General features: G+C 36.5%; 200 protein-coding genes, 4 pseudogenes and 3 riboswitches. Of the genes and pseudogenes, 136 read left to right on the top strand and 68 right to left on the bottom strand.

Features of this window, described 5'->3' with window-relative positions:
- Positions 1–119 precede the first annotated feature (119 nt).
- Positions 120–1,547 carry an NAD(P)-binding domain-containing protein gene (locus tag ACTYBU_RS09285; protein ID WP_445489113.1) on the bottom strand — a complete coding sequence of 476 codons (1,428 nt, stop codon included), beginning with the start codon at positions 1,545–1,547 and terminating at the stop codon, positions 120–122.
- A gap of 648 nt (positions 1,548–2,195) precedes the next feature.
- On the opposite strand from ACTYBU_RS09285, the gene ACTYBU_RS09280 reads away from it, so the two are divergent.
- The 3 genes from ACTYBU_RS09280 (at position 2,196) to ACTYBU_RS09270 (ending at position 4,411) form a co-directional block, all read left to right on the top strand.
- Complete coding sequence (locus tag ACTYBU_RS09280) at positions 2,196–3,098, top strand: EamA family transporter (RefSeq protein WP_445489111.1); 903 nt, start codon at positions 2,196–2,198, stop codon at positions 3,096–3,098.
- Between the two features lie 609 nt (positions 3,099–3,707).
- On the top strand, positions 3,708–4,136 hold the full coding sequence (locus tag ACTYBU_RS09275; RefSeq protein WP_445489110.1) for a hypothetical protein: 429 nt from the start codon (positions 3,708–3,710) through the stop codon (positions 4,134–4,136).
- Positions 4,124–4,411, top strand: coding sequence for a YxcD family protein (locus ACTYBU_RS09270; protein WP_445489108.1), 288 nt, complete (start codon positions 4,124–4,126; stop codon positions 4,409–4,411). Before ACTYBU_RS09275 ends, ACTYBU_RS09270 begins: the two co-directional genes overlap by 13 nt.
- A gap of 769 nt (positions 4,412–5,180) precedes the next feature.
- Here the strand turns inward: ACTYBU_RS09270 and hmpA are convergent.
- Positions 5,181–6,461: an NO-inducible flavohemoprotein gene (gene hmpA, locus ACTYBU_RS09265; RefSeq protein ID WP_445489106.1), complete on the bottom strand. Its 1,281-nt coding sequence runs from the start codon at positions 6,459–6,461 to the stop codon at positions 5,181–5,183.
- Positions 6,462–6,598: 137 nt separating this feature from the next.
- On the opposite strand from hmpA, the gene ACTYBU_RS09260 reads away from it, so the two are divergent.
- Positions 6,599–7,036, top strand: a complete 438-nt coding sequence (locus ACTYBU_RS09260; protein ID WP_445489104.1) for an Rrf2 family transcriptional regulator — start codon at positions 6,599–6,601, stop codon at positions 7,034–7,036.
- 35 nt (positions 7,037–7,071) lie between these two features.
- Here ACTYBU_RS09260 and ACTYBU_RS09255 read toward each other — a convergent pair whose 3' ends face one another.
- The gene (locus ACTYBU_RS09255; protein ID WP_445489103.1) at positions 7,072–8,109 is read right to left on the bottom strand and encodes a PTS transporter subunit IIC; all 1,038 of its coding nucleotides are present in this window, start codon (positions 8,107–8,109) and stop codon (positions 7,072–7,074) included.
- Between the two features lie 434 nt (positions 8,110–8,543).
- Here ACTYBU_RS09255 and ACTYBU_RS09250 point away from each other — a divergent pair, with 434 nt between their 5' ends.
- Complete coding sequence (locus ACTYBU_RS09250) at positions 8,544–9,755, top strand: ATP-binding protein (protein WP_445489101.1); 1,212 nt, start codon at positions 8,544–8,546, stop codon at positions 9,753–9,755.
- A 197-nt stretch (positions 9,756–9,952) separates the two neighbouring features.
- On the opposite strand, the gene ACTYBU_RS09245 is transcribed toward ACTYBU_RS09250, so the two are convergent.
- The 4 genes from ACTYBU_RS09245 to ACTYBU_RS09230 form a co-directional block, all read right to left on the bottom strand.
- Positions 9,953–10,960, bottom strand: coding sequence for a FecCD family ABC transporter permease (locus ACTYBU_RS09245; RefSeq protein ID WP_445489099.1), 1,008 nt, complete (start codon positions 10,958–10,960; stop codon positions 9,953–9,955).
- On the bottom strand, positions 10,960–11,967 hold the full coding sequence (locus ACTYBU_RS09240) for a FecCD family ABC transporter permease (RefSeq protein WP_445489097.1): 1,008 nt from the start codon (positions 11,965–11,967) through the stop codon (positions 10,960–10,962). The genes ACTYBU_RS09245 and ACTYBU_RS09240 overlap by 1 nt, the downstream gene beginning before the upstream one ends.
- Positions 11,968–12,103: 136 nt before the next feature.
- Entirely contained in the window at positions 12,104–13,027 is a 924-nt protein-coding gene (locus ACTYBU_RS09235; RefSeq protein WP_445489096.1) for an ABC transporter substrate-binding protein, read from the bottom strand.
- On the bottom strand, positions 12,978–13,823 hold the full coding sequence (locus ACTYBU_RS09230; RefSeq protein ID WP_445489095.1) for an ABC transporter ATP-binding protein: 846 nt from the start codon (positions 13,821–13,823) through the stop codon (positions 12,978–12,980). The genes ACTYBU_RS09235 and ACTYBU_RS09230 overlap by 50 nt, the downstream gene beginning before the upstream one ends.
- 327 nt (positions 13,824–14,150) lie before the next feature.
- On the opposite strand from ACTYBU_RS09230, the gene ACTYBU_RS09225 reads away from it, so the two are divergent.
- The 3 genes from ACTYBU_RS09225 to ACTYBU_RS09215 all read left to right on the top strand — a co-directional run bounded on the left by ACTYBU_RS09225 (position 14,151) and on the right by ACTYBU_RS09215 (position 17,566).
- Positions 14,151–15,116, top strand: coding sequence for an ABC transporter substrate-binding protein (locus ACTYBU_RS09225; RefSeq protein WP_445489093.1), 966 nt, complete (start codon positions 14,151–14,153; stop codon positions 15,114–15,116).
- Between the two features lie 455 nt (positions 15,117–15,571).
- Entirely contained in the window at positions 15,572–16,546 is a 975-nt protein-coding gene (locus ACTYBU_RS09220; RefSeq protein WP_445489280.1) for a FecCD family ABC transporter permease, read from the top strand.
- 9 nt (positions 16,547–16,555) lie between these two features.
- Positions 16,556–17,566, top strand: coding sequence for a FecCD family ABC transporter permease (locus ACTYBU_RS09215; protein ID WP_445489091.1), 1,011 nt, complete (start codon positions 16,556–16,558; stop codon positions 17,564–17,566).
- 86 nt (positions 17,567–17,652) lie between these two features.
- On the opposite strand, the gene ACTYBU_RS09210 is transcribed toward ACTYBU_RS09215, so the two are convergent.
- Positions 17,653–18,489, bottom strand: coding sequence for a hypothetical protein (locus ACTYBU_RS09210; protein ID WP_445489089.1), 837 nt, complete (start codon positions 18,487–18,489; stop codon positions 17,653–17,655).
- An 814-nt stretch (positions 18,490–19,303) separates the two neighbouring features.
- Here ACTYBU_RS09210 and ACTYBU_RS09205 point away from each other — a divergent pair.
- The 5 genes from ACTYBU_RS09205 (at position 19,304) to ACTYBU_RS09185 (ending at position 24,020) form a co-directional block, all read left to right on the top strand.
- The gene (locus ACTYBU_RS09205; RefSeq protein ID WP_445489087.1) at positions 19,304–20,476 is read left to right on the top strand and encodes an ABC transporter substrate-binding protein; all 1,173 of its coding nucleotides are present in this window, start codon (positions 19,304–19,306) and stop codon (positions 20,474–20,476) included.
- A 237-nt stretch (positions 20,477–20,713) separates the two neighbouring features.
- Positions 20,714–21,589 (top strand): branched-chain amino acid ABC transporter permease, encoded by an 876-nt coding sequence (locus ACTYBU_RS09200; protein WP_445489085.1) that lies wholly within the window; start codon positions 20,714–20,716, stop codon positions 21,587–21,589.
- 12 nt (positions 21,590–21,601) lie between these two features.
- Positions 21,602–22,543 carry a branched-chain amino acid ABC transporter permease gene (locus ACTYBU_RS09195; RefSeq protein ID WP_445489083.1) on the top strand — a complete coding sequence of 314 codons (942 nt, stop codon included), beginning with the start codon at positions 21,602–21,604 and terminating at the stop codon, positions 22,541–22,543.
- On the top strand, positions 22,530–23,312 hold the full coding sequence (locus ACTYBU_RS09190) for an ABC transporter ATP-binding protein (RefSeq protein ID WP_445489081.1): 783 nt from the start codon (positions 22,530–22,532) through the stop codon (positions 23,310–23,312). Before ACTYBU_RS09195 ends, ACTYBU_RS09190 begins: the two co-directional genes overlap by 14 nt.
- On the top strand, positions 23,313–24,020 hold the full coding sequence (locus tag ACTYBU_RS09185; RefSeq protein ID WP_445489079.1) for an ABC transporter ATP-binding protein: 708 nt from the start codon (positions 23,313–23,315) through the stop codon (positions 24,018–24,020). It begins immediately after the preceding gene.
- A gap of 56 nt (positions 24,021–24,076) precedes the next feature.
- Here the strand turns inward: ACTYBU_RS09185 and ACTYBU_RS09180 are convergent, their stop codons facing one another.
- Positions 24,077–25,288 (bottom strand): NAD(P)/FAD-dependent oxidoreductase, encoded by a 1,212-nt coding sequence (locus tag ACTYBU_RS09180; protein WP_445489077.1) that lies wholly within the window; start codon positions 25,286–25,288, stop codon positions 24,077–24,079.
- A gap of 148 nt (positions 25,289–25,436) precedes the next feature.
- Between ACTYBU_RS09180 and ACTYBU_RS09175 the strand changes: the two genes are divergently transcribed.
- The 4 genes from ACTYBU_RS09175 to ACTYBU_RS09160 all read left to right on the top strand — a co-directional run bounded on the left by ACTYBU_RS09175 (position 25,437) and on the right by ACTYBU_RS09160 (position 27,817).
- Positions 25,437–25,655, top strand: a complete 219-nt coding sequence (locus tag ACTYBU_RS09175; RefSeq protein WP_445489076.1) for a hypothetical protein — start codon at positions 25,437–25,439, stop codon at positions 25,653–25,655.
- 13 nt (positions 25,656–25,668) lie between these two features.
- Positions 25,669–25,980, top strand: coding sequence for a spore coat protein (locus ACTYBU_RS09170; protein ID WP_445489074.1), 312 nt, complete (start codon positions 25,669–25,671; stop codon positions 25,978–25,980).
- 178 nt (positions 25,981–26,158) lie between these two features.
- The gene (locus tag ACTYBU_RS09165; RefSeq protein WP_445489072.1) at positions 26,159–26,482 is read left to right on the top strand and encodes an MGMT family protein; all 324 of its coding nucleotides are present in this window, start codon (positions 26,159–26,161) and stop codon (positions 26,480–26,482) included.
- Between the two features lie 39 nt (positions 26,483–26,521).
- The gene (locus ACTYBU_RS09160) at positions 26,522–27,817 is read left to right on the top strand and encodes a Zn-dependent hydrolase (RefSeq protein WP_445489070.1); all 1,296 of its coding nucleotides are present in this window, start codon (positions 26,522–26,524) and stop codon (positions 27,815–27,817) included.
- Between the two features lie 66 nt (positions 27,818–27,883).
- Here ACTYBU_RS09160 and ACTYBU_RS09155 read toward each other — a convergent pair whose 3' ends face one another.
- A complete protein-coding gene (locus ACTYBU_RS09155; RefSeq protein WP_445489068.1) occupies positions 27,884–28,831 on the bottom strand; it encodes an L-lactate dehydrogenase in 948 nt (315 codons plus the stop codon).
- Positions 28,832–29,107: 276 nt separating this feature from the next.
- Entirely contained in the window at positions 29,108–30,724 is a 1,617-nt protein-coding gene (locus tag ACTYBU_RS09150; RefSeq protein WP_445489067.1) for a lactate permease LctP family transporter, read from the bottom strand.
- A 369-nt stretch (positions 30,725–31,093) separates the two neighbouring features.
- Positions 31,094–31,191, top strand: a riboswitch (TPP riboswitch).
- Between the two features lie 152 nt (positions 31,192–31,343).
- Between ACTYBU_RS09150 and tenA the strand changes: the two genes are divergently transcribed.
- The 5 genes from tenA to ACTYBU_RS09125 all read left to right on the top strand — a co-directional run bounded on the left by tenA (position 31,344) and on the right by ACTYBU_RS09125 (position 36,806).
- Positions 31,344–32,039, top strand: coding sequence for a thiaminase II (tenA, locus tag ACTYBU_RS09145; protein ID WP_445489065.1), 696 nt, complete (start codon positions 31,344–31,346; stop codon positions 32,037–32,039).
- Positions 32,036–32,632, top strand: a complete 597-nt coding sequence (locus tag ACTYBU_RS09140; protein WP_445489063.1) for an ECF transporter S component — start codon at positions 32,036–32,038, stop codon at positions 32,630–32,632. Before tenA ends, ACTYBU_RS09140 begins: the two co-directional genes overlap by 4 nt.
- A complete protein-coding gene (locus tag ACTYBU_RS09135) occupies positions 32,610–34,229 on the top strand; it encodes an ABC transporter ATP-binding protein (RefSeq protein WP_445489062.1) in 1,620 nt (539 codons plus the stop codon). The genes ACTYBU_RS09140 and ACTYBU_RS09135 overlap by 23 nt, the downstream gene beginning before the upstream one ends.
- Entirely contained in the window at positions 34,195–34,941 is a 747-nt protein-coding gene (locus ACTYBU_RS09130; RefSeq protein WP_445489060.1) for an energy-coupling factor transporter transmembrane component T family protein, read from the top strand. The genes ACTYBU_RS09135 and ACTYBU_RS09130 overlap by 35 nt, the downstream gene beginning before the upstream one ends.
- Before the next feature lie 506 nt (positions 34,942–35,447).
- Positions 35,448–36,806 (top strand): MATE family efflux transporter, encoded by a 1,359-nt coding sequence (locus ACTYBU_RS09125; protein ID WP_445489278.1) that lies wholly within the window; start codon positions 35,448–35,450, stop codon positions 36,804–36,806.
- Positions 36,807–37,015: 209 nt separating this feature from the next.
- Here ACTYBU_RS09125 and hxlB read toward each other — a convergent pair whose 3' ends face one another.
- The 11 genes from hxlB to ACTYBU_RS09070 all read right to left on the bottom strand — a co-directional run bounded on the left by hxlB (position 37,016) and on the right by ACTYBU_RS09070 (position 48,845).
- A complete protein-coding gene (hxlB, locus tag ACTYBU_RS09120; RefSeq protein ID WP_445489058.1) occupies positions 37,016–37,564 on the bottom strand; it encodes a 6-phospho-3-hexuloisomerase in 549 nt (182 codons plus the stop codon).
- Positions 37,561–38,199, bottom strand: coding sequence for a 3-hexulose-6-phosphate synthase (gene hxlA, locus ACTYBU_RS09115; protein WP_445489057.1), 639 nt, complete (start codon positions 38,197–38,199; stop codon positions 37,561–37,563). The genes hxlB and hxlA overlap by 4 nt, the downstream gene beginning before the upstream one ends.
- A gap of 150 nt (positions 38,200–38,349) precedes the next feature.
- Positions 38,350–39,360 (bottom strand): LacI family DNA-binding transcriptional regulator, encoded by a 1,011-nt coding sequence (locus ACTYBU_RS09110; protein ID WP_445489055.1) that lies wholly within the window; start codon positions 39,358–39,360, stop codon positions 38,350–38,352.
- A gap of 167 nt (positions 39,361–39,527) precedes the next feature.
- A complete protein-coding gene (locus ACTYBU_RS09105; RefSeq protein ID WP_445489053.1) occupies positions 39,528–40,151 on the bottom strand; it encodes a bifunctional 4-hydroxy-2-oxoglutarate aldolase/2-dehydro-3-deoxy-phosphogluconate aldolase in 624 nt (207 codons plus the stop codon).
- A 40-nt stretch (positions 40,152–40,191) separates the two neighbouring features.
- Positions 40,192–41,475 (bottom strand): MFS transporter, encoded by a 1,284-nt coding sequence (locus ACTYBU_RS09100; RefSeq protein WP_445489051.1) that lies wholly within the window; start codon positions 41,473–41,475, stop codon positions 40,192–40,194.
- Between the two features lies 1 nt (position 41,476).
- The gene (locus tag ACTYBU_RS09095; protein WP_445489049.1) at positions 41,477–42,436 is read right to left on the bottom strand and encodes a sugar kinase; all 960 of its coding nucleotides are present in this window, start codon (positions 42,434–42,436) and stop codon (positions 41,477–41,479) included.
- Positions 42,433–43,212, bottom strand: coding sequence for a hypothetical protein (locus ACTYBU_RS09090; protein ID WP_445489047.1), 780 nt, complete (start codon positions 43,210–43,212; stop codon positions 42,433–42,435). Before ACTYBU_RS09090 ends, ACTYBU_RS09095 begins: the two co-directional genes overlap by 4 nt.
- Positions 43,213–43,441: 229 nt before the next feature.
- Complete coding sequence (locus ACTYBU_RS09085; RefSeq protein WP_445489045.1) at positions 43,442–44,443, bottom strand: FecCD family ABC transporter permease; 1,002 nt, start codon at positions 44,441–44,443, stop codon at positions 43,442–43,444.
- Between the two features lie 198 nt (positions 44,444–44,641).
- Positions 44,642–45,652 (bottom strand): FecCD family ABC transporter permease, encoded by a 1,011-nt coding sequence (locus ACTYBU_RS09080; RefSeq protein ID WP_445489044.1) that lies wholly within the window; start codon positions 45,650–45,652, stop codon positions 44,642–44,644.
- Positions 45,653–45,682: 30 nt separating this feature from the next.
- Complete coding sequence (locus ACTYBU_RS09075; protein WP_445489042.1) at positions 45,683–46,636, bottom strand: ABC transporter substrate-binding protein; 954 nt, start codon at positions 46,634–46,636, stop codon at positions 45,683–45,685.
- A gap of 844 nt (positions 46,637–47,480) precedes the next feature.
- Positions 47,481–48,845, bottom strand: a complete 1,365-nt coding sequence (locus ACTYBU_RS09070; protein WP_445489040.1) for an MATE family efflux transporter — start codon at positions 48,843–48,845, stop codon at positions 47,481–47,483.
- Between the two features lie 497 nt (positions 48,846–49,342).
- On the opposite strand from ACTYBU_RS09070, the gene ACTYBU_RS09065 reads away from it, so the two are divergent.
- The 15 genes and pseudogenes from ACTYBU_RS09065 to ACTYBU_RS08995 all read left to right on the top strand — a co-directional run bounded on the left by ACTYBU_RS09065 (position 49,343) and on the right by ACTYBU_RS08995 (position 70,988).
- On the top strand, positions 49,343–50,542 hold the full coding sequence (locus ACTYBU_RS09065) for an MFS transporter (RefSeq protein ID WP_445489038.1): 1,200 nt from the start codon (positions 49,343–49,345) through the stop codon (positions 50,540–50,542).
- A 757-nt stretch (positions 50,543–51,299) separates the two neighbouring features.
- Positions 51,300–52,316, top strand: coding sequence for a PTS transporter subunit IIC (locus ACTYBU_RS09060; RefSeq protein WP_445489037.1), 1,017 nt, complete (start codon positions 51,300–51,302; stop codon positions 52,314–52,316).
- Between the two features lie 542 nt (positions 52,317–52,858).
- Complete coding sequence (locus ACTYBU_RS09055) at positions 52,859–54,343, top strand: helix-turn-helix domain-containing protein (protein WP_445489035.1); 1,485 nt, start codon at positions 52,859–52,861, stop codon at positions 54,341–54,343.
- Positions 54,344–54,652: 309 nt separating this feature from the next.
- Positions 54,653–56,236, top strand: coding sequence for a BCCT family transporter (locus tag ACTYBU_RS09050; protein WP_445489033.1), 1,584 nt, complete (start codon positions 54,653–54,655; stop codon positions 56,234–56,236).
- Positions 56,237–56,247: 11 nt separating this feature from the next.
- Positions 56,248–57,786 carry an HAL/PAL/TAL family ammonia-lyase gene (locus ACTYBU_RS09045; RefSeq protein WP_445489031.1) on the top strand — a complete coding sequence of 513 codons (1,539 nt, stop codon included), beginning with the start codon at positions 56,248–56,250 and terminating at the stop codon, positions 57,784–57,786.
- Between the two features lie 146 nt (positions 57,787–57,932).
- Positions 57,933–59,399 (top strand): helix-turn-helix domain-containing protein, encoded by a 1,467-nt coding sequence (locus ACTYBU_RS09040; protein WP_445489029.1) that lies wholly within the window; start codon positions 57,933–57,935, stop codon positions 59,397–59,399.
- A 151-nt stretch (positions 59,400–59,550) separates the two neighbouring features.
- Complete coding sequence (gene hutU, locus ACTYBU_RS09035; RefSeq protein ID WP_445489028.1) at positions 59,551–61,212, top strand: urocanate hydratase; 1,662 nt, start codon at positions 59,551–59,553, stop codon at positions 61,210–61,212.
- 15 nt (positions 61,213–61,227) lie between these two features.
- A complete protein-coding gene (gene hutI, locus ACTYBU_RS09030; protein ID WP_445489026.1) occupies positions 61,228–62,508 on the top strand; it encodes an imidazolonepropionase in 1,281 nt (426 codons plus the stop codon).
- Positions 62,498–63,760, top strand: a complete 1,263-nt coding sequence (locus ACTYBU_RS09025; protein ID WP_445489024.1) for a Zn-dependent hydrolase — start codon at positions 62,498–62,500, stop codon at positions 63,758–63,760. Before hutI ends, ACTYBU_RS09025 begins: the two co-directional genes overlap by 11 nt.
- Before the next feature lie 14 nt (positions 63,761–63,774).
- Positions 63,775–65,100, top strand: a complete 1,326-nt coding sequence (locus ACTYBU_RS09020; RefSeq protein ID WP_445489022.1) for an amidohydrolase family protein — start codon at positions 63,775–63,777, stop codon at positions 65,098–65,100.
- Positions 65,101–65,244: 144 nt separating this feature from the next.
- Positions 65,245–66,378: pseudogene (locus ACTYBU_RS09015) on the top strand (Zn-dependent hydrolase); the annotation flags it as partial.
- A 12-nt stretch (positions 66,379–66,390) separates the two neighbouring features.
- Positions 66,391–67,008, top strand: a complete 618-nt coding sequence (locus ACTYBU_RS09010) for a HutD/Ves family protein (protein ID WP_445489020.1) — start codon at positions 66,391–66,393, stop codon at positions 67,006–67,008.
- A gap of 208 nt (positions 67,009–67,216) precedes the next feature.
- The gene (locus ACTYBU_RS09005; protein WP_445489018.1) at positions 67,217–68,374 is read left to right on the top strand and encodes an MFS transporter; all 1,158 of its coding nucleotides are present in this window, start codon (positions 67,217–67,219) and stop codon (positions 68,372–68,374) included.
- Positions 68,375–68,932: 558 nt separating this feature from the next.
- Positions 68,933–69,151: a hypothetical protein gene (locus ACTYBU_RS09000; RefSeq protein ID WP_445489017.1), complete on the top strand. Its 219-nt coding sequence runs from the start codon at positions 68,933–68,935 to the stop codon at positions 69,149–69,151.
- Between the two features lie 466 nt (positions 69,152–69,617).
- Positions 69,618–70,988, top strand: coding sequence for an FAD-dependent oxidoreductase (locus tag ACTYBU_RS08995; protein ID WP_445489016.1), 1,371 nt, complete (start codon positions 69,618–69,620; stop codon positions 70,986–70,988).
- A gap of 201 nt (positions 70,989–71,189) precedes the next feature.
- Here the strand turns inward: ACTYBU_RS08995 and ACTYBU_RS08990 are convergent, their stop codons facing one another.
- On the bottom strand, positions 71,190–73,541 hold the full coding sequence (locus ACTYBU_RS08990; protein ID WP_445489014.1) for an immune inhibitor A domain-containing protein: 2,352 nt from the start codon (positions 73,539–73,541) through the stop codon (positions 71,190–71,192).
- Positions 73,542–73,847: 306 nt separating this feature from the next.
- Complete coding sequence (locus tag ACTYBU_RS08985) at positions 73,848–74,819, bottom strand: bile acid:sodium symporter family protein (RefSeq protein WP_445489013.1); 972 nt, start codon at positions 74,817–74,819, stop codon at positions 73,848–73,850.
- Between the two features lie 348 nt (positions 74,820–75,167).
- Between ACTYBU_RS08985 and ACTYBU_RS08980 the strand changes: the two are divergent.
- The 7 genes and pseudogenes from ACTYBU_RS08980 (at position 75,168) to thiW (ending at position 84,656) form a co-directional block, all read left to right on the top strand.
- Positions 75,168–76,756 (top strand): annotated as a pseudogene (locus tag ACTYBU_RS08980) (alpha-glucoside-specific PTS transporter subunit IIBC).
- Positions 76,757–77,793: 1,037 nt separating this feature from the next.
- The gene (locus ACTYBU_RS08975; protein WP_445489276.1) at positions 77,794–79,176 is read left to right on the top strand and encodes a 6-phospho-alpha-glucosidase; all 1,383 of its coding nucleotides are present in this window, start codon (positions 77,794–77,796) and stop codon (positions 79,174–79,176) included.
- Between the two features lie 447 nt (positions 79,177–79,623).
- Positions 79,624–80,385, top strand: a complete 762-nt coding sequence (locus tag ACTYBU_RS08970) for a MurR/RpiR family transcriptional regulator (RefSeq protein WP_445489012.1) — start codon at positions 79,624–79,626, stop codon at positions 80,383–80,385.
- 660 nt (positions 80,386–81,045) lie between these two features.
- Positions 81,046–81,804: an ABC transporter ATP-binding protein gene (locus ACTYBU_RS08965; RefSeq protein WP_445489010.1), complete on the top strand. Its 759-nt coding sequence runs from the start codon at positions 81,046–81,048 to the stop codon at positions 81,802–81,804.
- A 34-nt stretch (positions 81,805–81,838) separates the two neighbouring features.
- Positions 81,839–82,657: an ABC transporter permease gene (locus ACTYBU_RS08960; RefSeq protein ID WP_445489008.1), complete on the top strand. Its 819-nt coding sequence runs from the start codon at positions 81,839–81,841 to the stop codon at positions 82,655–82,657.
- 179 nt (positions 82,658–82,836) lie between these two features.
- Positions 82,837–83,853: an ABC transporter substrate-binding protein gene (locus tag ACTYBU_RS08955; RefSeq protein ID WP_445489274.1), complete on the top strand. Its 1,017-nt coding sequence runs from the start codon at positions 82,837–82,839 to the stop codon at positions 83,851–83,853.
- A 62-nt stretch (positions 83,854–83,915) separates the two neighbouring features.
- Positions 83,916–84,025: riboswitch (TPP riboswitch) on the top strand.
- Between the two features lie 133 nt (positions 84,026–84,158).
- Complete coding sequence (gene thiW / locus ACTYBU_RS08950) at positions 84,159–84,656, top strand: energy coupling factor transporter S component ThiW (RefSeq protein ID WP_445489007.1); 498 nt, start codon at positions 84,159–84,161, stop codon at positions 84,654–84,656.
- Positions 84,657–84,954: 298 nt separating this feature from the next.
- On the opposite strand, the gene ACTYBU_RS08945 is transcribed toward thiW, so the two are convergent.
- Positions 84,955–85,320, bottom strand: coding sequence for a lipoprotein (locus tag ACTYBU_RS08945; protein WP_445489005.1), 366 nt, complete (start codon positions 85,318–85,320; stop codon positions 84,955–84,957).
- Positions 85,321–85,569: 249 nt separating this feature from the next.
- On the opposite strand from ACTYBU_RS08945, the gene ACTYBU_RS08940 reads away from it, so the two are divergent.
- From ACTYBU_RS08940 to ACTYBU_RS08925, 4 genes are all read left to right on the top strand, one after another.
- Entirely contained in the window at positions 85,570–86,811 is a 1,242-nt protein-coding gene (locus tag ACTYBU_RS08940) for a PucR family transcriptional regulator (protein ID WP_445489003.1), read from the top strand.
- Positions 86,812–86,945: 134 nt separating this feature from the next.
- Positions 86,946–88,082 (top strand): alanine dehydrogenase, encoded by a 1,137-nt coding sequence (ald, locus tag ACTYBU_RS08935; RefSeq protein ID WP_445489001.1) that lies wholly within the window; start codon positions 86,946–86,948, stop codon positions 88,080–88,082.
- 527 nt (positions 88,083–88,609) lie between these two features.
- Complete coding sequence (locus ACTYBU_RS08930) at positions 88,610–89,551, top strand: ABC transporter ATP-binding protein (protein ID WP_445488999.1); 942 nt, start codon at positions 88,610–88,612, stop codon at positions 89,549–89,551.
- Positions 89,548–90,480, top strand: a complete 933-nt coding sequence (locus ACTYBU_RS08925; RefSeq protein WP_445488997.1) for an ABC transporter permease — start codon at positions 89,548–89,550, stop codon at positions 90,478–90,480. Before ACTYBU_RS08930 ends, ACTYBU_RS08925 begins: the two co-directional genes overlap by 4 nt.
- A 589-nt stretch (positions 90,481–91,069) precedes the next feature.
- Here the strand turns inward: ACTYBU_RS08925 and ACTYBU_RS08920 are convergent.
- Positions 91,070–91,207, bottom strand: coding sequence for a hypothetical protein (locus ACTYBU_RS08920; protein WP_445488995.1), 138 nt, complete (start codon positions 91,205–91,207; stop codon positions 91,070–91,072).
- A gap of 243 nt (positions 91,208–91,450) precedes the next feature.
- Between ACTYBU_RS08920 and ACTYBU_RS08915 the strand changes: the two genes are divergently transcribed.
- The 3 genes from ACTYBU_RS08915 to ACTYBU_RS08905 all read left to right on the top strand — a co-directional run bounded on the left by ACTYBU_RS08915 (position 91,451) and on the right by ACTYBU_RS08905 (position 93,370).
- Positions 91,451–91,777 (top strand): MerR family transcriptional regulator, encoded by a 327-nt coding sequence (locus ACTYBU_RS08915; RefSeq protein WP_445488994.1) that lies wholly within the window; start codon positions 91,451–91,453, stop codon positions 91,775–91,777.
- 359 nt (positions 91,778–92,136) lie between these two features.
- Positions 92,137–92,901: a threonine/serine exporter family protein gene (locus ACTYBU_RS08910; protein ID WP_445488993.1), complete on the top strand. Its 765-nt coding sequence runs from the start codon at positions 92,137–92,139 to the stop codon at positions 92,899–92,901.
- 13 nt (positions 92,902–92,914) lie between these two features.
- Positions 92,915–93,370, top strand: coding sequence for a threonine/serine exporter family protein (locus tag ACTYBU_RS08905; protein ID WP_445488991.1), 456 nt, complete (start codon positions 92,915–92,917; stop codon positions 93,368–93,370).
- A 65-nt stretch (positions 93,371–93,435) separates the two neighbouring features.
- On the opposite strand, the gene ACTYBU_RS08900 is transcribed toward ACTYBU_RS08905, so the two are convergent.
- Entirely contained in the window at positions 93,436–94,074 is a 639-nt protein-coding gene (locus tag ACTYBU_RS08900) for an NAD(P)-dependent oxidoreductase (RefSeq protein ID WP_445488989.1), read from the bottom strand.
- Positions 94,075–94,390: 316 nt separating this feature from the next.
- On the opposite strand from ACTYBU_RS08900, the gene ACTYBU_RS08895 reads away from it, so the two are divergent.
- Positions 94,391–95,290 carry an NAD(P)/FAD-dependent oxidoreductase gene (locus tag ACTYBU_RS08895; protein WP_445488987.1) on the top strand — a complete coding sequence of 300 codons (900 nt, stop codon included), beginning with the start codon at positions 94,391–94,393 and terminating at the stop codon, positions 95,288–95,290.
- Here ACTYBU_RS08895 and ACTYBU_RS08890 read toward each other — a convergent pair whose 3' ends face one another.
- Positions 95,291–96,013, bottom strand: a complete 723-nt coding sequence (locus ACTYBU_RS08890) for a class I SAM-dependent methyltransferase (protein WP_445488985.1) — start codon at positions 96,011–96,013, stop codon at positions 95,291–95,293. It lies immediately after the preceding gene.
- A 246-nt stretch (positions 96,014–96,259) separates the two neighbouring features.
- On the opposite strand from ACTYBU_RS08890, the gene ybaK reads away from it, so the two are divergent.
- Positions 96,260–96,739, top strand: a complete 480-nt coding sequence (ybaK, locus tag ACTYBU_RS08885; RefSeq protein WP_445488983.1) for a Cys-tRNA(Pro) deacylase — start codon at positions 96,260–96,262, stop codon at positions 96,737–96,739.
- Positions 96,740–96,920: 181 nt separating this feature from the next.
- On the opposite strand, the pseudogene ACTYBU_RS08880 reads toward ybaK, so the two are convergent.
- The 5 genes and pseudogenes from ACTYBU_RS08880 to ACTYBU_RS08860 all read right to left on the bottom strand — a co-directional run.
- A pseudogene (locus ACTYBU_RS08880) lies at positions 96,921–97,044 on the bottom strand (NAD(P)-dependent oxidoreductase); the annotation flags it as partial.
- 326 nt (positions 97,045–97,370) lie between these two features.
- The gene (cydC, locus tag ACTYBU_RS08875) at positions 97,371–99,104 is read right to left on the bottom strand and encodes a thiol reductant ABC exporter subunit CydC (RefSeq protein ID WP_445488981.1); all 1,734 of its coding nucleotides are present in this window, start codon (positions 99,102–99,104) and stop codon (positions 97,371–97,373) included.
- Between the two features lie 15 nt (positions 99,105–99,119).
- Positions 99,120–100,811 (bottom strand): thiol reductant ABC exporter subunit CydD, encoded by a 1,692-nt coding sequence (gene cydD, locus ACTYBU_RS08870; protein WP_445488980.1) that lies wholly within the window; start codon positions 100,809–100,811, stop codon positions 99,120–99,122.
- Positions 100,811–101,827: a cytochrome d ubiquinol oxidase subunit II gene (cydB, locus tag ACTYBU_RS08865; RefSeq protein WP_445488978.1), complete on the bottom strand. Its 1,017-nt coding sequence runs from the start codon at positions 101,825–101,827 to the stop codon at positions 100,811–100,813. Before cydB ends, cydD begins: the two co-directional genes overlap by 1 nt.
- The gene (locus ACTYBU_RS08860; RefSeq protein ID WP_445488977.1) at positions 101,820–103,223 is read right to left on the bottom strand and encodes a cytochrome ubiquinol oxidase subunit I; all 1,404 of its coding nucleotides are present in this window, start codon (positions 103,221–103,223) and stop codon (positions 101,820–101,822) included. The genes cydB and ACTYBU_RS08860 overlap by 8 nt, the downstream gene beginning before the upstream one ends.
- Before the next feature lie 631 nt (positions 103,224–103,854).
- On the opposite strand from ACTYBU_RS08860, the gene ACTYBU_RS08855 reads away from it, so the two are divergent.
- On the top strand, positions 103,855–104,715 hold the full coding sequence (locus tag ACTYBU_RS08855) for a Cof-type HAD-IIB family hydrolase (protein WP_445488975.1): 861 nt from the start codon (positions 103,855–103,857) through the stop codon (positions 104,713–104,715).
- Between the two features lie 261 nt (positions 104,716–104,976).
- On the opposite strand, the gene ACTYBU_RS08850 is transcribed toward ACTYBU_RS08855, so the two are convergent.
- From ACTYBU_RS08850 to ACTYBU_RS08840, 3 genes are all read right to left on the bottom strand, one after another.
- Positions 104,977–105,633 (bottom strand): TetR/AcrR family transcriptional regulator, encoded by a 657-nt coding sequence (locus ACTYBU_RS08850; RefSeq protein ID WP_445488973.1) that lies wholly within the window; start codon positions 105,631–105,633, stop codon positions 104,977–104,979.
- Positions 105,634–105,816: 183 nt separating this feature from the next.
- The gene (locus tag ACTYBU_RS08845; protein ID WP_445488971.1) at positions 105,817–106,839 is read right to left on the bottom strand and encodes an ABC transporter permease; all 1,023 of its coding nucleotides are present in this window, start codon (positions 106,837–106,839) and stop codon (positions 105,817–105,819) included.
- A complete protein-coding gene (locus ACTYBU_RS08840; protein ID WP_445488969.1) occupies positions 106,829–107,563 on the bottom strand; it encodes an ABC transporter ATP-binding protein in 735 nt (244 codons plus the stop codon). Before ACTYBU_RS08840 ends, ACTYBU_RS08845 begins: the two co-directional genes overlap by 11 nt.
- Before the next feature lie 186 nt (positions 107,564–107,749).
- On the opposite strand from ACTYBU_RS08840, the gene ACTYBU_RS08835 reads away from it, so the two are divergent.
- From ACTYBU_RS08835 to ACTYBU_RS08825, 3 genes are all read left to right on the top strand, one after another.
- The gene (locus ACTYBU_RS08835; protein ID WP_445488967.1) at positions 107,750–108,196 is read left to right on the top strand and encodes an SRPBCC family protein; all 447 of its coding nucleotides are present in this window, start codon (positions 107,750–107,752) and stop codon (positions 108,194–108,196) included.
- A 175-nt stretch (positions 108,197–108,371) separates the two neighbouring features.
- The gene (locus ACTYBU_RS08830) at positions 108,372–109,277 is read left to right on the top strand and encodes a MerR family transcriptional regulator (protein ID WP_445488966.1); all 906 of its coding nucleotides are present in this window, start codon (positions 108,372–108,374) and stop codon (positions 109,275–109,277) included.
- 83 nt (positions 109,278–109,360) lie between these two features.
- Positions 109,361–110,365, top strand: coding sequence for a threonine aldolase family protein (locus tag ACTYBU_RS08825; protein ID WP_445488965.1), 1,005 nt, complete (start codon positions 109,361–109,363; stop codon positions 110,363–110,365).
- Between the two features lie 49 nt (positions 110,366–110,414).
- Here the strand turns inward: ACTYBU_RS08825 and bshB2 are convergent, their stop codons facing one another.
- The 3 genes from bshB2 to pdxK all read right to left on the bottom strand — a co-directional run bounded on the left by bshB2 (position 110,415) and on the right by pdxK (position 112,457).
- Complete coding sequence (gene bshB2, locus ACTYBU_RS08820) at positions 110,415–111,080, bottom strand: bacillithiol biosynthesis deacetylase BshB2 (protein WP_445488963.1); 666 nt, start codon at positions 111,078–111,080, stop codon at positions 110,415–110,417.
- 27 nt (positions 111,081–111,107) lie between these two features.
- The gene (locus ACTYBU_RS08815) at positions 111,108–111,455 is read right to left on the bottom strand and encodes a YojF family protein (protein ID WP_445488961.1); all 348 of its coding nucleotides are present in this window, start codon (positions 111,453–111,455) and stop codon (positions 111,108–111,110) included.
- A gap of 180 nt (positions 111,456–111,635) precedes the next feature.
- Positions 111,636–112,457, bottom strand: coding sequence for a pyridoxine/pyridoxal/pyridoxamine kinase (pdxK, locus tag ACTYBU_RS08810; protein ID WP_445488960.1), 822 nt, complete (start codon positions 112,455–112,457; stop codon positions 111,636–111,638).
- 313 nt (positions 112,458–112,770) lie between these two features.
- On the opposite strand from pdxK, the gene ACTYBU_RS08805 reads away from it, so the two are divergent.
- The 3 genes from ACTYBU_RS08805 to ACTYBU_RS08795 all read left to right on the top strand — a co-directional run bounded on the left by ACTYBU_RS08805 (position 112,771) and on the right by ACTYBU_RS08795 (position 114,778).
- Complete coding sequence (locus ACTYBU_RS08805) at positions 112,771–113,226, top strand: molybdenum cofactor biosynthesis protein MoaE (RefSeq protein WP_445488958.1); 456 nt, start codon at positions 112,771–112,773, stop codon at positions 113,224–113,226.
- A 2-nt stretch (positions 113,227–113,228) separates the two neighbouring features.
- Positions 113,229–113,462 (top strand): molybdopterin converting factor subunit 1, encoded by a 234-nt coding sequence (moaD, locus tag ACTYBU_RS08800; protein WP_445488956.1) that lies wholly within the window; start codon positions 113,229–113,231, stop codon positions 113,460–113,462.
- Positions 113,463–113,755: 293 nt separating this feature from the next.
- A complete protein-coding gene (locus tag ACTYBU_RS08795) occupies positions 113,756–114,778 on the top strand; it encodes a MoeB/ThiF family adenylyltransferase (RefSeq protein ID WP_445488954.1) in 1,023 nt (340 codons plus the stop codon).
- Positions 114,779–115,239: 461 nt separating this feature from the next.
- On the opposite strand, the gene ACTYBU_RS08790 is transcribed toward ACTYBU_RS08795, so the two are convergent.
- Positions 115,240–115,563, bottom strand: a complete 324-nt coding sequence (locus tag ACTYBU_RS08790) for a general stress protein (protein WP_445488952.1) — start codon at positions 115,561–115,563, stop codon at positions 115,240–115,242.
- Between the two features lie 808 nt (positions 115,564–116,371).
- On the opposite strand from ACTYBU_RS08790, the gene ACTYBU_RS08785 reads away from it, so the two are divergent.
- The 4 genes from ACTYBU_RS08785 to ACTYBU_RS08770 all read left to right on the top strand — a co-directional run bounded on the left by ACTYBU_RS08785 (position 116,372) and on the right by ACTYBU_RS08770 (position 119,248).
- Entirely contained in the window at positions 116,372–117,127 is a 756-nt protein-coding gene (locus ACTYBU_RS08785) for a DUF4230 domain-containing protein (protein ID WP_445488951.1), read from the top strand.
- Positions 117,128–117,132: 5 nt separating this feature from the next.
- On the top strand, positions 117,133–117,819 hold the full coding sequence (locus tag ACTYBU_RS08780) for a uracil-DNA glycosylase (RefSeq protein ID WP_445488949.1): 687 nt from the start codon (positions 117,133–117,135) through the stop codon (positions 117,817–117,819).
- 751 nt (positions 117,820–118,570) lie between these two features.
- Positions 118,571–118,852: a YwdI family protein gene (locus ACTYBU_RS08775; RefSeq protein ID WP_445488947.1), complete on the top strand. Its 282-nt coding sequence runs from the start codon at positions 118,571–118,573 to the stop codon at positions 118,850–118,852.
- Between the two features lie 24 nt (positions 118,853–118,876).
- Positions 118,877–119,248: a DUF423 domain-containing protein gene (locus ACTYBU_RS08770; RefSeq protein ID WP_445488946.1), complete on the top strand. Its 372-nt coding sequence runs from the start codon at positions 118,877–118,879 to the stop codon at positions 119,246–119,248.
- A 122-nt stretch (positions 119,249–119,370) separates the two neighbouring features.
- Here the strand turns inward: ACTYBU_RS08770 and gerQ are convergent, their stop codons facing one another.
- The gene (gerQ, locus tag ACTYBU_RS08765; protein WP_445488944.1) at positions 119,371–119,838 is read right to left on the bottom strand and encodes a spore coat protein GerQ; all 468 of its coding nucleotides are present in this window, start codon (positions 119,836–119,838) and stop codon (positions 119,371–119,373) included.
- A 474-nt stretch (positions 119,839–120,312) separates the two neighbouring features.
- Entirely contained in the window at positions 120,313–121,065 is a 753-nt protein-coding gene (gene hemQ / locus ACTYBU_RS08760) for a hydrogen peroxide-dependent heme synthase (protein WP_445488942.1), read from the bottom strand.
- Between the two features lie 579 nt (positions 121,066–121,644).
- Between hemQ and pta the strand changes: the two genes are divergently transcribed.
- Positions 121,645–122,622 carry a phosphate acetyltransferase gene (gene pta, locus ACTYBU_RS08755; RefSeq protein WP_445488941.1) on the top strand — a complete coding sequence of 326 codons (978 nt, stop codon included), beginning with the start codon at positions 121,645–121,647 and terminating at the stop codon, positions 122,620–122,622.
- Positions 122,623–123,085: 463 nt separating this feature from the next.
- Positions 123,086–123,931 carry a lipoate--protein ligase family protein gene (locus tag ACTYBU_RS08750; RefSeq protein ID WP_445488939.1) on the top strand — a complete coding sequence of 282 codons (846 nt, stop codon included), beginning with the start codon at positions 123,086–123,088 and terminating at the stop codon, positions 123,929–123,931.
- A gap of 281 nt (positions 123,932–124,212) precedes the next feature.
- Here ACTYBU_RS08750 and ACTYBU_RS08745 read toward each other — a convergent pair whose 3' ends face one another.
- Positions 124,213–124,989 (bottom strand): RsfA family transcriptional regulator, encoded by a 777-nt coding sequence (locus ACTYBU_RS08745; protein WP_445488937.1) that lies wholly within the window; start codon positions 124,987–124,989, stop codon positions 124,213–124,215.
- 188 nt (positions 124,990–125,177) lie between these two features.
- Entirely contained in the window at positions 125,178–126,512 is a 1,335-nt protein-coding gene (locus ACTYBU_RS08740; protein ID WP_445488935.1) for an MFS transporter, read from the bottom strand.
- A 427-nt stretch (positions 126,513–126,939) separates the two neighbouring features.
- Here ACTYBU_RS08740 and ACTYBU_RS08735 point away from each other — a divergent pair, with 427 nt between their 5' ends.
- The 3 genes from ACTYBU_RS08735 to ACTYBU_RS08725 all read left to right on the top strand — a co-directional run bounded on the left by ACTYBU_RS08735 (position 126,940) and on the right by ACTYBU_RS08725 (position 129,359).
- A complete protein-coding gene (locus ACTYBU_RS08735; protein WP_445488933.1) occupies positions 126,940–127,164 on the top strand; it encodes a DUF1450 domain-containing protein in 225 nt (74 codons plus the stop codon).
- 322 nt (positions 127,165–127,486) lie between these two features.
- A complete protein-coding gene (locus tag ACTYBU_RS08730; RefSeq protein ID WP_445489273.1) occupies positions 127,487–128,788 on the top strand; it encodes an HD domain-containing protein in 1,302 nt (433 codons plus the stop codon).
- 64 nt (positions 128,789–128,852) lie between these two features.
- Positions 128,853–129,359 carry a YwgA family protein gene (locus tag ACTYBU_RS08725; RefSeq protein ID WP_445488931.1) on the top strand — a complete coding sequence of 169 codons (507 nt, stop codon included), beginning with the start codon at positions 128,853–128,855 and terminating at the stop codon, positions 129,357–129,359.
- A gap of 75 nt (positions 129,360–129,434) precedes the next feature.
- On the opposite strand, the gene ACTYBU_RS08720 is transcribed toward ACTYBU_RS08725, so the two are convergent.
- Positions 129,435–129,620: a 2-hydroxymuconate tautomerase gene (locus tag ACTYBU_RS08720; RefSeq protein ID WP_445488929.1), complete on the bottom strand. Its 186-nt coding sequence runs from the start codon at positions 129,618–129,620 to the stop codon at positions 129,435–129,437.
- A 400-nt stretch (positions 129,621–130,020) separates the two neighbouring features.
- Here ACTYBU_RS08720 and ACTYBU_RS08715 point away from each other — a divergent pair, with 400 nt between their 5' ends.
- Together ACTYBU_RS08715 and ACTYBU_RS08710 are read left to right on the top strand one after the other, a co-directional pair.
- The gene (locus ACTYBU_RS08715; RefSeq protein ID WP_445488927.1) at positions 130,021–130,662 is read left to right on the top strand and encodes a site-2 protease family protein; all 642 of its coding nucleotides are present in this window, start codon (positions 130,021–130,023) and stop codon (positions 130,660–130,662) included.
- A 173-nt stretch (positions 130,663–130,835) separates the two neighbouring features.
- Positions 130,836–131,345, top strand: a complete 510-nt coding sequence (locus ACTYBU_RS08710) for a YwhD family protein (protein WP_445488926.1) — start codon at positions 130,836–130,838, stop codon at positions 131,343–131,345.
- A 405-nt stretch (positions 131,346–131,750) separates the two neighbouring features.
- Here ACTYBU_RS08710 and ACTYBU_RS08705 read toward each other — a convergent pair whose 3' ends face one another.
- Positions 131,751–133,817, bottom strand: a complete 2,067-nt coding sequence (locus ACTYBU_RS08705) for a transglycosylase domain-containing protein (RefSeq protein ID WP_445488924.1) — start codon at positions 133,815–133,817, stop codon at positions 131,751–131,753.
- Positions 133,818–134,313: 496 nt separating this feature from the next.
- On the opposite strand from ACTYBU_RS08705, the gene speE reads away from it, so the two are divergent.
- Positions 134,314–135,141: a polyamine aminopropyltransferase gene (gene speE, locus ACTYBU_RS08700; protein ID WP_445488922.1), complete on the top strand. Its 828-nt coding sequence runs from the start codon at positions 134,314–134,316 to the stop codon at positions 135,139–135,141.
- Between the two features lie 354 nt (positions 135,142–135,495).
- Here the strand turns inward: speE and ACTYBU_RS08695 are convergent, their stop codons facing one another.
- Positions 135,496–135,894 (bottom strand): lipid II flippase family protein, encoded by a 399-nt coding sequence (locus ACTYBU_RS08695; protein WP_445488921.1) that lies wholly within the window; start codon positions 135,892–135,894, stop codon positions 135,496–135,498.
- A gap of 117 nt (positions 135,895–136,011) precedes the next feature.
- On the opposite strand from ACTYBU_RS08695, the gene ACTYBU_RS08690 reads away from it, so the two are divergent.
- Positions 136,012–136,455, top strand: a complete 444-nt coding sequence (locus tag ACTYBU_RS08690) for a DUF1934 domain-containing protein (protein WP_445488919.1) — start codon at positions 136,012–136,014, stop codon at positions 136,453–136,455.
- A gap of 2 nt (positions 136,456–136,457) precedes the next feature.
- Complete coding sequence (argS, locus tag ACTYBU_RS08685; protein WP_445488918.1) at positions 136,458–138,128, top strand: arginine--tRNA ligase; 1,671 nt, start codon at positions 136,458–136,460, stop codon at positions 138,126–138,128.
- A gap of 194 nt (positions 138,129–138,322) precedes the next feature.
- Here the strand turns inward: argS and ACTYBU_RS08680 are convergent.
- The 3 genes and pseudogenes from ACTYBU_RS08680 to cls all read right to left on the bottom strand — a co-directional run.
- Positions 138,323–138,522 (bottom strand): annotated as a pseudogene (locus tag ACTYBU_RS08680) (phosphate ABC transporter permease PstA); the annotation flags it as partial.
- Between the two features lie 351 nt (positions 138,523–138,873).
- Positions 138,874–139,830 carry a UV DNA damage repair endonuclease UvsE gene (uvsE, locus tag ACTYBU_RS08675; RefSeq protein ID WP_445488917.1) on the bottom strand — a complete coding sequence of 319 codons (957 nt, stop codon included), beginning with the start codon at positions 139,828–139,830 and terminating at the stop codon, positions 138,874–138,876.
- Between the two features lie 352 nt (positions 139,831–140,182).
- Positions 140,183–141,385 carry a cardiolipin synthase gene (gene cls, locus ACTYBU_RS08670; protein WP_445488915.1) on the bottom strand — a complete coding sequence of 401 codons (1,203 nt, stop codon included), beginning with the start codon at positions 141,383–141,385 and terminating at the stop codon, positions 140,183–140,185.
- A 453-nt stretch (positions 141,386–141,838) separates the two neighbouring features.
- Between cls and rpoE the strand changes: the two genes are divergently transcribed.
- Positions 141,839–142,411, top strand: a complete 573-nt coding sequence (gene rpoE / locus ACTYBU_RS08665; RefSeq protein ID WP_445488913.1) for a DNA-directed RNA polymerase subunit delta — start codon at positions 141,839–141,841, stop codon at positions 142,409–142,411.
- Positions 142,412–142,658: 247 nt separating this feature from the next.
- Entirely contained in the window at positions 142,659–144,263 is a 1,605-nt protein-coding gene (locus tag ACTYBU_RS08660) for a CTP synthase (RefSeq protein WP_445488911.1), read from the top strand.
- 440 nt (positions 144,264–144,703) lie between these two features.
- Here the strand turns inward: ACTYBU_RS08660 and ACTYBU_RS08655 are convergent, their stop codons facing one another.
- On the bottom strand, positions 144,704–145,228 hold the full coding sequence (locus ACTYBU_RS08655) for a DUF2529 domain-containing protein (RefSeq protein WP_445489272.1): 525 nt from the start codon (positions 145,226–145,228) through the stop codon (positions 144,704–144,706).
- A 258-nt stretch (positions 145,229–145,486) separates the two neighbouring features.
- Here ACTYBU_RS08655 and ACTYBU_RS08650 point away from each other — a divergent pair, with 258 nt between their 5' ends.
- The 6 genes from ACTYBU_RS08650 to ACTYBU_RS08625 all read left to right on the top strand — a co-directional run bounded on the left by ACTYBU_RS08650 (position 145,487) and on the right by ACTYBU_RS08625 (position 153,149).
- Positions 145,487–145,852 carry a response regulator gene (locus ACTYBU_RS08650; protein ID WP_445489270.1) on the top strand — a complete coding sequence of 122 codons (366 nt, stop codon included), beginning with the start codon at positions 145,487–145,489 and terminating at the stop codon, positions 145,850–145,852.
- Between the two features lie 273 nt (positions 145,853–146,125).
- Positions 146,126–146,983, top strand: coding sequence for a class II fructose-bisphosphate aldolase (locus ACTYBU_RS08645; protein ID WP_445488909.1), 858 nt, complete (start codon positions 146,126–146,128; stop codon positions 146,981–146,983).
- A 1,187-nt stretch (positions 146,984–148,170) separates the two neighbouring features.
- Positions 148,171–149,457 (top strand): UDP-N-acetylglucosamine 1-carboxyvinyltransferase, encoded by a 1,287-nt coding sequence (locus tag ACTYBU_RS08640; RefSeq protein ID WP_445488907.1) that lies wholly within the window; start codon positions 148,171–148,173, stop codon positions 149,455–149,457.
- 941 nt (positions 149,458–150,398) lie between these two features.
- Positions 150,399–151,673: a transcription termination factor Rho gene (gene rho, locus ACTYBU_RS08635; protein ID WP_445488905.1), complete on the top strand. Its 1,275-nt coding sequence runs from the start codon at positions 150,399–150,401 to the stop codon at positions 151,671–151,673.
- 305 nt (positions 151,674–151,978) lie between these two features.
- Complete coding sequence (gene rpmE, locus ACTYBU_RS08630; protein ID WP_443480927.1) at positions 151,979–152,179, top strand: 50S ribosomal protein L31; 201 nt, start codon at positions 151,979–151,981, stop codon at positions 152,177–152,179.
- A 349-nt stretch (positions 152,180–152,528) separates the two neighbouring features.
- Positions 152,529–153,149, top strand: coding sequence for a thymidine kinase (locus tag ACTYBU_RS08625; RefSeq protein ID WP_445488903.1), 621 nt, complete (start codon positions 152,529–152,531; stop codon positions 153,147–153,149).
- 61 nt (positions 153,150–153,210) lie between these two features.
- On the opposite strand, the gene ACTYBU_RS08620 is transcribed toward ACTYBU_RS08625, so the two are convergent.
- Positions 153,211–154,086: an STAS domain-containing protein gene (locus tag ACTYBU_RS08620; protein WP_445488901.1), complete on the bottom strand. Its 876-nt coding sequence runs from the start codon at positions 154,084–154,086 to the stop codon at positions 153,211–153,213.
- 238 nt (positions 154,087–154,324) lie between these two features.
- Here ACTYBU_RS08620 and prfA point away from each other — a divergent pair, with 238 nt between their 5' ends.
- From prfA to ACTYBU_RS08465, 31 genes are all read left to right on the top strand, one after another.
- Positions 154,325–155,398: a peptide chain release factor 1 gene (gene prfA, locus ACTYBU_RS08615; protein ID WP_445488900.1), complete on the top strand. Its 1,074-nt coding sequence runs from the start codon at positions 154,325–154,327 to the stop codon at positions 155,396–155,398.
- Entirely contained in the window at positions 155,391–156,269 is an 879-nt protein-coding gene (prmC, locus tag ACTYBU_RS08610) for a peptide chain release factor N(5)-glutamine methyltransferase (protein ID WP_445488898.1), read from the top strand. Before prfA ends, prmC begins: the two co-directional genes overlap by 8 nt.
- A gap of 213 nt (positions 156,270–156,482) precedes the next feature.
- Positions 156,483–157,223: a stage II sporulation protein R gene (gene spoIIR / locus ACTYBU_RS08605; RefSeq protein ID WP_445488896.1), complete on the top strand. Its 741-nt coding sequence runs from the start codon at positions 156,483–156,485 to the stop codon at positions 157,221–157,223.
- A 408-nt stretch (positions 157,224–157,631) separates the two neighbouring features.
- The gene (locus tag ACTYBU_RS08600) at positions 157,632–158,546 is read left to right on the top strand and encodes a proline dehydrogenase family protein (RefSeq protein WP_445488894.1); all 915 of its coding nucleotides are present in this window, start codon (positions 157,632–157,634) and stop codon (positions 158,544–158,546) included.
- A 374-nt stretch (positions 158,547–158,920) separates the two neighbouring features.
- A complete protein-coding gene (gene pruA / locus ACTYBU_RS08595) occupies positions 158,921–160,492 on the top strand; it encodes an L-glutamate gamma-semialdehyde dehydrogenase (protein WP_445488892.1) in 1,572 nt (523 codons plus the stop codon).
- A gap of 437 nt (positions 160,493–160,929) precedes the next feature.
- Complete coding sequence (locus tag ACTYBU_RS08590) at positions 160,930–162,594, top strand: sigma-54 interaction domain-containing protein (protein ID WP_445488891.1); 1,665 nt, start codon at positions 160,930–160,932, stop codon at positions 162,592–162,594.
- A 148-nt stretch (positions 162,595–162,742) separates the two neighbouring features.
- A complete protein-coding gene (locus ACTYBU_RS08585) occupies positions 162,743–163,198 on the top strand; it encodes a GNAT family N-acetyltransferase (RefSeq protein ID WP_445488889.1) in 456 nt (151 codons plus the stop codon).
- Positions 163,199–163,372: 174 nt separating this feature from the next.
- The gene (locus tag ACTYBU_RS08580; RefSeq protein WP_445488887.1) at positions 163,373–164,413 is read left to right on the top strand and encodes an L-threonylcarbamoyladenylate synthase; all 1,041 of its coding nucleotides are present in this window, start codon (positions 163,373–163,375) and stop codon (positions 164,411–164,413) included.
- Between the two features lie 391 nt (positions 164,414–164,804).
- The gene (locus ACTYBU_RS08575) at positions 164,805–165,359 is read left to right on the top strand and encodes a manganese efflux pump MntP (RefSeq protein ID WP_445488885.1); all 555 of its coding nucleotides are present in this window, start codon (positions 164,805–164,807) and stop codon (positions 165,357–165,359) included.
- A 214-nt stretch (positions 165,360–165,573) separates the two neighbouring features.
- A complete protein-coding gene (locus tag ACTYBU_RS08570) occupies positions 165,574–166,011 on the top strand; it encodes a low molecular weight protein arginine phosphatase (protein ID WP_445488883.1) in 438 nt (145 codons plus the stop codon).
- A 19-nt stretch (positions 166,012–166,030) separates the two neighbouring features.
- Positions 166,031–167,326, top strand: a complete 1,296-nt coding sequence (locus ACTYBU_RS08565; protein ID WP_445488881.1) for a methyl-accepting chemotaxis protein — start codon at positions 166,031–166,033, stop codon at positions 167,324–167,326.
- Between the two features lie 185 nt (positions 167,327–167,511).
- Positions 167,512–167,967, top strand: coding sequence for a ribose 5-phosphate isomerase B (gene rpiB, locus ACTYBU_RS08560; RefSeq protein WP_445488879.1), 456 nt, complete (start codon positions 167,512–167,514; stop codon positions 167,965–167,967).
- A gap of 27 nt (positions 167,968–167,994) precedes the next feature.
- Positions 167,995–168,567 (top strand): TIGR01440 family protein, encoded by a 573-nt coding sequence (locus tag ACTYBU_RS08555; RefSeq protein WP_445488878.1) that lies wholly within the window; start codon positions 167,995–167,997, stop codon positions 168,565–168,567.
- A gap of 674 nt (positions 168,568–169,241) precedes the next feature.
- Positions 169,242–170,483, top strand: coding sequence for a serine hydroxymethyltransferase (gene glyA / locus ACTYBU_RS08550; RefSeq protein WP_445488877.1), 1,242 nt, complete (start codon positions 169,242–169,244; stop codon positions 170,481–170,483).
- A gap of 184 nt (positions 170,484–170,667) precedes the next feature.
- Positions 170,668–171,297, top strand: a complete 630-nt coding sequence (gene upp / locus ACTYBU_RS08545) for a uracil phosphoribosyltransferase (protein ID WP_445489268.1) — start codon at positions 170,668–170,670, stop codon at positions 171,295–171,297.
- Between the two features lie 253 nt (positions 171,298–171,550).
- Complete coding sequence (locus tag ACTYBU_RS08540) at positions 171,551–173,764, top strand: S8 family serine peptidase (protein WP_445488876.1); 2,214 nt, start codon at positions 171,551–171,553, stop codon at positions 173,762–173,764.
- Positions 173,765–174,539: 775 nt separating this feature from the next.
- Entirely contained in the window at positions 174,540–174,929 is a 390-nt protein-coding gene (locus ACTYBU_RS08535; RefSeq protein WP_445488875.1) for an ATP synthase subunit I, read from the top strand.
- Positions 174,930–174,935: 6 nt separating this feature from the next.
- Positions 174,936–175,658, top strand: coding sequence for a F0F1 ATP synthase subunit A (atpB, locus tag ACTYBU_RS08530; RefSeq protein WP_445488873.1), 723 nt, complete (start codon positions 174,936–174,938; stop codon positions 175,656–175,658).
- A gap of 68 nt (positions 175,659–175,726) precedes the next feature.
- Positions 175,727–175,939, top strand: coding sequence for a F0F1 ATP synthase subunit C (gene atpE, locus ACTYBU_RS08525; protein WP_027323467.1), 213 nt, complete (start codon positions 175,727–175,729; stop codon positions 175,937–175,939).
- 106 nt (positions 175,940–176,045) lie between these two features.
- Positions 176,046–176,579, top strand: coding sequence for a F0F1 ATP synthase subunit B (atpF, locus tag ACTYBU_RS08520; protein ID WP_445488871.1), 534 nt, complete (start codon positions 176,046–176,048; stop codon positions 176,577–176,579).
- A complete protein-coding gene (locus ACTYBU_RS08515; protein ID WP_445488870.1) occupies positions 176,576–177,112 on the top strand; it encodes a F0F1 ATP synthase subunit delta in 537 nt (178 codons plus the stop codon). The genes atpF and ACTYBU_RS08515 overlap by 4 nt, the downstream gene beginning before the upstream one ends.
- A gap of 24 nt (positions 177,113–177,136) precedes the next feature.
- Positions 177,137–178,645 (top strand): F0F1 ATP synthase subunit alpha, encoded by a 1,509-nt coding sequence (gene atpA / locus ACTYBU_RS08510; protein WP_445488868.1) that lies wholly within the window; start codon positions 177,137–177,139, stop codon positions 178,643–178,645.
- Between the two features lie 32 nt (positions 178,646–178,677).
- A complete protein-coding gene (gene atpG, locus ACTYBU_RS08505; protein WP_445488867.1) occupies positions 178,678–179,538 on the top strand; it encodes an ATP synthase F1 subunit gamma in 861 nt (286 codons plus the stop codon).
- Between the two features lie 137 nt (positions 179,539–179,675).
- On the top strand, positions 179,676–181,091 hold the full coding sequence (gene atpD, locus ACTYBU_RS08500; protein WP_445488865.1) for a F0F1 ATP synthase subunit beta: 1,416 nt from the start codon (positions 179,676–179,678) through the stop codon (positions 181,089–181,091).
- A 21-nt stretch (positions 181,092–181,112) separates the two neighbouring features.
- Positions 181,113–181,520: a F0F1 ATP synthase subunit epsilon gene (locus ACTYBU_RS08495; RefSeq protein WP_445488863.1), complete on the top strand. Its 408-nt coding sequence runs from the start codon at positions 181,113–181,115 to the stop codon at positions 181,518–181,520.
- Between the two features lie 423 nt (positions 181,521–181,943).
- A complete protein-coding gene (locus ACTYBU_RS08490) occupies positions 181,944–182,180 on the top strand; it encodes a DUF1146 family protein (RefSeq protein WP_445488861.1) in 237 nt (78 codons plus the stop codon).
- A 209-nt stretch (positions 182,181–182,389) separates the two neighbouring features.
- Complete coding sequence (locus ACTYBU_RS08485; RefSeq protein ID WP_445488859.1) at positions 182,390–183,139, top strand: YwmB family TATA-box binding protein; 750 nt, start codon at positions 182,390–182,392, stop codon at positions 183,137–183,139.
- Positions 183,140–183,172: 33 nt separating this feature from the next.
- Positions 183,173–184,480, top strand: coding sequence for a UDP-N-acetylglucosamine 1-carboxyvinyltransferase (gene murA / locus ACTYBU_RS08480; RefSeq protein WP_445488857.1), 1,308 nt, complete (start codon positions 183,173–183,175; stop codon positions 184,478–184,480).
- A gap of 844 nt (positions 184,481–185,324) precedes the next feature.
- On the top strand, positions 185,325–186,347 hold the full coding sequence (gene spoIID / locus ACTYBU_RS08475) for a stage II sporulation protein D (RefSeq protein WP_445488856.1): 1,023 nt from the start codon (positions 185,325–185,327) through the stop codon (positions 186,345–186,347).
- A 450-nt stretch (positions 186,348–186,797) separates the two neighbouring features.
- A complete protein-coding gene (locus tag ACTYBU_RS08470) occupies positions 186,798–187,733 on the top strand; it encodes a peptidoglycan DD-metalloendopeptidase family protein (protein WP_445488855.1) in 936 nt (311 codons plus the stop codon).
- Positions 187,734–187,904: 171 nt separating this feature from the next.
- Positions 187,905–189,512, top strand: coding sequence for a gamma-glutamyltransferase family protein (locus ACTYBU_RS08465; RefSeq protein WP_445488854.1), 1,608 nt, complete (start codon positions 187,905–187,907; stop codon positions 189,510–189,512).
- 271 nt (positions 189,513–189,783) lie between these two features.
- Here the strand turns inward: ACTYBU_RS08465 and ACTYBU_RS08460 are convergent, their stop codons facing one another.
- Positions 189,784–190,074: a hypothetical protein gene (locus ACTYBU_RS08460; RefSeq protein ID WP_445488853.1), complete on the bottom strand. Its 291-nt coding sequence runs from the start codon at positions 190,072–190,074 to the stop codon at positions 189,784–189,786.
- A 458-nt stretch (positions 190,075–190,532) separates the two neighbouring features.
- Between ACTYBU_RS08460 and spoIIID the strand changes: the two genes are divergently transcribed.
- From spoIIID to ACTYBU_RS08425, 7 genes are all read left to right on the top strand, one after another.
- On the top strand, positions 190,533–190,805 hold the full coding sequence (gene spoIIID / locus ACTYBU_RS08455) for a sporulation transcriptional regulator SpoIIID (protein WP_445488851.1): 273 nt from the start codon (positions 190,533–190,535) through the stop codon (positions 190,803–190,805).
- Between the two features lie 740 nt (positions 190,806–191,545).
- Positions 191,546–192,547 carry a rod shape-determining protein gene (locus tag ACTYBU_RS08450; RefSeq protein ID WP_445488850.1) on the top strand — a complete coding sequence of 334 codons (1,002 nt, stop codon included), beginning with the start codon at positions 191,546–191,548 and terminating at the stop codon, positions 192,545–192,547.
- A gap of 465 nt (positions 192,548–193,012) precedes the next feature.
- Positions 193,013–193,831: a flagellar hook-basal body protein gene (locus ACTYBU_RS08445; RefSeq protein ID WP_445488848.1), complete on the top strand. Its 819-nt coding sequence runs from the start codon at positions 193,013–193,015 to the stop codon at positions 193,829–193,831.
- A 40-nt stretch (positions 193,832–193,871) separates the two neighbouring features.
- On the top strand, positions 193,872–194,699 hold the full coding sequence (locus ACTYBU_RS08440) for a flagellar hook-basal body protein (RefSeq protein WP_445488847.1): 828 nt from the start codon (positions 193,872–193,874) through the stop codon (positions 194,697–194,699).
- Positions 194,700–194,853: 154 nt separating this feature from the next.
- Positions 194,854–195,135 (top strand): DNA-directed RNA polymerase subunit beta, encoded by a 282-nt coding sequence (locus ACTYBU_RS08435; protein ID WP_445488846.1) that lies wholly within the window; start codon positions 194,854–194,856, stop codon positions 195,133–195,135.
- A gap of 169 nt (positions 195,136–195,304) precedes the next feature.
- The gene (gene fabZ, locus ACTYBU_RS08430; RefSeq protein WP_445488845.1) at positions 195,305–195,742 is read left to right on the top strand and encodes a 3-hydroxyacyl-ACP dehydratase FabZ; all 438 of its coding nucleotides are present in this window, start codon (positions 195,305–195,307) and stop codon (positions 195,740–195,742) included.
- A 315-nt stretch (positions 195,743–196,057) separates the two neighbouring features.
- A complete protein-coding gene (locus ACTYBU_RS08425; protein WP_445488843.1) occupies positions 196,058–196,366 on the top strand; it encodes a hypothetical protein in 309 nt (102 codons plus the stop codon).
- Between the two features lie 162 nt (positions 196,367–196,528).
- Here the strand turns inward: ACTYBU_RS08425 and ACTYBU_RS08420 are convergent, their stop codons facing one another.
- The 5 genes from ACTYBU_RS08420 to ACTYBU_RS08400 all read right to left on the bottom strand — a co-directional run bounded on the left by ACTYBU_RS08420 (position 196,529) and on the right by ACTYBU_RS08400 (position 204,492).
- Complete coding sequence (locus ACTYBU_RS08420; RefSeq protein ID WP_445488842.1) at positions 196,529–196,963, bottom strand: YwpF family protein; 435 nt, start codon at positions 196,961–196,963, stop codon at positions 196,529–196,531.
- A gap of 230 nt (positions 196,964–197,193) precedes the next feature.
- Positions 197,194–200,022: a DEAD/DEAH box helicase gene (locus ACTYBU_RS08415; RefSeq protein ID WP_445488840.1), complete on the bottom strand. Its 2,829-nt coding sequence runs from the start codon at positions 200,020–200,022 to the stop codon at positions 197,194–197,196.
- The gene (locus ACTYBU_RS08410; protein ID WP_445488838.1) at positions 200,009–201,625 is read right to left on the bottom strand and encodes an SWIM zinc finger family protein; all 1,617 of its coding nucleotides are present in this window, start codon (positions 201,623–201,625) and stop codon (positions 200,009–200,011) included. Before ACTYBU_RS08410 ends, ACTYBU_RS08415 begins: the two co-directional genes overlap by 14 nt.
- Positions 201,626–202,236: 611 nt before the next feature.
- Positions 202,237–203,349 carry a LysM peptidoglycan-binding domain-containing protein gene (locus ACTYBU_RS08405; RefSeq protein ID WP_445488836.1) on the bottom strand — a complete coding sequence of 371 codons (1,113 nt, stop codon included), beginning with the start codon at positions 203,347–203,349 and terminating at the stop codon, positions 202,237–202,239.
- 270 nt (positions 203,350–203,619) lie between these two features.
- Positions 203,620–204,492 (bottom strand): helix-turn-helix domain-containing protein, encoded by an 873-nt coding sequence (locus ACTYBU_RS08400; RefSeq protein ID WP_445488835.1) that lies wholly within the window; start codon positions 204,490–204,492, stop codon positions 203,620–203,622.
- A gap of 906 nt (positions 204,493–205,398) precedes the next feature.
- Between ACTYBU_RS08400 and ACTYBU_RS08395 the strand changes: the two genes are divergently transcribed.
- From ACTYBU_RS08395 to ACTYBU_RS08370, 6 genes are all read left to right on the top strand, one after another.
- The gene (locus ACTYBU_RS08395; protein ID WP_445488834.1) at positions 205,399–206,187 is read left to right on the top strand and encodes a two-component system sensor histidine kinase NtrB; all 789 of its coding nucleotides are present in this window, start codon (positions 205,399–205,401) and stop codon (positions 206,185–206,187) included.
- A gap of 217 nt (positions 206,188–206,404) precedes the next feature.
- Positions 206,405–207,664, top strand: coding sequence for a hypothetical protein (locus ACTYBU_RS08390; protein WP_445488832.1), 1,260 nt, complete (start codon positions 206,405–206,407; stop codon positions 207,662–207,664).
- 12 nt (positions 207,665–207,676) lie between these two features.
- Complete coding sequence (locus ACTYBU_RS08385; protein WP_445488830.1) at positions 207,677–208,267, top strand: accessory gene regulator B family protein; 591 nt, start codon at positions 207,677–207,679, stop codon at positions 208,265–208,267.
- The gene (locus ACTYBU_RS08380) at positions 208,257–208,373 is read left to right on the top strand and encodes an AgrD family cyclic lactone autoinducer peptide (protein WP_445489266.1); all 117 of its coding nucleotides are present in this window, start codon (positions 208,257–208,259) and stop codon (positions 208,371–208,373) included. Before ACTYBU_RS08385 ends, ACTYBU_RS08380 begins: the two co-directional genes overlap by 11 nt.
- 234 nt (positions 208,374–208,607) lie before the next feature.
- Positions 208,608–210,251, top strand: coding sequence for a DcuS/MalK family sensor histidine kinase (gene dcuS / locus ACTYBU_RS08375; RefSeq protein WP_445488828.1), 1,644 nt, complete (start codon positions 208,608–208,610; stop codon positions 210,249–210,251).
- Positions 210,252–210,352: 101 nt separating this feature from the next.
- Entirely contained in the window at positions 210,353–211,057 is a 705-nt protein-coding gene (locus tag ACTYBU_RS08370) for a response regulator (protein WP_445488826.1), read from the top strand.
- Positions 211,058–211,117: 60 nt separating this feature from the next.
- On the opposite strand, the gene ACTYBU_RS08365 is transcribed toward ACTYBU_RS08370, so the two are convergent.
- Entirely contained in the window at positions 211,118–211,507 is a 390-nt protein-coding gene (locus ACTYBU_RS08365; protein ID WP_445488825.1) for a thiol-disulfide oxidoreductase DCC family protein, read from the bottom strand.
- 616 nt (positions 211,508–212,123) lie between these two features.
- On the opposite strand from ACTYBU_RS08365, the gene ACTYBU_RS08360 reads away from it, so the two are divergent.
- The 3 genes from ACTYBU_RS08360 (at position 212,124) to ACTYBU_RS08350 (ending at position 217,255) form a co-directional block, all read left to right on the top strand.
- Entirely contained in the window at positions 212,124–214,121 is a 1,998-nt protein-coding gene (locus ACTYBU_RS08360) for a penicillin-binding transpeptidase domain-containing protein (protein WP_445488823.1), read from the top strand.
- Positions 214,122–214,374: 253 nt separating this feature from the next.
- Positions 214,375–215,790: a SpoVR family protein gene (locus ACTYBU_RS08355; protein ID WP_445488821.1), complete on the top strand. Its 1,416-nt coding sequence runs from the start codon at positions 214,375–214,377 to the stop codon at positions 215,788–215,790.
- A gap of 436 nt (positions 215,791–216,226) precedes the next feature.
- A complete protein-coding gene (locus ACTYBU_RS08350; protein ID WP_445488819.1) occupies positions 216,227–217,255 on the top strand; it encodes a homoserine dehydrogenase in 1,029 nt (342 codons plus the stop codon).
- 211 nt (positions 217,256–217,466) lie between these two features.
- On the opposite strand, the gene ACTYBU_RS08345 is transcribed toward ACTYBU_RS08350, so the two are convergent.
- Entirely contained in the window at positions 217,467–217,661 is a 195-nt protein-coding gene (locus ACTYBU_RS08345; protein WP_445488817.1) for an aspartyl-phosphate phosphatase Spo0E family protein, read from the bottom strand.
- Positions 217,662–217,976: 315 nt separating this feature from the next.
- Between ACTYBU_RS08345 and ACTYBU_RS08340 the strand changes: the two genes are divergently transcribed.
- Complete coding sequence (locus ACTYBU_RS08340) at positions 217,977–218,306, top strand: PTS lactose/cellobiose transporter subunit IIA (protein WP_445488815.1); 330 nt, start codon at positions 217,977–217,979, stop codon at positions 218,304–218,306.
- A gap of 284 nt (positions 218,307–218,590) precedes the next feature.
- Positions 218,591–219,244, top strand: coding sequence for a DUF421 domain-containing protein (locus tag ACTYBU_RS08335; RefSeq protein ID WP_445488813.1), 654 nt, complete (start codon positions 218,591–218,593; stop codon positions 219,242–219,244).
- A gap of 447 nt (positions 219,245–219,691) precedes the next feature.
- Here ACTYBU_RS08335 and ACTYBU_RS08330 read toward each other — a convergent pair whose 3' ends face one another.
- Positions 219,692–220,642 (bottom strand): exonuclease domain-containing protein, encoded by a 951-nt coding sequence (locus ACTYBU_RS08330; RefSeq protein WP_445488812.1) that lies wholly within the window; start codon positions 220,640–220,642, stop codon positions 219,692–219,694.
- Between the two features lie 287 nt (positions 220,643–220,929).
- Between ACTYBU_RS08330 and ACTYBU_RS08325 the strand changes: the two genes are divergently transcribed.
- On the top strand, positions 220,930–221,370 hold the full coding sequence (locus ACTYBU_RS08325) for a C40 family peptidase (protein ID WP_445488810.1): 441 nt from the start codon (positions 220,930–220,932) through the stop codon (positions 221,368–221,370).
- Positions 221,371–221,519: 149 nt separating this feature from the next.
- On the opposite strand, the gene ACTYBU_RS08320 is transcribed toward ACTYBU_RS08325, so the two are convergent.
- The gene (locus ACTYBU_RS08320) at positions 221,520–222,209 is read right to left on the bottom strand and encodes a nuclease-related domain-containing protein (RefSeq protein WP_445488809.1); all 690 of its coding nucleotides are present in this window, start codon (positions 222,207–222,209) and stop codon (positions 221,520–221,522) included.
- A 121-nt stretch (positions 222,210–222,330) separates the two neighbouring features.
- Here ACTYBU_RS08320 and ACTYBU_RS08315 point away from each other — a divergent pair, with 121 nt between their 5' ends.
- The gene (locus tag ACTYBU_RS08315; RefSeq protein WP_445488807.1) at positions 222,331–222,774 is read left to right on the top strand and encodes a MerR family transcriptional regulator; all 444 of its coding nucleotides are present in this window, start codon (positions 222,331–222,333) and stop codon (positions 222,772–222,774) included.
- Positions 222,775–222,900: 126 nt separating this feature from the next.
- Here the strand turns inward: ACTYBU_RS08315 and ACTYBU_RS08310 are convergent, their stop codons facing one another.
- Positions 222,901–223,497 (bottom strand): TetR/AcrR family transcriptional regulator, encoded by a 597-nt coding sequence (locus ACTYBU_RS08310; protein WP_445488805.1) that lies wholly within the window; start codon positions 223,495–223,497, stop codon positions 222,901–222,903.
- A gap of 330 nt (positions 223,498–223,827) precedes the next feature.
- Between ACTYBU_RS08310 and ACTYBU_RS08305 the strand changes: the two genes are divergently transcribed.
- A complete protein-coding gene (locus ACTYBU_RS08305) occupies positions 223,828–225,324 on the top strand; it encodes an MDR family MFS transporter (RefSeq protein ID WP_445488803.1) in 1,497 nt (498 codons plus the stop codon).
- 23 nt (positions 225,325–225,347) lie between these two features.
- On the opposite strand, the gene ACTYBU_RS08300 is transcribed toward ACTYBU_RS08305, so the two are convergent.
- The 5 genes from ACTYBU_RS08300 to ACTYBU_RS08280 form a co-directional block, all read right to left on the bottom strand.
- Entirely contained in the window at positions 225,348–225,527 is a 180-nt protein-coding gene (locus tag ACTYBU_RS08300) for a hypothetical protein (protein WP_445488801.1), read from the bottom strand.
- Positions 225,528–225,632: 105 nt separating this feature from the next.
- Positions 225,633–227,405 (bottom strand): phosphomethylpyrimidine synthase ThiC, encoded by a 1,773-nt coding sequence (gene thiC, locus ACTYBU_RS08295; protein WP_445488800.1) that lies wholly within the window; start codon positions 227,403–227,405, stop codon positions 225,633–225,635.
- Between the two features lie 190 nt (positions 227,406–227,595).
- Positions 227,596–227,703: riboswitch (TPP riboswitch) on the bottom strand.
- Between the two features lie 452 nt (positions 227,704–228,155).
- Positions 228,156–228,440 (bottom strand): hypothetical protein, encoded by a 285-nt coding sequence (locus ACTYBU_RS08290; protein ID WP_445488798.1) that lies wholly within the window; start codon positions 228,438–228,440, stop codon positions 228,156–228,158.
- A 14-nt stretch (positions 228,441–228,454) separates the two neighbouring features.
- Positions 228,455–228,826, bottom strand: a complete 372-nt coding sequence (locus ACTYBU_RS08285) for an SHOCT-like domain-containing protein (RefSeq protein ID WP_445488796.1) — start codon at positions 228,824–228,826, stop codon at positions 228,455–228,457.
- Between the two features lie 13 nt (positions 228,827–228,839).
- A complete protein-coding gene (locus ACTYBU_RS08280; protein ID WP_445488795.1) occupies positions 228,840–229,226 on the bottom strand; it encodes a DUF2089 domain-containing protein in 387 nt (128 codons plus the stop codon).
- 205 nt (positions 229,227–229,431) lie between these two features.
- Here ACTYBU_RS08280 and ACTYBU_RS08275 point away from each other — a divergent pair, with 205 nt between their 5' ends.
- Both ACTYBU_RS08275 and ACTYBU_RS08270 read left to right on the top strand, forming a co-directional pair.
- Entirely contained in the window at positions 229,432–229,785 is a 354-nt protein-coding gene (locus ACTYBU_RS08275) for a DUF2500 domain-containing protein (protein WP_445488793.1), read from the top strand.
- A gap of 72 nt (positions 229,786–229,857) precedes the next feature.
- Positions 229,858–230,319 (top strand): GNAT family N-acetyltransferase, encoded by a 462-nt coding sequence (locus ACTYBU_RS08270; protein ID WP_445488791.1) that lies wholly within the window; start codon positions 229,858–229,860, stop codon positions 230,317–230,319.
- Positions 230,320–230,686 lie beyond the last annotated feature (367 nt).

Genomic DNA, 230,686 nt, shown 5'->3' with positions numbered 1-230,686 from the left:
CGCCGCAGGAGCGAATGCGACGAGGAGGCTCGTCGCTCGCTAAACGGACGAAGTGTATGCAGGCTGTGCGTTTAAAAGCAACAATCTATATGAAAACAGCATTTAAGATATACGCAAGATTATGATTTTACTTCTTTCAAAGGCCATTCTCCAGTAAATTCAGGGAGATCATAAGCAAAAAAGTCTTTTAAGTTTTGGTCGCGGTCATCCAGGAAGAGTTCATCTGCTACAGACGCAACAATTTTAGGTATTCCATAGCGCATGCCGGAAAGAGCGGATGCAGCAAGACCACAGCTTATTAAAGCGGAATAATTATAGGCAAATAGACCGTGCAGCAGTTTTTTCCCTTCTTCATCACGACTTACAAAAGCAAATCCAGGACTTAAATAAGGGTGGGCATCAAGTACAGGGTTTGCTATCTCTTCCGGTGCTTGGTAACAGTCAGACCATCTTGCAATATGTGATTCTACGAGCTTAAGCTCAGGTCGTAATCCTGGATCTGTCAGCAATCCTGTGCTAATGATGAGAAAGTCAAACGTAAACGTCCCTTGTGGAGTAGTTACTACAGCTCCATCGTTTGTAGCTTCAACATCAAGCCATGGTGCACCTAAATGAAGATTAAATCCAGGCCAAGATGAAGCTCGATTAAACGTGTCATTAGTAGGCGGTTGATTATGATTAAAGAAATGTCTAATTGCAGCATACTTATCTGCGTCGGATAGTGCAGGGAAACGCTCGATCATCCCAGAAATCTCCATTTGCCGTATAGGATTAATGCGAGGCATTTCTTTGCGGCGCACAAATACATGTGCTTCCCCCACTCCTTCTGACAAAGCAAAATTAGCATTATCGTATGCGGAAGCGCCACCGCCTAAAACGGCAACTTTTTTTCCTTTTAATTTTTCAAAGTCGATTTTTTCAGAAGTGTGTGCATACAGACTGTGTGGTAACTTTTCTGATATCATCGCTGGCACATGCCATTCTCCGCCGCCTTGAATGCCAGTCGCTAATATTACCTTGCGCGCAAGCAAGGTGTCGGATGGAGCTCCATTCCCATTAATATGCAAACGGTGAATACCATCTTCTGTCGGCTCAATTTCATTAAGCGTTACTTCGTTTATAACAGGAAGCTGAAGCACTTTCCGATACCAGCGCAAGTAGTTCATCCAATCGCCTTTAGGAATTTTGTCCACTTCTTCCCAGCCTTCTGCTCCAACTTGTGCTTCCCACCATGAACGAAATGTTAAAGAAGGTACACCAAGATCTATGGAAGTTAACTGCTTAGGAGTACGAAGTGTTACCATGCGTGCATACGTTTCCCATGGTCCTTCTAAGCCTTCCGTATTTTCATCTATTACTAGAATATTAGACACCCGTTCCCGTAAAAGGCCAAAAGCAATGCCTAAACCGCTTTGTCCACCCCCGACAATCACAGCATCATACACATGACCGTCTGGATGATGAAGAGGACGCACCCAATCCGGACCTCCAAAGTTAAGGTAAGCTAGATCTGATTTTACTCTTTCATTTAATGCTTCTAAGCTCATATTTATCCTGTCCTTTCAATCTTAATAAAAATCTCATACCATATTATTCCTAAATTTGTTATACAAATAGTAAATTCCGTTATATCCTGCTATTAAAACAAGATACCTTATATAAAAAACTAATACATTTTTTCTATCTCTTCGTTGATGTGAGCTTTTATCACATAACTCTCCTTGTCCATATATTATCATTTCTATAATATTATTGTATGTTTAATATATCTAAATTTTCACTCAATAATTAGTTATAAGAGCTAGTTTCCTATTTTTGTTCCAAAAAAATGGTCTTATATACTAGTTAAAAAGAGATGTTGGTATATAAAATCAAAATCAAAACTCTTCACAATCACTTGATTAAGGAAAGAAACTGCTGTTAGAATGATAAAGAAGGATCATATATCGTAAACTTACTTGTTTAGTAAGTGTAAAACATAGTCAAATTAATATATAACACAAACTGCAGGCTAATCGAGAACGTTTGTTTTTCGAGGCGAACAGCAAAGAAATGGAGCGTTTGTCGACAGCCTGAGTGGTGAAATTTTGTAGAGTAGCCAGCTCTGTTTCGTTCACCCATCGCCATCTTAGGCGGTGGGTTTTTGTGCGTTAAAAATTAGAACAAGGATTTAAGAGAGGAGGAGGAGTGATAACATGCAAAAATGGAAGTATTCACTCTTGGTTTTAGCCGGAGGAGTTTGTTATGGACTTCTTTCAACGATTATAAAATTAGGTTTAAAAAATGGTTTTTCTATTACGGAACTAATAGGTGGACAATATATATTCGGGTGGTTTGGGCTGCTTATACTAACTTTTCTTGGCACACCTTACAAGGCATCCAAAAAGCAATGGATATCTTTATTATTAATTGCTGTCCCAATGAGTATGACTACTATTGCATATGGCTTTGCAGTAAAAGAATTGTCAGTATCCATTGCGATTATATTTTTTTTCCAATTTACTTGGATGGGAGTTGTGATGGAAGCGATAGTGAATAAGAAATTCCCTAGTAAAAAAAAGCTTCTGTCCGTTTTTACAATATTTGCAGGAACATTGTTTGCTGCAGGCATTTTTGAAGGAGACGTCCATAAGTATTCCATTTTTGGAATAGTATTAGGATTAGCTGCAGCCTGCTCTTTCGCTTTTTATATATTTTTTAATAGCCGTGTAGCAACGGAGATTCCAGCCTATACAAAAAGCTTAATTATGACAACAGGAGCAATGGTTATCATATGCAGCATTTTCCCGCCAACCTTTATGGTAAATGGGGCAATGAAAGATGGGATATGGATATATGCTCTTCTTCTTGGTTTACTGGGTGTTGTACTTCCAATCCTATTATACTCGGTCGGCACACCAAAAATTGGTGCAGGACTGAGTACGATTTTAGGCAGCATCGAATTACCCACCGTTGCAGTTGCTTCGATTATGTTTGTTCATGAATCAGTAACTGTTATTCAATGGTTTGGCATTATTCTTATTTTAGTTGGAATACTTGCACCTAATTTATTATCAGCAAGAGAAGAAAAAGATGCGGAGAAGGTTTTTCCGGCATAGACGGCTTGATCTATATGTGGATGATTTGAATCAGAAAGTGAAACAAAACGCTTCTAACCAGTTTCGATTTTATGGGATGTAGCGAAGACTTAAATAAATGCTATGGAATTTGCTACTATAAAGAGCATAGTTATATTTATCCCACTCTTAACGGGCAGTAAGACCCCCACTACAAGATGCCGAGAAATCGAGGAAGCTAGTGGGGGATAACGTAAAGGTCCGATAAGTGCAACTAACCATCAGTGGGGATGAGGAAAAACCCCCACTGATGGAAGTTTACTTTATTGACTTCCGCCCACTATTCTATTAAAATGGAATACATAAAGTTATTTATATACTCCAAAGGGGAGTAGCTTACAGTTATGTCGTCAATACGTGATATTACATCACCGGCTTAACTGGCAACGAGTATGTTGTTTGCGAGACCTTTGCCAATTAGGTAAAGGGATGAATATGTCTATATATAAACCTTTACCAATTAATTGGTAAAGGTTTTTCTGTTTTTTAGAATGAAATACCCATTAAGGAGGAGGAGCAGACCATTTAATTAATAGAAAAAAACAGATAATAAAAAAATTACTTAACTAAAAAAAATGGAGGATTTTTACAATGAAAAAATTATTTGCAGCATTTTTAACTTTAACACTATTATTTTCACCAGTTGGAAGTGTCATTTTCCATGATCAAACATCAACTGTTGAAGCAAAATCATATAAGTCAGGCAAAAAGAGCTTTAATCAGTCTAATTCAAACACAAATTCCTATTTCCAAAAGAAGAAAACAAATAATACGAATTCTTCTACAACAAGCAAAGCGAAAAAAGGTTTCTTTTCTGGCGGTTTAATGAGAGGATTAATGGTTGGTGGAATTGCAGGATTATTATTTGGCAGCTTATTTGCCAATATGGGAATGTTAGGTTCATTGTTAGGTTTTATCATTAATATTATTGCCATTATGTTCGTTTTTGGCATCATCCGCAAAGCGTTCTCCTACTTTAAAGCGAAAAAAAGGCAGGAAGCAAATACATGGAGAAATTAATTATCTCTGAACAAGAAATTATCAACGCGGTCTGTGTATATATTTCTCGAAAAAAACAAGTGCACCTCCAAGAGGTAGAGGTTGAGTTATTATTTGACGACGATTATGGATTTTCTGCGGAAGTGTTCGTTCATGGGCGCAAGCAAATGTTAATTACGCAAAATATAATAGAAGCTTTGCGATTATGGATGGAAGAGTATATGAATATTGATCCGTATATTGGAATAAAGCTTGTATTGGATGAGGAAGAGGGTATTATTGCCGTAACTAGTTAAGATTGAAGCAGGCAATTGTTGATAGCCTGCTTTCAGCATAACTTGCATGTTTAACTAGAAACTTTATTTACACTCTGAGACTGTTTACTCTAAAGTAGACAGTCTGTTTTTGAAAGTATAGATAGAATATAAACAGAGAATAGTGTCTAGCTCCGATGTACAGGATGTACTAGTGCCGATGTTGCAACAGGATGTTGCGTATTTAGTCGAGTTTCCTCTTTTGCGTACTTAATCGGCCAGCGCCTATCGCCTACCGTACTACAGGGCTCCTCCCTACGATAAGTCAAACTAACTGTCCGTAAACAGCCGATCGACTCAACTAACCATCAGGGAGAAGAGCATCCCCTGATAGAAGTTTCGCCTTATCTCAGTCGAAGCCCTTCCAGTCCGTACGGCGATAAACAAGGCGCTTGTGCTTTTCTAGTTCTTAACAAACAATTTATTCAGGTATTATCAGATATCCGTATAGTTGCAGGCTTTTACTTTTCATACATTTCCTCTTATTTTATCGTCTAATTATCGTTGAATTATATCCCTGTAATCCATATTTTCAGATTTTTAGAACTTTTTTCTAGCGTGATGAAAAAATGTATAATAAAATAAAACTATTAGGTTACAGTGAACCTTTTATTAATGGAGGATTTTACGCCTGTAAAGGCGAGATAACTATCTTATTATAATGATATACAAAATATTAAAGAAAATGGAAGGGGATAGTTTCAAGTGGATAAAAAAGAGGCCCAATGGAAGGAGCCCTTTGTGAAACAAATTATTTAGTTATTGTTCCATTTTCGTTTTCTAAATTTACGGATGGACCAAAAAATTCATAATGAATATTGGAATCGTCAATACCTAATTCTTTTAAAGTGAAAAGAATGCTGCGTAAAAATGGAACGGGTCCACATACATAATAGTGTGCATTTTTTTGAGTAAGTCTTGTTTGTAACAAGTCTTTATCAATAAATCCCTGCTTTTTGAAATGTTTATTCTGTCTATCCTCAGAAGTAGGGTTATCGTATACAAATGATAAGTGGAAGTTCGTTAATTTTTTTTCCAATGTTGTTAATTCTTCTTTAAATGCCTGAACATTTCCGTTTCTTGAAGCATGAATAAATTCTATTTCTTGATTTGGCTGATTTTCAGCAATAGTATTTACCATACTCATAAATGGAGTTATTCCTACACCGCCGCTTATAAATACAACTTTTGAATCTTCTATTGAGTCTTTTAAAGTAAATTCACCAGCAGGAGCAGTAGCTTCTATAACATCTCCAATATTTATATGGTTATGAAGATAGTTTGATACTTTCCCATTTGGCTGATTTTCTTCTGCTTCTTTTTTTACAGAAATTCGAAAATATTCTTTATTTGATGCAGCAGATAGACTATACTGACGGTTAAATAAATATTTCTCCTCAGGAATAGAAAGTCGAACTGAAATATATTGGCCAGGACTAAATGAAGGAAGAGCTGATTTGTCTTCTGCTTCTAAGTAAAAGGAAGTAATGCAATCACTTTCTTTTACTTTATTGATTACTCTAAAATTTTTATAATCATTCCAGCCACCTGTTTGGTCGGCAGCTTCTTTATACATGTCTTTTTCAATCGCAATAAAGACATCAGCAATTACACCGTATGCTTCAGCCCAAGCGTTAATGATTTCTTCTGTAGCCGCATCTCCTAATACTTCTTTTATAGAGGAAAGAAGGAATTGGCCAACTATCGGATAATGCTCTGGTTTTACTGCTAAACTGCGGTGTTTATGGGCGATTTGTTTGACAACTGGAATAATCGTTTCAAGCTTATCGATATATTTTGCTGCAGCAAGTATTGTATTTGCCAAGGCAGTTTGTTGTCTACCTTGCTTTTGATTGGTGTGATTAAAAATATTTAGTAATTCGGGGTGTGCTTGAAACATATTTTTGTAAAAAACCTCTGTAATTTTTGTTCCATGTACTTCTAATACAGGAACGGTAGATTTAATGATTTCTATTGTTTTTTTTGATAGCATAGTTAAAACCTTCCTTTTTAGTAGTATAATAATATACATCTATACTAGAATGAAAAAATACTAAAAGCAATATTTTAAATACATCTTTTAGAGCCTTATGTTAAAAAGTTAACAAAATGTTCACATTTACACTATGAAAAGCGTAATAATTATTATGTTGGATAGGAAGGGAAAGTATGAGACTAACTAGTTATACAGATTACTCACTTCGAGTATTAATTTATTTAGCAAACATTAACAAAGGGAAATTGGTGAATATAAAGGATATCGCAGAAACTTATGATGTTTCGAAAAACCATTTGATGAAAATTATTTATAATTTAGGAAAAATGGGATATATTGAAACGATAAGAGGCAGAAATGGCGGAATTTACTTAGCAATGAATCCATCTGATATCAATATTGGAGAAGTAGTTCGTAAAACAGAAGAAGATTTCCATATTGTGGAATGTTTTGAGGATCAAAGTAAATGTATTATTACACCTGTATGTTCTTTAAAACATGTACTTCAAGAAGCTCTTGAACAATTTTTAAAGGTGCTTGATCAATATACATTAGAAGATGTGATACAAAACAATATTCTGCTAAAACAATACTTAGCATTAAAATGTTGAAAAAAGCTGACTTTGGGAAAGTCAGCTTTTTTAGGTTAATCAAAATGCAGCTTATAATCTTCTGCTTTAATCATTTTTAATTTTTTGGAAAATAAATATATAAGGACAACATTTAATAGAAAAGGAATAATAAAGAAAGTACTGACCATTATGATGATATTTTGAGTTGTCCAACCTCCGTCGGCTAGGTGTATAAAGTTTAATGGTCCAACTAAGCCCGATAAACCGAAACCTGCACTATAAGGGGTCCCTTGAATGTTGAAATATCCTGCTAATGCACCTAAAAAAGCAGCTGTAATAAGCATCGGGATAATAATTTTTGGCTTCATAAAGAAGTTCCGCATTTGAATTTTCGGAGATCCAAGTACATGGGCTAATGCTGTTCCAAGTGCATTTGCTTTATAACTGGCAATTGCTAACCCAACGCCCGCTGCAACAATGCCTAAGTTGGCAGCTCCAGAGCCTATTCCTGAAAGTGAAATAACAGTAGCAACTCCAACAGTTGAAATTGGCGATAAAATAATAATACAAAATACAATAGAAATCAGCATTCCCATTATTATAGGCTGCAGGGAAGTGATGTTGGCTATTCCTATCCCGATTATTCCAGTAGAAGATTTGATAAAAGGTAAAATGAGGTAGCCGATCATTCCTGGTAATAGAATACTAAGTGTTGGCAGAAGCAGAATCGAATACTCTTTTAAACGCTCACCGACAAATTGAACAAATAAGACAGTTAAAGCAGCTGTAATCCCTGTATTAATAACAATACCAATTCCATTTAATGCAAATAAACCATCCGCGGTTTTCTGTATGGCTCCACTTCCCACCATTGCAGCAATTCCTACACTGGCAGTTTGGATAGAACTTAGTTTAAATGTAACACCAACCATTACTCCAATCATAACAGGCAATAAGCTCATGACAATAATCGTAAGATCTAAAACATGCTGCAATGCTGGAAAAGCAGGAATTAATAATTTTAATATTTCACCTAGCAATGCATTTGGTATTAATGAAACGACAATGCCTATACTCATACCAGTTAATAATTTATGAAAAAATTCTTTCATGTTAATATTCCCCAATCGCTTTGATTTTGGTGTTAATTATAGGGAACTTTCAGATAAGCGTCAATAAATATTTTTAACACTTCAACGCGAAAACGCAAAAAAGCAGTAAAACATAACAAATATATTATATAAGAATAGCAAAAAAGTTGAAGAAGGGGAGTTTTGTTGAAATCAATGGATATATTTATTTAGTGTGCAGACATAATTGGATAATGAGATAGGATACTCATTTTTTTCTCCTATTGGACCTTTGTATATTTAATGATAGTTCTTTTGACTGAAAAGTATATTAGTATCTGTCAATTAATAAAAAGAAAGAGAATGAGGAAATTTTTAGAAAAATAGTATATAATGAGCATTAACTAGCACTAAAAATGGTATATTTGGGAAAAATTTAAAAAGAAAATACATATCTCTTAAAAAGGTGTCTTAAAATGCAGCAATATAATGAAATATCTCAAAAAGTCTATTATTTTATTATGGTGAGTATTATCCTTCTAATGATTGCAGGAATCATGACAAGTTTTGTCAATGTAGAAAATTTAAGAGCAGGGCATTATTTACACATTATATTAGTCATTCTTCTATCTATCCTCTTATTGATCTATCCTAAATATGATACATCTATTGTGAGAAAATTTATAATGCTCATTGGCTCTACTTATTTCTATGGATTGTTTTATTTATATCCTGAAACCGCATGGTCCAGTTTTATTTTTATCTGTTTTATCCCTGCCCTTTCCATCTTGTTTTTTGATGCAAAGTTATTCTATTTTTCGTTATTTCTGAATGGAGTTTTATATACAGTCATGTATAGCTGCATTCTTTTTGCGAAAGACGGAACAGCATATCAATTTATGGAAATAAACATATTTGGCAATATCGTTAATTTTATGGGAAGTCAAACCATTTTATTTTTTATATTCCAGTTAACGTTTGCTCGAATAAAAAAACAGCAGTTATATAATGAGCAGCTACAGCAATCAGAGAGATTAAAAACAACTGGGCAGCTTGCAGCAGCAGTAGCGCATGAAATTAGAAATCCCTTAACAGTAGTAAAAGGTTTTCTGCAGTTATATGATGAGAATACTACACTTGATGAAAATTTGAAAAGGAATTTCTCGTTAATGTTTGATGAATTAGATACAGCAGAGCAGGTAATATCACAATTTCTTATGGTTGCAAAACCAGATAAAGATAAAAATTTGGCAAAAATAGAAGTTCATTTTGCTCTTAAAAGTGTAACCGATTTAATAAAATCATATGGACTATTGCGAGATAATAATATTTATTTAAATATTCAAGAAGACTGCGCTATTTTAATTAATTTAATAGAATTCAAACAGTTGATGATTAACTTAATAAAAAATGCGATTGAGGCTTCTAATTATGGACAATCGGTCATAATACAGGCGGAAAAGCAAAAAAATAGTGTGGAAATAAAAATAATTGATCATGGAGACGGAATGAATGAAGAAGAAATTCGATCTTTAGGGACTCCATTTTATTCTTTAAAAAGCAAAGGGACCGGATTAGGAATGATGATATGCTTTAATATTGTCGAAAAATATAACGGGAAGATTAACATTGTTAGTACAAAAGGAGAAGGAACAACTGTTATTATTCGGTTTCCAGTTGAAAAATAAATAGATACAAAAGGAAAACTCCTGATAGTTGGAGTTTTTCTTTTGTATCTATCATTATTGGATATCCCCTATTTTAACTTTCCGGACAATTTATTCTCTATCATTAAAGAATAAAAACTTATTTATATAAATTTACAAAAAAAAACAGCAGCATTGCTGCTGCTGCCGGATTAAAATAATAATAAATCCGGTTTCTATTATTTTTTTAACAATAAAAAGATAAAATAAGGGGCTCCAATGAAGGCAACTATGATACCTACTGGAATACCATTTGGATCGGCAATATTTCTGCCAATTGTATCAGCCAGTAAAAGCAGTAAACCTCCAATTAATATAGCAACAGGCAGAAATAACTTGTTCCTTGGTCCAACTAAAGATTTTGCTATATGAGGAGCCATTAATCCAACAAAAACAATGCTCCCTGCAGCGGAAACGGCTGCAGCTGCAAGTGCGATGGCAGAGACTATAAGAACGGTTCTTTCTTTGCCGATCGATACACCAAGACCAATTGTAACAGGTTCGCTAAGACCTAGTATATCCAGACGATATGCTTTATACATCGTAAAAGGGATGAGTAGAATAAGCCACGGAAGAATAGCATAGATAAATATCCAGTCATCTCCCCATATATTGCCGGCAAGCCATTTAGCAATAAAATCAACTTTAGCACGGTCGGCAGAAGAAATAAGCACAATCATCGCACCGGACAATGCCATAGCAAAACCTACTCCTACTAAAACGAGCTTTATAGGCTGAAAACCAGAAGTTCGATTATAGGAAAAGAAATAAATCAGTCCAAAGGTAATCATTGCTCCAACAAAGGAAAAAACAGGAATAAGATAAGTGAAGCTTCCTGCTTCTATCGGAAAGTACAAAAAGAAAATAGCAATGGCTACTCCAGCCCCAGAGTTGATGCCGATAATTCCAGGGTCAGCTAAATCATTACGGGTAATACTCTGTAAGATTGAACCAGATAAGGCCAGAGCAACACCAGCTAAAAATGTAATAATAATTCTTGGCAGACGTATGGAATATAACACAAAATCTTCTTTAAATGATCCATTTCCGAGAAATGTTGGAATTAGTCTGTTATAAGAGAGAGAAGAAGCTCCCAAACCTAAGCTGATAAAAATGGTGGCTAAAATGGCTAGTATGAGTATCAACAAAGTAAGACGTTGTTTTTTTAATAAAAATGGATGAATCATTAGTATCCTTTCCCTCCTTTCTTGACAATAAACAGGAAGAAGGGCAGTCCCAGCATTGCGACAATTGCTGCAATGGGTGTTTCGTATGGAGCATGGATTGTTCTGCCAACTGTATCAGCAATTAACATAAAGGCTGCTCCAAATATTGCTGACATAGGGATAATAAATCGATAATCTGGACCGACAAAAGCACGGACGATATGTGGAATCATTAATCCAAGAAAAGCCATGTTTCCAACAAGTGCTACTGAAGCCCCTGCTAAAATAGTAATGACAATAAAAAGGATAGCTTTAATATATTTTGTTTTTTGTCCTAAACCGACCGCAACATCTTCGCTTAGACTTAAAATAGTAAGTTGTCTTGACAGGAAAATAGAAATAAATATTCCAATGAGAACAAATGGAGTAATGAGCGAAAGTTGACTCCAAGTTGTTCCAATCAGTCCGCCGGATGTCCACATATAAACATTTTTTGAAATCTTAAAATAAATGCTGATGCCCTCTGCAACAGCGGTTAAGAAAGCTGAAATAGCTGACCCTGCCAATACAAGTTTTAAAGGAGTAAACCTCGTCGGATTTATTAATCCAACTCCAAAGACTAATAATGTTCCTAGAGCAGAACCGATAAAACAGACAACCACTATAATGACGTAATTAGCTGATGGGATAAAAGCAAGCGTTAAAGCAAGTGCAAAATTTCCCCCTGCTGTCAGTCCAAGCAAGCCTGGATCGGCTAATGGATTTTTTGTAATTCCCTGCATAATGGCACCAGATACTGCCAATGCAGCTCCAACAATAATCCCTGCCAGCTCTCGTGGTAAACGAATTTCGCGAAGCAAGGTAACTTTATCGCTTTTAACAGAAGAGGAAAGAGCCAGCCAAACATCCTTAATGGTTGTATCGGCCGCTCCTAAAATCATTGCCATAAAAAAAACAGCCAAAAGCATAACAATGCCGATAATAAATTTCCATGCAGGTGAAAAGTTTAGTTGATATTGTTTTGTCATCGATCATCTTTTCTTTCTAAATTATTGTGTAGATATGCTTAAAGCAGAAGCACTATCTTTCAGCATTAAAAATTAGTTTGTTTTATATGAACATTCCTATAGAAAAGGCAGCATCAATATAATGCTGCCGGATCAATTATCTACCGAGGAAATGCTCTTTAAAGAATTCCAGCTGATAATCCAATGTTAATGGATCATTAAAGTAAAACTCATTTGCGTTTGCTTCAAACACATGTTTGTTTTTAACTGCTGGAATTTCTTTAAATGTTTCTGTCGTTTGGAAAGAGTTATCTTGGTCATTGTATTTGCTGATAATTAGATAGTCGCCTGCATATTCTGGAAGAACTTCTGAAGATAATGCATAATAGCCATCTTTTAGGGCCATTTCTTTTACTTTATCTGGCATTTTTAATTTCATTTCCTGATAAAGAATTTCTGTGCCGCGTCCCCAGTTGTCTCCAAAAACATACAGCTGCTTATTATAGTTTTCAATTACAGAAACGGTAGTATCTTCACCAATTTTGGCTTTGATTTTTTCTCCCGCGCTTTGTGCACGTTGTTTAAAGTCATCAACCCAAGTCTTTGCTTCTTTTTCTTTATTTAATAATTTCCCGATTTCTAAATGCTGTGTTAAATAATCCACTTTTCCGTAAGTAAAGGTAACTGTTGGAGCAATTTCCTTTAACTTGTCTACATTTTTAATGTTGGATAAACCGATGATTAAATCCGGATTTAATTCGATGATTTTTTCTAAGTTCTCATCCGTTACTTCTTGAGCATTTTTTAATTTGTTATCAAAACGAGGATTCATTTTAGACCATGAATCTACTCCTACAACATTTACACCCAATGACATAACATTTCCTGCAAAAGAGGATAAAACTACTACACGCTGAGGATTTGCAGGAACTTTAACAGGGCCATTTTCCGATAGGTACGTGATTGTTTTGGGGTCCGTTTTTTTATCGGATTCATTTTTTGTTTTTTCTGATGTTTGGTTCCCGCATGCGCTAATAACTAACGCTAAGATTAGAACAAATGGAATCAGCAGTTTCTTCATTGTTGTTTTCTCCTTTAATTAGATGGTAAGTAAGACACATTGGTTTACGTGTTCTTGGATCTCTGCCAATTTCCGCATCGATATGGAAAACCTCTTTAAGAACCTCATGGGTGATAACTTCTTCACAGTTGCCCGCTTTAACGACTTCCCCGTCTTTTAGCGCTACAATATAATCAGCGAATCGGGCAGCTTGGTTTAGATCATGCAATACCATAATAATGGTTCTTTCTTGTTCTCTATTCAAATTTTGCAATAATTCCAGCACTTCCAGCTGGTGAGCCATGTCCAAATAGGTAGTAGGCTCATCAAGGAAAATAATATCTGTTTCTTGAGCAAGAGCCATTGCAATCCAGACACGCTGTCTTTGACCGCCGGATAATGCATCGACAGGACGGTATTTAAATTCTTTTGTACCGGTTACTTCCAGTGCCCAATCAATTGCTTCTATATCTTTCGATGTTAGCTTTCCAAAACCTTTTTGATGTGGAAATCTTCCATAGGAAACCAGCTCTCCAACGGTTAATCCCATAACAGTTTCTGGGGTTTGAGGGAGAATAGCCATTTTTTTAGCCAAAATCTTGGTGTTAACCTTTGAAATGTTTTCTCCATCCAAAACAACCGATCCGGACTGGTGGGATATAATTCTGGTAATTGCTTTTAATAAGGTGGATTTTCCACATCCATTGGAACCAATGATGGTTGTGATTTTTTTATCCGGTATTTCTACACAAAGATCCTTTACAATCATGCGCTCTCCGTAGCTAATACTTATATCTTCTGTATATAGGCGAACCATTGTATCCCTCCTTGGTCTACTTTTTTATAGTTATTGAGAATGATAATCATTAATAGGTAATTCCATCTTATTATCCTTTAATTTATCTGTCAATATAACATTGGAAAAAAGGAAGACAAGATACACAAATATTAACTGGTAAATTCCTTTTAATTTTATGGTGGTTGCCAAGAGCTGTTCATTTTAAGAAAATACAGTTCTTCGTTTTTTTAAATTTAAAAAGTTTTTTTATTTAAAAAACTTGTTGCATTTTTATACAGGTTGCTAGAATTAACTTATTATCTTCGGAAATGAAAATCGTTATCAATTAAGAGAAGAGGAACGGAAATGCAAAGAAATAAGAAAAAAAGAAGTAAAAAAATACATGCTATTGGAATTGTTTTCGTGCTTATAATCTTTGCTTTTTTAACTGCATGTGGAAAAGATGAACCATCTAAATCGGAAAATAATGAGGAAAGCGGCGGGGAAGCAAGAGTAATTAAACATGAATTGGGCGAAACCAAAATAGTTGGAGTTCCAAAAAGAGTGGTAGCACTTGAATTCTCTTTTGTAGATGGGTTATGGGAGCTCGGCGTTGCACCAGTGGGGATCGCCCATGAAAATCCTGATGATGTAGAAGGATTGTTAGGGAAGAAAATAAAGTATACTTCTGTTGGAACGAGACAACAGCCGAATTTAGAAGCAATTAGTGCGTTGCAGCCTGACTTGATTATAGGAGATTTAAACCGTCATAAAGATATTTATAAAGAGCTGAAAAAGATTGCACCGACTATTATTCTAAAAAGCCGAAACTCAACTTATCAAGAAAACGTAGATTCTTTTAAAATGATTGCAGAAACGTTAAATAAAGAAGATGAGGGCAAGGAACGTCTTGCAAAACATGAAGAAATCATTAATAAATTCAAAAAAGAAGTTCCTTCTAATGACAAAAGAACAGTTATGCTGGGAGTGTTTCGTGCAGATTCTTTAAGTGCACATGGTTCCAACTCTTTTGATGGAGAATTGTTGGAGAAAATAGGGATAAATAATGCCATACAAGATGCAAAAGAGCCTACTGTTAATATCAATTTAGAACAAATGGTGAAATGGGATCCAGATGTCATCTTTTTAGTAGAAGCAGATGAAGCGCTGTTAAATGAGTGGAAAAAGAATCCTCTTTGGAATCAAATTACCGCAGTAAAAAATAATCAAATATATGAAGTGGACAGAGCACTTTGGACAAGATACCGCGGTTTGAAATCAGCAGAAAGAATAACCGAAGAAGCCACAGATATTCTATATAAACAACAATAATTTATCCCACTCTTAACGGGCAGTAAGACCCCTGCCTCAAGATTCCTAGAAATCGAGGAAGATAGGCGGGGGATAACAGCCCGTAAAGGTCCGTTAAGTGCAACTAACCATCAGTGGGGGATGAGGAAAACCCCCACTGATGGAAGTTTACTTTATTAAAGCATGAGTGAATGCAACGATAAAAGCGTTTGTCTACAAACTGTGAGCCAGATTATTTTTGGCTCTCTTTTTTTATCCCACGCTTAACGGGCAGTAAGACCCCCACCTCTGGGATACCGAGAAATAGAGGAAGCTAGGTGGGGGATAACAGCCCGTAAAGGTCCGATAAGTGCAACTAACCATCAGTGAGGGATGAGGAAAAACCCCCACTGATGGAAGTTTACTTTATAAAGTAGAACGTATAAAAAGGAGGTTGCTTTTTGATACAGACAATAAGCCATAAGACGAAACGCAAAATGTTTACTCGTTATCTATTATTGCTTTTCCTTCTTCTCATTGGCATAGGCATCAGTGTTTTTATTGGTACCACTTCCATTCAAGTACCTACTCTATTAAAGCAGTGGCTGAATGATGAAAAATCGAAAGAATTGCTTGTTGTTGAAACAATTCGTTTGCCTAGGGCAATACTCGGTCTCTTCATTGGAGCTAATTTAGCTGTTGCAGGTGCCTTAATGCAGGCAATTACAAGGAACCCTCTTGCGTCTCCTCAAGTATTTGGAATAAATGCAGGTGCTTCTTTTGTTGTAGTATTTTCGCTTATTTTTCTTCCGAAAATCAATGCTTCAAACCTTGTTTATTTTGCCTTTTTAGGAGCAATAGTAGGAGGGATTATTGTTTATTCATTTGCTTCGTCAAAGGAAATGACAAATATAAAATTAGCATTAGTTGGAATGGCAGTACACTTATTATTATCTTCTCTCACTCAAGGACTTCTTATCTTTAATGACCAAGTATCTAATGTTCTTTATTGGCTGGCAGGAGCGATAAGCGGCGCAACTTGGGATGATGTAAAAATAGTTCTGCCATGGTCTATAGCAGGGATTGTTTCGGCCTTGCTACTGGCGAGGTCATTAAATATTTTTCGCTTAGGAGAAGTTACTGCAATTGGTTTAGGATTAAAAATAATGAAAATTAGAATAATTGCTTCCATAATAGTCATTATGCTGGCAGGGGCATCTGTTGCTGTTGCTGGATCCATTGGTTTTATTGGATTGATGATTCCCCATATAGCAAGGAAGATTGCAGGTGAAGATTACCGGAATGTGATTCCTGTTTCAGCGTTTTGCGGGGCGATATTATTAACTTACGCTGATATACTATCTCGTTTTATTGCCTTCCCTTACGAATCTCCAGTTGGAATTATAACTGCTATTATCGGTGCACCTTTTTTTCTTTATCTTGCTAGAAGGAAGATGAAAAATGGAGTGTGATATATATTGATGAATCAAACTAATAAACAACAAGCCGCCATTCCTTTTATCGTACGTATTTTCATTTTGCTGCTGCTGCTTGTTTTGGTATGTTATCTTATGCTGGGAGTAGGAAGCATATATATTAATCCTATTAAAACAGGACTTTATATTGCAGGAAAAAATCCGGGTGTGGCTTTTATTATGGAAAATTATCGTTTTCCTAGAATAATAATTGCTGTCTTGGCAGGGAGTGGATTTGCTGTTGCAGGAGTTATTTTGCAAAGTGTGATTAGAAACCCTCTTGCTTCACCAGATGTTGTGGGAATAACAAAAGGGGCAGGCTTATCTGCTGTAATTATTATTCTATTTGTTCCAGGGGTCACTTCTTCTGTCCTTCCTATTTTTTCTTTTATTGGAGCGGTTGTTATAAGCATTCTTTTGCTGCTCTTATGTAATAGAATAGGTGCAGAGTCAAGCACTATAGCATTGGTTGGAATTGCACTTGGCGCGATATGCCAGGCGATAACAGAATATTTTCTTGTAAAATATCCGCTGCAGGCGAACGATTCACTTGTTTGGCTTGCGGGCAGCATATGGGGGAAAAGCTGGGAAGAAGTTTATGGGCTGCTCCCTTGGATTCTTTGCCTTCTGCCCGTTGCTTTTTTAATGCATAAACAATTAGACATCTTAAGTTTTGATGAAGCTGTTTCAACCGGATTAGGGTTAAAGGTCAACCAATCTAGATATCTTTTATTAATCTTATCAGTGGCATTGGCTGGAGCTTGTGTTGCTACAATCGGCTCTATGGGATTTATTGGTCTAATTGCACCGCATATTGCAAAAAGGATTTTTGGATCAAGTCATCTTTACATTATTCCGGGAGCTGCACTTATTGGCGCTGCCCTGCTGGTATTGGCTGATGGGATAGGAAGGGGATTGAATCCTCCTGTAGAAATTCCAGCAGGGATCATAACTGCTATTATCGGTGTACCGTACTTTTTATTTTTAATTCGACAAAGCAACAAACGGAACAGGTAAATAAAGAAGAAACAAGTCCAAAAAAGAACCAAGTTTTGAACCTGGTTCTTTTTTGTGATGATATTTTAAAATAATATATTTAGGTTTTAATTCACCGAAATGGCTATCATTAAGGCATTGTTTGGAACCTCTTCGGTTTCTAACTGGTAAAGAGTATTTCCATCTTGCCAATAGATGCCAACCTCTACATCTTCTCCGCCCTGTTTGTAATTAACTTTTACCCTGCCTTCGTCATGGGGAATAGGCAAGGTATGTGTTTCTAAATATTCCACCATTTTCTTCGCAATACCCACTTGATCTAGTTTATCCTCAGAAAGGGATTCAATTTGTAAAATCCATCTTCCTTCCCGCCAGGCTAAATAGTGGTGACCCGCTGCGCCTTCTATTGAACCTTTAATGTGATGCCCTAGGTCAACAGCCATTTCATTCGGTATTTTATCGACATTTGCAGTTGGAGTGAAGATATCATTCTGACTATCTGAAATTTTATTTTTTGATGTAAACGCTGCTAGAAAAGAAGCGTCTTTATCTGACTCAAGAGAGCTGTCATTTATTGCCGTTTTTTCAGCTGTTTCATAAAAGCTAACTTTATAAGCATCTGGAGAATTTTCTTCTATTTTAGCACCTAAATAAGTGCCTTTGGATAGTGGAAAATCATAAGGGAGGATTGCCCCATCCATTTTAAGTTGATTCTTTACAGAAGAAATGGTTTCTTTTGGTGTGGATGGTTTGTTTTTTTGAGCAGTATTCATATTGTTTACAGCACCATCTTCGCTTGTAGCTGCGTCCTTTTCCTCATTCGTTTGCTCTGTATTGGATTGACTGCTTTTGTTGCCATCACTATTTTTTTGACTCGTATTGTTTTGACAGCCTGTTATGAAAATAGCACAGGCTAATAGGGTGGAAAATATGATATTTTTCATGGTTCCACAACCTCCTAAAGAGTAATTATTATACTTTATACCCTCTTTTAATAAAAAAACAGAAAATTTTTATGGGTAAAAAGAAATAGTTTCTATCAGAAATGAACGGAATGATGTTATTAATAGTAACAATTAGGAAAACTTTTAAAAAAACAAGCAAAATAAAAGTTATATTAATCCTATAAAAACCTACAATTTATATCAAATAAAATGACTTATGAAATATGCATATATAATAAGGAAGAAACTAGATTTTTTAAAAATTTATTTAATATATTATATATAAAAACAAACGAAAATCTACAAAAAAGGTTTTATGTTTAAATTGAAAGAAATTCTAACAATAGTTATCCTTTTCTTCCCTTATAGAAGAATTTTTATAAAAAAATATCCTTTATCTAACGTTATATGTAACAAAAAGCAACCTATTAGTGCTTTTTTTATGGTATTGATAATTAGAATTGAAAGAGTTATGATAAGTTTCACATAAAATTCATAATTCCAAAAATCGGAGAAATTTAGTTTTTTTGGATAGCTTTTAAAAGCTTGCATTTTTGATTAAATATCTAATAAACGCTGTATTTCTGCACGAAAAAAGGTGTAGAGCAGGAATGTCTTTGGCTTGAACATATTATATTATTTTATCTTAATAATTTTCAGATTAGTTTAATTAGTAAAAAATTGGACTAGACAAACACAAAAATTTTGATTTAAAATAGCAAATGTGTTTTTACAAAGCTATTAGGTTTATTCTGAATGCATCTTATTTTCAGAATACTTAAAAAGATAAACAGAAAAAGAAGGGGAACGGAACATGAAAAAACAATTAAAGGTTTTATTAATGGCTTCTACATTGGCAGCCGGAATTTTATCTGGTTGTAGTGCTGGAGGAACAAACAAGTCATCTGAGGATGAAATTAAGCTTGGAGTAAACTTAGAATTATCTGGCCCGGTTGCTTCTTATGGACAATCATTAGAAAACGGGATTGATCTTGCAATAGATGAAATCAATGCAGATGGCGGCATTGACGGCAAAAAAATCAAACCAATTAAGGTTGATAATAAATCGGATCTTACAGAGGCTACTAATGGAGCACTTAAATTAATTACACAGGATAAAGTATCAGCAATTATTGGTGCTGCAACAAGTGGTGATACCGTTGCGCAAGCGCAAATTGCAAATGATAATAAAACCGTTTTATTAACGCCTTCAGGAACGGCACCGAATGTAACTGTAAACAAAAATGGATCTGTTAATGATTATGTTTTCCGTACATGTTTTATTGATCCTTTCCAAGGTATTGTTGCTGCAAATTTTGCAAAAAAAGAATTAAAAATCAAAAATGCCGCAATTTTTGCTGATAGTGCAAGTGACTATGCAAAAGGATTGGCCGCTTCGTTTAAAGAAACATTTGAAGCAAATGGCGGAAAGATTGTTTCTGAAGAAGCATATGTAGCAAAAGATACGGATTTTACTTCCACTTTAACTCGCATTAAAGGGAAAAAACCAGATTTTATCTTTATTCCTGGATACTATGAAGAAGTAGGATTAATTGTGAAACAAGCTCGTGACTTAGGCATTACAGCACCACTAATGGGTGGAGACGGCTGGGCTTCACCAAAATTGGTTGATCTTGCTGGGAAAGATGCATTAAATAACACGTTTATTACAAATCACTATTCTACAGTAGACCCAGATCCAAAAATTCAGAAGTTTATTAGTGCTTTTAAAGAAAAAAATAATGATAAAGAACCGGATGCATTTAATGCATTAGGCTATGACGCTGTTTATTTATTAAAAGATGCCATCCAAAGAGCTGGCAGCACGGACTCAGAAAAAGTGAAAAATGCTTTGGCTGAAACAAAGGACTTATCTTTAATTACTGGTGTTGTATCAATCGATAAAAACCATAATCCAGTTAAATCAGCCACTGTTTTAGAATATAAAGATGGAAAACAAGTCTTTAAATCAAAAGTTAATCCATAAAAACAAAAAGTGGAACGTATTGGGGGGAGTGTATCCTCCCTATTTTCCATTTCTCTTGAAAAAGGAAGCTTCTTCCTTTGGTGGTAGATAGGTGACAGCTGGCTTGTGCTGGTAATTCTCGCCATGTTTATAACTAGCAGAAAAAAATGGATGGATGTTCTTAAGTAGTAAAGGTGATAGATTACGAGAAGTATGAGCTTTTAATATAGATTTAGCTAAAAAGGAGTGATGAATAATATGGAATGGATACAGCAGCTTGTAAACGGTATATCTTTAGGAAGTATTTATGCCTTAATAGCACTAGGGTATACAATGGTTTATGGCATCATAAAACTAATTAACTTCGCTCATGGCGATGTATTTATGGTTGGTGCATTTATTGGATTTTTTGCTATAACGGGATGGGGACTAGGATTTTTTCCTGCCTTACTAATAGCAATGGCAGCGTCAGCGATTTTTGGCGTTTTGATAGAGCGTATAGCATATAAAAGACTTCGGAATGCAACCAGAATTGCGGCACTTATTACTGCGATTGGCGTTTCGCTGCTAATCGAATATGGGGTTATATATTTCCGTGGAGCACAATTGGAAACTTACCCAAGCGTATTGCCGACAACAAAGTTTAATGTTTTTGGCGCACAAATCAGCAGTAAATCATTATTAATTTTAGGCGTTTCTGTATTATTAATGATTATTCTTCAATTTATTGTTCATAAAACAAAAACAGGGAAAGCAATGAGAGCTGTTTCACAGGATATGGATGCAGCACGATTAATGGGGATCAATGTGGATCGTACGATTTCAGCAACCTTTGCGATTGGTTCTGCTTTAGCAGGAGCTGCAGGGGTGATTTTTGGTGCTTATTATACAAAAATTGAACCGTTGATGGGTGTTATACCTGGATTAAAAGCATTTGTTGCAGCAGTTTTAGGCGGTATTGGAATCATTCCTGGAGCGATGGTAGGCGGACTTTTATTAGGAGTAGTAGAAACCGTTGTCAGTGCATTAGGCTACTCCTTATGGAGAGACGCTGCCGCATTCATCATTTTAATCTTAATTCTGATTTTTAGACCAGCTGGTATATTCGGCAAAAATACAAAAGAGAAAGTGTAGGTGAAGAATAAAATGAAAAAGTCAAAAAGTTTTTGGGTAATTTTATTCCTCTCTGCACTATTATACGGTGTTATCCAAGTTTTCATGAATACAGGAATAATAGACCCACTCTATAGTAATATGATTATTTTAATGGCTATTAATATTATGCTGGCTGTAAGTCTTCACTTAGTTATTGGAATAACCGGTCAATTTTCGATTGGACATGCAGGTTTCTTAGCTGTTGGAGCATATGTATCTGCTATCGCAACCATGAAACTTTCACTGCCGTTTCCAGTAGCTATTCTAGCAGGGGGAATTGTTGCAGCGTTGGCAGGACTATTAGTTGGTATTCCAACATTGCGCTTGCGCGGAGATTATTTAGCTATTGCCACATTAGGTTTTGCTGAAATCATAAGGATTTTCTTTTTAAATATTGATTATGTTGGCGGAGCAGCAGGTATGCAGGTATCTCGTCTAACAACATGGACTTCTACCTTTATCTGTTTATATATTACCATTTTGGTTATCGTTAACTTTACTAATTCCCGTCATGGTCGTGCAGCCATTTCCATCAGAGAAAATGAAATAGCTGCAGATGCAATGGGAATCAATACAACGTATTATAAAGTGGCTGCTTTTGCAATGGGATCGTTTTTTGCTGGAATTGCAGGAGCGTTGCAGGCGCATAACTTTTATATTATTCAACCGACCAATTTCGGATTCTTAAAATCCTTTGATATTCTTATTTATGTTGTGTTGGGTGGATTAGGCAGTATTTCAGGCTCGATTATTGCGGCAATCTTTTTAACTATAATATCTACCTTCCTGCAAGACTATCCAGAAACGAGAATGATCATTTATAGTTTAGTATTGGTAATAGTTATGTTATATCGTCCTAAAGGGTTGATGGGAACAATAGAAATTACCGATTTATTTAAACGGAAAGGAGGTAGTTCGAATGGCAAAGAATAATCCATTGCTTCACGTAAAAGGAGCCGGTATTCAATTTGGCGGATTAAAAGCAGTTTCCGAAATAAATATGGAGCTTCATGCAGGAGAGTTAATTGGATTAATTGGTCCAAATGGTGCCGGAAAAACGACTACCTTCAATTTGCTAACAGGTGTATATGCGCCGACTGAAGGAGATATTTATTTTGAAGGAAAGCGTCTAAATGGATTAAAGCCATTCCAAGTTACACGTAGAGGCATAAGCCGGACGTTCCAAAATATTCGACTATTTAATGAGTTGTCTGTATTGGATAATGTAAAAGTTGCTTATCATTCATTGGCAAAACATTCCATTATAAGCAGTATTCTTCGTCTTCCATCCCATTTTGCTGGGGAAAAAGAGATGGAAGAAAAATCACTTGAGTTTTTAAAGATTTTTCAATTAGATAAATATAAGGATGAGAAAGCGAAAAACCTTCCATATGGTCAGCAGCGCCGCCTTGAAATCGCCAGAGCATTGGCAGCAGGACCGAAGCTGCTTTTATTGGATGAGCCTGCAGCAGGGATGAATCCACAAGAAACACACGAATTAATGGAGTTAATTGCTTTTATTCGCAAACAGTTTAATTTAACGATTCTGTTGATTGAACATGATATGCCTTTAGTTATGGGTATATGTGAACGGATTTATGTATTGGATCATGGACAGTTAATAGCGGAGGGAACACCTGAAGTGATCCGTAATCATCCAAAGGTAATTGAAGCATATTTAGGAGAGGAGGTTGCGGAGTAAATGTTAAAAGTAGAGGATATTAATGTATACTATGGCAATATCCAAGCATTGAAAGGGGTAACATTGGAAGTAAAGGAAGGCGAGATTGTAACCCTAATCGGAGCAAATGGCGCCGGAAAAAGCACGCTTTTAAAAACGTTATCGGGTTTATTAAAGCCAAAGTCTGGTACGATTCATTATTTAGGAAAATCCATTGCCGGGAAGGCTGCTCAGTCGATTGTAAAAGCCGGAATTTCCCATGTACCAGAAGGACGCAGGGTATTTGCTAATATGACGGTAGAGGAAAACCTGGAATTAGGAGCCTATTTACGAAAAGACACTGCAGCAATCCGCCAAGATTTAAATCGTGTCTATGAAATATTTCCTAGGCTGTTAGAACGTAAAAAACAGGCTTCAGGAACTCTTTCTGGAGGGGAGCAGCAGATGCTTGCGATGGGCCGGGCAATCATGGCACGACCTAAGCTGTTGTTATTGGATGAGCCTTCGATGGGACTTGCTCCATTGTTTGTAAAAACAATCTTTCAAGTTATTGAAGAGATTAATAAAAATGGCACTACGGTTTTATTGGTAGAGCAAAATGCTAATATGGCGTTATCCATTGCTGATAGAGCGTATGTAATCGAAACAGGCCGAGTTGTTTTATCCGGAACAGCGAAAGAGCTTCAAGCAAGTGAAGAGTTAAAGCTAGCTTATTTAGGGGGACATTAATAGATAAAGGGTTTACCTAAAAGTTGATTTTTTGACATTTTGGGTAAACCCTTTTCTTATCTAATATTTCGCTTATTGCTGTAAATGGAAAGTGCCGGGTGGGATCCTTTTGTAATAACATCACGCAAAATTTTTGCGAGAACCATACTGTAAACAAGTCCATTATCTCCATATGCCATCAGGAAATAGCAGTTTGGAAATTCATCGTATTCACCGATAATTGGAAGGCCATCATGTGTTCCGCCATAAAATGCCCCTAAATAATACTCTGGATAAATATCTAATTCTGGAAATAGTTTCTGACATTCCTTTATCAGTTTGTCTTTGCGGTGGATTATTTTCGAATCCCTATCTTGCGGATAGATTGTATCATCATCTAGCCCCCCAATAATAATCCGATTATCCACAGTTGTTCTCATATAAATATAGGGGCGTGCTGTTTCCCATATCAGTGTGCGGTTATGCCAAAAGGAAGAATCCTCAAGCTCATTCGTAACGACAGCATAGGAACTGAGCAATATGCTGTTTTTTTCTTTATAAAATTCTAGATTTTCATATCCAGCTGCAAAGATAACTTGTTTTGCTTGTATTGAAAATCCATTTTCTGTATAAAATATACATTTGTCATTTGTTAATTTTTTTCCGTTTATTCTTGTATTTTCAAAAACCCTCACACCATTTTTAACCGCTTTATCTATAAGAGCATGATTAAATTTAAATGGATTGATTTCGCCGTCATTGTTTATATAAAGAGCCATATATTTTTCGAAACCGTATTTTTGTTTTATTTCTTTCTCTCGTAAAAGGTCTGCTTGAAATTGATGTTTATTTAAATAATAGAATTCTTTTCGCAGCTTATCTGCATCTTCCTTATAGCTTGTATAATACAAGCTGTCTCTGCGAATAAAATCGGAGGCTATGTCTAAACTGTTTGCTGTTTTTTCGATGTCATCAATGGCAGCTTCACATAGTTTAGTGTGTAAGATGGCTGTTTCTTCACCAAAGCTGTTAACGAGTTCAAACAGCATTTTATCTCCTAAATACTGAATTAGAGCTGTATTGGTTAACGTGCTTCCTTCCCCCACCCTTCGTTTATCGACTACCACTATATTTAGCCCGGTTTCACTTAAATAATGGGCACATTGTGCACCAGAGTTTCCTGCACCGATAATTAATACATCGCAGGTGATATCCTCTGTTAGTGGTGGATAGGAGGGGGGATCGCTGTAGGTTGTAGGCCAATAAAATTTTCCTGTTTGCAGTTTCATAAAAAAATCCACCAGCTTTCTATTTCTTCTTGCTAAAGTATTTCCTACTTTGTTCCTTCTTACTACAATGGGCCTCCTTTTACCAAAATTTATATTTGATGGACGAGAATCTTTTTGAACAAACTAAAATGAAAAAGGAGGGGATAAAATGGTTCAACCATTAACTGGAAAAGAGCTTGAATATATGGCAGACTGTATGTCCAATGAGGATTTATTGATTAAACAGGCAATTGTCGCCCTTACCCATGTTCAAAACCCAGCAGTCCAACAATTATTTACACAAGCAGCGAAACAGCATCAACAGCATTATCAGCAGCTTTTGACAGCGGTGCAGCAGCATGCTTCCATCGCACCTAATATACAATAAGGGAGAAAAAAATATGAATATGCAAACACCTACTATAGGAGAACAAGATATTGTCTACTCTTTTTTAGCGGATTTAAAACGCTCAGCAAGAGAATATACAACAGCTGTAACTGAATCGAACAGCCCAGAAGTGCGTCAAGTATTTGAACACCTTCTGCAAAATACGTTGAAATTACAAGCTCAAACATATGAGTTAATGTCTCAGCAAGGCTGGTACAACACTTCATCTCCCGTATTAAGCGCAGAGATTAATAAACAAATCAATACGTATACTCAAACGCAGACACAAACAAATCAAATGCTCCAGCAAAATGTAGGCATCTAAACAATTTTATATTTCTTTACAGCAAGGGTCCTTATATTAAAATAATAAATGTAAGGATCCTTGCTGTTTTTTTATTCATTGAAAATAATAACAACAACTGGCTAAAATCTTTGACAATCATTATGAAACGGAGTTATTTTATAGGAAAGAAAATTTCAATAAGTCAGGAAAAAAGAAGATGAAACCATTTACTACGAATGTGATTAATATTATTCAGTCCATCCCTGCTGGAAAGGTAATGACATACGGCCAAATTGCCAAAATCGCAGGAAGCAGCCGAGGTGCAAGACAAGTTGTCCGAATTTTGCATACAATGAGCAATAAATATGAGCTGCCGTGGCAAAGAGTCGTTAATGCAAGTGGAAAAATATCTCTACAAAATGAAGAGGCAAAAATGCTGCAAAAGCAATTATTAGAAGAGGAAGGAATTGTTTTTGAAAAAAACGAACAGATTTCATTAAAAACATACATATATGATCCAGTTGAATGGATGGAAGAATGACAAGCACGAAGTGATCTTAATTAAATGGAGGGGAAAAAATTGCAAAATGTATTTTCGAAAAATAGATTATTAAAAAATATCAGCAAGTGCAGCCAGTTTGCAGGAATACATCCAGAAGAACTAGCGGAAAAGTTAGCAGCATTAGCGGAAATAGGAAAAACCGATAAAGGCGGAGTCACACGTTTTCCCTTTACAGTTGAAGAGAAAAAGGCGAAGCATCTGTTTATAGAATGGATGAAAGAAATAGGACTTCAAGTAAGGGAAGACACAGTTGGCAATATATTTGGACGATTAAAAGGAAGTGAACCTAATTTGCCTGTTGTTTTAACAGGCTCTCATTTAGACAGTGTACCGAATGGAGGAGTATTTGATGGTCCTCTAGGCTGTTTAAGCAGTTTATTTGCGATAAAATCCATTTTAGACAGCGGTCAAAAAATAAAAAGATCAATAGAGCTTGTTGTTTTTGTGGATGAAGAAGGCTCACGCTTTAAAAATGGAATCTTTGGGAGCCGTGTAATGATGGGAGAAGTAGAGGGCCGTGAACTAACTAATTTTAAGGATGAAAATGGAGAAATATTGTATGATGTCATGAAAAACAGTGGATATAATCCTGAACGTTTAGCAGAAGCACACCGCCCCAAAAATGATATTTATGCATTTTTAGAGCTGCATATTGAGCAAGGAAAAAAATTAGAATCGGAACAGAAAAATATTGGGATAGTAAGCGGCATAGCAGGACCGGCGGTGATTTCCCTTACTTTTTTTGGACAAACTGACCATGCAGGAAATACCCCAATGGAATTTCGAAAAGATACCGTAACAGCAGCAGCAGCTTTTATTTTAGAAGTAGAAAAGGCACCAAGGAAATTTAGTCAGACAGCCGTTGCGACGGTTGGGAAAATGAATATTTATCCAAACGGTACAAATGTGGTGGCAGGAAAAACGGAAATAGTTTTGGATGCAAGAGATGTAAATGAACAAGCAAGAGAAGAAATGATTGTTTATTTAAAGGATACAGCTAAGGAAATAGCGGAAAGCAGGGGGCTTTCCGTTGAAATTCAGGAAGGGCTTAAAATACCTCCCGTAATCATTTCAGATAAAATAAAAACTATTATCAGCACTGCTGCAGAAATAAGCGGATTAACAACGATGACTCTTCCAAGTGGAGCGGCTCATGATGCCATGACACTTGGGAAATATGTACCATCTGGCATGATTTTTGTGCCTAGTTTAAATGGGAAAAGTCATTCACCGGAAGAGTGGACAAGTTTGCCTGATTGTGTGAATGGTGTGCAAGTATTAAAAGAATCAATTGTTGCATTGGCAAATGAATAAAAGATAGAAAAAAACGAACCTGCATTAGGTTCGTTTTTTGTATGAAAACGTACTTCTCTGCTTTTCTTACAGTACTGGAGCCATTGTTTCTTTTAAAACTTTTACAGAGTGATCAAATTTTGCTTGTTCTTCTTTGTTTAGATCAATTTGTACGACTTCACGGAGTCCTTCACGATTAATAACAGCTGGAACACCGATATAAACATCTTTATGACCATACTGTCCTTCTAGGTAAGCAGATACTGGTAAAATAGAATTTTCATTATTTAAAATTGCTTTTGTGATACGAACAAGGGACATCCCAATTCCGTAATAAGTTGCACCTTTTCTTTCAATTATATGGTAAGCAGCGTCACGGACATTAACAAAGATTTCATCTAAGTCTTCTTGTTTGAATGCTGGATTTTTGCTTAATAAAGTTTCGATGCTTTCTAAGCCTACAGTAGAACGGCTCCATACTGGCAATTCTGTGTCTCCATGCTCACCGATGATAGCTGCATGCACATTTCTAGTATCTACTTTAAAGTATTCACCAAGCATATAACGGAATCTTGCGCTGTCTAATGTTGTTCCAGAACCGATAACTTTTTCTTTTGGCAAGCCAGATTCTTTCCATGTTACATAGGTTAAGATATCAACTGGGTTAGTAGCAATTAAGAAAATTCCGTTAAAGCCGCTGTCCATAACGCTTTTTATGATTTGTTTAAAAATTGCCGTATTTTTGGCAACCAAATCTAAACGAGTTTCACCTGGTTTTTGTGGTAATCCTGCAGTAATTACTACTAAGTCAGCAAGACCGCAATCTTCATATTTACCATTCCAAACTTTTACTGGAGCCGGAGCGAATGGCATCCCGTGATTTAGATCCATTGCTTCTCCTTCTGCTCTTTTCTCATTTACGTCGATTAGGACTAATTCTTCGGCTACTCCTTGGTTAATGAAAGAGTAGGCGAAGCTGCAGCCAACTGCCCCTGTACCTATTAATACAACACGATTAATATCTTGTTTTTTCATAATAAATCTCTCCTTATTTTTAAAGAATAATTAAGTATAAAATTTTCAACTTAGATGAGTGTCTAGCTCCAGCGCCTATCGCCTATCGTACTTCAGGTCTTCTCCCTACAATAAGTCAAGCACGAACTCGCTAACGCTCTTCGTGTTTCCTTTATCTCAGTCGAAGCCCTTCCGAAGTACAGGATGTTCAAGTGCCGGTGTTGCCACAGGACGTGGCGTATTTAACCGGCCAGTCCGTACGGCGATGAACAAGGCACTACCGCTTTTATATATATATTAAAATAATATCCAACTGACTAAACCAATAACGACTAGTAAACATAAGCTGTATTTAATGGTTATTTTAAATAATTCACTTTCTTTACCTGCTAATCCAACTGCAGCTGCCGCAACAGCAATAGATTGAGGAGAAATCATTTTAGCCATTGTACCGCCCATTACATTGACAGCAACCATTGTTTCAGGTGCTACACCAATTTGAGCAGCTGTAACAGATTGAAGTGGAGCGAATAAAGAACCGCTATTAACAACAGAACCTGTTAAGAATACACCTAACCAACCTAACACTGGTGAGAATAATGGGAATATAGCACCAGTGGAAGCAAATGCCAAGCCTAGTGTTGATGACATGCCTGAGTAAGTACAAATATAGGCAAATGCAAGAACACTGCAAATTGTTAACACAGGTGTTAATAATTCTTTTGCTGTTTCCTTGGCTGTGTCCACTAATAACATTTTACTACAACGGAATAGTAAACTTGCAACAATTACTGTAATAACAATGGCCGTTGTAGTAGATGAGAATAAATCTAATTTAAATACAGCAGCATATGGTGTCGCTTCTGGAACAATTGGTGATAGCTTAATAACATTATTATTTAAAAACGGGATTGGAAGAAGTAATACAAGTTTTTCCAACGGTCCGCCTACGATAAATAAGTTTTTGACAAAAGATAAGTTGAATAAAGTGACAATAATAGTTAAAAAGATAAATGGCAGCCATGCAAATGCAATGGTTCCAAGCGAATATTTATTGGTGCTTTCTACCACTTTTTCTTTATTAATTCGGAATATTTCTTTCGGTTTCCATACTTGCAAGAAAAGAGCAAGTGCAATTAAACTTACAATCGCTGCGAAAATATCGGCTAACTCAGCTCCAAGAAAATAGAGTACGGTTGCCTGAGTACCAGCAAAGGATACTCCACATACTAAAACAGCTGGAAATGTTTGTCTAATCCCTTTGAATCCATCAATAATAAAAATTAATAGAAATGCGATGATGATGCTGATGAAAGGAATGATAAGAGCAGTATATCTGCCGACAACTAGTCCATCTAAGCCTGTTAGAAGAGCTGGAACCGTTACAGGAATTCCCATTGCTCCATATGCTCCACCTGCGATATTTGCAATTAAGCAAAGGCTTGCTGCGTAGATTGGACTGAATCCAAGGCCAACTAAAATGGCTGCGGTTATTGCAACAGGTGCTCCAAATCCTGCCGCACCCTCTAAGAATGCTCCAAATGAAAATGCTACAATCAGAACTTGTAAACGCTGGTCTGCTGTTATAAATGAAATACTATTTTCTATGATAGCAAATTTTCCAGTTTTTACAGTTATTTTATAAAGAAAAATAGCGGCAAATACAATGGATGCGACTGGCCATATACCAGCTAATGCACCATATACAGCTGACATTAAAACGAATATAAAAGGCATTTTGTAAATAAATACGGCAACGATTCCTGCCACAATAATACTATATAAACCTGCAAGATACCCTTTAACTTTAAATACAGTCAGCATTACGATAAAGAAAATAATCGGGATAGCTGCTACAAGTGCTGAGATCCATAAATTATTTAACGGATCGTATATTTGATTCCAAACTGACATTTGAACGTCATCTCCTTCGAATAATCAATTATTACTTTGATAATGTTATTATAATACCTAGATTGTGAAATGCATCACATTTTTTGTGTCTGTTTTGTGAATTGATCAAATAAAACGCTTTCTTAAATTATTCGTGTTCAAATTTTTGTAACAATTATGAGAAGTAATGAAAAGAGACTAAAGCATCAATGTTAGTTTCTTCAAAGTTTACTTGGTTATACAAGCTTTGATTAACCTACCCTTGGTTATGTGTAGAAGAGTGAAAATGATGTTATAGTTATCCCCTCCGGCGTTTGTTTTTTCTAACTATCTAAAAAAATAGGTTGACATAAAAGAAATAAATTAGGTAAAGTAAAAGTAATTAAATAGGGAATCCACTAGGGGAGCCATTGGCTGAGACAAAATATTTTGGACCCTTTGAACCTGATCTAGTTCATACTAGCGTAGGAAAGTGGAGTCGGCGTATAGTTTAAAGTCATATTTACTTACCTATATATAAAGCCACTCCATTATTGGGGTGGCTTTTTTGTTGGATAAATCATCAATACTTTAAATTTAGGAAGTATTTATTCTTCTTGTCACTCGAATTTCCTTTTCCCTATAAAAAGGAGGAAAAAACATGAAATTTTCACATGAATTACGCAAGGAAGCAGACAGTATTTTCAATGCCATATTTGAACATCCCTTTGTTCAAGGAATAGGAAATGGAGATTTAAAGGCAGAACAGCTTATTCACTATGTGAAACAAGACTTTGAATATTTAAATTCTTTTATACAGATTTATGGAACAGCTATCTCCAAATGTGATAATAGAGAAGATATGGAAATGTTTAATGAGCAAATTTCCTTTATTTTAAAAAGCGAGGTTCATCCACATAATAATTTTTGTGAAGTTGCAGGGGTTGCATATGAAGAATTGCAAGGTTTTCCGCTGTCTCCATCAGCGCATCATTACATCCGTCATATGCTTACAGTGGCACAGCATGGTTCTATTGCGGATATTATTGCTGTGTTATTGCCATGTCCTTGGACTTATTTAGAGATTGGGAAAAAACTGATGCAAGAAGTGAAGCCGGATCCTTCCCATCCTTTTTATGATTGGATTCATTTTTATGGAGCTCGCAAGGATAGCATGGATACTATTACAGCAAGATTTTGTGATCGGTTAGATGACTTGACTGAACATGCAAGCGATCAACAAAAAGAAAAACTAAAAGAATACTTTTTATTAAGCTGCCAGCTTGAATATAAATTTTGGGAAATGGCTTATACAATAGAAGATTGGCCAGTAAAAATGGAGGTTCTAAACGTATGAATTGGAAAATAAAAGAGGTTGTTTTATTAGTAGTTTTATCTGTTGCTTGTGGTGTTTTATATCTCGGATGGTCGACATTGTGGCTTCCAATCTCTGGACTTGTTGGGCCGGTTGGCGCTGAGTTTATGTTTGGAATATGGGTAATTGCCAGTCCGATTGTTGCTTATATCATTCGAAAGCCTGGAGCTGCACTTATTGCGGAAGTAGCTGCTGCGGCTGTTGAGCTTTTAACAGGAAGTCATTTTGGACTGTCGGCATTATTAATTGGCATTTTCCAAGGAGTGGGATCAGAAATAGCTTTTGCCATTTTCCGTTATAAAAAATACAACGTACTTGTTCTGATGCTTTCTGGTGCATTCGCAGCGGTTGGAGGTTTGATTTATGACTTAGTGGCAAATGGATTTGGTTATTATACAACGGGAATTTTAATTGCTACATTAGTAATTCGTATGATTAGCGGCATGCTGTTGGGTGGATTATTAGGTAAAGTAATTGTCGATATTTTGGCGCTGACAGGTGCATTGGATCAATATGCAATTAAACAGCAGCACCGAAAAAAGGATGATAACAATGACTTCGTTGTTAGGATGTAAACAGCTTTCTGTCCGATTTTTTAATCAACAAGAGAAAGTGTTGAAAAATGTAACGGTATCTGTTCAAGAAGGAGAAAAGGTATTAATTTTAGGTCCCAGCGGCAGCGGGAAATCCACTTTAATATCGGTTCTTGCTGGACTTATTCCAGAGCATATAGAGGCAGAGGTAAGTGGTGAAGTAACACGAAAGAAAAATATCGGCGTCATGTTCCAAGATCCAGATGCGCAATTTTGTATGCTGCGTGTAAATGAAGAAATCGCGTTTAGTTTAGAAAATAGAAAGATTCCAAAAGAAAATATGGATGCTGTTATTCATGATGTGCTGAAGCTTGTCGGGTTAAATATTGACCCGGCAACGCTTATATCTACTTTATCTGGCGGAATGAAGCAGCGGTTGGCTTTAGCTTGTTTATTGGCTCTAGAGCCAGATGTTTTGTTTTTTGATGAGCCGACAGCACAGTTGGATCCGTTAAGCAGAAAGCAAATATTCACATTGCTGAAAGAAACAGCAGAAAAAACGAAGCAAACGATGATTTTTGTCGAGCATGTACTTGACGGCTGCATTGAATGGATGGATCGTGTTATTCTTTTGAATAATAACGGACAGATCATTGCAGAAGGAAGCCCTGTAGAAATTCTCGTAAACTTTGAAGCCCAAATGGATGAAGCAGGCATATGGAAGCCGAAAGTTTTTCCGCATAAGTGGAAGGATATTATCCAAGATAACGAACATCCAGTTGCCCAACTGCTCGTGGAGCAATTGAAAAAAAGGCATCAAAAATCAATGGATACAAAAGAAGAAACTGATTCCATAATAGAGATAAAAAATACATCTATTTATTACGGAAAAAAACCTGTGCTTCAAAATATAAATACAGCTATTCATCAAGGAGAATGGGTTTGTATTATTGGTAAAAATGGCTGCGGAAAAAGCACCTTTTTGAAGGCAATTGCTAATCTAATAAAAAGAAGAAAAGGCGAAATCCAAATAAAAGACAAGGATTTAAAACGCTGGTATGATAAGGATCTTTATAAAATGCTAGGCTTTGTTTTTCAAAATCCCGAATTACAATTTATTAATCAGACAGTATTTGATGAAGCTGCTTTTTCAGGAAGACAGCAAAATTGGAATGAAGAAGAAATCAGCTCAAAAACGATGGGTCTATTAAAAGAGTTTGGTTTAGAAAAACATCGTGATTTTCATCCGTTTACTTTGAGCTTTGGACAAAAAAGACGGTTGAGTGTTGCTACGATGCTGCTTTTAGATCAGGAAATTTTGTTATTAGATGAACCAACCTTCGGGCAGGACAGGGAATCTGCGAAGAAACTTCTTAATATGTTAAAAAGAAGACAAGAAGAAGGAACAACAATCGTGATGGTAACACATGATATGGATCTGGTGGATCGCTACTCAGATAGAGTCATTTTCTTTGAGAATGATGGGATAGCGTTTAATGGCGATCCTTATACGCTCTTTCGAAATGCAGCATCCTTCCAAGAATCAAGCATCCTTCCACCTCTTCAATACGAACTTCTGTTAGCTCGGAAGGGGGAGGGAAACGATGACAAGCAATCATTCTTATCTCTCGTCCATTAATCCAACGATAAAATTAGCTACCCATTTACTCCTTATGTTTTTGTTAATGGCGGTCACGAATCCGTTGACAACACTTGCTGTGTGGATTTTTGTGCTTATTATTGGAATTAGCATCGGTGGTTGGAGACTTCCTTATTTAGTAAAAGTATTATTGCCTTATATATTCTTGTTTGTTTTTGTTTTTTGGATGAGGGCAGCATTCGGGAAAGGCGAGCATGTAATTATGGAGTGGGCTTGGTTTCGTGTAACAGAAGAGAGTTTGCGAAATGGATTGACCATTTCTTTGCGTATGCTTGGTTTTGTCACAATTGGTTTATTATTTACTTCTACAACAGACTTAAACTTGTTTATTATGAGTCTTATCAAACAATGTAGACTTTCGCCCAAATGGGCTTATGGGTTTCTGGCTGGATTTCGCTGTATTCCGATGTTTCAGGAAGAGTTGGCTCAAATCAAAGAAGCGCATCGAATTAGAGGGTATAAATACAATGGAAGCTGGAGGGCGTTTATACGGTATGCAGTTCCATTGTTGACACAGGCAATTAGAAGATCAGAAAGAATGGCTATTGCAATGGAAGCAAGAGGATTCACAGGAACGCGTGATCGAACTTATTATCGTTCTCCTACTATAGCTAAAAGAGATTATATTTATTTTGGTACAGTAATTATTATTGCATCCATAATTATCTATTCTATTACAATAAATAGATAAAATCCTATAGATATAAGCAGCGGAATAAAGTAAACTTCCATCAGTGGGGGGGTTCTCATCCCCCACTGATGTTTAGTAGCACTTATCGGACCTTTACGGGCAGTTATCCCCCACCTCGATTTTTCGGCATCTTGAGGTGGGGGACTTACTGCCCGTTAAGAGTGGGATAAAGGTTTTAGTTGCTTGTAGAAAAACAGCTCCCCTTTCATAAAAGAGGCAGCTGTTTTTTTTTTGCAGAAAACCCATTCGAGGAAGGATAGATGCTAAAATAAATCGTAATAATTCTTATTTACAAAACATAGATTTTATACTAGTATAATCAAGATAAACAATATGAAAACATCGGGTATCCATTACAAGCTTTATAAGTAAAGATTCAGCTTTTGCCTTTTATCTTAAATCAAAAACAATGTGTTTTATTTGTATAGAGAGGAAGCCGAATGAAGCAAGAATAGAGCTTGCTTATCAAAAAAGTTAATTCAAGAAAAGGAATGGTAGAAATAAAAATGAAGCATCGATATTATTTATCTTTAGCCCTGCCGTTGACTTTTGCTACTATTACTGTCCCGTTATTAGGAGCAGTTGATACAGCAGTTGTTGGACAGCTTCCAAATCCTTCCTATATAGGCGGTGTAGCAGTTGGGACGATTATTTTTAATACAATGTATTGGCTATTTGGGTTTCTTCGTGTCAGCACGTCTGGATTTGCTGCACAGGCGCATGGAGCAAAAGATGAGCTGCAAAGTACAATGGCATTTATTCGCCCACTTTGTTTAGCCATCCTGATTGGGCTTTTCTTTATTCTTGTACAAAAGCCGCTGCTGCAAGTTTCCTTGCATTTTCTTGGGGTGGATGGACAAGTAAAAGATATCTGTACAGAATATTATCAGATTAGAATATGGGGAGCTCCCTTTGCCTTAATGAATTATGTAGTGCTTGGCTGGCTATTAGGGATGGCTCAAATAAAAGAAACGGTCATCATTCAATTACTGATGAATATTCTTAATATCTTTTTGGCTGTGTTGCTTGTACTATTCTTTCATTTAAATGCTGCTGGAGTGGCATTTGCAACTCTCTTAGCGGAAATTTTTGCCTTTTGCTTAGGTGTTTTTATTTTAGTTAAAAATCACAAAGCCCACTTTCATTTTTCTTGGAAAGAGCTTTTAGTACATTTATCAGATCGGGAACCATTAAAAAAAATGTTTACTGTTAACAGGGATTTATTTATTCGAACGATTTGTCTGTTAGCTGTATTTAATATTTTTACTGCAAAAGGAGCTTCTTTTGGTGAGCTGATTTTGGCTGCAAATGCAATACTAATTCAAATTCATTATATTATGGCTTATTTTTATGATGGATTGGCAAATGCTTCAAGCATCTTAACGGGAAAGGCTGTTGGAGAGCGGAATAAAGGTCTTTATAAAGAAACAGTAAAAATATCCTTTCAATGGTCCTTTCTTTTTTCCGCTGCCATCGCTCTATTATTTTTGATTGGCAGAAATACCATTATTCCCATTTTCACAGTGGTAGATGAAGTGATTATTATAGTCCATCAATATGAATGGTGGCTTGTCCTTTTTCCTCTTTGTGCATGTGTAGGTCTTGTTCTTTATGGTGTCTTTACCGGGGCAACCGAAGCTGGTTTAGTAAGGAATAGTATGATTGGTTCTGTTTTGATCTTTTTAGCCGTATTCTTCCCTGCAACGCAATTTTGGGGGAATCATGGGTTATGGTTTTCATTTATTACGTTTAGTTTATTTCGATCTGTTTTATTGGCGTTATATGTACCGAAGCTTGCTGTTAAGCTGGACTTTTTGAAAGAGGATGACATTTCTTCTAAGCGAACGGAAAAAAAGGTACTTTAAAGCAGGTTCCTTTAGTACGACTTCTCTTGGGCATCCTAGCAAGCGAACTTGGAGAGCTTTAGGATGCCCAGAATTCAATTTTATTCATCAAAATGGCTTAGAGATCTCGTCTAAAGGCCCGGAATTCAATTTTGTGCATTCACTTTGATCCATAAAGGTCATGTTAAAGGGAGTATATTATCATTTTGAATTTACTCCCCTTTATTATGCTACTCTAAGTTACTATGATTTTTAAAAGCCGCTGCAAATTCTACTTTATTTTGTTCTGCGTAGTGTAGACAAATCGTATCAAAAACGATATGTGCACATTGATCAAAAAGAGATCCAAGGGGTTGAATGGATTTCAGCTCATGTGCTTGACGGTATTTAGTACTTGCCGGAATCGTGATGATAGAGGAGGCAGTTTCGGCTAAAGGTGAATGAGCATCTGTTGTGACTGCAAGAGTGCAGCAGCCTAAGCTTCTTGCTGCTTCTGTTGTCCAAACGACCGATTTTGTTTTTCCGGAACCAGAAATAGCAACAAGTATATCTTCACTTGCAATAGAGGGAGTAATGGTTTCTCCAACAACATAAACGGTGGCTCCAAGGTGCATCAATCTCATGGCAAAAGATTTTCCCATTAAACCAGAGCGACCTTCGCCAATCACAAAAATACGTTTTTTGCTTTTCAGAATGTCGGCTGTATCTGTTAATAAATGCTCCTCCACATGAGAAAGGACTAGTTGAATTTCTTCTTGAATTTTCACTAATTTACTCATGACAGTACGCCTCCTTTGATAACAGTTTGTTTAAATGCATGTGCTGCCACAGCAGGATCTTTTGCTTTCGTAATAGCAGACCCAATGATGGCAACATCCAAGTTTTCTTCTATCAACTGATGTATGGCTTCTAACGTTATACCACCTGCTGCAGCTACTTCAACGACAGCCTGCTTTTTTAATCTGCTTTTGGTTTGTGCTTTATATTTCCCCGACAACTCCTGTTCATCTTTGCTGATATGTTCGCAAAAAATGGCCTCTGTAAAGGGAAGAAGCGAGTTCACCTGTTCTTCTGATGTATTAAGTAAATCGATCATTATTTTCTTTTGATGCTTTTTTGCGATTTCTAAGCATGTTTTAATCGTAATAAGCGGGGCAGAGCCCATTACAGTGACAATATCTGCTCCAGCTTGAAAGCTCATTTCTAATTCGTATTTGCCATTATCCATCGTTTTTGTATCGGCAACAATGATTTTATTTGGAAAAGCCGCTTTGATTTCTTTCACGCTTTGCATGCCAAACTCTTTTATTAACGACGTACCAACTTCAATCCAGTCAATCTCTGACTCTACTAATTTCGTTATGCTGATGGCTTCGTTAATGCTCAAACGATCCAGTGCTAATTGAATTTTCATGATAAATCGCATCCTTTCTAAATAAATCGATTTACTAAACCGGTTTATAATAATAGTATACCTGTTTTGTAAGCGTTTTTCAATTGTGAATATAACAAGAAAAAACCTTTATGGAGAGCATTTCCATAAAGGCATGAAGCAAAAACATGTCTACTCTTTGATATTTTGAATAGAGGAGGTTCGAACAATAAGTTTGCATGGGAAATAAATTCTCTCGCATGCAGTCAACTCTTTATTAATTTGCTTTAATAATAAGTCTGCAGCTTTGGCGCCCATTTCAAATGCTGGCTGGGCAATAATCGAAATTGGCGGGTTCGATAAATGTGCAAACGGGATGTTATCAAAAACAATCAGTGATACATCTTTTGGAACCTGTACTTCATGCTCCTGCAAATAGGCTAGTGTTTCTAAAAAAACAAGATCATTTCCTGCTAAAATGGCGGTTGGTGGTGTTTCCCGTTGAAATAATAGATGTAGTTTTGTTTTTAATTCGGATGTATCGGCATTAATAATATAATCAGACTGCACCTGTATGTGATGATCGTAAAGGGCATTTTTATAGCCTTCTAGTCTTTCTTTTCTTGATGAAATAGTCAAAGGCTGTGTTGCAATGGCAATATGTTTATGTCCATTTTGAATAAAATAGGTGGTTGCTTCATAGCTTGCCTGCTCGTTGTTTGCCAATACAAAATGAGCCTTTAATTGTGGAATGTCTCTATCCATAAATACAACTGGATAGTTTTCCTTTACCATTCTTTTGTATAGATCGTCGTTTTGCCCTGTTGGAAAAATAATGAGTCCGTCTACCTGTTTAGCACGAAGCATTTCAATATATTTTTTTTCTTTTTCAGGATTGTTGTCCGCATTGCAGATGATCGCTTGAATTTCATTTTCATAGCAAAAATCTTCGATGGACCTGCTCACTTCCGTTGAAAAACGGTGAATAATGTCGGCAACAATAATACCTATCATGGAAGTTCTTTTTTGTTTTAAGCTTTTTGCAATATAGTTAGGGTGATATCCAAGCTTTTCAATGGCTTCTTTAATTTTTATTCTTGTATCTTCTCCCATATATTCGTATCGATTATTAATATATTGGGAAACTGTGCTTTTAGAGACACCTGCAAATTTGGCGACATCTGCCATTGTTACCTTCATCATAAATTAGTATCCTCTTTCATTTTTCAAAAGTATTTCTGCATGTACTTTTTGTTACCTTCTAGTATAAAACAAAAATATTCTGAATGTCTAAAAGGATTGTTGAAAAAATAGAGGCTGCTCAAAAGAGAAAACCATTAGGGTGATCTTTTCAGCAGGCTCCTAAAATATTACATTATTAGATTCGTATATCTTTTTGCTTTTTTAGTCAGTTCTAATAGATAGGCATCGTTCAGTTCCTGTTTTGTGTTTACTAAGGAGCTTCCGATGCCGACTGCAACAGCTCCACTTTTTATATACTCTTTAAGATTTGTTTCATCTATCCCGCCTGTTGCCATTAAAGGAATATGGGGAAGCGGGCCGGAGAGTTGTTTAAAAAACCCTGATCCTAATGTGCTTGCTGGAAATACCTTTATTAAATCAGCTCCGCTTTCATAGGCGGTTAAGATTTCTGTCGGTGTATACGCTCCTGGGATGCTCACTGCTCCATAACGTTTCGTCATCTGAATCGTTTTAGGTTGGACAGTAGGTGAAAAAATGAATTTTGCGCCAGCTATAATGGCTGCTCTTGCTGTTTCTGAATCAAGGACGGTGCCTGCACCGGCGATGATATCATGGTCTTTAAAATCAGAGAGAGTTTCCAATGCTTGAAGACCTTTCGGCGTTTCCATTGTTATTTCAATAATAGAAATACCTCCTTCTTTTAAAGCGTTTGCAATAGGAATGATATTTTTAGGTGTTGCTCCTCTAATGATCGCAACAATTTTTTTGCGTTTGAAAATGTCTATATGCATGACATAACTCCTTTTGCAAGATAGTGAGCAATACTTGCTATTACAATTCTTGGAGTGGAATATTTGCTTCTTGTGATGCTTTTTCTTTTTTCTGTTTTGTTGCGATGATAGTTAAGATAGCAGAAGCCAGCAAGGAAATGGCCATAAAATTATAGGATGCTCCATAACCGCCAGTAACCTCATTTAAATATCCGACAATATACGCCCCAGCGAAAGATCCTAAAGCCCCCATACTATTGATTAAAGCCATAGCACCACCGGCCACATTACGTGGAAGTATTTCCGGGATAATGGCAAAAAATGGTCCATAAGGTGCATACATTGCGCCGCCTGCAATGGTTAGAAGAATAAACGATAGCCAAAAGTTGCTTGTTCCGATTAAATAGGAGCCATAAAAACATAATGCACCAATTAAAAGAAATGGATAGACAAATAGTTTTCGGTTTTGTAATTTATCTGAGAAATAAGAAACCGTCAACATTAACGCACATGCCAATAAATATGGAATGGAAGCCAACCAGCCAGTGGCAACAATGCTTGTGTTAGGAGCTGAATTGATAATAGATGGAAGCCACATTACAAATCCATAAACGCCTATACTCCAAAGAGCGTATTGAATGCTTAATAAGATAACTGTCTTGGATTTAAATGCTTCTCGATAATTTTTTACAGGTGTTAAACCATTTTGTTCTGCTAATAATGCTGTATTTAAATCCGCTTTTTCTTGATTATCCAGCCATTTTGCTTCTTTTGGGTTGTCATTTACTAGCTTCCACCATAAAAATGCCCAAATGACTGCAGGTAAACCTTCTAAAATAAACATCCATCTCCAGCCAAGTGATTCTAAAATATATCCAGAAACAATCGACATCCAAAGAACCGTTGCAGGATTGCCTAAGATAAGGAAAGTGTTGGCACGGGAGCGTTCCGCTTTTGTAAACCAGTGGCTTAAAAATACGAGCATCGCTGGCATAACAGCGCTTTCAACTATTCCTAAACAAAATCGAATGACAAATAGTATTTTCACATTTGAAATGAGACCAGTTGCTGTTGCAAGAAAGCCCCAAAGAATCAGAGACCAGAATACTAGTTTTTTTGCACTTTTATTTTCAGCATAATGGGCTCCGGGGATTTGGAAAAAGAAATATCCTAAGAAAAATAGTGCGCCAAGCAGAGAAGAAGTGGCTGCTGTAATATTTAAGTCCTCCGCAAGTCCTCCAGCAGCTCCAAAGCTGTAATTTGCTCTGTCTAAATAAGCTAAACTATAAGTGATAAAAACAATAGGAATAAGACGAATCCATCTTTTTTTCGATAAAGTGTTCATTCTAATTCACTCCTTGATAATGTTTAGTTAAGTAGGTAAGAAGCTCCTCTTTATTGGGATATCCGGTGTTGTCGCCATGGGATTGTACGGCTAAAGCCCCGATGGCATTCCCCCTTGCAATCGTTTTTTCTATTGGAAGCTTTTCTAATAAACCGCTGATGACACCAACAGCAAAACCATCTCCTGCTCCAACTGTATCTATTATATTAGGCACTTTAAAACCATCTACGTATCCTTCTTCTTGTACTGTCTTGTAGTAGGCACCTTTTTCTCCAAGTTTAACAATAACAGTGCCGACTCCTGCTTCTAAATAATAAGAAGCAATATCTTGAGGTGTATGAAATCCAGTTAAAAGCTGCCCTTCCTCTATTCCAGGAAGAACATAGTCAGCTTGTTTTGCAAAAAAGTTAATAGTCTCAATCATCTCTTTTTCTGAATGCCAAAGAGACGGGCGAAGATTTGTATCAAATGAAATCGTTTTTTTATTATGTTTCATATAGGCAAGGGCATGTTGAGCAAACCTCCTAGCAGATGATGATATCGCTAGAGGAATGCCAGTCATATGCAAATGTCTAGCGTCAAAAAAATAGTCTTCGTTAAAATCTGTAATATCCAGTTTGCTGGCAGCAGAACCTTTTCGAAAGTATTGAACTTCAGGATCACCCGATTTAACTTGGGATTTTAGCTGAAATCCAGTTGAGTGCTGTGTATCTGTAATAATATGATCCACCTGTACATGCTGTTCCTGCAGCTTTTGCCTAATAAATTTCCCGAAAGCATCATTGCCAACTTTACTGACAAAGCTAGTGTTAAATCCTAGCTTTGCTAGACCAATTGCTACATTTGTTTCTGCACCGGCAAGTTCGATTGTAAAATTTTTTATCTCATGAAGAGGACCAGTTGAGTTTGCCATAAACATTGCCATTGCTTCACCAAATGTAATAACATCTAATGTTTTCATAAAGTCTTCGCCCTTTCTTCCTTATTTCCTTTTATCAAATCTATATAGCTGTTAATCTCTGATACAGTGGGAGCGAGCTGAAATTCTAAAGCTTTTGGTATAAAAGGAAAATATGTTTTATCGACTATTTTCCAAAGTGCATCTTCTTCGTTGGGAATTGGAACGGTTATCCATTCATTTTTCTTTTTCACAACGTGCTTTAAATGGAAATATGAAACGTATGAAGCAAATAAGGCAGCTGCATCGGCAGCATTCTCTTGCAAATACATCCAGTTTCCGATATCAAAGGTCATTTTAACTGGGATAGGATAGATTTCCGCATTTTTAAAGAATGCTAAAAGGTTCTTTACTTGCCCGCCTTCCATTGTTTGATCATTTTCAATAAGCAATTGAATCTCACTGTACTTTTTTAAAAATAAATGAAGTGCTTGTAAGTCTGATTTTTGATCATCAAAATGCCCTAGAGGGAGCTTTACCCATTTTGCACGAATTATATTTGCTTCTTCCATAACAGCAGCAACTGCTGCTTCATTTAAGGAATAATCTTTGTTCCATATTGGGATTGGTGCTGAATAAACAGTAAATAGGCTATGCTGTTTAAGTGTGTAGTAGATGTTCTGCAAGTCTTTTTTAAAAGAAAAGGAGTTTAATAATTCTCTTCTAATTTCTATTCCATCTGCATTGGAACTTGCAATGGTGGAAATATAAAAGTGGATATCATACTGCAAACCATTTTCATCAGAAAAGGCATTTAAAGGAATGAATACATGGGACACTTAGGAATCACCTCATTCATATAAAACGATTTAGTAAACCGGTTTAGTTAAATTATATTATTTATGAAAGCGTTTTACAACAAGTTTTTGAAAATTAATTTATTTTAAATTTTATGGATAAATTTTTAAGGCGAAATGGAGGGAGCTTAAGCAAAAAAAGGAAATAATAAAAAAAATCCTTTTCCATAAATATTGATGAAAAAGGAAGAAAGCATACTGACAAGGACTATTATATTTTTTTAGAATGCCTCCACATTAAAAATAAAAAGTAAGGTGCACCTATTATCGAAGTAATTAATCCGGCTGGTATTTCAATTGGCGGGAAAAGTCCACGTCCAATGGAATCTGCTATGAGCACAAGTAAAGCACCTATAAGCAGAGAAGTCGGAATGATATAAATATGCTTGGAGCCAACAAGCTTTCTTGCAATATGTGGACTGATTAATCCAATAAATCCAAGCATTCCAGCTGTTGCAATACTTGCCCCTGTTAATAGTACCGCACAAAGAAGAAGTAATATTTTTACTTTTTCTATTTTAAGTCCAAGTCCAACAGCTGTTTGTTCACCAAGTAAAAATAAGTCGAGGGATCGGGATAAAAAGAGAACAACTAGAGTCAAAGTAATAACCCATGGCATGATAAAAAGCACTTGGTCCCACGTTCTGCCGAATAAACTACCATTAAGCCATAAAAGAGAGCTTTGCACATTTGTTTCTATTGCTAATAAACTTAATTGAACAGCGGCACTGCAAAAGGCGCTGATAGATACCCCGACAAGAGCGAGTCTTGTTAAATCCAACCCATTTTTATAGGCAATAAAATAAACAGCAAAAGCAGCTATAATGCCTCCGGCAAATGCTGCCATACCGGTAAAAGCAATGTTTAAGTTCGGAAAAAGCAGAAAAAGACTTACGGCTCCGACACTTGCTCCACCGGATATTCCTAATGTATCTGGAGCAGCAAGAGGGTTATGGAGGACTGATTGAGAAATAGCGCCTGCAATGGCTAATGCACCGCCAACAAATAAAGCCAGTATTATTCTAGGCATTCGATAATGGAAAATAATATAGGATTCATTCTCATTGCCCATTCCAAAAAAAGCTTGTAAAACAGATCGAGGGCTGATAGGAACAGCACCTAATCCAATATTGGCGACCGCAATAAGAAAAAGCAGAATAGACAAAATAATGATAACGACAACAGGTTGAATAGTTTTTATAGAGATTTGCATTAGGCATTTTTTCCTTTATCTTAAGAATAAAACTTTTTGAAGTTGAATGATGTCCAGTTCCTGCCCCCTATCGACTTCAAAACTTCCCATACCCCGTTAAAGAGATAAGTCGATCAACGAACTCGCTTATATATACGCTCTTCGTGTTTGCTTTATCCTCACTATAAGGTACTACACCGTTCGTGAGATCTACCCCACTTAAGAAAGGGCGCTTGCACTTTTCTTCGTTCTAGCTAAATAGATGAAATAGGGCGTACCAATTAAAGCAGTAACGATTCCTACAGGTGTTTCCGATGGAAAGGCTATAAATCGGGAAAGCACATCGGCAATCAACAGCAGGTTTGCTCCGAATAAGGCGCTCAAGGGTAGTATTTTTCGATAATCCGTTCCTATCAAAAATCGGACTAAATGTGGAACTATCAAGCCAACAAAACCAATTGGTCCAACTGTTGCTACGGTAGATCCAGCTAAAAGCACCACTAAAATAATCACGATGCCTTTTATTAAAATAATCCGCTGCCCAAGACCCTTTGCTACATCATCCCCCAATACTAGTACAGACAAAGACTTCGCTAATAATAAACTGGCAATAAGAGCACTAATACTAATGGGGAGCAGCAAGCGTACATCATCCCAGGTTGTTCCTGCAAGCATACCTGCAAGCCAAACCAATATTTTATTAATGGAATCTTCATTGAATAACAATAAGGATTGTGTACCAGAAGAAAACAGAGCTTGAATAGCGATACCCACTAAAGCAATTTTTACTTCTATTGCGCCGCCTTTAAAAACAAAACTCATCAGAAAGATAAGAGATGCAGCAGCTAGACCGCCCAAAAATCCGCTTCCTATCAGCCAATAGCCAGTAACAGAAGGAAACAAAACCGTCATGAGAACAATAACAAAGGAGGCTCCTGCATTGATGCCTAAAACACTGGGGGAAGCTAATGGGTTTCTTGTTATTCCTTGCATCATAGCTCCAGCAACAGCCAAATTTGCTCCTGCTAATATCGTGATAACTAACCGCGGTAGTCTTATGTCATGTAAAATAATGGAGAGTTCTGATTGGTTTGGTGAAAACAGGTAATCCATAGTCGAAAGAATGGTAAAGTGATAAGCTCCTATTTTTATGGAAAAATAGGAGGCTAAAACGAATAGGATCAAACCGATTAAAGTGACAGTAACTAAATTGTTTTTTAAACTATGCAATCCATACACCTCATATTAGCATGATGCAGTTTACTCATTAGGAAGAATAATTTCTTCAAATGCTGGTATTCTATCATTAATAGCTGGAAGGCTGCGTCTTCTCGACCAATCATTGTGATCTACTTCGTATACTTGACCAGCTTGTACTGCTTGGAGCTTATTCCATAGCCTGTCCTTTTTTAGCGTTTCTTTAACAGAAGGCTCCTCTTCATTTAAAGAGATAATTAAAATATCAGGATTTATCGTTAATAATTGTTCAATCGTCATTTCTTTTGATGTTTCTTTCGAGTCATTTAGTGCGTAAGGAATACCGATAGTTGCTAAAAAGCTTGGTGTGAAAAAAGAGCTGGTCTGTACATCAAATATATTGCCTTCTCCATATCCTGCAATCAGCACCTTTTGATCGGCTGACTTGCTGCCTTCTTTTAGTTTTTGTATATTTTCTTCATGTTCGTTTATGATGCTTTTTCCTGCGTCTTCTTTTCCAACTGCTTGTGCAATAGATTGTGTGTTTTCTAATACAGTCTGGTAATCGGCAGTATCGTCTTTAAACGCGACTGTTGGAGCAATATCCGATAGTTCTTTATAAATGCTTTCATGTCTATCTTTATCGGCAATAATCAAGTCAGGATTTAAGGTGCGGATTATTTCTAAGTTTGGCTGTGCTCTTGTTCCGACAGATGTATAGCCTTTTATTTTTTCATATATATTTTTAGCTATTCGTTCCGGTTTGTCATCATCAGCAACTCCAACTGGAATAACATTTAAAGCTGCTGCTGCTTCTGTTAAACCCAGCTCCAATGTAATAACTCTTTTAGGATTTTCTGGAACCTTTGTTGTACCCAATTCATGGTTAATCGTTACGGTTTCTTTTTTTGTAGTAGAATCATCATCACTATTTTGATTTTTTCCGCAGGCCGAAAGAATCAAGATGAGACAAAAAAACAAACTGTAAGACCATTTTCTTTTTAATGGTAAATTCATTTGCATTTCCCCACTTTATCGATATATTTATTAATAATGATAATCATTTTCACAGATAGGAGTCAATGATAATTAAGAATTTTATCAATATTTTTTGAATAAGTATTCTATTTTCAGGATGATTTAAAAAAAAACACTGAATATGTATGATTGGAGATACAAAAAAAGCCGTGGAGAAATGCTTCTCCATGGCTTTTTCTAGAGATAAGAAAGTATAAGTTTTCTGAAATCTGACGGGTGTCTAGCGCAAGCGCCCTATCGACTTCAATGCTTCCCTCACCTCGCTTGCGTAGTCAACATCGAATCACTACGTTCTTCGTGTTTCCTTTATCACGTTTTAACGGGCAGTAAGAAAGTACAATAAAAATGGATAGCGCACAAAAAACTGCCCGTAAAAACCTGATCGACTCAACTAACCATCAGGGAAAGATCATCCCCTGATGGAAGGTTCGCCTTATCTCACTTAAGGTACACAAATTAAGAACGCCACGTCCTTATGTCTTCATTTGTGTGATCCACATCCTGTGGAACTCACCTTATTCTGTCGATAAGCAAGGGCGCTTGCGCTTTTCTTATTGTCTAGGAAATTATAAACGAGATAGAGTTGTGGATAACTTAGCAGTTTGGTCCGCGTCCAGCTCCAGCGCCTATCGCCTATCAAACTTCAGGTCATCTCCCTACGATAAGTCAACATCGATTCGCTATCGCTCATCGTGTTTCCTTTATCTCAGTCGAAGCCTTTCCGAAGTATAAGGATGTACAAGTGCCGATGTTGCCACAGGACGTGGCGTAGTTAATCGGCCAGTTTGTACGGCGATGATCAAGGCGCTTGCGCTTTTGTTCTTTAAATATGCCCTTTAATCGGATTTTTCACACGAATTCTTTCCCATGGTTTAGATAGCCATCTTCTAAAGGCGAAAGAACCTCTAAACCATTCATCAATTCCTTGCGCTATCCACACGCCTAATAAGCCTAAGCCAAGATGAATGCCTAAAGCATAGCTGAGAACAACTGCTATTCCCCACATGGACACAATGCCGATAAAGACAGGAAAACGAACATCGCCGGCTGATTTTAATGAGCTCATTAATACAATATTCATTGCTCTTCCTGGCTCTGTAAATACGACTGCCCATAGAATTGGCAATCCAATCGCAATGATTTGGTAGTCGCTTGTAAATAGTTTTAATATAGGAGAACCAACAAGAGCCATTGCCAATGCTGCAACAGATGAAGCAACCATTGCAATTTTTAAAGTTTTTACTCCTCGTTTCAAAGCATGTTCATACTGCTTTCCGCCAATATATCTCGCAATTAAAAGCTGTGTACCTTCTGCAATTGCCAATGTGAATAAATAACAAACCATCGAAATATTTGTTATATACACTCTGGCAGCTAACGATGCATCCCCCATGGAAGCAACGATCGCAGTAATCACTAATTGTGAAAACTGATAGGATAAATTTTCACCTGCAGATGGGATCCCAATAAAAAGCATTTCCCGAATATCTTGTTTATTCACTTTAACAATATCACTAACTTTAAAAGTAAGTGCTATTCTACGATAGACTAAATATAAAAGAACAAAAACAGCAAACGCACGAGCAATGACAATTGTCCAGGAAACGCCGACAACTCCAGATATAGGCAGACCAAAAACCCCGAAAATGCTGATAGCATAACCGAAGACACTCAATACATTCATTAGTATACTTACCATCATGGATTCTTTAGTAAAACCGTGGCTGCGTAATATAGCGCTTAAAGCAAGTGAGAGAGATTCTAAGAAGAGGGAAGCACCACATATGCGGATAAATGTAAGACCGTAATCTAAAACCTCGCCTTGTATATCAAATAATTGTAATAAAAATCCACCGAATACGACAACGAGAAAGGCAACAATTACACCAAACCAAACATTAAGGCCGACAGCAGAACGGGCAAACTGTCTTGCTTGGCTAAATTCACCTGCACCAAGCCGTTGACCAATAAGAATCATTGCTGCAATCGAAGTTACGTTAAATACAAGAATAAAGATACCTAGCAACTGGTTCGCAACACCAACTCCAGCGGCAGCTCCATCGGAATAATGGCTTAGCATGAGAGTAGCAACGACACCCATTCCCATGTGTAAAGCTAGTTCAATAAACAGCGGCCAGGATATATGAAACAGAGACTGTTCTTGTAATTTATTTGTAGAGACGTTCAACCTTTAATATCCCCTTTTCTTTTTAATTAATATATTGCAAATCTAAGATACATTTTATTCTTATTTAGAAGAAAGTAAAGAGAAAAATACTATATTTTTTTGGAAATTTTTACGTTGTTTCGCATAGAGTAATAAGTTGTTCTTTTTAGAGAAAAATCGACTAAAAACAGGGTTGGGAAGCGGTTGAAATTAAAATTTTTAAAAAAAGAACGGCTTTTATTCAGATCTAAGAGAAGAAGATGCCGGCTGATTTTTAGAAGAAAGAATAACAGAATTTCCTAGATGGAAAAATGTAATGATGATTGTCATGACACATGTTAATATAGTAGATATACTTTAATAAAAGTAAAAAAATAGAAGAAACTATTCGAAAGGCTGTTTTCTTAAAGTTTGTTTTTTACATAAAAAAATGGGAGAAGAGTACTTAGCAGCATGCTTCGAGTTTAAAAGCAACTATCTATACGAAAACAGCCATTCGGAAAAAGCAGGAGGACTTTATGAAAAAAGAAGTTTCAAATGGCAAACTGTTAGGTGTGGCAGGATTAGGATGGATGTTCGATGCAATGGATGTAGGAATGCTATCTTTTATTATTGCAGCACTGAAGGTGGACTGGGGCTTATCGGTTAAAGAGATGGGATGGATTGGAAGCGTCAACTCCATTGGCATGGCTGTTGGGGCGCTTTTATTTGGTTTAATGGCAGATAGAGTTGGCCGAAAAAATGTCTTTATTATCACATTATTATTATTTTCTGTTGGCAGTGGGCTATCTGCCTTTACAACGAGCTTATCCATCTTTTTAATTTTACGATTTTTAATCGGCATGGGATTAGGAGGAGAATTACCTGTTGCTTCTACTTTAGTATCAGAAAGTGTGCCAAAAGAAAAACGAGGAAGAGTAGTCGTGCTTTTAGAAAGTTTTTGGGCATTCGGATGGTTATTGGCAGCAGTTATCTCTTATTTTATTATCCCTAAGTATGGGTGGGAAATTGCCCTTTTGATAAGCGTACTCCCAGCTTTTTATGCGCTGTATTTACGCTTTAGTCTTCCCGATTCACCAAGATATTTAACGGTGGAGAAAAAGAAGAAATTGTCCATTGCAGCAAGTATGAAAGCAGTATGGTCAAAAGAGAATGCGAAACAGACGGCGATGTTGTGGATACTCTGGTTTTGCGTCGTATTTTCTTATTATGGAATGTTTTTATGGCTGCCTAGTGTGATGGTCATTAAAGGATTTAGTTTGATTAAAAGCTTCGAGTATGTGTTGATTATGACAATTGCTCAGTTGCCAGGCTATGCATTGGCAGCCTATTTAATTGAAAAGGTTGGCCGAAAATTTGTGCTGGTTGTATTTTTGATTGGAACGGCCATTAGTGCCTTTATGTTTGGCACCGCAGAGTCAACAGCATTATTAATGACTTCCGGTATTCTGCTTTCTTTCTTCAATTTAGGTGCATGGGGAGCTTTATATGCATACACGCCAGAACAGTATTCAACAAATGTTAGAGGAACGGGGGCAGGAATGGCGGCTTCCTTTGGAAGAATAGGCGGGGTGCTTGGACCGTTGTTAGTTCCATATCTAGTAGAACAAAATATATCCATTTCCTCTATTTTTATGCTTTTTTGCATCGCTGTACTTATCGGGGCAGCTTCCGTTTTCTTTTTAGGAAAAGAAACAAAAAATGTAGAGCTATCTTAAAAGTTATCTTAAAAAAGGAAATTTCAAAGTATTGTTTTGGAATTCCTTTTTTAAAAAAGGCTACCCTGAAAAGTGGGTCCGCAGGTTGAATACACTTCGCTTTCCGCGGGGCGAGCGGTGAGCCTCCTCGGAGCATGACGGATACGAGCGAGGAGGCTTGCCGGTTCGTCCGTGGAAAGCGAGTAGATTCCCTGATTATTCAAAAATCGACAATGAAATTTAACAGAGCCTTAAAAAAGTTAAATAACTGCATAAAAATGGGGAATAAACCCACTGTTCCCATAGTAAAACAACAAAAACGACAGCATATTGCTTGACATGAAATGTTCTACACTATGAAGAAATTCTTTTTAAAATCCTACAGAAAGATAATAGAAAGGATAAGAAACTTATCAATTTTTATTTAAAGAGAGAATATTGCTTGCCATAATGGTTTGTTGTGAAAGCGGATTAATTTTATTGGAATAAAAAAAATATTTACATTTTCAGAATATTGATGATAATATAACTACACAATAACTGTTAGGAGGAGCATATCATGAAACTTAACACAATTTTATCAGTCATTATTATCCTCATATTATGCTCTTAGGATTAAATAAATCCCCAGTTTTTTATAGGGAATTGTTTAGTCCAGTTTTTGCTTCTTAAAAACAAGGCGCTAAACAGAAATGTGGAATGGTGCCTATCCGACAATCGGACAGGCTTTTTTAGTGGGAATTTTATCATTTAAAATAGATAGAGGAGAAGAGATGCAATGAATAAGAAAACGTTTATGGATTATGTATATAAAGCCTCCACCGGGATGTCAAATGCTGTATTAGTGACATTAGGAATGGGCTTGCTGTTAGAATCAATTGGAAAAGCTTTAGGATGGGATATCCTAATTCATATAGGATCTATTGCGAAAGTATTACTTGCACCAGCATTTGGAGCAGGAATTGCCTATCAATTAGGTGGAAATACATTGGTGATTTTTAGTGCGATGATTTGTAGTAGCATCGGCGGAAATGCACTTCATTTAACCGAAGCAGGTTTAACTATTGTACCTGGCCAGCCAATAAGTGCTGTATTAGCAGCTGTTATCGCAACAATTGTTGGGAAATACATTAATGGTAAGACAATTTTGGATATGATTGCTATTCCAGCTGGATCTATTCTAGTTGGAGGATTTGCAGGGGTAGGTTTAGCATATGTAACAACGCCATTATTAACATGGATTAGTGCACAGATTACTCACTCTGTAGAAGGTTCACCATTAATTGCACCGATGGTTATTTCATTAGCTTGGAGTATTTTATTGATGACACCAGCATCTTCAGCAGCATTGGCTATTGCTTTGCAAATGGATCCAGTTTCAAGTGCTGCAGCATTAATTGGCTGTACGGTGCAATTCGTAGGATTCACTGCAATGTCACTTAGACAAAATGATTTAGGCGGATTCTTAGCGCAGTCTATTATTACACCAAAAGTTCAATTTCCAAACTTAGTTAAAAATCCATTGTTGATTATTCCACCATTTGTAGCAGCAGTCATTTGTGCTCCAATTGCAACATTAGGATTTCACTTTACTGCAACATATGAATTGGCAGGATTAGGCTTAAATTCATTAATTGCACCTATCAGCATCTTAGCTTTACAAGGAATCGACGGATTTTTAGTGTATATGGCATTCGGAGTAGTATTGCCAATTGTTATCACATTACCTTTATATTATTTCATCTTAAGAATCGGCTGGGCAAAAAATGGCGATTTAGCAATGAAAGTTCAATAAATATTTTATGAAGGCTTAGGGTCATTTATATGATCTTAAGCTTTTTTGATGTTTTTCTGTGTCTATACTGTTTTAGAAAAATAAGCTTATCTTTAAAAAAAGCACAAACTCCTCACACGAAACAAACTGGGTGCTGACCGAATATCAAAAGAGATTTCCAAGGGGTTGGTCTGTATTCTTTCTTGTGACACTCTCAAGAATAGCTTGCAGTTTCAATCCTTTGTGAATGTTCATACTGAATAAAAACTCTTTCAAAAGTGGATTTTATATAAAGAAGAAAGTGTATTTAGTATGAAGGAAGAGTTTTCTTCATAGTCTCTCGATAGTGAAGTTCAGCAGTTTAAAAAATCAAATACTAGATTAGATATATTGACAATCGTGATATTGTTTATTAGAACGTAATTACCATATATCAAGATAAAAAGAATGAAAAATTGCTTTTTTGTACAAATTACAAATTAGTGGTATATACCACGCGTGAGATATTTTTGCATCAAAGTACCTTTAAAATAACATTCATACCATTTTAGATAATAGGGTTGGTGAATCATTTGAAATTGTTAATAGCTGAACGTGACAGCAATGAGAGAACGGCAATTGAGTGGCTTATTTCTGTCTACTCACTTCCGATAAATAAGGTATTCACTGTAAGTACTTTAAGGGAAACAATGACCATATTAGAAAAAGAAGTGCCGGATATTCTGTATATAGAATTAGATATGATTCCAAACGAAGAGTGGACTTCAATTACAAAATACGTAAAATATTTCAATCCCAATGTGATAGCTGTCACAGCAGAGGCAACATTCGAACGAGCCAAACAAGCGATTGAATGGAGAAGTGTAGAATTGTTAGTAAAGCCGTTAGAGCCTGTAAAAATTAAACACTGTTTACAAACAGCCCTTTCAGTTGCTAATAATCAAAAAACTAACAATAAACCATTAGCTCATGCTAATGAGACTTATTCCTATCATTCTTTATTCTTACAAGAAGAGCAATCTGCTGTGAATGTTGTATTAGTGTTGCTTCAGACAGAGGACGTGCAGAAACTTCCAGAGTTAATCAAATTTTTGAATTACTATCCTTTCAGAAAACAACCGGTCATTCTACCGTTAATAGATATGGTTGTTTGTCTGTTTCAATCTCCGATTCAGGATATTAAGGAAGAGGCATCAAAAATATTACGAGAATGGGAAGTTGACAGTATTGAGCCGGTAGCGGCAGTGATTGTTCCTTCCGATGCTGGTCACAAAACAATACATGAGATGTATCAAACTGCTCAAAGATTATTGGAGGTAACGTTTTTTATTGGTTATAGACAAGTCATTCTACCTGAACCCACTTACGAATGCTGGCAGGAAATAGATCCATTTCTGACTCCAAAGGAGCAGCAGGAATGGATTGAAATGTTAGAACAATTCGATAAGCAAAAATTGAAAGAATGGATGTACAATGAATTTTTATATGTTAAAACACCATTTCCAAATCCAGAAAAACTTAGAACTAGGCTGACGAGTATTTTAGCTCAAATCAGAAGGTTCATGAAAACGAATCAATTAGATCAGCAAGAAACAGAAGAATATTACACAAAAATTTTTACTAATATATTGCACAATCGAGTGTTGTACAGAATTGTACAAGAAATGCTGCTGTTTCTTTACGAACTGATTGATTGTGCAAAACAGGCAGATCAATTATTAAAAAAAGATGTTATTGAAAAGGGAGTTAGCTATATCGAAACTTATTATAATGATCATAATTTAACACTTGAGAAAGTCGCAAAAGTCGTAAAGAGAAATCCAGCCTATTATAGCCATTTATTGATGAAAAAGTATGGCATATCTTTTAGTCAATTAGTAACAAATACAAGAATAAAAGAGGCAAAAAGACTTTTAACTAAAACAGAATTATCCATTAAGGAAATTTCATACCAAGTAGGCTTCTATAATCCAAACTACTTTACACGAATTTTTAAAAAATCCACTGGAATGGCACCTCGTGACTATCGGTATAATAATCAGAACTAAAACTTGAAAATTATTTAGAAATCTAAAAAATGTATAGAAATCTAAATAAAATATCATTTATTCAATTTTTTATTGTCAGAAAATATTACATAATTCAAAAATATTTATTAATTTCCGGAAAGAATGTGTCTATTTTTAGCTATTTCAATATCTTATACTTTTCATTAATTAAAGAAAAGTATAAATAGGGAACGATAAAATCTAACAAATGCATGATAAAGACTGCATTTTCAATTCGTTTCACTATGCTTCTTTCAAAAGAAGTTTGAAAGATGAGATTTTCTTAAAGTGAAAAAGGGAGGGATATTGATGGCATTAGTTACAAAGAAAGACAAAAGTATAAAAACAACAGACACGAAACAGAAAACACGCAAAGGGGTATTCTGGCCTGCCTTTTTGATTGTAGGAGGTGGCGCAGCTCTTGGAATCGTTAATAACAAGCTATTAACAGATATTTCTATGAATGGATTTTTAGGTTCATTGAGGGGGCTTGGATGGCTCTATCAAATTATATCCATAGTGGCATTAATCATTGTAGCTGTTGTAACGTTTTCAAAGTTAGGGAATATACGTTTAGGTGGAGAAAAAGCCAAAGCCAAATATTCATTTGGAACTTGGTTTGCCATGGCATTAACTGGCGGAATTGCCACAGGTGTCATCACATACGGAGTTAATGAACCAATTATTTACTTTAATGATATTTATGGGGAAATGGAAAAGACGGGAGTGGAACCTGGCACTTCTCTTGCAGCAATCTTTGCTTTGGGACGCACTTTTTATAACTGGTCATTTATTCCTTATGCAATGTATTCTTTAAGTGGTTTAATCGTTGCTTATATGTATTTTAATCGAAAAAAATCGTTGTCGGTAACAGCAACGTTAATTCCATTGTTTGGAGATAGAATTACTAAAGGCTTTTGGTCAAATGTAATCGATACTTTATCTGTATTGGCAATTGCTCTTGGATTGGCATCTTCTCTTGGAGCAGGACTGGCGTTGGTTGGATCTGGAATTGAAACAACATACGGTATTCAACAAGGACCTCTTGTGTGGCTTGCTTTAACATTCATCATCACACTCGTTTTTACTATTTCGTCTTTAAAAGGATTGGATAAAGGGATTCGCTTTATGGCAGATGCCAATGCAAAAGTCTTTTATATTCTGCTTGCTATCCTTTTAATTATCGGACCATTCTTGTATATTGCACGAACAGCTACTGCAGGTCTAGGCTATTGGTTACAAAATTTCTGGCAATGGGGTCTTGATCCAATTGATATGGGCGGAGAAGCTCTAGTAATGTGGTGGACACTGTATGACTGGGCGATTTGGATTGCTTTCGCGCCATTAATGGGTATTTTTCTAGCAGCAATCTCATATGGCCGTACGCTTCGTCAATTTATGATTGTTAACTGGATTATGCCTTCTGTATTCAGTATTATTTGGTTTAGTGTTTGGGGAGGAACGGCTTTAAATTGGCAACAGAACAAAGTGGTCGACCTAGCAAGTACCATTACAAATAGCGGAGCAGTAGCAGGATTGTGGGCATTCTTAGGAAATCTGCCTATGGGGGTAATTATTATTCCAATTGTAATGCTAACATTAATCCTTTCTTTTTCTACCGCTGCTGACTCAATGGTTCGGACAATTTCTATATTATGTACCTCAAATATTAATTATGATAAAGAACCTTCTAGTTGGAAAAAACTAGTTTGGGGACTTTCAATAGGAATTATTGCATTCGTTATGGTTGCTTCTGCTGGAGGAGCACAGGGCGTTGATGGGGTTAAATATCTAGCAGCTCTTGGCGGAACGGCTGTTTTGTTCATCTTTGTGCTGCAAGTTATATCCGCTATTAAAATGTTTTTTATTGATAAAATAGAAAAAGGAGAGTAGGGGAGAAAGTAGTGCTAATAAAAGAAATAAAAAAAGTGACTCTTGGTGGTCCTTTAACAATAGAGGAGTTTATAGCTGTTGCTCGTTTTGGAGCTTATATCGAATTTTCTGATGACTACTGTAAACGAGTAAAAAAATCTCGCCAACTTGTTGAAAACTGGATAAAAGAAGACAGAGTAATGTATGGAGTTAATACTGGCTTCGGTGCTCTGTCTAAGGAATTTATATCTTCGGAAGAAACAGCTCAATTACAAAAAAATATTCTCTTATCCCATGCTACTTCTGTAGGAGAACCGTTAGCAGAAGAAGACGTACGTGCCACCATGCTTATGGTCTTGCAAAATTTAGGTCAAGGATTTTCAGGAGTTAGACTGGAAACTTTGGAAATGTATCGCCAATTTTTGAATCTGTGTTTAACTCCGTGGGCTCCACGTGAAGGATCAGTCGGTTATTTAAGTGTGGAAGCCCATATGGCTCTTGTATTGATTGGTGAAGGAAAAGCATATGTAAATGGGGAGCTTATGCAGGCGAGCGAGGCTTTAAATAAAGTTGGGATAACACCTATTGTTCTTTCAGCAAAAGAAGGTTTAGCACTTATTAGCGGAACAACATCTTCAACGGGGATTGGAGCTTTAGCATTATACGATATGTTAAAGGCAGTAACAGCAGCGGATATAATCGGTACCATGTCGTTAGAAGTGTTGAAAGGAACCGTTCGAGCTTTTGACGACCGTTTGATGAGTGTCCGTCCGCATCAGGAGCAAAGAGATACAGCAAAGAATATTAGAAACATGCTAGATGATTCTATGATTGCCAAGAAATATATGAATTACCGCTTGCAGGATGCTTTATCATTACGTGCCATTCCCCAATTGCATGGAGCTGCTAAAAAAACGCTGCACGATGCCGTAAAAACATTTGAAATAGAAATGAATGCTTGTACGGATAACCCTATATTGTGGCCGGATGAAGAAGGTATTGGAGCAATTTCGGGATGCAATTGTGATTCATCCTATGTTGGTATAGAGCTAGATTCCATGTGTATTGCTGCTACTGCAATTGGTAAAATGTCAGAGCGACGAAATAATCGTCTTATTAATGGTCAACTTTCTGAATATCCGTCTTTTCTTATTCAAAAGACAGGATTAAATTCTGGATTGATGATTCCGCAATACACGCAAGCAGGTCTTTTAAATGATATGAAGATATTATCCCATCCAGCAACAGTGGACACTATTCCTACTTCTGCCGATCAGGAAGATTATGTCGCGATGGGATATAATGCAGCCAAAAAAGCACGAGAAATAGCAAAAAAACTGGAATATGTATTAGCGATTGAACTGCTGTCTATTTATTCTGCCCATCAGTTTATAGACAATGAGTTGCTGCCAGGTTCCGCCTCTAGTGCCGTTTTAGATTTCATTTCTCGTTCTGTGCCAAAAATGAAGGAAGATATATATCTTTACCCTCACATTGAAACATTAAAAGAATTCATTCATTCTGGTGAAATCATAGATTGCGTGGAAAAAGTAATCGGAAAATTACACTAGTAAGGCATTCAAGGCTAGTATTTATAAACATATTACCAATTTACCTTTTTAAAAAATCCTAACTTATCGAATAAATAAGTTAGGATTTCCTTTTTTTAATAAATTTAATGTTATGAAAGAAAATGCCATAAGAAGGAGGTAACTAAATGGAAATTCACTTGGTGGCAAAAGATCAATTAGAAGCAAATGGAATTCGATGGGTTATAGAGTCGCATTTTACAGGCATTCAATTGAACTTGTGGGATACGATGGAATCATTTGAAAATGGTGTCGAGAAACAGCAGCCAGACCTAGTTATTTTAGATATGGATGGATGGGAGGACGAAAGTGAAAAGTTTAACAAAATAAGAAAAAGGTTTGGCATGAGATGGATAGGAGTTTCATCTGAAAGAATATTTCAAACCGCTTATCGCGCGCTTCGTTTTCGTGCAGAGGACGTTTTATTTCGTCCTTTTTCGCCAACAGATTTAATTAAACGTATTCAGCAGCTGCGATATCAACTGAAAAATGAAAATATTTCCAGTTTAAATTATGCAGCAGGAGGAGCAGACTTGTTTGATATTGACTACCCGGATCTTTTCTTAAAAGATAGGAAGCATACAAATTCAATAGCAATGGTCGCACTTTTGACACCTTCTTCCGAGACGCTTTCTTTAGTATACGACGCATTACAACGGTACTCTTTTACTGGGAAGAATCGTATATTTGTTTTTTCTGATTTTATTTTATGCGTACAGGAAAGTGAAGAGGCGGATGTAATGAAAGAAGAGTACTATACTTTTCTTACCCGCTGGAAAGATTTTATGGATGAGCCGCTTGCAATTGTCATTAAGGTTGCAACAGTAGGTGATTCATTAAAGAATATATACGAGCAAACACGCCAATTAACAAGGAGAATTTTTTTTGAAGGGTATGACATTATTATAGCGGAAGAACAGCTTTCCTATCGGGAAATGGATCCATTCCTTACTCCTTTAGAACAGCGTCAATGGATTGAAATGCTTGAAAAAAGAGACATCAAAACAATTCGGAGTTGGATAGAGAATGAATTTCTAACCTTTCAGCCTCCGTATCCAGATCCGGAAATCATTCGTGTTCGCCTGACTAGTGTTTTGGCACAAATTCGTCGTCACATGAAATCATATAATCTACAAAGTGCTTACTGGGAAGCAATCTATCACGAAGTTTTTCAGCAAATTGTACACAAACCCGTCATTTATCAAATTGTGAAAGAATTGCTTGTATTTACGACTCGGCTACTTCAGCAAGATCATGAACAATTACAAGATGGACCACGCTCGCTCGTGGAAAAAGCAAGAGAGTTAATGGAGAACAATTATTGGGATGCTCAATGGAATTTAGCAGCATGCGCTGATGCACTTCGTGTTAATAAAAGCACTCTTAGCCGCCGCTTTGCAGCAGAGTCCATCCAATCGTTTCGTATTACACTGCACCAAATACGTATTGGAGAGGCGAAAAGGCTATTACAAGAAACTGATTTGTCATTAGAAGAAATTGCACACTTAACAGGTTATTCTCATCAAACGTATTTTAATGCGAAATTTAAAGCACTGGAAGGATGTACTCCTTTAGTATATCGATCAAGACTGTGATCTGAAAATAAAGAGTGTGAAATAAATTATAAAATAAACAAAAAATTAAATAAAATCTGAAATAAATTATAAAAAAATCACTAAATTATAATCCGAATATTAAGTTATATGGAATAAACTATCTATAACAAAACACAGGAGGTAAATTGATATGAAAATAAAATTTGAAGAGAAAGTAGTGCGCTATCGTGGAACAACTTTAAATACAAAAGGCTGGGAACAAGAGGCTGTTCTTAGAATGTTAATGAACAACTTAGATCCAGAAGTTGCTGAGCATCCAGAAAAGCTGGTTGTGTATGGTGGAATCGGAAAAGCAGCAAGAAATTGGGAATCGTTTGATCAAATTGTGGCTTCATTAAAAGAGCTAGAAAAAAACGAAACATTACTTATTCAATCAGGAAAACCGGTAGCCATCTTTAAAACACATGAAGCAGCACCGCGTGTTCTTCTGGCGAATTCAAATATTGTTCCTGCATGGGCCAATTGGGATACTTTTCATGAGCTCGACAAAAAAGGGCTGATGATGTATGGGCAAATGACAGCTGGAAGCTGGATTTATATTGGCAGCCAAGGAATTGTACAAGGTACGTATGAAACATTTGCTGAGTGTGCAAAGCAGCATTTTAATGGCAATCTAGCAGGAACGATTACAGTAACAGCAGGATTAGGCGGAATGGGCGGCGCGCAGCCTTTGGCGGTTACGATGGCAGGCGGAGTGGTAATTGGAATTGACGTAGATAGAAGCCGCATCGAAAAGCGTATAGAAACCCGTTATTGTGATGTCCTTTCCGAATCACTTGATGAGGCTATTACTCTAGCAGAAGAAGCTAAAAAAGCAGGAAAGCCGCTTTCGATCGGATTGCTTGGCAATGCTGCTGAAGTGCTACCTGAAATGATTAAACGAGGTTTTATTCCAGAAATTGTAACAGATCAAACTTCTGCGCATGATCCATTAAACGGCTATCTTCCGATTGGATTGTCTATGGAAGAAGGCGAAACACTTCGTGTGCAAAATCCAGAAGAATATATTAAACAATCAAAAGCTAGTATGGCTGTACACGTTCAGGCAATGCTTGAGATGCAAAAGCAAGGTGCGGTTGCATTTGATTACGGGAACAATATCCGACAAGTGGCCTTTGATGAAGGAGTAGAAAATGCTTTTGATTTTCCGGGATTTGTTCCAGCTTACATTCGACCTCAGTTTTGTGAAGGAAAAGGACCGTTTCGCTGGGTAGCGTTATCAGGTGATCCAGAAGATATTTATAAGACTGATGAAGTTATCTTAAGAGAGTTTGCTGATAATAAGCACCTTTGCAACTGGATTAAGATGGCCAGAGAAAAAATTGAGTTTCAAGGGCTGCCTGCACGCATTTGCTGGCTTGGGTATGGAGAAAGAGCACGTTTTGGAAAAATTATTAACGAGATGGTTGCTTCTGGAGAACTTTCTGCACCAATTGTTATTGGACGCGACCACTTAGATGCAGGTTCTGTAGCTTCACCAAACCGCGAAACAGAAGCAATGAAAGATGGTAGTGATGCCGTAGCAGATTGGCCTATTTTAAATGCATTAGTAAATACGGCTGCCGGCGCAAGCTGGGTTTCTGTTCACCATGGGGGCGGCGTAGGAATGGGCTATTCTCTTCATGCTGGAATGGTTGTCGTTGCTGACGGTACGGAAGAAGCAGCTGCACGACTTGAACGGGTTTTAACAACAGATCCTGGTATGGGCGTTGTTCGACATGTGGATGCTGGATACGATTTAGCTATTCAAACTGCTAAAGAAAAAAATATGAATATTCCAACTATAAAATAAAAAGGTTGAGATAATATGACTGAAATTTTATATATTAAACGAGCCTCACAAGTAATTACAGTAAGTGAAGGCAGTACTAGGCCCAAAAGTGGTCAGGAAATGTCTGAAATTGGTGTAATTGAAAATGGGAGTGTTGTAGTAGAAGGTGAACAAATCACCTTTGTAGGTTCAGATGCTAAAGCTGAGGAATACGTTAGTACTTTAAACGGGCCAGTAACTATTATAAATGCTGAAGGGAAAGTATTAACTCCTGGATTAATTGATCCTCATACTCATATTGTTTTTGCGGGCAGCCGTGAAAAAGAATTAGAAATGCGCCTAAAAGGTGCAAAATATATTGATATTTTAAAAGCAGGCGGTGGTATTTTACATACTACCACTAAAACGAGAGAAGCTTCTGAGGAGCAGTTAATTGAAGAATCGAAGAAACGTTTGAATCGTTTTCTTCAATATGGCGTAACGACTATTGAAGCAAAAAGCGGATATGGATTGACAGTAGAAGATGAATTAAAACAATTAAGAGCTGCTAAAAGACTAAATGAACAGCATCCTATTGATCTTATTTCCACTTTTATGGGAGCTCATGCAGTACCAGTTGAATACAAAGAAGATCCTGATAAATTTGTGCAACTTGTGGTGGAAGAAATGCTTCCACAAGTTGCACAGGAAAAACTAGCAGAGTTTTGTGATGTGTTTTGTGAAGAAGGTGTATTTACGGTTGAACAGTCTGAATACATTCTTGAAGAAGGAAAAAAACTGGGATTGGCGCCGAAAATACACGCGGATGAGATTGTACAATTTGGCGGAGCAGAACTAGCAGCAAAAGTAGGAGCTGTATCGGCCGATCATTTGTTGCAAGCTTCAGATAATGGAATTCGTCAAATGGCAGAGAAAGGTGTTATTGCTGTTCTTCTTCCCGGTACTGCTTTTTTCCTGATGGCAGAACCAGCAAATGCTAGAAAAATGATTGAGGCTGGAGTTCCAGTAGCTCTTTCAACGGATCGAAACCCAGGTTCATCACCTACGGAGTCATTGCCGTTTATTATGAATTTAGCTTGTCTTACAATGAAAATGACTCCAGAAGAAGTTTTAACAGCTTGTACGATTAATGCGGCGCATGCCATTAATAAAGCAAACGAAATTGGAAGTATTGAGATTGGCAAGAAAGCAGACCTTGTTTTATTTGATGCGGTCAATTATCAAACGCTTCAGTATAATTATGCTGTTAATCTTGTTGATACAGTTGTGAAAAATGGAAAAGTTGTTGTAGAAGGTGGGGCTATTATTGACAATTAAAAATGTTTGCATCAATATTGCCCGACTGAAAAATAACATTGAAGAACTTGGACAATTTGGTAAGAACGATAAAGGTGGCCTTGATAGGACTACCTTTACTCCTTCTGAATTAGAAGCAAGAGATTGGCTAAAAAAACAACTGCATGCTTTAAAGCTTGCTATAAGGGTAGATCAAGCAGCAAACATATGGGCGAAGCGCGTTGGTCAAGAAGGAAATCTTCCATGCATTGCATTTGGCTCACATATAGATACGGTTCCTAATGGAGGAAAATATGATGGAGCGTTGGGGGTTTTAATTGCTCTTGAAGTAATGAGAGTGTTAGAAGAAAATCAAATTTCAACACGGCATCCGTTGGAATTAGTTTCTTTTAGTGCAGAAGAGCCAAATCCATTTGGCTTATCTACTTTTGGAAGTCGTGCAATCACCAAGAAGTTGAAAAAAGAAGATATTGAAAATGTAACCGACTCAGAAGGGACAAAGCTAACGGATGCATTAAAGAATGCTGGTGGCGATCCGGAAAACTTTGAGAAAGCAGTTCGTAACCCAAACGAGTTAAGTGCTTTTTTGGAAGTGCATATTGAACAGGGAAAAAGACTGTTAAACCGATCTATTCCAGTTGGTGTGGTTACAGCTATTACGGGAATTTATCGAGAAGAAATATCAGTATATGGAGAAGCAAACCATGCTGGAACCACCTTAATGGAAGATAGAAAAGATGCATTATCAGCGTCTTCAGAGATTATTTTAGCATTAGAAAGTATTAGTCGTAATCATCCTTCGAATGAAGTAGTTGGAACTATTGGAAAGTTAGATGTTTTCCCTAATGCACCAAACATTATACCAGATAAAGTAAACATGGTATTAGAAATTAGAGGTAGCACTTCTTCAGATATTGATGAAGTACTCCATGAATTAAATCGTTGTTTGGTGAAAATAAACAAGAGTCGTCCCATTCGAATTGAGCGAAAAGTGATTTTAAACCAATCTCCTGCGCCTATGGACGAATCGGTTGTTCAAACTATTCAGAAAAGTGCAGAATCATTAAACTATCCTTCTTACATGCTTGGAAGCATGGCAGGACATGATGCTACACATATGGCATCGTTAACGAAAAGCGGGATGTTATTTGTTCCAAGTCTAGAAGGAAAAAGCCACTGTCCGGAAGAAGAAAGCCGAATGGATGATATAGAAATAGTAGCAAATGTTTTATTACACTCCATTCTTTCATTAGACAAAGAATTAGATAGTTAAAAGGAGAGGAACCCATGAGCACTTTATACATTGCTGACTATATATACGTAAATGATCAGTTTGAAAAAGACAAAGGGATTTATGTTGTGGATGGGGTCATTAAGGAAATTGGTCCAAAAAATAAATTGCTGGAAAAATATAAAGGAATGAAAATGGTCGATTGGAAGGGGAAAGCCATTGTACCAGGGACCATTAATGCCCATAATCATTCCTTTCAAAGCTTATTAAGAGGAATAGCTGTTGATCGTCCTTTTTTAGAGTGGCGCGACCAAGCTCTTTATCGTTATACACCATTCTTGGATGAAGAGGCTATTTATACAGGAGCTTTATTTGCTTTTGGGGAAATGCTGAAGTATGGGGTTACAACCGTAAGTGATTTCTTTTATGTGCATAACGGTGGAGTAGCTTCTGATGAAGCAGTTATTCAGGCTGCTAAGGATTTAGGAATCCGTCTTGTGTTTGCACGTACGATGTATGATTGGACCGGTGCTCCCGGCAGCTACCGTGAAACTGTTAGTGAGGCAGTAGAAAGAACACGCCAATTGGCTATTAAATATCAGGGTGACCCTATGGTGTCTATTCAACCTGCACCGCATAGCCCCCATGCCGCATCACCTGAAATGATTAAAGCAGGTCATCGTTTGGCAAAAGAATTAGGTACACCGTTTCATATTCATGTAGCCGAAGAAACCTTTGAAGTAGATGAAACACTTGAAAAGTACGGGTTAAGACCCGTTCATTATTTAGATTCACTTGGAGTAGTTGATGAAAGTATGATTGCAATCCACCTTGTCTGGCTGGATGACAGCGAAATCGAATTATTAGGACGTAAAAAAGCTTCTTTAGCCTATTGTCCTTCGAGTAATATGTTTTTATCAGATGGCGTTACACGTATTCCGGATTTACTTAAAGCAGGCGTTCGTGTTTCATTAGGATCAGATGGAGCTTGTAGTAATAATCGAATTAGTATTTTTGAAGAAATGAGAATGTGTTCACTTCTCCAAAAAGTAACTCGATTAGATGGTACATGTATAAATGCCAAGCAAGTTTATGATATGGGAACGAAAGTAGGAGCCGAGTTATTACGTCTTTCTACAGGAGAAATTCGAGAGGGAATGAAAGCAGATCTTGTAACATTGGATGTGAATGATCTTTCACTTTCTCCTAAAACAGAGCTATTTGCTAATGTAGTATATTCACTTCAGCCGAATGCTATTGTCGATGTAGTTGTGGATGGAAAACTCATTGTAGAGAACCGAAAAATAACAACGATTTCTGAACAAAGTATTGTGAATCGAGTAGATAGTTTAATGGAAAAGTGGAAAAGCACAACAAATTGAGTCTTTCTTTTAGTATTAGCTTAGCGTAGCGATAAAGAAAAGGATTGGTTTTAAAGCATGATTAATAAAGTTCGCTGAAAGAAAAGATTAATTGAGTTGGCGCAAATTGGTGGTAATTCAATTGATGGATAGACAAGGTTAGCTTTTACCAAAGAAGATAAATTGGCTAGAAGTCTAGTAAAAAGATATATGAGAGAGATTGGTCTGGAAATTACGTGTGACAATGCTGGAAATATTATCGGAAGTTATAGGAATCCAACGATTAGTCCTGTTATCGCTATGGGATCCCATATTGATACTGTACCAAATGGTGGAATGTTCGATGGAGCTTTAGGTGTTATTAGCGCTCTAGAAGTAACACAAACTATTATCGAGAATAAATTAAATCCCCAATATCCCTTAGAAGTAATCATATTTGCTAATGAAGAAGGAACTAGATTTAACAATGGTTTGACAGGGAGTAGAGCAATTTGTGGTAGTTTTTCTCCAGAAGAGTTGCAAATACAAGATAGTAATGGAGTTTCTTTTTATAAGGCCATTCAAGAGATGGGATTAAATCCAGATAAAGTTCACGAAGCTAAAGCTTTGAAAAACAAATATAAGTTTTTTCTTGAAGTTCATATTGAGCAAGGAATAGAATTAGAAAAAGAACAAAAAAGAATAGGTTTAGTAAATTCTGCAGCTGGGCAGGTAGTATTGAAATGTACGATATTTGGAAGATCTGATCATGCTGGAGCAACAAAAATGCCACAAAGACAAGATGCTCTAGTAGAAGCTTCAAAAATTATCAAAGAAATTCAGCGGATTTCTTTGGTAATGGGTGACGATTTTGTTGCTACAGTTGGAAGATTAAATGTTTTTCCTAATAGTATAAACACTATACCTGGTGAAGTTGAATTCTTTATTGATATACGTGATATCTCTTTAGATAAAATGAAGCAAGGAATAGAAGACATTAACAATGCTATTAGAAATGTTATCAAACAAAAAAGTTACTTATTAGAAGAGGTTGAAAACGAATCACCTGTCTTTTTTTCTAGCAAACTTCTTGATATAGGAGAAGAGATTTGTAAAAAGAATAGTTACCCATATAAGTTGCTTTCTAGTGGTGCATGTCATGATGCTCAAATTATGACTAGTATTACAGACTCTGGATTATTTTTTATCCCAAGTATTCAAGGCTTAAGTCATTGTCCAGAAGAGAATGTACATTGGGAAGATGCATATATAGGAACAGAATTTTTGTTTCAAATGATTTTAAACACACTAGAATATTAATGAGGGGTGCGGATGATATCTTACTCAATAAGAATCATAAAAAAAGAAGATCAAGCTATAAATTTATGGACAGGCGGAACAACAACAGAGTTAGCTATTTTTCCTGAGAATACAGATTATTACAAACAAAATTTCTTATGGAGACTAAGTGTTGCAACAATTGATGAAGAAGAGTCTTTATTTACTTCCTTACCCGGTGTCAATAGAATCACCATGATAATGGATGGTGAAATGCACTTGGAACATGATGGACATTATCGGAAATTTTTAAAACCTTTTGATCAAGATGCTTATGAAGGAGAATGGACTACCCGGAGCAAAGGAAAAGTAAAGGATTTTAATGTAATGTTAAGAAATAATTATCAGGCGGAAATTGAAACCATAAATCTTGAACCTGGTACACACAGAGTTTTTAGTGTTAAAAATAAATCTTCCTTTGATAAAGTAACAGACTTTGTTTATTGTATACAAAGCGAAGTTAGAATAAGAATTTCTGAAGCAAAATCATTAATGTTACAAGAAGGAGATTTATTGCTAATAAACAGAAAAGTAAAAGAAGAATTGAATATTGACTTATATAACCAGGGCAATGAAAAATTGATATTAATTAAAGGTGAGATATTTATTTAGTAGCAAAATATTTAGTTGTATGACTGTTATAAAAGAGGTAAATTCTTATGACAAAATAAAAATTTAAGATAGATGATGCTCCACTTAACAAGTTTCATTTAAAGATTACTGCGCTTACTTTTGGCTCGAATTTTACTGATGGGTATGCTCTTGGTATTATTGGCATAGCTCTTACTTTACTTAGCCCAGAAATGAAACTCAATTCGATGTGGGAAGGACTGATTGGAAGTGCGGCTTTGATGGCCTCTTTTTAGGAAGTCTAGTACTTGGATTGCTATCCGACCGCGTAGGTAGACAGAAAATTTATCTGTTTAACTTCTTAGTAGTTACAATTGCCTCTGTTTTGCAATTATTTGTGAATGACCCAGTCGAACTATTGATTTTACGCCTAGTGATAGGATTTGCTCTTGGAGGTGACTATGCAGTCGGCTCTACCTTACTTGCGGAATTTGCTCATAGAAAGTATCGCGGATCTCTACTCGCTTCTTTAAATGTACTTTGGACAGTCGGATATGTTGCTGCAACCATAGTTGGACACTATTTAGATACGGCTGGTTCCGAATCATGGCGTTGGATGCTTGCTACTACTGCGATTCCTGCTGTCATCGTACTTCTTCTACGAATTGGTACGCCTGAATCACCAAGATGGCTTATTAGCATGGGACATCATGAAGAAGCACGTCAAATAATAAAAAAATATATTGGTCAGAATGCGATAATTGATGAAAATGTAAAAGAGAGCCAGAATGCTCAAGGTTTCTTAGCTCTTTTTAACAAACAAACTTGGAAACGTACCACTTTTGGCGGATTATTCTATGTTTGTATTGTAATTCCGTATTTTGCTATTTACACTTTCCTACCATCAATATTAAAGAGTATGGGGTTAGATGAAAACTTTACGGTAGACCTGTGGTTAAATATGTTTCTAATCGTGGGATCATTAGTTGGCCTTTGGTTTATGGAAAGATTTTCTCGTAGAGGTTTCACCATTATTACATTTACAATGATGACTATAAGTTTGTTTATTCTTAGTATCTTACAGAATCCTCAAATTTTAATCATTTCTTTGTTTTTGGTGTTTACTTTTGTCATATCAGCAGCTTCAAACCTTACATTAACATATCCAGCTGAGCTTTTTCCAACTGAAGTCCGTGGGTCAGGAGTGGGGGTATTGACAGCTTTCAGTCGAATTGGATCTGCTGTGGGAACATTCTTGCTGCCTATTTGCTTAAATAATATGGTGTTAGGTGCATCAATGATTGGCATGTCTACCATTCTGTTAATAGGTACTATTGTCTCAATTGCTTGGGCACCCGAGACAAAGTCCCTTTCTTTAAGTGAAGCAAGTAACCCTTTAGAAAAATAATCCTGTGCACACAGAAAATAGTACAAACTTAAACCAGATAGACCGTAAGATTTAATAGAAATATAATCAGCTCTCAATCTTTCTAGACAATACACTTAATTGATCTTTCCCTCTCTCCAAAAACAGAACTTTTTGCAAATGTTGTATATTCGATGTAGCCCAATGTTATATCAGATGTCGTTGTGAACGGAAAATCATTTTTGAAAATGGCAAAATGAAGACAGTGTCTGAACAAACTATTGTTACCAAAGTGAAAGAACTATTTGAAAAAATGGGCGTTACAAAATGTGGAATGACACCTGAAACAGGGGTCATTCCAATTTTTTTATAAAAGGAGACAATGCATTAATTTTTATTCTAAGTATTGACGGAGTAAGCCATTGCATTGAAGTTTAGGAACAGAATTAATATTGCAAATAGTCTTAGCAATTTTAGAGGTGGAAAGTATTAAATAGAAAAACAAATTACAAGGTTTAAATGCTGAAATGCCTGATACTATTTTCTGTTTGAGGTGTTAGTAATCGTATATCACATGATAAGGTACAGAACTTTAACTTGATGATAGCTGATGCATTTGGTGGAGAACTTAAAGCTATTCATATTCAAAAAGTTTGTCATATTGAATTGTTAGCTGACAGATATAATATACAATGTTTTCAAATATCTGAAGTTTTTTACTGTGTCAATGGCAATGTTAGTATTGTTGTGGATGAAAAAGAGTCAATAATTTTGTCTGAAGGAGATTTACTGGTCTTAAATAGACAAAATTTACATTAAACGATAAAAATAAAGTTATGCAATCAAGATGAAATAACATTAATGTAAAAATAATTATATATGAATTTAATTTCATAACATATGGAAATCTGGAAAGCCTGAAAAGGAAAAAATAGGAGGTACAAATCAAGTGGATACGTACTACTTCGATATTGAGAAGTGTTAGTGGTGTCTATTAAAAAAGAATAATGGCGCTGTATTAGGGAAATATTAAAAAAAGAAAAAATTATTGTGAAAATTATCACAAAAAGATTGTATAAAATAAAATAATATGTATAATTAAATTATGAACATTTTGTGAATATAATCACAATATATGTGATTTTTTTCGCTATTTAAGTGAATGTTTTCACAAACTGTGGTTTAAGAGATAAGAAAATATCAAATTCCTGAAGCTAGATAAATGTCTAGCTCCAGGCGTCTAGCGCTTTTCTAAATAAATTCATTACAAAAGGAGCTTTTAAAAATGAAAGTAATTGTAATTGGATGTACGCATGCAGGAACAGCAGCAGTTAAGACATTAGCAAAATTAAACCAGAATTTAGAGATTACCGTATATGAGAAAAATAATAATGTATCCTTTTTATCATGTGGCATTGCATTGTATGTTGGAGGAGTAGCAAAAGATGTCAGCCAATTGTTTTACTCTTCTCCGGATGAATTAACATCTCTTGGTGCTCAAATGTTTATGGAGCATGAGGTATTAGAGGTAGATACGGATAAAAAACAAGTTGTTGTAAAGGATATAAAAACAGGCGAACAAAAAGTGGATAGCTATGATAAATTAGTGATGACAACAGGCTCTTGGCCAATAATTCCTCCGATTGAAGGAATTAAATTAGATAATATTTTATTATCTAAAAATTACAACCAGGCAAATGAGATAATCGAAAAAGCAAAAGACGTCCAAAAAATAACCGTTATTGGCGCCGGATATATTGGAGTAGAGCTTGTAGAAGCATTTAAGCTTAACGGAAAACAAGTAACATTAATAGACGGAGAAGATCGAATATTAAATAAATATTTAGATAAAGAATTTACCGATATAGTAGAGGAAGAATTCAGCAATCAAAATATTCAATTAGCGCTTAACCAAACGGTAACAAAATTTGAAGGAAATGAACAAGGAAAAGTAACAAAAGTTATTACTACAAAAGGAGAATATGAAACAGATCTTGTAATACTATGTGTTGGTTTCCGCCCTAATACTGCATTATTAGCAGGGAAAGTAGATTTGCTTCCAAACGGTGCAATCAAAATCAATGAGTATATGCAATCAAGCAATCCAGATATATATGCAGCAGGAGACAGCTGTGCGGTGAATTATAATCCAACAGGAGAAAAAGTGTATATTCCATTGGCAACAAATGCTGTAAGAATGGGAACGCTTGTCGGCTATAACATTGCTGGGAAGCCGTTAAAATATTTAGGTACACAAGGTACGTCTGGACTGCATATTTTTGGATGGAGCATGGCATCAACTGGGTTAACGGAAATTACGGCAAAAGCGAATAATATTCCTTATGAAATGGTGGAAGTAGCAGAAAATAATCGCCCAGAGTTTATGCCGACATATGATGAAGTGCGAATCAAGGTTTTATACCATCAAGAAACAAGACAAGTAATGGGAGCGCAAATTATTTCAAAAGCAGATATGACACAGATGATGAACACATTATCCATTTGTATACAAACAAAAATGACAATAGACGAGCTCGCTTTTACGGATTTCTTCTTCCAGCCTCATTTTAATAAACCTTGGAATATACTAAATCAGGCAGGACTTCTTGCAGTATCTTCAGCAGATAGTAGTAATCTAGAAGAAGTTCGAATATAACTTAATTAACCACTGCCCAGATAAAGTAAACTTCCATCAGTGGGGGTTTTTCCTCATCCCCACTGATGGTTAGTTGCACTTATCGGACCTTTACGGGCAGTTATCCCCCACCTAGCTTCCTCGATTTCTCGGTATCTTGAGTGGGGGTCTTACTGCCCGTTAAGAGTGGGATAAAAAAGGCAGTGGTAAAATTTTTAGGGTTTATTTGAAAAGTAATACTTTTCCAACAGTGCCATCTTCACTTTGTCCAACGACACGGAATTTCAATCCGTACTCAGGCACATTGCGTCCAGCATCCAACAGGCCAGGATTACTGTAGTCAGCATGATCATCATATAGAGAAGAACGTTGTGTAAAGTTGTCTTTTAATGTAATTCCAGCAAGTTCAGAATAATCCAAGAACATCTTATTTGTCTTGTTAAGGCTAAATGCAGCATCATGTACTTGATAGCGAGTAGATGCAACAGTGCCGTCACTCCAATAATTAGTGTGTTGGTCGGCGTCCATTACGCCTAGATATCCTTCGCCAGGGTGAGCGCCTGTCCAGTTGTCATCGTATGAATTATCAACATACCATACTACTAAACCTGGATCGAAACTCATTAAGCTGGCTCCACGGCGGATATGACCAAGACCTGCATCGACTCCGTTATGAGATCTCCACTCTAGAAGATAGTATCGATCTGACCAGAATTTACCTTCATCTTTTGTGAATCCATTAAATGTAAAGCCGGAGTCACCTTCTGCATTATCCGCATAAACCTCTTTGCCATCTGCAGTAATGCTGATATCATCTACATAAAATCCTGGCTGCGCTACCCCTGCATCTGTCCAATAGTTGAATTCTAGCTCTACTTTTTGGCCTGCATATGCAGAAAGGTCAAAAGCTGCATCCAACCAGCCATTAGAGCTTCCCGTAATTCCATACCCAGGGTTTTGTTCATATGGATTTTCTATCGTTGTAATATTACCTGCAATAGACTCTCCGTTTACTTTTACAGAGGCATAATCCCAATCTGTTTCAATATCATACCAGGTTTTAAATGTTAACTTAGCACTAGATGCGCTCGTTAAGTCTACTGTCATTTTCATCGAATGGTCTAATTCATCTCCGCTGCCGCTGAAGTATTCATATTGACCGCTGGCTGGAGTGTTCACAATATTTTCTTTATCCGGCAAATTGATTCTTACCGCATCATTATTTGTTCCTTTTGTTGCACCTTCATCTAATAGGATTTCCGTCCCCTTGCTTGTTACATTGTTTACATCGATTGTATCACCTGTTAGCCAGTTGCCGCCATGCAGGTTTTGAAGCATTTCTTTCGCATAAGGGCTAAATCCAGACGGTTCTGTTCCAGGAATGGAACCTGCCCAGCTTCCAGCAGACATAATGGACCAATAGCCAACTGGCTCACCTGCACCGCTGTAAATAGTATCATATTCATCCGGAAGGCCTAAATCATGGCCAAATTCATGAGAAAAAACACCTGCAGCTCCATCTTCAGGTTCAATCGTATAATCATCTGCACCTAATAAACCACCAAATCTGTCACTATTCGAGGAACCTCCCGGAACAGCTACTAATCCTAGGCTGGAACGGTGGGACCAAACCGCATCTCCTCCAAGAGAGCCTCCGCCAGCTTCTTCCCCAACGCCAGCATGAATGACCATTAAATGGTCGATAATTCCGTCCGGCTCGTGATATACACCATCGCCATCATAATCGTCGCGATCCCATACATCATACTCGCTTAAGTCAATAGTAGGGTCTTGTCCCACCTTTTTTAGCGCTTCATAAACTAGTTGACGCGGGCGTGCGTCATTACCGTCTGGAGAAGGAACATTGCCGCCATAATACGCAGCAGGATGATCAGCTGTATACCAGCCAGCAACTGTTCCTTCTACTGTGTAGCTGCCCCCAGATTGCTGTTCATAATATTGCTTCATGGAAATTAAGTTCTCTCCATTAGGGCCTTTATAGCCGTCTTTGCCAAATATCATATCCTGAAAGTGGTCATGTGTATAATCTTCATAAAACATATCGGTTTCTTCTGGCTTAATAGAGCTTTTTTTATAATCAGGGAAATCAATAGCAAGGACTAGCACCTTGTCTTTGCGAACATCCCCATCGTAGCTTTCTTCTTTAACTGGATCTACTGTATTTTTCTTAGCTTGTCCTATTTTGTTTCCTTTTCCATTCATTAAGCTGTTATTAGGTAATTTATCCGCTGTATTCTCCTCTTCGGCTAGCCCTTTAGGCAGCTTGTCTTTTGTCCCCTTTTTACTTCCTTCCGATTTTGCTTTTAAATACTTATTTAATGCTGTTTCTGCTTCAGCTGGATGTGCATCTTTGGCAAGTTTTCCTTCTTTTTTCAACATTTCGATTAACTTTTCATCATTGGCAATGCCTAAATCAATCGTAGAACTACTAGTTGTCTCTTTTAATGCTGTTTCTGCTTCAGCCTTTTGTGATGGTGTAATAGCACCAAATGAAAAAGCACTTAATCCTATTACTGATGCCATGGCAGTAGCTGCAAATTTCTTCTTAATCAAGTAAGATTCCCCCATTTTTTAAATTTTAGAATTATACAAAAATATTATTCTGATACAGTGATGTAAAATCCTTTAAATTTTATAAAATATGGTAAATAGTACTGTAATTTTATTTTGCAATAGTAATTTTGTATAAAAAAGGTATAAAGGAAAAAAGGCTTCAACAAATTTGGCTAGTTCATTAGTCATGTGCTTTCCTTGACGTTTTTAGTGGGTGAACAGAAATGTTTTGCATAAAAAAAACCCGACAGTCATCTGCCGGGAAAGCGTATAAAAATATTTTTCCTATAATAACTCTGATAAAGGTTAAGATAACTTTTTGTTAACTGTATGGACCAAAACTGGTTTAAGATAAACTGTCCGTATCATTTGACCATAGAATGCTGCTAAAATCTGTTGGAATAACATCCCAATTACAACAGGAACAGCTACTGGAGGCGGGAAAAAACTTACGGCCAAAACAGCACCAGCACTTATGTTTCTCATGCCACCTGTATAAATCATGCCAATAACTTCCTCTTTGCTTCTTTTTGTTAAAACGCCAAGGATCCAAGCAAAAAAATAACCAGATAAAGCAATCAAAAAGATTGTCAACGCAATTTGAATAAATTTTTTATCAATATGTCGTAAGTAGGGAGCAACAACAGAACTATTGATGCTGACAACTGCAGCTAAGCCAAGTTTGGAAAAAGGAGCTAATGTTTTATTCCATTTTTCTGCAGTAGACTTGGAATATTGGTTAATCGCCATGCCAGCTATAGAAGGTAAAACAATCATTCCCAATAACCCCTTCATCATCCCCCATATTTCCAAATGAACACTTTCTCCCACAAAGAACGACATGCTGAGTGGGACAAGAAAAGGAGAAAGCAATGTATCTAATAAAATGATGGCCAATGTTAACGGCACATTTCCTTTATACATCGAAACCCAAATTACGCTTGTAATCCCCGTAGGAATAACAACTGCTAAAGTTAAGCCGGTAATAGTAAATGGATCATTTTGAAAAAATAAATGCCCAATCGCAAATGCCCATAATGGGGTAATGATATGTAAAACAGCTAACGTTAAAAGTAATGATAATGGATGAGTAATAGTGTGTTTTACTGATTTGAGATTAGATGTGAGGCTGCCAGTAAAGGTCATAGCAGCAAAGATCCAAGGAACTAAAAAAGAAAGGTGATGAAGGAAGCTGGCCAAGACCACCCCAATAATGACACTAGTGGGTGTAAGCAGAGGCATCCACTTTCCGAGAAATGCATTTAAATTTTGCAACATGTAACAGGACTCCAATCATTTTTTGAATCAAAAAGCTTTTAATACTATTATGTTAATTTTATCTGAATTATAAAAAAATAAAAGAGGATATAGGAAGATAAATGTGAAAATTAATGGAAGCAATACAATTCTTTTCAAAAATAAAAAACGCTAGGATTTTGTGTGGGAAAATTCTTAAGAGATGAGAAAAAGCACAGAAGAAGTGATTGAGAGCAATTTCCTTCCTTCATATTTTCAAAGAAAACAAGTTAGGATAATATTAATCCATGAAAGCGTTAGCAAAAATAATGATTTTGCTAATAATTTTAATCGGAATTAATTAAACTTAATAGATTGGGAGGTTTTTATATGATGCAGAAAATTCAACGTTTTGGCGGTGCACTTTATGTTCCGGTTTTATTGTTTCCCTTTGCTGGCGTGGTCATTGGACTTGCAATTCTTTTTAAAAATCCATTAATAATGGGGTCTTTTGCAAACCCAGATAGCCTTTGGTATCAATGCTGGTTTATCGTTGGAGAAGGTGCATGGTTTTGAGACAAATGCCACTATTATTTGCAATAGGAATACCAATTGCTTTAGCAAAAAAAGCACATGCACGAGCCTGTATGGAAGCGCTTATTACCTATTTGACATTTAATTATTTTATAAATGCCATCTTAACAATGTGGGGGGCATCCTTTGGTGTTGATTTTACAGCGGAAGTTGGATCAGGAACAGGATTAACCATGATAGCAGGTATTAAAACATTGGATACTAGCATTATTGGCGCCATCGTTATATCCTCCATTGTAGTAGCGATTCATAACCGCTATTTTGATAAAAAACTGCCAGATTGGCTGGGGATTTTTCAAGGTACGTCTTATGTTGTCATTATAAGTTTCTTTATTATGCTTCCCTTAGCTCTTATTACTTCATTTGTTTGGCCTGTTGTTCAAAATGGAATCTTATCCTTACAAGCTTTTTTAGGTTCGGCAGGTGTAGCAGGGGTTTGGTTGTACACTTTCTTAGAACGTATCTTGCTGCCTACGGGGCTACATCATTTTATATGGACGCCATTTTTATTAGGGCCAGCTGCAGTTGAAGGCGGGATTAAAGTATTTTGGATTGAGCATTTGACGGAATTTGCAGCTTCTAAAGAATCTTTAAAAGTTTTATTTCCACAGGGAGGATTCTCTTTATATGGGAATGCAAAAATATTTGCAATGCCTGGAATTGCATACGCTTTATATTCTACGGCAAGACCGGAAAAGAAAAAATTGGTTGCTTCTTTATTAATACCAGCAACTTTAACCGCTGTTGTCGCAGGAATTACGGAACCGCTGGAATTCACGTTCTTATTTATAGCACCGGCTTTGTTTGCTGTTCATGCTTTATTAGCTGCAACAATGGCTGCAACAATGTATGCATTTGGCGTAGTTGGATTAATGACTGGCGGATTAATTGAGATTGCAAGTTCCAACTGGATACCGTTATTTTCTTCTCATGGTTCTATTTACGTTATTCAGTGGGCAATTGGTCTAGTCTTTACTGTAATTTATTTCTTTGTATTCCGTACCATGATCTTAAAGTTTAATTTTGCAACCCCTGGGCGTGAAGTAGATAATAATGCAGAGACAAAACTATATACCAAAAAAGATTTTAAAGAAAAACAACAAGCAAAAAAAGTGTCTGATGCCTCTGGCAGTGGGTTTGTTGATAAAGCTTCAAGCTTTTTAGAGGCATTAGGGGGCTCTGATAATATTGAAGATGTGATGAATTGTGCTACTCGCCTCCGAGTAAGTGTAAAAGATGAAAGCAAACTAATGCCGGATAGTGCATTTCAAGCTGCTGGTGCACATGGTGTTGTAAAAAATGGCAAAGCAATTCAAATTATTGTCGGTTTATCCGTTCCACAAGTAAGGGAGCAATTTGAAATATTACTAAAAGAAGCTAATTAAATAAAGTAAACTTCCATCAGTGGGGGTTTTTCCTCATCCCCCACTGATGGTTAGTTGCACTTATCGGACCTTTACAGGCTGTTATCCCCCACCTATCTTCCTCGATTTCTCATCATTTTGAGGTAGGGTCTTACAGCCCGTTAAGCGTGAGATAAATGGAGAGTAGAGATTATTCTCTGCTCTTTTTTATTGTCTAGGAAATTATAAACGAAATAGAGTGGTGGATAACTTAGCAGTTTGGTCCGCGTCCAGCTCCGACGTACAGGATGTACATGTGCCGATGTTGCAACAGGCTCGCAGGATGCGAGTCAATCGACGTTGCATATTTAGTTGATTTTCCTCTTTTGCGTACTTAATCGGCCAGCGCCTATCAAACTTCAGGTCATCTCCCTACGATAAGTCAACATCTACGCTTGCGCTCATCGTGTTTCTTTTATCACGTATTAACGGGCAGTAAGAGTACCTGAAAAAAGATGGTGGATGAAAAAACTGCCCGTAAAAACCTGATCGACTTGACTAACCATCATGGGGAAGTCTCGCCTTATCTCAGTCGAAGCCCTTCCGAAGTACAGGATGTACAAGTGCCGATGTCGCCACAGGACGTGGCGAAGTTAATCGGCCAGTTTGTACGGCGATGATCAAGGTGCTTGCGCTTTTGTTCTAAGATAAGAAAGTATAAGTTTTCTGAAGTCTAACGGGTGTCTAGCGCAAGCGCCCTATCGACTTCAACGCTTCCCTCACCTCGCTTGCGTAGTCAACATCGAATCACTACGTTCTTCGTGTTTCCTTTATCTCTTCAAGGAACACAAACTAAAACCGCCACGTCCTTATGTCTTCGTTTGTGTAATCCACATCCTGTGGACCTCAGCTTATTCTGTCGATGAGCAAGGGCGCTTGCGCTTTTCTTTATTATCAGCAAGATGAAAGAAAGGGGTGGGAAAAATCTTAACTAATGGGAAAAAGAACAATAATTGTGATTCGGAGCAAACGTTTCCAACTCTATTGAGGGCAAAAAATCACTGTGATATAAATGAGTTATACAAGGCAGAGGAGGAAAAAAAGTGAAAAAATTTTCAGTAGTAATAGCAGGCGGAGGGAGTACATTTACTCCTGGAATTGTATTAATGTTATTAGATAATCTAGATAGATTTCCAATTCGAAAGCTGAAATTTTATGACAATGATAAAGAAAGACAAGACAAAATAGCAGGTGCCTGCGAAATTATTGTGAAGGAAAAAGCTCCGGAAATTGAATTTATTGCATCCAATGATCCAGAAGAAGCATTTTCTGATGTTGATTTTGTGATGGCGCATATTCGAGTAGGGAAATACGCAATGAGGGAATTAGATGAAAAAATACCACTTAAATATGGAGTAGTAGGGCAAGAGACATGTGGGCCTGGTGGAATAGCATATGGAATGCGTTCTATTGGCGGTGTCTTTGAAATAATTGATTATATGGAAAAATACTCGCCGAATGCATGGATGCTAAATTATTCAAATCCTGCAGCCATTGTGGCAGAGGCCTGCCGCAAGCTGCGCCCCCATTCTAAAGTATTAAATATTTGTGATATGCCTGTCAGCATTGAAAGACGTATGGCAGAAACATTAGGATTAGCATCCCGTAAAGAGTTGGTAGTTCGTTATTATGGATTAAATCATTTTGGCTGGTGGACAGATATTCGTGATAAGCAAGGAAATGATTTAATGCCAAAAATTAAAGAGCATGTTGTGAAAAATGGGTATGTAGTCACTAGCGGGGATAAACAACATACGGAAGCAACATGGAATGATACGTTTACAAAGGCGAGAGATGTTTTCCAATTAGATCCGACTACATTACCGAACACCTACCTTCAATATTATCTATTTCCAGATTACATCGTAGGACATTCCAACAAAGAATACACTCGTGCGAATGAAGTAATGAATGGAAGAGAGAAGTTTGTATTTGGAGAATGTGAAAAAATAACAGCAAATCAATCGACAGCAGGAAGCGCTCTTCATGTAGATATGCATGCATCCTACATCGTAGACTTAGCGAGGGCTATTGCCTACAACACGCATGAACGAATGCTGTTAATTGTTGAAAATAAAGGAGCTATTGAGAATTTTGATTCAACCGGAATGGTTGAAATACCATGTATCGTAGGATCGAATGGCCCAGAACCATTATCGATTGGAAAAATTCCGCAATTTCAAAAAGGATTAATGGAGCAGCAGGTTTCTGTGGAAAAGCTAGTGGTAGAGGCATGGGAAGAGGGCTCTTATCAAAAATTATGGCAGGCGATCACTTTATCCAAAACGGTGCCTAGTGCATCCGTAGCCAAAGAAATATTAGATGAATTAATGGCCGCGAATAAAAATTATTGGCCGGTGCTTAGAAAAGAACAAAATGAAAGAGAGCTAATCTCTCAATAAAGTAAACTTCCATCAGTGGGGGTTTTTCCTCATCCCCCACTGATGGTTAGTTGCACTTATCGGACCTTTACAGGCTGTTATCCCCCACCTAGCTTCCTTGATTTCTCGGCATCCCCGAGGTGGGGGTCTTACAGCCCGTTAAGCGTGGGATAAATAAATGTACTATTAATACTGCCTCCTTTTTCAAAAGAAAAGGAGGCAGTATTTTCATAGATTCTCCTGCCATTCTTTTATATTTTCCTTGTCATAATGGTTATTATAAAGTGAACCTTCCATCAGTGGGGGTTTTGTTCATCCCCCACTGATGGCTAGTTGAACTTATCGGATCTTTACGGGCAGTTATCCCCCACCTAGCTTCCTCGATTTCTCAGCATCCCCGAGGTGGGGGTTTTACTGCCCGTTAAGTATGGGATAAAATATAACTGAGTGGTATAGGAGGAGAACGATATGAAATTAGAAGAGCTGATTAATAGATATTATAATCAATTGCATGAAAATGATTTTCATATTTTAAAGTATATTTTAAATAATAAAAGTTCTTGTTATAAGCTGAATATTAATGATTTGGCTAAAAAATGCAATGTCTCAAGATCTTCTGTACTTCGTCTTGCACAAAAGCTGGATTTTAGCGGCTACAGTGAATTTCGCGTATTTTTGAAATGGGAAGATGAAGGGGAAGGTGAGGTGGCTGCAGACTATATCGGCACATTAACCTCAGATATTGAAGCAACCTTAAAGCATCTGAAGGCAAAGAGCTTTGAAGATATTTGTCAATTGATGGATCAATCGGAGCGTATTTTTGTATATGGTACAGGTTCTGGACAATTAAATGCAGCACATGAATTACAGCGTGCGTTTATTGCGCAGCACCGATATATTACTATTATTCATGATCAAACAAAATTTGAAGTGATATTGCCTGATTTAACAGCGAAGGATCTAATGATTATTATTTCACTATCAGGCGATACACCAAATCTGATTCCTAAAGTTCAAAAGCTAGTGACAAAGGGAATTCCATTCTTATCTATTACGAATATGAAAAATAATTCGTTAGCACAAATGACACCGCATAATTTATATGCAACTACCACATCTGTACCAACAAGCAGCGGAATTGATTATACATCTTTGGCATCTTTTTTTATCGTTGGGGAAGTGCTTGTAAGCAAATTTATAGAGTATCTTGAAAGGAAAAAAATGCAATAAAGTAAAGGGTGTATCTATATTGAAAAGTGTTATCAGCAGAAAGTATATAAATGGACATATCTTAACAAATTAATATATACCATTACTAAAGCTCACAAAAAATTTTTGATTATAAAATGTTGAATTGAATAGATGGGATAATACGAAGATGGAACTGGTTGTTGAAAAAACGTCTATGCCCTTCTTTAAGGGGATTACACCTAGAAGATAACCGTTTTCGATCAGCCTGATAGAACTTGTCGATATTCTCAGACTATTTTTTGTAAAGAAAAGGGCGGGGCTCTGCCAATTTTATTGAAAAAAACAGCAAAAATTTTTGGTTTGCAAGTATAGCCTGGCTCCGCTCTCGTGCTTCCTTTATTTCCCTCAATTCCTTGTTAGTTGGTGAAGAGGAGGGATGTATCTTCCCTGTATGTTTTAAATGGTTTTTCTTCTTTTTCATTACCCCTTTTCAAAATCTCCATATAGTATAACAAAGACCTATCTTTTTCCGACCTGAAAAAATGATGAATAAGAATTCGCTAAACGAGCTTCCCTTGCATGTTTTTCTGACTCGGTTTCATCGATATGTACTACCTCTCTTAAAGAATACTTGGTAAAAGGAAAACATATAATGAAAGGATAATCCGTTCTTTTAGAAGCTCGGAATGGAGGGCTGCTGTGTATAAATTAGAAGTGAAAAACAACAGTAAAATTTTTAAAAAAGGCGGCAAAGAATTCTATGCTTTAAACGATGCAAGCATGCAGGTTATAGAGGGGAAGTTTATTAGCGTCATTGGCCCGAGCGGCTGTGGAAAATCCACTTTGTTTAATATCATTGCAGGTTTAATTACACCAACAACAGGAAGCGTTCTATTAGATGGAAAAGATATTATCGGAAAAAAAGGCTTTGTAGGATATATGCTTCAAAAGGATTTGCTTTTGCCATGGAGAACCATCCTTCATAACGTAATATTAGGTCTTGAAGTAAAAGGCGTTTCTAAAAAAGAGGCAATAAATCGAGCGATGCCGCTGTTAGAGAAGTATGGATTGGGAGGATTTGAAAATCATTATCCGGATGAATTATCAGGGGGAATGAGGCAGAGGGCAGCACTCCTGCGCACGCTTTTATATGATCAAGATATCATTTTGTTGGATGAACCGTTTGGGGCGCTAGATGCCCAGACGAGATTAAAGATGCAGCAATGGCTTTTGCAAATATGGGCTGACTTCAGAAAAACAGTGCTTTTTATTACCCATGATATAGACGAAGCCATTTTTCTATCGGATGAAATATATGTAATGACGCCAAGACCTGGAAGTATTAAAGAGAAAATAACGGTTCCTTTAGACAGACCAAGAAACGAAAAGACCTTATTAAATACGGAATTTGTAGAGGTTAAAAAATATGTGTTGAGCCTTTTGAAGGAAAAAGAATAGTGGTTTTTTAGAAAAAAGGAAAGGAGAACGATCAGTGACAACAAAACAAAAAAAACCCTTTCCATATATTGAAGATGAAGAAGCAAAAGCAAAAAGACGAAAACAGGCTACTTTTTATGGACAGTGGGCAATTGGTATTTTATTTGTTGTTTTATGGGAATTATTAACGAAATGGAAAATAATCGATGCTTATTATTGGAGCAGTCCGTCTATTATATGGAAAACAGCCTCTGTTGCTTTTACGGATGGAACCTTGCTTAATGATCTTTTATACACTTCAGGGGCAACTATTTTAGGTTTTATATTAGGAACATTTTTTGGGGCTTTAATTGGACTGTCTTTTTGGTGGTCGTACTATTACTCCAGAATTTCAGAACCATATTTGATTGCGTTTAATGCGGTTCCGAAGCTTGCGTTAGCACCTGTGCTTGTCATTCTGTTCGGTATAGGATTCAGCTCTAAAGTAGTATTGGCATTTATGATGACAGTTATTGTTACGGCACTTGCTGCATATAGTGGAGTAAAAAGCGTAGATGCAGATTTAGAAAAGCTTTTATACTCTTTAGGGGCAAGAAGAAGGCATGTTTTTACAAAAGTAGTGATTCCGACAAGCATGCCATGGATTGTTAGCAGTTTGAAAATTAACATTGCATTAGCATTAGCAGGAACGATTGTAGGCGAGTTTATCAGCTCGAGACAAGGAATTGGCAGAATGATTTTATATGCCGGACAAATCATGAATATTAATCTTGTTTGGGTAGGCGTTGTTGTGTTATCTATTCTATCTATCTTCATGTATTTTGCAACGGTTTGGATCGAAAAGCTGCTATTGAAAGGAAGACATGGAAATTAAACAGGTAGCAAGAAGAAAGGAATGTTTAATCAATTATCAAAACAGACTATCTCCATTTTAGAAAAAACACCAAATACTCCTATTAAATATCCACTTACCTCCAACCATTATTCCTATCTCTTAACAGTCAGAAACACCTTTCTTTTTTATAAATAAAAGGGGGATTTACATTGAAAAAAATGAAGCTCGTATTTATTGCATGTCTAGGTTTGATGCTTACACTCGCAGGTTGTTCATCGGATAAGGAAAATTCTGATGACGGAAAAAACGACGGATTAAAGAAAATAGTAATAGCAGAGCCAGTTCACTTAATCGGCTATTTACCGTTGTATGTAGCGATTCAGGAAGGATATTTTAAAGAAGAAGGACTTGATGTGGAAGTAATTACTGCAACAGGTGGTGCTCATGTAACATCGGTTGTCAGCGGAGATGCATGGGGAAACATAGGTGGTCCTGAATCAAATCAAATGGCGAATACAGGAAGTCCTGATCCGATTACATCGGTTGTAAATGTTGTAAATCGGGCAAATGTATACTTAATGGGCAATGAAGATGTAAAAATTGATAGTTCAAATAAAGAAGAGTTGGCAAAATACTTAAAAGGGAAAACCATTGCAGCAGGCCGTTTTGGGGGCAGTCCTAATTTGCTGACAAGATGGCTGTTAATGGATTTAGGCTTAAATCCAGATAAAGATGTAACATTGGAAGAGCCGGCTGATGCTGGTGCAGTAGTTTCATTAGTAGAATCCGGAAAAGCGGATATCGCAAATGGAGGAGAGCCGCAAATTACAGAGGGTATCAAAAAAGGAGTATGGAAAGAGCCGTTTTATAGTTTTACTAGCTTAGGAGATTATCCTTATTCTGTGATAAGTGTGAAAGAATCTACAATAAAAAAAGATCCAAAGATAGTAGAAAGCTTTGTGAAAGCCGTATTAAAAGGATTAAAAACAGTAGATGAAAATTCAGAATTAGCGATGAAAGTATTGAAAGAGGAGTTTCCTTCTACACCGGATGACAGCTTAAAAGCATCCTTGGACAGAGCGTATGCCGATCATTTATGGAGTAAAGATGGATATATCTCAAAAGAAGCTGTTGCAAAGCCAATGGAAGTGGTGGAAAAAACAGGTGTTTATACAAAGGGCTATGACTACGATAAATTAATTGATATGCAATTTGTTGATAAACGATCAAAATGATTAGAGTAAAGCCCCTTTTCAGCGCCTGAAAAATAGGATAAGATAAACATAATAAGCTAAGTATTGACTACTAGGGGTGCCGTTTTACAGGCTGAGAGAAAAACATCCCGTTTTTCAACTCTAAGAACCTGATCTGGATTATGCCAGCGTAGGGAAGTAGTGGATTTTTCTCTATTTCTTGTTAATGAAAAGTCAGGTCTTTTTAGATCTGGCTTTTTTTATTCAAGACGGATCATTAGTCAATATCCATTAAGGTGTCCTTTAGCGGCCGCTTTCGCTTAAATCATGTAAGTGAGGGATAGAAAATGAAAAAAACACATCAACTTGTAGTAATGGCTTTATTTACAGCAATCGGCACATTTGGTTCAACCGTTCTTTGGTTTCCAGCAGGCGTTGCAAAAGCATATCCGGTTCAAAGTGCATTAAATGTCATAGCAGCCGTGCTGTTAGGACCAATTCCCGCTGTTATTATTGCTTTTATGACATCATTATTAAGAAATCTCGCCGGCACAGGATCTCTGCTAGCATTTCCAGGAAGTATGATTGGTGCTCTTCTTGCAGGATATTTATACAAAAAAACAGCCAAAACATATCTTGCTTCGTTAGGAGAATTTGTCGGAACGGGAGTAATAGCAGCTTTATTTGCAGTACCTTATGCAAGCATTTTGATGGGAACGAAAACAGGAGCCTTCTTTTTCCTTCCATCCTTTGTTGTCAGCAGCTTAGCTGGATCCATTCTTGGTTTTCTGCTGGTTAGTCGATTAGTAAAAATGAAAAATACGATGTTAATCAAGCAAATATAAGAAAAGCGCAAGCGCCCTTGCTCATCGACAGAAAAAGGTGAGTTCCACAGGATGTGGCGTTCTTAATTTGTGTACCTTAAGTGAGATAAAGGAAACACGAAGAACGCAAGCGAGGTGAGGGAAGCGTTGAAGTCAATAGGGTGCTTGCGCTAGACTTTTGTCAGGTTTCAGAAAACTTATACTTCTTATCTTATAAAGGCAGGCTTAACTGCCCCCCCCCAATTGTTAGAAAAGAATATCTAATAATGGGGGGTTTTTGTTGCGGGCAATATTTATAATAATGATTATTATTTTAATCCTACATTTTCTGTATAACTTGTTTTCTTGAAATATTTGTAAATTTTTTAAGGTTATTAGAGTTTTGTGGGAATAGTTCGTACTCCTTATTTTTTTCTTGATATATAGATTCTATTTGTTTATTTGAATCAAGTGTATATATAAGACTGATATATTTACCATCTGAATAAACAATAATGCCAGTTTCTTCTCTTTTTAGAATTTCATTATTTTTAAGGATTTTTTCTTTCTGTAATTTGATATTTTCTAGTGTGATAACTTGATTAATTATGGAATCATATTTTTCCTTAGTCTTTTCTTCTTTATTTTTGCAACCAAAAAGCATGGGCACAACTAGTAGAGTAATTAATAATAATTTTATTTTCATTTGAACAACCTCCTATTTTTTAATATAAAAGATAATAAAACAAATAGAATCAATAATGAAAAAAACAAATCACCTGCAATTCGAACAAATTTGGGAAAGCTCTTTTTCGAATACTTGGTCCTCTTCTAATTATGTATTGTTGAATAGGAAGAAAACACGATAAAATAGAAGAAGAAAGAATAAATATAAGTTCTGCACTTATTTATTAAACAATGCGAATTTTAATATGAAAAAGGAAGGAGCAGATTAATGTCTAATGAGCCATTGAATCCGTTCCGACGGGAAATGTACGATTCCCTTGAAAGTTTTGTTGATCATGTAAGTGAATTTTTTGGGTGCCCTATTACACTGGAAGATACGCACCATCGTGTTTTAGTTTACAGCAGCCACGGTGAGGAGACTGATATGGCGAGAATTTCGACCATCATTAGTCGGAAAGTTCCGGAAAAAGTGATTAATCGCCTGTGGAAGGATGGCGTCATTCCACAATTGTTGAAAAGCAAAAGGCCGATTCGTATTGAAGAAAAAAAGGAAATAGGATTAGGCAATCGGGTCGCTGTTTCCATATGGAGAGGCGAAGAGGTGATCGGCTATATTTGGGCGGTAGAAATAAATAATCATTTAACAGCACAGCAAATGAAGCAATTGGAATTTGCAGCAGCTGCTGGAAAGCACTTGCTGTCCCGGTTTGGAAAAAATAAAGCACCATCCAGTCTAGATAACCAAGAGTTTTTCTGGAGACTGTTGACAGGGCATGTAACGGAGCAAGAAGCGGATGTGAAATTAAATGAAATCGGAATTCCTTTATTCTCTCACTTTACCATCATGGCATTTCGGTTTGAAAGTATAATAAGCAAAGAGATGGAGAGGCATATTCTCTATTTATTGAAGACTGCGGAAGACGTAAAAATCCCTTTTTCAACGATTGATGATAATGAATTAATCATATTGATGAGTGCAAAGGAATTGCGGACAAATCCATCTTCCACCTATAAAAAGTTTATTCAGAGCTTTCCTGTTCATTTGAAGGAAAGGTTTGATATTTTACATGTTAGAGGTGGGTTTGGAGGAATCTACAAAGACTTTAAACATGTCATAAAAAGTTACAAAGAAGCAAAAACAGTGTTAGAGGTTCAGGAGAAATTTCCAGCAGAAGCAGCTTCTTTTCATCAGTATCAAGATTTAGGGATTTATCAGTTTTTGGATTTATTATTAGAGAAGAGAATCCAAGATGGTTCTGAAAATATCGCTATTCAAAAATTAACAGCATATGATGATCGGCATCATACAGAATTATTAATGACATTGGAAGTTTATCTAGATGAAAATGAAAGCATGCAAAAAACAGCTGCAAGGCTTCATATTCATATAAATACATTAACCTATCGTCTAAAAAGAATAGCTGAAATAATGGATGTGAATTTATCTGCTCCTACTCAAAAATTTATGCTTTATTTAGATCTGAAGCTTATGCGTTGGCGTAAAGAGTAAGCTTTGTGGATTTTCACAAATGCCCTGCGCAACTTTTATTGTTTTTAACAATGATTAATTTTTCCATTCGTCTTATGATAATGATAAGAAATCTAACGTTATTCGTAAGAAGATATAACAAGGAGGAATGGAAAATGATTATTGGTATTCCGAAAGAAATAAAAAACAACGAGAATAGGGTAGCGATTACTCCTTCAGGTGTATCTCTTTTGAAAAAAGGTGGACATGAGGTCCTTGTTGAAACGAATGCAGGTATTGGAAGTGGGTTCACAAACGAAGAATATGCGGGAGCGGGAGCAAAAATTATCGCAACAGCAGCAGAGCTTTGGAATGCTTCTGACATGATTATTAAAGTGAAAGAACCTTTAGCATCTGAATATGGGTATTTCCGTAAAGGTCTGATTTTATTCACGTATTTACATTTAGCAGCAGAAAAAGAGCTTGCAGCTGCTCTAACGGAAAATGGAGTAACGTCGATTGCATACGAAACGATTGAAGTGAATGGCAAACTGCCGCTCTTAACCCCAATGAGCGAGGTTGCAGGAAGAATGGCAGTGCAAATCGGCGCACAATTCTTAGAACAGCCACATGGCGGAAAAGGAATTCTTCTTGCTGGTGTGCCCGGAGTGAAAAGAGGAAATGTTACGATTATCGGTGGTGGTATTGTTGGAACAAACGCAGCGAAAATTGCCATTGGACTTGGAGCAAATGTAACATTATTAGATTTAAATCCAGAAAGATTAAGAGAATTGGATAATCAGTTTGGTTCAAGCCTTAATACGGTTATTTCCAACCCGGCAAATATTGAGGAAGCGGTAGTAGGAGCAGATTTAGTAATCGGAGCTGTATTAATTCCAGGAGCGAAAGCACCGAAGCTTGTAACAGAAGAAATGGTAAGGAAAATGTCTCCAGGCTCTGTAATTGTTGATGTGGCAATTGATCAAGGTGGTATATTTGAAACAGTCGACCATATTACAACACATGATAATCCAACATATGAAAAGCATGGGGTTGTTCATTATGCAGTAGCGAATATGCCAGGAGCAGTTCCTAGAACCTCTACGATTGCATTAACAAATGTAACCATCCCTTATGCACTGCAAATTGCCAATCAAGGAGCAGTTGCAGCGATTGAAAGCAATTATGCGATCAAACAAGGTGTAAATACATTTGATGGTAAAATTACGTATTCTCCAGTTGCAAAAGATCTTGGATATGAATATATTCCAGTACAAGAAGTAATAAATGGGTTATCCACTACATCTGTATAATAAATACATTAAAATAATAAAAGCCGGATTTTCTTCTACTAATTTGGAGGGAAACCGGCTTTTTTAAAAGATAAGAAAGTATAAGTTTTCTGAAGTCTGTGAAGTGTCTAGCGCAAGCACCCTATCGACTTCGCCGCTTCCTTCACCTCGTCTACGATAAGTCAACATCAACGCTTGCGCTCTTTGTGTTTCCTTTCTCTCTAAAGTACACAAACTAAAACCGCCACGTCCTGTGGCGGCGTTTGTGTGATCTACATCCTTTGGACCTCAGCTTTTTCTGTCGATGAGCAAGGCTGCTTGCGCTTTTCTTAATAAGTTAACCACCAAAAAGAATAGAAAAAAGCACATTTGAATTTCATAATCCGCTAAAAAAGAGTCTTTTCTTCGTGAAGAGTAGATTATTATTCTTTTATTTTCCAAAAAAATGAAACTTTCATTTGTTTCCTATCGTATAGAATAGGGAAGTAGGATGTTCGGCTTACGTGGTATAGGCTTGAGAGAAGTATTATAAAAGAAAGGAGCAAAATATGTCTCAATATGCTTTAGAAGTAAAAAACTTAACGAAAAAAATTAGAAACAAGACCATTGTAGATTCTGTCAGTTTTTCTGTTGAAAAAGGGGAGATTTTTGGACTGCTTGGACCAAATGGAGCAGGGAAAACAACGATTATCCGGATGATCGTCAGCTTGATCAATAGAACAAAAGGGGACGTTGTAATTAATGGCTATTCTTTAGACAGTTCGTTTGCTAATGCGATGAGCAGCATTGGCGCAATTGTAGAAAACCCTGAATTTTATAAGTATATGAGTGGTTATAAGAACTTGCGTCATTACGCAAGAATGGCAAAAAAGCAAATTACAGAAGAACGTATCCTTGAAGTAGCCAAGTTAGTGGGATTAGAGAATGCCATGCATCAAAAAGTAAGAACTTATTCTTTAGGAATGCGTCAGCGTTTAGGCGTAGCGCAGGCATTATTACATAATCCAGCCCTTCTTATTTTAGATGAACCGACAAATGGGCTTGATCCACAGGGGATAAAAGAATTTCGCAATTATCTTCACGAGCTGGCAGCACAAGGCATATCTGTGTTAGTATCGTCCCATTTACTAGCGGAAATGCAGCTAATGTGTCATCGGTTTGCAATTATTGAAAAGGGAGAATTGATCCATATTTCCACAATGGATGAAACGGTACAAGAAGAAGCAGAGGATTTAAGAGAAGTTATTTTCGAAGTAGACCAGCTTGAAAAAGTGGTTCCGCTATTAAATAATAGTGCGATTGATTTCGAAGTAACAGCACAGCACAAAAAGGAATTAACGCTAAAAATAAAGAAACCATCCATTCCTATTATAAACAAATTATTGGTGAAAAATGAAATTTCTGTATATGGAATTACTGTAAGAAAATTAACCCTTGAAGACAGATTTTTAGAAATTACTAGTCAGAAAGGAGAAAAGCAAACAATATGATTGGTTTAATTCAAAATGAACTTATTAAAACTTTTGAAAAGAAAATGAGCTGGGTATTTGCTATATTGCTTATTGTGGCACTTATAGGATCGGGACTTCTTTATCAAAAAGTGACCGATAAACAAAAAGGAGATACTTGGCAAGAATCTGTACAGATGGAAATAAAAGATCTTCAAGACCAGCAGCAAAAAGCGCCGGAAGAAGAAAAGGCTATGCTATCAGATCAAATTGCACAAAAACAATGGTATTTAAAAGAAAAGGTGAATCCGTATCCAACTAATTGGTCGTTTATGAATGAACTGGTCATCGCCTTAAAATCGTTGGTTACTCTATTTGTTGTCATCGTCTGTGCAGGAAATATTTCCTCAGAGTTTTCGGATGGCACCATTAAACAGCTGCTGATAAGGCCGCATCGCCGCTGGGCTATTTTAGTGTCTAAGTATATCGCCATGCTTATTTATGCTTTGTTTTTAGCTGTTGTTTTGCTGGTGTTTGGCTATATTATAGGAATACTGTTTTTTGGAACTGGTAATTTTGCAGATAAAATTGATGCTGGCATGGTTGCTGTAAGCGGAGGTAGTCATTTCTTTAAATTGTTTGCTTATTATCTGCCAGGCCTATTAATGATTATTACTATTGCCTTTATGTTATCCACTTTATTTAAAAACCAGGCAATCGCAGTTGGAGTAGGTATCTTTGTCTTATTTTCCTCTTCGACAATTGGAGGCCTTATTTTAATGTATGCGAACAAGTATGCATGGACAAAAATGTTGATATTCCCTCATTTAGACCAAACCGCATTTGTTATGCAAGATAAGATATTGGAGAATATTACAATGCCGATGTCAATAGGCATATTAAGTGTTTATTATATTATCTTTATGGTTATCACTTTTGTGTTTTTCCAAAAAAGGGATATTAGTATATAAGTGTAAAAAAAGAAGGTTTCTTTTAGTAGATACCTTCTTTTTATTGTCTAGCATATTCGGAAAGTGAAGTGTATTCAGGCTGCGGGTTACATAAGAACAATCTATACAAAAACAGCCTAAAATAAAGATAATTAAAAAAATTCCGCCATTTACTTGATGTTATTTATCTATTCCTATAAAATAATGTTAGATTTCCTAACATTTATTAGAAGTAATTTATGGCTTAAATTTATTGATATGTAGTGTGGTAGAAAGTTAAATGTTTTGGATATATAGGAAGCCATGTTTAAATATTGACTCTTAAGCAAAAAGAAAAGTTTTTTCTATCAAGGGGAGGAAGATTTCAAAGGGGGGATGAGCTGGTAAACTCATTTGGGCACAAACAAGTTATTCTCTTGTGTATACGAGAAGAATAATATGGACTGCAGGCACAAGTAAATGGAGAAAAATAGGTTGTTCTAGAAAAACGATAAATTCTTTGAAATTTTTGAAATAAAAAAGTCGAACCATTGCAATGGAATGGCCGACTATTATTTAAAAATAATTTTACATCTATAGTTATTTTAAAAGAATGAAAAACGATAGCGATTTAGCTGTTTTGAATAATTCGAAGTAGATCGTATGCATGGTCACCTGCAACTGCTGCAAGGTTTTCCCAAATTTCATCTCGCAGAAGATCCAGTTCAACTATTTTTCTAGCTAAATCAATTGCTTCCTTGTTAATCATTTCAAATATTGCTCCTCTCCATTTTAAAAAAATATATGCTTTACTAATCTGAAGACTAGGTGGCAGATATAGTATGCATTTTATAAGAAAATAACAAAAAAAACATCTATATTGTCAGGTATTCTTACCTATTTTTTTAATTTTGTGTAAGAAAAACTAACAAAATTAGTCTTGTTTTCGACTAATAGTATTATAATTGCAAATAATGAGATAAATAACTACTTCATGAGGTGGGAGGATAAAATGGATCACGAACCATCCTATAAAAAAAGGAAAGTTATTACGATTGGCGTTGTCAGTGAATTAACGGGGTTAACAGAAAGACAAATAAGATATTATGAACAACGGAAATTGATCTTTCCAGAAAGGCCGGAAAGAGGAAATCGGAAATATTCTTTTTCAGATGTTGAGCGACTAATTGAGATTGCCAATAAACGAGAAGAAGGCGTTCGTACACACGAAATTAGACAGGAAATCATTAAGAAAAATAGAGAAGAAGAAGAGCGCAAAGTAAAAAAACAAATGCTGCGTGGTCAAATCAATGCACGATTTGGCATTCAAAAAGATTAAAAAGAAAAACAGTCTCAAAATAACAAAACGAATTTCCAATGCGATACTATTCAAGTCCTTTAAAATAAGCGAAGGGCTTTTTTTGCGCCTTCATTGGCTTCTTTCATTTCTTCCATCCACCATCACTTGTAAAATAATAATCAGCTATTGATTCAACAAGGGAATTTCCTTTAAACTTTAATATGGAATGGGTAAATGTATTTTTGTAGAAAACTATTAAATACTATAAAGTAAACTTCCATCAGTGGGGGTCTTACTGCCCGTTAAGAGTGGGATAAAAAGCTCATCCTTTTCAAAATGGACAGCTAAAAGGTAAATCTATTTAGGAAAATGTGGGATGTTATTGGAGAGATTTATGTATGGAATTTATTTCAAAAGAAAAAACATATGAAATTATTGAGGTATGTTTGCTTGCTGGAAAAATAATGCTAAGAAATGGTGCAGAAACCTATCGTGTAGAAGATACAATGACAAGAATAGCAAATGCATATGGAGTGGAATATTCCGATAGCTTTGTTACGCCAACTGGGATTATTTTTTCGCTGGAAGGATTAGAACCGACAAAAACAAAACTAATTCGCATTATTGAAAGAACGACAAACTTAGAAAAAGTCACAAAAGTAAATGATGTATCGAGGAAAATATGCGCGGGTGGACTTTCTATTGAGGAAGCGTATACCTTATTAACAAAAATAGAAGAGGAGAAAAAAACATACACGGATTGGATGCAGGTTTTAGCAGGGGCAATAGCAAGCGGATGCTTCCTTATTATGTTTCAAGGTGTTTGGGGGGATTTTCTACCGGCTGTTATTGCTGGTGGAACTGGACTCTTATGTTCTATTTATTTTCATCGAGTCATACAAATAAAGTTTTTTGCTGAATTTGTAGCCGCTTTTCTTGTCGGACTTATCGCATTTGCTGCAGTTTATCTTGGCTTGGGAAAAGAAGTGGATAAAATTATTATTGGCTCTGTTATGCCATTGGTTCCGGGGTTGTTAATTACGAATGCTGTTAGAGATTTGATGGCTGGACATTTAGTGTCCGGCATTTCAAAAGGAGCAGAAGCCTTCTTAACTGCATTTGCAATTGGATCTGGAATTGCAGTCTCATTTGTATTATTATAAGGAGCTTATTATCATGATTACTTTTTTAGAACAAGGATGTATAAGCTTTATTGCAACATATGCCTTTGCAATGATATTTCATACTCCGAGGAAATTGCTGCTTCCGTGCGGATTTGTAGGGATGTGTGGCTGGCTGGCATATTGGTTTGCTGTATATGCTGATATCGATATGGTTCCGGCGACGATTATAGGCGCCTTTTTAGTAGCAGTTATCAGCCATTTTTTCGCTAAAAAATATAAAACACCTGTTATTATATTTAGTGTTTCCGGCATTATCCCGCTTGTCCCGGGAGGAATGGCCTATGATGCAATGCGTCATTTTGTTGAAAATAATTATAGCCATGCCGTAAGCTTAGCTGCAAAAGCGTTTCTTATTTCGGGATCGATAGCAATGGGATTAATGTTTTCGGAGGTTTTAAACCAATTAATCTATAAAGTAAATAATAAAAGAAAAGCAAGCGATAAGTAGAATGGTCTACAATCCAATCCTTGCTTTTTTATTTTGTATGGAAAAGCGGCCGGATTCTGCATTTGTTAATTAGAGATAAATGGCGTTTTTCGAATATATTCTTTTTTATTAATCTGATCTATAAGATATTCGGCTATATCTGCATTCATTATCTTTCTGCCTGGCATATCCTTTAAATCCTCTTTAATTTTACCTGTTTCCGAACCTTCCATTACGAAAGGTAACCGTACGAGTGTCCATTCTATATCGCTATTTTGTAAAATAGATAATTCCCTTTTTTTATCGGTCATCATGTTGGAGAATAAGATTTCAAATATTTTAGCACCTACTTTATTGATGAATGTCTTATTGTCTCCAGGTATTGTAAGAGATCCTCCTGTAACTCCAATATATCTTTTTATTCCCAAATCACTCATTTTGTTAAGGATGCTACTCGTTACACTGCTATATATAGGCTTCTCCTCCTTTACAGGTTGACCCAAAGTATTAATGACAGTATCACAGCCTTTTAATAGAAGATGAACTGCCTTCTCATCTTGGGCATCTCCACAAATAAGCTCTATTCTGTCATCGTATTTTTTAAATTTATTTGGATTTCTAACAAGCATACGTACTTTAAAGCCATTTTCTAATGCTTTTTTTGCCAAATGCTGTCCTACTTTTCCAGTCCCTCCAATAATTGCAACGCTGTTATATACCGCCACTAAACTTCCCCCAGTTTAAATAATGAATGACTATTTAATAATACGTATATATAAAGCTTTTAGTTTCAACTACCATTTAAATTAGCTGATTCTTTTAGCAATGATGTTTTCTATACGAGATGTGACAGTGTTTTCCGTTAGAGGTACATATTCCTTTACATGTAATTAAATTCTAAGCCTTTGCAGTGTATTTATCCCACTCTTAACGGGATCGGTTTGTGTTTTCTTTTTCAAAAAAGAATAAAATATGCTTCTTCCTGAAAATCTAAACAAATGGGCATCATCATTTTTGACATAGAGGGAAGGCATAAGAAAGATGAAGACATATGATTGTATTATAGTAGGCGGGGGCATAGCCGGCTTGCAGGCAGCCATTCAATTAGGCCGGTATCAACATAAAGTGCTGGTCATTGATTCGAATGACGGCAGATCCACATTATGCAGAAGCTATCATAATATTTTAGGCTATCCAATTGGCATAAGCGGGGAAGAATTGCGAACAATCGGCAGAGAACAGGCAAGTTGTTTAGGTGTTTCTTTTTTACAGGATACGGTAATAAAAGCGGAAAAACAGAATGCCGATTTTATCCTATCAACAGTGTCTCATGTACAATTTTTAGCAAAGAGACTGTTATTAGCGACAGGCATAATGGATACAATCCCTCCTTTTCCTGCCTTATTTCCTTGCTTAGGAATAAGTGTGTATGTATGTCCAGATTGTGATGGATACGAAGTAAAGGATAGAAGAACAGTAGTGATTGGCAATGGAAACGTTGGAGCCAATATGGCATTAACCTTAACGTATTGGACAAAAGAAGTTCTTTATATTAATCATGGCGGTGATCAAGTAGACGAGGAATTAGAGCAAAAGATGAAGGCTAAAAAGATTCCTCATATAAATAAAAGAATAACAACAGTAAATGCAGAGGGAGAAAAACTGAAAAGCTATGTTTTAGAAGGGGAGATGGAAGTGAAGGCAGAACATAGCTTTATTGCATTTGGAAAAAATAAAGTGAAATCTGATTTAGCAGCACAGCTAGGTGTAAAGCTCTTGGATAATCAGCATATAGTAGTGGATGGACGCACGAAAATGACAAATATAGAAAATGTCTGGGCCGCAGGTGATGTCGCTGCACACTCGGAACAAGTAACGATTGCAATGGGGGAAGGATCTCAAGCTGCCATTTGGGTGCATAAATCACTGCTTCAGAATTAGTCAGCAAATAGCACGATAAACACGATAGCCAACAATATTCCCATATGCATACAGAATATGGGAATGTTCCATTAGTTTATTTTCCATATCCGCATTTCCTGGAACATTAAGATCCAGTCCTTCCTCATCTATTTCAGGAGCGTTTAGAAGATGGGAAAATACAGAATGTGAAACTTTTACTTCAACGGAGGTGAAGCCAGCTTCTTGTATATCGTTTATCCATTCTTGTTCTGTTAGAACTTTTTCAATTCCATAGACAGAGCTCATATTATATTGTTCATTTGGACTCAACTTTCTTTCGGATGTCATTTCTGATGCAAGCAGAACGCCATTTGGCCTGAGCACACGTTTTAATTCTGATAGAGACTTTTTCCAGTTGGTGAAAATCAGAACTGATTCGACAAGAATAATATCAAAGCTATTATCTGCAAAAGGAAGCTTTTCAAGGCTTCCTTGAAACAAGCTGATAGAAAGCTGCTCTTTTTTAAAGCGACTCATTGCTCTTTTTATCATGGTTGGATGGTAATCGATGCTTGTTACATGACAAGGATAATTTTTCTTTATATAGGCAGATGTTTGCCCCGTTCCGCATCCGGCGTCAAGAATCTTCGTTGCAGCAGTTATAAGTTCTTGCTCCAACAAAGTTTTTGTTAAAGCTAATCCACCTGGATGCGCTCCGTTAACCCCGTAATATGCAAGAGCATCTTGATATGTTGGTTTCATATAGGTCCTCCTGAATAGAAATTAAAAAAGAAAGTTTTTTATACTATATGGAGGTTTGGGTAAAAAGTTCATCTCCATGAACAAAGATAAACTGCCAATTCTAGAAGCTTCAGAGTGCAGACAAAGCCGTTTTTGCAGAAACAGCAGGCTGATCGAAAACGAGCGTTTGTCGATAGCGTGACTAGATGCATATTTTTCCTTTTGATATAATGAAGAAAAGAGTAATTATTGGAAGAGGGAAGTTGAATGGCACAAGCAAAAACAAATGCAATGCGTTTTTTAGATAGTCATCATATTGCTTATGAACTCTATACATATACGAATAAAGATGGAAAAATAGATGGAATATCTGTTGCGAATAAAATCAATAAAGATATTCAGATGGTATTTAAAACATTAGTTGTAAAAGGAAGCAGCAATGACATTTATGTTTGTGTCATTCCTGTAGCAGAAGAGCTTGATTTTAAAAAAGTAGCAAAAATCGTTCAAGAGAAGAAAGTAGAAATGGCTCCGGTAAAGGATATTCAAAAATTAACAGGCTATATTCGCGGCGGCTGTTCTCCTTTTGGAATGAAAAAGCAGTATCCTACCATCATTGATGAACATGCGGCAAGTCTTTCCTCCATCATTGTAAGCGCAGGGAAAATCGGCATGCAAATTGAGATAAGTGTAATGGATTTAACAGAGACAATAGATGCTCAGCTGGCAGATGTTCTGCATTCGTAGGGAATGTTTGTTTCTTTCTCTGCGGAAGAAGCAGACGCCTAATTCTTAGAATATGGAATGATATACACTTTTATCATCCCTTGCGGCAGCCCGCTGCTTCCCTATCAAGCGTTTATCAATCACAAGGGCACTTTTCGCTTCTTGCTGCATACGATAACAGGATAAATGCCTAAAAAGGAGTGAAGGAAAAAATATTTGTTCGGAAGGTGTGCTCCAATTGTTCTTTTGTAATATCTTAGGATGCTTTTCTGCACATACTGTACAGCATGGTTATTGACTAAAATATCAACCTTTCCAAATTGCTGGATCGTCTTTTGCGCCACTAGTGACAGTGTACATTGCCGTACGGACTCGGACTATAATTAGGAGCTAAGCACCACTCAAATTTTAAGGTGATAAAAAATTCTGTTGATTAAAAAAACGCTCCTTATGTGGTGCTAACCCTGTGTGAAAATACAGATGCCAGCGTCCACAAAAGGAGCATTTTATTATAAAGTAAACTTCCATCAGTGGGGGTTTTTCCTCATCCTCCACTGATGGTTAGTTGCACTTATCTGATCTTTACGGGCAAGTTTCAACACCTAGCTTCCTTGATTTCTCGGCATCCCCGAGGTGGGGGTCTTACTGCCCGTTAAGAGTGGAATAAAGTGTCTGGATGATCCAGACGATATAATTGTTTGTAGCGAGGATTTGTGGCTAACAATTCCTCATGTGTTCCGCGCATCTCAATCCGGCCGCTATCCATAAAGATTATTTCGTCCATTTCTTCTACGCCAACTAAATGGTGGGTAATCCAGATAATCGATTTTCCGTCCAGACTTGCGAAAATGGTTTTTAACAGATCCTTTTCTGTACGCGGATCTAAACTTGCATTTGGTTCATCCATAATAACGATAGGGGTATTTTGCAGAAGAACTCTTGCAAGTGCCACTCTTTGTCTTTCTCCTCCAGAAAAGCGCTGTCCCGTTTCTTGCATAAATGTATCCAGGCCATCTGGCAGGTTTTCCACCAGTTTTTCCAGCTGTGCCAGTTTTATCGCTTTTGTCAGTTCTTCGGCTGATGGTTCATCGATTCCTAATGTTAAGTTATTCCGAAGCGTCGTATCAAATAAGTGTGGATTTTGATTCAGCACAGAAATAATGGAAGAGCTGTTTTCATGGAAGGAAAAAGCATCTTTATGATTAAATGTGACTTTTCCAGCTGTTGGAATCAATGCACCTTGGATTAGCTTAAGCAAGGTTGATTTTCCCGCACCGCTTCTTCCGATGATTGCTATTTTTTTTCCTTGAGGAATCGAAAGGCTCACGTCTGAAACAGATAGGTCTTTTTCATAAGAAAAGCTGGCAGATTCTACTTGTATATCAATAGTGCTTACATCTAAAACAGCTTGATTATTAGATAGTGAAGCATCCGCATCCTTTGATAATTTTTTTAATCTTTCCAATGAATCCTGGTAAGCTGGGATTTTTTCAAAAGCATCTGAAATAATTAAGAATGCTTCAAGAACAGGAAATGCCACTAATATAATTGCTGCAATTAGGGTCACGGAAATGGTTCCCGCTGCATATTGCTGGCTGGACCAAAGAGCAAGCGAAATAATAATAACAGCAGCTATACATTGAGCAGCCAGGTTTCTCCATCTTGAAAAGTTTTGCAATTTATTGCTGATTCCTGCAACAACTGCTTCTTTTTTTTCATAATCTGCAATAAATCTTTCTGTGCGGCCGCTGATTACCCAATCGCTAATGCCAAGGATGCTGTCTGTTAAGGATTGATATAAGCCATTTCGTTTCTGTTTATATACTTTTTGTTGTTTCTGGATAAACAGCAGGGAAAACAAAGGCAAAACCAATAATAATACCGCAAGATAACAGCCGATAAGCAGAGCAAATGCAACATCAAGCATTCCTATCGAAAACACCACAACCATATACAAAAAAACAGCCGAGATAGTTGGGAAAATGGTCCGTAGATAAATATATTGCAGCTGTTCGATATCTTCTGCCAATATGCCAAGCATATCTCCAATTTTAAATCGATTTTTTAAAAAGAGGGCCTGCGGCTCTAATATCCGGTAAAGCTTCACTCTCATTCGCGATAAAATCCGGAGGACGGTATCATGTCCTGCCAATCTTTCCAAATAAGCAAAAACAGCACGGCTTATGCCAAAAGTTCTAACACCAACAATTGGGATATAGACCAGCAGTATATTTTCTACCGGAATGGCTGCTTTTGAAATGAGGTAACCGGAAGTAAAAGTAAGCATGGCTGCTGTCAAAACGGTGAGAAAACTGATGCCGATGATTAAGATAATTCGCGGGACATTTCCTTTTATATAAGGAAGAATCCATTTTTCCTGTTCCATATGTGCATTCACTCCTTACGCTTTCAGCAGCCTGTAATAGGCACCTTTTTTTTCAATCAATTCTTGATGTGTTCCGATTTCGACAATCTTTCCTTTCTCTAATACAAACAGCAAATCCATCTTTTCCATCCAGTGTAGACGGTGGGTAGCGAGGAATACTAATTTATGTTGAAAAAGGGGAAGCATCGTTTCTTTCAATTCAAATTCTGTTTCAATATCTAAATGGGAAGTCGGTTCATCCAATAACATAACAGGGCGGTTGCTTAAATAAGCCCGTGCTAACGCAATCCGCTGTTCCTGTCCGCCGCTTAATGATCTGCCGCCGTCCCCTAGCCATTCATCCAACCCTTTAGGGAAAGTCGTATACAAATCATATAAACCAGTTGCTTTTAACGCATTTTCTACTTCCTGATCTGTAGCTTCCGGAGAATAAAACCGGATATTATCCCGTAAAGAAAGACTGAAAATATAAGGAGACTGAGGAATATAAGTTGTCTGCTGCCTCCAATTATTATTAGTTAAATTAGCTGCGCTTCCATTTAAGGAAATGGAACCAGCAGTATGCTTGGAAAACCCGCTTAATAGATCAATCAAGGTAGATTTCCCTGCACCGCTTTCGCCGACTATGCCAATTTTTTTGCAGCCGTTAATATGGAAAGAAAGATTCTGCAATGTTTCTTCTTCCTCTTCCTTGTGACGATATCCAACTTCCTGAAAAGTCATTTCATGAATGCTTCCATTAACTGCAGGTGATTCTTCCTTCGTTATTGGTTGATTCAAAATGGCTTGAATCGATTCACCCGCTTCTTTTCCATTTAATGTCGCGTGATAATCAGCCCCAACCATTCTGACTGGCAGAAAGTATTCTGGAGCAAGGATTAAAATAGTAAGTGCTGGCAGCAGCGTTAGATCACCGTTGATCAGCCGGACACCTAAATTTACTGCAACGGAAGCAACAGATAAAGAGGTGAAAAAATCTAATGAAAAAGAGGAAAGAAAAGCTACTCTTAACGTCTTCATTGTCGCAGAACGATACTGTTCGCTGACTTTTTCAATGTTTTCACTGTGCTTTCTGCTTTTTCCAAGAAATTTAAGTGTTTCCAATCCTCTTAATGAATCTAAAAAGTGATTGGATAAAATTCGATAGGTAGCCCACTGGCGGTTCATTTGTCCTTTTGCCGCTAATCCAACTAAAATTAGAAAACCAATTAAAATAGGCATGGTAATCGTTAAAATGATGCCGGAAATCCAGTCCATCCAATAAACATAAAGAAGCAGCATAGGCGGAATAACGGCTGTTGCCGTCATCCTTGGAAGAAACAGCTCCAAATAGTTTTTAAATTGGGAGATTCCTTCTAAAACAAGAGTGGCAATGGTGCCGCTTCCTTGTTTTTTTGTAAACTTAGGCCCAAGCTGGAATAATTTTGTTACAAGTAGAAATCGCAATTCTTTGCTTGTTTTTTCCGCAAATTGTGATGAAATCTTCTGCTGACCTAAATGAAGAAAATGACGGGCGATATATGCGCACAAAAACAATATGATTTGCTCATATTGTTTTTGAAACGGTTCTCCCTTATATAAAGCAACGATTACTTCTGCAAGCCATTTCGCCTGCAGAATAATAGCTGCACCTTGTGAAATCGATAAAAATGTCAATAAAACGAGAATCGGCTTGATCCCTTTGAATTTAAGCAAATCTTGTTTCATTAGTATTCAAGATGAGACTTCTCAGTAACTCTTTTGCGGAAAACAATATAGCTCCATATTTGATACCCTAAAACAAAAGGCAATAAGGTAAGAGCCACTATTGTCATTACTTTTAAAGAATAGTTACCAGAAGCTGCATTTGTAATGGTTAAGCTGAAAGCATCGCTGATCGAGCTGATCATTACTCTAGGGAATAAGCCGATAAATATTGCTGCAAAGGAAAGAATAATGACGCCGCCTGTCATGCCAAATGCCCATCCATCTCTTTTTCTTGAAATAAAGAAGCCGATCAGCACGAAGACGATGACACCCAATCCAAATATAGCAGATAATATTTCTCCTCGAGCATCAAAGATATCAGACTTGATATACGTTAAAACGGTAAATGCCAACAATAGTATGCCTAATAAAGGCAATAGTTTTTGCGCTGTATTTCGAGCGCGGTTTTGAAGATCGCCAACCGTACGAAGGGTTGTAAACATAAGACCGTGAACGAGACATAGAACCAATACAGTTAAACCGCCAACTAAAGTATAGTAGTTTACAATATCAAAAAAACCAGCTTTTAATTCCATGTTTTTATCAATCGGCAGACCCTGCATAAAGCAGGCAAATACAACACCGAATAAAAGCGGCGGCAAAAGGCTACCTAAGAAGATGCAGACATCCCAAGACTTTTTCCATAATGGGCTGTCGCCTTTTGCACGGAACTCAAATCCAGTAGCACGTATAATCAGTGCTAATAATACCACCACAAGAGGGGTATAAAATCCACTGAAAAGAGTAGCATACCAATGAGGGAAAGCTGCAAATAATGCTCCCCCAGCTGTTATGAGCCATACTTCATTCGCATCCCAGAAAGGGCCGATCGAATTAATTAAAATGCGTCTTTCTGTATCGTTTTTGGCAATGATTTGGGTAGACATGCCCACACCGAAATCAAATCCTTCTAAGAAAAAGAACCCGATGAATAAAACAGCAACTAATATAAACCAAAGAACATTTAACTCAAGCATGGAAACCCTCCTTTGCAAATGGGTCAGCGTTTACTTTATTTTCTTTTTTGTCTAGCATGTATGGTCCTTTTTTAATCACTTTTACATATAAGAAGGCCATGATAACAGCTAAAATTGCATAAATAGTAGAGAAAGTGATAACAGAGAATAATACTTGGCCGGCGCTCACACTTGGAGAAATACTGTCTTCTGTTCTCATTAACCCAAAAACAGTCCAAGGCTGTCTGCCGATTTCCGTCATGATCCATCCTGAAGTATTAGCAATAAATGGCAAGGATATACCTGCAACCATGAAACGGTAAAACCATTTATTTGGCTTTGCCGTTAATTTTTTCTTCCATCCTAAATACACACCATAAATGCCTAATAGAAACATAGCTGTTCCGGCGACTACCATGATTCTAAAGCTCCAGAAAGTTGTTTTTACTGGAGGGATGTAATTTCCTTCTCCATACTTTTGCGTATACTCTTTTTGTAATTCGTTCATTCCTTTTACGCTTCCATCAAGTGTATTGTAGGAAAGGATACTTAAAAGATAAGGGATTTTAATTTCATTTGAGTTTTGTTTTTTTTCTACATCTATGTTAGCGAAAGTAGTCCATGGTGCTGGATCTTCACTTGTATCCCAAAGACCTTCACTTGCTGCCATTTTCATTGGCTGGGTTTCGACAAGGTACTGTGCTTGTGCGTGCCCCGCAACCATTGTCAAAAAGGTTGATATTAAGGCAACTGTGATGCCAATTTGGAATGATTTTTTAAAGAATGATACTTCCTGTTTTCTTAATAATTTATAAGCACTGATGCCTGTTACCAGAAAAGCACCTGTAGCTAAAGCTCCTAATACAGTATGCGGGAATTCCACCAGCACTTGCCCGTTTGTTATAAGAGCAAAAAAGTCATTCATTTCTGCACGGCCGTTGTTTATTTGAAAGCCAACAGGATGCTGCATAAAAGAGTTGGCAACAAGGATCCAATAAGCAGAAATCATCGTACCTACAGCTGTCAGCCAAATGCAGGCTAAATGAACCTTTTTGGAAAGTCTTTCCCAACCGAAAATCCATAAACCAATAAAGGTAGATTCCATAAAAAATGCAAGCAATGCTTCAATTGCAAGAGGTGCACCAAACACATCGCCGACAAAACGAGAATAATTGGACCAGTTCATGCCAAATTGGAACTCTTGAAGAATCCCTGTAACGACTCCGATAACGAAATTAATGAGAAATAGCTTCCCCCAGAACTTCGCCATTTTTTTATATTCTTCATTGCCACTTTTTACATACATTGATTCCATAATTGCGATTAGAAACACCAATCCAATCGAAATGGGCACAAATATAAAGTGGAAAATGGTAGTTGAAGCAAATTGTAATCGTGATAGAAATACCATATCCATGTATTTCTTCCTCCTCTTCCTAAAATTTTATCTCTTCATCTAATGAGATTTTGTGAACGGTGAAGTTATTAAAAGCGAGAAATACCATTGCGTCAGCAATGTATTTATAAATAAAAGTAAAAAATGAACAGTTTAGAATAGCTTGGTTTGTGATGAGTTGCACACAGTGAAATTTGTTGAATTCAGTCGAAAAGTACTGGTAAATATGGATTTAATAAAAGATTAGGCTTTGTTTTTTTCCACCGTCTCCTTTTTTGAAATGATAGCTATATCATAATGAAAAAATATTGATTTGAGTTAAAAATCACAAAAAGTTTGAAAAATGTTCACAAATTCACATAAAATAAAAATTGGAAACAAAAGGGTGTTGCATTTTGTTAATCGCCATGATGTGCTAGTTATTTTCAGCATGTTTAGCGTTTATTGCTGTTTCAATTGTTAAGAGATAGGTTATTTTACAAAAAGCAATGAAACTTACGAATGCTGCAGCCCTGATGAGTTCTCCACCAGGAGGGAAACTGGGAATATATGCATATACTTTGATTAATAAGGTAGAAAGTTGTATGATTTTGTGAGCGGTCAATAAAAAGGGATAGAGTAGATTAAATTTAAGTATGAGGGTGTTTAAATCATGATTAAATGTATTGCAATCGATATGGATGGAACATTATTAACCTCGGCACAAGAAATAACAGAAGCGAACAGGGATGCTATTAAAAAAGCGCAAGAAAAAGGGGTAGAAGTCATTATCTCTACTGGCCGTGCTTATGAGGAAGCGGGAGATTTATTAAAGGACGCTGGAATTATTACACCGATGATTTGTGCAAATGGTGCTGAAATTCGTACAAATAAGCATGAAATAGTAGGAACCAACCCATTAGAAAAGAGTTTGGCAAAAGAAATGGCAGAAATCCTGCATCAAAACCAAGTTTATTATGAAGTATACACAGATAAAGGTACATATACATTGGATAAAAAAATGGCAAGATCATTGATTATGGACATTTTTACAGTAAGTGGGCATATAGGTAATCTTGAGGATATACAAAAAGCAGCAGAAGAACGCTTAGAAGTCATCCATGAAGTAGAAAGCTATCTGCCTTTATTTGAAGAGGATGCGTACATCATTTATAAGTTGCTTGTCTTTCATACAGAACCAACAAAGCTTGCGGAAGTTAGAAAAAAGTTGAGTGGTGTGAAAGGATTGGCTATTAGTGCATCTGGTCAAGAAAATTTAGAATTAACTGCAGTAAATGCGCAAAAAGGAGTAGCTTTAGAAAAGTTTGTGCAGTCCAAAGGGATTTCATTAAAAGATACGATGGCAATTGGAGACAACTTTAATGATCTTTCCATGTTTTTAAAGGCTGGCAGAGCTGTTGCAATGGGAAATGCAGTGGATGAAATAAAAAAACAATGTCATTTTGTAACAGGTACAAATGAAGAGAGCGGAGTAGCGCAGGCCATTAATCTAGCGCTTTCGGAAGAATCCTGAAGTTTAAGCAAATGAAAAAGGAAAACCGCTAAGAAAGTGGTTTTCCTTTCAGGCTGTCGACAAACGCTCGATTTCTTCGTTGTTCGCCTTACTCGGATGCTCATTACCCAACCACGGTAACTGCGCTCCTCCTAAGGCTTCACGCCTCGAAATACAAACGTTTTCGATCAGCCTGAAGTTTGTACAAAGAATACTTTGTCTACACTCTAAAAGGAAAACCGCTAAGAAAGTGGTTTTCCTTTTATATTTTAAGAAGAATTTCTATTCATTGTTTCTTGGCTTTAATCCATAAAGTATAAATTGAATCGTTCTTTCTATTTCTTCTTCATCATTCCATTTCGCTTCTGGAAGAATAATATAACGAGCGATAAAAAAGCCGAAGATAGAGGTGATGGCTAATCGAACAGCAGAAAAAGCAGGAATATCAATAATTTCTCCTTTTTCCTTATATACATCAACAAGTTCTTGCAGCCGGTTGAATACTTTGACCGCAATTTGTTCTTTAAAGGTTTCTCGCAAGTCATCATGAAACGGTATCTCTTGAATGAGAATTTTTAATAACGTATAGTTTTTTTGCAGAAACTCCAGTCTGTTTTTTACAATGGCACGAAGCAAATCCTCAAAGCTGTTAGGAGGAACCTTTAGCACTTTGTCAAAATCTTTGATGACTAACGGGGCAATAAAAGTACTTATCATTGGCGCCAGCAAAGCCAAGAGTAGATCTTTTTTTGTTTTATAGTGGCGGAATATCGTTCCTTCTGCCACTCCAGCCTTTTTAGCAATTTCGCTAGTAGAGGTTGCTGCGAATCCTTTTTCAGAAAACGCTTCTATAGCTGCAGTTAATATTTTTTTTTGCTTATCTGTTATCTTGTTTTCTTCTTTAAGAATTAGTTCTAAAATAGAATCTTGATCAGGCATGATGATGCTCCTTCTGGCTAACTGAATACTTTTATTATAATAGATGACAGGGAAAAAGAAAAAAGAAGTGGCCGGCATGTTGTCAGGATTTTATCCCACTCTTACTGCCCATAAAGGTCCGATAAGTGCAACTAACCATCAGTGGAGATGAGGAAAAACCCCCACTGATGGAAGTTTACTTTATTATATTTTTCGGTATTTTTTTAATGCGATGATATTAATAATAATAAAAGCGACGGAAAAACTAAAAAGAATAGAAAGTGGAACCAATATATCTTCTATGCCTTTGCCGCGTATCATGGTATTTTTTAAAGCATCTGCTGCATAGTACAATGGCGTTATAATGGAAATCCAGCTAATAGAAGAAGAAATAGTTTCTAAATTGAATAATCCAGAAAAAAACACCTGCGGCACTACAATCAACGGAATAAACTGCATCATCTGCAATTCGTTTTTAGCAAAAGAAGAAAGCAGAATACCTAGTGTCAAAGCAGCTAAAGAAAGAAGCAGATTGGTTAAAAGCACATAGACAATAGAGCCTTCATTTATCATGTTTAATACATAAACGGAATATACAACAATGATGCTGGATTGAATCATGGTAAATAAACCAAAGCCTATGACATACGATAAAACAAGCTCCCATCTTCTAACAGGACTGGATAGTAGTCTTTCTAGCGTACCTGAAGTTCTTTCTCGTAAAAAAGAAACCCCGGCTATTAAAAATACAAAGAAAAAGGAAAAGAAACCAAGAAGGACAGGGCCAAATGAATCAAATTGGCTTATAGACATGGAACCGTATAATGCTTCTACATGAAGATTTTCTCCATTGCTGGCAGTTGGCAGGAATACATTTTTTATAGTAGATAAAGTATGGGCATTTATGGTTGGATCACTGCCTTCTATCATGACCGCAGGCGTTTTATTTTCAAAAGATATATACCCGTCTATATTTTTATCCTCGATCGCCTTCTTAGCATCCTTGTTAGACTCATAAAAATGAATGGTGCTGCTGCTGTTTTGAAAGGCATCTGCTACATTTGTCGGAGCGTGTACAAGCCCAATTTTTGGTTCATACGCATCGCTGTTAAAAATAAAATGCAGTAAGGTTAAAATAAAGATAGGTGCGAGTATCATCATCGCCATTGTCCGTTTATCTCGGTAAAATTGTTTCATAATTCGGATCACGATTGCTTTAATTCTCATATGAAAGACCTCCATAATAAAGAAAAGCTTCTTCCATTGTTTCGGCATGGCATTGCTCTTTTAATGCCGCTGGTGATCCGTGAGCGATAATTTTACCATTGCGAATCATTCCTAATGTATCGCATTTTTCGGCCTCATCCATCACATGTGTCGTAACGATAATAGAGGTGCCTTTTTCTTTTAGCCTTTGAAAAGCGGTCCAAATACTTTTTCGTAAAACAGGGTCAATCCCGACTGTTGGCTCATCTAAAATTAATAAATCTGGATTATTTAATAAGGCAATGCTAATGGATAATCTCCGCTTCATTCCGCCTGAATAATTAGAAACAAGCTTGTCAAGATGATCCGACAAGTCAACTAAAGAAGCAGCCCATTCTATCCGTTCCTTTTTCTTTTTTCTTTTAAGTCCGTATAAGGCTGCGAAAAAATCTAAATTTTCCATTGCAGTCAACTCTTGGTATAAGGCATCTGCCTGCGCCATATATCCAATTCGCTCCATGACCTTTAAATCAGGCATTTGGCTGTCTAAAACCATAATGCTTCCTTGATCAGGTGTATCCAAACCGACTAATTCTTTTACAAGTGTTGTTTTTCCAGAACCGGAAGGACCTAATAATCCGTAAATTTCGCCACGACGAAGCTTCATATTTATATTATGAAGAGTAGACTGATTACCAAATGATTTGTAGACGGAATCAACAGAAATAACGAGATTAGTTGTCATACAATTCCTCCTTCTTTCAAAGTGAGTGATTACTCACTTTTTATAATAGTCCTCTTCAAGCGATTTGTAAAGTGATTAATCACTCATTAATATTCTCCTGTTAAAATTTTAACGATTTTAAAAAAATCAGTTATACTTGAACTATCGTCTAGAAAAGGACATATTTTGATATTTTGAGGTGGAAGAATGGCTGATTTTCAGGCTAATGTAATCATTGCAAAACCAGTAGAGCTTGTTTTTGCTTATATGGCTAATTTAGGGAATGCTCCAGAATATATGAGAAATGTGGAAGAAACACATAAAATTACAGAAGGTCCGATAGAAATTGGAACAAAATATCAAGAAATAAGAAAAGTACGTGGGAAAAAGGCAGTATCAGAAATTGAATACCTTTCCTTTGAGGAGAATGTCTCTTATAAGACAAGAAGCAACTCTAATGGTTTAATCGTTGATTACGAATACGAGTTTTCGGAAATAGACGAAGGCACACAAGTGCAATTCAAAGCAGTATTGCATGTAAAAGGATTTATGATGAAGTTGACAAAAAGAATGCTGGTTAATATTTTGCGAGCCGAAGATGGAGACCATTTGGAGAGAGTGAAAAAAAGTTTAGAAGAGGATGGAAGGGGATAGTAGACTCATTATAAACCAGCTGATACGAAAAGTCAGCTGGTTTATGTGCTTGGCATGTGTGCAATTTAAAGGTAGATCTTATTAATAAAACCTATAAGTTAGATCAACTAACTATTGACTTGCCTCTTACAGACAACATTACAATTTTTATACACTTGTAGAGGAGGCACGAAATATGAACATTAAAGTAGTTTCTGAACGAACTGGACTAACTAAAAAAGCGATTAAATATTATGAAGAGGTAGGTCTTATAACGGTAGAGAAAAATGCAGTGAATAATTACCGAGAATATTCACAAGAAAATATTACAACTTTAAGATTGATTTCTTCATTAAGATTGCTGCATTTTTCAATTGAAGACATAAAAATATTTTTACAAGGTGAAAAAAATATTAAAACCCTTTTAAGCGATCAGCTTGATAGTATCGAGCTAGAACTAAGTGATATTCATCGTAGAAAGTTATTAACCGAAACGCTTATTAATAGGTTAGATCAATTTGAAGATTTTGAGAATATAGCCCAAGAACTTAATCGAACGCTTGTATTAAGTGAGTCAGAGAAAAAAGAATATTTATCTGATCAGCTAAAAAGAGTTTTCCCAGGCACATTTGGATATTTTCTTTCTCAAATTTACGAACCATTTCTTAATGTTTATGTAGAAGATGAAACAACGAAAACAGCGTGGCTAAGTCTGATACAATTATTGGATGATATGGATGAGGTGCCAGAAATGGTAAAAACACAGTCATTGGACAATCAAACATTGGATAAGCACTTAAAGGCACAACAACCTAATCCGAATTTTATCGAGGAGTTGATTTCTAATGATAGTCGTGCGAAGCAACAATTAAAGGATATGCTCAGTATGCTTGTTGAGAATTTAAAAGCAACTGATCAATCAACCATTTCTAAAGAACAAGGAAATTTACCCAATTTTAAACAAGGGTCTCCTTTTCATGACTCGTTGGTTAAAATTAGTCCTAAATATGCTGAATTTACGAAAGTACAAAACACCATAATCGAAGAAATCAGTAAAGAGCAGGGAATAGAGGCCAAAGTGTTGCTTAATAACATAATATAGTTTTTATGAAGTGAAGATGGCTGTTATCTGATGGTCATCTTCTTTCGTAAAAGATTCTGTTTCTAAGAAAGGATATTTATAAGATGATATTTGATTTTCGAACGGATGCAGGAACGTTGCCAACCGAAGAAATGCGACAAGCTATGTATAATGCAATGCTAGGTGATGATTATTATGGAGAAGACCCTTCAGTTGCCCTATTGGAAAAAGATGCTGCAGAACTATTTAATAAGGAATCAGCGTTATTAACTACTAGTGCTACTTTGGCAAATCAATTAGCATTACTTGCACAACAGGAACACTATCGCTCTATTTGGTTAGAGGAGAAATCACATATTGCAACACATGCTTATGTGAAAAATGTATGGCCTGATTGTCAGCTGAATACATATAATCAATGGGGAGTGCATGCCTCTTTAAAGATTAATGAACCCTCCATCGTATGTATGGAAAATACACATAATATATATGGAGGTAAGATTATTGCTATAGAAGATATGGCGATAATCTATCAAAAGGCAAAACAAAATAATTGCAGTACGCACCTTGATGGTACGCGTCTCTTTCACGCACAGATTGAAACGGGAAAAAAAGTATCTGAATATGCTAGATTTGCTGATACCGTAACAATTTGTTTAACGAAAGGGTTATCAGCACCTGTTGGAGGATTACTTGTTGGTTCTGAACAGGTTATCAAAAGAGCGAGGGATATTAGACTGCAAATGGGTGGAGGAATGGCACAAGCAGGAATTATTGCAGCACCTGGGCATATTGCATTAATGAAAATGTGGAAAAGACTGAAAGAAGATCATGACTTAGCAAAATTTTTTGCTTTGGAAGTTAAGCGAATAGAAAATATCCATATTGATCTTAACCAGGTTCAAACAAATATTGTATTAGTCAAAATAATACATCCCGATAAGTCTATTTCAGACATTATTGTTGAGTTAAGTAAAAACGGGGTACTTGTTGAGCAGCACGGTGATCAAACTATTCGATTTGTTTTTGATCGCAGACAGACAAAAAAAAAGTGTGAAAAAGTTATCCAATGTATTAAAAAAGTGATGAAAACAAGAAAAAATGCCTGACCCCCAGCGCTTTATACGTTACCGTAATTTGGGGGCAGGGACATTGAATTTAAAACGTATACGTCCACATTTTTTCCGTATACAATCGCTCTAATATTTCTGGTACTTGGTTCGTCAACCCTTCTTGCATTGCAGCTAAAAATTCCTGTGTTTGCGAGCGGTGTGCTCCAATCGCTGCCATTTTTTTCTCTGCAAAGCTTTCTACATCGATCGTTATATCTGGTTCTCCAAGGTCTTCGATGCAGTTTCGTGAGAAGGCTATGCAATATAGCTTTGGACGTTTAGATGCTTCTATGTTTTTTAATGTTTTTACAACAGCTTCTGCTGTTGCATCATGGTCAGGATGTACAGAGTATCCTGGATAAAAAGAGATGACTAATGATGGATTTAATTCCTCAATTAGGTTTGTAAATTCATCAACCAACACATCGTCCGCTAAAAACTCAATTGTTTTGTCTCGATAGCCCAACATTCGAAGGTCATCTATTCCCATCACACGCGCTGCTTCCTGCAATTCATCCTTGCGGACAGTCGGCAAGGTTTCTCTTGTTGCGAATGGGGGATTTCCTAAGTTTCTTCCCATTTCACCAAGGGTTAAGCATGCATACGTGACAGGCGTCCCATCATGTATATATTTTGAGATTGTTCCGGAAACACCAAATGCTTCATCATCAGGGTGCGGAAAGATTACTAAAACATGTTTTTCCTTTACCATGGTCGTTTGTTCCTCCTTTCTAATTGTTTATTCAAAGGGATTTTCGCTGATTTCAAGGGCAACTGCCAACTTCCCGGTAAAATCAATTCCTGCTAGTAATAGTCGGTTGTTATCATCCACTTCATAATGGGTAATTCCTTCTGCATATACCCACCCTATTTCTGTTTTTAACCCAACTCGATACGGACCATTTCCCGTAATTTTTCCATATTCATAGGAGAGTTTTGCATTGCGTATATAAGCTCCTGAATTAAAGAAAGTTTCATCTTTATGGTTGGCGTAAGCACCATTTGTTGTTTCAAGATGAATATATACTTCTTTCCTTGCTTTTTGGTCAATCTCTTGTTGTACTCTTTCAGTTTGTACGAATTCCATTTTTCCCCTCCTCTTTTTCCGAAGAAGCTATTCAAAAAGCCCAGAAAACAGCTGTCTGTTTTCTTTTATGCTGGCTAAATCCATGTTTCATAGAATAATCAGCAGGATTGCTTCGACTTTCCGCCTTTTTAAATAGGCACTTCTAGTAATAGTATATTCGATTATCAGTAGTGTGGTTTCTTAGTTTCTGCTGCTTACTTTTTGTTTATTCCGATAGGCTCCATGCATGGTTGGTCCAACATACTCATTCAGTTTAAAACCATTGCTGATGGCAGCAGTAATAAAATCTTTTGCTGTTTGAATGGCTTCTAAAACCGTATTTTCTTTTGCTAATTCTGCTGTAATGGCAGCAGAGTATGTACATCCTGCGCCGTGTGTATAGGTAGTATCCACTAGTTCACTTTCATAAATAATAAAGTCTTTTCCATCGTATAGAAGATCGATAGCTTTTTCATGTTTTAATTTGCTGCCGCCTTTAATAAGCACATATTTAGGACCTAAAGCGTGAATTTTTACAGCAGCTTCTTTTAAATCATCAATTGTGGCAATAGGTTTGTCCGTTTTTGCCAACTGCCATGCTTCAAATAAATTAGGGGTCACAACAGTAGCTTTTGGGACTAGCAGTTCGCGCAATGCATCCGCTGTTTCTGGATGCAGGACTTCATCTTCTCCTTTGCACACCATAACAGGATCGATAACAACCTTTTTTAATTTCTTTTCTTCTATTAATTTGCTGGCAAGTTCAATGATTTCAACAGAACCTAACATGCCTGTTTTCATTGCATCAATGCCTACAGAAAGAACGGTGTCTAATTGTGATTCAACCGTTTCAATCGTTTGTGGAAAGACATTATGATGCCAGCCATTATTAGGATCCATCGTTACAATTGTCGTCAGGGCTGTCATTCCATACACACCTAATTCTTGAAATGTCTTTAAGTCGGCTTGAATACCAGCACCGCCGCTTGTATCCGAACCAGCTAATGTTAAAACTTTTTTCATCTTGCAAGCCTCCTATAGTTGTCCAAAAAATAAATAATGGAAAATGTATTCAGTGGGATATTAGATTGGATAATGATAAAATATTTTAAATTAATCATACAACTATTCAAACTTTTTTTCATCCGTAATCACTTGAAACATTCATACATCTTTATCATATAAAGAATGCTTAAACCCCCTTCATAAGAAAAATGGATAAGAATATAAATCGGATTGTTCTATTAAATAACTTAAGTTTTTAGTAGAATAGTAATATAAGTTCTGAGTAAGCAGGATACAATTCATTTTAAAAGTCTAATAAAAGGAGTAAACTATGAACGTTGAAATTACATATAACCCCATTTCTATACAAGATGCAATCGATAAAGTAGCCAGGAGAGATGTAGGTGCTATTACTACTTTTATTGGCACAGTTAGGGAATTGACACATGGTAGAAAAACGCTACACTTAATATATGAAGCATATGAGTCGATGGCTTTAAAGAAACTGCAGCAAATACGAACAGAAATAACTGAAAAGTGGAAAAATTCAGAAGTGGCAATCATCCATCGACTTGGCAGGCTGGAAATAACCGATATTGCAGTTGTTATTGCTGTGTCCACCCCGCATCGAAAAGATGCATATGAAGCAAACAGGTATGCAATTGAAAGAATAAAAGAAATAGTGCCTATTTGGAAAAAAGAGTATTGGGAAGATGGAGAAGAATGGATAGGAAATCAGCAAGGGACAATCTCTTATCCATCAGGAAAACCAAAAGAGGAGGAATAAAAATGAATAAAGTGCTTTTTTTTGCTGCATTAAAAGATGTTGTCGGAAAAGAATCTCTACAGGTGGAGGCAAGTGGAAAAACGGTAAGCGAAATAAAAGCTTTGTTGCAAAATGATTTTCCTGCATTGCCATTGGATGTCGCTATGACTGCCATAAATGAAGAATTTGCGTTGGATGACGATATAATAGCAAAAGAAGACGTCATAGCATTTATCCCTCCAGTAAGTGGGGGATAAGAAAAGCGAAAGCGCCTTGAACATCGACGAACGGACTGGAAGGACTTTGACTGAGATAAAGAAAACACGAAGAGCGTTAGCGAAACGATGTTGACTTATCGTAGGGAAAAGGCCAGAAGTACGAAAGTCGATAGGCGCTGTAGCTAGACAAAGAAAAGCGAAAGCGCCTTGAACATCGACGAACGGACTGTGGCCGATTAAGAACGCTACGTCCTGTACGTCAGAGCTAGATATTCGTCTAAGTTCAAAAGTTTTACTCGTATCTTTTAAAGAGAGGAAGAGGGGAATACAGGATGAACAATGATCGTTATTCCCGCCAAATACTTTTCCCACCTGTTGGTAAAGAAGGGCAAAAAAAACTGGCAGAAAAGCATGTATTGGTTATCGGTGCAGGCGCATTAGGATCAAGTGCAGCAGAAATGCTGACAAGAGCGGGAATTGGAAAAATAACCATTATCGATAGAGATTATATTGAATTAAGTAATTTGCAGCGGCAGACATTATACACAGAAGAAGATGTCCAAAATAAAATGCCAAAAGCAATCGCAGCTGCAAAAAGACTGCAGGCAGTAAATTCAGCATGTGATATCCAAGGTATTGTTGGTGAAGCAACGATTGATTTGATTGAAGAGATCATCTCATGCGTTGATGTTATTATCGATGCAACGGATAATTTTGAAACAAGAATGCTTATAAATGATGTAACACAAAAGTACGATAAACCTTGGATTTATGGAGCGTGTGTAGGAAGTGTCGGCATGAGCTATACAATTATCCCTGGTGTCACGCCGTGTTTGCATTGTTTATTGCAGAAAATCCCTCTTCAAGGGATGACTTGCGATACAGCTGGAATCATTGCCCCTGCTGTACAAATGGTCGTAACCCATCAAGTGACAGAAGCGATGAAGCTGTTGGTGGATGATAAGGAAGCATTAAGAGGAACCTTTTTAAGCTTTGATTTATGGAATAATCATTATCAGTCCATTAAAGTGAACCGCATAAAGAAATCGTCTTGCACTTCTTGTGGAACAGAACCAACATATCCATTTTTAGATAAAACAAACCAAACAAAAACAGCAATATTATGTGGAAGGGAAACGGTGCAGATTCGACCTTCAAAAGAAAAAAAGATATCGTTGAGCATATTGGCTGAGAGTTTGCAGAGCAGTGGATATGCCGTTAAAGCGAATCCTTTTTTATTATCGGTGCAAATGGAAAAAGCAAGAATTGTCTTATTCCAAGATGGAAGAGCGCTTGTTCATGATACAAAAGATCCTGTTTATGCAAAATCCATCTACGATAAATTGCTAGGGTAACAAGTAAAGCGGAAGCGCCTTGAACATCGACGAACGGACTGGAAGGACTTTGACTGAGATAAAGGAAACACGAAGAGCGTTAGCGAAACGATGTTGACTTATCGTAGGGAAAAGGCCAGAAGTACGAAAGTCGATAGGCGCTGTAGCTAGACAAAGGAAAAGCGGAAGCGCCTTGAACATTGACGAACGGACTGGACGATAGAACGCAGAAAAGGAAAATCGACTAAATACGCCACATCCTGTGGCTACATCGGCACTGGTGCATCCTTGTACTTCGGAGCTAGAAACTCCACTCGTCTAAGTTCAATAAACCTTATACATTCTAATTTTTCAAAAAAGCTGCTCTAAGAAAAGAATGATGAGAGCCATTCCAAACTTAGAGCAGCCTGATTTAAGATAGTATGTTAGAGAAGAAAAAGCTGATATTAAAAGCTGAGATGTAGTTATTTGATTATGGGAGTTTAGTGATGGGAACCCACAATGACTAGTTTTCCTGTATCTAGAACTTCTTCATATTGTTCGGCTTCCATCTCTGTTAAACCAACAGATTGCATTTTAGACCGCAGTTCGTCCCCTCTCTTTTTGAAAACATTGGTGATCGAATCAATAATTCCTTGTTCCTGTATATTTACCTCTGCAGTATCTGTTGCTTCCGTTAGATCGGCAGAACGATCTTTGTCATGTGCAAATATATAAATATTGTCTTTTTCATAGCCTTGATTTTCTAATGCTCTAATAACATTGCTCGCTTGAACACCGTTTTCTACTACTTCTACTTTATACATCAATTATTCCTCCTTTAAATTTAGCACAAGCTTAGAAAAAAGCTTTGCTCTTTATATATCTTATTTAACCGCTTAAAAAAAACCTAAACGCCCGTTCTTCTGGTAATATTTTCATATGTTTAAAACAACTTGTAAAACAGCTGCTTTTTTGATAGAAACAAAATAAATAGGCAAGTGTAGACAAAGTGTTATTTGCACAAACCTCAGGCTGATCGATAAGTGCAACTAACCATCAGTGGTGGGGTTCTCATCCCCCACTGATGGTTAGTTGCACTTATCGGACCTTTACGGGCAAGTTTCAACGCCTATCTTCCTCGATTTCTCGGAATCCTGAGGCGGGGGTCTTACTGCCCGTTAAGAGTGGGATAAAGTTTTTATTTCGAGGCATGAAACGGAGGGAGGAACAAAGTTAGCGTGTTTGGGTATTGAGCATCCGAGCAACGGGAACAACTAGAAAAGCGAGTGTTTGTTGTCAGCATGCGTAGAGAATCATTTCTCGCAGAATAGAAAATGCGTCGAAACAAGTAGTTTTTTGACAAATTTACATGGATGCATTATGGTTCAACTAACTATCTTAGAGAATCGTTAAAATAAAGTAAACTTCCATCAGTGGAGGTTTTTCCTCATCCCCCACTGATGGTTAGTTGCACTTATCGGACCTTTACGGGCAGTTATCCCCCACCTATCTTCCTCGATTTCTTAGCATCCCCGACGTGGGGGTCTTACTGCCCGTTAAGAATGGGATAAAAGAGAGAATACTAGATTTGGTAAATATAGTCCGTTAAATCGGCAGGAAGGAGAAAAGTGGTTGGTTAGTAGAAAAGAAAAAGAAACGATAAAAAAAGAATTAGATAGAGCAAAACAGGAACAGGCAAGTGCCTCAATAGGCATGAATAGATCAGGGGAGTTCCGTTTTCCAACATTTCGCTTAGGCAGCAAAAAGGGGCAATATAAATTAGTATTCTTCCTTGTTGTCATCATCTTTGTGTTAATGGCAGTAATTGCAGGGATTTGGAAACTTTCTTTCGCAGATAAAGCTTCTGTAAGAACCAGCAGCTATTTGGAACAAATGAAAGACTTATCATCGCTTGCAACTTCGCAAGCTTTTGTAAAGATCATTCTCGAAAAAGAGGATAACGAAATTTTTGGAAAAGAGATACAAGCTAATATTCCAGGAACAAAAAGAAAGATATTGCTAGTTGTTCCTGGTTCAGTTACGGCAGGTGTAAACTTAGAGAACATAGCTTCGGATCAACTAGAAATAAATGAAGACAAAAAGGAAATAACACTAAAGCTGCCTCATGCACAAATACTGCAAGATCCTTCTATTGATTTTGAAAAAGTAGAAACCTATTCGTTGGCCGGTATTTTCAGAGAAGATGTAGATTGGAACGAGGGATATGCTTTAGCGAATGAGGCAAAGGAAGAAATAAAAAAGGAAGCAATCAACCAGGGGATATTAACGGTTGCAGAAACAAATGCGAAAAAGACATTAAAGAGTTTTTGTGATCAATTGGGATATTCCGTACATGTTACTTTCAGCGAAAATGAAAAGGGGAATTAGAAGAAATGACAGATTTGCAAGTGCAAAATGAGTGGGCTCCTTTCCTAACAAGAGAAAAAAAGAAAGATTATTTTATAAAGCTAGATACATTTTTGCAGCAAGAATATGAACAGCATACTATTTATCCTGTTCAAAAAGATCTTTTTAATAGTTTACTATTTACTTCTTATTCAGATGTGAAAGTAGTGATCATAGGACAAGATCCCTATCATGGCCCCAACCAGGCACATGGATTAAGTTTTTCTGTTAAACCGACTGTAGCCATTCCTCCTTCTTTAAAAAACATATACAAAGAATTAAAGGATGATGTAGGCTGTCCTGTTCCAAATCATGGCTGTTTAAAAAGCTGGGCGCAACAAGGTGTACTTTTGTTAAATACTGTTTTGACAGTAAGGGAAGGTAGAGCTCACTCTCATCGGGGAAAAGGATGGGAGACTTTTACAAATGAAGTGATAAAAGAGCTTAATAGACGACAAGATCCAGTTATCTTTCTATTATGGGGGAAGCCTGCACAAGAAAAAGAGGCTTTTATTGATACAAATAAGCATAAAGTTATTGTATCCAGCCATCCTAGTCCATTATCTGCTTATCGCGGTTTTTTCGGAAGCAAGCCTTTTTCCAAAATCAATGAAATTTTATCCCAGTGGGGGAAAGAGCAGATTGAATGGTGTATAGATGATTTTTCCGATTAGGAATAATATAATAAAAACGAACAATAATAGCAGACCTATAAGCAGGCATTTGATGACAGACTAAGGGTCTTTCTTTTTTAAAAAGAAGGCTCTGTTAAACGGAAATGTTGTTTTAGGGAAGGGATGGGATGAAAATAAGCAGTCTAATTTCAGAATTACACAAGGGATTAGAGCGAAGAATAATGTTGGTTGGAGAAGCGTTCTCTCGACTCCTGCGGGAAAGCGAGGCAGGCTTCGGAAAACCAATTTACATTCATTGTTTAACAGGGCTTATTTTCAGGGTAGACATTCATGCAAACAAATTTGCACCATGAAGGATGAAAAGAAACAGATTCCAATTTTTGAAGCATGGAGCAGCCTGAATACACGAAGACTCCTGTGGGATTTGCGAGAAAGGTGAGACCCCACAGGAGCTATGCTCCGAGGAGGCTCACCGCTCGCCCCACGGAAAGCGAAGTGTATACAGGCTGCGGACTATTTAAAAGAGCGCCCATTTTCAGGGTAGACATCCATGCAAACAAATTTGCACCATAAAGGATGAAAAGAAACAGATTCCAATTTTTGAAGCATGGAGCAGCCTGAATACACGAAGACTCCTGCGGGATTAGCGGGACAGGCGAGACCCCACAGGAGCCGTGCTCCGAGGAGGATCGGCGCCAGCCCCGCGGAAAGCGAAGTGTATACAGGCTGTGGACTATTTAAAAGAGCGCCTATTTTCAGGGGAGCCTAAAGGAAAAGAAAGGAGCTGGAAATGAATATATCTGTCCAAAAATTATTAGCTAAAATGGAAGACCAATTAATAGAGGCAAAAGCAAGTGATTCAGATTCACGGATAAGAGAGCGTGTTCATGCGATTAAATCATTATGCGAACTGATTTTAGATCAAGAAGAAAAAAGGGAGGGCTTGTCTCATCAAGTGATGCAGCCAACTGCAAATATACCACAAGTCTCCTTTAGCCCAACTACACAAACGATGCAAACACAAAAATTAAATACGGAAGAAGGAAACGGCGACTCTTTGTTTGATTTTTAAGAGGAAATAGGATAGGAGGATACAATGAAAACATTTATCATAATTGGAGCTATTAATGCGTTTTTAGCTGTAGCATTAGGGGCTTTTGGCGCACATGGTTTAGAAGGGAAAATAAGTGCGAAATATTTGGAGATTTGGAAAACAGCAGTTACATATCAAATGTTTCACAGTACAGGCATTTTTATTATAGGACTACTTATGATGAAATTCCCACAGAGCGGTTTATTAAATTGGTCTGGCTGGTTGATGCTAGCAGGGATTATTTTATTTGCAGGAAGTTTATATGTGTTGGCTGTTACCCAAATTAGTGTCTTAGGAGCCATTACGCCAATTGGCGGCGTTGCTTTTTTAACAGCTTGGCTGTTATTAATAATTGCTACCGTTAAGCATTTCTAATAGGCAAGCATTTCTGGGAAGAAGAAAAAATATTTGCAGACTTTCACACAAGAAAGGCGGATCTCCGCCTTTTTTCCAAAAAAAGGGGACTGACCCGCTTTTTGGACAGTCCCATTGTGAATCTACCTTGGTGGATAAGTGGAAAGGTTTGGTGCTCCTGCTCCATACGGGTATTCATATTCAATTTCCTCGTCAAAGGTAATATAGTCTAAATAAACCATAGGAATTAAATAGCGTACACCCGATTGTGGATCACTTAAGATAAGATGGTCCCTCCCGGCAGCTTCGATAATTCCTTTAAAGATCTTGGCGTTCCATTGTGTATTATTCTCAAAAGTTGTATAAACAGTTGCCAGCTTGCCTTTATTTAGTCGTAAAATATTTTCGATATAAGATGCTTCAATAGGCAGCTGCCCCGGTAAAGATGGGGTAATGGCAGAAGGTGCACCCGGTTGGGCAGGTGCTTGCTGCTGTGTGGCATATTGCTGCTGTCCGCCGCCATAACCAGGCGGAACTGCTCTGTAGCCTTGCGGATAGCCATAATTGGTATAGTTGCTGAACTCAGGATTTTGACTGTAATTCTGACTCATTTTCATCCCTCCATTTAATCAAAAAAACCAAGCTTTTTTTTGCACATAAACGTGTAAATAAGGACCCCTTTAATAGAGGGGTTATACTCCAAATAATCGTGATCGTTTAGTTCTTTTAAAGTAAACTCACTATTTTATCCTATGAAGCCTCTACTTCGCTTATGCCTAGGTTATTTAAATGTTGGCAATTTTTTCAATAGGTTCTGTTAAACGGTAATGTTGTTTTAGGGAAGGGAATTTGCGAGACTCCTGCTTAAAAAACGGGCTGGCAAGACCCCGAAGAGAGGTACGAGCAAGGAGGTTTGCCAGTTCGTCCGCGGAAAGCAAGCCGATTCCCTGACCATATAAAATCAACACTGAAATTTAACAGAGCCTTTCAATAAAAATACACTATTTGATTATTTTTATAAGAGGAAAAGAAAAAGGATAACGATAATGGAAGTTATTCCACTTTTCGTTATCCTTTAAAACTTGTTAGTTTACGTGCAAAAAGGAATGAATTGATTCTAGTTTTAGAATATTTCCTACAAAAAAGGATCCAAATTCACCATAACGGGCACTTACTTCATCAAATCGCATTTCATATACTAGCTTCTTAAATTGAAGCACATCATCTGAAAAAAGTGTAACTCCCCATTCATAATCATCAAAGCCAACGGATCCAGTAATAATCTGCTTTACTTTTCCTGCATATTGGCGCCCGATCATGCCATGGCTGCGCATAAGATTTTTTCGGTCTTCCATCGGAAGCATGTACCAGTTGTCGTTCCCTTGACGGCGCTTGTCCATCGGATAGAAGCAAACATATTTTGCCGTTGGAAGAATTGGATATAATCTTGCTTTAATATGAGGATTTTCATATGGATTTTCATCAGAATCAGCTGGCAGATAGTTGCTTAATTCAACTACCGATACATAAGAGTGTGCAGGAATTGTAAACTCTGCCAATTTTGTTTTATTAAATTCTGTTTCCAATTCATTTAATTCTTCCATTGTAGGACGTAAAATCATCATCATAAAGTCAGCCTTTTGCCCAACAACCGTATATAATGCATTGCTGCCTTTATTGTCAGATTGAACAGCACCCCATTTTTCCAATAAACCAAGAAATTCATGAATGGCTGCTTGTCTGTCATCACTTGATAACATTTTCCAGGTTGTCCAATCTACAGTACGGAAATCATGCAGACAATACCAGCCGTCCAATGTTTTTGCTGCTTCACTCATTCTATCACTCCTATTTTTATAACGATATTCATCTAATCAATCCTACTATATCATATTGTATCCGTAAAACATTAGGCATAAAACTTGTAAATGGCATGTCTTTCAAGAAAGCAATGTTAAAGGAATGTATGGGTTCAACAAAAAATCTATCATACCCTTCACCAAAAAAAGATATTACAAACTTCTAATTATAAGAACCCCAAACTTTTTAGGGAAGACATCCATGCTAATTGAAATTTGCACCATGGCACATGAAAAAAGCAGTATCCCTATTTTATAGCACGGAGCAGCCGGCATATACGAAGACTCCTATGGGATTAGCGGGATAGACGAGACCCCGCAGAAGCCATGCTCCGAGGAGGCTCGGCGCCCGCCCCATGGAAAGCGAAGTATATGCCGGCTGCGGAACCCTTTTTTCAGGGTAGCCAATTAATAGAAATAGGAAACATAAAAATCCAAATACCGGTAAAATTATGTCAGATATATGAAAATGAAAAGAGATTTGATTATATTCTTTGAAATTTTGCCATGGTAGAGTATCCTATAATATGTATAGAAAAAGGAGGAGTAAAAAATAGTATGAGTGACTTATTTGCAGGCTTAAAAGAAAAAGTAACTGGCCAAAATTTAAGAATTGTTTTTCCGGAAGGATTAGATGAAAGAATTTTAAAGGCAGCTGCCCGTTTAGCAGAAGAAAATGTATTAACACCTATTCTAATTGGTGATATTGAAGAAATTCAAGGAAAAGCAGAAAATTTAGGTGTATCTTTAGAAAAAGCTGAAATCTATGATCCAAAAAAATATGCTCAATTTGATGCGCTTGTTGCTTCTTTTGTAGAAAGACGAAAAGGCAAAGCAACGGAAGAGGATGCTAGAAAAATCCTTTTAGATGAAAACTATTTTGGAACAATGCTTGTATATGCAAACGAAGCAGAAGGGTTAGTAAGTGGAGCGATTCACTCTACAGCAGATACAGTCCGTCCAGCTTTGCAGATTATTAAAACAAAACAAGGTGTGAAGAAAACATCTGGCGTATTCATCATGGTACGTGAAGAGGAGAAATACGTATTTGCTGACTGTGCAATCAATATTGCACCAGACAGTCAAGATTTAGCAGAAATTGCTGTAGAAAGTGCAAAAACTGCAAAAATGTTTGATGTAGATCCTCGTGTTGCTTTATTAAGCTTCTCAACTAAAGGATCAGCAAAATCACCTGAAACAGAAAAAGTAGAAGGCGCTCTTGCAGAAGCAAAACTAAGAGATCCTCTATTAGTAATTGATGGAGAGTTCCAATTTGATGCAGCCTTTGTTCCATCTGTTGCCAAACAAAAAGCACCAGATTCACCACTTCAAGGAGATGCAAATGTATTTGTATTCCCAAGTTTGGAAGCAGGTAATATTGGCTACAAAATTGCACAAAGACTTGGGAATTTCGAAGCAGTAGGACCAATTTTACAAGGCTTAAACCGCCCGGTAAACGATCTTTCCCGCGGATGCAACGAAGAAGATGTTTATAAATTGGCATTAATTACAGCAGCACAAAGCTTAAGCAACTAATCCGCATTACATAATAAGGTCTGTAGTAACTGCAGGCCTTTTTTGTGTTTTTTTGGAAAAAGGTTTTATGGTAAGATCAGAAAGTATAAGTTTTTGGAAGTCTGAGAAGTGTCTAGCGCAAGCCCCCTATCGACTTCAACGCTTCCCTCACCTCGTCTACGATAAGTCAACATCGAATCGCTACGCTCTTCGTGTTTCCTTTATCTCACTCGATTCAGTCCAGCTTATTTTGTCGATGAGCAAGGGCGCTTGCGCTTTTCTTAGGAAATGGGTAGATTATCCAATGAGTCTGGATTTCCGCTAATATAGAAAAGCCTCCTCCGATAAAGCAGCAAAAAGGTAAATGTGCGCTACATGTTGTAAATAAAGGCGGAGAATAGATCTTCTTTTGTTCTCATCTTTTGTTTGCTGATTTTTTCCGATATAATATAGTATTATTTGTTCCTTCAAAAGGAGTTTTAGAATGAAAGAGAATGGTAATTTATTGTTTCAAGATAAATGGAGAATTATTGACCAGTCCAGCACGGGGTTGCATGTTTCAGCACTTCATTCCTTTGGGATGGATGATACATTATGTGCTTCTGTTGGAAGCGGAAGTGCTCCTGCGACTGTGCGCACATGGGTGCATGACCGAACGATTGTGCTGGGCATTCAGGATACAAGACTGCCTCATCTAAAGGAGGCGCTGGCATTTTTAGAGAGGCAAGGGTACCGATATATTGTAAGAAATTCCGGAGGACTAGCCGTGGTATTAGATCAAGATGTATTGAATATCTCGATTGTTTTGCCAGAGCGGGAAAAAGGAATGGATATAAACAGCGGATATGATGTCATGTGGGAATTAATTAAGAATATGTTTGCTGACTTTAAAGAAACAATAGAAGCGAAAGAAATTATTGGATCTTACTGCCCAGGCAGCTATGATTTAAGCATTAGTGGGAAAAAATTTGCAGGCATCTCACAAAGAAGAATTCGAAATGGAGTGGCAGTGCAAATATACCTCTGTGTAAACGGAAGCGGAAAAAAACGAGGCGAAGTGATACAGAGGTTTTATGCTGCAGGTGTTGCTGGTGAACAGACCAAGTTTGCTTACCCTGTTATTCAACCAGAAGTAATGGCATCCTTGACAGAGCTGCTCGGAGTAGAGCTAACAGTTGATCAAGTCATGACAAGATTATTAATAACATTAAAGAATTATGCTGGTTTTTTATTTGCAGACCAGCTGCAAGAAGACGAACTTCCTTTATTTGAATCCTACTACGAGCGTGTAACCGAAAGAAATGAAAAAATATTACAGGAATTTGTCTAAGTTTTAGTTATTCACAAATCTGTTTCGTTTAATAATATCCTATACGATCAAAAAGAGGATTTTGCCCAAAGTCATAACAAGGTTATGATTTTTGCGGGAAAATCCTCTTTGTTAAATCGAGAATAGCTGCCAATTCCTCTTCCTTTTTTTCTCTTATATTAATATTATTAGAATGTATATATTTAGTTAGATAAGTGTCTAGCTTCGACGTACAGGATTGTACTCATTTAGGCAAGACATAAGGCTGTTGTGAAGTTAGTCCATTATCCATGTAAGTTTGCTTATTCTGCTACTTTTTCTAAATTTCCGTTTCGATCCATTTTAAATTTAGTAGCAGGTCGGTCGTCTTCATCTAATAGAACGAGCTTTCTTGCTCTGTTCATTATTTTCATCAGTGTTTCATAATCTTCTTGAATGGTTTCTGAATTGCTCTCCAAATTGTTTAGCTTGTCTTCCAATTCTTGATTTTTGCCTCTTAATGTACCAAGTTCTCTTTTTAATCTTTCATTCTCGTTTTTTAATATATCGACTTGAATCTGCGACTTTCTGAAATTTTGCAAATAAGAAATAACAGTATCGAAGTCTAAGTTATTTGTATGGAAGGAAAGTTTGGAACTTGCATTGGCAGTCTGTTGATAAGCATCCGGTTGTTCGACATGATTACTTGGCTGGTAGCTTTCTATGACTTCCGGATCTGGACTAACCGTTTCTTCTTCCAATAAACTCATTTCCATATTGGTAGATACAGATAAAGCTTCTAGGTCATCCACTGTTGGCACAGGTGGAGAGTACAATAGCTTCTTCTTTCCACTCTGATCTTTTCCTAAAATTCGCTGCCGCTGTTTGCGTTGTTTTTTAGCTAATTGCAGTGCTTTTTCGTATTGGTGCCGGACAACTGCATTCCATCTAAATCCACAAGCGGCAGAAGTGCGATTTAATTTATCTCCCACTTCTTCAAATGCATTTAATTGTGTACTGCCTTCGCGTACATGACGCAATACGGTTTCTGCTAATAATAAATCATCTTCTTCTGACCAAGCATCTTGGCGTAGTTTCATTGTATTCAACTCCCCAATTCTAACGATAAATAGTTCTAGTTACATCATTTCCAACTATTTTTTTATTTATACAAAGAATTGAAAGGATAGTAGATTTTTTCTTTAAAAAAGCTTTTCCTTAAAGATGGAAAAGCTTTGAGTGCAGACAAAGTAGTATTTGCACAAACAGCAGGCTGAAATTTACAGTTTTATATTTTTTCTGTACGATAGACCTGTTCTTTTTGGATAAGAAATGCCGTGGAAAAGGCAAATAAGCTGGCAATAAAACCGAATAAAAAGAGATGGTGAATACCGTCCATTGTACTGGTGCCACTCGTTAAAAGCGCACCCATTATGGTAACTCCGATGGCAGTCCCCATATTTCTGCAGAACATAAAAAAGGAGGTGGAGATGCCTTTTTCATGCTTTCCGACTAGCTGCTGGGATGCAATGACGCCAACTGTGCTAATTAATCCAAAAGCCAACCCTTGAATAAGCATAATAAAGAATGTATATACAAAACCATGTGTTTCATTTAAACAAGCTAATAAAATTCCAGAAATAGCAAGCAGTGTATTTCCAATTATTAATAGAATACGATAGCCGTATTTTCCTATCCATTTTCCTGCCGGAACGGACATAAGCATCCATCCGACTGCAACCCCTAATAAAGCAGTTCCGCTTAGATAAGGCGATAATCCAGCGATATCCTGAAGAAAAAGGGGAATAAAACTAGCAGTCCCAAACAGTGCCAATGTCCCAATAAATGAGTTAATAAAAATCCATGTAATCTGCTTATTATGAAAAATAGAAAACGGTACTATTGGCGAAGCTTGTTTTCTTTCGAAAAAGTAAAATATGATTAATAAGGCTGTTCCAATAATAGAAAAGATGACTGTGTTTTTTTCCACTATTGTAACAAGAAGCACGAAGGTAATTCCAAGAGCAAACAAAATACCCCCTATATAATCGATATTCGCTTTTTTAGACTGATAATCTTCTTTATATGGCAATAAGGTCAAAAATGCTAACAGACAAACAGGCAAATTAATAAAAAATATCCATCTCCAAGAAAGGTGTTCTACAAAGAAAGAACCGAGCAGCGGTGCAATGATAGCAGATAACCCCCACATAGCGGTAAATAGCGCCTGTATTTTTCCGCGTTTTTCCATAGGGAAAAGATCACCTGCAATAATTGCAGGAAATGGCATCATAAATCCTGCACCCAAACCTTGAACAGCTCGGAAAATAATCAGCTGAATCATCGTATTAGAAAACCCGCATAATAAACTGCCGAATAAAAACAAGATAATTCCGAAACCAAAAATCTTTTTTCGTCCAAATAAGTCGGACAATCTTCCGGCAATGGGAGAAAGAATGGTGCTCATAATCATATAGGATGCAAAGGACCATGCATACAAATCTAATCTGCCTAATTGATCTGCAATAATAGGCATGGTAGTGTTCATGATAGTCGTATCAATGGATGCAACAAGCATAGCGAGAACGATGCTAATCATGACGAATAATCTACTATTTTTCATTTATTCGATCCTCCTTAAAGTCAGAAGAAATTATACAATAATAACAGTCATTAAGATAGAAAGAAAGCTTGGAAATAAGGTCAGAAAATTTAGGAGTTGTCCAAATAGTAAATAATATGTTTTTTTTATGAAGAAAAAAGGCGGAAAATTAGCTTTTTTTACACCATTTCTACTGATTTTGACAAAAGTTTGCATCTTGCATTGAAAGGTAAGAAGGGGTAAAATACCATATTATACGTGTTCAAAGGGAGAAATAACAGCGCCGAGAAATGCAAGGAAGTGCATTTTAGAGCAACCTGCTTTTTATAGGATACAGCGACTTAACGTTATGCAGACGAATTGCAGAAATTTTGCAGCTATTTTCCCGGAATTTTGAACATCTTCTTAGATTAAATATAGAATGTTTTATATAGAAAGGGTTGTCTCGATGGCAAACGAATTCCGTGTTTGCGACGATTGTCAGGCAGTTAATTTAAAAACATTAATTCCCCGCCTGAAGCAAATTGATCCTGATGCAAAAATTGAGATAGGCTGCCAATCTTATTGCGGTCCAGGTCGAAAAAAAACATTTGCCTTTGTCAATAATCGTCCACTTGCAGCATTATCAGAAGATGAACTGATGGATAAAGTAAATAACAAGCTGAAGAAATAAACATGCTCTCTTAAAGTGAGAATAGAGCTGAAAACTTGTTATATGCATAAATAATTCTCATGAAATAGAGGATGTTTCCGCAGGAAGTGTTAGCATCGTAAGATCGAACTTGCGAGTATGCTTATGATTGCTAACTCTTGCCTAATGGAATCACCTCTTTTTATATGGATAGGAAAGAGGTAAAGAAAAAAATTCTTGAAGAATGATAGAAGAATTTCAAGAGTATAGGCAAAGTATTATTTGCATAATTAGAAGAACCCTGTTTTCTTCAGGGAAAGTAGCAGAAGAATTAAGAGATGTAGATAGAGAGAAGGTTAAAAGTATGCCCTATTCTATGGAAGTGTTAAGTGAAGAAAAGGTATTTAAAGATCCAGTGCACCGGTATATTCATGTACGAGATCGAGTGATTTGGGATTTGATTGGAACAAAAGAATTCCAGCGATTGCGAAGAATCAAGCAGCTTGGAACAACCTATTTGACATTTCACGGAGCTGAGCATAGCAGATTTAATCATTCTCTTGGTGTATATGAAATTGTCAGGCGCATTATTGATGATGTTTTTAAAGAAAGGAAAGAGTGGAATAACGATCAAAGATTACTTTCCTTATGTGCAGCATTGCTTCATGATTTAGGCCATGGCCCATTTTCTCACTCCTTCGAAAAAGTATTTGATTTAGATCATGAACATTTTACCCAGGAGATTATTTTAGGAGATACGGAGGTAAATCATGTGCTGGGGAAAGTTGACAAGGATTTTCCAAAAAAGGTGGCAGAGGTCATAGGAAAAACATCAAAAGAAAAGCTTGTAGTAAGCTTAATTTCCAGTCAAATTGATGCGGACCGGATGGATTATTTATTGCGCGATGCTTATTTTACTGGAGTCAGCTACGGGAATTTTGATATGGAGCGGATACTTCGCGTCATGCGTCCAAGAGAAGATCAGGCGGTCATTAAGCAAAGCGGCATGCATGCAGTGGAAGATTATATCATGAGCAGGTATCAAATGTATTGGCAAGTCTATTTCCATCCTGTAACGAGAAGTGCGGAAGTAATACTGACAAAGATATTACATAGAGCAAAACACTTGCATGAGCAATTCTACTCCTTCAAACATCATCCTACTCATTTTTATTCACTTTTTGAAGAAGAAACAACATTAGAAGACTACTTAAAATTGGATGAAGCAATTATTCTTTACTATTTCCAAATGTGGCAGGAAGAAGAAGACGCTGTATTAAGTGATTTATGCCGCAGATTTATGAATAGGAACTTATTTAAATATGTAGAGTTTGATCCAGCGAAGGAATATAAAAAACTGGCTGAACTATCTGTGCTATTTCAAAAAGCAGGAATAGATCCAGACTATTATCTTGTTGTTGATTCTTCGTCAGACCTCCCATATGACTTTTACAGGCCTGGTGAAGAGGAAGAACGCTTGCCTATTCATTTATTGATGAAAAACAATGAGATTAGGGAGCTTTCAAGAGAGTCAGAAATTGTAGACAGTATCTCAGGGAAAAGAAGAACCGACCATAAGCTGTATTTCCCTAAAGATATTTTAAAAAATGACAGCTTAAAAGGAAAAATAAAAAAACAAATTCGTCAATTGCTAGACATAACGTAAGCGCAGATGTTGAAAGAAAAAGTGGTGCTTTTTTAGGAATAAACGGAGTAGGAGATGACCAGTTTTGTTAAAAGATCATGCCAAAATAATAAATGCTATTGCTGCTTCAGGTGAGATTATCGGAAGAAAAAAATTGCAAAAGATGATTTATATTGCGAAGAAACTGGATTTTCCATTTCAAGAGAAATATCAATTTCATTTCTTTGGTCCCTATTCAGAAGAGTTGACATTAAGAGTTGAAGAATTGTGCAATATGGGATTTTTAAAAGAAGTAAAAGAAAAAAAGGGCGGCTATTTTCAATATCGCTATTCTTTAACAGAAAATGGAAAAGAATTTTTGGAATTAAACGAAGTAGATATGCCTTTTTTGCCATCCTGTCTCTCCGATATGAATGAACAAAATTCAAGGTTTCTTGAGCTGGTTTCCACCGTTCTCTTTTTTGATAATTTAACGAAAGAGGAAGTAAAAGAAAAGGTATTTACATTAAAAAGTAAACAAAAATATACAGATGAAGAAGTAGAGAATGCCTATTTATACATTGAAAGTCTGAAAGGCAAGTTGCTTCAGTAATAGATCAGGAGATATTACAAAAGCCAGCCGTTTATTCGGCTGGCTTTATTTATAGGCAGATGCAATCCAAATATTTTACTGATCACTTAAACGTTTGCCAGCAATACCGTAATGATTTTTTGTCATTTCTTCAATAAATACAACTACTTTTTCTTTTGGAGCCCCAGTTGTTTCAGATACAGCATCTGTTACTTTTTCTACAAGATTCTTTTTTTGTTCTTCTGTGCGGCCTTCTAACATTTTTACTGTGATATATGGCATGGATTTTCCCTCCTAGAGATATTCGAAGGCTGTCGACAAACGCTCCATCCTCGGGATGCTAATTCTTCCAAGAACATAGCGCTTGAAAACAACTTTCGTACAGCCTGATAAACGGCAATATTTTATGTTGTCAACTCGCTGTTCGTAAGTAGTTTTTCACATTTTCAGAAAAAGTGCAAGTTCCTTCATCATTATTATGAAAATTGTTATAGGATTATTTCGAAAAATAGACAAATTCTAATGGTGATAATAGTTTTTTTTTTCAGATTGTTACTGTTTGTCGAAGGACTGTTAGAAATTTTTCCTTTCAATTTAATAATCATGTATAATTTTAAGGGAAAGAAACATAGAGATTATATTGTTTTATTATACATATTGATTGAAGAGGGGAGTTTATCATTTGTTATTTTCACAATCATGGGCAGATTTGCCGTATATTATTATTACCGTTATTATAGGTTTTACGCTTCATGAATATGCACATGCGTATGTGGCGTATAAGTTTGGCGATCCAACCGCAGAGAAGCAAGGAAGGTTAACGTTGAATCCTCTTGCGCATATCGACCCGCTTGGTGCTATCTTTATTATTTTGGTCGGTTTTGGTTGGGCTCGTCCAGTTCCTGTCAACCGTTATTACTTTAAACGTCCTAAATTGGCAGGAGTACTTGTTTCCTTTGCTGGACCATTCAGCAATCTAGTGTTGGCATTTACCGGCTTTGTTTTATATTCTATTTTATTTAATACAGGAATAACGAATGGATTGCCGATTGATTTTTATCCTTTTTTGGAAATTTTTATATATATGAATTTATTGCTTTTTGCGTTTAATTTAATCCCTTTACCGCCATTGGATGGCTACCGTATCATTGAGGACTTGGTATCCAATCGTATAAGAGCAAAAATGTCTCAATATGAAGTATATGGTTCTATCTTATTTATTGTATTAGTTGTGACAGGATTATCCAATAGTACTATTTTTCCGTATATAAGAATGGTGCAAAGGGTATTTATTCAACTGTTTAGAAGTATCTTAAACGTATAAGAAAAGCGGACTCCTTGATCAGCCTGAAGAAAAATGTTCTCTCGGCTCAATAGTGTCTTTTACTTCTAGAGACACGAGATTATCTTTTAGAGGCTAGGCGCTGGAGTTAGACATCCATCGGACTTCTTAAAATTTATGCTTACTTATAATAATAGAAAAGGAGTGTTTAATCAGTGGAAGAAAAAAAGAAAAAGACAATTGGTTTTAATATAATAAAAAATGATCCAACAGACGGACATGGAGGCTTTGGTGTCGGCAGCTTAAGCTTAGAAAATGTATCTCCTGTCATTATTGATGTGGAAGCAGGAGAAGCGACAGTAGATGTGGGCGCTATGCATGCAAGAAGTGTCGTGGAAAAAGGGATTAAATTTTTAAAAGAAAAAGAGGAAGTTCCAAACGGAAAACCGTATTGGCTAATATGGGTAACTATTGACCGCAAATTGGATGGTCCATACTATGCAGGCGTTACAGCATGTGAAATGACGGTGGACCGTTCGATACGGAGAGGGTATAAGTCGCTTCCAGAGCATGTTAATAAAATGGATAAATCAATGAAACGGCATATTATGGTCGATCATATGGACGATAAGTCGAAAAAAGTGCTTGTAGAATTTTTACAAAATCATGATCAAATATTATGGGAAAACTCCAGTGCAAAATTAAAAGAAGATTTAAATGCATAACAAAAAGGAATGCTGACCATATTGCCTCAGCGTTCCTTTTTTTTGCATATTTAGTCGTCGAGTCCGTACGGCAATACCAAGTCGCTTCCACTTTTCTTGTTGTCTAGCTCCAGCACCTATTGCCTAACGTACTTCAGGACTCCTCCCTACGATAAGTCAACATCGAATCGCTATCGCTCATCGTGTTTCCTATATCTCAGTCGAAGTCCCTCCAGTCCGTACGGTAATACCAAGGCGCTTCCGCTTTTCTTGTTGTCTAGCTCCAGCACCTATTGCCTAACGTACTTCAGGACTCCTCCCTACGATAAGTCAACATCGAATTGCTATCGCTCTTCGTGTTTCCTATATCTCAGTCGAAGTCCCTCCAGTCCGTACGGCAATACCAAGGCGCTTCCGCTTTTCTTGTTACCAATGAAAGATTCGTTTATACCAAGGCATTTTTTCTTCTGACTTTTTATCGTTTTTATGGAAAGGTGAGGAATCTTTTTTATGCAAGGCAGAACAATATTGAGTTGGCACTGTTTCTTTTGTGAAATACATCAGCCTTTTTCCAGAGCAGCCATTTGCCGCAAGTTTTCCGCTTTTGGGATCAACATAAACACCTACTGTTCCTTTTGTAGGATGGAATCCTTTTATCGGTTCCTCTTTTAAGCTTTCTTCCATAAAGTGAATCCACACATTTTTTGCATATGTTTTATCAGCAGCCAAAGTAATCGGCTTTCCTTGATCATATCCAGTCCACACAGCAGAAACAAGCTGTGGAGTATAACCAATCATCCAGCTGTCCGACTCGGTTGACCCGGATTTTCCTGCATAAATTCTGTGAATATCCCTCATAATAGTGGTGCCTGTAACACTTGAGTAGCCATCTAAGTTTTTATCAAACATGCCTGTCATTAATTCATTCATTACAAACGTCAAGTCTTTATCCAATATTCTTTTTCTTTCTTGTTTATGACGATACAATACTTTCCCATCCGCTGTTTCTATTTTTGTAATAAATACGGGCTCTACCTTATTGCCGCCATTGGCAAAGATACTATAAGCCTTTGCCATCTCAACAACCTTTACATTGGAGGTGCCTAATGCTAAGGATGGAACTTGCTGCAATGGCGTTGAGATTCCAAATCTTCTTGCGGTTTCCACTAGTGTTTGCTGTCCTAAAAATAAATGAGTTTTTACAGCATATACATTGTCAGATAAAGCGAGTGCTTGAGCTAATGTAATATCAGCATCTGCATATCTATTATTAAAATTATGTGGAGTGTAGGCGGCGGTCCCGTCATCAAAGCGAAAGGTTGTTTCTTCACTGCTCATCATGGTTGTTGGCGTAAAACCATGTTCGAGAGCAGCATAATATAACAAAGGTTTCATTGTTGATCCAGGCTGTCTGCTTGACTGTACTGCCCGGTTAAACGGACTTTTATTATAATCTCTGCCGCCAACCATTGCTTTCACATAACCGGTTTGTGGATCTATAGAGACAAAACCAATTTGAATGCTGCTTTTTGGATCTATAGTGTTGCTGATCGTTTTTTCGGCAATGTCCTGCTGCTTAGTATTTAAAGTTGTATGAACTCTCAATCCTCCAAGTGCAATGGTTCTGTCATCCATATGGAGCTGGTTTTTCAAAATGTTTTTTACCGTATCCTGAAAATAGGGTGCTATTTTCACATTTGAATTAGGGAAATGACCGATAAATGTCAGCTTCTCTTTTAAAGCCTGCTCCATTTGTATTTTATTTATATAACCATTCTTCAGTAAAGAGTATAAAATAATCACTTGTCTCTTTTTCGCATTTTCTTGTGAAACCAATGGAGAATAGGAGCTAGGACCTTTTGGGATGCCTGCCAGCATCGTTGCTTCACCTAAAGAAAGCTTAGAGGCGTTTTTTCCAAAATAATACTGACTGGCAGCTTCGGCACCGTATGCTCCATTTCCGTAATAAATTGTATTTAAATATCCTTCTAAAATCTCTTCTTTGCTGTAGAACATTTCCAGCCGAATCGTATAAAAGGCTTCAGATATTTTTCTTTTCCATGTTTTATCATGTTCTAAAAATAAGTTTCTAGCATATTGCTGTGTAATGGTACTCGCCCCCTGGACCTTTGCCATTGCTTTTATATCAGCAAGAACTGCACCGGCAATTCGTTTATAGTCAAATCCATGGTGATCAAAAAAGTTTTTATCTTCAATAGAAACCGTCGCATCTACAAGCGAGGGGCTGATATCTTCTATCGGAACCCAATACCGTTTTTGGCCATTATTGCTTTCGCCGATAATGCTGCCATCATCAGAATAATAAAAAGTAGATTGTGAAACAGCAAGGGGCGGCGCTCCTAATATTTTTGCATAAATAAGAATCCCTATAACAATTATGCTGACAGTGATCATGGATAATAATCCTAAAATAGCAAAAAGCCGAAAATATTTAGAAGAGTTTTTTAGACGATTTTTTGCTATGACCTCCATTTTCCTTTCACCTCCAGAACAAAAAAAATTTTCGCAATAACAGTGAAAAATCATTCCTGCTAAAAGCAGTCTATAAAGTGAACCTTCCATCAGTGGGGTTTTGTTCATCCCCCACTGATGGTTAGTTGAACTTATCGGATCTTTACGGGCTAGTTTCAACACCTAGCTTCCTCAATTTCTCAGCATCTTGAGGTGGGGATTTTACTGCCCGTTAAGTGTGGGATAAAAACGTTCGCCGCAGTCCGTATCATAAGCATGGAATAGATAGTTAGGTATAGTATGGAATTATGATGTGGGTTTTAAACATTTTTATCCCAATGCAGCTAAATTTTTCTTGGTACCTGCATTGTTAAGGGTCCTTTACTTGTTTGTTATTTTTTTGTTTGGGAAGTATAAGTATTAAGGAGTTAATCAGCAATTAACGACTCAATCCAATTAGAGTTACTGCTCACTAGCTTCACTTTTAATAAAAAGGAAAAGAATGGAGGAGAAAAGAATGGGATTATGGTTTACAGAAAAGCAGACAGACCACTTCGGCATTACGATGAAAATCAAACAAACTTTACATACGGAACAAACAGACTTCCAAAAGCTTGATATGGTGGAAACAGAAGAATGGGGCAATATGTTGCTGCTCGATGACATGGTAATGACGTCTGTTAAGGACGAATTTGTCTACCATGAAATGGTCGCTCATATTCCATTATTTACACACCCAAATCCAGAAAATGTCTTGGTGGTTGGCGGTGGAGATGGTGGAGTCATCCGAGAAATTTTGAAGCATCCTAATGTTAAAAAAGCTACATTAGTAGATATTGACGGGAAGGTCATTGAATACAGCAAAAAATACCTCCCGGAAATTGCTGGCATGCTGGATGATCCAAGAGTTGATGTAAAAGTAGGAGACGGCTTTATGCATATAGCTGAAAGCGAAAACGAATACGATGTTATTATGGTCGATTCAACAGAGCCAGTAGGCCCCGCCGTCAATTTATTTACAAAAGGTTTTTATGATGGAATAGCCAAAGCATTAAAAGAGGAAGGAATTTTTGTGGCTCAATCGGATAATCCATGGTTTAAGGCAGACTTAATTCGTTCCGTGCAGAAAGATGTAAAAGAAATATTTCCGATTACCAGACTGTATACGGCAAACATCCCCACCTATCCAAGCGGTTTGTGGGCATTTACGATCGGTTCAAAAAAACATGATCCATTAGAAGTAAAAGAAGATCGTTTCCATAAGATCGAAACTAAATACTATACAAAAGAATTGCACAAAGCAGCATTTGTATTGCCTAAATTTGTACAAGATCTATTATCATAAACTTCAATAATAAAATAGGTTATGGTAGACACCCATACAACCAAATTTGCACCATGGCACATGAAAAGAAGCAGTATCCCTATTTTTTATCGCAGAGCAGCCGTCATACACGAAGACTCCTATGGGATTAGCGGGACAGCCGAGACCCCACAGAAGCGCTAGCAACGAGGAGGCTTGGCGCCCGCCCCATGGAAAGCGAAGTGTATGCCGGCTGCGGACTACTCACAAGAACATCACACTTTTCAGGGTAGCTTAGAAAAAAATCTATTGCTGACAAAAGAACACAAAAAGAAAGTGTTATAGAGCACTTTCTTTTTGTGCAGGAAAAAATAAAGAGATTGGACTGGCATGCATTTAAATCCACATAGCAAACCAGGCCACATAATAGGCAGCTGGAATAAATAATAATTGTGCAATAACTGTACCGATAAATTTAGAGCTGACCATTGTCAACGAATAGCTTTTTAAATAAATATAGGGACTATTATCTTTAACAACCCGATCAGCTAGGACAGAAGCCTTTGGATCGATAAATAAAGTTAATAAAATTGTGGCAACTCCGTTGATGATTCCTGACGACATGGATACAACAGATTTATAGTCAGCCGGAACTAACATAGAGGCATAAATGGCAGAAAGAACACCAACCGTAAAGACGGCAGAAACAATAATATTAATAATAAAAATACGTTTTGGAATCGTTTTAAAAGAAAATTCTCCTTTAAAAAATATATTACTTGTAATATAAACCATTATGAAAAAAATTCATTTTCTATAACTTCAGTATATTCTCACCGATCATCTTGCACTTCCCTACTAAAAAATTTATACTTATAAAGTTATACAGTAAAAGAAAAGGATGTGTTGCCGTTGTCAGCTCGTTCAGCGGAACAGGTGCCTGTAAAAATACATGTGAAAACCCATATTTATAATGGAAAGAACAAGGAAAGTATTGAGTGGATTGGATTTGGTCAATACTTAGAAAAAGATAATAGCCAATATATAAAATATGAAGAAATAATAGAAGAAGGCACTATAAAAACGATTATTAAATTTTCGGGAGATGAAGGTCTTATTCTCCGAAGCGGCGCAGTTAAGATGAGGCTGTCCTTTCAATTAAATAAACAACGAATAGGAAGCTACGAAAGTCCTTACGGCGTATTTCAATTAGTGACGGACACCAAAAGATTAGAGTGGGAAAAAGAAGCAGACCAAACAGCAGGTCTACTCGATATTTTATATGATTTAAATACGCAGGGAAGTAAGAATGGAACCTATCATATGACGATAAATTTCAAGGAGGAGAACGAATAAGAATGAATATAGTAGATCAAATAAAAGAAAATTTAAAGCTAGAAATTAAAGCTAGTGTTTTAAAAGCAGGTTTAGCAGCGGAAGAGCAAATACCTGAAGTTATTTTAGAGCTTCCAAAAGAGAAAGCACATGGAGATTATTCAACAAATATGGCCATGCAATTAGCGAGAGTGGCAAAAAAAGCGCCGCGTATGATTGCAGAAGCAATTATTGAAAACTTCGATACAAGCAAAGCTTCTATAGAAAAATTAGAAATTGCCGGTCCTGGATTTATCAATTTTTATATGAATAACAGCTATTTAACAGATCTAATTCCAACTATTTTAAAAGCGGATGAAGAATATGGGCAAACAAATGTTGGAAATAAAGAAAAAGTACAGGTTGAATTTGTTTCAGCCAACCCTACAGGGGACTTGCATTTAGGGCATGCCCGCGGTGCAGCAGTTGGTGATTCATTATGCAATATTTTAGATAAAGCAGGTTATGAAGTATCAAGGGAATATTATATTAATGATGCTGGGAATCAGATTAATAATTTAGCATTATCAGTAGAAGCACGTTATTTTCAAGCATTAGGTTTAGAAAAAGAAATGCCGTCGGATGGATATCACGGAGAAGATATTATTGGCATCGGCAAAAAGCTTGCAGAAGAATTTGGCGATAAGTATGTAAATGTTTCGGAACAAGAACGTTTTGACTTTTTCCGTGAATATGGTTTGAAATACGAGATGGCAAAACTAAAACAAGATTTAGAAGACTTCCGTGTACCATTTGATGTATGGTATTCCGAAACGTCTTTATACCATAATGGCAAAATTGATGTCGCTCTTAATAGGTTAAAAGAAAATGGCTATATTTTTGAGCAGGATGGCGCGACATGGCTACGCTCAACTGATTTTGGCGATGATAAAGATCGCGTATTAATTAAAAACGATGGTTCTTATACGTATTTAACTCCTGATATTGCGTACCACAAGGATAAGCTGGAAAGAGGATTTGAAAAGCTTATCAATATTTGGGGAGCGGATCACCACGGCTATATTCCGCGTATGAAGGCAGCGATTCAAGCGCTTGGCTATGATAAAGATGCATTGGAAGTAGAGATTATTCAGCTTGTTCACTTATATAAAAATGGTGAAAAAATGAAGATGAGCAAACGTACAGGGAAAGCTGTAACAATGAGAGACTTAGTAGAAGAAGTGGGTCTTGATGCAACACGCTATTTCTTTGCGATGAGAAGTGCAGATACGCATTTAGATTTCGACTTGGATTTAGCAGTATCTCAATCTAATGAAAACCCTGTATACTATGCACAATATGCTCACGCACGGATTTCCAGCATTTTAAGACAAGGGAAAGAGCAAGGCATCGAGCTGACAGAAAGTTTGGATGCTGCGCAAATCGTCGCAGAAAAAGAATTTGATCTGCTGAAAAAATTAGGAGAATTCCCACAAGCAGTTGGAGAAGCAGCATTGAAAAGAATGCCGCACCGCATTACGAACTATATTTATGATCTAGCATCAACATTCCACAGCTTCTACAATGCGGAAAAAGTATTAGATGCAGATAACTTAGAAAGAACAAAAGCAAGATTAGCACTTATTAAATCAACACAAATTACATTGCGAAATGCACTGCGCTTAATCGGCGTTTCCGCACCAGAAAAAATGTAAGAAGAAAAGCGAAAGTGCCATAGCTCATTGGCGGAAAGAGCAAGGCCACATCTAACTTTAAAAGCTTATATTTTTTACTTTTCCATTATTTAGCTATAGAAAAAGGTGAGCCGCTTAAATGATAGTGGACTCACCTTTTTCCTTTCCTTCTACCTATTCAGCCAGTACATCTACCGGTGATTACGAAGAATACACTATGCAGCAGCATTCATTTCTTTTTTCTCTTTTTTTCTTTTTTTAGTCCCAGTAAAGTGCTTATCTAATAAATTTGCAATAATTCTGGCGGACACATTAAAAGCAACACCATGATAATTAATACAGCAGCTGATTTAGTAGCAATCAATCGAGCATCCGGAACAATTCCTTCTGAATTTAATTTCCAGATATGAACAGAGTACCAATGCTTTTAGAAACTCCCATGGAGAAAGTTAAAATTTTGATTAGAAAATACTATCTAAATTTTCATTTAAAATTTATGATTTTCTCATGCAATTAAAAATTAGTGGGATTATGCTTTTTTTAAGCTCTTCATTTTTTACCGGTAAGGTGTAAAAATGAATTTTGAAGCTAGTTTCAGATGAGTTGAAATTGGCTTCTTTTTTTAGTAATAGTTTATTATTTTATTGAAGATTAATAATTCAAGAGGATATAAGTAAGAAGGGATGCAGGTGGAGTTTCCACCTGGTGCATTACAAAAATAGCTGTTATCTAGTGAAGAAGGATTATATTAGGAATAAAGAGGGAGTTACTGCCATTCAAGCGCTGCTCCCCCAACTCTTTTCATGCCGCGGATTTTGCTTAAATCGTTTACCAGCTGTAAACAGGCTTGATCCTTTTTTTTCGCTTCAATCATAAAATCAATATCTGTTTGCAATGGTCGCAGCATGTCAAATAGCGGTTTTACATATTCGGCCTCAACCATATCAGCATGAGAACGGTAAGCCTTTTCTGATTTTGGTGAAGATAAGTGGATTTTTGGTTTCATGCCTCTGTTTTTCCATGTTTCAAAAATAGCCGGAAGCATTTCCTCCAGAGGGGTGCTGCTAAGATTGGCCATGTGGTGGTGATAGTCAAAAACAAGCGGGATTTGTTCATTTTGACAAACAGCTAATGTTTCTTCTGTATTGTATGTTTTATCATCATTCTCTAATGTCATTATCTTTTTTATTTTTTGAGGGAGCATCGATAAATTATCATAAAAACGAAGCAGTGTTTGTTCTTTATCCCCGTATGATCCTCCAATATGAATGTTGATGACACTTTTTTCTTCTATTCCCATTGCCTCTAGCATTTTATAGTGATATTCCATATCAATAACAGCGTTTTTAGTTACTTCCTCTCTAGGAGAAGTAAAAAGCGTAAATTGATTTGGGTGAAAACTAACCCTAAGCTGATGTTTTTTGACAAGATGGCCAATCTCTGAAAATTTCTTTTTAAAAGGCGAAATAAAATCCCATATAACCTCCGGATGGGTTGCTAATGGAACAATCGAGCTAGACATTCTGTAGAGCTCAATTTCGTGGCCGATATTATAATGCAGTGTTCGGATCGTATGATTTAGGTTCGCTTCTGTTACTTCTTTTAGCTTTTCAAGCCTCAATTCATTGGTCATTTCTTTGTAGCGTGAGAACGTTAATGTTTTTGCAGGTGATGCATCCCAAAGATTTAATGCATGGGACACAAAGCCGAATCGATATAGCATTTTTACTCTCCTCTATATGTATATATTGGTTAATGGAAAGTGGGCGGAGCTTTACGGATAGAAAAGTATTTAAATTCGACAGGTCCAATTTAAATAAATAAACTGACTTCGCATACACCGCCTTATTCCCTTCCGTTTCATGTTATTTTTGTTTTAATCCCGTATTATAGGGCGTACAACTCCCGCTTTTGGGTTTTCCTTTTATCCCACTCTTAACGGGAAGTAAAACCCCCACCTCAAGATGCAGAGAAATCGAGGAAACTAGGTGTTGAAACTCGCCCGTAAAGATCCGATAAGTTCAACTAACCATCAGTAGGGGATGAACAAAACCCCCACTGATGGAAGGTTCACTTTATAAAAAAGGAGATAGAATAAGAGCTGTTCGTTCTTTTATAAATTGCCAAGGAGACGGACTTGCAATATCTTCATAAAATATTTCATTTGAAGTCTGCAGATCATCCGCAATTACTTCTTTCATATGACGAATAAAGACTGGATCATAAATACTGCAGTTAATCTCATGGTTAAGAAAAATGCTTCGTTTATCAAAGTTAGAGGAACCGATCAAGCATATTTCATCATCCGCTACAAGTACTTTGCCATGAAAAAAGCCGTGGGTATATTGAAAAACCTGTGCCCCTTTTGAAAGCAAAATTCTTAAAGGAGGAAAGGAAGCTTCTTTTACAAGGAGATGATCTGCATTATTCGGCAAAAGAAAAGTAACTGAAACATTCCGTTTTAAAGCCAATATCAGCTCTTGCGTTAATTGTTTGCTTGGTATAAAGTAGGGAGTTCCAATAATAAGAGAGCTATTGCTATTGCGTATAATATGAGCTAATTCTTCTTCTAAATATTTTCCTTTTGAAGGAATAGTTTGATGTCTGGAATGTCCTTTTTTCTGCTTTGGGAAATAAACATCATTTTGCAGTAAATTAATTTTAGAGGCTTCCAGCCAATCAATTAAGAATGCTCTTTGCAAATCTTCTATCCCCTCTCCTTCTATTTTCATGTGATAATCTCTCCATGGACTCAATTTAAGATTTGCATGTATATAGTCTTTACCTATATTAAAGCCTCCCATAAACCCGATATTTCCGTCAATAATTGTGATTTTACGATGGTTTCTTACTTGAAGCGAAAAAAATAAAAACGGCAGCTTGGGGATTTGGCAATATCGAAACTGAACACCTGCAGATTTCAGCTTATTTACAGCCTTTTTTTTAAGCTTAAAACTACCCAGCCAATCAAGGATAAGACGCACTTCTACCCCTTCATTTGCTTTATCCTTTAATAAAGATAAAAACTCATTGCTGATGCTGTCCGCTTTAACTGTATAAAATAAAATATGAATATGATTTTTAGCATTTTTAATGGATGAAAATAAATCGGGAAATAGTTCTGTTCCATCTCTATATAGATGAAAGTCTGAATAACGAAAGGCGTGATTATGTCGGCTTATTTTTTTGAGATGATGTTTTCTTCCGAGATGAAAATCAATAGATAATAAAAGGATTAATATAAGCAATATAAAGATAATAAAAAGTAGTGACTTCATGTTATTCCTCCCTTGTGTGTTAGTATTTCCAAATGAGAAATATCTATCAATGTGGAAGAAAACTGCCTGTCGATACAGGCGAACTGCAAATAGCAGATAAATATGCTACTTTATTTTTTAGCTCTTGCAAAAAAAATGAAAAGAAGAAAATGAAGTGTAAATGAATAAAGATAAAAATTATTAATAGAAAAGACAAATAATACTTAACTGAAACTAGCATATTCACCAAGATTTTGTTTATAATGGAGAATATGTATTTTTGCTCTTTACTGTATAGGTCTACTCGTATAGAGTGATATTTTAGCTATGGACATATAATGTGGATAGTTGGAATTAGCTTTCTATACGTTTAAGTTTCTATATCTCGCTTTTACATAGGTTGTTACACTAGAGTGAGGGTATGGCTGCTTATGGCAGATGAAGGAGTCTAGATAGAGGAAGGAAGTGCAAGAAATGAGTGTAGAAAAGTACACAAAAGAAGAATTGCAAGAAATGTCATTAATAGAAGTTGCATTTGAATTATTAAGTGGTGCAAAAACGCCTTATTCCTTTCACGAAATTGTGAGTGAATTAACAAAAATTTTAGGGTTGACGGAAGATGAAGTAAATACAAAAATAGCTCAGTTTTATACAGATATAAATATTGATGGCCGATTTCTTTCTTTAGGGGATAATCGTTGGGGATTAAGAACATGGTATCCTGTTGAGAAATCAGAAGAAGAAATTGTAACTGTTACAAAACCGAAGAAGAAAAAATCGAAAAAAGTAGAAGAAGATTTTGATGATTTTGATATTCTCGAAGAAGAAGACTTCGATGATTTTGATGAAGAAATCGATGATGATGAGCTGTTAGACGATGACGAAGAAGATGAAGAGGAAGACGATTTATTAGACGATGATCTAGTAGAAGATGATGAGGACTTTGAAGAAGATATCGATGAAGAGTATGAAATCGATGAAGAAGACGAAGACGAAGACGAGGAAGATGATGAATTTGAAGAGGAAGAGAACGAAGGCAAAAAATAAGCCTCTTGACTTTTCAAGGTCATGCTTGTAAAATCATTTTTGGGCTCCTTTAAAAAGGAACGATCTAATATTCGCTTAATAGCGCTCCCTTACTTTAATAAAGTAAGAGGAGCGTTTTTGTTTTTTATAATAGTGTTTGGTAAATACATTTTCTTACAATCTTTTTACTCACCGGGGAAAAATATAAGGTGAATTGTCTTTAAAAAAGAAGAATATGTACAAACTGATTAATAAGGGGGATTTAATAATGACAAAATATATTTTTGTAACAGGTGGTGTTGTTTCATCACTTGGAAAAGGGATAACAGCAGCATCTCTTGGCCGTTTATTAAAAAATCGTGGTGTGAGTGTAACCATTCAAAAGTTTGATCCATATATAAATGTGGATCCGGGAACAATGAGTCCATATCAGCATGGAGAGGTTTTTGTTACAGATGATGGTGCAGAAACAGATCTTGACTTAGGTCATTATGAGCGTTTTATCGACATTAATTTAACAAAATACAATAATGTAACAACAGGTAAAATTTATTCAACTGTATTAAAAAAAGAGCGTCGCGGAGATTATCTTGGCGGAACAGTACAGGTTATTCCGCATATTACAAATGAAATTAAAGAAAGAGTTTTTCGAGCTGGCCGCGAAACAAATGCAGATGTAGTAATAACAGAAATCGGCGGAACGGTTGGAGATATTGAATCATTGCCGTTTTTAGAAGCGATTCGTCAAATTAAAAATGACATTGGCAGAGAAAATGTTATGTATATTCATTGTACTTTGGTGCCATATATTAAAGCAGCAGGGGAAATGAAAACAAAACCAACACAGCATAGTGTAAAAGAGCTTCGCAGTTTGGGTATTCAGCCAAATGTTATAGTTGTTAGAACAGAAAAAGAAATTTCACAAGATATGAAAGATAAGATTGCTTTATTCTGTGATATTGATACAAAAGCAGTTATTGAATGCCGTGACGCAGATACATTATATACAATTCCATTAGCGCTTCAAGATCAGAATCTAGATCAGATTGTATGTGAGCACTTGAAATTAAACTGCCAAGAAGCAGATATGACAGAATGGATTCAGTTAGTTGATAGAGTGCGCAATCTTTCTAAGATTGCTAAAATCGCACTTGTTGGAAAATATGTAGAGCTGCAGGATGCTTATATTTCTGTTGTTGAAGCGTTAAAACATGCTGGTTATGCTTTTGATGCAGATATTGAGATTGATTGGATCAACGCAGAAGAAGTAACAGCTGAAAACGCAGCAGAGCTTCTAAAAGAGGCAGATGGTATTTTAGTTCCAGGTGGATTTGGTGATCGTGGAATTGAAGGGAAAATCCATGCTGCACATTATGCTCGCGAGAACAAGGTTCCATTCTTTGGAATTTGTTTAGGGATGCAAGTTGCTTCTATTGAATTTGCACGAAACGTTTTAGGGTGGGAAGGAGCTCATTCTTCAGAGATTAGTGAAGATACGTCTTATCCAATTATTGATTTGCTTCCAGAACAAAAAGATATCGAAGATTTAGGCGGAACACTTCGCTTAGGACTATATCCATGTAAATTAAAAGAAAATACAAGAGCGTATGAAGCATATCAAGATGAAGTAATTTATGAAAGACATCGTCATCGTTATGAATTTAACAACCAATACCGTCAAGAAATGGAGAAGGCTGGATTTATTTTCTCTGGGACAAGCCCAGATGGCCGTTTAGTAGAAATAGTGGAATTAAAAGACCATCCATGGTTTGTGGCTTCACAGTTCCATCCAGAATTTATTTCAAGACCAACAAGACCACAGCCACTATTCCGAGACTTCGTTGGAGCCAGCATCAAAATGGCAGAGAAATAAGAAAAGCGGAAGCACCCGTTTAGGGACGAACGGACTGGAGCGCTTTGACTGAGATAAAGGAAACACGAAGAGCGAAACGATTCGATGTTGACTTATCGTAGGGAAGAGAGCGAAGTACGAGAGTCGCTGGGTGTTGCAGCTGGACAATAAGAAAAGCGGAAGCACCCGTTTAGGGACGAACGGACTGGAGCGCTTTGACTGAGATAAAGGAAACACGAAGAGCGAAGCGATTCGATGTTGACTTATCGTAGGGAAGAGAGCGAAGTACGAGAGTCGCTGGGTGCTGCAGCTGGACAATAAGAAAAGCGGAAGCACCAGTTTAGGGACGAACGGGCTGGAATGGAGAACCATCTATCTTTTTTTAAGTTAGATGGTTCTTTTAGTTTTCATAAAAAAGCTGACATTGAATCATTTGGGAAATGATCAAATGTCAGCTTTTCTTAATCAAATTCACTTAAAATTTCATCTATCGTGAATTTAATTCCATAGTAGGCGTATAAAGCAGCCATCAGTGCTGGGTATCCGTAGCGATTTCCAAACTCATCAGGCAACAAGCCTTTTTTTAGTGTTAAATCAATATGAACATCTGCTATATTTTGTATTCCCTCATTGTCCGCTGAAAGAATAGTGGAAATAGAGACGAAAGAAATATGGCGACTATTGAGCTGTTTGGCAAGGCGGTATGCGTCGGGATCATCAGAATTTCTAGAAATGAGCAAGAAACGGTCGTTCGGTTTGACATCATCCAAGTTTTGCAAATTCCAGACCGCAGTATTTTGTAATGGCTCTGCACTTACCATCGCTTCATTAATAACTCCAGCCATTTCATTTGTAGCAAATAAATAAATAGTCCCATCGCCAACAATTGCTTGGGCAAGCAGACGAGCACTGTCTTCGATTGACTCCTCTTTATCTTGAATTCTTTTAAATAATCCAGTCAATTGGGTTGAAAACATTTTTAACAATGTGTAAACCTCCATAAATTTTATTATATAAGCAGTGTAGAAAGTCAAAACGTAAAAAACGACAGAAATATCATAGCATTCGACGGAGAAATCCGCCAAAAATAATCCTTTTATTTTAATTTAATTATAAAGAAAGCGATTGAAAAGGCAAAATTTATAGAATATGGCAGGAAATTCTGGATAATATCTAGAAAGGTATTTAATGAAAATAAAAAGGCTGAAAAATAATGGGAATTGCTAGACAGGAAAGGTAGGTTCATTATGAAGGGTAAAATATTGATTGTAGATGATCAGTTTGGAATACGGATACTTTTAAATGAAGTATTTCAGAAAGAAGGATACCATACATTCCAAGCTGCAAATGGTGTACAGGCATTGGAGCTGGTAACAAAAGAAACACCAGATTTAGTATTATTAGATATGAAGATACCTGGAATGGATGGGATTGAAATATTAAAAAGAATGAAGAAATTAAATCAAGACATCCGAGTAATCATTATGACAGCTTATGGTGAGCTGGATATGATAAAAGAATCGAAAGACTTAGGTGCATTAACCCATTTTGCAAAACCTTTTGATATTGATGATCTTAGAGAGGCAGTAAAAAAATATATTCAACAGTAAAAACGAGAAAGATAGTCGTTTTGTTTAAATACATATACCGATAAAAAAGTAAAAAAATAGAAAAAAATACATAAATATTTGTGACAATTTAGAAAAAGTTGAAGGATTAATAGCATTTCTTCTCTTATTTTGGTATGATACAAATGAATTTAAATGGGAATGATTCGTTTTATTTTGCTTAGGGTAATAATAAATACATATTCCACTGTGAATTGGGAAATTTAATAAAGATTACCTTGTCAAAAGGACGATCATCAATAAGGAGGAAGAAAAATGCCTTTAGTTTCAATGACAGAAATGTTACAAAAAGCAAAAGCAGAAGGATATGCTGTTGGACAATTTAACTTAAATAACCTTGAGTTTACTCAAGCTATTCTTCAAGCTGCAGAAGAAGAGAAATCTCCAGTGATTTTAGGGGTTTCTGAAGGTGCAGCACGTTATATGGGCGGATTTACAACAGTTGTAAAAATGGTAGAAGGATTATTGGTAGATTACAAAATCACTGTACCAGTAGCAATTCATTTAGACCACGGTTCAAGCTTTGAAAAATGTAAAGAAGCAATCGATGCAGGTTTCACTTCTGTTATGATTGATGCTTCTCACCACCCATTTGAAGAAAACGTTGAAACTACTTCTAAAGTAGTAGAATACGCTCATTCAAAAGGCGTTTCAGTTGAAGCTGAATTAGGAACTGTTGGCGGACAAGAAGACGATGTTGTTGCTGAAGGCGTTATTTATGCGGATGCAAAAGAATGTGACGAGCTAGTGAAACGTACAGGCATTGATTGCTTAGCTCCAGCTCTAGGTTCTGTACATGGTCCTTACAAAGGAGAACCAAACCTTGGGTTCGCAGAAATGGAAGAAATCGGCAGCTTGACTGGTATGCCATTAGTATTACATGGCGGAACTGGTATTCCTACAAAAGACATTCAAAAGTCTATTTCTTTAGGAACTGCTAAAATTAATGTTAATACTGAAAACCAAATCGCTTCTGCTAAAGCAGTTCGCGAAACTTTAGCTGCAAAACCAGAAGAGTACGATCCACGTAAATATTTAGGACCAGCTCGTGATGCAATTAAAGCTACAGTTGTTGGTAAAATTAAAGAGTTTGGATCTTCAAACAAAGCATAATAAAAAGAAAGAAATTTTTTCTTTAATAATATAGAAACCGCCTGTAAGGGCGGTTTTGTTCAGAGATAAGAAAGTATAAGTTTTCTGAAGTCTGATAGCTGTCTAGCTCAGCGCCTATTGCCTATCGAACTTCAGGTCATCTCCCTACGATAAGTCAACATCGATTCGCTAACGCTCATCGTGTTTCCTTTATCTCAGTCGAAGCCTTCCGAAGGACAGGATGTTTAAGTGCCGATGTTGCCACAGGACGTGGCGAACTTAATCGGCCAGTTCGTACGGCAATGAGCAAGGCGCTTACGCTTTTCTTACTTATCAATAGACAGAAAAATCCGTCGAATTTAAAATGAGTGGTCGAAATGCATTCATATTTTAAATTTTCCTTTCCAAAAGAAGTATCTTAGAAGACGTCTCAGGAAATAATAAACAATATATCCAAGTTAGGAAAATAGATAGTTTTTAATGCTTCTAATATTGATATAGGAAGGGAATAATAATGGGAAGTTAGAGCCTAAATGAAGGTTCTGCAAATTTTAAGTTGACTATTAAATCAGGCAGAAATCGAAGAATTCCTTTGCTGGAATGGGGTAAGTGATTTTCTGGAAAATGTGGAACGACAAAGCATTTGTTTAGCGATAGCATGCACTTCTGAAATAGTTCCTCCAAAATTATTTTTTTAAAGATTCAAAGAAATAAAAAATAATAAAAAATCTTCAACTTTTGTCACGGTTCATGTTCTTTTATGCTTTTTCAAAGATTAGAAAAGTAAACCTTTACCATGTTAGGCGATAAATAGCAGGCTTATTGTCTCTAGTCATTTTGTTAAAGGTGAAAGAATCCCCCTTTAACACTTGTTGGCAATTACATAATAGTTGCCCTTTTCCTATCAAGATTACTTTTTGGTATAATAATTGAATTAGTATAAAACAATGATTTTACGTCCAAGCCTTGATTCAATTTTTATATGTTTATGTTTGTACAAATTCTTTTTAAATGTACTGTTATAATGAATAGATGTAGATAAATCTTTCGAGCAAAATTCGCAGCTCTTTTTCTGTATAAATTGCTTTATTGTTTGTTTCGTAATACTCCGATATGATTTATTCTATTCAGGCTGATTGATGAAAATGATTGACTATCAGTGGTACATAGTTTGTACTTGTTTTGCATGGCTTAGAAGGGAGTTAGAAATGGAAAAACTTATGATTGCAGGTGGATCTCCATTAAAAGGAACTGTGCGAATAAGCGGAGCAAAAAACAGCGCTGTAGCTCTTATCCCAGCAACCATTTTAGCAGATTCTCCAGTTACCATTGAGGGATTGCCTGACATTTCTGATGTGCAAATTTTAAAGGAAATTATGGAAGAACTAGGTGGAACTGTATCACTTTCTGATTCAGATATGACCGTTGATCCAACCTCTATGATTTCAATGCCTATGCCAAATGGAAAGGTTAAAAAATTACGTGCTTCCTATTATTTAATGGGAGCGATGCTTGGCCGGTTTAAAAAAGCGGCTATAGGGTTGCCGGGCGGCTGCCATCTTGGACCACGTCCAATCGATCAACATATTAAAGGCTTTGAAGCACTTGGAGCACAAGTAACAAATGAGCAGGGGGCCATCTATCTTCGTGCTGAGGAATTAAGGGGCGCGCGAATTTATTTAGACGTTGTCAGTGTTGGAGCAACGATAAATATCATGCTTGCTGCAGTAAAGGCAAAAGGCAGAACCATTATTGAAAATGCAGCAAAAGAACCGGAAATTATCGATGTTGCTACATTACTAACAAATATGGGTGCGAGAATAAAAGGCGCAGGCACGGATATTATCCGAATTGAAGGAGTAGATCAGCTTCATGGCTGCCGTCATACGATTATACCTGATCGCATCGAAGCTGGAACGTATATTATTATTGGCGCTGCTGTTGGTGAAGGTATATTAGTTGATAATGTTATACCTCAGCATTTAGAATCGTTAATTGCAAAGCTTAGAGAGATGAATGTGCATATTGAATCAAGTGATGATCAAATATTTGTAAGTTCCAACCCGGATTTAAAAGCAGTGGATATAAAGACATTGGTTTATCCAGGATTTCCAACGGACTTGCAGCAGCCTTTTACATCGCTTTTAACCAAAACAAAAGGGACAAGCATGGTTACTGATACTATATATGGTGCTAGATTTAAGCATATTGATGAGCTGCGGCGAATGAACGCTGCAATCAAAGTGGAAGGACGCTCAGCGATTATTAATGGACCTGTACATTTACAGGGAGCAAAAGTAAAAGCCAGCGATCTTCGTGCTGGAGCAGCCTTAGTAATTGCCGGTCTTATTGCAGAAGGTGTTACTGAAGTTACAGGGCTTGAACATATAGATAGAGGATACAGTAATTTAGTTGAAAAGCTTAATGGTCTGGGTGCAACCATTTGGAGAGAAGATATGTCTCAGGAAGAATATGAACAAATAAAAAACGCATAAAATGAACACTTGTCAGTAAGGGAGGCAGGCACATCCCTGCTGAAGGGGAAGAATCATTGGGTACAAACCCCAGAAACGAGGATATTAAGACGTGGTGATATAATCTCCGTTCCTTCGATTCGATCTTTTACAGCCAGTTGTATAAGGCAACTCTGCATTTAGATTTTTCTTCTCATACAATTTGATTATTTAAATAGTGAAAAAGAGATAAAATCGTGATTAATCATCTAATAAAGGGGCAAAATGAATAAAATATGCCCCTTATCCTTCCTTAAATAATTATTTCCTAAAGATATAAATGTTGAATTAGTAAAAATATTTATAGTTCAAAAATAACTTCCAGAATTTTTAACTCTTGCTGTAAAAAATACTTGTTGCACATTTTTTATAGTAAGAGTTAAAATAGAGATTGCTTTTGGTAGATTGCTTTTTCATATAAATTTCGATAGAGAAACAATTTTTTATTGTTTCAGAGTGTGGACAAAGAAGTATTTGCACATACCACAGACTAATCGAAACATGTGTGTATTGTATTTCGAGGCGCGAAGGGCAACAGAATTTGGAACGATGTTGTCACAGGCTAAACGGGATGCAAAACAATCGAAAGGACGTGGCGCAGTTAGTCGATTTTCCTTTAATGCATACTTAGGCATTCATCCTCTTGTAACCTAGTAATGAGCATCCGAGTATGGGCGAACAACGAAGTAATTGAGCGTTTGTCGACAGATTTCTACATCAATGTAATTAAATGCATGCATGTAGAAATCCGCAAGATGAAAAATTTTTTGCAATATAACTTCAGTTTATTTATTCTCGCATCAATAATGTATTTCTTCACACAGTCAATTGCCTCAAAATGAATAAAACATTCCTTCCCTGATAGTTATTTTTTGTTCGAAAAATGGTAGGAATAACTGAAAATTTAAAAGAGTGGTGTCAAAATGGGATTAAACATATCTAGTTTAGAAAATATGAAATTAAAAGAGCTATATGAGTTAGCACGAGAATATAAAGTATCATATTATAGTAAGTTAACAAAAAAAGAATTGATTTTTTCAATTTTGAAAGCAAGAGCAGAACAAGAAGGCTATTTCTTTATGGAAGGTGTACTGGAAATCATCCAGTCGGAAGGTTTTGGATTCCTACGACCTATCAATTATTCTCCAAGTTCTCAAGATATCTATATTTCTGCATCTCAAATAAGAAAATTTGATTTAAGAAATGGGGATAAAGTTTCTGGAAAAGTGCGTCCGCCAAAAGAAAATGAACGTTATTTTGGTTTGCTGCAAGTAGAAGCAGTGAATGGGGACGATCCAGTTGCAGCGAAAGAAAGAGTGCATTTTCCAGGATTGACTCCTTTATATCCAAATCGTCAAATGAAGTTAGAAACAACACAGAAGAATGTTTCCACTCGAATAATGGATGTATTAGCGCCGGTTGGATTTGGACAGAGGGGACTTATTGTTGCACCGCCAAAAGCAGGGAAAACCATGTTGATTAAAGAAATTGCAAACAGTATTACAACAAACCATCCAGATGCCGAATTAATTGTATTGTTAATAGATGAACGTCCGGAAGAAGTGACAGATATTGAAAGATCTGTTACAGGAGATGTTGTAAGTTCTACATTTGATGAGGTGCCGGAAAACCATATAAAAGTGGCAGAGCTTGTATTAGAAAGAGCGATGCGCCTTGTAGAACATAAACGTGATGTAATTATTTTAATGGATAGTATTACAAGGCTTGCACGTGCATACAACCTTGTTATTCCACCAAGTGGCAGAACACTGTCAGGTGGTATTGATCCAGCTGCTTTCCACCGTCCAAAGCGTTTCTTTGGTGCTGCCCGTAATATCGAAGAAGGCGGTTCTTTAACGATTTTGGCGACAGCTTTAGTCGATACTGGTTCTCGAATGGACGATGTTATCTATGAGGAATTTAAAGGAACAGGCAACATGGAGCTTCATTTAGACCGTTCGCTTGCAGAAAGAAGAATATTCCCTGCTATCGATATTCGCAGATCAGGAACAAGAAAAGAAGAACTTCTTATTCCAAAAGAGCATTTAGATAAATTATGGGCTATTCGTAAATCGATGTCTGATTCTCCTGATTTTGCAGAGCGCTTTTTGCGTAAATTAAAACAAACAAAATCGAATGAAGATTTTTTTGCTGTATTAGCAGATCAAATGAAAGCAGGAACCGCAAAACGTTCTTAATAAAAAAGAGATAAAATTTACGACAATATAATTTGGTAATTAATAACTATAATAATTGTTTATATGTTAAGATTTTATGCAGTCCCCAAATTGTAGTAGGTTAAATCTAGTGAAACTAGGCATAATAGCTAATTATTGTTATTATAAAAAGGATAAAACATTCTTATTATGAAACAACCATTCGAGTTGCAAAATAGAAATGTCCTTGCTATAATGAACACAGTGTGTTTTTAAAATTAACAATGACTATTCATTGTTTTATAACTCTGTTTCGAAAGTTGCAGGGCGGAAGGAGATGAAAAGGAATGAAAGCAGGAATTCATCCTAATTATAATCAAATTACGGTGAAATGTGCGTGTGGAAATGAGTTCACAACTGGTTCTGTTAAAAAAGAAATGAAAGTTGAAACTTGTTCTGAATGCCACCCGTTCTATACTGGACGTCAAAAATTCGCTGAAGCTGGCGGACGTGTTGATCGTTTCAACAAAAAATACGGTCTTAAGTAATATTAAATGTCAAGAACAGGCAAGAAGTTATTATTCCTTGCCTGTTCTTCTTTTATGCTTAAATAAACAGGGCATCCATGGGGAGCATAAACAAGGTCTAGTATAACCAACCAGACAGACGTTGACGCTTCGCTTACAACTAAGCTGCTTAAGAATAGACGGCAAGGCATTTATTATTGATACACGTGCATTACTTTCTATTCTTAAGCGTCTTATGCTTATAGGTTGACGAATTATTTGGAAGACAGGCCTATGTTTGAGTTGTCTTTGACGTTCATTTTTCTGTTTCTTTGAATGGCTTTTTATATGAAATAAAAGAAGTAATTGTTTTGGAGGAAGGAGTGGTTTCATGTATGTGATGAAACAACATGGATGGGTGGAAGTTATATGTGGAAGTATGTTTTCTGGTAAATCGGAGGAACTTATTCGTCGTGTAAGAAGAGCAGAATTCGCAAAACAAAATATTATAGTATTTAAACCTAAAATAGATAACCGTTATAGTGATGAAGCAGTTGTATCTCATAATGGAACTGCCACAAATGCAGTTCCAATCAGCCGGTCTGCAGAAATTTTTGAACATGTTACATTGGATATAGAGATAGTTGCTATTGACGAAGTTCAGTTCTTTGATCAGGAAATAGTAAATGTAGTCCAGCATTTAGCCAATAGCGGTTATCGAGTAGTTTGTGCAGGACTCGATCAAGATTTCCGGGGAGAACCTTTTGGAAGAATGCCGGATTTAATGGCTATTGCAGAGTTGGTGACAAAACTGCAGGCGGTGTGTGCTGTATGTGGTTCCCCTGCAAGCCGTACACAACGTTTAATTAATGGTTCTCCAGCATCTTACGACGATCCAATTATTCTAGTTGGTGCTTCTGAATCTTACGAGCCACGCTGTCGTCATCATCATGAAGTGCCAAAATCTCCACAGAGCCAAAAAAAGCAGGATAGTACTTCTTCGCCATTATAATATAATAGAAAGGCCACTCCAATGGTGAGGAGGGGCCTGGCTTGTACTATAAGCAAACTCTCTATAGAGAATAATCATTTCTTTCAATGCCCCATTTAGAAAATGCTTGTTTTAAAGTTGCGTAAGTTTCAACTTCTCCTAAGCTAATCCCTGGTTGCTCAATTGTTTCTGCCACTTCAGGACGGATGCCGGATAGGATAGGCTTAATTCCAATAAAATGAAGGACTTTTATTAATTTTAGCAGTTCATGTAAAATAATGGTATCAATAACAGCTATTCCGGATAAGTCAATCAGTAAATAGCTTATTTTTTCTAGTAAACAGCGTTCGGGTACTTGTTCTAAAATTAGTTTTGCCCGGATGGAATCAATATTGCCAATCAAAGGAAAAACGCCGATGTGATTAATGATAGGAATAACTGGAATGCTGAGTTCTTGTATAAGCTTTTGCTGTGCAAAAAAACGATCTTGAGTAAATTCATGATACATACTGCCGAATTGGTTATTTAATTGATCAAAAGCACAGTGGAAAATAGAACTCCATTTTAATACCGTTTCTGTTGGTATACGATACATTAGAATACATAACTCGATTTCGTCCCAAATGGTTTTGCGAGTAATACTTAATGCCTGTAGAACTTCGTGTGCTGGAGTGCCCAAATCCACTCTGCTTTGAGCGACATCTTTTGCCCAGTTTGATAGATTGTCAGAAAATGCTTGCTGATCTTCTAAAAAAGCGCTCATGGCAGTTTTGATAGTAGAAGCATGCTGATTCTCCAATAAACCTTTAACAGAAGAAGATGATTTTTTGGAGTAAATGGATCCATCTTTGCCATTCATAAGAGTAAACCACTTTTCCGTGATTTTGGCAGAGTTCTTAACAATATAATCATATAAAGATTTATCCGTTAAAGACATTTGCGCATCCTCTCTTTCCATTGATACATCTATTATAAAGGAATTAGCGGAAAAGTAATAAAAAATGACCTATTTCTTGCTTCATTATAAAGAAAGGTATACGAGGAAAGGTTTGAAAGGAAGTTAGTATTTTCCAATAGATTAAAATAGGGATTCATAATCCTTTTATCCCGAAAAAAGCAAGCATAATTTGGTTTTGACGGGTGTTATCGCCTATAATATAATTAATACGTTATGGAAAAAAATGAGGTGAAAATTTGTGTTTGATCGTCTGCAAGCTGTAGAGGACCGCTACGATAAGCTGAATGAGCTATTAAGTGATCCAGAAATTGTTAATGATACAAAAAAATTGCGTGAGTATTCTAAAGAACAATCAGATATTCAAGAAACTGTTGAAGCATATCGGGAATATAAAGAAGTAAAAGAGCAGCATAAAGAAGCAAAATCTATGCTGGAAGAGAAATTAGACGCGGAAATGCGCGAAATGGTAAAAGAAGAATTAGATGAAACTTCTGGGCGTATTGAAGAGTTGGAAGCCCGCTTGAAAATATTGCTGATTCCCAAAGACCCAAATGATGATAAAAACGTTATTATGGAGGTTCGTGGAGCTGCCGGCGGTGATGAAGCAGCATTGTTTGCTGGTGATTTATACCGGATGTACAGCCGATATGCAGAATCGCAAGGCTGGAAAATTGAAATCATTGATGCAAGTACAACAGGAGTTGGCGGCTATAAAGAGATTATCTTTATGATTAATGGAAAAGGCGCCTATTCAAAAATGAAGTTTGAAAATGGGGCGCACCGTGTGCAGCGTGTTCCAGAAACGGAATCAGGAGGACGTATTCATACTTCAACAGCGACTGTTGCTTGTTTGCCTGAGGCAGAAGAGGTAGAGATCGAAATTCATGAAAAAGACATTCGTGTTGATACCTTTGCTTCAAGTGGGCCAGGGGGACAAAGTGTAAACACTACGATGTCTGCAGTACGTTTAACTCACTTGCCTACAGGTACTGTCGTATCATGCCAAGATGAAAAGTCGCAGATTAAAAACAAAGAAAAAGCAATGAAAGTACTCCGTGCTCGTGTTTATGATAAATTTCAACAGGAAGCACAGGCAGAATATGACCAACAGCGCAAATCGGCAGTTGGGACTGGTGATCGTTCAGAGCGAATTAGAACATATAACTTCCCGCAAAATCGTGTAACAGATCATCGCATCGGTCTTACTATTCAAAAGCTGGATCAAATCCTGCAAGGTAAAATGGACGATATCATTGATGCGTTAATTTTTGAAGAACAATCAAGCCGCCTAGAAAGTGCTTCTGATGTGTAAAAATAACCAAGTAAGAGTTTTTGAGGCCCTGAAATGGGCTTCTTCTTATTTATATCAACATAATCGGGAAGAATATGCAGCGGAGCTGCTCTTAAGACATGTGCTTCAAATTAGCCGATCCGAAATGTTAATGAAATTTCGAGAGGAAATGAATGGGGAAAATTTGTCCAAGTTCAAACATTATGTCTCCCTGCATGCGGATGGACAGCCTGTTCAATACATTATTGGATATGAAGAATTTTATGGAAGAAAATTTAAAGTAACGAAAGAGGTTCTTATTCCAAGACCGGAAACGGAAGAATTAGTGGAAGGCGCGATAAAAAGAATAAACAAACTTTTTAAAGAGAAAAAAGAGCTGAAGTTGGCTGATATCGGAACAGGAAGCGGTGCAATTGCTATCACGATGCAATTAGAAGTTCCTGCCCTTCAAGTAACTGCTACTGACCTGTATCCATCCTCCTTGCAAATGGCAAAAGAAAACGCCGAGGAATTAGGTGCGGAATCTATTCGGTTTGCAGTAGGAGACTTGCTTGCACCTTTTCTAGAAAAAAAACAAACATATGATATTATCCTATCCAATCCTCCTTATATTCCAATAAGTGATGAAAAGGAAATGTCGGATGTTGTGACGAAGCATGAACCGCATCGAGCTTTATTTGCAGGGGAAGATGGGTTGACCATTTACAGAAGACTATGCAAAGAACTTCCTTTTGTATTAAAGAAACAAGGACTAGTTGGCTTTGAGGTTGGAGCGGGGCAAAGCAAAGCAGTATCTGCCCTGCTGCAGTCAGCGTTTCCTGAAGGGAAAATTGAAGTAGTATTCGATATTAATGGAAAAGATCGCATGGTTTTTGCAGAGGTTGGATTTTAGAGAGAGAATGTTGTTTCAAAGCCGGAAAATTTCCATTCATACTTTTTCGATACATTAGCCGCTGCTAACTTAGCAGTGGTTTTTTTTGTATGTTATTTGCATGTCTATTTATACAGATACTTCCAAATGAAAAAACTAGTAAAAAATTATTTTGCTAGTTTAAGATTGTTGTAACCTGTCCACACTATGGATAGTGAAGGGGCGGTGCTTAATATGAGAAAAAAACCAATGGCAACCATGTATTTATTTGTACTTATTATATCTACAGTTGTAAGTTTATATATACCGAAAAACGAAGTAACGGCAAATGATGAAGTCGTTATTCCAAGTGATGCAATCCGGTTAAGAATCTTAGCGAACAGTGACAAGGAAGAAGACCAGGCTTTAAAAAGAAAAGTGAGAGATGCTGTAAATAAAGAAATTACCATATGGGTATCAGAGTTAACCTCTAAAGAAGAAGCGAAAAAATTATTGCAGTCAAAATTGCCGGAAATTCAAAAAATAGCGGAAAAAGTTATAATGGAAGAAAATGTAAAACAAACAGTGAAAGTAAATTTTGGAAAAGTGGATTTTCCTACAAAATTATATGGCGAATTTCTATATCCTGCAGGACAATATGAAGCGATCCTTATTACTTTAGGAAAAGGAGAAGGAGCGAATTGGTGGTGTGTATTATTTCCCCCATTATGCTTCCTTGATTTTTCAAATGGAGTGGCAGTAAGTGATGGATTTGATGGAAAAGACGGAAAAAAACAAGAAAAACAACCAAAGAAACAAGAAGTGAAACAAGAAAACAAAAAAGAACAACAGGTAAAGAAAGTCAAAAATGTGGATAAAAATAACGAGGAAAAACAAAAAAATAAAAAAGATCCTGTATATGTAGAGGAAACAAAAGAAGATAAAGTAGAAGTGAAATTTTTTATAGTAGAGATGTGGGACGAGATATTTGGATGACAATCGAAAAAAGTCTGCACTTTTTATCAGTACAAACTGATGATCGTGCAGTCTTTTTTTATTAAGGCTCTGTTAAGCGATAATGTTGATTTTGGAAGGAAATTTGCGAGACTCCTGCGGAAAAACGGGCTGGAAAGACCCCGCAGGGAGGTACGACCGAGGAGACTTGCCAGTTCGTCCGTGGAAAGCGAGTGAATTTGCTGACCGTTATAAATCAACACTGAAATTTAACAGAGCCTTTATTAAAAAATATGTCAGAATTTTTAACAAATTACTATATTTTCTATATGGCAATAGTATATAATGCAATTAATAAATATACACTTTTGTTCAAATTTATATCTATGAACAAAAGTGTTCAGTTGAATAGTTAATGAGAATCGTTATCAAAAAAAGGGGTGAGTGAAGTTGGAAGTAGTGATGAGAAATATGTTTCAGTCATTGGCAAAAAACACGTCTGCAAATAAGTTAGCAAAAAAATATGGCTTGCGTTTCGGAGCTAGTAGGTTTGTTGCAGGAGAAACCATCTCACAAGCAATTGAAAGTGTGAAGGACTTAAATAATGCTGGAAAAGCAGGAACGCTTGATCACCTAGGTGAATTTGTCTATTCGGAGGCTGAGGCCCGAGAATCAGCTGAAATGTGCTTGCAAACATTGGATGCCATTCATGCTTCTGGTGTTCAATCCAATTTATCCCTCAAAATGACCTCACTTGGATTAGACATCAATAAAGACTTATGTATAAAAAATATGAAAATAATTTTGGAACGAGCAAAACAATATGGGAATTTTGTGCGAATTGATATGGAGGACTATGCACACTGTCAAATCACCATTGATATCTATAAAGAACTATCCAGCATTTTTGATAATGTTGGTTTAGTAATACAAGCATATTTGTATAGAACTGAAGAGGATATGAAGCTTTTGAACGATTTAAAAGCAAATCTTCGTCTGGTAAAGGGGGCATATAAAGAGTCCGCAGAAGTGGCATTCCCGCAAAAAAAAGAGGTGGATGAAAATTTCAAAAAAATCATAAAAAACCATTTGCTTAATGGCAATTATACAGCTGTAGCAAGCCACGATCAGCAGATTATTGATTTTACCAAAAAAATCGTTGCCGAATATGGGATTGATAATAGCCGATTTGAATTTCAGATGTTATATGGCATATGTGTCGAATTGCAAAACAAGCTAATAAGTGAAGGATATAAGGTAAGGGTTTATGTCCCATTTGGCGTCGATTGGTTTGGTTATTTTATGCGGAGGTTAGCAGAAAGACCGGCTAATGTATGGTTTGTACTGAAAAACTTTTTTAAATAAGGCTGTGTTAAAGCGAATTGTTGATTTTGGCACTTTGGTGATTGGAGCGGATATGTGAGACTCCTGCGGGAAAAGCGAGTCAAAGGGAGGCCCCACAGGCGCATAGCGACGAATCGGCTCAGGCGCAGCCCTGCGGAAAGCGTGTGGTAAGCCTATGGAAACCGAGTGAAAACCTATTTCGTTGCTTGGATTATTACTACCTATATTTTATAGCATTCACTTATTCAGTGGCCTCCGCATAGCGCTGAGAAGGCTCCCGGATCCCCCGCGGAAAGCGAACGCCTCTCGCTGCAATCAACAGGCAAGTTTAACAGCCCCTTCTATAAAGATATAGGTTTTAAGTTTACTAGAATAAGAAGCAAAGGAGAATGAAAATGATAAATTTAACAACTATTCCAGCTTATAAAAATGAAGCATTAACGGATTTTACGGTGAAGGAAAATAAAGCTGCATTTGAACAGGCTTTAGCAAAAGTGAAAGGAGAATTGGATAAAACGTATCCGCTCGTTATTGGAAAAGATAAAATTGTAACAGAGGAAAAAACAACTTCCATTAATCCTGGAAATGTGGATGAAATAATAGGAGAAGTCAGCAAAGGATCGAAAGTATATGCAGAACAAGCAATGCAAGAAGCATTGAATGCATTTGAAAGCTGGAAAAAAGTAAAGCCATTAGAACGTGCAGAATACTTATTGAAAGCAGCAGATTTAATGCGTCAACGCAAACATGAGTTTTCTGCTTATTTAGTTTATGAGTCAGGGAAAAATTGGGTAGAAGCAGATGCAGATACGGCAGAAGCGATCGATTTCTTGGAGTTTTATGCCCGAGAGATGATTCGTTTAAGTGAAACATCTGCCAAACAGCCTCTATTTCCAACTGCAGGAGAAACGGATAATAAAATTACCTATATTCCATTAGGAGTAGGAATTGTTATTTCTCCATTTAACTTCCCGCTGGCTATTATGGCAGGAACAACAGTAGCTGCAGTTGTTTCTGGGAATACGGTCATATTAAAACCATCTGATACAACACCGGTAATTGCGGCAAAATTTGTTGAATTAATGGAAGAAGTTGGACTTCCTCCAGGAGTGATTAACTTTGTTCCAGGTGATGGAATTGATGTGGGAGAATATTTGGTTGAGCATCCAAAAACAAGGTTTATTTCCTTTACTGGCTCTCGAGCAGTAGGGTGCAGAATTTATGAACGTGCATCGGCAGTACAGCCTGGGCAAATTTGGTTAAAACGTGTTATTGCTGAAATGGGAGGAAAAGATGGAATTGTCGTCGATGAAACAGCAGATATAGATGCGGCTGCACAGGCAATTGTTGCATCAGCTTTTGGATTCCAAGGACAGAAATGTTCGGCAGGTTCACGTGCCATAATTGTTGAGGCAGTATATGATAGTGTGGTGGAAAAAGTAGTGGCATTAACCCAAAAATTACGAGTAGGATTACCAGAAGAAAATACTTCAGTAGGTCCTGTAATCGATCAAAAAGCAATGGATAAAATTCTTTCTTATATTGAAATTGGAAAAAAAGAAGGGAAATTGCTGATTGGCGGATTTCGTGCAGAAGGAAACGGCTATTATATCGAACCGACTATTTTTGCAGATGTTGCACCACAGGCAAGGATTATGCAAGAGGAAATTTTTGGGCCAGTTTTAGCGCTCTCCAAAGTTCCTGATTGGAAAACAGGTATAGATGTTTACAATAATACTGAATATGGATTAACAGGTTCTTTCTTTTCAGGAAGAGAAGAGCGCATTGATTACGCGCTTGATAATATGCATTGCGGGAATCTTTATATCAACAAAAAATGCACAGGCGCATTAGTTGGTGTTCATCCATTTGGCGGTTTTAATATGTCAGGAACTGATTCTAAAGCTGGTGGATTTGATTACCTCTTATTATTTACACAAGCAAAACTAAGCTCAAAAAAAGTATAATAGTAGATAAAAAATAGCAAAAATATAAGAATGAAGGAATAAGCTGATAATTATTTAATAACAGTTTCAGTACAGACGAAAACAGGCATGTTCTTCTGATTCTTGGAATGGGAACTTATTTTTCAAGGGAGATCCAGAGAATGAAAGCAGTAAATTTGTCAACAAACTGGAGTCTGTGAAATAAATAAGGTATCGGCTTATTTCTACTAAAAAGCGAGTTTTCCCATACAGCTCCATAAGGAAGTTTGCAGTTGCAAATAATAATGGTGGTTTGAGCGGAGCCGTTTTATACACAAAATGAATAAAAATAAAAGAAAAGGCAGTCTAATTATAGGATTAAATATCAAGCAAGCGAAACTTCATCTTCTCGACTGTATAGCTAAGAGTGCTGAACATATGTTAAATTATTAATTATTATCGTATGAAAGGAAATTGTTATGTTCATTCATTCACATTTTGAACTAGAGAAATCCTTTTTAGAGATTGCCATTAACGAAGATAAACAATCTCTCCCGGATTTATTCGCTCAATATGATTATATTGTAATAAAAGCAGATCGCGAGTGGTATTGCATGGAGAAGGAGGAAGCAATACTCTTAGAAATAGGCAAAGAGCAGCACACAATAGAAGAGTGGCTGAACACACTTCGCATACCCTCCTCCTCTATTGCCACATTCGAAACGATTCATCGATGTATAAAATGGGAGCGCCCTGTGCTTATTATGGACGAAGCGAAGCAAAAGGTCATGTGCGTTTTGTCTGCTTCTGAACGAGTTCACTACTTGCAGCAAGCCAATAATCAACTTTCTGCATTTTTTAAAACATTGGCAGAAACGATTAATGATGCAGTTACAGCAGTAGATAAAGAAGGGAATGTAGTTTATTGGAATGGGGTAGCTGAAACAACGTATAACATAAGAAAAGAAGCAATTATCGGAAAGAAAATTGGGGAACACTTTGATGCAGATTCGATTTTTTTGCATCATATTCTAAAAGAGGGAAATCCTGTTCGGGGCATCTATCATCGGCCTAATGAAAATACACATGTTTTAATGAATGCATCGCCGATTATTGATAATAATCGAATTATCGGTGGGGTTGCCACTGAACATGACATTACAAAAATGGTTTATCTAAATAAAGAATTAGATTCTAACCTGCCGCTGCGAGTGCAAAAAGATGCACCATTTTCATCCATTGTGACGGAAAATGAAGAAGTAAATAAAGCGGTGGAAATAGCTCAAAAAATGACACATGCAGATATTCCCGTTTTAATAACAGGTGAAAGGGGAACTGGCAAAGAATTGCTTGCACAAGCCATTCATTATGGAGGATCTAAAAACAATCAGCCGTTTATTTCCTTAAACTGCTCCGTTATCCCGACAGATGTGTTAGAAATGGAGCTTTTTGGCTATCAGAAAGTATCTTTCCAGTCAGGGAAAGAAGAGGAGATGGCAGGGAAGCTGGAACAAGCAAAAAATGGGTCATTATTTATTGAGGATATCGAAAAAATGTCATTAGCTGTACAGCAAAAATTAATGGATTACATGGCAAAAGGCAGATTTACCCGTGTCGGTGGAAAAAGAGAGATAACATCGAAAACAAGAGTCATCACATCATCTTCGCAAAGTTTAATGAAGCTAGCGAAAAAGGAAAAGTTTAATGAGAAGCTTTACTTTCAATTAAGCGTTATTCAAATTGAAATCCCGCCGCTTCGCAATAGGAAGGAAGATATTCCGCATTTAATACATCAATTCATAAAAGAGTATGGAGAAAAGCATCAAAAAAAGAAGGTAGAAATAGGAGAAATGGCATTAAATAAATTAATGAAGTATGATTGGCCAGGAAATGTAAAAGAATTAAGAAATGTAGTGGAACGTTGTATTCTTTTAACAGAAGATAATAAAGAAGTCTCTATTGAAAATTTGCCGGCTGAAATAATAGAAATAGCCTCCTATTTTTCAGATAACAATAAAAAGGAAGAAATAGAACGAATTGAAGAAGCGCTTCATAAAACGTATGGAAATAAAAGTGCTGCAGCAAACCTTTTAGGAATATCAAGAGGAACACTTTATAATAAAATAAAAGAATACGGATTATAACAATACGTGTAGAGCTAAAAAGCATCATTAGCGGTTAATAAGCTGACACGAAAACGGTTTTTAACATTCTAGCATTTTTTTCGCTCTCCTTTCATAGTAATAGAATATCACTTAGAAAGCTTAATCTATTACTTGAGGAGGAAAATGAATGCAGAAAACAATTCGACAAGCACAAGCAAAAGACCTTGATCAAATCCAATCCTTTTTAAGGAAAACAGAATTGGAAATGAATGAATTGAAAAAATGGCTAGAATATTATCTGCTTGTTGAGGATGCTAGTGGAAAGTTGATTGGTACCATTGGCATTCACCCATTTGATAAAATAGGACTTCTTCGGTCGCTTGTTTTATCCAATGCAAATGCAGAAGAAATTCTCTATTTGCTGCAGCAAACAATAAAAATGGCAAAAGACAAGAATCTTGAGTCATTATACTGTATGATAAATAATCAAAATGCTGCTCAGTTATTTTCTCTCTTGGGATTTGATAGAATCGAGAAAACAGAGCTGCCCAAGGTATTAAAAACGTCGAATGCTGTAGCCAAGATATCAACTGTTAATAACCTTGAATTTATGTATTATTCTATAAGAAGTGTGGATAAATAAAGTGACTTATCCACTTTTTCACTTATTTTATTCACAATTTGTGGATAAAACATGCTTTTATCCACTTTTTTCATCATAATAAGATGAGATTGAAGCAAAAGGAAATGTCGAAAAATGTGGAAAGTAAGCCGTTTAGCCAAATAATAAAAAAGATTTTTGTGAAGGTGGATAAAAATGAAAACAAGTTACTGGTTAGTGGATAAAAATGTGGATACAAAACATAGTTATCCACAAATTCAACAGGCTGCTGACCTTTTAAAAAAAAATGAAGTAATTGCTTTTCCAACCGAAACGGTTTACGGGCTAGGGGGAAATGCAAAAGATGATGACGCCATAAAAAAAATTTTTGCAGCAAAAGGGCGGCCATCCGATAACCCTCTTATTATACATATAGCGAAACAAGAGCAATTAGCTGAAATAGTGGAAGAAATACCGGAAGTTGCCCAAAAACTAATGGCATCCTTTTGGCCGGGAGCATTGACCATTATTTTTCGTGCGAAAAAGGGAACATTATCTCAATATGCGACTGCTGGCTTACAAACAGTAGCGGTGCGTATGCCAGATCATCCTGTTGCCTTGAAATTATTGGAAGAAGTGGATTTGCCGATTGCCGCACCAAGCGCCAACCGTTCTGGAAAACCGAGCCCAACAACCGCTTTGCATGTAAAGGAAGATTTAGACCAAATCATCGCAGGAATCGTAGATGGAGGACCAACAGGCGTTGGAGTGGAATCAACGGTAATCGATTGTACGGATCTTCTCCCTGTCATTTTACGCCCCGGTGGAATTACAAAAGAACAGATCGAAGAATTAGTGGGGGAAGTCGGACTGGATCCTGCACTTATCAACAAAGAATCTAAACCGAAAGCACCTGGCATGAAATACAGTCATTATGCACCAAATGCTCCGATGTTCTTGGTAAATGGAACAAAAGAGAGAATACAATGCTTGGTGGATGAAGAGAGAAACAAAGGGAAAAAAGTAGGTTTATTAACAACAGAAGAAAATAAAAGCTACTACGATGCAGATTATATTTTTGCTTGTGGAAAAAGGGCAGAGTTACATTCAGTTGCTGCTTCTTTATATGAGGGGTTAAGAAGTTTTAACCACCAGGATGTGGAGATTATCTTTTGTGAAATGTTTCCGCTTGAAGGTGTCGGACAGGCCATTATGAATAGATTAATGAAAGCTGCTTCCCATCAAGTAATGGACTGAGTTCATTCTAAAGCAGATCAAAGCATAACGATAATTGATATCTTCTTGTAAACAAGAAGATATCAACATGTGGATAAGTCTGATCTTATAGAAGCAGCTTTCATGTGAAAACTAGATCATTCTCCATCTCTGATTTCTGAAACTTAATCGGCTCGAAGCCCTCCGAAGTACAGGATGTACAAGTGCCGATGTTGCAACAGGCTCGAAGGATGCGAGTCAATCGACGTTGCAACAGGACGTTGCGTATTTAGTCGATTTTCCTCTTTTGCGTATTTAATCGGCCAGTTCGTACGGCAATAAGCAAAGCGCTTTCGCTTTTCTTGTAGAAATTGCTTCTAAAATAACTTGGACGTGCATAATCTCTAATTAGCAAGTCCAAGGAGGCGGAGGAATGTCTGCATTAATGGGAGAAGTATACACATTAATTTTAATGGCATTTGCATTAGGAATGGACGCATTTTCTGTTGCATTGGGAATGGGAATGTATAAGCTCCGATTAAGGCAAATAGTTAAAGTCGGCCTTACAATTGGTGTTTTTCATGTAATCATGCCGCTGATTGGCATCGTTGCAGGCAGATTCTTATCAGAAAATTTTGGTGCAGTTGCCATGTACATAGGTGGGGGGTTGCTTATTATTTTAGGCATCCAAATGATTTGGTCTGTTTTTAAAGAAGAAGAAGCATATAAAATCACGCCAGTCGGTTTTGGTCTGCTGTTATTTTCCCTTAGTGTAAGCTTAGATAGCTTTTCTGTAGGCTTAAGCTTAGGAATTTATCAGGCGAGAACTGCTGTTGTATTAGCATGCTTCGGCATAGGAGCAACCGTTTTAACATGGGCAGGACTAATAATCGGCAGAAAAGTTCAAGGTTGGTTGGGAACCTACGGAGAAGTACTTGGCGGTGGAATCCTTTTAACCTTCGGAATAAAATTGTTGCTTAACTTTTAAGTTCTACAATTTCCAGAGAGGGTAAAGGTGATTAATTTCCTTTGGGATAAGCAGCTTAAGAAACACAAAATAGGAGGGCTAGCTGAAGCTGGGCCTTTTTTTCCGTTGATTAAAGCTAATTAAAACTAGGAAAGATAGGTGCAGAGAAAGAAATAGGATTTTTAGGAAATTTACTCTATAATGGTAGGTGGATAAGTAGAAGGAGGATGGAAAAATGTATCGTGTTTTATTTGTATGCACAGGAAATACTTGTCGAAGTCCAATGGCGGAAGCAATTTTAAAAAATAAAAAGCTTAAAAATGTGGAAGTAAAATCAGCTGGGGTATATGCAATGGATGGCGGAAAAGCATCCTTTCAAGCACAAGAAGTTTTGGCTGAAAAAGGAATAGAGAATGATCATGCATCTTCCATGCTTACAAAAGAATTATTGGATTGGGCAACACATATATTTACGATGACAAATGGCCATAAAAATGCTATAGTAGCACAATTTCCATCTACTATCGAGAAAACGTTTACTTTAAAAGAATTTGCAATAGAAGACAAAAGCGGGGATGTAATCGATCCTTTTGGCGGTTCCGTTGAGCATTATCGAAAAACATTCCAAGAATTAGATTATTTAATACAAAGTATATTAAATAAATTAGATTAATAGTTGGTGAGGAGAAAGCATGGAAGTAAAGATGCACTATAAATTTAGCTTAAGAAAAAAACTTGCATTATTTATAACGATTTTGGCATTAGTCACCTATTCAACTAGTGCTCTTTTTATATACGTTTTGTATCCGCTCCTTCGAAATAAAATAGAAATTAGTTCTGTTAGTTTTACCATTATTACATTGCTTATGGGGATTTTCTGGTCGAGCTTTTTAGCATTCACAGCTGCCGGTTTTGTCATTAACCCTCTTCAGCGGTTAGAAAGAACAGCTTTACAAGCAGCTCATGGAAATATTAAAGAGGATGCTGAAATTTCGAGGTCTGATGATGAAATCAAGTCTTTGGGAAATGCATTTAATCATATGCTTTTTAACTTAAGGGAAATGGTGCAAAAAATTGAAAATAATTTCAATGAAACAAATGCCACAGTAAAAGTTATAACAGGAGAAACAGAGAAGGCATCAAAGCAAACGCTTGCAATATCAAAAGCGGTGGAAGAAATCACGGCAGGTGCAGAAATATCGGCAAAATCTGTACAAGATACTGCAATTTCCGTGGATGAAGCAATGGAAATAGCACAAACTGTTCAAGAGAAAGCAAATGCATCGCTGCAAACATCTAATCAAATGGTGAACCATTTACAGGAAACCAATAAGGTTGTTCTATCCTTAATAAATGGATTGAAATCAATAGTAGAAGATAATCATACCTCTTTGCAATCTGTTCAAAAATTGGAGATGAATGCAGAAAAGGTAGAAGGAATTATTAAACTAGTTGGGGACATTGCATCACAAACAAACTTATTGGCATTAAATGCCTCGATCGAAGCAGCACGTGCTGGAGAGCATGGAGCAGGATTTGCGGTAGTAGCAGAAGAAGTAAGGCGCTTGGCTGATCAAAGTGGGAAGGCTGTTGGAGGAATTGCAGATCTTATAAAAAATATGCAATCAGAAGTGAAAAACGTTGTAAAACAATTGCAAAAACAGGTTATTAATGCAGAAGAGGAAGCTTCAAGAGGAGAACAAGCAAATGCAATCTTCAAAGATATGGATGATACTATTAAGGATATGGCGGATGGGGTGACAAGCATTACAGGGCTTGTAAGGCGACAAATGGAGCAAATATACCAAACCTCTCAACAAGCACAAGAAATGGCGGCAGTAGCTGAAGAAACGTCAGCAGGTGCTCATCAGGTTGCTTGTATTACAGAAAATCAGACACAATTAATGGGCAAAGTGGAACAATTGGCATTAGAACTGCGGACGCATGCGGAAGAATTAAAAACAACTATTTTCCGCTTTAAATTCTAGTTCTTTTCCATCATTATATTAGTTGTTTAGAATAAGAGAAAGTGGCATACATTCTTCAGAGAGGGTTTGCTTGTAAGAGTTAAACCCAGTCTAATACAAGATAAAATATTTTTCTTTTTCCTAGTCTTTTTATTTTAACTTTTTTATGTGAGAATATATTTTGTGATAGAGGGGAGATGGAGAACATGAAAGTTGCTATAGCATCAGACCATGGTGGAATTGTAATGCGAGAAGAAGTAATTAAATTGTTAGAACAATTAGGAATAGAATATAAGGATTTTGGATGTGACTGTAACTGTAAGGCTTCTGTAGATTATCCGGATTATGCATTGCCAGTTGCCGAGAAAGTGGCAAACGGTGAGTTTGATAGAGGGATATTAATATGCGGAACAGGGATTGGCATGAGTATTGCTGCGAATAAAGTAAAGGGAATTCGCTGTGCTTTAGTTCATGATGTTTACAGTGCGAAATTAACCCGTGAGCATAACGATAGCAATATAATAGCAATGGGTGAGCGTGTAATTGGACCTGGATTAGCATGTGAAATTGTCCAAGTTTGGCTGCAATCAAAATTTAGTGGTCAAAGACATGGGAATAGATTAAAGAAAATAGCTGAATATGAAGAAAGTCATTTAAATTAATCAAATCGTTCGAAAGGCCGTGTTTTTATGAAAAATGAAAAAGTAGCTTTAGAACAACAATTAGAAACGATTATTTCGGAATACCAAGAACAAGCAAATCTAATGAAACGCCATCTTTTTGTTATAGGCTGCAGTACAAGTGAAGTAGTCGGCCGCAAAATAGGAACATCTGGAACGATTGATGTGGCAGAGATCATCTTTGAAAAATTCCGAGATTATCAACAGAAAACAGGTGTATCCTTAGCTTTTCAATGCTGTGAGCATTTAAACCGAGCCTTGGTAGTAGAAAGAAACCTATTGGAAGAGCGTGGACTGACAGAAGTATCTGTAATACCTGTCCGCCATGCTGGCGGCGCAATGGCAACATATGCTTATCATCATATGGAAGATCCGGTTATAGTCGAGTTTATTGAAGCAGATGGCGGGATCGATATTGGAGATACCTTTATTGGCATGCATTTAAAACATGTGGCTGTACCTATCAGAACGTCTATCCAGCAACTAGGAGAAGCGCATGTGACAATGGCCAAATCACGCCCAAAATTAATTGGCGGCCAAAGAGCTGTCTATGAAAAAACAAAAGAAAACGAATCTTGTTAACAAGAAAAGCGAAAGCGCCCGTTAAGCGACGAACGGACTGGCAACATGCATTGCAGCTAGACGGTTACTAACTGCAAATTTAAATTTTTTCCTTACTATTAAAAGGATATTCGTAGTAAAGACTATGTTCTCTATTATGAATATCCTTTTATTGATGATAAGGGAATTATCACTTGCTCTGCCTTTATGTAACTAACAATCAAAAATATTCCCTAATACTTACACTTTATCCCACTCTTAACGGGCAGTAAAACCCCCGCCTCAAGATTCCGAGAAATCAAGGAAGATAGGCGTTGAAACTTGCCCGTAAAGGTCCGATAAGTGCAACTAACCATCAGTGGGGGATGAGGAAAACCCCCACTGATGGAAGTTAACTTATATTTATATAATGTTCTTGCAGGAAAGAAATGAATAGTAATTATATTTTATGGTAAAATAGAGAGAAGAAATATTTTTTGAAAATAACAGATATTAGTGAATTGCTGAAAAACATAGTTAATTCCCTCTTATTTTATTTATGTGAACAAGAAAATACGAACGATAGTATTAAAAATAAAATTTATAATTCGTATTTTTCTATCTTTCTTTTTAAAAACATTACATGTTAGAATATAATAGGATTTACGGTTATATAGATAGAGAAAAATATACGAACATGTTAGGGAGGATTACAAATGAAGCATTTAGCACAACAAGACGAGCAAGTATATAAAGCGATTCAACTAGAATTAGGTCGTCAAAGATCAAAAATTGAATTAATAGCATCAGAAAACTTTGTCAGTGAAGCAGTAATGGAAGCGCAAGGTTCTGTTTTAACAAATAAATACGCAGAAGGATATCCTGGGAAACGCTACTATGGCGGCTGCGAATATGTAGATATCGTAGAAGATATCGCTAGAGACCGTGCAAAAGAAATCTTCGGTGCAGAATATGTAAATGTTCAGCCTCATTCAGGGGCACAAGCAAACATGGCTGTATATTTTACTATTTTAGAACCTGGTGATACAGTTCTAGGGATGAACTTATCCCACGGTGGTCATTTAACACACGGAAGCCCTGTGAATTTCAGTGGTGTTCTATACAATTTTGTTGAATATGGTGTAGACAAAGAAACTCAATATATTAATTATGAAGATGTAAGAGAAAAAGCTCTAGCACATAAACCAAAACTAATTGTTGCTGGTGCTAGTGCATACCCTCGTGAAATCGACTTTAAAAAATTCCGCGAGATAGCAGATGAAGTTGGTGCACTATTAATGGTGGATATGGCTCATATTGCTGGTCTAGTTGCTGCGGGGCTGCATCAAAATCCAGTTCCTTATGCAGATTTTGTAACAACTACAACACATAAAACATTACGTGGACCTCGCGGCGGAATGATTTTATGCAAAGAAGAATATGGCAAAAAAATCGATAAATCTATTTTCCCAGGAATTCAAGGCGGACCATTAATGCATGTTATTTCTGCAAAAGCAATTGCGTTTGGAGAAGCATTGCAAGATGGATTTAAAGTATACGCACAAAACATCATCAATAATGCAAAAAGGCTAGCAGAAGGCTTGCAAAAAGAAGGCTTAAACCTAGTATCCGGCGGAACAGACAATCATTTATTATTAGTAGATCTTCAATCTCTTGGATTAACAGGCAAAGTAGCAGAGCATGTGCTGGACGAAGTGGGAATTACTGTTAATAAAAATGCTATTCCGTTTGATCCTGCAAGTCCATTTGTAACAAGTGGTATTCGTATTGGTACAGCAGCAGTTACGTCACGTGGCTTTGGTGTAGAAGACATGGATGAAATAGCTTCTATTATCGGTTTTACACTTAAAAACCATGATAACGCAGAAAAATTAGCAGAAGCAGCTAAACGAGTAGAAGCATTAACAAGTAAATTTGTTTTATATAAAGAGTTATAAGAAAAAAGCAGCAAACCTTAAGATAGGATAATCTTAGGGTTTGCTTTTTTTATAGGGAGATTTCATAAAAAGATGAATTTATAATGGAATAGAATGAATGATATATTTGTTGCTTCACTATTATTTTTTCTGTAAAATAGATAGAAGTGTGTTTTTGAAAAAAGAAGGAAACGGAGTGAATGTTGTGGCAAAAGTATTTGTATTTGATCACCCACTTATTCAGCATAAACTTACATACATCAGAGAAGTACAAACAGGTACGAAAGAATTTAGAGAATTAGTAGATGAAGTTGCAACATTAATGGCTTTTGAAATCACTCGTGATATGCCTTTAGAAGAAATTGAAATTGAAACACCTGTAAGCAAAACAAAATCAAAAGTACTTTCTGGGAAAAAATTAGGAATCATCCCTATTTTACGAGCAGGGATTGGGATGGTTGACGGCATTTTAAAGCTGATTCCAGCTGCAAAAGTAGGGCATATCGGTTTATACCGTGATCCTAAAACACTAAAACCAATAGAATATTATGTAAAGTTACCATCTGATGTGGAAGAAAGAGATTTTATCGTGGTCGATCCAATGCTTGCAACGGGTGGATCAGCTGTTGAAGCGATTAATTCCTTGAAAAAACGCGGTGGAAAAAATATTAAATTTATGTGCTTAATCGCTGCGCCAGAAGGAGTAGAAATCCTTAAAGAAGCACATCCGGATGTCGACATTTATATTGCGGCACTAGATGAAAAATTGAACGAAAAAGGTTACATTGTACCAGGTCTAGGCGACGCAGGAGACCGTTTATTTGGTACAAAATAAATAGATGAACGTTTCTTAGCCTGTCACTCTTACAGAGTGGCCGGCTTTTTCTTATTTAAAAGTAGGAGACCGAACGAAGCTGGACGCTTCTAACAGAAAAAAACCTCTAGATATTTCCTTCTATTATCCTCTGATTAGAAATCGCACATATTTTTCTTGATAAGTGAAACGATAAGCAGTATCCTCCCAAAAATGAATTTTCCCAATTTTTATATAGATAGGATAAATGTGAATGCCTAAAGGAGACACCATCATGAGGAAAAACATTATACTAATAGCTTTATGCACTCTCCCTTGGAACAATAATATATATGCTGCCTCAATAGATCTCCCAACGATTCCAAAGGAAAATCTAAATGAGCAGAAAATAGCAATTATCAAAACAGAGGACAATCTTTCAAATAATGAGATAGATCATTTGTTGTCTACGTTCAAAATGATAAAAAAAAGAAATGTGTTTCATGAAGTTTTTAATGGGTTTTCCGTTGAAGGATCTATAGCAGAGTTGAAAAAATTATCGGAAAATCATGCGGTTGAAATGGTATCACCTGTACAAACCTATAAAGTGGAAATGGAAAATCCGGTACAGCTAATAGGTGCAGAAACAATTAAAGGAAATATAAATCTTTCCTATCCATATTTAACTGGAAAAGGAATAAAAATAGGAGTGATTGATACAGGCATTGATTATAAACATCCTGATTTGCAAAGAAACTATAAAGGAGGGTGGGATTTTGTTGATCATGATAAAAAACCGATGGAAACAGTTGGGGAAGGGGAAAAAAATACAATGCACGGGACCCATGTTGCAGGGATTATTGCAGCTGACGGAAAAATAAAGGGTGTTGCTCCAAAAGCAGAGATTATTGCTTACCGTGCACTTGGACCAGGAGGGTCTGGAACAACGGAACAAATATTAGCAGCGATGGAACAGGCGATAAAAGATCGAGTGGATATTGTGAACCTTTCATTAGGAAGTGATATAAATGGACCAGATCTTCCGATAAGTTTGGCTTTAAATAAAGCAGTAGAAAAAGGGATTGTTGCAGTTGCTGCAGCAGGAAATGCAGGACCTGCTGAATGGACTGTTGGATCGCCTGGGACGGCAAGCAAAGCTATATCTGTGGGGGCCTCTACGCCAAATGTAAAAATCCCATATATTAAGATAAATAACAAACTGCTACTGTTAAATAGTATGAAAAATAGTGAGAGTTGGAATGGAGCCACCACGATGGAAATGATTGATGGTGGTATTGGAAAGAAAAAAGAACTGCAGGACGTGAAAGGAAAGCTGGTTTTAATGGCAAGAGGCGAATTAACATTTACAGAAAAGGTGATGAATGCTTATAAAAATGGGGCGAAAGCTGTATTAATCTCTAATAATATAGATGGTCCGCTGATTGGAAGTTTAGAAAAGAAAATATCTATTCCGGTTGCGGGTATAACGAAAGAAGAAGGGGAAATATTAAAACAAAAAATAAAAATTGGTTCTCTGTATGTTGATATTAAAACAATGTGGGAAAAGGATAGACTGGCTGACTTTAGTTCAAGAGGTCCTGTTACAAATACGTGGGAGATAAAACCAGATGTACTTGCTCCTGGGGTTGTGATAAATAGCACAGTCCCAGGAGGATATATGACACTCCAAGGAACTAGTATGGCAGCGCCGCATGTAGCAGGGGCATGTGCTTTATTATTGGAAGCACATCCAAATTGGACGCCAGAAGAAGTTAAAGCAGCTCTTATGAATACTGCCAAGCCCATATTGGATCGGGAGAATCATCTATATAGAGTATATGAACAAGGAGCAGGCAGAATTCAAGTGGATGAAGCAATTCAAGCGAATGTGCTGATGATCCCCGGTTCCATCCGTTTTGGAAAGTTTCGGTTGATTAACCACCTTCATGCGCATACAGCTTTTATAAAAATCAAAAATGTCGGGAGCAAAAAGCAATACATCTCCTTTTCTATACCGAAGAAAACGAATGGTTTAAGCTGGAAAATGCCACTTTCTTTGTCTTTGCAGCCAGGCGAAGCAAAAAATCTTCCCTTAACATTGATGATAGACAGTGAGTTGTTTAAAGGAAAGCTCCAAGATGGGACAATTAAATTAAGAGCAGGGAAACAGCAAATGCATATTCCTTATTTATATGTGTTGGAAGAGCCTGATTATCCAAGGATAATGGGATTCGACTTAGTGAAAAATAAAAAGGAGAACTGTTATGAATATGAAGTTTATTTGCCTGGAGGAGCAGAAGAGTTTGGCATCGCCTTATTTGAAAAAGAAAGCTTGCGGTTTGTACAATTTCTAGATTGGAGAAAAGATGTAAGAAGAGGTTTGTTAAAAGCAAAAATCAAAAAAGAAAACATTCCGAGTGAAGGAAGTTATATGGTAAAAGTATTCGCCAAAAAGTCAGGGAAGGAAGATATGATTCATTCCTATTTATTCATAGAAACAAAAAAATAAAGTAAACTTTCATTAGTGGGGGTTTTTCCTCATCCCCCACTGATGGTTAGTTGCGCTTATCGGACCTTTACTGGCAGTTATCCCCCACCTAGCTTCCTCGATTTCTCGGCATCTTGAGATGGGGGTCTTACTGCCCGTTAAGAGTGGGATAAAAGGAATTCGCAAATATAATAGAAGAAACACAGTTTATCGGTAGTAGACAAGACATGTTTTAAGGCTGGTAGAAAATAATCTAAAAGAAGAAAGGAGTTGGGAATTTGAGGCAAAAGCACTTTCCGCCAGTCTGTAAAGAAGAAGACATATTTTCTATTATTTAAGGAATTTATTCCTTTAAAAAGGAATCTTTTATTAAAATTCTTAAAAGTATGTGAATTAATTCTCTATCACCTAGAAAAATAGCTGATTCATGTTAAAATAGACTATGTTATTAAAACGGAGCTTTCGATAGCTATGTTAGTAGCGTTTTGCATGTTTTTTGAGAGTATCCGTTTACAATAATAGTATCATGATTATATTGTGAAATATATGATTGTAGCGTTTTCACGTTGTTAATACTAATTGACATTGACATTAGCTTATTGTATGCTTACAAAGGGGAGAATGACAGGGTTTTCAGCTTTTTTTTCTTAAAGAATTCATGCAATTTTCTAAGGATTGCATTGTTTTTTGGGATTTACTATTTTCTACTGTGCATTTTACTAGGAATAGGGCTGTAAATGCTGTATCTTACTTTACCGAAATTGTAGAAAGAAAGTGATCAGGAGATTGGCTAATTATGCTTGAAATTAGGCTGATGCTATCAAGACAAATTAAATACATATCCGTATTATTGTCTTTATATTTAATAGGGTGGGCTTTGACTCCGTTCCAGCCGGTTTTTTTAGGGCTGATTATTGGAACTGGTTTAAGCTTTTTTAACATGTATTTACTAGTAAGAAGAATGGGGAAATTTAGTAAAGCAGTCGATGAAGGCAAAAAAACAGCTTCTTTAGGCATGCTGTCAAGGATGGCAACCGCTATACTTGGTGTGGCGATAGCCATGGAATTTCCTGAACATATTCATCTTATTAGTGTGGTTATTGGATTAATGACATCTTATGTGGTCATTATGATAGATTTCTTATTAAATACTATTCGAATAGGTAGTAACAAAAAAGAGAGGTGAACATGATTGGAACATAAAGAACCAATATATCATTTGTTTGGCATCGATTTTTTGCAGTTTAATTTAGCAAATGTATTGATGATTACCATTGCAAGTGCAATAGTATTTCTTATAGCAGTACTCGCAACACGCAAGCTGGCGCTGCAACCTACAGGTCTCCAGAATTTTTTGGAGTGGGTAATGGATTTTGTGAAAAATATCATCAACAGTACAATGGACTGGAAAGATGGCGGAAAATTCCATGTTTTAGGAATTACAATATTATTTTATATCTTTGTATCAAATATGTTAGGGCTGCCTTTTTCAATTGTTCTACATGGGGAGCTTTGGTGGAAATCACCGACTGCAGATCCTACCATTACATTAACATTAGCGGTAATGATTATTGCCCTGACCCATTATTATGGTATTAAGCAAAAAGGATTTAAAGAATACTCTAAAGGTTTTTTCAGCCCGATGAAGTTTTTATTTCCTTTGAAAATTATAGAAGAGTTTGCAAATACTCTAACTCTTGGTTTGCGTCTTTACGGTAATATCTACGCAGGTGAATTGCTGTTGTCCCTTTTAGTAGGTTCATTGGCAGCTACTGGGATTGCAGGTTTTATCGCAGCTATTCCTTTAACGCTTGTGTGGCAAGGTTTCTCCATATTTGTTGGCACAATTCAAGCATACATCTTTACAATGTTAACAATGGTTTACATGTCTCATAAAGTTAGTCATGACCATTAATATATACCTTTTTTCATAAAAGGCGAAACTAAAAAATATATGATTTTTATACTTTAGGAGGAAAAATAATGAATCTTATAGCAGCAGCAATCGCAATTGGTTTAGCAGCAGTAGGTGCAGGTATTGGTAACGGATTAATCGTAGGTCGTACAGTAGAAGGAATTGCTCGTCAGCCAGAAGCACGCGGTTTACTACAAACAACAATGTTCATCGGGGTTGCTTTAGTAGAAGCACTACCTATTATCGGAGTAGTTATTGCATTTATGGTATTAAACCGTTAATTAATAAAGTTATCTTATGTGGCGAAGAGAATCTTCTATAAGAACTTCGCCTTTCCTTTATGTCTTAAAATGTAATAATGGTTGAGTTTTGAAGGGAGTGAACCAAGTGTTAACGAACAGTTTAGTTCTGGGAGCTGCAGAAGCTGCATCCCATGAAGGAATAAATGGTGGAGATATATTATTTCAGCTGGTTATTTTTATCGTTCTTCTCGCTTTATTGAAAAAAGTTGCTTGGGGCCCATTGATGGGAATCATGAAACAAAGGGAAGAATTTGTTGCTAATGAAATAGCATCAGCAGAAAAAAGCCGCAAAGAGGCTGCAAATACGCTAGAAGAACAGCGTGCACTGCTAAAAGAAGCTAGAGTAGAAGCACAAAACCTAATAGAAAAAGCGAAAGCTCAAGGTGATGCACAACGAGAATTAATTATTGCTGATGCGAAAAAAGAAGCAGAACGTGTAAAAAGTGCAGCGCTTCTTGAAATCGATCAGCAAAAAGAAAAGGCTGTTGCAGCAATTCGCGATCAAGTATCGTCACTATCTGTATTAATCGCTTCAAAAGTTATTGAGAAAGAATTAACAGATCAAGATCAAGAGAAGCTGATAAATGATTACATACAAGAGGTAGGCGAAAAACGATGATGGATATAGGAGTTTCAAAGCGGTATGCTTTAGCCCTTTTCCAAATCGCAAAAGAGAACGGTAACGTAGATCAATTGGAAGAGGAAGTTCGTGTTGTTAAAACATTATTTACTGCTTCATCTGACTTACATCTAGTTTTTAAATCTCCTAATATTTCATTAGAGAAGAAAAAAGAGTTAGTAAAGAATGCTTTCGCTCAGACAAGCAGCTCTTTGCAGAACTTATTGATGTTATTGATAGATCGTCATCGTGAAGACTATATTGCAAGTATATGTGATCAATTTTTATTTTTAATAAATGAAGAAAAAGGGATTGCGGATGCAAAGGTCTACTCTATACGACCATTATCAGATGATGAAAAAAGAGCAATTTCTGCTGCTTTTTCAGTAAAAGTGGGCAAAACATCGCTTAATATAGAGAATATAGTAGATTCCAACCTTTTAGGTGGAATAATAGTTCGAATCGGAAATCAAATTTTTGACGGCAGTCTGCAAGGCAAATTAGACCGTCTACAACGAAAATTACTAGGATAGTATTTCTAGATAGGGGTGAAACGCATGAGCATCAAAGCGGAAGAAATTAGTGCTCTTATAAAAAAGCAAATTGAAAATTATCAATCGGAAGTTCAAGTTAGTGAAGTCGGTACGGTTATTAGTATTGGTGATGGTATCGCGCGTGTGCATGGACTGGACAATTGTATGGCTGGCGAGCTGGTTGAATTTTCAAATGGCGTAATGGGATTAGCGCAAAACTTAGAGGAAAGCAATGTTGGTATCATTATCCTTGGACCTTTCTCTGATATTCGCGAAGGCGATGAAGTTCGTCGTACAGGCAGAATTATGGAAGTTCCAGTAGGGGAGGAATTAGTAGGTCGTGTAGTGAACTCGCTTGGACAGCCTGTTGATGGGCTTGGTCCAATTAATTCAAGTAAAACAAGACCAATTGAATTTCTTGCACCAGGAGTTATGGATCGTAAATCTGTTAGTGAACCGCTTCAAACAGGTATTAAAGCAATTGACGCGCTTGTTCCAATTGGGCGTGGACAGCGTGAGCTTGTTATCGGGGACCGTCAAACAGGTAAAACATCTGTAGCCATCGATACAATCTTAAACCAAAAAGACCAAGATATGATTTGTATTTACGTTGCAATAGGTCAAAAAGAATCTACAGTACGTAATGCGGTTGAAACACTTCGCAAGCATGGTGCCCTTGATTATTCAATCGTAGTAACAGCATCAGCGTCTCAACCAGCTCCGTTATTATATTTAGCTCCATATGCTGGTGTGGCAATGGGTGAAGAATTTATGTATAACGGAAAGCATGTATTAATCGTATATGATGATTTATCCAAGCAGGCTTCTGCTTATCGTGAACTTTCATTATTATTACGTCGTCCTCCAGGCCGTGAAGCATATCCAGGGGATGTATTCTATTTGCATTCTCGTTTATTAGAACGTGCTGCGAAATTAAGTGATGCGAAAGGCGGCGGATCGATTACAGCTCTTCCGTTTATCGAAACACAAGCTGGCGACGTATCTGCATACATCCCAACAAACGTAATTTCTATCACAGACGGACAGATTTTCTTACAATCTGATTTATTCTTCTCTGGGGTACGTCCAGCGATCAATGCAGGTTTATCTGTATCTCGTGTTGGGGGATCAGCACAAATTAAAGCGATGAAAAAAGTTGCTGGAACTTTGCGTCTTGATCTTGCTTCTTATCGTGAGCTAGAGTCGTTTGCTCAATTCGGATCTGACTTGGATAAAGCAACACAAGCGAAGTTAAACCGTGGTGCACGTACAGTAGAAGTGCTGAAACAAGATTTAAATAAACCATTAAAAGTGGAAAAACAGGTCGCTGTTTTATATGCATTAACACGTGGATTCCTTGATGATATTCCGGTTCATGATATTAGACGTTTTGAAGAGGAATTTTTAAATTGGTTAGATCACAACCGCAAAGATTTGTTAGATCACATCGTGTCAACAAAGGAACTTCCATCTGACGATGATATGAGTGCAGCTATTAACGAGTTTAAAAAATCGTTTGTAGTTTCTGAATAAGAAGACAAACTTATGAATGGTGGTGAGAACCGTTGGCATCATTACGTGATATAAAATCTCGTATTAACTCTACAAAAAAAACGAGCCAAATAACAAAAGCCATGCAAATGGTTTATTCAGCGAAAATGAATAGAGCTATTTTAAATGTGAAAGCATTTGCTCCATATATGACAAAAGTGGAAGAAGTAACACATTCCGTTGCCTTAGGAAGCTCTGTTGCGGCACATCCGATGCTGCAGAGCCGTCCAGTCAAAAAAACAGGATACATTATTATTACATCAGAACGTGGACTTGCTGGTGCTTATAATAGTAATGTTTTAAGAAAGCTCGGCCAAACAATTAGAGAGCGTCATCAATCAAAAGATGAATATACGATCATTGTTGTTGGGAGAATAGGCAGGGATTTCTTGGTGAAACAAGGATATAACGTTATTTTAGACGCTGCTGGAATTCCCGACCTTCCTGATTTTTTAGATATAAAAGATGTTGCAAGCAAATCAGTTGGAATGTTTGCAGATGGAACATTTGATGAATTGAATATCTTTTACAGCCATTATGTGAGCGCGATACAACAAGACGTGGTGGAGAAAAAACTTCTTCCGCTGACTGATTTGGATCGTTCTGAAACAAAGCTTACTTCCTATGAGTTTGAGCCATCAGCAGAAGAAATCTTAGATGTTTTGCTTCCTCAATATACAGAAAGCTTAATCTATGGTGCATTGCTTGACAGTAAAGCAAGTGAACATTCTGCTAGGATGACGGCAATGAAAAACTCAACAGACAACGCGAAAGAGATCATTGACAACTTAAGTTTGGTTTATAACCGTGCACGACAAGCAGCGATTACACAAGAAATTACAGAAATTGTTGGTGGAGCTGCTGCATTAGAATAGATTCTTAAGAATTAGGAAAGAGGATGTCTTTTCAACAAGGATTCAGGCCATTGCGTATTTCTATAAGAAGTGCGTAATGGATTGCTAATTGCTTGTTTGGACACCAATGTTTAAGAGAAGGTTTAGGAGGGAATATAATGAGCTTAGGACGAGTTCTTCAAGTTATGGGACCAGTTGTTGACGTTAAGTTCGACGGAGGATATTTACCGGATATAAACAACTCATTAAAAGTAGTTCAATCTTCTGATAATGATGCGAATGTCGAATTAACACTTGAAGTGGCCCTTCATTTAGGCGACAACACAGTTCGTACGATTGCAATGTCTTCTACAGATGGGATTACGAGAGGAACACAAGTAGAAGATTCTGGAAAACCTATTTCCGTTCCTGTAGGGGACGTTACACTAGGTCGAGTATTTAATGTTTTAGGAGAAACAATTGATTTAGATCCAAAAATTCCTGCTGACGCAAGACGTGATTCTATTCATAGAGAAGCTCCTAAGTTTGAACAGCTTTCAACTCAAGTTGAGATATTGGAAACTGGTATTAAAGTTGTTGACTTGCTTGCTCCTTATATTAAAGGTGGAAAAATTGGTCTATTCGGAGGAGCGGGAGTTGGTAAAACTGTCTTGATCCAAGAATTGATTAATAATATCGCACAAGAGCATGGTGGTATTTCTGTTTTTGCTGGTGTTGGAGAGCGTACTCGTGAAGGAAATGACCTTTACTTTGAGATGACTGATTCCGGCGTTATCAAAAAAACAGCGATGGTATTCGGACAAATGAACGAGCCTCCTGGTGCACGTATGCGCGTTGCATTAACAGGATTAACAATGGCGGAATATTTCCGTGATGAACAAGGTCAGGACGTTTTATTCTTTATCGATAATATCTTCCGCTTCACACAAGCAGGTTCTGAAGTTTCTGCCCTTCTTGGACGTATGCCTTCAGCGGTTGGTTACCAGCCGACACTTGCTACGGAAATGGGTAAATTACAAGAACGTATTACATCAACAAATGTAGGTTCAGTAACATCTATTCAAGCAATTTATGTACCCGCTGATGACTATACAGATCCAGCGCCTGCTACTACATTTGCTCACTTAGATGCAACAACAAACCTTGAACGTAAATTGACGGAAATGGGTATTTATCCAGCAGTTGATCCATTAGCATCCACTTCTCGTGCATTATCTGCTGAAATCGTAGGAGAAGAGCACTATAATGTTGCGCGTCAAGTACAGTCTACATTACAACGTTATAAAGAATTACAGGATATCATCAGTATCTTAGGGATGGATGAATTAAGCGATGAAGACAAACTTATTGTACACCGTGCAAGAAGAGTTCAATTCTTCCTATCACAAAATTTCCACGTTGCTGAACAGTTTACAGGTCAACCTGGTTCTTACGTACCTGTAAAAGAAACAGTAAAAGGATTTAAAGATATTTTAGATGGAAAGTACGACAATCTTCCTGAAGATGCATTCCGCCTTGTAGGACGTATTGAGGAAGCTGTTGAGAATGCAAAAAAAATGGGTGTTGAAGTATAAACATAATCAGGAGGGGTAGAAATGAAGACGATTAAAGTCAATGTAGTAACTCCTGATGGCCCGGTGCATGAATCAGACGTTGAAATGGTTATCGCAAAAGCAGAAAGTGGAGAATTAGGGATATTGGCAGGCCATATCCCGATGGTAGCGCCTTTAAAAATTGGTGCCATCCACTTGAAAAACGGAAAGTCTTCTGAATATATTGCTGTAAACGGCGGAATACTAGAAGTACGTCCAGAACAAGTAACCGTACTTGCTCAATCTGCTGAAACTGCGGAAGAAATTGATTATGATCGTGCTTTACGAGCTAAGGAGCGTGCCGAAAAAAGAATACATGAACAAAAAACGGAACATGTAGATTTTAAACGTGCAGAACTTGCTCTTAAACGTGCAATGAATCGTATATCCATTGTTGAAAAAAAATATTAATTTGTTTTATACCTCTCTATTAGCTTACATAATAATAGAGAGGTGTTTTTTTGTGGAAAAATATCTAATAGAAAGAAAACTGCATTACATCAGCTTTCGGCAAATGTTTGATTTTCTATTTTGCTGCATTCTTTTGAAACTTATTGCTCAACCAACGGAACTCTGCTTCTTCCAAGGCTTTACGCCTCGAAGTACACAGATTTTTAGTCTATCAGGGGTTTGTGCAAATGATACTTTTTCTACACTTTCATTTCAATTTTCTATCTTTTTTTTACAAATTAATAAAGAAGGTTCAATAAGGAATAATAGTAAGGTTTAATAGTAGAAAAGAAAAATAAAAAAGATGAAACCTTTTAAGAGGTCAACTCGTCAAATAAGAGTTAGTATATAAGGAGTAGTATGGAATTGGAGGATGTTTTTTAGATGATTTCAAATTTTGGACAGCAAGCGCTGCTTAGCATCATCTCACATGTTATTTTTATTGCATTAGCATGGTGGGCATTACAATCCTTGAATTTTGATAAATTCCTTCGTGCAAACAAAGTATTTCAAGCAAGAGTTTTGTATGTATTACTATCTATTATTATTGGATCAATTGTAAGCAATTTCTTTTTAGATTATTTAACATGGTCGCAGCAATTGCCATTAATTATGCAATAAATACATACGAAGAAAAAATTACCAGTAAAATATGGGTCTTCATACATGTTTTCAATTGGCGATTTTTTCAGTACAATTCAAATTGCGTGTGCATAAAAGATAGTATGTCCTATGATGAAAAATATATTCTTGTCAAAAAGTGACGACAATTCCTCCGTATGCAATCCTTCTCCATGGAAAGAATGGTAAGTAAGGGGGAGGAATTATAAATGAAAAATAATATATTTTATATGACGTTGGCTATCTTAATGGGTTTGGCTGTTTGGACATTTGGGAATAACACCATTAATGCGCAGAAACAGCTTGATTTGTTTACTATAAATGATTTGCTGAGAAATGAGAAAGATATCAAGGTCAATGAATGGTCTCTAAATGCAAGAGAAAAATTAGAAAATGTCAAAACAATGGAAGATGCGAAAAAGTATCAAGATTCAATTAGCAAAAAATTCCCGTCAGCAAAATGGAAAGAAACGAAGAGTCGACAAAGCTGGCAAGTAAAGGCTTTGCTTCCTTCTAATGAAAACATGGAAGAAAGCATAATCATTTCTACCTCATTAACAACAAAAACTTCCCAATCATATATTATTTATGAAGCAAAAGGGAAGGAGTTAAAGGCCAAAACAAATAAAAAATTGCAGGTGGAAATACAAAAAAATATTTCTTCCATATTTCGAGGAAAACCTACAATTTTCTCTTGTATAAAAGGCGAATTCAATGATAAGATTAATGAGGCTTTGCCTTATTATGTAAACCATTTGCTAAGTACTTTTCAAGCAAAACAAATTGAGGCGTTAAAAGAGAACGAATTTATTTCTACATCTGCATATACACCGATATTTGATGAAACAATTCACAATAGTAAAGAGGCAATGAATTTACAATTAGGAATAAGAACACAAGGAATGGGTGGTAAAACTACCATTGTAGTTGGCACACCCATCATAACGATTGAATATTAATATAGAGATATTGGACGCGGAGGGGAATACACTTTGGATAAAATCATCGTCCGCGGCGGAAAAAGGTTAAATGGAACGGTTAAAGTAGAAGGCGCAAAGAATGCCGTTTTGCCTGTAATCGCCGCTACATTATTAGCAAGTGATGGAAAAAGCATAATTAAATCAGTTCCAACTCTTTCGGATGTTTATACAATTAACGAAGTACTGCGTTTTTTAAATGCAGAAGTACAGTTTAATAACGGTGAGGTAGTTGTAGATGCATCACAAGAGTTAAAAGTGGAAGCACCTTTTGAATATGTTCGTAAAATGCGGGCTTCTGTTTTAGTAATGGGATCACTGCTTGCAAGAAACGGAAGAGCGAGAGTTGCATTGCCAGGTGGCTGTGCAATTGGTTCAAGACCAATTGATCAACATCTTAAAGGCTTTGAAGCAATGGGAGCAAAAGTTCAAGTTGGTAACGGTTTTATTGAAGCATCTGTTGAAGATCGTTTACAAGGTGCAAAAATCTATTTAGATTTCCCAAGTGTTGGGGCTACAGAAAATATTATGATGGCAGCAACTTTAGCAAAAGGTACAACAATCCTTGAGAATGTAGCGAAAGAACCAGAGATTGTAGACTTAGCTAATTTCTTAAATAAGATGGGTGCGAAAGTTAGAGGAGCAGGTACTGGTACAATTCGTATTGAAGGGGTAGATGTATTATTTGGAGCAGAGCATACTATTATCCCAGACAGAATTGAAGCAGGAACATTTTTAGTTGCCGCTGCCATTACAGGTGGAGATGTCCTTGTACAAGGTGCAGTTCCAGAACATTTATCTTCATTAATTGCAAAAATGGAAGAAATGGGTGTTGTTTTTAAGGAAGAAGATGACGGCATTCGTGTAATTAGTGCGGTAAATTTGAAAGCAGTAGACATCAAAACAATGCCGCATCCAGGATTTCCAACAGATATGCAATCACAAATGATGTCATTGCTGCTTCGTGCTAAAGGAACAAGCATGATTACAGAAACTGTTTTTGAAAACCGTTTTATGCATGTAGAAGAATTTAGACGTATGAATGGCGATGTAAAAATTGAAGGGCGTTCTGTTATTATGAATGGACCAACAAATTTACAAGGTGCTGAAGTTGCAGCAACTGATCTTCGTGCTGCGGCTGCATTGATTCTTTCTGGTCTTGTTGCAGAAGGCATCACACGCGTAACAGAGCTTAAGCATTTAGATCGCGGCTATGTTAATTTCCATCAAAAGCTAGCTGGACTAGGTGCGGATATTGAGAGAGTAACGGAAGAAGAAGAAGTGACATTAACTGCATCTTATGTTGCTGATTTAAATGCATAATAATTTTTAACTGCAAATTTTATTTATCTAAATGGAGATAAATAAACCTTGCAGTTTTTTTTGTATAGAAAAGCCCTTTAGACTGTTAAAATACGCTTTTGCTGCTTACTTATATAAAGGGATGACTTAAAATGTAGAAAGGAAAAGGAATGGTCACAGAGTGGCTGTTTTGCGTGTAGAGCAGCTTTTTTCAATGTGCAGTAAATTAATAATAAAATCTGTTAGTTTATGGGATAACGTTGAAGAGTATGTATCAATGTTTTGCACAGCTATATAGGATCACAAGTATCCATTCTTCAAAGGTTCAAAGGATGCAAGACAATTAACATCTCCACATTGTGGAGTATTTCATTATCTTCTTTCAGTATATCCAGGCACGACGTACAAAGTAATCATGTTTTTGTTCTAAGATCAGAAAGTACAAGTTTTTTGATGTCTGAGAAGTGTCTAGCGCAAGCGCCCTATCGACTTCAACGCTTCTCTCACCTCGCTTGCGTAGTCAACATCGACGCTTGCGCTTTTCTAATTTCATAATATGAGGAAATTATGTATATACTGTTAGAAAGGAAAAAGGGTATTACTGAAATAATATGCAAAAGTTAGGTGCATAGAACAACATTTAAAATTCAAGAAGAAGTCGTTTTCTACCTAATTTCTAGTCATAAAAGCATGTCCTATTCCATATGAATGTTTAAGAAGAGATCGATTTTATTTAGAAATAAGAAAGCGTGTTATTTCGTAAATTAGGGGCCAGATTATTGTAATTTAAGTCGAGAGGTCATTTTCTGTACGTGATATCCAAGACCTTGCCGCTTTTCTTATTCGTTCATATGGAGGCTTAGACATGATTAAAATCAAACCATTCATCGTACTAGGAGCAATTCTGTTTGCTATCACATTATTAATTCCTTCTATACTCGTCCTTCCTTTTATGGAGGCAAAGGTTAGCGGAAGGTTGGGAGAGCATATTCAAAAAACAGATAATACAAAAAAAGCGTCAGAGCCTTCCGTTGAAGTAGCTGTCTATAGGGAAGCGACAAAAACGATAGAAAAGGTAGATCTAGATGAATATGTTCTTGGCGTCGTTTCGTGTGAAATGCCAGCAGATTTTAAACCAGAAGCACTAAAGGCTCAAGCCTTAACTGCAAGAACGTATATTGTAAAGAAGCTGGAAAGCGGCGGTGTATCAAAGCTTCCAGACGGAGCAGTAGTGGATGACACCATAAATGATCAAGTTTTTAAAAGCAAGGATGAATTAAGAAAATTATGGAAAGCTTCTGAATATAACTGGAAGATCAAAAAAATTGAAGAAGCCGTTGCAGCTACTTCGGGGAAAATTCTGACATATGACGGAAAACCCATTGATGCAACTTTTTTTTCTACAAGCAATGGCTACACAGAGAATTCAAGCGCTATATGGCCAAATGCTCTCCCGTATTTAACAAGTGTGGCAAGCCCTTGGGATAAAAACTCCCCAAAATACAATGGAAAAAAAGTTCTTTCCATCGGAGAATTTGAACAAAAGCTTGGAGTGAACATATCAAATAGCAAAGAAATCGGATCAATTACTGAAAGAACAGCTGGAAACCGTGTAGCAAAGGTCAATATAAATGGGAAGATATTAACAGGAAGTGAGATAAGAGAAAAACTCGATTTAAAATCCACAGATTTTAAATGGGTACGCAAAGGAAACGAGATTGTTATTACAACAGAGGGCTATGGCCATGGTGTTGGCATGAGCCAATATGGAGCAAATGGAATGGCTGCAGAAGGAAAGACATATAAGGAAATAGTCAAGCATTATTATAAAGGGGTCCAAGTAGCAGATGCCAGCAGTATATTAACCAAATATACAGCAAAAAAATAGCACCTGCAATGAAGCAGAGGCTGTCTACAAAATTAGTTGATAAAACTACTTTTGTAAACAGCCTTTTTCTTTTTAGTCAGAAAACGATAAAGAAATATGCGCTTCTTATCAGGTATAATCAAATTCGCACCATGGCACATAAAAAGAAGCAGTTTCCACTATTTATATAGCACAGAGCAGCCGGAATACATGAAGACTCCTACGGGATTAGCGGGACAGGTGAGACCCCGCAGGAGTGAAGCTCCGAGGAAAGCGACGTGTATACCGGCTGCGGACTATTTAAGTTTGCTTCTTGTCAGCAGAGCTTTATCTAAAAAATATCATAAACTTTTTAAAAAAATCATGTATAAAAAACAAAGTATTGTCGAAAAATAACTTTAAAAAATTTTTTTAGAAAAATGTATATAATCTTCATTATCTGTTCAGAATGATTGCTGAGGTGATGATAAAATGAGAGAGGAAGAAAACAAACGGACTTCTCCAAATTCAAAAGTAAAACGCTTTTTCAAAAAGCGTTGGGCATTCCCAGCCGTTTATATTGCAAGTGCAGCCCTTATTTTAACAGGTGTTCTTTGGTATCAAAACAGTGCATCAAACAGCGATGATTATAAATATGATGCAACTGATTCTCCAACGAAACAGTATAATGATCCAGGGCTGCCAGTGAGTAAGGATTTAGAAAATTTTGCTTGGCCAGTAGCTGACCCAAATGCAGTTGTTACACAAAAACAATTTTATGACAATGCAGAAAGCAAAGACAAACAAGTAGATGCATTAGTATTCTATGATAATATGTACCAACCGAATACAGGCATCGATTTAAAAATGAAAGATGACAGTGAATTTAATGTAGTTGCATCTTTAAGTGGAACTGTTACAAATGTAACAACAGATCCAGTGTTAGGAAATACAATTGAATTGGACCATGGCAATGGCATTAAAACAGTCTATCAATCAATAAAAGATTTTAAAGTCGAAAAAGGCGACCAAGTAGACAAAGGACAAACTCTTGCAACAGCTGGTAAAAGTTCTTTTAATAAAGAAGCCAGCGTTCATGTGCATTTTGAAATTCGCAAAAATAATGTGGCTGTAAATCCGATTGACTTTTTCGATAAATCATTAAGTGCATTAGAAAAAGACGATTCGATTGGTGCAAGCACTTCTACAGAGGAAAATGCTTCAGTAGAAAAAAACCCGAGTGACGAAGATTCTACACTAGATGAAAGCAGTACAGAACCAAGTTCAGAAGGGGCATCTTTAGAGGAAAACGACTCTAAATCTAGTGATGATGCTATCTTACAGGAGAAAAAATCAACTGATTCAACTGAATCAACAACAGATGAAACCAATTCTGATAGCAGTGAAATAACAGATCCTAACGCATAAAAAAGATACAATAGTCTGGTGCTTCTTATTTGCAGGAAAAAACAAGCAAATAAGAACGCCGGGCTATTTTTTTTAAATCAAAACAGAAGCATTTTTTAATAGTATTTGAATAACTCTAAATGTTATAATATTTCGAAAAACGAAGTTATTGTAAATGGAGGAGATTGTATTATGTCTTATTCAGTTTATCCGTACAAATCGCAGAGAATGACAACTGTAGCAAAAAATGGAATGGTGGCAACAAGCCAGCCTTTAGCAGCACAAGCTGGTTTAGATATGCTAAAAAAAGGTGGAAATGCGGTCGATGCAGCGATAGCAGCGGCGGCATGTTTAACCGTTGTTGAACCAACATCAAATGGTATTGGCGGCGATGCCTTTGCACTTGTATGGATGAAAGACAAATTATACGGATTAAATGGAAGCGGACCGTCTCCTCAATCCATCTCCTTGGATGATGTAAAGAAAAAAGGACATAAAACAATGCCGGCATATGGGTGGGTACCTGTTACAGTTCCTGGTGCTCCGTCTGCATGGGCGGAATTATCAAAGCGTTTTGGGGGTTTGCCATTAACAGAAGTACTTAAGCCGGCAATTGAATATGCTCGTAATGGATATCCGTTATCCCCTGTTTTAGCGAAATATTGGAATCGGGCGTATCAGATGTATAAAAAGCGGTTTAGCAGTCAGATGGAGTTTGCAGAATGGTTTCGCATTTTTGCTCCAAATGATAAAGCGCCGGAAGTAGGAGAAATATGGAAGTCTGAAGATCATGCAAATACCTTGCAGAGTATTGCAGAAAGCAAGGGAGAAAGTTTTTATCGCGGGGAAATTGCCAAAAAAATCGCACAAGCTTCTAAATTAGGGAATGGCTACATAACAGAACGGGATTTGGCAGACTATCAAGCAGAATGGGTGGATCCGATTTCTGTTGATTATCATGAACATAAAATTTGGGAAATACCGCCTAATGGACAAGGCTTAATCAGCTTAATGGCTTTGAATATACTGAAAGAATATAAGTTTCCTTATAGAGAAGATGTTAATGGCCTTCATATACAATGGGAGGCAATGAAACAAGCATTTACGGACGGCAAACATTATATTACAGATCATGCGTTAATGAAGACAAAAGTAGAACAGCTCTTATCAGACGAATTTGCTGCTGCAGCAAGGGCAAAGATTACAGGTAGTGCGAGAATTCCAGAGCCAGGAACTTTGCCCAAAGGGGGCACCGTTTATTTAGCCGCAGCTGACAAGGATGGAAATATGGTTTCTTTCATTCAAAGCAACTATATGGGATTTGGTTCGGGAATCGTAGTTCCAGGAACAGGAATAAGCCTGCAAAATAGAGGATATGATTTTTCATTAAATCCAGAGCATGAAAATGCATTGGGACCTTCAAAGAAAACGTATCATACCATTATCCCTGGTTTTATTACGAAAGGAGAACATGCGGTAGGTCCATTTGGCGTAATGGGAGGCTATATGCAGCCGCAAGGGCATGTTCAAGTGGCAATGAATATGATTGACTTTGGCCTAAATCCACAGAGTGCTCTGGATGCGCCAAGATGGCAGTGGATAGAAGGAAAAAAAGTGGAGGTAGAACAAGATTTTCCTAATCATTTAATTCAACAGCTTGCTGAAAAAGGGCATGAAATAAAAGTGAACCATGAAGCAGGAAGCTTTGGCAGAGGACAGGTCATTACAAGAGATCCTAATACTGGGGTCTTATTTGGAGGGACAGAATCAAGAACAGATGGAACCATTGCCAGCTGGTAAAAAGATAATCAAGTAAGGCGGTAAAAAAGAAAAATAAAACTCCAAAAGTGGGGGATGAAGAAAACCCCCACTGATGGAAAGGTTCGCTTTATTTTACAGGATGTAAATAAACGAAACGTTAGGTCAGGATGTGGCGATTTTAGTCTGTGTTCCTAAATAAGGATAAAAATTGACAAATTTCTCGGGAAATAATGATAACCATAAAGTCGAAATAAGTAAAAAGTTAAAGCAAGTCAACTCTATTAAATCCATCATTAATAGAAGAATTTTTTCAGAAGGTGATAGACGGCTGGCTGAAGGAATCAGTAGTATTCTCCGATTCAGCTCCTTCATAACCTCCACTCCAAGAACCCCCGCTAGTAGAAGAGCCATTATTTTGACTGCTGTTGTCAGTTGAAAAAGGGTTTTGACTATTTGGCATTGTTTGTTCTGGCTGATTATTGTATTCCTCATCGTCACTTTTTCCGGTTGAATCTGATTTGTTCAAAAAACCAATAAAGCCCGTAAAAGCAGCAACACTTGATAATCCAATTATCCATTTTGTTCTTTTTCGATTAGCCATCGTTTATTCCTCATTTCTTTACATGATGGTCCCGCCATCTTGTTTATCATTTTAAATAAAGAATCCTTAATAAATGCTTAAATAATGTAAATGAAAAACAAAAAGGAAAGAAAATTCTGTACTTTTGAGGGAAAATTGAAGTTTTTTTTAAAAAAATAAGACAAAACCTTGTCCGTATTCATTATTTTCTGCATAAAGTCTTACCCAAGCTAATAAAATGTTACAAACCTTACAAAGAGGAAGTTTGGAGTGAGGAATCGTTTACAGATAATGGATATGCAGTCGAGGATGTGTTTTAATCATAATAAGTTCAGGAAGCGCTATAAGCTTTCTGCCGCATGAGGAATAAGTCATTTTATAGAGTAAGAAAGGAAACGTGCGGGATGAAGAATTTCGATGAAGCGAAAAGCGAGTCTCATTTCACACTTCTCACATCCAATTTAAGGAGGGCGAGTGGTGTGCACGATTACATCAAAGAGAGAACTATCAAGATTGGAAAGTATATCGTGGAGACGAGAAAAACAGTTCGCGTTATTGCGAAGGAGTTTGGCGTATCCAAAAGTACAGTCCATAAGGATTTAACCGAAAGGCTTCCTGAAATTAACCCGGATCTTGCAAATGAAGTGAAAGAAATTCTTGACTATCATAAATCCATAAGACATCTTCGTGGTGGGGAAGCAACAAAAATGAAGTATAAAAAGGAAGAAGAATTAGAAGGGGAAACAGTATAATTAAGGATATCAGCAAAATACATGAAAGAAAGTTGTCTCAACACCTCTATCGATGGAGGCTCTCTCCATCGATAGAGAAAAAAATGAATATCAATGAATAGATAGTTCCACTTTATTCTTTTCCGATAAAAGTTAAGAAGAGAATAAAATGGAGCTATTTTGTGTGGAATATGGAAGTTGATCGATAATAAAATAATGCTGGATACGAACATTTTTGAATAGAGTTTAGGCAATAATAATAAAATGGGAAAAAACATGCTTAAATACCGCTAATTTTTTACAAAAAGTTATTTCTTTTAGCATGGTTATGATAAAATAGAAAATTAGAGTGGGACAATATGCATACAAATTAAACAGTTGTGCATGGATACATTTGAAATATTACTTCGATAATGAAACAAAAACAAAAACGATGCGTTTTATTTATATAGAACGATTGTTATCCATTAAAAAAAAGTTTTTTCATGCGAAATAAATGGAATGCAATGATTAAAAGAAACGAAAAATGAATGAAGTGGTATCCATAAGAATAATTTATTGTTTAATACATAAGCAAAATACACACTTTATCTATTCCCTTACATGTATTGCAAGGAAATTATTTATATTATTCAAAAAGTGTCGATTTGTGTCGTTGGACATTTCATATAAAAGCGCTTTTGTTCTAAGCATGAAAAAATAGCAAAAAGAATGTAGCGAATCATAAAAATGATGCGAAAAAAACGATAGGAGGAAAAAGAATGTTTGCTAGAGATATCGGCATTGATTTAGGAACAGCAAATGTATTAATTCATGTAAAAGGTCGGGGAATTGTATTAAACGAGCCTTCCGTAGTGGCTCTTGATAAAAATACAGGAAGAGTACTTGCAGTTGGGGAAGAAGCTCGCCGCATGGTTGGCCGTACACCAGGAAATATTGTAGCTATTCGTCCATTAAAAGACGGTGTTATCGCAGATTTTGATGTAACAGAAGCGATGTTAAAACATTTTATTAATAAATTAAACGTGAAGGGTTTTTTATCAAAGCCTAGAATTCTTATTTGCTGCCCAACAAATATTACAAGTGTGGAACAAAAAGCAATTAAAGAAGCGGCAGAAAAAAGCGGCGGAAAAAAAATCTATTTGGAAGAAGAGCCAAAAGTTGCAGCAATCGGCGCTGGAATGGATATTTTTCAGCCAAGTGGAAATATGGTAGTCGATATCGGTGGAGGAACTACAGATATTGCCGTATTATCAATGGGTGACATTGTTACATCTTCCAGCATAAAAATGGCTGGAGATAAGTTTGACAACGAAATTTTACAGTATATTAAAAGACAGTATAAGCTTTTGATTGGTGAACGCACTGCTGAGAATATTAAAATTAATATCGGAACCGTATTCCCAGGGGCAAGAAAAGAAGAAATGGATATTCGCGGACGTGATATGGTTTCAGGACTTCCAAGAACGATTAAAGTTCACTCAGATGAAATTGAGGCTGCATTGAAAGAATCTGTAGCGGTTATTGTACAGGCAGCAAAAAGTGTCCTTGAAAGAACTCCGCCTGAACTTTCAGCAGATATTATTGACAGAGGGGTTATTTTAACAGGAGGCGGCGCGCTGCTTCATGGAATTGATCTGTTATTAGCAGAAGAATTAAAAGTACCTGTATTAGTCGCAGAAAATCCAATGGATTGTGTAGCAATCGGAACAGGCATCATGCTGGATAATATCGATCGCTTACCGAAAAAGAAATTGGGATAATCTAAAGTTTTTTATAAAAACTATTACTTGCCATCCTTAAAAAAGCATTTATTATTAAAATCGGCTGTTTTGGAAAATATTCCTGGTCAGTCGATTTTTTAATAAGATAAGAAAGTATAAGTTTTCTAAAGTCAGAAAGCTGTCTAGCTCCAGCGCCTATTGCCTATCGAACTTCAGGTCATCTCCCTACGATAAGTCAACATCGAATCACTACGTTCTTCGTGTTTCCTTTATCTCAGTCGAAGCCCTTCCAGTTCGTACGGCAATGAGCAAGGCGCTTGCGCTTTTCTTAATAGGAAGCATTTTGTAGAAAATGGTAAAAATTAATAGCGATTTTTGCTAGTTTTCGGCAAATTACTGCTGTTTTCTCTTCTTATTTTTTTTATAATAAGAAGTATATAGATTAGTTCGACATATTTTGAAGGTACTTACGAACAATTACCATTAAAAAGAATGGAGACAATTATGTTTAAAGGGTTTTATACTGCAGCATCTGGAATGTTGACACAGCAAAGAAAAACGGAAATGTTGACGAATAATATGGCAAATAGCAATACACCTGGATTTAAAGCAGACAATTCTAGTATCCGTACGTTTCCTGAACTTTTACAGCAACGTGTAGAGGCGAATACTTTTGCAGATCCGGCAAAAAAAACAACTATTGGTTCACTTGCAACGGGTGTTTACATGCAAGAGGCAATTCCGAATTTTGTACAGGGGGATGTGCAGCAAACAGATTTGAAAACTGATTTGGCACTTGTCAATAATACGGTTCCTGGAGATGACAACAATAAGAACGGCTCTCTCTTCTTTATTATTCAAGATGCAAATGGAGAAATGCGCTATTCAAGAAATGGTAATTTTACAGTAGATGGACAAGGTTTTTTAACAGCGTCTAACGGATATTATGTACTAGATGACAATAATAATCCCATTCAGCTTTCAAATGATGATTTTACTGTTTCAAATGACGGGATTTTAACAGGCAACAATGGAGTGGAATACCGTTTAGGAGTTGCATATACAGAGAATCCACAAGGACTTGTAAAAGCGGGTGACGGACTTTATCGGCAACAAGACGGTGATATCCTCGAATCTGCATATAATGCGAACGGAGTAACTTTTCAGTTGAAACAAGGATTCTTGGAAAATTCAAATGTTGATACGGCAAAAACAATGACAGAAATGATGGCAGCGTATCGGTCGTTTGAAGCAAATCAGAAAATTCTTCAAGCTTATGATAAAAGTATGGACAAAGCCGCAAATGAGATTGGCAAAGTCTAAATAAGGCAGTAGCGAATACACCCACTTAGGGGGAATGCACATGAATAGAACAATGGTTACAGCAGCAAATACACTAACACAAATGCAGCAGCAAATGGATACGATAAGTAGCAACATAGCAAATGTAGATACCAATGGATATAAGAAAAATAATACAACATTTACTGATTTGCTTTTTCAACAGTTTAACAATCAAAAAAATGCCGATATGGAATTGAACCGTCTTACTCCTAATGGCATTCGGCAAGGTGTTGGGGCAAAAGTAGCACAGTCTCAAACAGTAATGTCGCAAGGAGCGCTTAAAACTACCGAGCGTTCATTGGATACTGCCTTTACGAAAGAAGGGCAATTGTACCGTATCCTTGTAAATAATGGGGATGCTTCTGAAGTACAATATACAAGAGATGGAGCTTTTTATTTATCACCTGCTTCAAATAATGAAAATATGCTTGTAACAAAACAAGGATATCCAGTTTTGGATGAAAATGATAATCCAATCATTCTTAATAGCAATACAAAAGAATTTAAGCTATCAGGAACTGGAACACTTACTGCAGTTTTGCCTGATGGAACAGAACAAAATGTAGATCTTGGTGTATCCTATGCAAATTATCCCCAGCTTTTAGAAAAAAAAGGCGATAATTTATTCGGACTTTCAGCGAATATGGCAAATGATAATGCTTTGACACGATTAGATGGGCAGCTAAGAGGACAGATTGCTTTACAGCAAAAAGCATTAGAGAATTCAAATGTCGATATAAGTAAAGAAATGATCAATCTTATAACAACACAACGATCTTATCAGTTTCAAACAAGATCCATCACAATCGCCGATCAAATGATGGGATTAGTAAATGGAATTCGTTAAATGGCGATAAGAATAGGAACATAATCAGACCAAAAAGGTCTAGTTGAGGTGTAGAAAAAGCCCTACACACTGGGAAAAGCAGCGTTTGGATGAAAGAGATTCGACAGAACAGAATCCCAGACCTTTGGAAGAACCTCTAAAAGGAGAAAAGATAATGTCAGTAAATAGCAGTAGCCAAGAAGTAATTAAAACAAGGGAGCAGATAAAAGCGGAACGTCAACAGCAAGAAGAAGGTAACAACACTGCCGCAAGAAAAAAAATAAGGGTCCGTCTTATTCCCATTTGGCTCCGGATCCTGTTGGTTCTAGTATTAGTGGCATTAAGCGCTAGTGCAGGCACTGTAATAGGATATAGTGTAATGGGAAATGGAAAAGCAAGTGATGCATTTAAAAAAGAAACTTGGACGCATATTGGTGATTTAATTAATAAAAAATAAAAACAGCCATTATATGAATGCTTTTTGAATAGTATAAAGAATAAATAAATCAGGTTGAAAGCAAAAACAAATGTCTGCAATCTGAAATAGAAGGAAGGGATTTCCCTTCCTTTTTTATACCACTTTCTATACAATAAGATATAACCACATATTAGTAGGAGGTCATAAAATGTTAGATATAAATCAAATAAAAGAAATTATTCCACATCGCTATCCATTTTTATTAGTAGATAGAATCTTGGAAGTAGAAGAAGGAAAACGAGCAGTTGGAATTAAAAATGTATCTGCCAATGAAGAATATTTTAATGGGCATTTTCCAGATTTTCCAGTCATGCCTGGTGTTCTTATTGTGGAAGCATTAGCCCAAGTAGGCGCAGTAGCAATGCTGATAAAAGAAGAAAATAAAGGAAGACTTGCTTTTTTTGCTGGTGTAGATAACTGCCGTTTTAAAAAACAAGTATATCCAGGTGACCAACTTCGTTTAGAAGTTGAAATGACTCGTGTTCGCGGGAGTTTTGGAAAAGGGAAATGTGTAGCGACAGTAGACGGTGAAATTGCGTGTGAAGCAGAGATTATTTTTGCTTTGGGTGATAAAAAGGAAGGATGACAGTTGTCATTCAGGCTGTTGAAAAACGTTCGCTCTCTTCGTCACTTCCCGTTTTCTGCGGTGCTCATTACCCAAAAACGGTAACTCCGCTCTTCGAAAAAAGTCGTTTCTTGATAGACAAACGTTTTCAATCAGCCTGAAATTTTGCAACCTTACTTTTTCGACTCTCTGGATGACATTCTTTTTTTGTTGAGGGGTTTTTAGGAGTTTACTGGTAAATATATTTTGTATGCAACTAGTTCTTTTTCTTTGGACATGATAATTATTGACCAATTGCAATAGGTTGAAAATTATTAAAAGAAAAGGGGTAAAACGATGAGTAATAAATGGTTGAAAATATTAGGATGTTCTTTATTGTCTGCAATGTTTCTTACAGGGTGTTTGAATAATGATAATGATCAAAAGCCTGCTCCAGAAGATGATAATAACATTGAAGATAATGTAGATGATAACAACGATGTAGTGCCAGATGCCGATTTAGATAATGATAATGATAATGAACCAGATGTACCAGATCAAAACACAGATACCGATGGCGATGCAACAATAGACAATAATGATCCAGGTGAAGATATAATTGAAGATAATAAGGATGTAAAAGATAAAGATAATCGAGACGAATAATAAGTAGGAGATGACGGGTGCTCTAATAAGCAAAAGCTCCCTCATTGACACGAAAAAGACAGTTTGCCTTGCTCGTAAAAAGGAAATAAGAAATATTCTATCAGTGTCTTCTTGGACATTGCTGGAATGTTTCTTATTTTATGGGGACAGCCAATAGCCTAATTAGGCGTTTTTATCCAAAAATGCCTGAGGGTTGCTCTGCATTAGCTTTTTAAACTCACTAGACAATTCTTCTCCCGTGTAGCCTTCTTCCAACAAATAATCAAGGAGCATTTCTGCATAATCTTTCCGGTTGCGCTTTAAGGTGCCCTCTAAAAGAATACTCACAGTATGTTCAAAAATTTGAATTGACCGAACTTCTACTTCAAAAGGAGCTGGGTCATTCTCTTTTTTTGTTATTACTGCATGAACCAGCATATCTTTTTTTTCCTCGTTTATTTTTTGAAATAAATCAACAGAAGAGTGATTGGAATAGATATCAATCAGCCAATGATTATGGTCATCTTCTTTATTTATAATGAGCCCGTCCACTAATTCAATGGGAATAATTTTATCATCAATAAGCACTTGTATAGAAATTAATTTAAATGTTTTCATGAATTTGCCTCCCAGCATACTGTTGACCGTTCCTTTCATTATACCGAAATAAAAAGGAAGGAGAAACTTTAGGAAAAAATCGTTTGGTTTATAATAGGATGTCCTTCTGGCAACAATAAAAAGAGAAAAAGAGGAGGGGGAGCTTATGGATGAAAATCAAAAACCAAATTTATAAAAAACTGCCGCCAAACTTATAGTACAGAACCTTTGGCGGCAGTTTTCATTCTTATTTAAGATAATGAAACTAAATCTTTTAATTCATCTGTTGATAGCTCTGTGACCCAGTTTTCATTTTGGATAATCTGTTCATTTAAGGATTGTTTCTTTTCAAGCATCGCATCAATCTTTTCTTCTAGGGTGCCTGTGCAAATCATTTTATGCACATGAACAAACTTTGTTTGTCCAATTCGGTATGCACGGTCTGTTGCCTGGTTCTCAACAGCAGGATTCCACCATCGATCATAATGAATAACGTGGTTCGCCGCTGTTAAGTTTAAGCCGGTTCCACCTGCTTTTAATGAAAGAAGGAAGATTGGGAACTCATTTGCCTGAAATTGCTGAATCAATTTATCTCTTGTCTGCTTTGGAACACTCCCATTTAAAAACGGAACGTCAATGTGAAATTTTTTCTTCATTACCTGCTGAATCATGATACCCATCTCAATATATTGGGTGAAAATTAAGCAGCTTTCTTTTCGGTTCATGATGGCATCCATTAATTCAGCCAGCTTTTCCATTTTAACGGAACGCTCTAAAAGATTATTTGGTTTTTCTTCTTTTAAATAGAGAGCAGGATGGTTGCATAATTGTTTTAACCTGCTTAGCATCTGCAAGACAAGCCCTTTTCGTTCAAAGCCGGTTAATTGCTCAATTTTTGCAAAGGTATCATGAATTAACTGTTCATACAAGGCAGCTTGTTCAGCAGTTAACGGACAGTATTCTTTTTGCTCCAGCTTATCCGGCAAGTTTAAAGCCACTTCTTCATCTTTTTTTGTTCTTCTTAATAAAAATGGCCGAATCATATTTTGCAGGCGCTGTATTTGATCTGTTTTATTTTCCTTTTCAATCGGTATTACAAATCGTTTTTGGAATTGTCCAAGGCTGCCCAAATAGCCATGGTTGGAAAAGTCAAAGATAGACCAAAGTTCATTTAAGCGATTTTCCATGGGTGTACCAGATAAGGCAATATAATGGCTTCCTTTTAATTTGCGGACAGCGCGGGATTGTTTTGTTTGCGCATTTTTTATGTTTTGCGCCTCATCAATGGAAACGGAGCTCCATGTGATTTGCTGAAATTGCTCTATATCAATATGAGATAAGCCATAAGAAGTCAAGACGACATCACTATCCTGCGCTTTTTGAAAAAACTCCTCGTTTTTCAGCCGATTCGATCCATAATGAAGATAAAGAGACAAGTTAGGAGCAAATCGTTCAATTTCCTTTTGCCAGTTTCCTAAAACAGATGTGGGACAAATGATAAGTGCCGGACTTTGTTTTGTTTTTTCCGCTTCTTTTACTTTCAACAAATAAGAGATAAGCTGAACCGTCTTTCCCAGCCCCATATCATCTGCAAGAACAGCACCGAATCCATATTTTCTTAAAAATAACAGCCAGCTCATCCCAAGGACTTGATATGGCCTTAATTCACCTAAAAAGCTAGTGGGGACCTCTTCCAGCGGGAGATTTTTTATTTCCTTTAGCTGATGAATCATGGTACGCCATTGTCTATTTAACTCAATTTGAATTTTGGCAAATGTTTTTGGGTTGTCTAAATCATCTTCCTGCTGTTCTTCTTGCTGCATAAGCTCTTGTTCAATCAAATCGCGTACATGAAGACCTTCTTGCTCCGCTTTCTTCATTAAATCCTGAATTTGGCGGATAAAGGCAGGGTCTAATTTAATCCAGCGTCCTCTTATAAAGACAAGGCGTCTTTTTTCTTCCACCATTTTATTAAATTCTTCTTCCGAAAGATTTACGCCATTCATGGAAAAGCGCCAATTGTAATCTAACATTGCCTGCAATCCTACAAAGGAAGGGCGATGGTTTGTATTGGATACTTTCGCTTTTACCTTCATGCTGGCACTTTTCATCGCCTGCCACCAGGACGGAAGCAATATATCAACCCCAAGGGCCAGCAATGTTTCACTTGCATCTGTTAGAAATGTCCATGCTTCCTCTTCTGTCAGCTGGTTTGTTATGCCTTTTTTTCCTTGAAGCCATGGGAAAAGTTCAATCCAGCGAGCTTGCTCTTCTGCAATAAAAGACTCAAATGGCTGCCACTTTTTTGGTAAGTTTCCAGGATCATGAACATTTGCTGTCAAATCAGGATTATCCTTTGCTTTTAAAAATAGGTCCAAATTCCAAGTGTTCGACATTTCTTCCGGTTCCACCAGCTTGATGCCAAGAGTAAAAGGACAAGGATTGTCTGATAACCCCATCCATTTCTGCCATGTTTCTTCTGTAAAATAGGCAGATAGTTTAGAAGAAGGGATATTAGTCTCGCGCAAGGCAATGATTTTTTGACGGAACTGTTGTTTTGTGTCTTCGTTTTCATCTAAATAATGATCTAACGATTGATGATACCAATTTTCTATAAAGTCTTGATTGCTTTTGCCTTCAAGCTCATCCTGCAGCATTTCTATCCAAAAAGATTCAGTAAACTCTTCTGATACTCTTTTTGGCAAGGCCCAACGAAAACGATCCTGTTCCCATTCTTTAAAATCCGGCATCCATTCTTTATTCACAATTGCCTCATAAAGACTTGGAGCTGCAGCTAAACAGACTTGTGCAGTCTCATTCCAATCCCATTCGATATAACGGTTAAATCGTTCGTTTGCGAATAAGGTAGAAAGCTGCCAGCCGTTTAAAAGAATTCCTTCAACTCCATCAATGGAAGCTTGCTGCAAAACGGTTCCGTAATAGCTTTCTTCATGGTATTGAAAGAGGAGGTTTTTCCAACGATCTGGATCTAAATAATCTTCATCCACTTTTCCTGTTAAAAAAAATCCTTTATCGTCATAATAATGAACATTTATTTTTAAATAATTAGTTTTCAGCATGTATCAACTTACCCTTCTTACATTCTTCCTGAAAGGCTCTTAATCGTTTTGTCCGTTCAAGTGTAATGGTGAGGAAACGGTCAAATTCTTTTTGTTTTTTTAATTTTTTGTATAAAGTGCGCAATTTTTTTAATTGGCGTACGGCAATACGATAGTGTTCCCTGGTTTTTAAATTAATATGTTCTTGAACGGAGCGATGGTAAAGGGACAACAGCAAACTTTGATCATATTGCTGCAGCATTTTAATTTGCAGTTTATCAAGCATATCGATGCCAAATCCCATATACGTATAAAGATCAATCCATTTATCGAGATATTCATTCTCATATAAAAAGTTCTCGTAGTGGCGAAAACTAAAAGGTAGTGTTTGCATATATGTTTTCTCTAGCAAATCATTTCGGTTTTTCGCCTCGCAGAACGGAGTGACTGACTTAATCGCCATAATACTAAATTCATGACAATAATCAAAATCATCATTCTCATAAGATAGATAGGTTTTTAATGGCTGGATGTATACATAAAGGTACTGCTCTAGACGATTCCATGCTTTACGGCTGTTAAAATAATCAATCCAATAAATCATATAAGGAACAATATCTATTTTTAATAATCGAATGATTTCAATAGCTTGTTTATCTTCCCTTAATAATATATGCAGATGGGCGGAGGCGACCTTTTCTGAAAAGGAACTTGCTTCTGTACCTTTCAATCGTGCTGATTCATTTTGCTGCCACTGTTTTTTCGTGAAGGTATTTGTCCAAAGCATGCGATAGATTTGAATGCACTCAAAAGTAATATCCGGATTAATGGCTAGGATATCATTGCACTCTTCTTTTAGGCTTTCTAAAAAAGAATCGAAATCAAAAGGCAGTGTAAAGTTAGCTAATCGATTGATATTTTCTTCCACGCCGTTTAATAAATCATGATAAATATGGCGATAATACCTATTTATTGTATCGATAGAATGGCGGCACTCTCTACTTAATAGCAGCATTTTTTTAAAGGTGTAAACATGGCCAATTAATAAATATAACAATTTCCATTCACTTTGGAAGGGAGCACTATTTTTTAGCTTGCGGATATAAAGATAATACATTTCCGCAATAGTATAAGCTTTATCACTGTTTTCGCCAATTAAAGCATCAAAGCTCTCATTAAAGCTTGTAATCCATTCGATATAATTCGTTTCATTTTTTTCTGAATCCTGCAATAAATCACTAGCTTTCATCAGCTGCAAATTTTTAAGCTCCAAAGCTTTCTTGACTGGTCTGCGCCATTCTGTCAGCCAGCTGGATATTTTACCAGTCTGTCCAAGCAAATAGAAAAAAAGCGCCAGCTGGTGACGGCAAAATCCATTGCCGGAACAAGTGCATGTGCTGTTCTGGATAAAGGTTAAATCAAGGACAACTTTTACTGGGGTAACATCTTGAACGATACCAGTTAGCGAGTTATTATCTATTTTTACCTGCGATACGAATCCCTGTCTGTAAAGGAGCAGCCCTTTTTCTACTATTTTTTGAACCGTTGGATTGTCAGCATCCAAAAGTCTTTTGAAATTTTCTGTACAAAAATTCAACGGCTCTAAATATTTTTCTAGAAACATCGTTCTTCTCCCTCCCGAAAATCACCAGAACCTTTATCAGAGGCACTACTGATCCAACTTAATTATATATAGCAGCTTTGGATTGATAAATAATACAGAGACTAAGTCAAACAGTATTTGTTAGTCTCCTTAAAATGGATAACCGTTATAAAATAGCTTGTAAAAAAAACCATTCTTTAATTATAACGTTTTTTCTATTGGGATGGTAGGGTCTGAAAGATGAAGGAGAGATGTGGAAAATAGGATGCCTTATCAGCTGGGTATTTTAACCAAAATTGAATAGAGAATTTCCACAGAATGTGGCAATCTTAGTTAGTGCTCTCTTTTAAGCGGAACTTTATCGGAGGTTCGATAATCCCCTGCCGATTTTCTTTCATCAGTAAGTGGAAGAAGATGCTTGTTGCTAGTTTAGAGTGGGGGTAAATAAAGGTTGCCACAAATGGGATGAAGATATGTGCATATACGTTTTTTCTCCATAAAAAAAAGGCAAGGTGCAGAATGATTGGATGGAATAGATGGAAATTCTGCTATACACGAATGTTTTACAATTTCTGAATCATTCCGCAGAAAGATTATATTTCCACGGAACAATTTGGTGTATTTGGAAGAAATTAGTAGAGTCGTTTAAAGCTTTCAAAATGGCTTTTATAATATGTATTATCCAAACTCGTAATGCGGACTCCAGATGAATCAGCATGAACAAAGGAATTGTTGCCAATATAGATGCCAAGATGGGAAATGCCTTCTTTGTATGTATTTTCAAAAAACACAAGGTCTCCAACTTTAGGGTAGTCAACATAATAGCTTCGATCATAGTATCCGTCTGCAGATAAACGGTTAAGAGGATGTCCAGCTTTGTTAAATACATAGTTGATAAAACCACTGCAATCAAATCCTGAAGGTGTAGTACCTCCCCAACTATAGGGTGTGCCGATTAATATTTGTGCTTCTGCAAGGACCGAATTTTCGAAAGAAACAGGTGCTTGATTCGTTGGATTTGATATAAAAGTTGGTTTATTTTCTTTTTGCGGCTCTTTATTTTCTGTATTTGCTACTGGGCTACTTCCAGTAGATGATACCTTTAATTGCTGACCTGGAAAAATAAGATCGGATTGAATGTTGTTTAGTTGCTTTAATTGAGATATGGAAAGTTTATATGCTGCCGCAATTTTACCTAATGTATCTCCGCTTTTAATTGTATAGGTAGATGTATTATTATTTGCGGCACTGGAATTACCTGAAGTGCTCGCTTTTTTAATCGTTTTATTGGTAGTATCCGAATTTGTGCTGGAAGAAGATGTAGATGGTTTGGAAACTACTAATACTTTTCCAGGAAAAATAAGATCAGAAGATAGGTTGTTCCATTGTTTTAATTCCGCTAAAGAAATAGAAAACTTGTTGGCAATCTTAAGCAGCGAATCTCCTGATACAATTTTATATGTTTTCGGTGAAGATGAAGTGCTTTTTGCTTTTTTTGAAGATGCTGCTGCTTTCTTTATCGTGTTGCTTGTACTGTTTGTCAGCGTTAACTTTTGATTAATAAAAATGGCATCAGATGTTAGCTTATTGGTTGATTTTATTTTTTGTACAGAAGTATTATATTTTTTTGCAATATAGCTTAAGGTATCTCCTTTTTTAACAATGTACGTACTAGCAGATGCAGTTGAAGTGAAAGCGGTTGAAATAACAGCTGCAGCAGCCAGCGTCGTGACCTTTTTCTTCATTTGTTACACTCACTCCCAATAAATAGTATTCTATGAAACTATCTTATCACATAGAGAAATTTGATAGTACTGGTTTATTAGAAGGAAAATGGTGTGAATAGGAAAAATAGGACAATGTACTTATTTATTGCTATCCTAGTATAGAGTTTGCTAGAGAAGAATAATAACTAGATAGATTGGCGATTGTATAGGTTTTCGGCAGAAATAGACTGTCTAAACAAATTTAACCAATAACTGGATATTGATTGTTGTCCAAAGACAGTCTAAAGATTAGCCATTCCATTTATCTATTTTATTTTGAATATAATCGGTATAGCGATTATCTTTTACCAGATGAAAAATCAAGAGAGCTTCTTTCATATAGTCTGAAGCAAGTTGAAATTGTTCTTGCAGCTCATAGTTATAACCTATATGATAGTGAAAATGTGCAAGAAGATAGAGATTGTCTTTTTCAATAGACCAATCGATTCCTTCTTTACAATAAGAGATGGAAGTGTCATATTGCTTTAAGTCGGTAAGTGATTTAGCTATATTAAAATAAAGTCTGCATTTAATTGTGTCGTCTTGCAAATAAGGAATATGGTTTAAGTGATCAAAAGCTTGATAATAAATTTTTAGGCTTTCTTCAATAAAACCTTCTTCATAATAAAAGATACCTTTACTTGTATAAATCTCAATTTCCTTTTCAGAATATACTTTATCAAAAGTTAATTGGATAGCCTCATCAATTAATTGGACTGCTTTTTGAAATTGATGATTTACTTCATATTCATAAATGGCTTTATGCCACAATAGAATTTGATAATGTTTTTTATTGCGTGTAAAGAGTGGGTTATTCTCTTCTGCTTCGACAATCTGTTTAATTGTGTTATAATCAGTACTTCTGCGGGCAGCTTTTAATTGCCTGCTTGTTTCCATCACATAATCCAGTCTTGGCGTTGTACCTATATCAAAGAAATAATTAACATCTATTCCTAAACGTTTAGAAATTAAATATAAAGTGGAGGATAACGGCAAAACTTCTCCTTTTTCAATTTTGCTGATTTGTGCCTGTGTACAAATATTGTGTGCTAATTCTTTTTGCGATAAGCCTATTTCTTTCCGCAATTCTTTTATTTTTTCACCAACAGCTGAAAAATCCAATTGATCACTTCCTATAAAATATTCCTAAAGTTATAATTATGAGTATTTTCGAGAAGAAAAGGGAGAAATTTAAGTGAAATTAGCATATAAACCGTTAAAATCAAGAATTCACCTATTTATATAATATGGTTTAATAGAATCTACCGCAATATATTAAGAATATTTTGCTATATAAAGAAGCGCCCACCTACGCCTTCTTTATATTAATAGCAAAATAATACTTAATTGAGCAGTTTAATAGTAAACATTGTTTCTATTAAACCCCATTTTATCTGTTTTACGAGTAGTCCTTTTATCTCCAATTTTCTGCCGTTTTCTTAAAAAGAGAGCGGTCTTTTTTTGTCCTTCAATAAAGTGAACCTTATCATCAGTGGGGGGGTTCTTCATCCCCCACCTAGCTTCCTCGATTTCTCAGCATCTCCGAGGTGGGGGTCTTACTGCCCGTTAAGAGTGGGATAAATCCCAAAAGCAGAAGCGAAGAAGTTTTACTTTTTGTTATACGTTAGGTTACTATTTAAGAACAGAAGTAATCTTAATAGTAGCTTTTTTTACAATTTTCCGTTCAATAAAGAAAATTATTCTCAGGCTGTCAATAAACGTTTGCTAGTTTTTCGCCGTACTCAGATTCCCATTGCTGTTAAACAGAGGATGTACGACTAAGTACGCAATCAGGGAAAATCGACTAATTACGCCGCGGCCTTATGTCTTCGTCGATTAACTTGCATCCTACAAGTCTAGATCAGCCTGAAGTTTCTGTAATTATTGCTTTTTCTATCATCTACTATTCCACTTTTTTTACTTTAAAAAGTAAAACATGGAGGGATAAAGATAAAGGGAAGAGAATAATTAGGGACATCCTTAATTTTTGACTATTAGATGAATTCAATAGGAGTGCAAGATTTCATTATGATACGTGTATTTAGCCGAAAATGGTCCAAAAGAAAAAAGAAAATACAAGAGAATCCAAGGTCAACATACATTCCAGAACATCAACAGTTATCTAGCGATAAATTTGATTCTGAAATCGGAAAGATGGCGGCTTTTTTTGCTCATGAAATTAGAAATCCTCTCACAACTATTATTGGTTTTACACAATATTTAGAAAAGGAAGCAAAAACAAAGTCGGAAACAAATATTGCACATTACTCCTCGATTATTCGTGAGGAAGCCAATAGAATTGAATTGCTGATACAAGAGTTGCTTTCCTTATCTAAATCTCACTTGCATTATGACAATTTAACTATTATTGACGTAAAGCACAGCATTGAAAAAATTGCAACTATTTATTCTCTTCAATTTGAAAAGAAAAATATAAAAATAAACACTAATATTGCAAACTCACTGTATATATCCGGCAATACAAACCGTTTTGAAAGGTTATTAATTAATCTAATAAAAAATGCAGGAGAAGCAATTGAAAAAGATGGAGATATTACAATTGAAGCTGCAAAAGAGAATAAAATAGTATTCATATCCATTAAAGATAGTGGTCCCGGGATATCTCCAAAGCAATTAGAAGATATATTCTACCCTTTTTATACTACAAAAGATGAGGGAACAGGTTTAGGGCTGCCGATATGCAAGACTATTGTAGAAACGCTAAATGGTCAATTAGAGATTAGAAGTGAGCTGAACGAAGGGGTGCATGTCAAAATATTGATCCCTGAAAGCAAGCATACTTCTTTCGATACATAAAACTACCGTCTCTAGTCACAATCATTAAAAGGGAAAAGTCACAAGTTTCAAAACCTAATAAAGGTGGCGCGAGCGGAGCCACTTTATCCTTCTTAATAAGGATAAAAAACAAAATACGGAACAGATCGCCAGTTTATTTCTATTTAAGATGGCGCAGCACCGCCCCCTTTTCCAAACAAAAGTATTTGTTTTAGAGCAGTTAGGAGATCGATTGTTTATGAGCTATTTAATAACTTTTATAGTATCTCTAATAGAATGGGCTGGGTTAATTTCCTTTCCGCTTATTCTCCTTGGTTATAAATATAAAAATTATATAAAAATCATCTTAATTCAAGGCGCATTAATGAGCTTTACTTCTATTATTTTACGTGCAACTTCGCTGCCGATCCCGGTGATTGTAGGGCTGCAGATAATTATATTAATTTTTATTATTAAAGTTGGACTGAAGGCAAAAAATCTAGAAGCTATAGCATTAACAAGTATTGGATACGGCTTCTATTTGTTTTTGCAGCTTCTGATAATAGAATTGTTTACCAGTATCCTTCAGGGAAGTTATTTGCGGCTTTTTCATATGAGCAACTTTGCTGTGATCATTCCGATGATAACCATTTCCTTATTATTGATTTTTTGTTATATTTTGTATTACAATAAATTACAAATAGCAGAATTAAGATATCAACTAAAAGCAGATAATCTTGATAAAAAAATAAAAAGAATTATCCAGTTGTTATTTATCCTAACCTATATATTTATATGTGTAGGTGCGGCCGTAATGATGGTCGATCAACAAGTTAAATATTCGTTTGTACTATTAAGCATCATGGTATTGTTTGGAATGATGCTATGCTACTTAGTCTTGCATTCAAAACTTCAAATGAAACAAATATTAAATGCAAAAAAGTTTTATTTGGATCAAGAACAACAAGTAGCCACATTTGTCGAAAAATTAAAACAAGAGTACGTGATGCATTTTAGAGCAATTGAAAAATTAAATCGATCTGGCTCTTCTTCTATTATCACAGAGTACATTGATACACATCAACTGCAGCAAATAAATACAAATTGGAAGAAAATAGATTTTAGAGAAGGCATGGAAGGACTTGATCCGCTCTTATTTTCTTTTTTAATCAATAAAAGAAAATTAGCAGATTTACTGGGAGTAGAAATAGTAATTAAAACGCAAATAACTTCAAAGGAATTTACAAGTTTAAGCCAAATTAGAAATTTAAGCTTAATAATAGATGATTTAATTATTTCTCTTTTTCAGTCAGCTGCCAATGAACAGAAAGTGATTATGGTTCAGTTGGAAATAACCGATAAAAAATTTGAGTATTCAATCAGCGCAAATCTTTCTATCGACCCAAGCAATACAGAGTTAGGTTTATTTGATGCCATCATCATGTTAAAACAAAATAAGGCAACTGTTAATATTGTATTAAATCCGGTAAGTATTACTATTCTAATTCCTATTAAATAAGGGGTTGAAATAATGGTCGAGCGGTATGCAGTTGTTTTAGCTGGAAAAATAAAAAAATGGAACCCTGAAGATACAGCATCACAGGATGTGTTGGTTTTTGGCTTTACCATAGTTCTTAACTTATTTATTACAATGCTTTTATTAATTGCAGCAGGGTTTGTTGTAGGAAAACCTTTTACTATATTGGTATTAGGCATTTCCTTTATGATAATGCGTATCCTTACAGGCGGTCCACATCTTACCCATGCAATTGCATGCTCACTTTGCAGTACGCTTTTAATGGTATTTGGAACATTGCTTCCTACAAATAATTTTTTATTGATAATATACACCGTAGCTGCTTTTTATCTATTTGCACGTTACGCGCCGTATTACGAAAAGGATCAAGTTATACATTCGAAAAGCTGGGAACAGAAGAAAAAAAATCTTGCTTTAAGCTTTCTGTTCATTTTCAGTCTGCTTGCGATAATTTTTCATTTTCACTTCTTTCTTATAGGGGCTCTTCTTCAAGGTATCACCATCATCCCTTTATCGATTAAAGGGATACATCGATTAAATGATGTATTGAAGGGGGGTGGAAAATTTGAAGAAAATGACTGCTAAACATATTTCTAATGTAACTGCCTCATTATCAAAAATGTTTGTACAAGCATCCAGCCCGTTGATTCATATGCCAAAAATCCCAGCAAGTTTAAAAAAAGAAAAGTAAAAGGAATTAAACAATATGAATAGGAAATAGCGGCGAACCTTTATTGAAAGAAAATGGTTCGCTTTTTTTTTAGACAAAAGCACAAAAAAGGTACCGGTTCCTATATAATGAGAGTATAAAAATAACCTTTTTTTCTATAAAGTGAACTTCAATAGTGGGAGCTTACAGCCCGTAAAAATGGATAAAAATATCTGTTATAATGGATTTAAAAGACTGCTAGGAGAAGAAGAAATTATGAAGCGTAGATGGAGTTTATTTACTGCCATTATGACTTTAGTTAGTATTGTTGTCATTTTTTCTCTATTAATAACAGATATACAAGTAAATCGGTTAATAAGTGAAGATAAAAAGAATAGTCTAGCTGAAAAGGCATTGACGGTAGCGAGGCTTTCGGCAAATTCAGAACTAGTGAAAAATAGCTTGCAGTATAAAGAAAAAGATCGAAATGCTGTTCAACAATTTACAAAAGATATACAGATACAGAATGATATGTTGTTTGTTGTAGTGAAGGATATGAAGGGCATTCGTTTGACACATCCACATCCTGATAAAATTGGTAAACGTTCTCAAAGTCATAATGAAAAGAGAGCATGGAATGGACATGAAGAAATCCTAATAGCGGAAGGAACATTAGGCAGATCACTGAGAGCACTCGCTCCCGTTTTTGATGAAAAAGGCACTCAAATAGGGATTGTGTCTGTGGGGATATCCTTAGAACAAGTAAATACTGTTATCCAAAAAGAAAGAGGGCGTGTCCTTTATAGTACGATACTGGGATTACTGGCTGGAGTAATCGGAGCGTACATAGTTGCACGGTATATAAAAAAACGCATGTTTAATTTAGAACCCCAAGAGATAGCTAAATTACTTCAAGAAAGAAGCAGTATGCTCGACTCTGTTAAAGAAGGAATTATTGCAGTTGATCAAAATGAAAAGATTACATTGGTTAATAAATCTGCAATTAAGTATTTTAAAAGAGTAGGATTAGAGGCAAATCCCGTCGGATATTCGGTTCAAGACTTTATGCCCACAACGCGTTTGCATAAAGTCTTGAAAACTGGTGAAGCGGAAAATGATGTAGAGATGAAGATTAATGGAACCGTTATCGTTATTAACAGGGTTCCTATAATCGTAAAAGGTAAAATTGTTGGGGCGCTTTCGACTTTTAGGGATAAAACTGATTGGAAAATGTTGGCGGATCAATTATCCGGAGTAAAAACATATGCAGAAAGTTTACGTGCGCAGTCCCACGAGTTTCAAAATAGAATGCAGGTTATTATAGGGATGCTGCATATGAAATGTTATGAACAATTAAATGACTATGTAAACAAAGCAGTTAATCAGCAAAATGGTGAAATAGAATACATTACAAAAAATATAAAAGACCCTGTGTTAGCGGGATTGCTGCTGGGGAAATTAAGTTATTCCCGGGAAAAAGGAGCTATTTTTTCTACTCATATAGAGAACATTATACCTGAACTAAAAGAGGATTATTCATTTGAAGCGATTACCATTATCGGCAATTTAGTGGACAATGCATTTGATGCAGTTGAAAAAAGCGCTGTAAAAAAAATTGACTTGTATTTTCAATATGACAATCATAATAATTTTTATATAAAAATAAAAGATACGGGAATTGGAGTGAAAGAAGAAGACACGGAGAATATCTTTAAAAAAGGGTTTTCTACAAAAGGGAAAAATCGGGGATATGGCCTATTTTTAATAATGGAAAGCTTAAAAAAGCTAAATGGAGAAATGGAGATAGTAAGCAGACCTGGCAGTGGGACTGCTATTACGGCTAGTATTCCATCGAAAAGCGCAAGCTTGCTTTTCGATAGAAAGAGCGGAGGTCTGCACGATGTGGAATTACACGAATAAAGACTTAAGGCAATGGCAGTTTTGTTTTGTTCCTCCATTTGTCATTTACATGGAGACAAAATAAAACATTCTATGCTTTCTTAAAAAAAGGAGGGGAAAGGTTGATTTCAGTATTAATTGTTGAAGATGATCCGATGGTCGCGGAATTTAATAAACAGTTTCTTCATGAAGTACAAGGCTTTACATTGAGCGGTTTAGCAAGGAATGTGGAGGAAGCCCTTCAAATTTTGGAAACAGAGAATGTTGATCTTATTTTGTTGGATGTGTTTATGCCTGGAAAAAGTGGTTTAGAGTTCCTTTCCTACATACGCAAAGCAAAAGAGAACGTAGATGTGATTGTTATTACGGCTGCTTCTGATATAGAAAATATTCAGGCTGCCTTGCGATTAGGGGCTGTTGATTATATTATAAAACCATTTCAATTTCAGCGATTTAAAGAATCTCTAACCACTTACTTTGAAAAAGTAGAATTTATGAAAGAACAAAAACATGTTAGTCAAACAATTTTGGATGAACAAATATTAAAAAGAGAACAAAAGGAACATAGAATACAATTACCAAAGGGATTAACAAAAGAAACTTTGAAAATTGTCTGGAATATTATTAAAAAACATAGAGGGGAATTTACAACGGAAATTATTGCGGAAGAAACGAATATATCCAGAGTATCGATTCGGAAATATTTGAATTTTTTAACGGATCTAGGCATTGTAGATTTTCAATTAATCTATGGAGGCATTGGAAGGCCAGTCAATGTTTTTTATATTAACCAGCAAAAAACAAAGTTGATTAATCAATTTTTATAACTTTTTCTTCTTTTTTTGATGATAAATAAAACCGCTTGCTCAGCAAAATTATCCAGTTTGCTAGAGGAAGCGGTTTTTGTTTTCTTTTGACGGCAGCATGCAGCTCTCTTTTTTACCGAACCACTTATAACGATTACGGGCAGCATAGCGATAGATTGGATCCCGAATAAAGGAAGGAATAAAGGTGAATAAATAAAAGAACTTCCATCCCCCTTTTAAGCAGCGGCAAATTCGAAGTACAGCTTCTGATTCTTTATAAACTGTTCCATTTTCAATTAATACGATGCTGTCTAATAGCTTGCCCACCTGATATTGATTGACCAAAGCTTGTCCCGTTTCTCCTTGAAGAGAGGCAAAAGCAAAAACTTTCTTAGGGTCCCGCTTTATAATAAATTGAACGGAACCATTGCATAAATTACAGACACCGTCAAATAAAATAATCTTTTTCAAAATTATCACCTATTTATCCCACACTTAACGGGCAGTAAAACCTCCACTGATGGAAGGTTCACTTTATAGTTTAGCCTAAAAAAGATAGACAAAACTTTTAATTGTGGATTCTTGATAAAAAACAGAGATGGTGACTTGTCTTTCATCCCCCATTATTGGTATAAAGAACAAAAACAAAGATTGTTTTTCAGTTTATTTCATTCAATGGATGCAGCTCGAATTCCTTTTCGATTAAAAGAAGAACAGCTAAGAAAGAGATCCTTTTTAATTGTTCCTTTAGGCATTCTTGGACAAACAGCTCAAGGGTTTACTGTTAAAATAATTATATCAATAATTTCAAATTTATTCCTTATTATTGATATAATATATAAAGTGAACCTTCCATCGGTGGGGGGGTTGTTCTTCCCCCACTGATGGTTAGTTGCACTTATCGGACCTTTACGGGCAAGTTTTAACACCTAGCTTCCTCGATTTCTCGGCATCTTGAGGTAGGGGTCTTACTGCCCGTTAAGAGTGGGATAAAATAATACCGATAAGACTATGGGCGAACTTAATCGGCCAGTTCGTACGGCAATGAGCAAGGCGCTTGCGCTTTTCTTATATAGGAGGGGAAAGGATGAAAAAACTAGTAGTGCTTTTATTAATGCTTGTAATAATAGGAGTGGCGGGCTGCAGTAAAGATGAACCTACTCCGGATGAACGGCTTGCACAATATGTGAAGCTATGGAATGAACAAAAGTTTGGAGATATGTATGCTTTTCTTTCTAAAGATGCAAAAAAGTCTATTTCTAAAAAAGATTTTGTTTCACGCTATCAAAAATTATACAGCGATTTAGAAATTAGTGATTTACATATAACCTACACAAAGCCTTCAAAAGACGAGAAATTTGATAAGGCGGAGACAGCGTCTATTCCTTTTTCTGCAAATATGAATAGTGCAGCAGGAGAAATACAATTTGACCATGATGCATCGCTTGTAAAAGAAGAAAAAGATAAAAAAGAAAACTGGTATATAAATTGGAATACAACGTATATATTTGCCGATTTAGGCGCAGATGATAAAGTAGCCATCCAAACGATTGAAGCGGAACGCGGTGCGATTATGGATAAAAATGAAAGTCCATTAGCAATGAATGGCGTTATTTATGAAATTGGACTTGTGCCGGAACAGATGGGCGATAATAAAGAAGCTGTTGTGGAAAAGCTTTCAAAGCTGTTGGATATTAAGAAGGAAACGATTGATAAGGCGTTGAATGCCGATTGGGTGCAGCCAAGTTATTTTGTTCCGATTAAAAAGGTTGCAACCGGCGATCAAGCGTATTTAGATAAACTATTTGAATTGCCCGGCGTGCAAAAGCAAGATACAAAAGGAAGAATCTATCCTTTAGGGGAATCAGCAGCTCATTTGATTGGTTATATTGGCAATATCACAGCTGAAGAGCTGGAGCAGCAGAAGGGGAAAGGGTATTCCAATTCTGATGTAATTGGAAAAAGAGGGTTGGAGCAAGTTTTTGAAGAGCAGCTCAAAGGAATAAACGGCATGAAAATCACCATCAACAAAGCAGATGGAACGAATGTAGTCCTTGCAGAAAAAGAAGTCAAAAACGGCGACAATATTAAATTGACCATTGATGCAGAATTGCAATCAAAAATATACGATGAAATGGGTGGAGAAGCAGGTGCGGCAGCAGCCATTAATCCAACAACTGGCGAAACATTAGCGTTGGTCAGCAGTCCGGCATATGATCCAAACAAAATGGTGGTTGGATTAACCTCGACAGAGAGAGAGGATTACAATAATAATAAATTAGATCCATTTACGAATCGTTTTAAATTAACATATGCTCCTGGCTCTGTTTTAAAACCAGTTGTTGCAGCAGCAGCGTTGACGGAGAAAGTCATTACGCCAGAACAGCCGCGGAAAATAACAACCAAACAATGGCAAAAGAATAAATCCTGGGGCAGCTATTATGTAACAAGAGTGCATAGCAGCACTATGCCAGTCAACTTAGCGGATGCTTTATTATACAGCGACAATATTTATTTTGCCCAAACTGCTCTTGATTTAGGAAAAGACAAGTTTGCAGCTGAAATGAAAAAATTCGGCTTTGAAGAAGACTTTTCTTATCCATATCCAATGGAAAAACCAACAATTGGCAAGCTGGATTCAGAAATCCAATTAGCGGACTCTGGTTATGGGCAGGGACAAGTGGAAACGAATGTGCTGCATTTAGCAACTGCTTACTCTTCATTTGTAAACAGTGGAAATATAATTAAACCAATTTTGCTTTCCAGTGAAAAAACAGGGGAAGTTTGGAAAAAAAATAGTATGAGCAGTTCTACGGCAAATACGATCTCCAATGACCTTCAACAAGTAATCGACAGTCCAAGGGGAACAGCCCATTCAGGCAAAATAAATGGCTTAATATTAGCGGGGAAAACAGGAACGGCAGAATTAAAGGAAAAACAAGGAGAAAAAGGAACAGAAAACGGCTGGTTTGTTGCCTATAACAAAAAAGACAAAAATCTTCTTATCTCCATGATGATAGAAGGAGTGCAATCCAAAGGCGGCTCCTCACATGTCGTGCTAAAAGTAAAAAAAGTATTGGAGTAATGTGGGAATAAATATAAAGTGAAACTGCAGCTAGTAGAAGGACATTAGTTCACAATGATTGTTTGTTAAAAGGGATAAAAAAAGGGCAGTCCAAAACAGCTTTGGCCTGTCCCTTTTTGTATTGTCGAACATGTTTTTCTGTATACCCAACTAAAGGTTCAAATGGATTTGCAATAAAATAATCAAGGATTTAATTCATCATTCATGCTTTTCCATCATACATTAATTTAAGACGGTGAAGGGAGAGAAAGGAATGAATGCAGTAGAACAAAAAGAACTTCAAAAAGCCATCTCAGAAATTACAGAAATCGCAACTGGTTTCGGATTAGATTTCTATCCAATGAGATATGAAATTTGTCCTGCAGATATCATTTATACATTCGGTGCCTACGGAATGCCAACTCGCTTTTCCCACTGGAGTTTCGGAAAACAATTCCATAAAATGAAGCTGCACTATGATTTAGGGCTGTCTAAAATATATGAGCTTGTTATTAACTCAAATCCATGCTATGCCTTTTTATTAGACAGCAATTCACTTATAAATAATAAATTGATTGTTGCACATGTTTTGGCTCACTGCGATTTTTTTAAGAATAATATACGTTTTGAAAATACAAAGCGTGAAATGGTGGAGAGCATGGCAGCAACAGCGGACCGTATACGTCAATATGAAATACAGTATGGAAAGCAGGAAGTAGAAACATTTTTAGACGCGGTACTGGCAATTGAAGAGCATATCGATCCATCATTAATGAGACCGAAGCTTGCTTGGAGCATGGAAGATGTAGAATTTGTGGAAGAAGAAGAAATAGCCATTTCACCCTATGATGATTTATGGGGGTTGGATGACCGCAATAAGCAGAAAAAAACAAAAAAAAAGGTGATCAAAAAATTTCCTCCGCAGCCGGAAAAGGACATTATGCTCTTTATTGAAAATTTCAGCAGAGAACTGACAGAATGGCAAAGAGATATTTTAACCATGATGCGAGAAGAAATGCTTTATTTTTGGCCGCAGCTGGAAACAAAAATCATGAATGAAGGCTGGGCATCCTATTGGCATCAAAGAATCATCCGGGAATTAGATTTAACAAGCGGAGAAGCAATCGAATTTGCCAAATTAAATGCAGGAGTTGTACAGCCCTCTAAAACAGGCATTAACCCATACTATTTAGGATTAAAAATATTTGAAGATATTGAAGACCGTTATAATAACCCAACAGAAGAAATGAAACGAAGAGGAGTAAAGCTTAACTCAGGCAGAGAAAAAATCTTTGAGGTAAGGGAAATTGAATCGGATATATCCTTTTTACGAAATTATTTAACAAAGGATTTAGTCACAAGAGAAGATATGTATCTTTTCCAAAAACAAGGGAGAGATTATAAAATTGTAGATAAAGGCTGGGAACAAGTGAGAGATCAGCTTGTCAGCATGAGGGTAAATGGCGGATTTCCATATATAACTGTAACTGATGGAGATTACATGAAAAACGGAGAGCTTTATTTAAAGCATGGCTTCGAAGGCATTGAATTGGATTTGAAATATTTAGAAAAGGTTCTTCCTTATATTTATCAATTATGGGGGCGGAATGTCCATATGGAAACCATTGTTGAAGACAAAAATATGCTATACACTTATGACGGCAAAGCGCTTCATCGGAAATATCTATAATAGGTAAAGATGCTGACTCAAAATTCGTTCTATACAAATTTTGAAGTCAGCTTTTTTTTAGGGGATTTTGAGATATATTTCTCAAGCTGTAAATTCAGCTACTGTTTAAACGTTTTAGCCCACTCTTAACGGGCAGTAAGACCCCCGCCGAGAAATCGAGGAAGCTAGGTGTTGAAACTTGCCCGTAAAGGTCCGATAAGTGCAACTAACCATCAGTGGGGGATGAGGAAAAACCCCTACTGATGGAAGTTTACTTTATAAATATTTAACAGGAGAAAAAGGAAATCGAACAAGCTATACAGAATGTATGGGAAGTAGATAAATAGAAAACGATTAAATTTCATGCGGATCAAAAGCATGCTGGAGTTACTATAAGAGGAATCAATAGCATCTTAGGAAGATAAATCGAATGGTTGTCGGCAGAAAGGATAGAAACATGCATAAAAAAGTTATTGAGAGAAAAATAATAATTACTGGATATGGAACGGTTGCAAAGGAATTAGTCAAGCTAATAAAAGAACAAGCAGGCCGTTTAATGAAGGATTATCATACATCCTATAAAATAATAGGAATAATTGGGTTGAAAGGCATGATTTATGAAGAGGAAGGCATCGATTTACAATTATTGCTCACCTATGATAAAGGATCAGAGGCTTTAGATAAATATGCCGAAAAAAAGGGGGTCGCTTTTCAACAGCCAGTCTTAAAGGGTGACGTTCTAATTGAATGTACACCAACAAATTTAGAAACGGGTGAACCCGCACTTTCTTATATTACGGATGCATTAACAGCAAAAATGCATGTTGTATCTGTCAGCAAAGGGGCACTAATACATGCATTGCCGCGATTTAAAAAAATAGCAGAAGCAAATCAATGCCAAATTAAATATAGCGGGGCAACAGCAGCAGCACTGCCAACATTAGATATTGGCGAGTTTAGTTTAGCAGGCTGTCAGATTACAGGAATTGAAGGAATATTAAATGGAACATCCAACTTTATCCTTTCCAGCATGTCGGAAGAGAATTTGTCTTTTGATAGTGCTTTAAAAACTGCTCAAGAAAAAGGCATTGCAGAAGCAGACCCAGCGCTAGACATAAAAGGGTTGGATAGTGCCTGTAAAATTCTGCTGCTAGCAAATGGACTGCTTCATACTCAATTAGCTCTAAAGGATATTTCAATAGAGGGAATAGAAAATGTAACAAAAGCAGATATGCAGTATGCAAAAATAAAGGGAAATGAAATAAAATTAATCGCTAGTGCAACAGTGGAAGGAGAGAAAGTAACAGTAAAAGTAGCGCCAAAAGTGATTCATCCGGAAAATCCGCTGATGCATGTAAAAGGAACAAATAAAGGAATTCTTTTTTATACAGAAGAAATGGGAACAATTTGTTGTTTAGGGGGAGCATCCCATCCAAAAGGAGCAGCTGCGGCAGCTTTAAAGGACATGATTAATTTATTTCGTTAATGCTGCTGTTCATTTGGCTGCAGTTGTCGGAAATAGAAGATTCTCTTTTTTTAATAGAATGGAAAGAGTCACTCGTGCTGTTCTAAGAATTAGCAGCTTTTTAAGGCTGGTTAACATGTTGTATATATAAAATCTTAGAATTTGTCACCTTTTCTAAATAATCTTTTATAAGAGGGACTTAGACAAGGTGACAAATTGCCAATTTTATTCTTTAGTAATTTGATTTATCAGCAGCAGCTAATCGCTGATATCTAACAATATAGACATCCAGCTGTTCGCTTATTTGCAAAGTTTTAGGATCATTTAATCCTTTATCGATACCTGATTTCATTAACTTTAGTTTTAAGCTTTCTATGATTTGTAGTAGCTCGCCCATTTTTTCCTCACTATTCCTATTAAGTTTCATAATAATGGCTCCTAGGTATCTAACTTAATATTAATTTTACCAAATAAATTGGAAAAAATAAGTGTTTTTTTATAAAAAATGGGTATTAGTAATGGTGAAATTAAGGATTATGCCATATTTTTATCTACCCGTTTTAAGTAATAACTGAGAAGATTTCTTTTATTTATGAAAGCGCTTTTATGTTATGATAAAATTGATAGTAAATGAAAATAAGAAGATTTCGCATAATTTCGTTTTTCTTCCGTTTATTTATGCTGGTTTTTTTAAAAAAATGAAAGCGCTATCTAAATTATTCGGAGAGAAAGGTTGATAATAATGGCGACATTAGAGGAAACAATTTTTCAAATTATACTTCATGGCGGGAATGGAAAAAGCTGTGCAATGGAAGCGATTTCTGCAGCGAAGGAAGGGAATTTCAGCTTAGCAAAAGAAAAAATGATGGAAGCAGCAGAAGAATTAAACGAAGCACATCATATGCAAACAGCTCTAATTCAAGAGGAAGCAAGAGGAAATCGAATGGATATGTCTTTATTAATGGTCCATGCACAAGATCACCTGATGAATGCTGTTACGTTAAAAGATATGGCACAAGAAATTATTGATTTATTTACATTAGTACAACTTCGTGAAATAGAGGAAAAATAATTCCTGCTGAAAAATGAGAAGATAAGCGGCTTTATAGGAATAAATATAGCCATTCTATGTTTAAAAAATAAACTAAAGGGAAGGTACTTAGTAAAAGAAAAACTAAATGCTTCTGTCCGGCTGCTTTACCGCAGAGAATACTTCACAAAAGGTGAGATAGGACCTCTTCTTGGAAAAGGAAAGTTTATCAATGCATAATGCATAAGGTAGTATTCATTCCCAGATGTACACGCGAACGAGATACTAAAAAAGGAAAGACCATTTTTACCAGCATCTTTCCTTTTTTGATTGAAAAGGAAGGAGAGTGTCTATTCTTGTATGGAGTAATAACGTATAAATTAGTATTAGTGTTTGTACTTCTCTGGGCATTTGTCCGCATTTCAGGAAAGAAGAAATTGGCACAGCTTACTGCTTTAGACTTTATCCATCTATTTATGTTAACCAGCATTCTTTCCAACTATTTAGACATGTCAAAAAGTGTATTAGGACTTTTATATGCGGTTTCATTATGGGCAGTCCTTGTTTATATATTGGAATTATGTTCAAGAAAAAGGGTGGCAAGGAAATTAATACAAGGGGAAACCTCCAGGCTGATTATAGATGGAGATATAAATGTAAAAGAATTCAAAAAAAATAATTTGGAAATGGAACAATTCCGTACCCTGATGAGAGAACAAGGCGTTTATTCCTTGCACAAAGTGCAACATGCATTTTTAGAAACAGATGGATCATTGACGGTCGTTAAAATAGATGATCCCAACATCAATGCGTTATTAGTAGATAATGGAGAAATTATTGAACAACAATTGCAAAGAATAGACAAAACAAAAGAATGGCTAATAAAAGAATTAAATCATCGAGGATACGATAATGTAAAAAAGTTGTTTTGTGTTGAATGGTCCAAGGAAGAAGGTTTTTATATTAAAAGGTCAAAATGATAGGATGGAAGATTTCACAACCTACATATAGAAAATAAATGTAGGAAGCTTTGACGGAAGAAGGAGCAGCCTTAGTAAGGCGAAAAAAAAATCTCCCGTTAAAAGAGATCATTTAGCTGTATTTAATAATAAATAAGTAATATAAGAATGAAGTTCAAAACGATCGTTTTTGAAAAAGTCTTTCATTTTTTTAGTCTTTGCTTTTTTCATCGTATATCCCTCCCTTTTTAAATAGCATTTCCAATCTAGTAATCTTCTATACCTTTATTTTTAAAAAATAAAACGTTATAAAAAATGGAAGATGGAAGTAGGAAACTTAGTGAAGGAACTATGTGGCTATAAGGATGAACAGAGGCCGGAGCAAGACTGATATACGTGAGTGAGGTGGGAAATATAAAAATCACAAAAAAAGCACCCACATAAAAATGGATGCTACTATCAATTCTATTAAATCACTTCGTTTCTTAATAGTTTTAAAAATTCTTCTTCCTTCACAATTTGAATATCGAGTCCTTTTTGCTGCAGCTCGTATGCTTTTTTCTCTTTTGAGCTGATGCCGTTTGCACCGACAAGTTTTGGGTCTTGCCTACCGACTACAAGATAATTCGTTTTGCTGCTGACCCCGCTTTTCATGATACCGCCAATATCCACTACTTTTTGCATGGCTTCCTTTCGATCCATGGATAATAAATCTCCTGTAAAAACAATGTTTTTCCCATAAAGCGTATGGTTTTCATTAAAAGTTTCTGTCGTTGCGGCTATTTCAGATATGGCTACCCGATTAAATTTAGGTTTGCTTTTCCGCTTTGTTCGAAAAGAGGTTTGCGGATTCAGTTCGGCAAACTGTTTAATGGGAATGGTGCTGAATGTTTGGCAATAGGATTGCAAAGACTTTCTATTTTTCGTCTTTACGGAAGCAATCACTAGCTCTGCACATGCCCGTGCATCCGCTCCTGCGTGATGATGCTCTTCTATCGAAATGCCAAAACGGGCAGTTCTTTCTTTTAATGATTGCCCTATCTTTTCCCCGCGGCACGCTCTAGTACTAATGGGGATGCTGCAAACATATTTAAAATCAGGAATGGCAATCCCATAGGATTGTAAACAACAATATAAAACGCTCATATCAAATTGAGCGTTATGTGCAACAATTAAATGGGAAGTAATATCCTCTTTAAGAAGGTCCCATATCTCGTCAAAGTTTTTCTGTCCAATCACATCATTCTGCTTTAGTCCATGGACAGCAGTAAAACGAGCATCAAACTTCAAATTTGGAGGTTTAATAAGGAAATACTGTTCTTTAACAACGGTATTGTTTTCAACATATGCAAGTCCGACAGAACAAGCACTATTCATGTTTTCATTGGCAATTTCAAAATCAATAGCAATAAAATCCACTCTTATTACTCCTCCAATCTATCTTTTTAATCATTAACTTTTAATATAGTATACTATTTTTTTAAAAAAAAGAGCGGTGATTTCTCCCGTTTAAATCGATTTTTTTAAAAAACGAATCTAGTAGAATAATATTCTACGAATAGAATTGTAATTTTCCTGTAATAGAATTAGAACAACTCTGTAACCATATGAAATGGGAAATATGAGAAAATATTTTCAGATGATGGATGTTAAGCCACGGAAACGTACTACTAATTCAAACAGGAAAACGCAACGGAGGTTACCACATGAAAAAGGTTTTTATCATGAGCATTATGTCATTCGGGCTGTTATTTACAGGAGTGTTTGGAGGACACGAAGCAAGTGCAGCTTCTTCAAAATCGGTAATAGGCATTGCAAAAAAATACATAGGAACACCATATAAATTTGGTGGAACAACACCAAAAGGATTCGATTGTTCTGGTTTCGTAGGATATAGTTATAAAAAGACGGGTAAGAACCTTCCCCGCACGACAGGAGATTTGTATAAAAAAGGAAAGAAAGTGACGAAAAAGAGCTTGAAAGAAGGAGATTTAGTCTTCTTTACTACTTATAAAAAAGGCGCTTCACATGTAGGGATATACATAGGCGATAATAAATTTATACACAGTTCTTCAAAAGGTGTTAAAATAGACAAGCTATCTAATACATATTGGAAAGCAAACTATTATGGTGCTAAAAGACTTTAATACAATATAACGATACTTATAAAGTAAACCTCCATCAGTGGGGGTTTTTCCTCATCCCCCACTGATGGTTAGTTGCACTTATCGGACCTTTATGGGCAGTTATCCCCCACCTAGCTTCCTCGATTTCTCGGCATCTTGAGGTGGGGGTTTTACTGCCCGTTAAGAGTGGGATAAAATAGATATACCCTGCAGGCAAATCGTTTAAACCGAATTCCTGTAGGGTTTTTTTTGCGTAAAATTATTTTCTCTCTATATTGCTTTGTGAAAAAGATGAGATCGCTGTTTCGTTCTATTTCTAATTCAGGAACATTGGTTTTTAACAAAAGTTTAGAAACATGGAGAATTTTTTTGCCATCTACAATCGCTTTTTTGTATATTTCTGTAAGATTATCCCACTTTTCGATTAAACTATGACTGTGAATTACCTGGTTTTTTATGGAGTAATCTCCTTTTATAATGGTTGAGGGTTGACTGATGACAATTAAATATTCAATCGGAAGTGTCGGAAGTTTGTTTTTTTGTAGGAATTGATGAAGCTGCCTTTTCAGTCTTTTCACTTGAGAAATAGGACCAAGAAAACCTTCCTCTTGATCCTTTATCCTGCGGCTGAATTGATTTAAAGAGGTATCAAAACTTAATATTCCTGAGTTGTTTTTACATTCTAGGATAAGAGCAAAGTAGGGGGTAACGAGCAAATAGTCAATTTGAAAATAAGATTTTCCATCAAATAAACGGAGGTTGTGGAGGATAAAGCATTCTTTTTCAGGGAGAAAATTCAAATAGTATAACAATCCTTTTTCTCCATTGAACCCTTTAATAAGACTTTTATAATCTTTCAATACGATTGGATGCAAAGAATCATCTACGGAAAGCGAACGCCTCTCGCTGCAATCAACAGGCGAGTTTAACAGAGCCTGCTTTTTAAAACTATCCCTTGACTTAGAGTTAACTAGAAGTTGTATGCTGAATATAGTTAAATGGAAAGGGATGAAGCGCTTGTTATCGATTAGTGAAGCTGCTGAAAAGTCTGGAATTAGCCCATATACGTTAAGATATTATGAAAAGATAGGTGTTTTGCCACCTCCGAAGCGAAAAAATGGAGGCAATCGTTTTTATACAGACAGTGATGTTAACTTTATGATTTTTTTAAAAAGCTTAAAAGAAACAGGTATGTCATTAGACGATATCATAGAATTCGTTAAGGAAGGCTGCATTCTAGAAAAGATTGAACTAGAAGAAGATAATAGCAAATTGATGCCGACCATTCATAAGCGTGTAGAGATTCTTTCGAAGCATCTTGAAAAAATGGAAGAGAAAAGGAGATGCTTAGAAGAACTCATTTTCACTACAAGAAAAAAACAAGCATTCTATTCTGCCATTTTAAAAGAAGAGGATGGAAAATGAAAAGTTTACTTTAGTGTGTAGATAGAGTATTTTACTTCAAACTTAAATATATCAAGAAAAGTGCAAAGGTGAGAAAAAAAGGGTAAAAGCAGCATAAAACTGCTTTTACCCTCCTTTTACCCCATTTTAAGAATACTTTGCTAAATAATGTTTGAAGAAAAAATCAATTTGATCTTCGATAGGAATAGGATTCCAGACAATAGAGACTTTTTTTTTGCAGCTCATCAAGGTTGGCAGAAAGGTGGCTGCGATCATCTGCATCATCATCATCGTTAGGACATCAGAATTTTTTTCTCCAGTAATTTCTTCTAACGTTGCTTTAATTTTATTTAATCCCATTGTTTTCATGTAATTGGCATATTCATACTGAGATTCAAATGAAATCGTGCCTTTTCCAAGCAGTTCTTTCATTAGCTCAGGGTATTCTTTTATGGAGTTTGTATATTGAATCAAGAAGGTTTTTAATCGCTCTTTTGGAGGTTTGGAATGGTCATCCAACAGGAAAAAAGCTTCTCGAAAGGAAGCGAGCATTACTTTCAGCGCCTCATTGATTAATTTATCTTTTGAACCGAAATAATAATTAATTAGTGCGAGATTCACATCTGCTCCAGCTGCTATTTTACGCAGTGTCACGTTTTCGAGACCTTCTGTTTTTATTAAGTATAATGCAGTATTCAGAATATTTTCTTTTGTAGTCTTATCTTTTTCGGAGCTTGTATTCATCTGATAACTCCCCTATCAACTAATTGAAATGAAACGATAGTAAATGGTATAATTTGTGAACTTTTTTGGTTAAAATTAAACTATGTTTAAATTTAACGATAATACTTTTATATGGCATGTGTCAAGAAACCATTTTCTTGTTGTTATTTAAATAAAATGTTTTTCTTGACAGATGGAAAGAAAAAGGATAAATTTTAAACATCGTTTTAAACGTTGTTTAAATTTAGTGATCCTGAACTTTACTCTATATGAAGGAGTGAAAATTCATCTTTGCAAAATAAAAACAATCGGTGATGAATTAGTAAATAAACCAGAAAGTTAGGTGGAATTATGTCGAATACAAAAGTGGAGAATGGAGCCGCAAGCACAGAGGAATTCTCCATTAAAGCAATTATTGCGCCACTCCTTGCTGTTATTGTCGGAATGATTATGGTTATTTTAGATAGCACAGTAGTGAATGTTGCCATTCCTAAATTGGTTGATTATTTTAATACAGATCTTAAAATCATTCAATGGACGGTTACTGGCTATACATTGGCATTGTCTGCTGTTATTCCTCTTGCTGGATGGATGACAGATAAATTTGGAGCAAAAAAAATCTTTCTTTTTACCATTACGTTTTTTACTTTAGGTTCTGTATTATGTGCTTTCGCACAGTCGCCAATGCAGCTGATTATTTTCCGAATCATTCAAGGATTGGGAGGAGGAATGGTGGCTCCAATAGGAATGGCTATGGTGTTTAAGCTTGCACCGCCTGAAAAAAGAGGGGCCATTATGGGTGTGCTTGGTGTTCCGATGCTATTGGCTCCAGCTCTTGGTCCTGTATTATCTGGCTGGCTAGTCGAGTATGTTAGCTGGCATTGGATTTTCTTAATCAATCTTCCAATTGGAATTATTGCCTTGATTGTCGGAGTGAAGTTTCTTCCAAAATCAGAAAAACAGGAAGCGCCACATCTTGATATTATCGGTATGATTATCGCTCCTATCGCTTTTTCGATGCTTGCTTATGGGGTAAGCGAAGGGGGATCTGATTGGACTTCCACTTCTGCGATTACAGGTTTAGCCGTTGGCGGAATTGCTTTGCTTGTGTTTATCTTTGTTGAGTTGAGCCAGAAGCAGCCGCTTCTTGAGTTAAGGGTATTCCGTTCATCTGACTTTACCCGTGGAATCGTTCTTGCATGGCTTGCACAAGTAGCATTATTCGGTTCGATGATACTTGTTCCATTGTACTTGCAGCAGCTTAGAGGCTATACAGCACTGGAAACGGGTGTTATCTTGCTGCCTCAAGCACTCGCATCCGGAATCTTTATGCCGATTGGCGGAAGATTATTTGATAAAGTCGGTGCACGTCCTCTGGCATTTACCGGACTTGGTATTATTTCAGCAGGATTGTTCTTATTGTCACAGGTCGATGTAGATACAAGTCTTGCCATGATTATTGTTTGTTTATTTATGATGGGTGCTGGAATGGGTCTTACGATGATGCCTGTCAATACTCATGTATTGAACGCAGCGCCTCGTCATTTAGTCAGCAGGGTTACTCCTTTGACAACAGCGGCGCAGCAAGTGGTAGTGTCTTTTGCAGTTGCTGGATTAACAGGCTATTTAACTTCCCATGTGGATTCGCACATGAAAGATGTGGCACATGGTATAAGCCCAGTTGCAGCAGCAAGCGCTGGATTTTCTGATACATTCTTTTTAGCAGCATGTCTGGCTGTAGCCGGGTTCGTGTTCAGTATGTTTCTTCGCAAGCCGAAAGTACAGCCGACAGAAGAAACAGATTCAAAGGAAAAACAAGATCCAACAATTAGTATGAATGTGCATTAAATGCTTAAAAAGGATCCCGCCTTCTATGTAAAGGCAGGATCCTTTTTTATAATGATAAATATTTTTGCTGCAGTTCGAGGGAAATCATTTTGCAAGATATTTATTTCTTCTTCATTTGAGACCTTATCCATATAAGCAAATGCTTTTTCTAACGATTCTTCTCCCATTTTTTTATTATTAGCGAGCAAAGGCAATTTTCGCAAAAAAATGCATAAAGCAGTCTCAAAATAAAAAAACAGCTTCAGAAATAGCTGAATACCGCAAGGAAGCAATTGCCTCCATGAAGTAATCGGCTAAATTATTTCTATTTAACTATATAAATGACTGCCTTTTTCCACAAATTCTTTCGCTTTTTCTTTTAAGCCTTTTTCAATGACATCTGTTTCGGGCAGGTTGTTTTCTTTTGCGCGGTTTCGAATGTCATGAGAGATTCTCATGCTGCAGAATTTAGGTCCGCACATGGAACAGAAATGTGCTGTTTTTGCCCCCTCTGCAGGAAGTGTTTCATCATGGTAAGCCAATGCTTTTTCTGGATCAAGCGATAGATTAAATTGGTCTCTCCAGCGGAATTCAAAGCGTGCTTTAGACAGGGCGTCGTCGCGTTGCTGTGCGCCAGGATGGCCTTTTGCAAGGTCTGCTGCATGTGCAGCGATTTTATAAGTAATAACCCCTTCGCGAACGTCATCGCGATTAGGCAATCCTAAATGTTCTTTCGGTGTTACATAACAAAGCATAGCAGTTCCGAACCAGCCAATCATAGCAGCCCCAATAGCAGAGGTGATATGATCATATCCAGGGGCGATATCGGTTGTTAATGGACCCAATGTATAGAATGGTGCCTCTTGGCAAATTTTTTGCTGGAGATCCACATTTTCTTTAATTTTGTGCATAGGTACATGACCAGGACCTTCGATCATTACTTGGACATCATGCTTCCATGCAATTTTAGTTAATTCTCCAAGTGTTTCAAGCTCAGCGAATTGTGCCTCATCATTTGCATCTGCAATGGAGCCAGGACGAAGCCCGTCTCCAAGTGAAAAGGCAATATCATATTTTTTCATAATTTTGCAAATTTCCTCAAAATGTGTGTATAGGAAGCTTTCTTTATGGTGGGCAAGACACCACTGTGCCATAATAGAACCCCCACGGGAAACAATGCCTGTCACACGTTTTGCTGTTAACGGTATATAACGAAGCAGCACCCCGGCATGAATGGTGAAATAATCGACGCCCTGTTCTGCTTGCTCAATTAATGTATCACGGTATACTTCCCAAGTAAGATCTTCTGCAACACCGTTTACTTTTTCAAGAGCCTGATAAATGGGAACAGTTCCAACAGGAACAGGACAGTTGCGAATAATCCATTCACGTGTTGTGTGAATATCTTTCCCCGTCGATAAATCCATTAAGTTATCTGCACCCCAGCGGATCGCCCATGTCATTTTTTCTACTTCTTCTTCAATGGAAGAAGTAACGGCAGAGTTTCCGATGTTTGCATTAATTTTTACATGAAAGTTTTTTCCGATAATCATTGGTTCACTTTCAGGATGGTTAATGTTGCTTGGAATGATTGCACGGCCGCTTGCTACTTCATCACGGACAAATTCGGGACTAACATGCTCTCTTATTGCGATAAATTCCATTTCCGGCGTAATGATTCCTTTGCGTGCGTAATGAAGTTGTGTAACGTTTTTTCCTTCTTTGGCACGTTTTGGTTTTCTGGATAATTGGAAAGTATATTCTGTTGCATGAAGTGTTTTGCGTCCATTATCTTCAGGTTTAATAGCACGACCTTCGTAAGTTTCTACATCATTTCTTTCATCAATCCACTTGGATCGAATGGCGGGTAAGCCTTCGCGGATATTCACTGTAGCATTTTGGTCTGTATAAATACCGCTTGTATCATATACACGCACCGGTGCATTTTCTTCTTCGCCGAAAGTTCCAGTCGTCGGACTCAGTTCGATTTCTCTCATCGGAACTTGAATATCACTTCTAGACCCTTCAACATAAACTTTTTTACTCCCGGAAAAACTAGACATAATCGAGATATTTTGTTGCTGTACTGTTTCATTTTTCATTTTTTCCCTCTCCCTTACAAGTAATGGGACAAGATCAATGAACATGCCAACACAAAAAAACTAGATTCATATTTGAACCTAGTTGGAAGTCAGATTAAAGAATTCATTCAGGCTGCCTGAAAAACGGTTATTCCTCTATAGATAAACGTTTTAACTCAGCCTTAACATAGCTATTGATGCATAGCGAATGATCATCCATTCTTTACTTCCCCACGCTGGTACGAACCAGATCAGGTCCAAAGGGTTAGAAACTATTCATTGTTTCCTCTCAGCCCAAACGGCACCCCTAGCAGAAATTTCTTTTCATTAAAATGGTAGCATATGTAAAGGGGGGATTAAAGTGAAAAATTCGAATTAATATATAATGAGGAATTTGGGCTATATGCTACATAATCTAACGAAATGAATGTTTATGTTTATTAGGTAATTTAGTATAAAAAGAAGTGAGGGCATATTTGTTAGTAACTAGTATCTATTAGATGAAATGATAGAGGTGCATAAAGCGTATTTACCCCAGTTTAAGCATCCGTTAGAAACATCAAGCAGTTATAGAAATGGAGCAAAAGTTTCAGAGTAAACAAGTATTATGGATTAATTAACCTCTTTTTGTTATAATATGAATGGAAAGAATCCTCTTTTCTTTTTGAAAAAAGCCCTCATGTGAAGGGCCATTTTTCAAATTTGTTATTGGCTAATATTCATTAGCAGGTATCTAGTGTTCCCAGCACTAGATTTTTTTTATGAAAATAATCAACATATTTCCACCCTTACGCATGTTCCGTCTTTTAATACTACATCTACAAGCGGATCGTTCCATTTCTCTTTTGTTATTTCTTTTGCGAAAGCTTTCAGCATTTCTTTTATTATAGGTGCATGTGTATAAATCTCATGAACTGTTTTATCTTTTGTCTGACTATTAATAAACCGCCAAATAAAATTCGAAAACGCAATGTTAATGATGGTTTCAAGCATAAAAACAGGAATTGGAATCGTATAATTTTTCTTTTTGTCTGTACGAACATACACTTTTACCATAGCTCATACCTCCGTTATTCTACATATACTAGTACAGTATCGCCGTTTGCTAGCTTTACATCCACGATTTGCCCCACTAGCTCATTATCAATTGCGCTAATAAGCAAATCGATATCAATATGTTCTGTATACTGCTGTGCCTGTGGTATTTTGGAAGCAACGCTGTGGCCTGTCTGCAATAACGCTTTGATTAAACGTAAAGGAACATTCACGTTTACGTTATCATTTGTTTCCGAATTTACTCGTACACGCAGAAAACGGCTTAAATATTCTTTGTTCTCGAATTTTGGACTATCTTCCATAGTTTCCATAAGCGAAGCCGCTTGTTCAGATGTGATTTTTCCGCTTTCGACCATGGATAAAATCCTTTTCATCTCATTATTCATGTTAACGTCCTCCCTATAATTCTTTTAATAGAGCAATAGCTTCATCAGCAGTAATTTCATTTTGTTCTAATTTTTCAAGGATATCTGCTTTCTTTTCTGTTTTTTTATGAAAAATCTCACCAGAATTTGTTTTAGAGTTCCCAGTCATTGTGGCGATGATATCATTTAATTTTCCGCGGACAGTAGGATACGAAATGCCCAACTGCTTTTCTACTTCTTTAATATTTCCGCGGCACACAATAAAGGTTTCAATAAAATGCATCTGTTCCTCAGAAAAAGAATTCCATTTTGATAAGGTGAAATTATTTTCAATAACAGTATGACAGTGAGAGCACGCCAGCCTTGTTGCATGAAGTTCATGATGACAAACAGGGCAGTCATTTAAAATAGGATGCGACATTTTAAGTTTTTTCACCTCCTTTTTAATAAATATAATATTTAATATTAAAAAAATCAATTGTTAAGTTAATATATTTAATTTATTTTTGTGAAAAAGTTAAAAATATAAAATATGTATTTTGTTTGTTTAGTTTTTGATCCTGAAACTTTTATGAAGAATGTCCGTATTAAATAAACATAAACATAACGATAGGGGGAGTGTGCTTATGCCGGCAGGATTTGGAGATAGCCCGTTTTCAATCATTTTCATATTGTTTTCAGTTTTTGTTGTAGGAATGATTCTATATAGCATTATAAAAGGTTTAGCCACTTGGAGCAGCGATAATGCACAGCCAATTCTGACAGCCGACGCAAAAGTAGCAACAAAAAGAACAGAAGTGCATGGCGGAGGAAATACAAATGCATACAGCAATTATTATGTTACGTTTGAAATGGCAGACGGAGATCGAGTGGAATTCAAAGTTAAGGGAGCTGAGTATGGTCAGCTTGTTGAAGGAGATTGTGGAGAATTGCAGTCACAAGGAACAAGATATCATGGGTTTGTAAGGCAGCGTATATAAGAAAAACGGTTGGATTAAAAAGAATAATTTCTTGAATCTAGAAAGGAAGGTTCTTTTGATATGTCATTTCATATGAAGCCAATGGATAAAAGCAGTGCTATTCATATTCTGAGTTGGAAATATGAATACCCTTATGACTTTTATAATGTTAAAGCGAAAGAAGAATCTATTGCGGAGATGCTGGAAAATCCATATTTTGTTGTTCGCAATACTAATAAGGAGATAGTTGGTTTTTTTTGCATTGGTTATGCTTCGCAGGTGCCAAATGGTTATTTATTTGGAGCATATAAGGAAGGTTTGGTCGATATTGGTTTTGGAATGAAACCTGAATTAACGGGAAAAGGAGGTGGATCTTCTTTTTTAGCCTTTATTCTTCATTATATAGAAGAAGAGTATAAGGGAATGCCGATTCGGTTAACGGTTGCAGAATTTAATAAGAGGGCAATCCGTCTTTATGAGAAATTCGGTTTTGTAAAAAATAAAGAATTTGATAATATGGCTACAAGATTTCAAACGATGGTAAGGGAATTATAATTATATAGTAGAAATTGTTTTTAGTTTTTCTATTTATATGTAGTGTTAGATTTATTTTGGAAAAGGTTGTTGTATACTTAATAAAAACTTTTGCTTTTTTTATAAAAATCTATTGACCAATCTAATTATCCTTGTTATTATATAAAGGTTGCTTCTGATAGCGACAAGAAAACAAAACATAGCTTGCTTATCATCGATAACGATTGAAGATATTGAAAAAACTTTTTAAAAAAGTTATTGACGAAATAAAGGGAGATATGATATATTAAGAGAGTTCGCTTCTGAAGCGGATGAAAATTGCTCTTTGAAAACTGAACAAACAAAACGTCAACAATAAACGTTTATAACCTTTGTTGTAAACGAAAAA

The sequence above is a fragment of the Niallia sp. 03133 genome (assembly GCF_052663225.1).
Note: the sequence above shows the minus strand (reverse complement) of the source record. Positions and strands in the feature narration are given on the sequence as shown.

Excerpts from the sequence above, each read along its gene's own strand:
- ACTYBU_RS08825 (WP_445488965.1), top strand. The coding sequence starts at position 109,361 with ATGATATTTGATTTTCGAACGGATGCAGGAACGTTGCCAACCGAAGAA.
- ACTYBU_RS08345 (WP_445488817.1), bottom strand. The coding sequence starts at position 217,661 with ATGAAACTTAATAGGAATAGTGAGGAAAAAATGGGCGAGCTACTACAA.
- ACTYBU_RS08850 (WP_445488973.1), bottom strand. The coding sequence starts at position 105,633 with ATGCCTGATCAAGATTCTATTTTAGAACTAATTCTTAAAGAAGAAAAC.
- ACTYBU_RS09185 (WP_445489079.1), top strand. The coding sequence starts at position 23,313 with ATGTTAAAAGTAGAGGATATTAATGTATACTATGGCAATATCCAAGCA.
- ACTYBU_RS08830 (WP_445488966.1), top strand. The coding sequence starts at position 108,372 with ATGAACATTAAAGTAGTTTCTGAACGAACTGGACTAACTAAAAAAGCG.
- ACTYBU_RS09205 (WP_445489087.1), top strand. The coding sequence starts at position 19,304 with ATGAAAAAACAATTAAAGGTTTTATTAATGGCTTCTACATTGGCAGCC.
- spoIIR (WP_445488896.1), top strand. The coding sequence starts at position 156,483 with ATGAGAAAAAAACCAATGGCAACCATGTATTTATTTGTACTTATTATA.
- ACTYBU_RS08930 (WP_445488999.1), top strand. The coding sequence starts at position 88,610 with ATGTCTCAATATGCTTTAGAAGTAAAAAACTTAACGAAAAAAATTAGA.
- ACTYBU_RS08805 (WP_445488958.1), top strand. The coding sequence starts at position 112,771 with ATGAACGTTGAAATTACATATAACCCCATTTCTATACAAGATGCAATC.
- ACTYBU_RS08705 (WP_445488924.1), bottom strand. The coding sequence starts at position 133,817 with ATGGAGGTCATAGCAAAAAATCGTCTAAAAAACTCTTCTAAATATTTT.
- ACTYBU_RS09100 (WP_445489051.1), bottom strand. The coding sequence starts at position 41,475 with ATGAACACTTTATCGAAAAAAAGATGGATTCGTCTTATTCCTATTGTT.
- rpiB (WP_445488879.1), top strand. The coding sequence starts at position 167,512 with ATGAAAGTTGCTATAGCATCAGACCATGGTGGAATTGTAATGCGAGAA.
- ACTYBU_RS08285 (WP_445488796.1), bottom strand. The coding sequence starts at position 228,826 with ATGAATAATGAGATGAAAAGGATTTTATCCATGGTCGAAAGCGGAAAA.
- ACTYBU_RS08495 (WP_445488863.1), top strand. The coding sequence starts at position 181,113 with ATGAAGACGATTAAAGTCAATGTAGTAACTCCTGATGGCCCGGTGCAT.
- ACTYBU_RS08845 (WP_445488971.1), bottom strand. The coding sequence starts at position 106,839 with ATGAGAATTAAAGCAATCGTGATCCGAATTATGAAACAATTTTACCGA.
- ACTYBU_RS09255 (WP_445489103.1), bottom strand. The coding sequence starts at position 8,109 with ATGAAAGAATTTTTTCATAAATTATTAACTGGTATGAGTATAGGCATT.
- ACTYBU_RS09150 (WP_445489067.1), bottom strand. The coding sequence starts at position 30,724 with ATGTCAGTTTGGAATCAAATATACGATCCGTTAAATAATTTATGGATC.
- ACTYBU_RS09200 (WP_445489085.1), top strand. The coding sequence starts at position 20,714 with ATGGAATGGATACAGCAGCTTGTAAACGGTATATCTTTAGGAAGTATT.
- ACTYBU_RS09125 (WP_445489278.1), top strand. The coding sequence starts at position 35,448 with ATGAAGCATCGATATTATTTATCTTTAGCCCTGCCGTTGACTTTTGCT.
- ACTYBU_RS08440 (WP_445488847.1), top strand. The coding sequence starts at position 193,872 with ATGAATAGAACAATGGTTACAGCAGCAAATACACTAACACAAATGCAG.
- hutI (WP_445489026.1), top strand. The coding sequence starts at position 61,228 with ATGACTGAAATTTTATATATTAAACGAGCCTCACAAGTAATTACAGTA.
- spoIID (WP_445488856.1), top strand. The coding sequence starts at position 185,325 with ATGATTAAAATCAAACCATTCATCGTACTAGGAGCAATTCTGTTTGCT.
- ACTYBU_RS08565 (WP_445488881.1), top strand. The coding sequence starts at position 166,031 with ATGGAAGTAAAGATGCACTATAAATTTAGCTTAAGAAAAAAACTTGCA.
- ACTYBU_RS08945 (WP_445489005.1), bottom strand. The coding sequence starts at position 85,320 with ATGAAAATAAAATTATTATTAATTACTCTACTAGTTGTGCCCATGCTT.
- ACTYBU_RS08540 (WP_445488876.1), top strand. The coding sequence starts at position 171,551 with ATGAGGAAAAACATTATACTAATAGCTTTATGCACTCTCCCTTGGAAC.
- ACTYBU_RS08720 (WP_445488929.1), bottom strand. The coding sequence starts at position 129,620 with ATGCCATATATCACAGTAAAAATGTTAGAAGGCCGCACAGAAGAACAA.
- ACTYBU_RS09225 (WP_445489093.1), top strand. The coding sequence starts at position 14,151 with ATGCAAAGAAATAAGAAAAAAAGAAGTAAAAAAATACATGCTATTGGA.
- ACTYBU_RS08405 (WP_445488836.1), bottom strand. The coding sequence starts at position 203,349 with ATGAAGAAAAAGGTCACGACGCTGGCTGCTGCAGCTGTTATTTCAACC.
- ACTYBU_RS08890 (WP_445488985.1), bottom strand. The coding sequence starts at position 96,013 with ATGAAACCAACATATCAAGATGCTCTTGCATATTACGGGGTTAACGGA.
- ACTYBU_RS08795 (WP_445488954.1), top strand. The coding sequence starts at position 113,756 with ATGAACAATGATCGTTATTCCCGCCAAATACTTTTCCCACCTGTTGGT.
- ACTYBU_RS08275 (WP_445488793.1), top strand. The coding sequence starts at position 229,432 with ATGCCGGCAGGATTTGGAGATAGCCCGTTTTCAATCATTTTCATATTG.
- ACTYBU_RS09280 (WP_445489111.1), top strand. The coding sequence starts at position 2,196 with ATGCAAAAATGGAAGTATTCACTCTTGGTTTTAGCCGGAGGAGTTTGT.
- ACTYBU_RS08385 (WP_445488830.1), top strand. The coding sequence starts at position 207,677 with ATGGTCGAGCGGTATGCAGTTGTTTTAGCTGGAAAAATAAAAAAATGG.
- ACTYBU_RS08280 (WP_445488795.1), bottom strand. The coding sequence starts at position 229,226 with ATGTCGCATCCTATTTTAAATGACTGCCCTGTTTGTCATCATGAACTT.
- ACTYBU_RS08535 (WP_445488875.1), top strand. The coding sequence starts at position 174,540 with ATGCTTGAAATTAGGCTGATGCTATCAAGACAAATTAAATACATATCC.
- hmpA (WP_445489106.1), bottom strand. The coding sequence starts at position 6,461 with ATGTATATTATTATACTACTAAAAAGGAAGGTTTTAACTATGCTATCA.
- ACTYBU_RS09195 (WP_445489083.1), top strand. The coding sequence starts at position 21,602 with ATGAAAAAGTCAAAAAGTTTTTGGGTAATTTTATTCCTCTCTGCACTA.
- ACTYBU_RS08750 (WP_445488939.1), top strand. The coding sequence starts at position 123,086 with ATGAAAGAGAATGGTAATTTATTGTTTCAAGATAAATGGAGAATTATT.
- ACTYBU_RS09250 (WP_445489101.1), top strand. The coding sequence starts at position 8,544 with ATGCAGCAATATAATGAAATATCTCAAAAAGTCTATTATTTTATTATG.
- ACTYBU_RS09215 (WP_445489091.1), top strand. The coding sequence starts at position 16,556 with ATGAATCAAACTAATAAACAACAAGCCGCCATTCCTTTTATCGTACGT.
- ACTYBU_RS08435 (WP_445488846.1), top strand. The coding sequence starts at position 194,854 with ATGTCAGTAAATAGCAGTAGCCAAGAAGTAATTAAAACAAGGGAGCAG.
- thiW (WP_445489007.1), top strand. The coding sequence starts at position 84,159 with ATGAAAAAAACACATCAACTTGTAGTAATGGCTTTATTTACAGCAATC.
- ACTYBU_RS09270 (WP_445489108.1), top strand. The coding sequence starts at position 4,124 with ATGGAGAAATTAATTATCTCTGAACAAGAAATTATCAACGCGGTCTGT.
- hutU (WP_445489028.1), top strand. The coding sequence starts at position 59,551 with ATGAAAATAAAATTTGAAGAGAAAGTAGTGCGCTATCGTGGAACAACT.
- cydD (WP_445488980.1), bottom strand. The coding sequence starts at position 100,811 with ATGAAACAAGATTTGCTTAAATTCAAAGGGATCAAGCCGATTCTCGTT.
- ACTYBU_RS09110 (WP_445489055.1), bottom strand. The coding sequence starts at position 39,360 with ATGATGAAGGTAACAATGGCAGATGTCGCCAAATTTGCAGGTGTCTCT.
- ACTYBU_RS09050 (WP_445489033.1), top strand. The coding sequence starts at position 54,653 with ATGGCATTAGTTACAAAGAAAGACAAAAGTATAAAAACAACAGACACG.
- argS (WP_445488918.1), top strand. The coding sequence starts at position 136,458 with ATGAATATAGTAGATCAAATAAAAGAAAATTTAAAGCTAGAAATTAAA.
- ACTYBU_RS09245 (WP_445489099.1), bottom strand. The coding sequence starts at position 10,960 with ATGATTCATCCATTTTTATTAAAAAAACAACGTCTTACTTTGTTGATA.
- ACTYBU_RS08860 (WP_445488977.1), bottom strand. The coding sequence starts at position 103,223 with ATGGATATGGTATTTCTATCACGATTACAATTTGCTTCAACTACCATT.
- ACTYBU_RS08315 (WP_445488807.1), top strand. The coding sequence starts at position 222,331 with ATGCTGAATATAGTTAAATGGAAAGGGATGAAGCGCTTGTTATCGATT.
- ACTYBU_RS08920 (WP_445488995.1), bottom strand. The coding sequence starts at position 91,207 with ATGATTAACAAGGAAGCAATTGATTTAGCTAGAAAAATAGTTGAACTG.
- rpoE (WP_445488913.1), top strand. The coding sequence starts at position 141,839 with ATGAGTGTAGAAAAGTACACAAAAGAAGAATTGCAAGAAATGTCATTA.
- ACTYBU_RS08325 (WP_445488810.1), top strand. The coding sequence starts at position 220,930 with ATGAAAAAGGTTTTTATCATGAGCATTATGTCATTCGGGCTGTTATTT.
- pruA (WP_445488892.1), top strand. The coding sequence starts at position 158,921 with ATGATAAATTTAACAACTATTCCAGCTTATAAAAATGAAGCATTAACG.
- ACTYBU_RS08790 (WP_445488952.1), bottom strand. The coding sequence starts at position 115,563 with ATGTATAAAGTAGAAGTAGTAGAAAACGGTGTTCAAGCGAGCAATGTT.
- ACTYBU_RS09085 (WP_445489045.1), bottom strand. The coding sequence starts at position 44,443 with ATGCAAATCTCTATAAAAACTATTCAACCTGTTGTCGTTATCATTATT.
- rpmE (WP_443480927.1), top strand. The coding sequence starts at position 151,979 with ATGAAAGCAGGAATTCATCCTAATTATAATCAAATTACGGTGAAATGT.
- ACTYBU_RS08450 (WP_445488850.1), top strand. The coding sequence starts at position 191,546 with ATGTTTGCTAGAGATATCGGCATTGATTTAGGAACAGCAAATGTATTA.
- ACTYBU_RS09155 (WP_445489068.1), bottom strand. The coding sequence starts at position 28,831 with ATGAAAAAACAAGATATTAATCGTGTTGTATTAATAGGTACAGGGGCA.
- ACTYBU_RS08735 (WP_445488933.1), top strand. The coding sequence starts at position 126,940 with ATGGCAAACGAATTCCGTGTTTGCGACGATTGTCAGGCAGTTAATTTA.
- ACTYBU_RS09220 (WP_445489280.1), top strand. The coding sequence starts at position 15,572 with ATGTTTACTCGTTATCTATTATTGCTTTTCCTTCTTCTCATTGGCATA.
- ACTYBU_RS09040 (WP_445489029.1), top strand. The coding sequence starts at position 57,933 with ATGGAAATTCACTTGGTGGCAAAAGATCAATTAGAAGCAAATGGAATT.
- ACTYBU_RS09010 (WP_445489020.1), top strand. The coding sequence starts at position 66,391 with ATGATATCTTACTCAATAAGAATCATAAAAAAAGAAGATCAAGCTATA.
- ACTYBU_RS08695 (WP_445488921.1), bottom strand. The coding sequence starts at position 135,894 with ATGGTTTATATTACAAGTAATATATTTTTTAAAGGAGAATTTTCTTTT.
- gerQ (WP_445488944.1), bottom strand. The coding sequence starts at position 119,838 with ATGAGTCAGAATTACAGTCAAAATCCTGAGTTCAGCAACTATACCAAT.
- ACTYBU_RS09135 (WP_445489062.1), top strand. The coding sequence starts at position 32,610 with ATGACTTCGTTGTTAGGATGTAAACAGCTTTCTGTCCGATTTTTTAAT.
- ACTYBU_RS08770 (WP_445488946.1), top strand. The coding sequence starts at position 118,877 with ATGAAAACATTTATCATAATTGGAGCTATTAATGCGTTTTTAGCTGTA.
- ACTYBU_RS09275 (WP_445489110.1), top strand. The coding sequence starts at position 3,708 with ATGAAAAAATTATTTGCAGCATTTTTAACTTTAACACTATTATTTTCA.
- ACTYBU_RS09180 (WP_445489077.1), bottom strand. The coding sequence starts at position 25,288 with ATGAAACTGCAAACAGGAAAATTTTATTGGCCTACAACCTACAGCGAT.
- ACTYBU_RS08905 (WP_445488991.1), top strand. The coding sequence starts at position 92,915 with ATGATTACTTTTTTAGAACAAGGATGTATAAGCTTTATTGCAACATAT.
- ACTYBU_RS08270 (WP_445488791.1), top strand. The coding sequence starts at position 229,858 with ATGAAGCCAATGGATAAAAGCAGTGCTATTCATATTCTGAGTTGGAAA.
- ACTYBU_RS09285 (WP_445489113.1), bottom strand. The coding sequence starts at position 1,547 with ATGAGCTTAGAAGCATTAAATGAAAGAGTAAAATCAGATCTAGCTTAC.
- ACTYBU_RS09065 (WP_445489038.1), top strand. The coding sequence starts at position 49,343 with ATGAAAAAAGAAGTTTCAAATGGCAAACTGTTAGGTGTGGCAGGATTA.
- ACTYBU_RS08415 (WP_445488840.1), bottom strand. The coding sequence starts at position 200,022 with ATGCTGAAAACTAATTATTTAAAAATAAATGTTCATTATTATGACGAT.
- speE (WP_445488922.1), top strand. The coding sequence starts at position 134,314 with ATGGGATTATGGTTTACAGAAAAGCAGACAGACCACTTCGGCATTACG.
- atpA (WP_445488868.1), top strand. The coding sequence starts at position 177,137 with ATGAGCATCAAAGCGGAAGAAATTAGTGCTCTTATAAAAAAGCAAATT.
- atpD (WP_445488865.1), top strand. The coding sequence starts at position 179,676 with ATGAGCTTAGGACGAGTTCTTCAAGTTATGGGACCAGTTGTTGACGTT.
- ACTYBU_RS08840 (WP_445488969.1), bottom strand. The coding sequence starts at position 107,563 with ATGACAACTAATCTCGTTATTTCTGTTGATTCCGTCTACAAATCATTT.
- cydB (WP_445488978.1), bottom strand. The coding sequence starts at position 101,827 with ATGCTTGAGTTAAATGTTCTTTGGTTTATATTAGTTGCTGTTTTATTC.
- ACTYBU_RS08815 (WP_445488961.1), bottom strand. The coding sequence starts at position 111,455 with ATGGAATTCGTACAAACTGAAAGAGTACAACAAGAGATTGACCAAAAA.
- ACTYBU_RS08745 (WP_445488937.1), bottom strand. The coding sequence starts at position 124,989 with ATGAAACTACGCCAAGATGCTTGGTCAGAAGAAGATGATTTATTATTA.
- ACTYBU_RS08910 (WP_445488993.1), top strand. The coding sequence starts at position 92,137 with ATGGAATTTATTTCAAAAGAAAAAACATATGAAATTATTGAGGTATGT.
- ACTYBU_RS08340 (WP_445488815.1), top strand. The coding sequence starts at position 217,977 with ATGGCGACATTAGAGGAAACAATTTTTCAAATTATACTTCATGGCGGG.
- ACTYBU_RS08350 (WP_445488819.1), top strand. The coding sequence starts at position 216,227 with ATGCATAAAAAAGTTATTGAGAGAAAAATAATAATTACTGGATATGGA.
- pdxK (WP_445488960.1), bottom strand. The coding sequence starts at position 112,457 with ATGAAAAAAGTTTTAACATTAGCTGGTTCGGATACAAGCGGCGGTGCT.
- ACTYBU_RS08395 (WP_445488834.1), top strand. The coding sequence starts at position 205,399 with ATGATACGTGTATTTAGCCGAAAATGGTCCAAAAGAAAAAAGAAAATA.
- ACTYBU_RS08425 (WP_445488843.1), top strand. The coding sequence starts at position 196,058 with ATGAGTAATAAATGGTTGAAAATATTAGGATGTTCTTTATTGTCTGCA.
- ACTYBU_RS08835 (WP_445488967.1), top strand. The coding sequence starts at position 107,750 with ATGGCTGATTTTCAGGCTAATGTAATCATTGCAAAACCAGTAGAGCTT.
- ACTYBU_RS08985 (WP_445489013.1), bottom strand. The coding sequence starts at position 74,819 with ATGTTGCAAAATTTAAATGCATTTCTCGGAAAGTGGATGCCTCTGCTT.
- atpE (WP_027323467.1), top strand. The coding sequence starts at position 175,727 with ATGAATCTTATAGCAGCAGCAATCGCAATTGGTTTAGCAGCAGTAGGT.
- ACTYBU_RS08485 (WP_445488859.1), top strand. The coding sequence starts at position 182,390 with ATGAAAAATAATATATTTTATATGACGTTGGCTATCTTAATGGGTTTG.
- ACTYBU_RS08420 (WP_445488842.1), bottom strand. The coding sequence starts at position 196,963 with ATGAAAACATTTAAATTAATTTCTATACAAGTGCTTATTGATGATAAA.
- ACTYBU_RS08580 (WP_445488887.1), top strand. The coding sequence starts at position 163,373 with ATGAAAACAAGTTACTGGTTAGTGGATAAAAATGTGGATACAAAACAT.
- ACTYBU_RS08955 (WP_445489274.1), top strand. The coding sequence starts at position 82,837 with ATGAAGCTCGTATTTATTGCATGTCTAGGTTTGATGCTTACACTCGCA.
- ACTYBU_RS09230 (WP_445489095.1), bottom strand. The coding sequence starts at position 13,823 with ATGGTTCGCCTATATACAGAAGATATAAGTATTAGCTACGGAGAGCGC.
- ACTYBU_RS08305 (WP_445488803.1), top strand. The coding sequence starts at position 223,828 with ATGTCGAATACAAAAGTGGAGAATGGAGCCGCAAGCACAGAGGAATTC.
- hemQ (WP_445488942.1), bottom strand. The coding sequence starts at position 121,065 with ATGAGTGAAGCAGCAAAAACATTGGACGGCTGGTATTGTCTGCATGAT.
- ACTYBU_RS08940 (WP_445489003.1), top strand. The coding sequence starts at position 85,570 with ATGTCTAATGAGCCATTGAATCCGTTCCGACGGGAAATGTACGATTCC.
- ACTYBU_RS08290 (WP_445488798.1), bottom strand. The coding sequence starts at position 228,440 with ATGGTAAAAGTGTATGTTCGTACAGACAAAAAGAAAAATTATACGATT.
- ACTYBU_RS09190 (WP_445489081.1), top strand. The coding sequence starts at position 22,530 with ATGGCAAAGAATAATCCATTGCTTCACGTAAAAGGAGCCGGTATTCAA.
- hxlA (WP_445489057.1), bottom strand. The coding sequence starts at position 38,199 with ATGAAAATTCAATTAGCACTGGATCGTTTGAGCATTAACGAAGCCATC.
- ACTYBU_RS09130 (WP_445489060.1), top strand. The coding sequence starts at position 34,195 with ATGACAAGCAATCATTCTTATCTCTCGTCCATTAATCCAACGATAAAA.
- ACTYBU_RS09260 (WP_445489104.1), top strand. The coding sequence starts at position 6,599 with ATGAGACTAACTAGTTATACAGATTACTCACTTCGAGTATTAATTTAT.
- ACTYBU_RS08445 (WP_445488848.1), top strand. The coding sequence starts at position 193,013 with ATGTTTAAAGGGTTTTATACTGCAGCATCTGGAATGTTGACACAGCAA.
- ACTYBU_RS09165 (WP_445489072.1), top strand. The coding sequence starts at position 26,159 with ATGAAACCATTTACTACGAATGTGATTAATATTATTCAGTCCATCCCT.
- ACTYBU_RS08555 (WP_445488878.1), top strand. The coding sequence starts at position 167,995 with ATGAAAAATGAAAAAGTAGCTTTAGAACAACAATTAGAAACGATTATT.
- ACTYBU_RS08575 (WP_445488885.1), top strand. The coding sequence starts at position 164,805 with ATGTCTGCATTAATGGGAGAAGTATACACATTAATTTTAATGGCATTT.
- ACTYBU_RS08915 (WP_445488994.1), top strand. The coding sequence starts at position 91,451 with ATGGATCACGAACCATCCTATAAAAAAAGGAAAGTTATTACGATTGGC.
- ACTYBU_RS08995 (WP_445489016.1), top strand. The coding sequence starts at position 69,618 with ATGAAAGTAATTGTAATTGGATGTACGCATGCAGGAACAGCAGCAGTT.
- ACTYBU_RS08925 (WP_445488997.1), top strand. The coding sequence starts at position 89,548 with ATGATTGGTTTAATTCAAAATGAACTTATTAAAACTTTTGAAAAGAAA.
- ACTYBU_RS08360 (WP_445488823.1), top strand. The coding sequence starts at position 212,124 with ATGAAAAAACTAGTAGTGCTTTTATTAATGCTTGTAATAATAGGAGTG.
- hxlB (WP_445489058.1), bottom strand. The coding sequence starts at position 37,564 with ATGAGTAAATTAGTGAAAATTCAAGAAGAAATTCAACTAGTCCTTTCT.
- ACTYBU_RS09175 (WP_445489076.1), top strand. The coding sequence starts at position 25,437 with ATGGTTCAACCATTAACTGGAAAAGAGCTTGAATATATGGCAGACTGT.
- ACTYBU_RS09060 (WP_445489037.1), top strand. The coding sequence starts at position 51,300 with ATGAATAAGAAAACGTTTATGGATTATGTATATAAAGCCTCCACCGGG.
- ACTYBU_RS09235 (WP_445489096.1), bottom strand. The coding sequence starts at position 13,027 with ATGAAGAAACTGCTGATTCCATTTGTTCTAATCTTAGCGTTAGTTATT.
- ACTYBU_RS08740 (WP_445488935.1), bottom strand. The coding sequence starts at position 126,512 with ATGAAAAATAGTAGATTATTCGTCATGATTAGCATCGTTCTCGCTATG.
- ACTYBU_RS08620 (WP_445488901.1), bottom strand. The coding sequence starts at position 154,086 with ATGGAAAGAGAGGATGCGCAAATGTCTTTAACGGATAAATCTTTATAT.
- ACTYBU_RS08460 (WP_445488853.1), bottom strand. The coding sequence starts at position 190,074 with ATGGCTAATCGAAAAAGAACAAAATGGATAATTGGATTATCAAGTGTT.
- ACTYBU_RS08625 (WP_445488903.1), top strand. The coding sequence starts at position 152,529 with ATGTATGTGATGAAACAACATGGATGGGTGGAAGTTATATGTGGAAGT.
- ACTYBU_RS08355 (WP_445488821.1), top strand. The coding sequence starts at position 214,375 with ATGAATGCAGTAGAACAAAAAGAACTTCAAAAAGCCATCTCAGAAATT.
- ACTYBU_RS08645 (WP_445488909.1), top strand. The coding sequence starts at position 146,126 with ATGCCTTTAGTTTCAATGACAGAAATGTTACAAAAAGCAAAAGCAGAA.
- ACTYBU_RS09020 (WP_445489022.1), top strand. The coding sequence starts at position 63,775 with ATGAGCACTTTATACATTGCTGACTATATATACGTAAATGATCAGTTT.
- ACTYBU_RS08380 (WP_445489266.1), top strand. The coding sequence starts at position 208,257 with ATGACTGCTAAACATATTTCTAATGTAACTGCCTCATTATCAAAAATG.
- ACTYBU_RS08730 (WP_445489273.1), top strand. The coding sequence starts at position 127,487 with ATGCCCTATTCTATGGAAGTGTTAAGTGAAGAAAAGGTATTTAAAGAT.
- ACTYBU_RS09170 (WP_445489074.1), top strand. The coding sequence starts at position 25,669 with ATGAATATGCAAACACCTACTATAGGAGAACAAGATATTGTCTACTCT.
- ACTYBU_RS08970 (WP_445489012.1), top strand. The coding sequence starts at position 79,624 with ATGAAATTAGAAGAGCTGATTAATAGATATTATAATCAATTGCATGAA.
- ACTYBU_RS09240 (WP_445489097.1), bottom strand. The coding sequence starts at position 11,967 with ATGACAAAACAATATCAACTAAACTTTTCACCTGCATGGAAATTTATT.
- bshB2 (WP_445488963.1), bottom strand. The coding sequence starts at position 111,080 with ATGGTAAAGGAAAAACATGTTTTAGTAATCTTTCCGCACCCTGATGAT.
- ACTYBU_RS08585 (WP_445488889.1), top strand. The coding sequence starts at position 162,743 with ATGCAGAAAACAATTCGACAAGCACAAGCAAAAGACCTTGATCAAATC.
- ACTYBU_RS09210 (WP_445489089.1), bottom strand. The coding sequence starts at position 18,489 with ATGAAAAATATCATATTTTCCACCCTATTAGCCTGTGCTATTTTCATA.
- ACTYBU_RS08490 (WP_445488861.1), top strand. The coding sequence starts at position 181,944 with ATGATTTCAAATTTTGGACAGCAAGCGCTGCTTAGCATCATCTCACAT.
- ACTYBU_RS08465 (WP_445488854.1), top strand. The coding sequence starts at position 187,905 with ATGTCTTATTCAGTTTATCCGTACAAATCGCAGAGAATGACAACTGTA.
- ald (WP_445489001.1), top strand. The coding sequence starts at position 86,946 with ATGATTATTGGTATTCCGAAAGAAATAAAAAACAACGAGAATAGGGTA.
- ACTYBU_RS08855 (WP_445488975.1), top strand. The coding sequence starts at position 103,855 with ATGATTAAATGTATTGCAATCGATATGGATGGAACATTATTAACCTCG.
- ACTYBU_RS08570 (WP_445488883.1), top strand. The coding sequence starts at position 165,574 with ATGTATCGTGTTTTATTTGTATGCACAGGAAATACTTGTCGAAGTCCA.
- ACTYBU_RS08775 (WP_445488947.1), top strand. The coding sequence starts at position 118,571 with ATGAATATATCTGTCCAAAAATTATTAGCTAAAATGGAAGACCAATTA.
- ACTYBU_RS08470 (WP_445488855.1), top strand. The coding sequence starts at position 186,798 with ATGAGAGAGGAAGAAAACAAACGGACTTCTCCAAATTCAAAAGTAAAA.
- ACTYBU_RS08780 (WP_445488949.1), top strand. The coding sequence starts at position 117,133 with ATGACAGATTTGCAAGTGCAAAATGAGTGGGCTCCTTTCCTAACAAGA.
- ACTYBU_RS08515 (WP_445488870.1), top strand. The coding sequence starts at position 176,576 with ATGATGGATATAGGAGTTTCAAAGCGGTATGCTTTAGCCCTTTTCCAA.
- ACTYBU_RS09140 (WP_445489063.1), top strand. The coding sequence starts at position 32,036 with ATGAATTGGAAAATAAAAGAGGTTGTTTTATTAGTAGTTTTATCTGTT.
- uvsE (WP_445488917.1), bottom strand. The coding sequence starts at position 139,830 with ATGCTATATCGATTCGGCTTTGTGTCCCATGCATTAAATCTTTGGGAT.
- ACTYBU_RS08310 (WP_445488805.1), bottom strand. The coding sequence starts at position 223,497 with ATGAATACAAGCTCCGAAAAAGATAAGACTACAAAAGAAAATATTCTG.
- ybaK (WP_445488983.1), top strand. The coding sequence starts at position 96,260 with ATGGCACAAGCAAAAACAAATGCAATGCGTTTTTTAGATAGTCATCAT.
- fabZ (WP_445488845.1), top strand. The coding sequence starts at position 195,305 with ATGTTAGATATAAATCAAATAAAAGAAATTATTCCACATCGCTATCCA.
- ACTYBU_RS08895 (WP_445488987.1), top strand. The coding sequence starts at position 94,391 with ATGAAGACATATGATTGTATTATAGTAGGCGGGGGCATAGCCGGCTTG.
- ACTYBU_RS08640 (WP_445488907.1), top strand. The coding sequence starts at position 148,171 with ATGGAAAAACTTATGATTGCAGGTGGATCTCCATTAAAAGGAACTGTG.
- cydC (WP_445488981.1), bottom strand. The coding sequence starts at position 99,104 with ATGGAACAGGAAAAATGGATTCTTCCTTATATAAAAGGAAATGTCCCG.
- moaD (WP_445488956.1), top strand. The coding sequence starts at position 113,229 with ATGAATAAAGTGCTTTTTTTTGCTGCATTAAAAGATGTTGTCGGAAAA.
- ACTYBU_RS09095 (WP_445489049.1), bottom strand. The coding sequence starts at position 42,436 with ATGAAAACATTAGATGTTATTACATTTGGTGAAGCAATGGCAATGTTT.
- dcuS (WP_445488828.1), top strand. The coding sequence starts at position 208,608 with ATGAAGCGTAGATGGAGTTTATTTACTGCCATTATGACTTTAGTTAGT.
- ACTYBU_RS09075 (WP_445489042.1), bottom strand. The coding sequence starts at position 46,636 with ATGAATTTACCATTAAAAAGAAAATGGTCTTACAGTTTGTTTTTTTGT.
- rho (WP_445488905.1), top strand. The coding sequence starts at position 150,399 with ATGGGATTAAACATATCTAGTTTAGAAAATATGAAATTAAAAGAGCTA.
- pta (WP_445488941.1), top strand. The coding sequence starts at position 121,645 with ATGAGTGACTTATTTGCAGGCTTAAAAGAAAAAGTAACTGGCCAAAAT.
- ACTYBU_RS09000 (WP_445489017.1), top strand. The coding sequence starts at position 68,933 with ATGATAGCTGATGCATTTGGTGGAGAACTTAAAGCTATTCATATTCAA.
- tenA (WP_445489065.1), top strand. The coding sequence starts at position 31,344 with ATGAAATTTTCACATGAATTACGCAAGGAAGCAGACAGTATTTTCAAT.
- ACTYBU_RS08590 (WP_445488891.1), top strand. The coding sequence starts at position 160,930 with ATGTTCATTCATTCACATTTTGAACTAGAGAAATCCTTTTTAGAGATT.
- ACTYBU_RS09105 (WP_445489053.1), bottom strand. The coding sequence starts at position 40,151 with ATGCATATAGACATTTTCAAACGCAAAAAAATTGTTGCGATCATTAGA.
- ACTYBU_RS08390 (WP_445488832.1), top strand. The coding sequence starts at position 206,405 with ATGAGCTATTTAATAACTTTTATAGTATCTCTAATAGAATGGGCTGGG.
- ACTYBU_RS08410 (WP_445488838.1), bottom strand. The coding sequence starts at position 201,625 with ATGTTTCTAGAAAAATATTTAGAGCCGTTGAATTTTTGTACAGAAAAT.
- glyA (WP_445488877.1), top strand. The coding sequence starts at position 169,242 with ATGAAGCATTTAGCACAACAAGACGAGCAAGTATATAAAGCGATTCAA.
- cls (WP_445488915.1), bottom strand. The coding sequence starts at position 141,385 with ATGAAGTCACTACTTTTTATTATCTTTATATTGCTTATATTAATCCTT.
- ACTYBU_RS08660 (WP_445488911.1), top strand. The coding sequence starts at position 142,659 with ATGACAAAATATATTTTTGTAACAGGTGGTGTTGTTTCATCACTTGGA.
- thiC (WP_445488800.1), bottom strand. The coding sequence starts at position 227,405 with ATGAAAAATGAAACAGTACAGCAACAAAATATCTCGATTATGTCTAGT.
- prmC (WP_445488898.1), top strand. The coding sequence starts at position 155,391 with ATGTGTAAAAATAACCAAGTAAGAGTTTTTGAGGCCCTGAAATGGGCT.